This is a genomic window from Deefgea salmonis (assembly GCF_020531905.1).
In the GTDB taxonomy this organism is placed as follows: Bacteria; Pseudomonadota; Gammaproteobacteria; order Burkholderiales; family Chitinibacteraceae; genus Deefgea; species Deefgea salmonis.
This window is the reverse complement of sequence record NZ_JAJAWG010000002.1, coordinates 230687-461372: the sequence shown is the minus strand read 5'-3', so window position 1 is coordinate 461372 and position 230686 is coordinate 230687. Positions and strand designations below refer to the sequence as shown.

General features: G+C 47.8%; 221 protein-coding genes, 6 tRNA genes, 1 other RNA gene, 2 pseudogenes and 1 riboswitch (2 of these 231 cut by a window edge). Of the genes and pseudogenes, 101 read left to right on the top strand and 129 right to left on the bottom strand.

Features of this window, described 5'->3' with window-relative positions; translation table 11 throughout:
- Nucleotides 1-1722: the 3' portion of a methyl-accepting chemotaxis protein gene (locus tag LG219_RS05900; protein WP_226763604.1), read on the top strand. 276 nt of this gene lie to the left of the window's left edge; only the last 1722 of its 1998 coding nucleotides appear in the window; its start codon lies beyond the left edge, outside the window; it ends in the stop codon at nucleotides 1720-1722.
- 46 nt (nucleotides 1723-1768) lie between these two features.
- On the opposite strand, the gene bioH is transcribed toward LG219_RS05900, so the two are convergent.
- From bioH to bioF, 3 genes are all read right to left on the bottom strand, one after another.
- A complete protein-coding gene (bioH, locus tag LG219_RS05895; RefSeq protein ID WP_226763603.1) occupies nucleotides 1769-2530 on the bottom strand; it encodes a pimeloyl-ACP methyl ester esterase BioH in 762 nt (253 codons plus the stop codon).
- Between the two features lie 316 nt (nucleotides 2531-2846).
- Nucleotides 2847-3707, bottom strand: a complete 861-nt coding sequence (locus LG219_RS05890; protein ID WP_226763602.1) for a Rossmann-like and DUF2520 domain-containing protein — start codon at nucleotides 3705-3707, stop codon at nucleotides 2847-2849.
- A gap of 24 nt (nucleotides 3708-3731) precedes the next feature.
- Nucleotides 3732-4952 (bottom strand): 8-amino-7-oxononanoate synthase, encoded by a 1221-nt coding sequence (gene bioF / locus LG219_RS05885; RefSeq protein ID WP_226763601.1) that lies wholly within the window; start codon nucleotides 4950-4952, stop codon nucleotides 3732-3734.
- A gap of 283 nt (nucleotides 4953-5235) precedes the next feature.
- Between bioF and LG219_RS05880 the strand changes: the two genes are divergently transcribed.
- The gene (locus LG219_RS05880) at nucleotides 5236-6510 is read left to right on the top strand and encodes a nitronate monooxygenase (protein WP_226763600.1); all 1275 of its coding nucleotides are present in this window, start codon (nucleotides 5236-5238) and stop codon (nucleotides 6508-6510) included.
- Between the two features lie 83 nt (nucleotides 6511-6593).
- Here LG219_RS05880 and dapA read toward each other — a convergent pair whose 3' ends face one another.
- Entirely contained in the window at nucleotides 6594-7457 is an 864-nt protein-coding gene (dapA, locus tag LG219_RS05875) for a 4-hydroxy-tetrahydrodipicolinate synthase (RefSeq protein ID WP_226763599.1), read from the bottom strand.
- 82 nt (nucleotides 7458-7539) lie between these two features.
- Nucleotides 7540-7754, bottom strand: a riboswitch (Lysine riboswitch).
- 96 nt (nucleotides 7755-7850) lie between these two features.
- On the opposite strand from dapA, the gene LG219_RS05870 reads away from it, so the two are divergent.
- A complete protein-coding gene (locus tag LG219_RS05870) occupies nucleotides 7851-8555 on the top strand; it encodes a type II secretion system F family protein (protein WP_226763598.1) in 705 nt (234 codons plus the stop codon).
- Between the two features lie 12 nt (nucleotides 8556-8567).
- A pseudogene (locus LG219_RS05865) lies at nucleotides 8568-8831 on the top strand (type II secretion system F family protein); the annotation flags it as partial.
- Between the two features lie 83 nt (nucleotides 8832-8914).
- Here LG219_RS05865 and LG219_RS05860 read toward each other — a convergent pair.
- Nucleotides 8915-9229: an AzlD domain-containing protein gene (locus tag LG219_RS05860; protein WP_226763596.1), complete on the bottom strand. Its 315-nt coding sequence runs from the start codon at nucleotides 9227-9229 to the stop codon at nucleotides 8915-8917.
- Nucleotides 9229-9954, bottom strand: a complete 726-nt coding sequence (locus LG219_RS05855) for an AzlC family ABC transporter permease (RefSeq protein WP_226763595.1) — start codon at nucleotides 9952-9954, stop codon at nucleotides 9229-9231. Before LG219_RS05855 ends, LG219_RS05860 begins: the two co-directional genes overlap by 1 nt.
- 115 nt (nucleotides 9955-10069) lie before the next feature.
- Between LG219_RS05855 and LG219_RS05850 the strand changes: the two genes are divergently transcribed.
- From LG219_RS05850 to LG219_RS05835, 4 genes are read left to right on the top strand one after another with little or no spacing between them, the layout of a single operon-like run.
- Nucleotides 10070-10618, top strand: coding sequence for a chorismate--pyruvate lyase family protein (locus LG219_RS05850; RefSeq protein WP_226763594.1), 549 nt, complete (start codon nucleotides 10070-10072; stop codon nucleotides 10616-10618).
- On the top strand, nucleotides 10618-11502 hold the full coding sequence (ubiA, locus tag LG219_RS05845) for a 4-hydroxybenzoate octaprenyltransferase (protein ID WP_226763593.1): 885 nt from the start codon (nucleotides 10618-10620) through the stop codon (nucleotides 11500-11502). The genes LG219_RS05850 and ubiA overlap by 1 nt, the downstream gene beginning before the upstream one ends.
- Complete coding sequence (locus LG219_RS05840; protein ID WP_226763592.1) at nucleotides 11499-12326, top strand: hypothetical protein; 828 nt, start codon at nucleotides 11499-11501, stop codon at nucleotides 12324-12326. The genes ubiA and LG219_RS05840 overlap by 4 nt, the downstream gene beginning before the upstream one ends.
- Nucleotides 12281-12973 (top strand): glutathione S-transferase N-terminal domain-containing protein, encoded by a 693-nt coding sequence (locus LG219_RS05835; protein ID WP_226763591.1) that lies wholly within the window; start codon nucleotides 12281-12283, stop codon nucleotides 12971-12973. The genes LG219_RS05840 and LG219_RS05835 overlap by 46 nt, the downstream gene beginning before the upstream one ends.
- Before the next feature lie 144 nt (nucleotides 12974-13117).
- Here LG219_RS05835 and LG219_RS05830 read toward each other — a convergent pair whose 3' ends face one another.
- Entirely contained in the window at nucleotides 13118-14653 is a 1536-nt protein-coding gene (locus LG219_RS05830; protein ID WP_226763590.1) for a S41 family peptidase, read from the bottom strand.
- Between the two features lie 160 nt (nucleotides 14654-14813).
- Nucleotides 14814-16355, bottom strand: a complete 1542-nt coding sequence (locus LG219_RS05825) for a S41 family peptidase (RefSeq protein ID WP_226763589.1) — start codon at nucleotides 16353-16355, stop codon at nucleotides 14814-14816.
- A gap of 364 nt (nucleotides 16356-16719) precedes the next feature.
- Here LG219_RS05825 and LG219_RS05820 point away from each other — a divergent pair, with 364 nt between their 5' ends.
- Entirely contained in the window at nucleotides 16720-17448 is a 729-nt protein-coding gene (locus tag LG219_RS05820) for a YebC/PmpR family DNA-binding transcriptional regulator (RefSeq protein ID WP_226763588.1), read from the top strand.
- Nucleotides 17449-17763: 315 nt separating this feature from the next.
- Here LG219_RS05820 and LG219_RS05815 read toward each other — a convergent pair whose 3' ends face one another.
- Nucleotides 17764-17907: a hypothetical protein gene (locus tag LG219_RS05815; RefSeq protein WP_173533534.1), complete on the bottom strand. Its 144-nt coding sequence runs from the start codon at nucleotides 17905-17907 to the stop codon at nucleotides 17764-17766.
- 147 nt (nucleotides 17908-18054) lie between these two features.
- On the opposite strand from LG219_RS05815, the gene rph reads away from it, so the two are divergent.
- Together rph and LG219_RS05805 are read left to right on the top strand one after the other, a co-directional pair.
- The gene (gene rph / locus LG219_RS05810) at nucleotides 18055-18771 is read left to right on the top strand and encodes a ribonuclease PH (RefSeq protein ID WP_226763587.1); all 717 of its coding nucleotides are present in this window, start codon (nucleotides 18055-18057) and stop codon (nucleotides 18769-18771) included.
- Nucleotides 18772-18954: 183 nt separating this feature from the next.
- Nucleotides 18955-19410, top strand: a complete 456-nt coding sequence (locus LG219_RS05805; RefSeq protein ID WP_226763586.1) for a YkgJ family cysteine cluster protein — start codon at nucleotides 18955-18957, stop codon at nucleotides 19408-19410.
- A gap of 34 nt (nucleotides 19411-19444) precedes the next feature.
- Here LG219_RS05805 and LG219_RS05800 read toward each other — a convergent pair whose 3' ends face one another.
- The 5 genes from LG219_RS05800 to cyaY form a co-directional block, all read right to left on the bottom strand.
- The gene (locus LG219_RS05800; protein ID WP_226763585.1) at nucleotides 19445-20047 is read right to left on the bottom strand and encodes a hypothetical protein; all 603 of its coding nucleotides are present in this window, start codon (nucleotides 20045-20047) and stop codon (nucleotides 19445-19447) included.
- 45 nt (nucleotides 20048-20092) lie between these two features.
- Complete coding sequence (locus LG219_RS05795) at nucleotides 20093-20500, bottom strand: FKBP-type peptidyl-prolyl cis-trans isomerase (RefSeq protein ID WP_226763584.1); 408 nt, start codon at nucleotides 20498-20500, stop codon at nucleotides 20093-20095.
- 186 nt (nucleotides 20501-20686) lie between these two features.
- Complete coding sequence (locus tag LG219_RS05790; RefSeq protein WP_226763583.1) at nucleotides 20687-22129, bottom strand: M48 family metalloprotease; 1443 nt, start codon at nucleotides 22127-22129, stop codon at nucleotides 20687-20689.
- Between the two features lie 37 nt (nucleotides 22130-22166).
- Nucleotides 22167-22580 (bottom strand): YqaA family protein, encoded by a 414-nt coding sequence (locus LG219_RS05785; RefSeq protein WP_226763582.1) that lies wholly within the window; start codon nucleotides 22578-22580, stop codon nucleotides 22167-22169.
- Nucleotides 22573-22887 (bottom strand): iron donor protein CyaY, encoded by a 315-nt coding sequence (gene cyaY / locus LG219_RS05780; protein WP_226763581.1) that lies wholly within the window; start codon nucleotides 22885-22887, stop codon nucleotides 22573-22575. The genes LG219_RS05785 and cyaY overlap by 8 nt, the downstream gene beginning before the upstream one ends.
- Nucleotides 22888-22980: 93 nt before the next feature.
- On the opposite strand from cyaY, the gene lptM reads away from it, so the two are divergent.
- Nucleotides 22981-23142 carry an LPS translocon maturation chaperone LptM gene (lptM, locus tag LG219_RS15565; RefSeq protein WP_226763580.1) on the top strand — a complete coding sequence of 54 codons (162 nt, stop codon included), beginning with the start codon at nucleotides 22981-22983 and terminating at the stop codon, nucleotides 23140-23142.
- 123 nt (nucleotides 23143-23265) lie between these two features.
- Here the strand turns inward: lptM and LG219_RS05770 are convergent, their stop codons facing one another.
- From LG219_RS05770 to LG219_RS05750, 5 genes are all read right to left on the bottom strand, one after another.
- Nucleotides 23266-23919 carry a Crp/Fnr family transcriptional regulator gene (locus tag LG219_RS05770; protein ID WP_226763579.1) on the bottom strand — a complete coding sequence of 218 codons (654 nt, stop codon included), beginning with the start codon at nucleotides 23917-23919 and terminating at the stop codon, nucleotides 23266-23268.
- A 153-nt stretch (nucleotides 23920-24072) separates the two neighbouring features.
- Complete coding sequence (locus LG219_RS05765; RefSeq protein WP_226763578.1) at nucleotides 24073-24726, bottom strand: Crp/Fnr family transcriptional regulator; 654 nt, start codon at nucleotides 24724-24726, stop codon at nucleotides 24073-24075.
- Between the two features lie 10 nt (nucleotides 24727-24736).
- Complete coding sequence (locus tag LG219_RS05760; RefSeq protein ID WP_226763577.1) at nucleotides 24737-25099, bottom strand: hypothetical protein; 363 nt, start codon at nucleotides 25097-25099, stop codon at nucleotides 24737-24739.
- 115 nt (nucleotides 25100-25214) lie between these two features.
- Nucleotides 25215-26144, bottom strand: coding sequence for a Tim44 domain-containing protein (locus tag LG219_RS05755; protein ID WP_226763576.1), 930 nt, complete (start codon nucleotides 26142-26144; stop codon nucleotides 25215-25217).
- 153 nt (nucleotides 26145-26297) lie between these two features.
- Nucleotides 26298-26654 (bottom strand): dihydroneopterin aldolase, encoded by a 357-nt coding sequence (locus tag LG219_RS05750; protein WP_182076633.1) that lies wholly within the window; start codon nucleotides 26652-26654, stop codon nucleotides 26298-26300.
- A gap of 92 nt (nucleotides 26655-26746) precedes the next feature.
- On the opposite strand from LG219_RS05750, the gene plsY reads away from it, so the two are divergent.
- The gene (gene plsY / locus LG219_RS05745; RefSeq protein WP_226763575.1) at nucleotides 26747-27385 is read left to right on the top strand and encodes a glycerol-3-phosphate 1-O-acyltransferase PlsY; all 639 of its coding nucleotides are present in this window, start codon (nucleotides 26747-26749) and stop codon (nucleotides 27383-27385) included.
- A 57-nt stretch (nucleotides 27386-27442) separates the two neighbouring features.
- On the opposite strand, the gene smpB is transcribed toward plsY, so the two are convergent.
- Nucleotides 27443-27898, bottom strand: a complete 456-nt coding sequence (smpB, locus tag LG219_RS05740) for an SsrA-binding protein SmpB (RefSeq protein ID WP_226763574.1) — start codon at nucleotides 27896-27898, stop codon at nucleotides 27443-27445.
- A gap of 38 nt (nucleotides 27899-27936) precedes the next feature.
- On the opposite strand from smpB, the gene LG219_RS05735 reads away from it, so the two are divergent.
- The 6 genes from LG219_RS05735 (at nucleotide 27937) to LG219_RS05710 (ending at nucleotide 31251) form a co-directional block, all read left to right on the top strand.
- Nucleotides 27937-28914 (top strand): asparaginase, encoded by a 978-nt coding sequence (locus LG219_RS05735; protein ID WP_226763573.1) that lies wholly within the window; start codon nucleotides 27937-27939, stop codon nucleotides 28912-28914.
- A 39-nt stretch (nucleotides 28915-28953) separates the two neighbouring features.
- Nucleotides 28954-29051, top strand: an RNA gene (gene ffs, locus LG219_RS05730) — signal recognition particle sRNA small type.
- 228 nt (nucleotides 29052-29279) lie between these two features.
- Nucleotides 29280-29822, top strand: a complete 543-nt coding sequence (locus LG219_RS05725; protein WP_226763572.1) for a septation protein A — start codon at nucleotides 29280-29282, stop codon at nucleotides 29820-29822.
- 25 nt (nucleotides 29823-29847) lie between these two features.
- Nucleotides 29848-30150 carry a YciI family protein gene (locus LG219_RS05720; RefSeq protein WP_226763571.1) on the top strand — a complete coding sequence of 101 codons (303 nt, stop codon included), beginning with the start codon at nucleotides 29848-29850 and terminating at the stop codon, nucleotides 30148-30150.
- 9 nt (nucleotides 30151-30159) lie between these two features.
- Complete coding sequence (locus LG219_RS05715; protein WP_226763570.1) at nucleotides 30160-30426, top strand: BolA family protein; 267 nt, start codon at nucleotides 30160-30162, stop codon at nucleotides 30424-30426.
- Between the two features lie 36 nt (nucleotides 30427-30462).
- Nucleotides 30463-31251, top strand: a complete 789-nt coding sequence (locus tag LG219_RS05710) for a peptidylprolyl isomerase (protein ID WP_226763569.1) — start codon at nucleotides 30463-30465, stop codon at nucleotides 31249-31251.
- Between the two features lie 59 nt (nucleotides 31252-31310).
- On the opposite strand, the gene LG219_RS05705 is transcribed toward LG219_RS05710, so the two are convergent.
- On the bottom strand, nucleotides 31311-31652 hold the full coding sequence (locus LG219_RS05705; protein ID WP_226763568.1) for a ComEA family DNA-binding protein: 342 nt from the start codon (nucleotides 31650-31652) through the stop codon (nucleotides 31311-31313).
- Nucleotides 31653-31771: 119 nt separating this feature from the next.
- Between LG219_RS05705 and hpnC the strand changes: the two genes are divergently transcribed.
- From hpnC to LG219_RS05685, 4 genes are all read left to right on the top strand, one after another.
- Nucleotides 31772-32626, top strand: a complete 855-nt coding sequence (hpnC, locus tag LG219_RS05700) for a squalene synthase HpnC (protein WP_226763567.1) — start codon at nucleotides 31772-31774, stop codon at nucleotides 32624-32626.
- Nucleotides 32623-33207 (top strand): thermonuclease family protein, encoded by a 585-nt coding sequence (locus LG219_RS05695; protein WP_226763566.1) that lies wholly within the window; start codon nucleotides 32623-32625, stop codon nucleotides 33205-33207. The genes hpnC and LG219_RS05695 overlap by 4 nt, the downstream gene beginning before the upstream one ends.
- Before the next feature lie 355 nt (nucleotides 33208-33562).
- Nucleotides 33563-34720 (top strand): tetratricopeptide repeat protein, encoded by a 1158-nt coding sequence (locus LG219_RS05690; RefSeq protein ID WP_226763565.1) that lies wholly within the window; start codon nucleotides 33563-33565, stop codon nucleotides 34718-34720.
- 8 nt (nucleotides 34721-34728) lie between these two features.
- Nucleotides 34729-36003 carry a L,D-transpeptidase family protein gene (locus tag LG219_RS05685; RefSeq protein WP_226763564.1) on the top strand — a complete coding sequence of 425 codons (1275 nt, stop codon included), beginning with the start codon at nucleotides 34729-34731 and terminating at the stop codon, nucleotides 36001-36003.
- Between the two features lie 116 nt (nucleotides 36004-36119).
- Here the strand turns inward: LG219_RS05685 and fabG are convergent, their stop codons facing one another.
- Nucleotides 36120-36860, bottom strand: a complete 741-nt coding sequence (gene fabG, locus LG219_RS05680; protein ID WP_226763563.1) for a 3-oxoacyl-ACP reductase FabG — start codon at nucleotides 36858-36860, stop codon at nucleotides 36120-36122.
- Between the two features lie 109 nt (nucleotides 36861-36969).
- Nucleotides 36970-37263 (bottom strand): annotated as a pseudogene (locus tag LG219_RS05675) (DUF3579 domain-containing protein); the annotation flags it as partial.
- Between the two features lie 210 nt (nucleotides 37264-37473).
- On the opposite strand from LG219_RS05675, the gene argF reads away from it, so the two are divergent.
- The 7 genes from argF to LG219_RS05640 all read left to right on the top strand — a co-directional run bounded on the left by argF (nucleotide 37474) and on the right by LG219_RS05640 (nucleotide 41854).
- Nucleotides 37474-38388: an ornithine carbamoyltransferase gene (gene argF, locus LG219_RS05670; RefSeq protein WP_226763562.1), complete on the top strand. Its 915-nt coding sequence runs from the start codon at nucleotides 37474-37476 to the stop codon at nucleotides 38386-38388.
- Complete coding sequence (gene leuE / locus LG219_RS05665) at nucleotides 38389-39012, top strand: leucine efflux protein LeuE (protein ID WP_226763561.1); 624 nt, start codon at nucleotides 38389-38391, stop codon at nucleotides 39010-39012.
- 43 nt (nucleotides 39013-39055) lie between these two features.
- Nucleotides 39056-40279 (top strand): argininosuccinate synthase, encoded by a 1224-nt coding sequence (locus tag LG219_RS05660; protein ID WP_226763560.1) that lies wholly within the window; start codon nucleotides 39056-39058, stop codon nucleotides 40277-40279.
- Nucleotides 40280-40442: 163 nt separating this feature from the next.
- On the top strand, nucleotides 40443-40643 hold the full coding sequence (locus LG219_RS05655) for a DUF2788 domain-containing protein (protein ID WP_173534676.1): 201 nt from the start codon (nucleotides 40443-40445) through the stop codon (nucleotides 40641-40643).
- Nucleotides 40644-40665: 22 nt separating this feature from the next.
- Nucleotides 40666-40977, top strand: coding sequence for a pyrimidine/purine nucleoside phosphorylase (gene ppnP, locus LG219_RS05650; protein ID WP_226763559.1), 312 nt, complete (start codon nucleotides 40666-40668; stop codon nucleotides 40975-40977).
- A gap of 86 nt (nucleotides 40978-41063) precedes the next feature.
- The gene (locus tag LG219_RS05645) at nucleotides 41064-41558 is read left to right on the top strand and encodes a YajQ family cyclic di-GMP-binding protein (RefSeq protein ID WP_226763558.1); all 495 of its coding nucleotides are present in this window, start codon (nucleotides 41064-41066) and stop codon (nucleotides 41556-41558) included.
- 131 nt (nucleotides 41559-41689) lie between these two features.
- Nucleotides 41690-41854: a DUF3149 domain-containing protein gene (locus tag LG219_RS05640; RefSeq protein ID WP_226763557.1), complete on the top strand. Its 165-nt coding sequence runs from the start codon at nucleotides 41690-41692 to the stop codon at nucleotides 41852-41854.
- 84 nt (nucleotides 41855-41938) lie between these two features.
- Here LG219_RS05640 and LG219_RS05635 read toward each other — a convergent pair whose 3' ends face one another.
- The 18 genes from LG219_RS05635 to LG219_RS05550 form a co-directional block, all read right to left on the bottom strand.
- On the bottom strand, nucleotides 41939-43564 hold the full coding sequence (locus LG219_RS05635) for an ArnT family glycosyltransferase (protein ID WP_226763556.1): 1626 nt from the start codon (nucleotides 43562-43564) through the stop codon (nucleotides 41939-41941).
- Between the two features lie 92 nt (nucleotides 43565-43656).
- On the bottom strand, nucleotides 43657-43866 hold the full coding sequence (rpmE, locus tag LG219_RS05630) for a 50S ribosomal protein L31 (protein WP_173533498.1): 210 nt from the start codon (nucleotides 43864-43866) through the stop codon (nucleotides 43657-43659).
- 88 nt (nucleotides 43867-43954) lie between these two features.
- Nucleotides 43955-45211, bottom strand: a complete 1257-nt coding sequence (rho, locus tag LG219_RS05625; RefSeq protein WP_173533497.1) for a transcription termination factor Rho — start codon at nucleotides 45209-45211, stop codon at nucleotides 43955-43957.
- Nucleotides 45212-45341: 130 nt separating this feature from the next.
- On the bottom strand, nucleotides 45342-45668 hold the full coding sequence (gene trxA, locus LG219_RS05620; protein ID WP_226763555.1) for a thioredoxin TrxA: 327 nt from the start codon (nucleotides 45666-45668) through the stop codon (nucleotides 45342-45344).
- A 112-nt stretch (nucleotides 45669-45780) separates the two neighbouring features.
- A complete protein-coding gene (gene radA, locus LG219_RS05615; RefSeq protein ID WP_226763554.1) occupies nucleotides 45781-47136 on the bottom strand; it encodes a DNA repair protein RadA in 1356 nt (451 codons plus the stop codon).
- A 61-nt stretch (nucleotides 47137-47197) separates the two neighbouring features.
- Entirely contained in the window at nucleotides 47198-48541 is a 1344-nt protein-coding gene (flgL, locus tag LG219_RS05610) for a flagellar hook-associated protein FlgL (protein WP_226763553.1), read from the bottom strand.
- Between the two features lie 24 nt (nucleotides 48542-48565).
- Nucleotides 48566-50590 (bottom strand): flagellar hook-associated protein FlgK, encoded by a 2025-nt coding sequence (flgK, locus tag LG219_RS05605; RefSeq protein WP_226763552.1) that lies wholly within the window; start codon nucleotides 50588-50590, stop codon nucleotides 48566-48568.
- Nucleotides 50591-50620: 30 nt separating this feature from the next.
- Nucleotides 50621-51562 carry a flagellar assembly peptidoglycan hydrolase FlgJ gene (gene flgJ / locus LG219_RS05600; protein ID WP_226763551.1) on the bottom strand — a complete coding sequence of 314 codons (942 nt, stop codon included), beginning with the start codon at nucleotides 51560-51562 and terminating at the stop codon, nucleotides 50621-50623.
- A 256-nt stretch (nucleotides 51563-51818) separates the two neighbouring features.
- Nucleotides 51819-52907 (bottom strand): flagellar basal body P-ring protein FlgI, encoded by a 1089-nt coding sequence (locus LG219_RS05595; protein ID WP_226763550.1) that lies wholly within the window; start codon nucleotides 52905-52907, stop codon nucleotides 51819-51821.
- A gap of 18 nt (nucleotides 52908-52925) precedes the next feature.
- Nucleotides 52926-53609, bottom strand: coding sequence for a flagellar basal body L-ring protein FlgH (locus LG219_RS05590; RefSeq protein WP_226763549.1), 684 nt, complete (start codon nucleotides 53607-53609; stop codon nucleotides 52926-52928).
- A gap of 10 nt (nucleotides 53610-53619) precedes the next feature.
- Nucleotides 53620-54405: a flagellar basal-body rod protein FlgG gene (gene flgG / locus LG219_RS05585; protein WP_226763548.1), complete on the bottom strand. Its 786-nt coding sequence runs from the start codon at nucleotides 54403-54405 to the stop codon at nucleotides 53620-53622.
- A gap of 24 nt (nucleotides 54406-54429) precedes the next feature.
- Nucleotides 54430-55170, bottom strand: coding sequence for a flagellar basal-body rod protein FlgF (gene flgF / locus LG219_RS05580; RefSeq protein ID WP_226763547.1), 741 nt, complete (start codon nucleotides 55168-55170; stop codon nucleotides 54430-54432).
- Nucleotides 55171-55179: 9 nt separating this feature from the next.
- Complete coding sequence (gene flgE, locus LG219_RS05575) at nucleotides 55180-56499, bottom strand: flagellar hook protein FlgE (protein WP_226763546.1); 1320 nt, start codon at nucleotides 56497-56499, stop codon at nucleotides 55180-55182.
- A gap of 15 nt (nucleotides 56500-56514) precedes the next feature.
- A complete protein-coding gene (locus LG219_RS05570) occupies nucleotides 56515-57207 on the bottom strand; it encodes a flagellar hook assembly protein FlgD (protein ID WP_226763545.1) in 693 nt (230 codons plus the stop codon).
- An 11-nt stretch (nucleotides 57208-57218) separates the two neighbouring features.
- Nucleotides 57219-57632 (bottom strand): flagellar basal body rod protein FlgC, encoded by a 414-nt coding sequence (gene flgC / locus LG219_RS05565; RefSeq protein WP_226763544.1) that lies wholly within the window; start codon nucleotides 57630-57632, stop codon nucleotides 57219-57221.
- An 11-nt stretch (nucleotides 57633-57643) separates the two neighbouring features.
- Entirely contained in the window at nucleotides 57644-58084 is a 441-nt protein-coding gene (gene flgB / locus LG219_RS05560) for a flagellar basal body rod protein FlgB (protein ID WP_226763543.1), read from the bottom strand.
- Between the two features lie 175 nt (nucleotides 58085-58259).
- Nucleotides 58260-58478, bottom strand: coding sequence for a hypothetical protein (locus LG219_RS05555; RefSeq protein WP_173533484.1), 219 nt, complete (start codon nucleotides 58476-58478; stop codon nucleotides 58260-58262).
- Nucleotides 58479-58814: 336 nt separating this feature from the next.
- Nucleotides 58815-61505, bottom strand: a complete 2691-nt coding sequence (locus LG219_RS05550; protein ID WP_226763542.1) for a bifunctional acetate--CoA ligase family protein/GNAT family N-acetyltransferase — start codon at nucleotides 61503-61505, stop codon at nucleotides 58815-58817.
- 260 nt (nucleotides 61506-61765) lie between these two features.
- Here LG219_RS05550 and ppa point away from each other — a divergent pair, with 260 nt between their 5' ends.
- Nucleotides 61766-62296, top strand: coding sequence for an inorganic diphosphatase (ppa, locus tag LG219_RS05545; protein WP_226763541.1), 531 nt, complete (start codon nucleotides 61766-61768; stop codon nucleotides 62294-62296).
- Nucleotides 62297-62469: 173 nt separating this feature from the next.
- Here the strand turns inward: ppa and LG219_RS05540 are convergent, their stop codons facing one another.
- The 5 genes from LG219_RS05540 to LG219_RS05520 form a co-directional block, all read right to left on the bottom strand.
- Nucleotides 62470-62958, bottom strand: a complete 489-nt coding sequence (locus tag LG219_RS05540) for a dihydrofolate reductase (RefSeq protein WP_226763540.1) — start codon at nucleotides 62956-62958, stop codon at nucleotides 62470-62472.
- A gap of 94 nt (nucleotides 62959-63052) precedes the next feature.
- Entirely contained in the window at nucleotides 63053-63730 is a 678-nt protein-coding gene (locus tag LG219_RS05535) for a peptidoglycan DD-metalloendopeptidase family protein (protein WP_226763539.1), read from the bottom strand.
- Nucleotides 63730-64281: a DUF1415 domain-containing protein gene (locus tag LG219_RS05530; RefSeq protein WP_226763538.1), complete on the bottom strand. Its 552-nt coding sequence runs from the start codon at nucleotides 64279-64281 to the stop codon at nucleotides 63730-63732. Before LG219_RS05530 ends, LG219_RS05535 begins: the two co-directional genes overlap by 1 nt.
- Nucleotides 64282-64532: 251 nt before the next feature.
- On the bottom strand, nucleotides 64533-65348 hold the full coding sequence (locus tag LG219_RS05525) for a flagellin N-terminal helical domain-containing protein (protein ID WP_226763537.1): 816 nt from the start codon (nucleotides 65346-65348) through the stop codon (nucleotides 64533-64535).
- A gap of 111 nt (nucleotides 65349-65459) precedes the next feature.
- Nucleotides 65460-66158 (bottom strand): YbhB/YbcL family Raf kinase inhibitor-like protein, encoded by a 699-nt coding sequence (locus tag LG219_RS05520; RefSeq protein ID WP_226763536.1) that lies wholly within the window; start codon nucleotides 66156-66158, stop codon nucleotides 65460-65462.
- A gap of 227 nt (nucleotides 66159-66385) precedes the next feature.
- Here LG219_RS05520 and LG219_RS05515 point away from each other — a divergent pair, with 227 nt between their 5' ends.
- Nucleotides 66386-66991 (top strand): YitT family protein, encoded by a 606-nt coding sequence (locus LG219_RS05515; RefSeq protein WP_226763535.1) that lies wholly within the window; start codon nucleotides 66386-66388, stop codon nucleotides 66989-66991.
- Between the two features lie 67 nt (nucleotides 66992-67058).
- On the opposite strand, the gene panC is transcribed toward LG219_RS05515, so the two are convergent.
- The 4 genes from panC to pcnB form a co-directional block, all read right to left on the bottom strand.
- A complete protein-coding gene (gene panC, locus LG219_RS05510) occupies nucleotides 67059-67901 on the bottom strand; it encodes a pantoate--beta-alanine ligase (RefSeq protein ID WP_226763534.1) in 843 nt (280 codons plus the stop codon).
- Nucleotides 67902-68065: 164 nt separating this feature from the next.
- The gene (gene panB / locus LG219_RS05505) at nucleotides 68066-68857 is read right to left on the bottom strand and encodes a 3-methyl-2-oxobutanoate hydroxymethyltransferase (RefSeq protein ID WP_226763533.1); all 792 of its coding nucleotides are present in this window, start codon (nucleotides 68855-68857) and stop codon (nucleotides 68066-68068) included.
- Nucleotides 68858-68986: 129 nt separating this feature from the next.
- Nucleotides 68987-69484, bottom strand: coding sequence for a 2-amino-4-hydroxy-6-hydroxymethyldihydropteridine diphosphokinase (gene folK, locus LG219_RS05500; protein ID WP_226763532.1), 498 nt, complete (start codon nucleotides 69482-69484; stop codon nucleotides 68987-68989).
- A 4-nt stretch (nucleotides 69485-69488) separates the two neighbouring features.
- On the bottom strand, nucleotides 69489-70832 hold the full coding sequence (gene pcnB, locus LG219_RS05495; RefSeq protein ID WP_226763531.1) for a polynucleotide adenylyltransferase PcnB: 1344 nt from the start codon (nucleotides 70830-70832) through the stop codon (nucleotides 69489-69491).
- Nucleotides 70833-71044: 212 nt separating this feature from the next.
- On the opposite strand from pcnB, the gene LG219_RS05490 reads away from it, so the two are divergent.
- From LG219_RS05490 to LG219_RS05455, 8 genes are all read left to right on the top strand, one after another.
- Nucleotides 71045-71869: a PhzF family phenazine biosynthesis protein gene (locus tag LG219_RS05490; RefSeq protein ID WP_226763530.1), complete on the top strand. Its 825-nt coding sequence runs from the start codon at nucleotides 71045-71047 to the stop codon at nucleotides 71867-71869.
- A 644-nt stretch (nucleotides 71870-72513) separates the two neighbouring features.
- The gene (gene gad / locus LG219_RS05485; protein WP_226763529.1) at nucleotides 72514-73908 is read left to right on the top strand and encodes a glutamate decarboxylase; all 1395 of its coding nucleotides are present in this window, start codon (nucleotides 72514-72516) and stop codon (nucleotides 73906-73908) included.
- Between the two features lie 129 nt (nucleotides 73909-74037).
- The gene (locus LG219_RS05480; protein WP_226763528.1) at nucleotides 74038-75309 is read left to right on the top strand and encodes a carbohydrate porin; all 1272 of its coding nucleotides are present in this window, start codon (nucleotides 74038-74040) and stop codon (nucleotides 75307-75309) included.
- A 70-nt stretch (nucleotides 75310-75379) separates the two neighbouring features.
- The gene (gene gadC / locus LG219_RS05475) at nucleotides 75380-76924 is read left to right on the top strand and encodes a glutamine/gamma-aminobutyrate antiporter GadC (protein WP_226763527.1); all 1545 of its coding nucleotides are present in this window, start codon (nucleotides 75380-75382) and stop codon (nucleotides 76922-76924) included.
- The gene (gene glsA, locus LG219_RS05470; protein WP_226763526.1) at nucleotides 76921-77859 is read left to right on the top strand and encodes a glutaminase A; all 939 of its coding nucleotides are present in this window, start codon (nucleotides 76921-76923) and stop codon (nucleotides 77857-77859) included. Before gadC ends, glsA begins: the two co-directional genes overlap by 4 nt.
- 150 nt (nucleotides 77860-78009) lie before the next feature.
- The gene (locus LG219_RS05465) at nucleotides 78010-79215 is read left to right on the top strand and encodes an efflux RND transporter periplasmic adaptor subunit (RefSeq protein ID WP_226763525.1); all 1206 of its coding nucleotides are present in this window, start codon (nucleotides 78010-78012) and stop codon (nucleotides 79213-79215) included.
- 12 nt (nucleotides 79216-79227) lie between these two features.
- Nucleotides 79228-82401, top strand: coding sequence for an efflux RND transporter permease subunit (locus tag LG219_RS05460; protein ID WP_226763524.1), 3174 nt, complete (start codon nucleotides 79228-79230; stop codon nucleotides 82399-82401).
- Nucleotides 82398-83813, top strand: a complete 1416-nt coding sequence (locus tag LG219_RS05455) for an efflux transporter outer membrane subunit (RefSeq protein WP_226763523.1) — start codon at nucleotides 82398-82400, stop codon at nucleotides 83811-83813. Before LG219_RS05460 ends, LG219_RS05455 begins: the two co-directional genes overlap by 4 nt.
- Here the strand turns inward: LG219_RS05455 and LG219_RS05450 are convergent.
- Nucleotides 83810-83971 carry a hypothetical protein gene (locus tag LG219_RS05450; protein ID WP_226763522.1) on the bottom strand — a complete coding sequence of 54 codons (162 nt, stop codon included), beginning with the start codon at nucleotides 83969-83971 and terminating at the stop codon, nucleotides 83810-83812. The two genes, LG219_RS05455 and LG219_RS05450, sit on opposite strands and share 4 nt — an antisense overlap.
- On the bottom strand, nucleotides 83968-85722 hold the full coding sequence (locus LG219_RS05445) for a helix-turn-helix domain-containing protein (RefSeq protein WP_226763521.1): 1755 nt from the start codon (nucleotides 85720-85722) through the stop codon (nucleotides 83968-83970). The genes LG219_RS05450 and LG219_RS05445 overlap by 4 nt, the downstream gene beginning before the upstream one ends.
- A gap of 156 nt (nucleotides 85723-85878) precedes the next feature.
- On the opposite strand from LG219_RS05445, the gene LG219_RS05440 reads away from it, so the two are divergent.
- Nucleotides 85879-88689 (top strand): ImpA family metalloprotease, encoded by a 2811-nt coding sequence (locus LG219_RS05440; RefSeq protein ID WP_226763520.1) that lies wholly within the window; start codon nucleotides 85879-85881, stop codon nucleotides 88687-88689.
- A gap of 69 nt (nucleotides 88690-88758) precedes the next feature.
- Here the strand turns inward: LG219_RS05440 and LG219_RS05435 are convergent, their stop codons facing one another.
- On the bottom strand, nucleotides 88759-89064 hold the full coding sequence (locus LG219_RS05435; RefSeq protein WP_226763519.1) for a hypothetical protein: 306 nt from the start codon (nucleotides 89062-89064) through the stop codon (nucleotides 88759-88761).
- Between the two features lie 212 nt (nucleotides 89065-89276).
- Between LG219_RS05435 and LG219_RS05430 the strand changes: the two genes are divergently transcribed.
- The 3 genes from LG219_RS05430 to LG219_RS05420 all read left to right on the top strand — a co-directional run bounded on the left by LG219_RS05430 (nucleotide 89277) and on the right by LG219_RS05420 (nucleotide 92191).
- Complete coding sequence (locus tag LG219_RS05430) at nucleotides 89277-90419, top strand: D-alanyl-D-alanine carboxypeptidase family protein (protein WP_373314824.1); 1143 nt, start codon at nucleotides 89277-89279, stop codon at nucleotides 90417-90419.
- A 404-nt stretch (nucleotides 90420-90823) separates the two neighbouring features.
- Nucleotides 90824-91033 (top strand): VF530 family protein, encoded by a 210-nt coding sequence (locus LG219_RS05425; RefSeq protein WP_226763518.1) that lies wholly within the window; start codon nucleotides 90824-90826, stop codon nucleotides 91031-91033.
- 96 nt (nucleotides 91034-91129) lie between these two features.
- Nucleotides 91130-92191 carry a M29 family metallopeptidase gene (locus LG219_RS05420; RefSeq protein WP_226763517.1) on the top strand — a complete coding sequence of 354 codons (1062 nt, stop codon included), beginning with the start codon at nucleotides 91130-91132 and terminating at the stop codon, nucleotides 92189-92191.
- Between the two features lie 74 nt (nucleotides 92192-92265).
- Here LG219_RS05420 and LG219_RS05415 read toward each other — a convergent pair whose 3' ends face one another.
- Nucleotides 92266-92955, bottom strand: coding sequence for a DUF502 domain-containing protein (locus LG219_RS05415; protein WP_226763516.1), 690 nt, complete (start codon nucleotides 92953-92955; stop codon nucleotides 92266-92268).
- Between the two features lie 442 nt (nucleotides 92956-93397).
- On the opposite strand from LG219_RS05415, the gene LG219_RS05410 reads away from it, so the two are divergent.
- Complete coding sequence (locus LG219_RS05410) at nucleotides 93398-94102, top strand: oligogalacturonate-specific porin KdgM family protein (RefSeq protein ID WP_226763515.1); 705 nt, start codon at nucleotides 93398-93400, stop codon at nucleotides 94100-94102.
- 240 nt (nucleotides 94103-94342) lie between these two features.
- On the opposite strand, the gene LG219_RS05405 is transcribed toward LG219_RS05410, so the two are convergent.
- From LG219_RS05405 to LG219_RS05400, 3 genes are all read right to left on the bottom strand, one after another.
- Nucleotides 94343-95662, bottom strand: coding sequence for a sodium-dependent transporter (locus tag LG219_RS05405; protein WP_226763514.1), 1320 nt, complete (start codon nucleotides 95660-95662; stop codon nucleotides 94343-94345).
- A gap of 225 nt (nucleotides 95663-95887) precedes the next feature.
- Nucleotides 95888-96013, bottom strand: a complete 126-nt coding sequence (locus tag LG219_RS15390; RefSeq protein WP_284691526.1) for a hypothetical protein — start codon at nucleotides 96011-96013, stop codon at nucleotides 95888-95890.
- A gap of 103 nt (nucleotides 96014-96116) precedes the next feature.
- Nucleotides 96117-96695: a copper-binding protein gene (locus tag LG219_RS05400; RefSeq protein WP_226763513.1), complete on the bottom strand. Its 579-nt coding sequence runs from the start codon at nucleotides 96693-96695 to the stop codon at nucleotides 96117-96119.
- A 658-nt stretch (nucleotides 96696-97353) separates the two neighbouring features.
- On the opposite strand from LG219_RS05400, the gene LG219_RS05395 reads away from it, so the two are divergent.
- Both LG219_RS05395 and LG219_RS05390 read left to right on the top strand, forming a co-directional pair.
- A complete protein-coding gene (locus LG219_RS05395) occupies nucleotides 97354-97653 on the top strand; it encodes a hypothetical protein (RefSeq protein ID WP_226763512.1) in 300 nt (99 codons plus the stop codon).
- Nucleotides 97654-98120: 467 nt separating this feature from the next.
- On the top strand, nucleotides 98121-98414 hold the full coding sequence (locus LG219_RS05390; RefSeq protein ID WP_226763511.1) for a hypothetical protein: 294 nt from the start codon (nucleotides 98121-98123) through the stop codon (nucleotides 98412-98414).
- 161 nt (nucleotides 98415-98575) lie between these two features.
- On the opposite strand, the gene LG219_RS05385 is transcribed toward LG219_RS05390, so the two are convergent.
- Nucleotides 98576-99274, bottom strand: coding sequence for a hypothetical protein (locus tag LG219_RS05385; protein ID WP_226763510.1), 699 nt, complete (start codon nucleotides 99272-99274; stop codon nucleotides 98576-98578).
- Between the two features lie 66 nt (nucleotides 99275-99340).
- Complete coding sequence (locus LG219_RS05380; RefSeq protein WP_226763509.1) at nucleotides 99341-99877, bottom strand: gamma carbonic anhydrase family protein; 537 nt, start codon at nucleotides 99875-99877, stop codon at nucleotides 99341-99343.
- A 254-nt stretch (nucleotides 99878-100131) separates the two neighbouring features.
- Between LG219_RS05380 and LG219_RS05375 the strand changes: the two genes are divergently transcribed.
- The gene (locus LG219_RS05375) at nucleotides 100132-102177 is read left to right on the top strand and encodes a M3 family metallopeptidase (RefSeq protein ID WP_226763508.1); all 2046 of its coding nucleotides are present in this window, start codon (nucleotides 100132-100134) and stop codon (nucleotides 102175-102177) included.
- Between the two features lie 432 nt (nucleotides 102178-102609).
- Here the strand turns inward: LG219_RS05375 and LG219_RS05370 are convergent, their stop codons facing one another.
- The 3 genes from LG219_RS05370 to chrA all read right to left on the bottom strand — a co-directional run bounded on the left by LG219_RS05370 (nucleotide 102610) and on the right by chrA (nucleotide 106613).
- Entirely contained in the window at nucleotides 102610-103374 is a 765-nt protein-coding gene (locus LG219_RS05370; protein WP_226763507.1) for a hypothetical protein, read from the bottom strand.
- A gap of 196 nt (nucleotides 103375-103570) precedes the next feature.
- Complete coding sequence (locus LG219_RS05365) at nucleotides 103571-104944, bottom strand: amidohydrolase (RefSeq protein ID WP_226763506.1); 1374 nt, start codon at nucleotides 104942-104944, stop codon at nucleotides 103571-103573.
- Nucleotides 104945-105236: 292 nt separating this feature from the next.
- Nucleotides 105237-106613: a chromate efflux transporter gene (gene chrA, locus LG219_RS05360; RefSeq protein WP_226763505.1), complete on the bottom strand. Its 1377-nt coding sequence runs from the start codon at nucleotides 106611-106613 to the stop codon at nucleotides 105237-105239.
- On the opposite strand from chrA, the gene LG219_RS05355 reads away from it, so the two are divergent.
- On the top strand, nucleotides 106579-106956 hold the full coding sequence (locus LG219_RS05355; RefSeq protein ID WP_226763504.1) for a hypothetical protein: 378 nt from the start codon (nucleotides 106579-106581) through the stop codon (nucleotides 106954-106956). The genes chrA and LG219_RS05355 overlap by 35 nt on opposite strands.
- A gap of 202 nt (nucleotides 106957-107158) precedes the next feature.
- Here the strand turns inward: LG219_RS05355 and LG219_RS05350 are convergent, their stop codons facing one another.
- The 19 genes from LG219_RS05350 to LG219_RS05260 all read right to left on the bottom strand — a co-directional run bounded on the left by LG219_RS05350 (nucleotide 107159) and on the right by LG219_RS05260 (nucleotide 125423).
- The gene (locus LG219_RS05350; RefSeq protein WP_226763503.1) at nucleotides 107159-108367 is read right to left on the bottom strand and encodes an NnrS family protein; all 1209 of its coding nucleotides are present in this window, start codon (nucleotides 108365-108367) and stop codon (nucleotides 107159-107161) included.
- Between the two features lie 66 nt (nucleotides 108368-108433).
- Nucleotides 108434-108718 (bottom strand): DUF2249 domain-containing protein, encoded by a 285-nt coding sequence (locus tag LG219_RS05345; RefSeq protein WP_226763502.1) that lies wholly within the window; start codon nucleotides 108716-108718, stop codon nucleotides 108434-108436.
- Between the two features lie 357 nt (nucleotides 108719-109075).
- Nucleotides 109076-109411: a DUF5710 domain-containing protein gene (locus LG219_RS05340; RefSeq protein ID WP_226763501.1), complete on the bottom strand. Its 336-nt coding sequence runs from the start codon at nucleotides 109409-109411 to the stop codon at nucleotides 109076-109078.
- Between the two features lie 1274 nt (nucleotides 109412-110685).
- On the bottom strand, nucleotides 110686-111018 hold the full coding sequence (locus LG219_RS05335) for a hypothetical protein (RefSeq protein WP_226763500.1): 333 nt from the start codon (nucleotides 111016-111018) through the stop codon (nucleotides 110686-110688).
- 102 nt (nucleotides 111019-111120) lie between these two features.
- Complete coding sequence (locus tag LG219_RS05330) at nucleotides 111121-111819, bottom strand: hypothetical protein (RefSeq protein WP_226763499.1); 699 nt, start codon at nucleotides 111817-111819, stop codon at nucleotides 111121-111123.
- A complete protein-coding gene (locus LG219_RS05325) occupies nucleotides 111816-112856 on the bottom strand; it encodes an AAA family ATPase (protein WP_226763498.1) in 1041 nt (346 codons plus the stop codon). Before LG219_RS05325 ends, LG219_RS05330 begins: the two co-directional genes overlap by 4 nt.
- Nucleotides 112849-113949: a DUF262 domain-containing protein gene (locus tag LG219_RS05320; protein ID WP_226763497.1), complete on the bottom strand. Its 1101-nt coding sequence runs from the start codon at nucleotides 113947-113949 to the stop codon at nucleotides 112849-112851. Before LG219_RS05320 ends, LG219_RS05325 begins: the two co-directional genes overlap by 8 nt.
- 18 nt (nucleotides 113950-113967) lie before the next feature.
- The gene (locus LG219_RS05315) at nucleotides 113968-116991 is read right to left on the bottom strand and encodes a type I restriction endonuclease subunit R (RefSeq protein WP_226763496.1); all 3024 of its coding nucleotides are present in this window, start codon (nucleotides 116989-116991) and stop codon (nucleotides 113968-113970) included.
- 179 nt (nucleotides 116992-117170) lie between these two features.
- Nucleotides 117171-117713 carry a hypothetical protein gene (locus tag LG219_RS05310; protein ID WP_226763495.1) on the bottom strand — a complete coding sequence of 181 codons (543 nt, stop codon included), beginning with the start codon at nucleotides 117711-117713 and terminating at the stop codon, nucleotides 117171-117173.
- On the bottom strand, nucleotides 117707-118447 hold the full coding sequence (locus LG219_RS05305; protein WP_226763494.1) for a DUF3800 domain-containing protein: 741 nt from the start codon (nucleotides 118445-118447) through the stop codon (nucleotides 117707-117709). The genes LG219_RS05310 and LG219_RS05305 overlap by 7 nt, the downstream gene beginning before the upstream one ends.
- Nucleotides 118434-118862, bottom strand: a complete 429-nt coding sequence (gene hepT / locus LG219_RS05300; protein WP_226763493.1) for a type VII toxin-antitoxin system HepT family RNase toxin — start codon at nucleotides 118860-118862, stop codon at nucleotides 118434-118436. The genes LG219_RS05305 and hepT overlap by 14 nt, the downstream gene beginning before the upstream one ends.
- Nucleotides 118852-119292: a type VII toxin-antitoxin system MntA family adenylyltransferase antitoxin gene (mntA, locus tag LG219_RS05295; RefSeq protein ID WP_226763492.1), complete on the bottom strand. Its 441-nt coding sequence runs from the start codon at nucleotides 119290-119292 to the stop codon at nucleotides 118852-118854. The genes hepT and mntA overlap by 11 nt, the downstream gene beginning before the upstream one ends.
- A gap of 3 nt (nucleotides 119293-119295) precedes the next feature.
- The gene (locus tag LG219_RS05290; protein ID WP_226763491.1) at nucleotides 119296-120600 is read right to left on the bottom strand and encodes a restriction endonuclease subunit S; all 1305 of its coding nucleotides are present in this window, start codon (nucleotides 120598-120600) and stop codon (nucleotides 119296-119298) included.
- On the bottom strand, nucleotides 120600-120857 hold the full coding sequence (locus LG219_RS05285) for a hypothetical protein (RefSeq protein ID WP_226763490.1): 258 nt from the start codon (nucleotides 120855-120857) through the stop codon (nucleotides 120600-120602). Before LG219_RS05285 ends, LG219_RS05290 begins: the two co-directional genes overlap by 1 nt.
- Nucleotides 120854-121948, bottom strand: coding sequence for a PDDEXK nuclease domain-containing protein (locus LG219_RS05280; protein ID WP_226763489.1), 1095 nt, complete (start codon nucleotides 121946-121948; stop codon nucleotides 120854-120856). Before LG219_RS05280 ends, LG219_RS05285 begins: the two co-directional genes overlap by 4 nt.
- On the bottom strand, nucleotides 121948-124302 hold the full coding sequence (locus LG219_RS05275) for a type I restriction-modification system subunit M (RefSeq protein ID WP_226763488.1): 2355 nt from the start codon (nucleotides 124300-124302) through the stop codon (nucleotides 121948-121950). The genes LG219_RS05280 and LG219_RS05275 overlap by 1 nt, the downstream gene beginning before the upstream one ends.
- Before the next feature lie 15 nt (nucleotides 124303-124317).
- Entirely contained in the window at nucleotides 124318-124689 is a 372-nt protein-coding gene (locus LG219_RS05270; RefSeq protein WP_226763487.1) for a hypothetical protein, read from the bottom strand.
- Entirely contained in the window at nucleotides 124682-124972 is a 291-nt protein-coding gene (locus LG219_RS05265; RefSeq protein ID WP_226763486.1) for a type II toxin-antitoxin system Phd/YefM family antitoxin, read from the bottom strand. The genes LG219_RS05270 and LG219_RS05265 overlap by 8 nt, the downstream gene beginning before the upstream one ends.
- A gap of 214 nt (nucleotides 124973-125186) precedes the next feature.
- Complete coding sequence (locus LG219_RS05260; RefSeq protein ID WP_226763485.1) at nucleotides 125187-125423, bottom strand: helix-turn-helix domain-containing protein; 237 nt, start codon at nucleotides 125421-125423, stop codon at nucleotides 125187-125189.
- A gap of 125 nt (nucleotides 125424-125548) precedes the next feature.
- Between LG219_RS05260 and LG219_RS05255 the strand changes: the two genes are divergently transcribed.
- The 9 genes from LG219_RS05255 (at nucleotide 125549) to LG219_RS05215 (ending at nucleotide 132333) form a co-directional block, all read left to right on the top strand.
- The gene (locus LG219_RS05255) at nucleotides 125549-126412 is read left to right on the top strand and encodes a hypothetical protein (RefSeq protein ID WP_226763484.1); all 864 of its coding nucleotides are present in this window, start codon (nucleotides 125549-125551) and stop codon (nucleotides 126410-126412) included.
- 37 nt (nucleotides 126413-126449) lie between these two features.
- Nucleotides 126450-127265: a PDDEXK-like family protein gene (locus tag LG219_RS05250; RefSeq protein ID WP_226763483.1), complete on the top strand. Its 816-nt coding sequence runs from the start codon at nucleotides 126450-126452 to the stop codon at nucleotides 127263-127265.
- Between the two features lie 12 nt (nucleotides 127266-127277).
- A complete protein-coding gene (locus LG219_RS05245; RefSeq protein ID WP_226763482.1) occupies nucleotides 127278-127904 on the top strand; it encodes a hypothetical protein in 627 nt (208 codons plus the stop codon).
- A 63-nt stretch (nucleotides 127905-127967) separates the two neighbouring features.
- Nucleotides 127968-128555, top strand: coding sequence for an RNA-binding protein (locus LG219_RS05240; protein ID WP_226763481.1), 588 nt, complete (start codon nucleotides 127968-127970; stop codon nucleotides 128553-128555).
- 197 nt (nucleotides 128556-128752) lie between these two features.
- Nucleotides 128753-129493 carry an SIR2 family NAD-dependent protein deacylase gene (locus LG219_RS05235; protein WP_226763480.1) on the top strand — a complete coding sequence of 247 codons (741 nt, stop codon included), beginning with the start codon at nucleotides 128753-128755 and terminating at the stop codon, nucleotides 129491-129493.
- Between the two features lie 159 nt (nucleotides 129494-129652).
- Nucleotides 129653-129940 carry a hypothetical protein gene (locus tag LG219_RS05230; protein ID WP_226763479.1) on the top strand — a complete coding sequence of 96 codons (288 nt, stop codon included), beginning with the start codon at nucleotides 129653-129655 and terminating at the stop codon, nucleotides 129938-129940.
- A 2-nt stretch (nucleotides 129941-129942) separates the two neighbouring features.
- Entirely contained in the window at nucleotides 129943-130599 is a 657-nt protein-coding gene (locus LG219_RS05225; RefSeq protein WP_226763478.1) for a hypothetical protein, read from the top strand.
- Between the two features lie 412 nt (nucleotides 130600-131011).
- Nucleotides 131012-131284 (top strand): hypothetical protein, encoded by a 273-nt coding sequence (locus LG219_RS05220; RefSeq protein ID WP_226763477.1) that lies wholly within the window; start codon nucleotides 131012-131014, stop codon nucleotides 131282-131284.
- 14 nt (nucleotides 131285-131298) lie between these two features.
- Entirely contained in the window at nucleotides 131299-132333 is a 1035-nt protein-coding gene (locus LG219_RS05215) for a phage/plasmid replication protein, II/X family (protein ID WP_226763476.1), read from the top strand.
- On the opposite strand, the gene LG219_RS05210 is transcribed toward LG219_RS05215, so the two are convergent.
- The 4 genes from LG219_RS05210 to LG219_RS05195 form a co-directional block, all read right to left on the bottom strand.
- Nucleotides 132328-133347, bottom strand: coding sequence for a hypothetical protein (locus LG219_RS05210; protein ID WP_226763475.1), 1020 nt, complete (start codon nucleotides 133345-133347; stop codon nucleotides 132328-132330). The genes LG219_RS05215 and LG219_RS05210 overlap by 6 nt on opposite strands.
- Before the next feature lie 82 nt (nucleotides 133348-133429).
- Nucleotides 133430-134512 carry a tyrosine-type recombinase/integrase gene (locus LG219_RS05205; RefSeq protein WP_226763474.1) on the bottom strand — a complete coding sequence of 361 codons (1083 nt, stop codon included), beginning with the start codon at nucleotides 134510-134512 and terminating at the stop codon, nucleotides 133430-133432.
- Between the two features lie 284 nt (nucleotides 134513-134796).
- Nucleotides 134797-134872: transfer RNA gene (locus tag LG219_RS05200), tRNA-Thr, on the bottom strand.
- Nucleotides 134873-134958: 86 nt separating this feature from the next.
- On the bottom strand, nucleotides 134959-135981 hold the full coding sequence (locus LG219_RS05195) for a CDP-6-deoxy-delta-3,4-glucoseen reductase (protein WP_226763473.1): 1023 nt from the start codon (nucleotides 135979-135981) through the stop codon (nucleotides 134959-134961).
- 81 nt (nucleotides 135982-136062) lie between these two features.
- Here LG219_RS05195 and LG219_RS05190 point away from each other — a divergent pair, with 81 nt between their 5' ends.
- Together LG219_RS05190 and LG219_RS05185 are read left to right on the top strand one after the other, a co-directional pair.
- Nucleotides 136063-136956: an NAD-dependent epimerase/dehydratase family protein gene (locus LG219_RS05190; RefSeq protein ID WP_226763472.1), complete on the top strand. Its 894-nt coding sequence runs from the start codon at nucleotides 136063-136065 to the stop codon at nucleotides 136954-136956.
- Nucleotides 136957-137181: 225 nt separating this feature from the next.
- On the top strand, nucleotides 137182-137400 hold the full coding sequence (locus LG219_RS05185) for a hypothetical protein (RefSeq protein WP_226763471.1): 219 nt from the start codon (nucleotides 137182-137184) through the stop codon (nucleotides 137398-137400).
- A 92-nt stretch (nucleotides 137401-137492) separates the two neighbouring features.
- Here LG219_RS05185 and LG219_RS05180 read toward each other — a convergent pair whose 3' ends face one another.
- The 4 genes from LG219_RS05180 to queA form a co-directional block, all read right to left on the bottom strand.
- On the bottom strand, nucleotides 137493-137942 hold the full coding sequence (locus LG219_RS05180) for a bacteriohemerythrin (RefSeq protein WP_226763470.1): 450 nt from the start codon (nucleotides 137940-137942) through the stop codon (nucleotides 137493-137495).
- A gap of 323 nt (nucleotides 137943-138265) precedes the next feature.
- Complete coding sequence (locus LG219_RS05175) at nucleotides 138266-139615, bottom strand: HD-GYP domain-containing protein (RefSeq protein ID WP_226763469.1); 1350 nt, start codon at nucleotides 139613-139615, stop codon at nucleotides 138266-138268.
- Nucleotides 139616-140021: 406 nt separating this feature from the next.
- Nucleotides 140022-141134 (bottom strand): tRNA guanosine(34) transglycosylase Tgt, encoded by a 1113-nt coding sequence (gene tgt / locus LG219_RS05170; RefSeq protein ID WP_226763468.1) that lies wholly within the window; start codon nucleotides 141132-141134, stop codon nucleotides 140022-140024.
- A gap of 145 nt (nucleotides 141135-141279) precedes the next feature.
- Nucleotides 141280-142302, bottom strand: a complete 1023-nt coding sequence (gene queA / locus LG219_RS05165; protein WP_226763467.1) for a tRNA preQ1(34) S-adenosylmethionine ribosyltransferase-isomerase QueA — start codon at nucleotides 142300-142302, stop codon at nucleotides 141280-141282.
- A 207-nt stretch (nucleotides 142303-142509) separates the two neighbouring features.
- Here queA and aroQ point away from each other — a divergent pair, with 207 nt between their 5' ends.
- From aroQ to LG219_RS05115, 10 genes are all read left to right on the top strand, one after another.
- Nucleotides 142510-142965, top strand: coding sequence for a type II 3-dehydroquinate dehydratase (aroQ, locus tag LG219_RS05160; RefSeq protein WP_226763466.1), 456 nt, complete (start codon nucleotides 142510-142512; stop codon nucleotides 142963-142965).
- A gap of 146 nt (nucleotides 142966-143111) precedes the next feature.
- On the top strand, nucleotides 143112-143570 hold the full coding sequence (accB, locus tag LG219_RS05155) for an acetyl-CoA carboxylase biotin carboxyl carrier protein (protein WP_226763465.1): 459 nt from the start codon (nucleotides 143112-143114) through the stop codon (nucleotides 143568-143570).
- Between the two features lie 162 nt (nucleotides 143571-143732).
- Nucleotides 143733-145112 carry an acetyl-CoA carboxylase biotin carboxylase subunit gene (gene accC / locus LG219_RS05150; protein WP_226763464.1) on the top strand — a complete coding sequence of 460 codons (1380 nt, stop codon included), beginning with the start codon at nucleotides 143733-143735 and terminating at the stop codon, nucleotides 145110-145112.
- A 583-nt stretch (nucleotides 145113-145695) separates the two neighbouring features.
- Nucleotides 145696-146301: a LysE family translocator gene (locus LG219_RS05145; RefSeq protein WP_226763463.1), complete on the top strand. Its 606-nt coding sequence runs from the start codon at nucleotides 145696-145698 to the stop codon at nucleotides 146299-146301.
- 137 nt (nucleotides 146302-146438) lie between these two features.
- Nucleotides 146439-147335, top strand: a complete 897-nt coding sequence (gene prmA / locus LG219_RS05140; RefSeq protein ID WP_226763462.1) for a 50S ribosomal protein L11 methyltransferase — start codon at nucleotides 146439-146441, stop codon at nucleotides 147333-147335.
- A gap of 13 nt (nucleotides 147336-147348) precedes the next feature.
- A complete protein-coding gene (locus LG219_RS05135; protein WP_226763461.1) occupies nucleotides 147349-148557 on the top strand; it encodes a DUF3426 domain-containing protein in 1209 nt (402 codons plus the stop codon).
- A 59-nt stretch (nucleotides 148558-148616) separates the two neighbouring features.
- Entirely contained in the window at nucleotides 148617-149162 is a 546-nt protein-coding gene (tpx, locus tag LG219_RS05130; RefSeq protein ID WP_226763460.1) for a thiol peroxidase, read from the top strand.
- Between the two features lie 191 nt (nucleotides 149163-149353).
- On the top strand, nucleotides 149354-149854 hold the full coding sequence (tpx, locus tag LG219_RS05125; RefSeq protein ID WP_226763459.1) for a thiol peroxidase: 501 nt from the start codon (nucleotides 149354-149356) through the stop codon (nucleotides 149852-149854).
- Between the two features lie 56 nt (nucleotides 149855-149910).
- Nucleotides 149911-150696 (top strand): DUF3025 domain-containing protein, encoded by a 786-nt coding sequence (locus tag LG219_RS05120; RefSeq protein WP_226763458.1) that lies wholly within the window; start codon nucleotides 149911-149913, stop codon nucleotides 150694-150696.
- 171 nt (nucleotides 150697-150867) lie between these two features.
- Entirely contained in the window at nucleotides 150868-152064 is a 1197-nt protein-coding gene (locus LG219_RS05115; RefSeq protein WP_226763457.1) for an ammonium transporter, read from the top strand.
- A gap of 303 nt (nucleotides 152065-152367) precedes the next feature.
- Here LG219_RS05115 and LG219_RS05110 read toward each other — a convergent pair whose 3' ends face one another.
- The 6 genes from LG219_RS05110 to LG219_RS05085 form a co-directional block, all read right to left on the bottom strand.
- The gene (locus LG219_RS05110) at nucleotides 152368-153102 is read right to left on the bottom strand and encodes a tetratricopeptide repeat protein (protein ID WP_226763456.1); all 735 of its coding nucleotides are present in this window, start codon (nucleotides 153100-153102) and stop codon (nucleotides 152368-152370) included.
- 365 nt (nucleotides 153103-153467) lie between these two features.
- On the bottom strand, nucleotides 153468-154508 hold the full coding sequence (locus LG219_RS05105) for a sulfate/molybdate ABC transporter ATP-binding protein (protein WP_226763455.1): 1041 nt from the start codon (nucleotides 154506-154508) through the stop codon (nucleotides 153468-153470).
- Nucleotides 154509-154659: 151 nt separating this feature from the next.
- The gene (gene cysW, locus LG219_RS05100) at nucleotides 154660-155529 is read right to left on the bottom strand and encodes a sulfate ABC transporter permease subunit CysW (RefSeq protein ID WP_226763454.1); all 870 of its coding nucleotides are present in this window, start codon (nucleotides 155527-155529) and stop codon (nucleotides 154660-154662) included.
- Nucleotides 155530-155543: 14 nt separating this feature from the next.
- Nucleotides 155544-156368, bottom strand: a complete 825-nt coding sequence (gene cysT, locus LG219_RS05095; protein ID WP_226763453.1) for a sulfate ABC transporter permease subunit CysT — start codon at nucleotides 156366-156368, stop codon at nucleotides 155544-155546.
- A 296-nt stretch (nucleotides 156369-156664) separates the two neighbouring features.
- Complete coding sequence (locus LG219_RS05090) at nucleotides 156665-157675, bottom strand: sulfate ABC transporter substrate-binding protein (protein WP_226763452.1); 1011 nt, start codon at nucleotides 157673-157675, stop codon at nucleotides 156665-156667.
- 209 nt (nucleotides 157676-157884) lie between these two features.
- On the bottom strand, nucleotides 157885-158880 hold the full coding sequence (locus LG219_RS05085; protein ID WP_226763451.1) for a sulfate ABC transporter substrate-binding protein: 996 nt from the start codon (nucleotides 158878-158880) through the stop codon (nucleotides 157885-157887).
- A 320-nt stretch (nucleotides 158881-159200) separates the two neighbouring features.
- Here LG219_RS05085 and LG219_RS05080 point away from each other — a divergent pair, with 320 nt between their 5' ends.
- From LG219_RS05080 to LG219_RS05070, 3 genes are read left to right on the top strand one after another with little or no spacing between them, the layout of a single operon-like run.
- Nucleotides 159201-159737 carry a hypothetical protein gene (locus tag LG219_RS05080; protein WP_226763450.1) on the top strand — a complete coding sequence of 179 codons (537 nt, stop codon included), beginning with the start codon at nucleotides 159201-159203 and terminating at the stop codon, nucleotides 159735-159737.
- 59 nt (nucleotides 159738-159796) lie between these two features.
- Nucleotides 159797-160699 (top strand): TraB/GumN family protein, encoded by a 903-nt coding sequence (locus LG219_RS05075; RefSeq protein ID WP_226763449.1) that lies wholly within the window; start codon nucleotides 159797-159799, stop codon nucleotides 160697-160699.
- A gap of 5 nt (nucleotides 160700-160704) precedes the next feature.
- Complete coding sequence (locus tag LG219_RS05070; RefSeq protein WP_226763448.1) at nucleotides 160705-161742, top strand: aldo/keto reductase; 1038 nt, start codon at nucleotides 160705-160707, stop codon at nucleotides 161740-161742.
- Nucleotides 161743-161841: 99 nt separating this feature from the next.
- Here LG219_RS05070 and LG219_RS05065 read toward each other — a convergent pair whose 3' ends face one another.
- From LG219_RS05065 to LG219_RS05030, 8 genes are all read right to left on the bottom strand, one after another.
- Nucleotides 161842-162945 carry an ABC transporter ATP-binding protein gene (locus tag LG219_RS05065; RefSeq protein ID WP_226763447.1) on the bottom strand — a complete coding sequence of 368 codons (1104 nt, stop codon included), beginning with the start codon at nucleotides 162943-162945 and terminating at the stop codon, nucleotides 161842-161844.
- A gap of 58 nt (nucleotides 162946-163003) precedes the next feature.
- Complete coding sequence (locus tag LG219_RS05060; RefSeq protein ID WP_226763446.1) at nucleotides 163004-163936, bottom strand: carbohydrate ABC transporter permease; 933 nt, start codon at nucleotides 163934-163936, stop codon at nucleotides 163004-163006.
- A gap of 20 nt (nucleotides 163937-163956) precedes the next feature.
- Entirely contained in the window at nucleotides 163957-164835 is an 879-nt protein-coding gene (locus LG219_RS05055; protein WP_226763445.1) for a carbohydrate ABC transporter permease, read from the bottom strand.
- Between the two features lie 363 nt (nucleotides 164836-165198).
- A complete protein-coding gene (locus LG219_RS05050) occupies nucleotides 165199-166449 on the bottom strand; it encodes an ABC transporter substrate-binding protein (protein WP_226763444.1) in 1251 nt (416 codons plus the stop codon).
- A 700-nt stretch (nucleotides 166450-167149) separates the two neighbouring features.
- Nucleotides 167150-167890, bottom strand: a complete 741-nt coding sequence (locus LG219_RS05045) for a GntR family transcriptional regulator (protein WP_226763443.1) — start codon at nucleotides 167888-167890, stop codon at nucleotides 167150-167152.
- A 14-nt stretch (nucleotides 167891-167904) separates the two neighbouring features.
- Nucleotides 167905-168783, bottom strand: a complete 879-nt coding sequence (locus tag LG219_RS05040) for a glucosamine kinase nucleotide-binding domain-containing protein (protein ID WP_226763442.1) — start codon at nucleotides 168781-168783, stop codon at nucleotides 167905-167907.
- A 303-nt stretch (nucleotides 168784-169086) separates the two neighbouring features.
- Nucleotides 169087-169791 (bottom strand): phosphoadenylyl-sulfate reductase, encoded by a 705-nt coding sequence (locus tag LG219_RS05035; protein WP_226763441.1) that lies wholly within the window; start codon nucleotides 169789-169791, stop codon nucleotides 169087-169089.
- A gap of 14 nt (nucleotides 169792-169805) precedes the next feature.
- Nucleotides 169806-170591: a sulfite exporter TauE/SafE family protein gene (locus LG219_RS05030; protein WP_226763440.1), complete on the bottom strand. Its 786-nt coding sequence runs from the start codon at nucleotides 170589-170591 to the stop codon at nucleotides 169806-169808.
- Nucleotides 170592-170728: 137 nt separating this feature from the next.
- On the opposite strand from LG219_RS05030, the gene cysB reads away from it, so the two are divergent.
- Nucleotides 170729-171667, top strand: coding sequence for an HTH-type transcriptional regulator CysB (gene cysB / locus LG219_RS05025; protein ID WP_226763439.1), 939 nt, complete (start codon nucleotides 170729-170731; stop codon nucleotides 171665-171667).
- Between the two features lie 52 nt (nucleotides 171668-171719).
- On the opposite strand, the gene LG219_RS05020 is transcribed toward cysB, so the two are convergent.
- Nucleotides 171720-174302 carry a hybrid sensor histidine kinase/response regulator gene (locus tag LG219_RS05020; RefSeq protein ID WP_226763438.1) on the bottom strand — a complete coding sequence of 861 codons (2583 nt, stop codon included), beginning with the start codon at nucleotides 174300-174302 and terminating at the stop codon, nucleotides 171720-171722.
- A gap of 105 nt (nucleotides 174303-174407) precedes the next feature.
- Between LG219_RS05020 and rlmD the strand changes: the two genes are divergently transcribed.
- On the top strand, nucleotides 174408-175733 hold the full coding sequence (rlmD, locus tag LG219_RS05015) for a 23S rRNA (uracil(1939)-C(5))-methyltransferase RlmD (RefSeq protein ID WP_226763437.1): 1326 nt from the start codon (nucleotides 174408-174410) through the stop codon (nucleotides 175731-175733).
- A 297-nt stretch (nucleotides 175734-176030) separates the two neighbouring features.
- Here the strand turns inward: rlmD and LG219_RS05010 are convergent, their stop codons facing one another.
- Nucleotides 176031-176954 carry an Asd/ArgC dimerization domain-containing protein gene (locus tag LG219_RS05010; RefSeq protein WP_226763436.1) on the bottom strand — a complete coding sequence of 308 codons (924 nt, stop codon included), beginning with the start codon at nucleotides 176952-176954 and terminating at the stop codon, nucleotides 176031-176033.
- Between the two features lie 452 nt (nucleotides 176955-177406).
- Here LG219_RS05010 and LG219_RS05005 point away from each other — a divergent pair, with 452 nt between their 5' ends.
- From LG219_RS05005 to aroA, 6 genes are all read left to right on the top strand, one after another.
- The gene (locus LG219_RS05005; RefSeq protein ID WP_226763435.1) at nucleotides 177407-177655 is read left to right on the top strand and encodes a hypothetical protein; all 249 of its coding nucleotides are present in this window, start codon (nucleotides 177407-177409) and stop codon (nucleotides 177653-177655) included.
- Nucleotides 177656-177723: 68 nt separating this feature from the next.
- On the top strand, nucleotides 177724-178101 hold the full coding sequence (locus LG219_RS05000; protein WP_226763434.1) for a hypothetical protein: 378 nt from the start codon (nucleotides 177724-177726) through the stop codon (nucleotides 178099-178101).
- A 299-nt stretch (nucleotides 178102-178400) separates the two neighbouring features.
- Entirely contained in the window at nucleotides 178401-179321 is a 921-nt protein-coding gene (locus tag LG219_RS04995; protein ID WP_226763433.1) for a branched-chain amino acid transaminase, read from the top strand.
- Nucleotides 179322-179406: 85 nt separating this feature from the next.
- Nucleotides 179407-179604, top strand: a complete 198-nt coding sequence (locus tag LG219_RS04990) for a zinc-finger domain-containing protein (protein WP_226763432.1) — start codon at nucleotides 179407-179409, stop codon at nucleotides 179602-179604.
- A 235-nt stretch (nucleotides 179605-179839) separates the two neighbouring features.
- Nucleotides 179840-180847 carry a lipopolysaccharide heptosyltransferase II gene (waaF, locus tag LG219_RS04985; RefSeq protein WP_250647185.1) on the top strand — a complete coding sequence of 336 codons (1008 nt, stop codon included), beginning with the start codon at nucleotides 179840-179842 and terminating at the stop codon, nucleotides 180845-180847.
- A 145-nt stretch (nucleotides 180848-180992) separates the two neighbouring features.
- Entirely contained in the window at nucleotides 180993-182282 is a 1290-nt protein-coding gene (aroA, locus tag LG219_RS04980) for a 3-phosphoshikimate 1-carboxyvinyltransferase (RefSeq protein ID WP_226763675.1), read from the top strand.
- Between the two features lie 115 nt (nucleotides 182283-182397).
- Here the strand turns inward: aroA and msrB are convergent, their stop codons facing one another.
- Nucleotides 182398-182790 carry a peptide-methionine (R)-S-oxide reductase MsrB gene (gene msrB / locus LG219_RS04975; protein WP_226763431.1) on the bottom strand — a complete coding sequence of 131 codons (393 nt, stop codon included), beginning with the start codon at nucleotides 182788-182790 and terminating at the stop codon, nucleotides 182398-182400.
- A gap of 79 nt (nucleotides 182791-182869) precedes the next feature.
- On the opposite strand from msrB, the gene LG219_RS04970 reads away from it, so the two are divergent.
- Entirely contained in the window at nucleotides 182870-183193 is a 324-nt protein-coding gene (locus LG219_RS04970; RefSeq protein ID WP_226763430.1) for a hypothetical protein, read from the top strand.
- A gap of 79 nt (nucleotides 183194-183272) precedes the next feature.
- Here the strand turns inward: LG219_RS04970 and LG219_RS04965 are convergent, their stop codons facing one another.
- Nucleotides 183273-184061 carry a ChaN family lipoprotein gene (locus tag LG219_RS04965; RefSeq protein WP_226763429.1) on the bottom strand — a complete coding sequence of 263 codons (789 nt, stop codon included), beginning with the start codon at nucleotides 184059-184061 and terminating at the stop codon, nucleotides 183273-183275.
- Between the two features lie 180 nt (nucleotides 184062-184241).
- Between LG219_RS04965 and LG219_RS04960 the strand changes: the two genes are divergently transcribed.
- The 8 genes from LG219_RS04960 to LG219_RS04930 all read left to right on the top strand — a co-directional run bounded on the left by LG219_RS04960 (nucleotide 184242) and on the right by LG219_RS04930 (nucleotide 192971).
- Complete coding sequence (locus LG219_RS04960) at nucleotides 184242-186392, top strand: TonB-dependent hemoglobin/transferrin/lactoferrin family receptor (protein WP_226763428.1); 2151 nt, start codon at nucleotides 184242-184244, stop codon at nucleotides 186390-186392.
- Nucleotides 186393-186505: 113 nt separating this feature from the next.
- Complete coding sequence (locus LG219_RS04955; protein WP_226763427.1) at nucleotides 186506-187552, top strand: hemin-degrading factor; 1047 nt, start codon at nucleotides 186506-186508, stop codon at nucleotides 187550-187552.
- Nucleotides 187553-187645: 93 nt separating this feature from the next.
- Nucleotides 187646-188491, top strand: a complete 846-nt coding sequence (locus LG219_RS04950; RefSeq protein WP_226763426.1) for a heme/hemin ABC transporter substrate-binding protein — start codon at nucleotides 187646-187648, stop codon at nucleotides 188489-188491.
- Complete coding sequence (locus LG219_RS04945; protein ID WP_226763425.1) at nucleotides 188491-189498, top strand: FecCD family ABC transporter permease; 1008 nt, start codon at nucleotides 188491-188493, stop codon at nucleotides 189496-189498. The genes LG219_RS04950 and LG219_RS04945 overlap by 1 nt, the downstream gene beginning before the upstream one ends.
- A gap of 8 nt (nucleotides 189499-189506) precedes the next feature.
- Nucleotides 189507-190295: a heme ABC transporter ATP-binding protein gene (locus LG219_RS04940; RefSeq protein WP_226763424.1), complete on the top strand. Its 789-nt coding sequence runs from the start codon at nucleotides 189507-189509 to the stop codon at nucleotides 190293-190295.
- Nucleotides 190296-190522: 227 nt separating this feature from the next.
- Complete coding sequence (gene hutW / locus LG219_RS04935; RefSeq protein ID WP_308444071.1) at nucleotides 190523-191788, top strand: heme anaerobic degradation radical SAM methyltransferase ChuW/HutW; 1266 nt, start codon at nucleotides 190523-190525, stop codon at nucleotides 191786-191788.
- A 17-nt stretch (nucleotides 191789-191805) separates the two neighbouring features.
- Nucleotides 191806-192330, top strand: coding sequence for a heme utilization cystosolic carrier protein HutX (gene hutX, locus LG219_RS15510; protein ID WP_308444069.1), 525 nt, complete (start codon nucleotides 191806-191808; stop codon nucleotides 192328-192330).
- Nucleotides 192327-192971 carry an NAD(P)H-binding protein gene (locus LG219_RS04930; protein ID WP_226763423.1) on the top strand — a complete coding sequence of 215 codons (645 nt, stop codon included), beginning with the start codon at nucleotides 192327-192329 and terminating at the stop codon, nucleotides 192969-192971. Before hutX ends, LG219_RS04930 begins: the two co-directional genes overlap by 4 nt.
- Before the next feature lie 91 nt (nucleotides 192972-193062).
- Here the strand turns inward: LG219_RS04930 and LG219_RS04925 are convergent, their stop codons facing one another.
- The 9 genes from LG219_RS04925 to LG219_RS04885 all read right to left on the bottom strand — a co-directional run bounded on the left by LG219_RS04925 (nucleotide 193063) and on the right by LG219_RS04885 (nucleotide 197787).
- On the bottom strand, nucleotides 193063-193386 hold the full coding sequence (locus LG219_RS04925) for a hypothetical protein (RefSeq protein WP_226763422.1): 324 nt from the start codon (nucleotides 193384-193386) through the stop codon (nucleotides 193063-193065).
- A gap of 298 nt (nucleotides 193387-193684) precedes the next feature.
- Nucleotides 193685-193759: transfer RNA gene (locus LG219_RS04920), tRNA-Glu, on the bottom strand.
- Between the two features lie 26 nt (nucleotides 193760-193785).
- Nucleotides 193786-193862: transfer RNA gene (locus LG219_RS04915), tRNA-Arg, on the bottom strand.
- A gap of 39 nt (nucleotides 193863-193901) precedes the next feature.
- Nucleotides 193902-193977, bottom strand: a tRNA-Glu gene (locus LG219_RS04910).
- A 21-nt stretch (nucleotides 193978-193998) separates the two neighbouring features.
- Nucleotides 193999-194075 (bottom strand) — tRNA-Arg (locus tag LG219_RS04905).
- A gap of 20 nt (nucleotides 194076-194095) precedes the next feature.
- Nucleotides 194096-194187, bottom strand: a tRNA-Ser gene (locus LG219_RS04900).
- A gap of 179 nt (nucleotides 194188-194366) precedes the next feature.
- Complete coding sequence (locus tag LG219_RS04895; RefSeq protein ID WP_226763421.1) at nucleotides 194367-195593, bottom strand: aspartate kinase; 1227 nt, start codon at nucleotides 195591-195593, stop codon at nucleotides 194367-194369.
- Between the two features lie 330 nt (nucleotides 195594-195923).
- On the bottom strand, nucleotides 195924-196994 hold the full coding sequence (gene alr / locus LG219_RS04890) for an alanine racemase (RefSeq protein WP_226763420.1): 1071 nt from the start codon (nucleotides 196992-196994) through the stop codon (nucleotides 195924-195926).
- A gap of 184 nt (nucleotides 196995-197178) precedes the next feature.
- Nucleotides 197179-197787 carry a DedA family protein gene (locus LG219_RS04885; RefSeq protein WP_226763419.1) on the bottom strand — a complete coding sequence of 203 codons (609 nt, stop codon included), beginning with the start codon at nucleotides 197785-197787 and terminating at the stop codon, nucleotides 197179-197181.
- Nucleotides 197788-197937: 150 nt separating this feature from the next.
- Here LG219_RS04885 and lplT point away from each other — a divergent pair, with 150 nt between their 5' ends.
- From lplT to LG219_RS04870, 3 genes are all read left to right on the top strand, one after another.
- A complete protein-coding gene (gene lplT / locus LG219_RS04880; RefSeq protein ID WP_226763418.1) occupies nucleotides 197938-199227 on the top strand; it encodes a lysophospholipid transporter LplT in 1290 nt (429 codons plus the stop codon).
- Nucleotides 199228-199318: 91 nt separating this feature from the next.
- A complete protein-coding gene (locus LG219_RS04875; protein ID WP_226763417.1) occupies nucleotides 199319-200452 on the top strand; it encodes an efflux RND transporter periplasmic adaptor subunit in 1134 nt (377 codons plus the stop codon).
- Nucleotides 200452-203511, top strand: a complete 3060-nt coding sequence (locus tag LG219_RS04870; RefSeq protein ID WP_226763416.1) for an efflux RND transporter permease subunit — start codon at nucleotides 200452-200454, stop codon at nucleotides 203509-203511. Before LG219_RS04875 ends, LG219_RS04870 begins: the two co-directional genes overlap by 1 nt.
- A gap of 133 nt (nucleotides 203512-203644) precedes the next feature.
- Here the strand turns inward: LG219_RS04870 and LG219_RS04865 are convergent, their stop codons facing one another.
- From LG219_RS04865 to LG219_RS04825, 9 genes are all read right to left on the bottom strand, one after another.
- Nucleotides 203645-204550 carry a diguanylate cyclase gene (locus tag LG219_RS04865; protein WP_226763415.1) on the bottom strand — a complete coding sequence of 302 codons (906 nt, stop codon included), beginning with the start codon at nucleotides 204548-204550 and terminating at the stop codon, nucleotides 203645-203647.
- Nucleotides 204543-207509: a tetratricopeptide repeat-containing hybrid sensor histidine kinase/response regulator gene (locus LG219_RS04860; RefSeq protein WP_226763414.1), complete on the bottom strand. Its 2967-nt coding sequence runs from the start codon at nucleotides 207507-207509 to the stop codon at nucleotides 204543-204545. Before LG219_RS04860 ends, LG219_RS04865 begins: the two co-directional genes overlap by 8 nt.
- Nucleotides 207510-207625: 116 nt before the next feature.
- Entirely contained in the window at nucleotides 207626-208990 is a 1365-nt protein-coding gene (locus LG219_RS04855; RefSeq protein WP_226763413.1) for a tetratricopeptide repeat protein, read from the bottom strand.
- On the bottom strand, nucleotides 208974-210464 hold the full coding sequence (locus tag LG219_RS04850; protein WP_226763412.1) for a hypothetical protein: 1491 nt from the start codon (nucleotides 210462-210464) through the stop codon (nucleotides 208974-208976). Before LG219_RS04850 ends, LG219_RS04855 begins: the two co-directional genes overlap by 17 nt.
- A 543-nt stretch (nucleotides 210465-211007) precedes the next feature.
- Nucleotides 211008-211778, bottom strand: a complete 771-nt coding sequence (gene motD, locus LG219_RS04845; RefSeq protein ID WP_226763411.1) for a flagellar motor protein MotD — start codon at nucleotides 211776-211778, stop codon at nucleotides 211008-211010.
- A 9-nt stretch (nucleotides 211779-211787) separates the two neighbouring features.
- Entirely contained in the window at nucleotides 211788-212720 is a 933-nt protein-coding gene (locus LG219_RS04840) for a S49 family peptidase (protein WP_226763410.1), read from the bottom strand.
- Nucleotides 212713-213069, bottom strand: a complete 357-nt coding sequence (locus LG219_RS04835) for a Rieske (2Fe-2S) protein (RefSeq protein WP_226763409.1) — start codon at nucleotides 213067-213069, stop codon at nucleotides 212713-212715. Before LG219_RS04835 ends, LG219_RS04840 begins: the two co-directional genes overlap by 8 nt.
- The gene (locus LG219_RS04830; protein ID WP_226763408.1) at nucleotides 213062-213718 is read right to left on the bottom strand and encodes an HAD-IA family hydrolase; all 657 of its coding nucleotides are present in this window, start codon (nucleotides 213716-213718) and stop codon (nucleotides 213062-213064) included. The genes LG219_RS04835 and LG219_RS04830 overlap by 8 nt, the downstream gene beginning before the upstream one ends.
- A complete protein-coding gene (locus LG219_RS04825) occupies nucleotides 213718-214680 on the bottom strand; it encodes an RluA family pseudouridine synthase (RefSeq protein WP_226763407.1) in 963 nt (320 codons plus the stop codon). The genes LG219_RS04830 and LG219_RS04825 overlap by 1 nt, the downstream gene beginning before the upstream one ends.
- 628 nt (nucleotides 214681-215308) lie before the next feature.
- Here LG219_RS04825 and LG219_RS04820 point away from each other — a divergent pair.
- From LG219_RS04820 to LG219_RS04805, 4 genes are all read left to right on the top strand, one after another.
- On the top strand, nucleotides 215309-218233 hold the full coding sequence (locus LG219_RS04820; RefSeq protein ID WP_226763406.1) for an Rne/Rng family ribonuclease: 2925 nt from the start codon (nucleotides 215309-215311) through the stop codon (nucleotides 218231-218233).
- Between the two features lie 140 nt (nucleotides 218234-218373).
- Nucleotides 218374-219198 carry an HDOD domain-containing protein gene (locus LG219_RS04815; protein ID WP_226763405.1) on the top strand — a complete coding sequence of 275 codons (825 nt, stop codon included), beginning with the start codon at nucleotides 218374-218376 and terminating at the stop codon, nucleotides 219196-219198.
- A gap of 230 nt (nucleotides 219199-219428) precedes the next feature.
- The gene (locus LG219_RS04810; RefSeq protein ID WP_226763674.1) at nucleotides 219429-220130 is read left to right on the top strand and encodes a basic amino acid ABC transporter substrate-binding protein; all 702 of its coding nucleotides are present in this window, start codon (nucleotides 219429-219431) and stop codon (nucleotides 220128-220130) included.
- A 128-nt stretch (nucleotides 220131-220258) separates the two neighbouring features.
- Complete coding sequence (locus tag LG219_RS04805) at nucleotides 220259-221056, top strand: amino acid ABC transporter permease (protein WP_226763404.1); 798 nt, start codon at nucleotides 220259-220261, stop codon at nucleotides 221054-221056.
- A 66-nt stretch (nucleotides 221057-221122) separates the two neighbouring features.
- Here LG219_RS04805 and LG219_RS04800 read toward each other — a convergent pair whose 3' ends face one another.
- Nucleotides 221123-222508: a UDP-glucose dehydrogenase family protein gene (locus tag LG219_RS04800; RefSeq protein WP_226763403.1), complete on the bottom strand. Its 1386-nt coding sequence runs from the start codon at nucleotides 222506-222508 to the stop codon at nucleotides 221123-221125.
- Between the two features lie 193 nt (nucleotides 222509-222701).
- A complete protein-coding gene (locus LG219_RS04795; protein ID WP_226763402.1) occupies nucleotides 222702-223070 on the bottom strand; it encodes an Mth938-like domain-containing protein in 369 nt (122 codons plus the stop codon).
- A 167-nt stretch (nucleotides 223071-223237) separates the two neighbouring features.
- Between LG219_RS04795 and LG219_RS04790 the strand changes: the two genes are divergently transcribed.
- The 3 genes from LG219_RS04790 (at nucleotide 223238) to thrC (ending at nucleotide 227529) form a co-directional block, all read left to right on the top strand.
- A complete protein-coding gene (locus tag LG219_RS04790; protein ID WP_226763401.1) occupies nucleotides 223238-224482 on the top strand; it encodes a pyridoxal phosphate-dependent aminotransferase in 1245 nt (414 codons plus the stop codon).
- Between the two features lie 70 nt (nucleotides 224483-224552).
- Nucleotides 224553-225866, top strand: coding sequence for a homoserine dehydrogenase (locus LG219_RS04785; RefSeq protein WP_226763400.1), 1314 nt, complete (start codon nucleotides 224553-224555; stop codon nucleotides 225864-225866).
- A 220-nt stretch (nucleotides 225867-226086) separates the two neighbouring features.
- Nucleotides 226087-227529 carry a threonine synthase gene (gene thrC / locus LG219_RS04780; protein ID WP_226763399.1) on the top strand — a complete coding sequence of 481 codons (1443 nt, stop codon included), beginning with the start codon at nucleotides 226087-226089 and terminating at the stop codon, nucleotides 227527-227529.
- A gap of 83 nt (nucleotides 227530-227612) precedes the next feature.
- Here the strand turns inward: thrC and LG219_RS04775 are convergent, their stop codons facing one another.
- A complete protein-coding gene (locus LG219_RS04775; protein WP_226763398.1) occupies nucleotides 227613-228518 on the bottom strand; it encodes an ATP-binding response regulator in 906 nt (301 codons plus the stop codon).
- 15 nt (nucleotides 228519-228533) lie between these two features.
- Nucleotides 228534-229322 (bottom strand): ParA family protein, encoded by a 789-nt coding sequence (locus LG219_RS04770; protein WP_226763397.1) that lies wholly within the window; start codon nucleotides 229320-229322, stop codon nucleotides 228534-228536.
- 253 nt (nucleotides 229323-229575) lie between these two features.
- Here LG219_RS04770 and htpG point away from each other — a divergent pair, with 253 nt between their 5' ends.
- Nucleotides 229576-230686, top strand: partial view of a molecular chaperone HtpG gene (gene htpG, locus LG219_RS04765; protein WP_226763396.1) — the 5' portion only. It continues 791 nt past the right edge of the window; only the first 1111 of its 1902 coding nucleotides appear in the window; it begins with the start codon at nucleotides 229576-229578; the stop codon falls past the right edge of the window.

The window sequence follows — 230686 nt, the reverse complement described above, 5'->3', positions numbered from 1 at the left end:
ACCGAGTCAGAACAAAAACTCAAAACAGCCATCGATCAAGTCAAAAAACAGCTTGCCACCACACCGCTGACGCCAATCCCCGAAAAATGGCAAAAGCTTGAAACCGAAATCACGCCGTTGCTCACACAGTGGCAGCAATCGAGCGATAATTTCCAGCAACACAGTCGTGTAATTGCACACAGCATCGCCCTATTGGGTGATATCGCACATTATTCTGGCCTGTCTTTAGACCCAGAAAGCGACAGTTACTATCTGCAGGATATCTATTTTGCTAACTTAATGCCTGCAACCGAAACCTTAGCCAAAGCACGCGGTATCGGCACTCGGCTGGCTACCGAAAAAACCGCTACGCCAGAAGACGCCATTCAAATGAGTACGCTGGCAGTTTTAACGCAACAGACTGCCGAGCAGATCAATAAAAAACTGAGTCGCACCTCGGTTGAAAAGCTCAAAGCAGCAGGAAAAACATCCGGAGAGCAACTCAATCAAACTGCTCAATATCTACAAACCGGCTTTGCTAACACCGAGATTAAGGTCGATCCTGCCGCCCATTTTGCATTGCTTACTCGCAATATTGACGCGCTCAATCAATTTTCTGTTCAGGTGATTGCCGAAATAGAAACGGCCTTAACGGCCAGAGAAAATCGAATTATGGCTCAGCGCAATTTTGTGCTGAGCCTAGCGCTCATCATGTTGGCTTTAGGCGCCTATTTATTGACTGGGGCGTATTTATCCATTCATGGTTCGGTCAATCAATTGCGCTTAGAAACTGAATTGCTAGCCAGTGGCGATTTAAGCCGAACGATTCATCTGAATATCAAAGATGAACTCGCCGATGTCGGCGAAAGCTTTAATATCATGGCCATCAGCTTACGACATTTAATCGGCCAGATTCGCCAAAATGCCAATGCCGTTTCCAACTCAGCGGATCGACTCAATCAAAACTCAGATCAAGTGGTGCAAGCCTCGCACCATCAAGCCAATGCCTCCAGTGAAATGGCGGCGGCCATGGAGCAAATGAGCGTGAGTATTGCTACGGTTTCTGAGCACGCCGCCTCATCAGAACTGCAAGCGCAAGCCGCGCAAAATGACGTACAACAAGGCCAAACACTGATGCAATCGGTGCTGCATGAAATCACCGACCTCTCTGAAAATCTGCAAGACTTGGGCGGGAAAGTCGACAATATGCAAGTGCATTCGACTGAAATTGGCAGCATCGTGCAAGTCATTAAAGAAATCGCCGATCAAACCAATTTATTGGCACTCAATGCCGCCATAGAAGCCGCTCGTGCGGGCGAGCAAGGCCGAGGGTTTGCCGTGGTGGCCGATGAAGTGCGTAAATTAGCCGAGCGCACTAGCGCATCGACCACCGAAATCACCAAGCTCGTTTCCACCATTCGTAAAGACACTGACGAAGCGGTCAAAGGCATGGTGATCGCTCGCGAAGAAATGGCACGCGGTAGCGAACGGGTGGGCGATGCCAGCAAGGCGCTCAGTAATATCAATAGCAGTAGCCGCGAAGAGCTCAACGCCATTGCTGAAATCAATTCGGCCATGGCCGAACAAAAACTCGCCAGCCACGCCATTGCACAAAGTGTCGAACGGATTGCTCGGCTGGCCGAGGACAATAGTCTGAGTGCTGATGCCAATGCCGGTTTATCGCTCGAGCTCAAACGCAGTGCCACTCAATTAGATCAGCTCGTTACCCAGTTCAAGCTCTAAACCGCCCGCTCGCGCGATTGGCCGCGTCGTTGCTCGAGCACCAGCATTAGTTTTTGGCCAGAAACGCCAACTGCGTCGCCAAAAACGCATCGCGATGCGACAAAAACGGCGCATGTGCTGCACCTTGATGAATTTTCAACGTCACATCACTCAATTGACTGGCCAACCAATGCGCCACCGCCACTGGCGTTAAGGTATCTCGATCACCGTATTGCAGCAGCACTGGGCAATCAATTTGGCTAATTTGCGCACGTAAATCGGTATCGCGCAAAATCGCCAAACCCTCACTCAACGCAGTTAAACTGGGCTCACCGTGCTTGAATAAATCGGCGAGTAATTCCTTAGTCACTGCGCGCGCGCTGGCGTCCCCCATTGCTTGCAAACTGATAAAGCGTTTGAGTGTACCTTGCCAATCTTGCTGCAATTGCTCAGCAAATTGCGCCAATACCGTAGCTGGCATCGCGCTGGCCCAATCGGCTTGCTGCATAAAGCACGGACTAGATGCAATAAGGCTCAAGGACTTTACTTTTTGCGGCTGACTGATCGCCCACTGCGCTGCCACCGCGCCGCCCAAAGACCAGCCGATCACTTGCACCGGCCAAGGAAACGCCGCATCCACTGCCGCCACCATCGCTGGCAGACTTAACGCCCCATTCGCTGGCGACGCCCCATGGCCGGGCAAGTCGACTAAATGCACGCAATAATCTTGCGCCAGCGCATCGGCAATCGAATTCCATACCGTGCTATTCATCGCCCAACCATGCAACAACACCACATCAGGCCCTTGGCCCCGCGTTTCAATCCACATTCATTTATTCCCAGTCAATCGATTTAGGGCTGACATATCGCCCACCATACCAAGGCGATGTTCAGATTACGCGTTGATCGTAGCTTCGCGCATTCCCTCTCCCTTGATGGGAGAGGGTGAGGGTGAGACGCCGGCGTACAGCTCAACACCCCCATCCCAACCTTCCCCCATCAAGGGGGAAGGAGTTGAAGTCGATCAGCTCAAGCACTGGTGATATAAGCGATCAACATCAAGTTCGAACAAAGCTCATGCCAAATGGGTATCCATATACAGCGCTTTAATTTTATAGCCTGCAATCATATACCCACCCAACACCTCATTGCTCATGTAAATATTGCGCCAACGCTTGCCGCTGCTGCGGGTTTAAACGCTCACCGGCGAGGCATAGCGTATGTTGCCCCAAAACTTGATACAAGGATCGATACTGGCGCGGTAAAACCGCCAAGTGCTGGGCGACGGTGGCACTATCGCCGCGCACAATCGGCCCCGTCAATGCCGCAGCAGGCCCAATGGCGACGATGTTATTTAAGGTTTGCTGCATCAGCCCCAACACCAAGCGCTGCGCCATCTCGGGCGCGATACCTGCTTGATTGGCGGTTTGCAGCGACACCTCAGCCAAAGTCACCAGATAATTGGCAGCCATAGTGAGTGCGGCGTGATACGCCGTTTTACCGCCAGCTTGCAGTGCAAATGGCACCCCGCCCAAATCACTGACCCACGCTTGCAAGCGCCCACACGCCACCGCGTCGCCTTCAATCGCGCACAGCGTGCCAGCAAACGTCGCTACTGCGCGCGCCGGATCGGCAAAAGAAAACGCTGGATGCACGCTGGCCAGCGCCGCGCCTTGCGCACGGAGTGACGCCAACTGCTGCGCATCTAATGCGCCGCTGGCATGAAACACCACATTGCCCGCAGCAATCACGCCAGCCTGAGCCAGCTCGCTCGCCACCGCAGCAATCGCTGAATCGGGCACCGCAAGCAACCATAAATCGGCGGCGGGCAACGCCGATAGCGTCTTGACTACTTGCCCGGCGCCGATAAAATCCAGCGCCTTTTGCGCCGCTGGCGTTCGCGCCAACACGCCAGCAATCTGATATTGACCCGACAATTGCGCCAAGCGGGCCATAGATTGCCCCAAGCGGCCAGGGCCGATGAGATTGAGTTTGAGTTTGAGCATAAAAACGCCTTAATCCCTTAATCCTTAATCTATTTCGCTTAAATCGATGCCATCGGAATCGGTCGTAGGCGTTGAATCGACCGCAGGCAATGCCGCTAAAATGCGCAGCAACTGCTCACATAAGGCTGCGACTTCTTCGTGCGTATGCGCGGCACTGAGCACCACCCGCAAACGCGGCGTGATCACCGTGGGTGGGCGAATCGCCGCCACCCAAAATCCAGCAGCAAATAAAGCGGCAGAAACTTGCACGGCGATTTCGCTACTGGGCAAAATAATCGGCTGAATCGCCGTTTTCGACGGCAATAAAGTGCAAGCGCCTGCCAAACGCTGGCGGAAATACGCAATATGCTGCTGCAAGCGCACACGCCGCGCCACATCCTGCGCAATTAAATCCAAACTGGCATGCATCGCCGCAGCAATCAATGGCGGCGCAGCCGTGGTATAGATATACGGCTTAGCGGTATTGATCAGATAATCAATCACCACCTGCTCTGCAGCAATATACGCCCCGGCAACGCCAGCCGCCTTACCCAAAGTCGCCATATAAATAATCCGTGGCGACGACAAACCCAGCTCGGCCAAAGTGCCACGGCCATTGCCTAATACCCCAAAGCCATGCGCGTCATCGACATACAGTAGCGCGTCGTACTGCTCGGCCAATTTAAGCATTTCGGCCAGCGGCGCAATATCGCCATCCATGCTAAAGACGGCGTCGACCACAATCATTTTGCGCGCAGCTTTCGATGCGGCCAATTGCCGCGCCAAGGCTGGCAGATCGCCATGCGCGAAACGTTTTACGTCGGCGCGCGACAACACCATCGCATCATTGAGCGAAGCATGATTGAGCTTATCAGCAAAAATCGCATCGCCACGCGACATCAAACCGGTAATCACCGCCAAATTGGCCATATAACCGGTCGACAAAGTGATCGCCGCCGGTTTATTGGCCCACGCCGCCAAGCGTTCTTCCAGCTGCTGCTCAACGGCAAAATGCCCAGCGACCAAATGCGAAGCGCCGCTACCCACGCCCCAACGCGCCGCGCCCGCTTGCGCGGCAGCGATCAATTGTGGGTGATTGGCCAAGCCTAAGTAATCATTACTGCAAAAATTACACAGCTTTTGCCCTGCTAACTCAACTTGTGGCCCTTGCGCTGAAGTTAACACCCGCCGAAAGCGATACAAATGCGCCGCCTGACGCTCAGCCAGCGACTCAGCAAGCTGCGAAAACCAGAGTATCTGCGCCATTGCGGCTCCTTTTAAATCGAAGTGGCTATTCTAAATGATTTAGATTTGAATTTGGCTTTACATCTTCCCTTGTCTTTTCCTGACCAACAAAGAAATAACCACGACAAAAACAACTTAAATTTGAAAGAAAAAAGAGTTACACAATGATGCCTTTGGCAAAATCTTGCGTATTGTCATCATTGACACAAGCCAAAAACCCCTTTTACACGTTATCATTCGCCATTGAAAAATTTTACTCATCATTGAGCTGGCCTTAAAACCAGCTTAAGAATGGAACGATCTAATGAAGCGTGTTGATGATTTTCGTCTGAAATTTGGTAAAGAAGAGTATGTGCCGATTATGATCGGTGGCATGGGTGTGGACATCTCCACGGCCGACTTAGCACTAGAAGCTTGCCGTCTTGGCGGCATCGGGCATATCTCCGACGCGATGATTAATACGGTCACCGATCGTCGCTACAACACAAAATACGTCAAAGACAAACTCAAGCAATACAAGTTCAACGTCGCCAACAGCGACAAAGCCGTGGTGCAATTCGATTTAGAACAACTGACCAACGCCACCCGTTTACACGTTGAAGCCACCATGGCGCGTAAGCAAGGCAATGGCATGATCTTCATCAACTGTATGGAAAAGTTGACGATGAACGGCCCCAAAGAAACCTTACGCGTGCGAATGAATGCCGCGCTCGACGCCGGCATCGACGGCATCACTTTGGCCGCCGGTTTGCATTTGGGCTCTTTTGCGCTGATTGAAAGCCACCCGCGTTTTCATACCGCCAAGCTCGGGATTATTGTGTCGTCGGTACGCGCCCTGCAATTGTTTATCAAAAAATCGGCCCGTACTGGCCGCCTACCGGATTTTGTCGTCGTTGAAGGCCCATTGGCTGGCGGCCATTTAGGCTTTGGTATGGATTGGGCTGAATTTAAGCTAGAAGACATCGTGGCCGAAGTGCTCGCATGGGTACAAAAAGAAGGCTACGAGAATATGCCGGTGATTCCAGCCGGTGGTATTTTCACCGGTTCTGATGCGGTTAAATTCTTAGAAATGGGCGCGGGCGGCGTACAAGTGGCCACTCGGTTTACCGTCACCAAAGAGTGCGGTTTGCCGGACAATGTCAAGCAAGAGTACTTTAAAGCCGATGAAGACCTGATCGAAGTGAATCAAATTTCACCCACAGGCTACCCAATGCGAATGTTGAAAAACACCCCCGCCATTGGTTCCGGTATTCGCCCCAATTGTGAAGCGTATGGTTATTTGCTCGATGCCAATGGCAGCTGCTCTTACATTCAGGCGTATAACAAAGTCATCGAAGAAAATCCAAACGCGAAAAAGATTTCTGAAATTCACGTTTACGAAAAAACCTGCTTGTGCACGCACATGCGTAATTTTGATTGTTGGACTTGCGGCCACTACACTTACCGCCTCAAAGACACCAGTAATCAATTGCCTGACGGCCGCTATCAATTGCTGACTGCCGAGCACGTGTTTAAAGACTACCAATTTAGCACCAACAACCAAGTGGCCTTGCCCGAATTGGATGAAGCTGCGGTCTAAGTTAATCTGCAGGTTCAAAAAAAACCGCCATCATGGCGGTTTTTTTTGTATCTATCTTTGTCTATCACGATGATGGTGAGCGTTTAAGCCGCTGCCCATTGCAAATCCGCCGCCAATAACGGTGCCAGCGAAGCTAAATCTTCGGCGCATAACGGCAAGCGTAATACATTACTGGCAATGCGCTGCTGATAATGCATTAACGCTTTAGTCGGAATCGGGCTTGGTGCGACAAATAAACTCTCCGCCGTCTCGCGCAATACCGCCCCAATAGCCTCACCCGCCAAACCTTTAGCCACGATATCGGCCACTTGCTGCGGCCAAACATTACTCGCCACCGAGACTAAACCGGCCGCGCCCAATAAGGCATGCTCGGCAAACCACACATCGTCGCCCGAGTACCACGCAATTTGTGGAAACGCCGATTTAAGCTCAGCAAACCGCAGTGGATTGCCGCCAGATTCTTTCACCGCCCAAAAATTTGGATGACCAATTAAAGCGGCAATCGCCGCTTCGGCCAAAGCCACGCCCGAGCGCGATGGAATGTTATACAACATGCACGGTTTGCTCACCGCATCGAGCAAGGCTTGAAACCAGCGCTGCTGACCTTGCGCGCCGGGCTTGGCATAAATCGGCGTCACCAATAAATACGCCGACACCGGCTGCGTTTCGCAAAAAGCCAACCAATCTAATTGGCTGGCCAAATCCAAACCACCCACGCCCACCATGAGCGGCACATTCAACTGCAAACGACAGGCATGCTCAATAATCGCTTGGCGCTCAGCCAAACTTAAATTCGCGCCTTCGCCGGTTGAACCGAGCAGCGTAATACCGTTGCCGGCTGCAGCTTGCTCGTGCAATAAACGCGTTAACGCCGCAAAATCCACGCCGCCATCGGCGTGCATCGGCGTAATCAGTGCGGTCCAAAGTGGGGTCTGAGTAACAGTCATGGTGATCTCCAATACAAGACGCTTGGAGAGAGGAAAAGTGCGGCAATGATGCGCCGGCAACACGCCAGCTGACAATGAAATCATCACCAAGAGCACTCCAGTAATCGATGATTACTGACAGTTCAGAGGATTCAGCCTCTGTAACCAGCAATCGGAGATTCAAGTCTCCAATCACTTCGGCCTTGCTCCCCCTAATACCACCGATGGTGCAGCTGCATCGCAAACCGCGATGCATAGCGCACACAGAGCTTGATCTCTGCGGTAGTACGACCTGGGCAAGGCGCCTCTCTTGTCGTTCAAGAGCGTCTATTGCAACTCAAGCCGCTCCGATTGTCAACAAGCTGACAGCCATCACAGTCGCATTTTTAAGCTCAATCAGCAATACTGCAGCCTATGAGCTCATTTTCGCCACTACCGCATGCAATTCGGGCTGATTTATTCAGCCAATTGGCCGTGCTCGAGCGCGCTGGCTTACCGACGGACCATGCTTTAGCCAGCCTCAATCTAGCGCCACGCTATCAGCCACAATTAGCCAGCATGCGTAAAGCCTTGGCGCGCGGCAAATCCATCGCCCAAGCAGGCGTGCAAGCCGGTTTATTTAATCCACTGGATGCGGCGTTGGTCGCGGCGGCTTGCCATGCCGGCAGCCCTGCCCTGCTCTATAACCGCCTAGCCGAGCAATCGGCGCTGATTGCCCGTTTAACCAAGCAAGTTCGCGCCAAATTAGCGATGCCCGCCCTCACCCTGTTGCTGGCGCTACTGATTAATCCACTACCCGCATTGATAATGGGATCGCTCAGTTTATCGAGCTATGCTCTGGGGATTATTACGCCGCTGCTCTTAATTTACTTGATGTATCGGCTTGGAAGATTGGTACTGCAATCGTTTGAGCGCAATACCTCAGCAACGCTGGTTAAGGCCTTGCTGCAAACGCCGCTATTGGGCGCTTGGTATTTACGCAGCAAGCAGCATGATTTTATCGCCAGTTTGGCGCTGCTGCTGCACGCAGGCGTATCGATGTTTGCCGCCATACCGATTGCACAATCGACGCTCAACTGCGCGTATTTACAACAACAAAGTCAGCCATTATTACGATAATTAAAGCGCGGCCAAACGCTCACCGCCGCGCTCAGCGCCGTGCCATGGTTGGCGGATCCACGTTTGGTCGCGATGGTAGAAACGGGCGAAGCCAGCGGCACATTGCCTGAAATGCTGCAACGCGTTGCCAATCAACAAAGCGCCGATCTAGCGCACAGCGCTACGCAATTGGCGGCATGGCTGCCGCGCCTCATTTATGTGCTGATCGCCGGCTGGATGGCGTGGGGTATTTTGACCAGCGGCGCAATGCTGCCGCAAGTACCAGCGGATTTATAAAAGCGATGACTGCAATTTTTTCGGTTGAGGGTTGATGACGCACGCATCGAGCTGCGACTTAACGCTATCGGCAAACGCCAACGCTAAAGTAAACGCAAGGCGTAATACACCGCCATCCCCAGCACAATCCCCAGCATGAGTTTTTTGCTGCGCCACACGATCAAACCGGTCGCAATACATCCGCCCAATTGTGGGCTCAATGCTTGCCAATGCCCTTGAGTCATAAAAATTTCTGGGGTAATAATCGCCGTTAATACCGCCACCGGCACATAGCTTGCCGCTTGGCGTAGCACCGGCGGAAAGCGCTCACCGACACCGGGTAGAAAAAAAGACACCCGCAAACCATAAGTCACCAAAGCCATGCCAAGCAGCAGACCGATTGTAGTGAGTATATCCATCAAGCCTTTTCCTTAAATCGCATTGCCGCCCATACCCCAAGCAATACTGCCAACAGTAAGCCTAATTTATACGGCAAACCATGCGCCAATAGCGCCGTCGTGCCAGCCACCACCGCGCACAGCACTTGTGCGCGCGACACCAGTAGCGGCACCACAATGCCGGTAAAGGTCGCTACCATCGCAAATTCCAGTCCCCAGTGTTGCAACTGCGGAATGTTATTGCCCAGCACAATGCCGATGCCAGTAAATACAATCCACGTGCTGAAATTAACTAAACCCGAGCCCAGCATCACCGAGTCAAGTGGCGTAATTTTGCGGCTGGCCGCGCTTTGCACCACGGCAAAAGTTTCGTCGGTTAAGAAAAAAGCCAAACACGCGCGCCGCCAAAATGGCAGATGGGCAAACGGCGGCTGCAAGGTGGCGCTATACAAGGCATGGCGCAAATTAATAATCAGCGTGGTAAAAATAATCACCGGCAGCGCCGCGCCGACGGCCAGTAAGCTCAGCGCCAAAAACTGGCTGGATCCGGCATAAACCAATACCGACATCGCCATGGTTGCCCATGGCGATAAACCCGCTGGCCCCGCCAAGGTGCCAAAAATGAGCGCAAACGGGGCCACGCCCATTTGCAAAGGCAGGGTATCGAGCATGCCGATTTTAAAAGCTGATTTTGAATTTTGCATCGCAACATCATAGGGTAACTCAATATTACTGACAATATTCATCAGCAAAAATCAAGCTAAAAAACAGCGCTTTAGCCGCAAACGCGACGCCGGAACGGCAAGCGCACTGGGCTTTTGTGGCATAATCGCAAAGATTCGATGAACAAACCCCAACCCTATGCCGCATACCGCTTTTTGGCACACGCCCTTGGCCTTAGCGCCGTGGTCGTTGCGACCTTGGTTGAGCGAACGTGGCTCATTAACTCAACGCTTAATCGCGCATTTTCCGCAATTAACCGTGCGCGTTTTACAACAAGGCTTTCGCCGCCCACACCCAGATGAAACGCAAATTTTGCAGCTGCCAAGCGCCAGCCACGTCGCGACACGCGAAGTTTTACTGTGCAGCCAAGGCCGCCCCTTGGTATTTGCCCATAGCATTACTTGTCGACAGCACTTACAAGCGGGCTTTCATTTGTTTGAACGCTCTGGCAGCCGCCCTTTAGGCGCGCTGCTGTTTGCCGACCCGTGTATTCGTCGCTCAGCACTGGCCTGGTGTAAGCTCAGCCCGCGTCATCCGCTATGGCAAAAAGCGCAAGCGGCCGTCGGCGGGCAAGCCGCAACTTTATGGGCGCGGCGTTCAGTGTTTTATTCTGGCGCGGCGCAGCTTTTGGTCACCGAAGTTTTTTTAAGTGATTTTCTTTTGCCTTCACCTTGCGAACCCATTTAATGCCAACGCCCTATTTCAAACCGCAGCGCTGGTCGGCGTATATTCGTTTAGCCCGTATGGACAAACCCATCGGCACTTTATTACTGCTCTGGCCCACGCTTTGGGGCTTATGGATTGCAGCTCAAGGTCGGCCCGATTGGTCGTTATTATTGATTTTTTGCCTTGGCACTTGGCTGATGCGCTCAAGTGGTTGCGTGATGAATGATTGGGCTGATCGCGATTTTGATGGCCATGTTGAGCGCACCCAAAATCGGCCTTTAGCCACTGGCGAAATCAAGCCCAAAGCCGCGCTGTATTTCGCCGCTGGCCTCGCGTTACTGGCTTTATTGGTGGCCTTGCCGCTCAATCATTTGGCCTTATTACTCACCATTCCTGCGCTATTTTTGGCCGGATCTTACCCCTTTACCAAGCGCTTTTTAGCCATCCCACAAGCGTATTTAGGCATTGCGTTTAGCTTTGGCATTCCAATGGCGTTTGCCGCCCAAACCGGCAGCGTGCCCTTGATTGCTTGGGCGCTGGTCGCCGCCAATCTACTCTGGACTGTGGCTTACGATACCGAATACGCCATGGTCGATAAGCCCGACGATCTTAAAATCGGCATCAAAACCTCAGCCATTACCTTTGGCCGCTTTGACGTGGCCGCGGTGATGTTGTGCTTTGGCGCATTTGTGCTGTGCATGCTGGGCATTGGTTATGCCACTGGCCGTGGGGTGATTTACTTTGCTGGTTTAGCCGTGGTGATGCTGGCGATTATTGATCAGTATCGGCGGATTCGTGGTCGGCAGCGCGACGCCTGCTTTGCGGCTTTTTTGGCCAATAATCGCATCGGTGCGCTGATTTTTGCCGCCTTAGTACTCGATTACGCTTGGCCGATTGCACTATGAAAATCACCCCGCTCACCACAGTAGAGCAAGGCGGCTTAATGCGGCGGATTTCAGATTTAGAATCGGGTTCGGCGCGGCAATGGTATTGGCTAGAAATCGCGCAAAATTACCCGCACGGTGCGGCAAGTAAAAAAGAAAAAATCCTTGGTATTGCCCTGCAGATATTTGGTATTAACGCCTGCCAAGCGATACTGCAAAGATTAGGTCTAACCGGCTTGGCGCTCTATCAAATCGCGAGCGATACTTTTTTGCGCTTGCTACAACACAAAACCAATGACGCAATTTTAATCATCGGCGGGGTATTGGCGCTGTTAATCGGCTTTAATCGCCTGCCAGCCAGCCAACAATTGGCCGCATGGTGTTTGGCCATCGGCGGCGCATTTTGGCAAATTGCGCGTATTTTTCGCACCCCAGCAGCAGCGCCAAGCAGCGAAGCAGTCGGCGCTGAGGATAGCCTAGGTTTACAAGGCCTACTGATCACAGCGGGCGTTTCACCGGCGGTGTCGAGCGCCTTGATCAAAGGGCTGATTCAAGCGCCACAACAATTTTTAGCGCCGTTACTCGTCAACCTGCCCGATCTCGCTCCTGCAAGCCAACCCAGCCGCGCGCAACAATACGCTTGCGGTGCCTTACCGTGGCTGATCATTGGCACCACCAGCAGCGCCATCATTGGCGCATTGCCGCCGGTGTGGGGCGGCCTCAGTGTGTTAGTACTGCTGCTACTGTTGGCTTACGGCATGCACCGCAGCGCCAAACCATTGGCGTTGTTGGCAATCAGTTGGCTCACTTGTGGGCTATTGGCGCAACTGACGCACTGGATTTAATGATGGCAACACCGATTTTGTATTCATTTCGCCGCTGCCCCTACGCAATGCGCGCCCGTTGGGCAATTTGGCATACGCAACTTCGCGTTGAAATCCGTGAAGTGGTGTTACGCGATAAACCGACTGAGCTATGGGCGGTGTCGCCCAAAGGCACGGTGCCGGTGTTATGTCTACCCGATGGCCAAGTGATCACCGAGAGCTTAGAGATTATGCTGTGGGCGCTGGGTCAAAATAGTGCGTGGCATCCCAATGCTTTGGGCGCACAGCAAATGGCGTTGATTTTGCAACACGACACCGAATTTAAGCCCTTGCTCGACGCCTATAAATACCCCGAGCGACATCTGGCACTCAGCCCGCAGCAACATCAAGATAATGCGACGTATTGGCTTGAAACCAACATCTGCAATAGGCTAGCAGCACATACCTATTTGATCGACACCGAATTTCGCCTGAGCGATGCCGCCATTGCGCCGTTTATTCGGCAATTTTCAGCAGTTGCGCCAGATTGGTTTTTACAGCATGCCAATCCACTGCTACAGCAATGGCTCGCGCGTGTCTTGCAAGATGATTTTTTTGCCGCTGGCATGCAAAAATACCCCCGCTGGCAAGCAGGCGACAGCCCAAGCTATTTTCCTGCGAAGCAATAGACGCGGTGATGTTTGTTTGGCCGATTGCGTTGATGCGGATTTTGGCCAAAAGCAATGTAAGAAACGCGCCGCAGCGTCATGCTACGCACAACTTCGTACCGCAGTGTCGCATCCAAAGTCGCTCCAGCGGGCTAAGCGCCGCGCCTATTTTGGCCATCCCAAGTATTGATTTTTATGCATTTCGGGTTTGGCAATATACGCCGTTGGGTCGATATGGCGAGTTGCATCAGTGGTATCAAGTCCTGCCCTCGAAGCCAAAGAGCGATTGAGCGCAATCGGCGGCTGACATGAATTGGGGTTGCTGCGCCGAAATAAAGCCGCCGCCAGCATGCCTTCGTTGATATCACCCAAAGGGCGGCTAAAGTCATCATTCGCGGTGCATTGCGGTGTAAAGCCCTCGCTAAAATCACTAAACCCTTTGGCATTGCTGCCAATAAATTCAATCGGAAAATAAGAAATCCCGCAATTGGATTGGCCAATAAAACCATACGGTTTACCACAGGTGGTTTTACCAATGATTTGCACATCAACGTCAATTCCGCGCAAACCATTAATAATCGCCTCACTGGCTGAACAGGTGTTTTCTGTAGTTAAAATAAATACCTGCTTTAAATTTAAACTGGGCAATAACTGCCCCGCCATACCCGATTGCGTTGATTGCGCCGTGGCATAAAAAGGCATGACATTTAACGCCGTTTGCGCTGGCCGTTGATCACTAAATTGCAAACGATCAAACACCCGATTTTGAATTTGATTCGGCCCCGCAATCATATACGCCAACTCACTGGCAAGATATAAATAACCGCCGCTGTTATAGCGTAAATCTAAAATTAACGATTGAATATTATTTCTTTTAAATAAATTAATCGCCTCAATTAATGGTTTTTCCGCGCCACTAATATGCGAATTAAACACCAAATAACCCACTGGGCCATTAGCAACATTTAAAATTTGTGCCGGCAATACCGGCATGGTTTTGGTGCTATCGGCCACAACATTAAAGCTCAATACACTCGCGCCACGCCGAAATACCATCGTGTGTGCACTCGCCGCTTTGGGGTACAGCGCGGCATTCACCGCCGCTTGATTACTGGCCGTACCATCAGCCGGTAGACCATCGATAGTGATTAATTGATCTCCCCGCAACACCCCGACTAAAGCCGCTTGTGAGCCGGGTGACACATACGCCACCGTCATTTGCCATGGCACGCTGGTGCGACTGTAATGCCATTCAATGCCGTAATTTAACACTGCGCCGCTGTCTAAAAATCCCTGCCAATCACGCGTTAACGCCGTAAAACTAAATTGATCTTTTTTTACCCCAGCAGCAGTGAAATAAGGCGATTTTAATGCCTCAAAATAAGCATCAATTGATAAATACGAATTAGATGCTTGATTAAACTGCGCCAAAGCCGGATTGACACTGGGGATTTCCGAATACCATAAATATTTCTCCTGCATATTGGCTTTCACCCATGCCTTTTCGTCATTCAAAGTACCGCTGGTACTGAAAGCGGTATCGTCAAAGCGATAGGGATTATTGGGAGCACATTTTTGGGCAATAGCCGAAACCGAATTTGGCGTTGGGCTCGGTGTTGCCGATGTTGAACCACCACCGCCACCACACGCTGCGAGCAAAAGAAGCAGCCCACAAGATACAAAACCAATTTTAAATTTCATTTAGCTTTCACCGATGGAAATATACATTCCATGCTAGTGGGCAAGTGGCAAAACACAAGCGGCGTCAGCGCTTAAATCCCCTAAAACCCAATCCACAACCGCAAAACCAGCATAAAAAAAACGCCAAGATCATCTTGGCGTTTTTTTAACGTTAACGGGCTTAACGAACAGTCCAATATTTATTGTTTTGCATTTCTGGTTTTACCACCAGCCCCTGCGAAGCGCCCTGCCCGATTCGGGCCGTACCCGAATAAGCCATGGCTGCGGCGGGTTTACATAAATTCGGATTGGCTTGACGATACATCGCCGCAGCAAGCAAGCCTTCGCTGCTATCACCCAGCGCCTTACTAAAATCATCATTGGCGCTGCATTGTGGGGCAAAACCATCGGCAAAATCGCCCATGCCTTTCTGATTTACTCCTTTAAATTCCATTGGGAAATAAGAAATACCGCAATTAGATTTACCAATAAAGCCATACGGTTTACCGCAGGTGGTGTTACCAATGATTTGTACATCAATATCAATACCGCGCAAGCTATTGATAATTGATTCACTCGCCGAGCAAGTATTACCTGATGCCAAGATATAAACCCGTTTTAGGTTTAAAGTCGGTAAAAATTGATTTTTATCCGTGGCATTAAAAAACGGCATTACGCCATTGGCGGTGTCGACAGGACGTTTGTCATTGTATTGCAAACGCTCAAACACTTTGTTTTGCGTGGCAGTAGGCCCTGCAATCATATACGCCAACTCACTGGCAATATATAAATAACCGCCGCCGTTATAGCGTAAATCCAAAATCAACTCGCTGACATTGTTGTCTTTAAATCTCTGCACCGCATTAATTAAAGGCTGTTCAGCGGTTGAAATATGCGAATTAAATAATAAATACCCGGTTTTCTTACCCGCAACATCAAATATTTTAATTTGATCGCTCGGTACCGGTGAAATCGTGATGTCCGCTGCGGCCATGCTAACGGGTTGCACGCTGCCTGCCCGATCAAAAATAAACTGGTGCGTCGCGCTATTGCGTGGATAGAGTAAAGCCGATAAACCGCTAACGGTCGCATCACCGACCACGCCATCGACCGATTTCAATACATCACCACGCACAATACCAGCCAGTGCAGCCGGCGATTTCGGTTCAACATAAGCCACCCGTATAGCCAGCGGCGGCGCATCGCCGGTGTAGTGCCACTGAATACCGTAGTCCAGTACCTTGCCAGAGTCGAATAAACCATTCCACTCACGGGTGATTTGCATAAAACTAAATTTATCGGTCTTAGCCCCCGAAGCAGTCAGCGTCGGCGTTTTTAGCGCTTGGAAATATGCGGATAAAGAGCCAAATACTTGGGATTCATTACTAAATGCCGGCGTAGCAGCATTCACCGTTGGCATGTCTTTATACCAAAGGTAATTTTTATTCATATTGTCTTTGAGCCACGCTTTTTCATCATTCAAAGTGCCGCTGGTACTGAAAGGCGTATCGTCAAAACGATAGGGATTATTCACTGAACATTTTTGCGCCACTACCGCCGTGCTTGGCGCAGGCGTGGCGGCTGGCTTATTACCTAAATCGGTTTGTGGACCATCAAAAATCCCAGCGCCATCACCCCCACCACCGCAAGCACTCAATAGCGCCGTCAAACCCATTGCCGAACAACGCAATGCCCATTTTTGCCCCTGACTAACTCGCATCATATTCTCTTTTTAATGTAATTTTGAAAGATGCTAGTTTCATATTCATAAAACATCAAGCTGACTAACCAAGAAATAAACAAATCATTAATTGCTGATAAGTAAATTAAAACCCGAGTGCGGTGATTCCAAGACAATCACGTGCTTTATGCCGCTAAATACCGATAACGCCTTGCAATAAGCAATACCGCCGCGCAAGAATCAGCGTCGCATAAAGACGACAACCTCGATTCAATCAGCACAATACCGCGCCACAAACACTGCGCCGCATCAAATGGCAGGCAATGACCCGCTGCGGATATTTTTTGCCATCGACGACCGTGCTAGAATATCGCCCTATCGACTCAATGAAAAATACAGGTGCAGCATGGCAGGTCATAGCAAGTGGGCAAATATTCAACACCGCAAGGGCCGTCAAGACGCCAAGCGCGGCCAAGTTTTCACCAAATTGATCAAAGAAATCACCGTTGCCGCCAAAATGGGCGGCGGCGATGTGCTGATGAATCCACGTTTGCGTTTGGCCATTGATAAAGCCAAAGCGCAATCAATGCCAAAAGACAATATCGAAAACGCGGTTAAACGCGGCTCGGGTGCGCTCGACGGTGTCGATTATTTAGAAACCCGCTACGAAGGCTATGGTCTGAATGGCGCGGCGGTGATGGTCGATTGCCTGACGGACAATAAAGTACGCACCGTTGCTGACGTGCGCCACGCTTTTGCCAAATACGGCGGCAATATGGGTTCGGACGGCTGCGTGTCATTCCAGTTTAAGCATTGCGGCTATTTGATTTTCGCGCCGGGTACCGATGAAGACGCGTTAATGGAAGCGGCACTTGAAGCTGGTGCTGACGACGTCGCCACCAATGACGACGGCTCAATCGAAGTGATCACCCCACCTTACGATTTTGTCACCATCAAAGAAACCCTCGAAGCCGCCGGTTTTAAAGCCGAAATGGGCGAATCAACGATGAAACCGCAAGGCGAGACTGAGCTTGAAGGCGACGATGCGATCAAAATGCAAAAACTGATCGACGCGCTGGAAAGCTTGGACGACGTGCAAGAGGTGTATACCACGGCGGTGTTTGACGAAGAATAATTCCAGTTCTGAATTCAAACCTGACTTTGTCGGCATCACCTTGCCGTGCTACAGCACTGTCTACGGCTCACCTTCGTGTCAGCTTTGATTCAACTGGAATAGGCTGCGTTAAAGCGTCGTGAAATTGCAGCATATAAAAAACCACCAAATATTTGGTGGTTTTTTTACATCGCGCCATAAATATAGGATGGTTAGAGGGCTCCCAAAGCTGCCCTACAATTTTTCCTGCTTGATCTGGGTGTAATAAGCGCATTACACCGAGACTCTGCCCGAAGGTGCTGCTAACACTGATTGGCCCCTACAAATCCAGCTTACTTAACGAAACAAGAAATAATAAATCACATAAAACCAGCTCAAAAAGCCGTGAATAATCGCCCATAAAATGGAGTGATTAGCGCTCCATGACAGCGCGACGGCGATGAGGGTGCCCAGACTGAATCCACCGATGACGTTTTTCATTTTGGCTTACTCCATTGATTGATCGTAAGCCATGATAGCTCAATCCAGTTGGCTGTCATACTGCGCCAAAATGCCAGCGATGCGTCTGCGCCGAGGCAACGCGCTGCGGTATACTTCGCGCATTCAATTTGTCTTTAAGGAAATCCCATGCGCCCTTCTCAACGCCAGCCGAACGAGCTACGCACCGTCACTTTAACCCGCAACTACACTTGCCACGCTGAAGGCAGTGTGTTGATTGAGTTTGGCAATACCAAAGTGCTGTGTACGGCCAGCGTCGAAGAAAAAGTACCGCCGTTTTTAAAAGGCAAAGGCGAGGGCTGGGTGACGGCCGAATACGGCATGTTGCCGCGTTCCACCGGTAGCCGCATGCGCCGTGAAGCCGCGAGTGGTAAGCAAAGCGGTCGCACCCAAGAAATCCAGCGCCTGATCGGTCGCTCATTGCGCGCGGTGGTGGATTTAAAAGCCTTGGGCGAGCGCCAAATTACGATTGATTGCGATGTGATTCAAGCCGATGGCGGCACGCGCACGGCGAGTATTACCGGTGCTTTTGTCGCGTTGACTGATGCCATTAACGGCTTAATTGCCGAGGGTAAATTAGCGTCCAGCCCGATTCGTGAATCGGTTGCGGCGATTTCAGTGGGGATTGTTGGCACAACGCCAGTGCTGGATTTGGATTACATCGAAGATTCGGGTTGTGAGACCGATATGAATGTGGTGATGACGGCTGCAGGTCAGTTTATTGAAATCCAAGGCACTGCCGAAGGTGAGGCGTTTAGCCGCGCAGAAATGAATGCTTTACTGGATTTGGCCGAACTGGGCATCCAGCAATTGATCGAAAAACAAAACGCGGCACTCGCCGCTTAATTGTTTGCTTTGTTGCCCGCGCGTTCACGCTGCGCGGGCAACTGCTAGCGCTAGCATATTGCGGTGATCTCGCTGCTGTGCAATTGGTAACTTATCCAACACCGCCAAATAATCATGACGACAGTATAATCAGCAACACCACAGCCATTGCGCGCTGGATGGTTATACCCTGATAAAGCTGCCATGAAGATCCAAGATCAACAAATCAAAATACTGCAAGAAGATGGCCGAGTTTTTGTCGATATGCCCGATGGCGATGGCCATGTTTGCGCCAGTTGTGGCGCATGTTGCAATCATTTTCGGGTGTCGTTTTATGCCGGAGAAGTCGCAGGTAGTTTTACCGATCATGCGCTGGCTGTTCCCAGCGATAAAATCATTATGATCACGCCGGTGTATGCCGCAATGAAAGGCACCAATCAGCAAGAGGTACGCTGTATTAGCTTTAAAGGGGCGGTGGGGCAAAGCAGTCACTGCAGTATTTACAGCCAACGCTCCAGCACTTGCCGCGAATTTTATGTGTATGACGAAGCCGGTCAGCCCAATCCGGCCTGCCAAACCGCCAGAGCTGCGCATCAATTAAAACCATTAATGCCGCTAGCCACTTTGTCTGTGGCACAAAAACAAACTGCCGAGGCTTAGCTCGGCAGTTTGTTTGGCTGTTATGGATTGCTGTTTATTTCAGCAATTTACTCTGCAAAGCCGTAATTTCACTTGGCAATTGGATTGCTTCGCCTGCAGAAGGCAGGTTTTTCAATTGACCATTCACAATTTGCCCAGCCGCTAATTTGCGATTCGCAGTGTCAATGACTAACCACATGGCTTGATCTTTATTGTCGCTGAGTAAATACAGCACTTGGTCTTGCTTGAGTACGGTGCCAGCCAACGTCGCTTTAAATGCTTTGGCTTGCTCACCGAGCAAAGTGTTGAGCTGAGCATCGATCGGGCTAACGGCAGTAAATAAACCGATGTCATTCGGTGTTTTGCCCGCCAATGCAGTTAAACCGCTCCAATTCACATTCGATGGCATGGCTTGGCTAATTAAACTACCGGCTTTATCTTTAATCGCGCCACTCACTTGACTGGCATTGATGCCAAATGGCGCTAAAGCGTCACTGGCTTCACCCACGGTTTGGTCAATCACGGCGTTGGCTTGATTTTTAATTTCTTGCCCAACGATGGCGCCCACCGATGAGGCGGCTTGCTGCGCCAATTGCGCGCCTTGATCACAAGCAGCTAAACCTAAAACCAAAGCGACGGGAAGAACAAATTTGAACATCATCAACTCCAATTATTTCAAATGTCGACACGTCGCCGACACTGATTATTTAATTTCTAATACTTCAACTTCAAAAATCAATGTGGCATTGGCTGGTATCACGCCAGCAATACCACGGCTACCGTAGGCCAATTGCGGTGGGCAAACTAATTTTGCTTTGCCACCCACTTTGATTTTTTGTACGCCCTCTGTCCAGCAAGGAACGACACCACTCAAAGGAAATGTTGCTGGTTTGCCGCGTTTATATGAGCTATCAAATTCTGTGCCATTTTCTAGCGTGCCACGATAATGCACACTCACGGTATCGCTGGCTTTGGGCGCTGGGCCAGTACCGGCTTTTAGGGTGGTGATTTGAATGCCACTTGGTGTGGTTTCAACGTTAGCAGCGGGTGTTGCCGCCTGCGCACCGAGGGCACTGGCAAGTAAGACTGTCGCAGCGAGAAAATGTTTCATACTAAATCCTTTTTATTTAAATTGAGCGCATCGAGCCAAACTCGATGGCGCATCATAGCAGTTGCGTGCCTTGGCGCTGTTTTTTAGGCATTAAAATCGATTCACTTGGCATATCAAAACCAACACATCGCATTGCAAGTTTGACGAGAATGACTTAAAAAACCAGGCCATGACGACGAGTATCGATTATTTTTTCTTGCGAGCATCTTGCTGCTCTTGGCGCAATTGATTGAGCCTGGCTTCGATGGCTGAGAGCAAATAAAAATCATTGCCGGGCTGCTTGAGCGCCAATTCAAACTGCTCAAATGCAGCGGTATATTCTTGTAGGCGAACGTAGTATTCGCCTTGCGACTGATACTGCCGCATAAGATCACCTTGCTTGGCATACATCTTCGCCCGTCTTTGATATAGCCACGCATCCGAAGGATAAAACTCCAAAGCGTCATTCAGGCTGAGTCTAGCCTCTGCAAATTGACCGCTGGCGATATAGGCATCAATCAAGCCATAGAGTAAGGCACGATTACCCGGAAAAGCTTGCGCGGCATCGCTCATGGTTTGCACTGCTTGAGCGTTTTTGCCTTGGCCTAATTGAATATTGCCAGCCAAAAAGGCCAGCATGGGATGATTTTTGGTTTTAGATAAACTGGTTTTTGCCACTTGCAGTGACTGCCATGCCTGATCGTACTGTTGTAATAGATAATACGAATACGCCAAGCCATAGTGCTGCGCGGATTCATTGGCGTAGCGTTTTTCTTGGATGATGCCTTGATAATAAGGCACCCCGTCACGCCCGCCCATTTGCATCGCCCGAGATTTTTCGCGAATAAATAAAAATTCAAGGCTATCGGGAACCGCTTTAAATTTGATTTCACCCAAGCGCGCTTGGGCGTCAGAAATACGCTTGAATGTCACAGGGTGCGTGCGTAAAAAATCAGGGGCGTTGTTTTCATACAATCGATTATGTTTTTGCAAGCGCTCAAAAAACACCACCATCGCGCTAGGATCGTAACCTGATTTTTTTAAGGTTTGCATGCCGATGCGATCGGCTTCTTGTTCAAACGAATAGGTAAAATCAAGCTGCCTTTGCACTGCAACCCCCGTGCCCGCAGCAATCGCAGCCACCGCGGCATCCCCTCGCCCCGCTTGCGACGCCAATAAAGCCACTGCAATCGATGCCAATGAAATCCACGGACTCGATTTGGTGCCATCAATTAAACGGGCAATATGCCGTTGGCTGACGTGGGCAATTTCATGCGCCAACACGCTGGCGACTTCGGACTCATGCTGCGCCTGCACCAATAAACCGGTATGTACGCCAACAAAGCCACCGGGCATGGCAAACGCATTCACGCTCGCATCCAGTAAAGGGAAAAAAGTAAATTGCGGTTGGCTGATTTCAGCGGCATCAGTCAGGCGATAGCCGACTTGATTCAGATAGGCGACGATTTCAGGGTCTTCGATCATTGCGCCGCTGCGGCGAATTTGCCGCATGGCATTTTCACCGATTTCACGCTCTTGCTGCGTGCTCAAGCCTTGTTGCGAAATATCGCCAAAATCTGGCATTTCGCCAGCATGAAGTGGTGTTATGCCGCAAGCGGCGATCAACAAAGCAATTATTTTTTGTTTCACTACGCCCTACTTCTTAATGACTGCCAGAGCCAACGATTTAAACTGAAAACCACTGCAGCATCAATGCATAAATGACTAAATAGCGCAGTACTTTACCCAGCGCCAAGTACAGCAATACCGGACGCCAAGGCCAACGTAGCCATCCGGCAACACCACACAAAGCATCGCCCATCAAAGGCACCCACGACAGCAATAAACTAGCGGGCCCTAATCGTTGTAAGCGCGGCAACCATTTGGCCTCTGGCGCCTTGGGCAAGCGCCGGCCTAAATACACTGTCAGCAGACCACCTAAAATATTGCCCAAAGAAGCCATTGCCACTGCCAGCCAGCCTAAATCTGGCTTGAAATGTAAAGCGGCCACTAACGCCGCTTCTGAATTGCCCGGTAAGATGGTGGCCGATAAAAAAGCCGTCATAAATAAACCGGCCAACCAGACAGACAACTCAATCAAAAACGAATGCCTCACCGGCATGCGCACTAATTGCCGCTGCAACGTCATTGAATAACTCGCCTTCACCTCGTGTATTGCGCCATTGCCCATCGACTAAGCGATAGTGATAGCCACCAGAACGCGCTGCCAGCCAGATTTCTTGATTGGCGGCATGTCGATTCACAATCACTTTGCTCGCGTCTTCAAATTCAATTTCCAAAACATTGCCGGTGCATAGCGTATCAACATCAAAATCGACCTCATCGAGTGCGATTTCAATTTGACGAAAAATGGCATCACTCACCGTTAAAAATTCTGATTCAGTCATTACTTACTCCTTCCACCATTCACGTTGCAGACAACCCTTGATGAAGGTTGAGCGTGCTAAAATAAGCATTCTACCACCTACAGCCAAGCTACTATGCGCGCCCTCATTGCCTTTTTACTGTCTGCTTTTTTTCTAACTGCCTGTGGGTTTAAAGGCCCCTTGTATTTACCAAAACCAAGCAATGCATCGACCAGTAGCAACAACATTTTGATGGCTAGCAGCGCCGCATCGTCAGCCAGCGCAGTGAATCCGTAGCAATAGCGCCAAAATTTAAACTCGCATTCAATTATTTTAAAATGAATGCAGTTGCAATTTTACGGTGTATTTTCAGGCATAAAAAAAGCGATCCGAAGATCGCTTTTTTGTCGCGCTATCAAATCAAAAACGCTCAGGCAGTTTTTGAATAATGATGATTTTTTTGTTTTCTAAGCGGATATAGCCGCCAAAAACCAATTCTTTTAAAATCCGCGCAATCATTTCACGTGATGAGCCAACACGGTCGGCAATCGCTTGCTGGGTTAATGGCTGAGAAATCATTTCCTGCCCATCGACCGTTTCTAGCATGGATTCAAATAACGCCCGCACTCGACCATACACATCAAGCAATGCTAAGTTTTTCATCGTGGTCGATAACGTTCGCACCATACGCGCTAAGTTCAGAATCACCACATCTTTCACTTGCGGCTCACGATTGAGTGCTTCGCGAAACTCTTGCTTAGAAAACATCAAAAACGTGCAGTTCTCTTCGCATTGCACCGACCAACCACGTGGTTCATCGTCAAGCAAAGAAATTTCACCCATCGCATCACCCGGTTCTGCGATCAAAAAGACAAATTCCTTGCCTTGATTGTCACTACTAAAATAACGAGTTTGCCCTTCAAGCAAGACATACATGCCTTCTGCAGGATCACCTTCGCGAAAAACAAAAGCCCCTTTGGGCATGCTACGTTTCACGCCAACTTGAACCATATATTCAAGTTGTTCCTCAGAAAAACCTTGTAACAACGGTACATTTTGTAGAATAGATAGCATAAAAGCCTTGTAAATGACGCGTATCGCGCCTTATCAAATCAGCATCAGTGTAAAAGAATTTCAGCCAGTTACTTTTTTTACTCAATGGCAAAAAACAATACAGTTAAAACGGGTTAAATCTGTTTAACTACAAATACTTAAATTATTTATAAATTAAAATTGCTCGGGCAATTTTTTTAAAATCATCAATCGCTTACGGCCAGTCTCTACATAGCCACCCGCCACCAATTCACGCATAATTTTGGCAATCATCTCGCGCGAAGCGCCGACACGATCAGCAATATCTTGCTGGCTCATTTGTTCATCAATCAATAAACCTTCGTCTGTCGGTTGGGCCAAACGCTCGAACAAAACTCGAATTCGCCCATAAACATCTTTCAAAGCAAAATCTCGGACCATATTAGTTAAAGAAAAAATAATTTTCATCGCACTATTAAGCATTTGATCTTTCAATTCTGGCGTGGTCAGCAATAAACTCATAAAGTCTGTTTTATGAATACTCATTACCACGCAATCGGTTTCTGCTTCAGCACAAATCGATCGGCGCTCATCGCAAAATAAAGCCAGTTCACCAAAAGAAATACCGGGCTCTGCAACGTGATAAACAAATTCACGACCACTATCATTACTGGAGTAAAGCTTTAAACGCCCCTCTAGCAAGACATACATGCATTCAACCACATCATTTTCATAAAATAAGATAGAACCTTTCGCAATATTACGCAAAATACCTAAGGATTCAACCCGTGCGAGTTCTTCATCTGTTAACGAACAAAATAATTGTGTTTGTGCCAATATTGAACGCATTCATCATCCATTAATGTTTTGCAGCTTTTTCAGTTGCTGATGCTTCAGCGGCTTGTGACGCCGTTGTTGATGAATCAAGGTCGGCGATGGGCGACAATGAACCTGTTTTTACATCCGGTGGTGGTGCAACTTCATTAATTTTTTTTGCCTGCATATATTCATTCATTTCTTTCCAGCCAGCAAAAATATCCGCCTTAGCCACTTTGCTATTACGTCGAAAACAATCTTCTAAAGAACGACCACTATGCCGACATGATGCACCAATGGCTTTACCATTGGCTTTTTGTTTATTGAGCATTTCTAGCATTTGATCACAGCCACTGAGCATCAATATCATCGGCAAGATCAATACTAGGGTTTTTACTGACTTCATAAGCAAGGACCTGTAATTTTCAGTCAAGCCAAATTGTATGTGAAAAAGCCCATCACGTCGCAAAGACATAACGGGCTGGCCTACTTAATTGAGCATTTTACGATAAATAGGATACTTAGGCTTGCTGAATCCCAGCTAATAACCAGCGTGGATCACCATCGATCGGGCGAACAAAGTGCCAGATTTCACGGAATGCCACAGGTGCGGCGTGCAAACTTTCACTCACAGTACCAGAGAACTCAACGCTGGCGACCATACGGCCTCCTTCATTGACCGCTTCAAGCACCTGCAAATTCAATTCAGGGAATTCAGCGACATCTGAATTGCTGCCGATTTCATTTTTTAAATCAGCAAATAGTTCAGGCGTCATATAGCGGCGCATTTCTTCTGCTTGCGACGGAGAGTTCAGCGATTGCATATGCATAAAGCTTGCACGCGCTTGGCGTAAAAATGCCGCCACTTCAGTGCCATCGGGCAAGCGTGTGATTGGTGCGGTATTTAATGGTGCTGCGCCCCCCCATGCTGCTGTGGGTGCTGCTGCACCTTCACCAATACGGAACATACGATCTTGCTCAACAGGTGCAGTAGGTGCCGCTGGCATTGGAGACATGCCGGCATAATTCATCGCATTCGGTTGCACCGCTTGCGCTTGCGCTTGTTGACGACGACGCATCCACATCACACCACCGGCAGTTAATGCACCGAGCAGCAACAATGTGCCCCACGGAATACCGCCATCACCTTGGGCAGAACCCGAAGCGTTGCCGCTATTGCCAAACATATAACCCAATAATGAGCCCGCAGCCAAACCACCTAATACGCCACCCATCATGCCCATGCCGCCTGATTTTTGCTGGGCGGGTGCGGCCTGCTGCTGTCTTGGCGCTTGTTGCTGCTGCATATTATTGCGCTGTGGCGCTGGCGCGGCTTGACGCTGCATACCACCAGAGCGGCCACCGCCAACACGCTTTGCTTCTGCCATATTGGCAGTGAACAAAGCAGTACTCATCATGACGACCATTAAAGTGTTCGCAAAACGCGCCATTTTAAATTCCTTGGTTAATTAGTTAACTTTGCTCAGTTAGTACGGGAAAAATACAAAAAGTTCAATCGCATTGGAAATGATCACTAAAAAACATCGCATGCGCCCTAAAAAGCGAACCTTTACGAGTAATCCATGCACATGCTTGCGCTGCCTTTATGCGCGCTGCCCACGTTCAATCGTGACGCCAACTCGAGCGACTTCTTGCAAAATACCTAATTTGGTGACCGAAACTTTAATCCAAGGAGCGCCAAAATCATTCAGTACAATATTGGCAATATGCTCGGCTAAAGCTTCGAGTAAAAGAAAGTGTTTTTCTGTTAAATCTTGCCGAATCTGCGTGACCACTTTATCGTAATCAATCGTGTCATTTAAATGATCAGAAACACATGCTCGGGCTGAAGGTAGGCCGATTTCTAAGTCGAGTTCGACCACTTGTGACTGTGTGCGCTCCCAGTCGTACCAACCCAATACGGTGCTGGCACGCACTTGCTGCAAATAAATAATATCCATGTAATCTGTTTACCGTCGGTGTACGTAACCGGTTTGAGGATGAAGCCGGTTTAGCTTAGAATCAAAACCCCCCAATTGTAGTGGAAATTTAGATGTCGCTGCCAATGTCATTGCTGATTATCGCCGCCTATTTACTCGGATCGCTGTCTTTTGCCGTGATAGTTTCCAAAACCATGGGCTTGGCGGATCCACGCACCTATGGTTCCAACAACCCAGGAGCAACCAATGTTTTACGTTCCGGCAATAAAAAAGCGGCGGCACTCACCTTACTCGGTGATGCATTAAAAGGTTGGGTCGCTGTTTTTGCCGCGCAATCAATTGCGCCGCTCATCGGACTTGGAGAGGCTGGCTCACCCAGCTACACCTTGGCGATTGCCGCAGTGATGATTGCGGTGACAATCGGTCATATGTGGCCGATTTTCTTTAAATTTAAAGGCGGTAAAGGCGTTGCCACTGCGGCGGGTATTTTATTGGCACTCAACCTCTGGCTCGGGTTGGCCACACTCGCAATTTGGGTCTTTGTGGCCAAAGTCTTGAAAATCTCATCGTTATCAGCATTGATTGCAGCGGCTGCAACACCTTTACTCACGGCTTTACTCTTACCCAATCAATCTATTTATCTCGGTGCCGTCACGGTGATTGCTGTTTTATTAATCCAGCGACACAAACAAAACATCATTGGCTTAATGAAGGGAAAAGAAAGCAAAATCGGCGACAAGCGCCAACCTTAAATCACACCTTAAATAAAAAAGCCGAACTTCAAATTCGGCTTTTTTATTTTTTACACCTTAACCTTGCTTGGTGGCATCGCGCACAATTCGCGCCTTTTCACGAACCCACTCACGGTCTTTTTCAGACTGGCGTTTATCGTGCTGCTTCTTGCCTTTTGCAAGACCGATCTCCACTTTGATAAAGCCATTTTTAAGATGCATATTGATCGGCACCACGGTATAACCGGAGCGATCGACCTTCATCGCCAACTTATCAATTTCACGTTGTTTGAGTAATAATTTGCGCGTACGGACCACATCAGGAACAACGTGCGATGACGCATTGAGCAGCGGTGAAATATGGCAACCAAATAAATAAAAATCGCCATTTTTATGGATCACATAAGCTTCTTTGATTTGCACGCGGCCAGCTCGGATGGATTTCACTTCCCACCCTTCGAGCATAATGCCCGCTTCTAGCTTTTCTTCAATAAAGAAGTCGTGAAACGCCTTACGATTATCGACGATAACCATGATGCGTCTCCTGTACGGAAAAAAGAAAGGATTCTAGCATGCCAGCGCAACACAAAGCACCTCAACGCATTCTTTGCCTGTATACCGGCGGCACCATAGGCTGCGCGCCGACGCCATTAGGTTTAGCACCTAAAGCAGGTATTTTACGCCCAGTGATTACCGACTTACTTACTCAAGAGAACAACCTAGGTATTACGCTGACTTTACGCGAATACGCTGAGGTGCTCGACTCATCGAGTATGCAACCGGCAGATTGGCTAAGAATCGCCCAAGATATTGACGCGGCTTACCATCAATTTGATGGATTTATTATTTTGCATGGCACGGATACTTTAGCCTGGACCGCTGCAGCATTACACTGGCAACTGAGTCAAATCGACAAACCCGTGGTCATCACTGGTTCGCAACGCCCGTGGCTTGAAATGGGGAGCGATGCACCGGCGAATTTTCAACGGGCTCTTGATGCCGTACAAAGTCAACGCCACGCGGTGATGGTGGCATTTGACGACCTCTTACTTCCAGCCTACGCCGTAAAAAAAATCGATGCCGACGCCGACGCTGCATTTGCCGCACCGAATTGGCAAGGGGAGTGGCCAAGAATTAAGCCCGGGGAATATCAGTTTTGCCCACTCGATCCAAACTTAAACATTCTCAGTATTAAACTTTACCCAGGCTGTGAGACTTGGTTAGCATCCAGCATAAATACGCAGGTATTTGCTGCTATCGCTATAGAAACCTATGGTAGTGGCAATATACCCGACCATTTTTTATTAAAAAGCGCCCTAAAAAATGCAGTTCAAGCAAACAGCCTAATTATAAATTGCAGCCAGTGCATTCGAGGTGAAGTGCGGCAAGGTCATTACGCCGCAGGTAGTTTCTTACAAGAAATCAATGCATTAGCTGCAGGTCGTTTAACCATAGAGGCCGCTACAACTTGGCTGTACACAGCACTAGCCAAAAAAACAGACCATGATTCATTGCGTCAGGCATGGCAAACTGCAGCACATATGGTATAGTTGCGCCCTATCGTTATTTTGCATGCCAAAATACGCGACGGCGGGCCTCCCCGCATAGCTAGAAGGTGAACTTGGTCAGGTCCGGAAGGAAGCAGCCACAGCTTTTGATGCTAGTGCCGGGGGTTGGGCTCGCCACCTCACCCCAAAAATTTGAATACCGTAACTAAAAGCTGCTCAGACTTTGATCAGCATCAACGCAGACCAACACTCAAAAAAGCATAATGAGTTTCGCAAGCTGATGCTTCGTGTATCTCCAGTGGTATTTTTAGCGCCATTCACCAAAACGGTTGAATGGCGTTTTTTTTCACCTTGAATCCCTGCTCACTCCCCTGCATAATCGCGCAAATCCATTTTTGGCGCACAGCATGAAATTTCTTTTTGATCTATTTCCTATCCTGTTGTTTTTCGGCGCTTATAGCTACACCAACGATATTTTCCTCGCTACGGGTGTCACCATTGCCGCCACTTTTGCGCAAGTGGCCTACAGCTGGATTCGCCATCGTCATGTCGACAAAATGCTTTGGATTAGCTTAGTCCTGATCACCGTCATGGGCGGGCTCACCATTGTCTTTCACAACAAACAATTTATTATGTGGAAGCCAACTGTTTTATATTGGCTATTTACCCTGGTTCTCGTTGGTGCTTGGCATCTGAAGCAAAATAATTTAATCGAAAAACTTATGGGCGCGCAAATGAATTTACCGCGCCCGATTTGGACGCGATTAATGTACGCTTGGGCCTTGTTTTTTCTCGCGATGGGCGCACTTAATATTTTCGTATTTCATAGCTTTGATGAAGCCATTTGGGTCAAATTTAAAGTGTTTGGCACCTTGGTACTCACGCTGATTTTTGTCGTGGCACAAAGTGTTTATTTGTCCAAACATATTCAGCCCGAAGAAAAAGATTAATTAAACCATCGCAAGGATTGTTTAAATGCCTTTATACGCCATCATCGGTACCGACAAAGCAGATTCACTCGCCGATCGACTTGCTGTTCGACCAGCACATTTAGCACGAATGGAACTACTTAAAGCGGAAGGACGCTTAGTCCTGGCCGGTCCATTCCCCGCCATTGACAGTGTGGACCCAGGTCCCGCTGGTTTTAGTGGCAGCTTAATTGTTGCTGAGTTTGAGTGCCTGACAGATGCCAAAACATGGGCGTCAGCTGATCCATATGTAACAAATGGAATTTTTACCGACGTGTCAGTGAAACCCTTCCGACATGTACTACCCTAAGAGTCTGGTATGATAAGCATTACCGAAGAAATCCGCCTGCGTTTAGCTGTGCTAGAGCCCGAAAACCTTGATATTTTCGACGATAGTTCAGCGCATGCAGGACATGCCGGAGCCGCCAATGGCGGCGGTCATTTTGACGTGACCATCGTTTCACCTGTATTTGCGGGTAAGAAATCGCTACAGAGACACCGTATGGTGTACCAGTATTTAGCTGACTTAATTCCAACACAAATACATGCACTCAGTATTCGAGCGTTAACGCCGGATGAATTTTAAAATAGAATTAGCCGATTCATAGAGGAAACACTGCACATGTTTAAAGCAAACCGTTTGGTTTTGGCAATTGCCGCAGCCACTCTAACCACTAGCGTTTTCGCCGCGCCTGCCGGCACTTTAGCCACAGTGAATGGCGTTGCCATTCCAAGTAGCAAAGCGGACCTATTCATCAAAGAATTAACCGCGCGTGGCCAAAAAGATACGCCTGAATTGCGTGCTCAAGTGAAAGATGAACTCATTAAAAATGAAGTGATCTATCAAAATGCATTGAAAAAAGATCTGGCAAAAAACCCAGAAGTTCAAACGCAAATGGATATGATGAAACAGCGAATTTTGATCGGCGCTGATATTAATGCATTCGTGAAAGCCAACCCAATCACAGACTCTGAATTACGCAAAGAATACGACAAAATTAAAGTCAATTTTGCTAGCAAAGAATTCAAAGCGCGCCATATCTTGGTACCCACTGAAGCCGAAGCCAATGCCATTGTTGCTGACTTGAAAAAAGGCAAAAAATTCGATGAATTGGCTAAAGCCAAATCAATCGACAAAGGCAGCGCAACCAATGGCGGCGATTTAGGCTGGGCTAACCCAAATAATTTCGTTAAAGAATTTGGCACGGCATTAGCCGCTTTGCCAAAAGGCAAGATGACTGACAAGCCAGTTAAAACCCAATTTGGTTATCACATCATCAAGCTAGATGATGTCCGTGAAGCCAAAGGCCCAAGCTTTGAAGAAGCCAAAGGCGAATTAATGCAGCAAATGCAAGCACAGCAAGTGCAAAACTATGTCAACGAATTGGTTAAAAAAGCCAAAGTTGACTAAGCATTGAAAGCCAATAAAAAAACCGGATCAATGATCCGGTTTTTTTATTCATCGTGAATTTATTTTTTAACTGGCGCACTGGCTTTCATTGGCATACTGGCTTTCATGGTTTTATCCATTTTAGCAGCAGCAGGCGCCGCCATTTTGCCACCAACTGAAATCTCACCTTTGATTTTAGTATAAGTGCCTTCTTTAATACCCGGCACTTTCATTACGTCTTCTGCTGCTTTAAAAGGACCATTTTTAGTACGGAAATCAATAATGTCTTTGGCTTTACTCGGGCCAATTCCTGTTAATGCCTCCAATTGCGCTTGGTTTGCCGTATTTAAGTCAACCGCAGCCAAAGCCATACTCATCAAGGCAAAACTGGCTAATACCGCAAGAAAAAGTTTTTTCAGCATAATCTAATCCCAATCAAGTTTGAAAAATACCAACATTGCGTATCATTGGATACGTGTGGCCACTATAGCAGGCCATCTCAACAATTCCACAATTTGTCAGCTAGCAACAAGGAAACCGTATGAAGGGCATCACATCGCAACACACTGTTGAGCATTATGAAAATTTCCCTGTGGGTTCTTTTTTACTGCCAAAGCAATATCGCCCAGCGGTTGCAGTGGTTTATCATGTTGCCCGTTATGCAGATGATCTCGCCGATGAAGGGCACGCGAGTGCCAGCGAGCGCCTCGCTGCGCTTGATGAATGCAGCGCAGAACTACAGCGAATTGAACGCGGCGAGATGGCGCTCACGGCGCGATTTCAAGCGCTCGCCCCAGTCGCACAGCGCTACCAAATTCCATTACAACTATTTGAAGATTTGTTTTGTGCTTTTCGCCAAGATGTGGTTAAAAATCGCTACCAAAACTTTGGTGAAGTCATCGATTACTGCCGCCGCTCTGCCAATCCAGTTGGGCGTATCTTGCTGCATATTTTTGATCAAACTGACTCACGCCAATTGGCATTGTCCGATGGCATTTGCTCGGCACTGCAATTGGTCAATTTTTGGCAGGATGTGGCCATTGACTGGCAAAAAGATCGCGTTTATTTGCCACAAGACGACTTACTTCGCTTTGCCGTGACAGAGCAAGATTTAGCCAATGGCATTGCCACACCGGCATTCAAACAATTAATGCACTTTCAATGTGACCGGACTCGACGCATGCTGCGCGCCGGCTCTCCGCTGGGCGTACAATTGCCGGGTCGAGTCGGCTTAGAAATTCGCACCATCGTCCTTGCCGCAGATCGCGTTTTAAGTAAAATACACGCCGCACAATACGATGTATTTCATGCCAGACCGACCTTAAGCCGAGGCGATTGGCCGGCTATTTTATGGCAAGCGCTCAAGACTGGAATTACCAAAAAAACCGCAAAATGAAACAAAAAAATCAACGCGCCATAATCCATTTATTGACGGCTCGCTCATGGCCCGCACGCATTTCAGCCATCGTTATTCTGAGTATTGCTGCTGTCACTTGGTGGCATGAACGTGCGGTTTCACCTGGCCAGCTCGCCAAAGGCAGCAACATCGAAGGCCAAGTGGTGGCCGTTGCCGATGGTGACACCATCACGTTATTGGATGCCAATCAGCAGCAATACAAACTGCGTTTGGCCTATATCGATGCGCCCGAAAAGGCGATGCCTTTTGGCCAAGCGGCCAAAACGCATTTGTCTGACTTAGTATTCAAACAAAATGTCAGCGCCAAAATTGATGATGTTGATCGCTATGGGCGTGGCGTCGCCAGAATTAGTAAAAATCAACAAGATATTAATTTGGCACAAGTAAATGCAGGTTTTGCTTGGCACTACACGACCTACGCCAAAAAAGCTCAACCGCCAGCCGAGTTTGCGGACTACGCCAACGCCCAGCACGCAGCAAAATCGGCACGACTCGGTTTATGGCAAGATCGACAAGCAATGCCGCCATGGGATTGGCGTAAAGCCAAACGTAGTGAATAAGGTATTACGATCTAGCCCTTATTTATCAATAATCAGGTGGCAATACCCCTCAATATAAAAATACTTTCTACCGCCCAATTTGACCAAAACACAGCTCAAACAATCGCCACTAAAAGCATAAAGCATGCTGCAATATCAGCGCATTGCCAGCGCTAAAATATGAAAAAAACCACTCATTCGAGCCGCAGCCCACATTTTTTAACCCCCAAGAACCAAGCCAAATACCGATCTAATTTTGCGCCGATACGAAATAAAACCCACAACGGCGCAACAGATCAGTTCATCAAGGTCAAACCACTCATTATTTGGTAGAATTGCGCCAATTTATCGTTGCCCCTCACCGCATGGAATCAAAATGCCTGTAGCTCGTATCACTTTCGCCGCTGTTTTTTCTGTTATGACTTGCATGGCCTACGCCGGTGAAGCAGAAGATCTGCAGCAACTCTTACGTGCACGACAATTTGGGCAAGCGGTAGAACGTGCGGATAAATTTCTCGCCAAAACCCCAAAAGACGCGCAAGTTCGATTTTTACGCGCCATTGCGTTAACCGAAATGGGCCGTAACGAAGACGCCATTAAAGCGTTTAATAAACTCTCCGAAGACTATCCGCACCTGCCTGAGCCCTACAATAATCTCGCCGTGCTATACGCCAATACCAAGCAGTTTGATAAAGCCCGTACCGCATTGCAAATGGCGATTCAAACCAATCCAAGCTATGCCATTGCCCATGAAAACATGGGGGATTTATATGCTCGTCTGGCTTCGCAAGCGTATGACAAGGCATTGCAAATCGAGAACAGCAATCCACAACTACAAACCAAGCTCAAATTAGTTGGCACCCTATTTAATCCCAATCAAGCCCCGCCCACGCGAATAGCCGCAGCACAAACTTCAGCACTACCACAAACTTCAGCAATACCATTAGCAGCAAAAGTACTGCCTGCGGCCAACAAGCCTCAAGTGAGCGCCGCGACCAACATTGGCATTATTACGCCACAACCAACGCTACCGGCCATTGTGCCGACTAAAACCGCTACGCCAAAAGCCACAGCCACAGCCACTGCACTGGCCAGCATCAGCCCAACAGTAGCGCCCAAGACGACCCCAACTGCAACCCCCAAGAGCACACCAACGACGACCCCTAAGGCAACAAGTACGCCTAACGCAGAGAAAGACCAGCAACAACAAGTCATTGCCAGCGTAGAAGACTGGGCCAATGCGTGGAGCAAACAAAACGTTGGCGCTTACGTCAATAGCTACGCCAAAGCATTCAAAGCCCCAGGCGGACGTGCGGCGTGGGAAAAAGATCGTCAAAGCAAAATTGCCGGTCCCAAATCGATTAATGTCAAAGTCAGTCGCGTCAAAGTCAGTATGCTGGACGAAAACAACGCCAAAGTTACACTGCGTCAATCGTATCAATCAGATCGCTTATCCAGCAACACCACCAAAACACTCCTCATGCAAAAAAATGGCAATCGCTGGTTGATTCTTGAAGAACGGATTGGCGGCTAAAAAACAGTATGTTACGTTTATCTCCTTGGACCAAGCGTCTACTGTGCTTGGCTGCATTACTTTGCTTAGCGCCCGCAGCTACACCGCGCTTTTTTGAATCTAGCAATACGCCGTTCGAGCTAAGCAGCGAAGCGAAAGGCGTGGCACACACCGGTAGTCATGAAGAACGCATCTTAGCTGCGCTCGATGCCATACGTAGTGGCAATATGGCCGATGCCCGTGCGACGGTCGACGCGCTGATTGCTGAGCAACCCAATTATCGTCTGGCCCAATTATTACGTGCCGACCTTTACGCCATGCGCGTGATGCCGCTATCGACCATCGGCGGTGGGGTCGCCAGCGCACCGAGCAATGTGCTGGATGATTTACGCAAAGAAGCCTTGGTGCGAATCGCCCATCGCAACGACAAAATGAACGCCGATCGCTTACCGGGCAATATTGTCGCCTTTGCGCCGCAGCAAAAATTTGCCATTCTGATCGATGCCGCCACCTCTCGACTGTATGTCTTTGCCAATGACAATGGACGCCCCAAACGCATCAAAGATCATTACGTGACCGTGGGCTTATTGGGCGTTGATAAAAAAGTAGAAGGCGACCAACGCTCGCCACTTGGCGTTTACTTCGTCACCAACCACCTGCCTCGCGAACAACTGGATAAAACCTATGGTGCACTGGCGGACTTATATGGCGTTGGCGCTTGGCCGATTTCCTACCCGAATGAACTCGATCGCAGTCAAAGCCGCACCGGACACGGCATCTGGCTGCATGGCAGCCCAGCAGCCACCTATGCTCGAGCGCCACAAGCCTCCAATGGTTGCGTCGTGCTGACTAACGAAGAAATGCTCGATGTCGCCCAATATTTGCAACCGGGCAATACGCCGGTGATCTCAGTGCCGGCCATCCAATGGGTGAGTGCGACGCAATGGCAGCAACAGCACACGGCAGCGCTGACCCTGCTCGAGCAATGGAAAAACAGCTGGCAAGCACTCGATACCCCACAATATTTGAACTTCTATTCCACCGATTTTCGCAGTGGCGAAGGACAAAATCTCGCCATGTGGCGCGAACAAAAAACCGCGGTCAATGGCGGAAAAACCTGGAGTAAAGTTCAGTTAGATGATCTATCCATTTTTGCCGCAGGCCCTCAAGCCAGCCAAATGGTGGCAACCTTTAATCAAAACTACCGCAGTAACAATTTGAATAATCAAATGAAAAAGCGCGTGTATTGGCAACAAGATGCCGCAGGCTGGAAAATCGTTTGGGAAGGTAATGCACTCAATTAATATTGAAAGCGCATAAGGGTATTTGCTTAAAGCGCATATTAGTCATGACCTGCAGACATATACCCAATAAAAAACCCGCAATACATCGCGGGTTTTTTATTGAGTTACATAAAGACTTACAAGGTCAAGCCACCAGTCACTTCAATCACTGCGCCATTGATATAACTGGCCTCATCAGACGCTAAAAATGCGTAGACGTTAGCAATTTCAGCAGGCTGCGCCAAACGGCGCATAGGGACTTTTTCTTCCATCGCTTGAATGACTTTTTCTGGCATCGCATTCAAAATCGGCGTTGCCACAAAACCAGGGCAAATGGCATTGGCACGAATGCCTTTTTTGCCGAGCTCTTTCGCCCATGTTTTTACAAAACCAATAACGCCAAACTTGGTTGCCGCATAATTGGTTTGGCCAAAGTTGCCATAAATCCCAACCACTGACGATGCGTTGAGAATCACGCCAGAGTTTTGCTCAATCATGGTATCAACGACTGCTTTCGTGCAGTTGTAAACACCCTTTAAATTAATATCAATCACCCGATCAAACTGATCTTCAGTCATCTTAAATAACTGTGCATCCATGACGATGCCCGCATTATTCACCAAGACGTCAATCCGCTGATATTTGTCCTTCACGGCGGCCACCATCGCAGCAATCGTATCGGTTTTGGTGACATCGACCACAAAACCAATCGCATCAGCGCCGTTCGCAGTTAATGCGGCAACCACTGCAGCAACGCCAGCTTGATTGACATCACACACGACCACTTTTGCACCTTCAGCGGCAAATTTAATCGCTGTGGCTTCGCCGATACCGCTCGCAGAGCCCGTGATGATCGCCACTTTATCTTTCAATCTCATAACATACTCCTACACGGTGTCAGATACCCATACGGGCTAGATTTGCAGCATAGAACAAATGCTGCATCGCAACAACCGGTTTACGTAGATTGAATGTATTGCGTCAGAGATCGCTCTCTTGAATCAGGGAGCGGCAATCGACCACCCGTAAATCATTGTCGCGGGCAAAAGTCATAATAAATTCAAAGACCCGTGGATCAATTTTTTCTAACTGCTTGTCAACCGCCACACAGCGCACATTGTTATGCACCATAGGCCGAACAAACGGTGCGTAAGACAGTTTTTGATCAACACCAAAAGTGGAGAGGATGCCTGAGAGACGCTCAGCCCAATCGCTGGGGCGAAATTCACGCCCGTTGCTGGTAATGCCTTGAATAATGATTTCGTAGGGATTGCAGATCATGGGGCGGGTGCTTTATTTAATTCGAGAACTGACATCAGTATAACACTCCACTTAGAGTCCAGCGCATGAAAATGTAGCCGCCTTCTGAATAAGTACAGCGCCAACAGATCCAGCAAATAACTTGCCTTTATGGGGTAAAACATTGAATAATGTTCGTTTTTTCAGCCATTTGGTCACCCGCTTTAAGCGAATCGACCAGGACAAAATCTGATGCGCCACTACCTTAAGTTTAGCGATTTTACTTTAGAAGAATATCAATACTTATTTGAACGCACGGCCAAATTAAAAGCCCGTCTCAAATCAGGCGCACTCTACCAACCCTTACCAGGTAAGGTATTGGGAATGATTTTCGAAAAATCATCCACTCGTACCCGAGTCTCTTTTGAAGCCGGCATGTATCAGCTGGGCGGTCATGCGATGTTTTTGCAATCCAAAGACACGCAACTCGGGCGCGGAGAACCCATCGAAGATGTCGCCAAAGTCATGAGCCGAATGGTGGATATCGTCATGGTCAGAACATTCGAGCAAAGCATTATTGATCGCTTTGCCGAAAACTCATTGGTGCCCGTCATCAACGGCTTAACCAATGAATATCATCCTTGCCAAATCATGGCCGATATCTTCACTTATATCGAACATCACGGCTCGATTGAAGGCAAAACGGTTTGTTGGATTGGTGACAGTAATAATATCAGCCGCACTTGGCTACAAGCGGCAAAAATCTTTAACTTCAAGCTCAATTTAGCCTGCCCACGCGGCTATGAAATGACGGTACTTGACGGTGAAAGCTATAGCACGGCCAACTTCGAAACCTTTAATGATCCTTATTTAGCCGCCATTGGTGCTGATATTGTCACCACCGACGTGTGCACGTCGATGGGCTATGAGCGCGAAACCCTGCAGCGTAAAAAAGATTTTATTAATTACAAAGTTTCAGAAAACTTAATGCAGCAAGCCAAACCCAATGCGCTGTTTATGCACTGCTTACCAGCGCATCGCGGCGAGGAAGTCGATCCAGAAGTCATTGATGGACCGCAATCGGTAGTTTGGCAAGAAGCAGAAAATCGGATGCACACTCAAAAAGCGGTGATTGAATTCTTGCTACTGGGCCGTGTGGACGACTAAATGCTAGGCATCACTGATCTTTGGGCGTATGTATTGGGGACGGTACTGATTATTTTAGTGCCCGGCCCCAATTCACTGTTTGCACTCACCATGGCCAGCACCCGTGGTCGTAAGGCGGGCTTTGCGGCTGCAGCTGGGATTGTGGTGGGTGATTTAATTTTAATGCTGGCGGCCAGTTTAGGGGTTGCCTCTTTAATGAAGGCTAACCCGATTGCCTTTGATATCGTGCGTTATTTAGGCGCAGCCTACCTGACGTATATTGGCGTACGTGCTTTACTGGCTAAATCGCAGAGCAATACCCCCGAAGTGGCGACAACGCCACATTCAGCCAAAAAAGCATTTCGCTCAGCGCTCGGTATTTCATTAGTGAATGTCAAAGCGATTTTATTTTTTATGGCGTTTTTTCCGCAGTTTGTGAATCCCAATTACCCACACGTTTGGCATACTTTTGCCGCACTCGGGTTCATCGTGCAATTGGTCAGCATCAGCTATTTAACCACTTTAATCTTGGTCGGCAGCAGCTTAGCGCGCCAACTTTCGGCTAAAATCTGGCTAAAAACTGTTTTGAATAAATTAGTAGGCACTTTGTTTGTCAGCTTTGGGCTGCGCTTGGCACTGAACTGATTGAGCAATTATCTTTCTTGAACTAAAGACTAAGGCAATATGTATGTCCGATATTAATAAAGTAGTTCTCGCTTATTCCGGCGGCCTTGATACTTCTGTGATTTTGAAATGGCTGCAAGACACTTATCAATGTGAAGTCGTCACCTTTACTGCCGATCTTGGCCAAGGTGAAGAGCTAGAACCTGCCCGCCAAAAAGCGCTGCAATTTGGGATTAAGCCAGAAAATATTTTTATCGACGACTTACGCGAAGAATTCGTTCGTGACTTTGTTTTCCCGATGTTCCGTGCCAACACCGTCTACGAAGGCGAATACCTACTCGGCACTTCAATTGCTCGTCCATTGATTGCCAAACGCCAAATTGAAATCGCCAATCAAACCAATGCCGACGCGGTATCGCATGGCGCAACCGGCAAAGGCAATGATCAAGTTCGTTTCGAATTAGGTTATTACGGCCTGAAACCCGACGTTAAAGTGATTGCACCTTGGCGTGAATGGGATTTGTTGTCACGTGAGAAACTGCTGGCCTACGCAGAGAAAAACAATATCCCAGTGGATATGAAACACAAGAACGGCGGCGCCCCCTACTCGATGGACGCCAACTTACTGCACATCAGTTTTGAAGGCCGCCACCTCGAAAATCCATCGGCGGAAGCCGAAGAAACCATGTGGCGCTGGAGTGTTAGCCCAGAAGCTGCCCCAGATACAGCTGAATACCTCGATGTAGAGTTTGAAAAAGGCGATATCGTGGCGCTCAATGGCGTGCGCATGTCGCCAGCAACGGTGCTAACCAAACTCAATGAACTCGGCGGCAAGCATGGCATTGGTCGTTTGGACTTGGTTGAAAACCGCTACGTTGGCATGAAATCACGTGGCTGCTACGAAACACCCGGTGGCACCATCATCCTGAAAGCACATCGCGCGATTGAATCGATCACGCTCGACCGCGAAGTGGCACACTTGAAAGACGATCTCATGCCGCGTTATGCCAGCATGATTTACAACGGTTTCTGGTGGGCGCCAGAGCGTAAAGTATTGCAAACACTGATCGATGCAACACAAGAAACCGTCAATGGCTGGGTTCGCATTAAGCTCTACAAAGGCAATGTCATTGTGGTGAGTCGCGACTCAAAAACCAATTCGCTATTTGATATGAATATCGCGACTTTTGATGATGATGGCGGTGCCTATAATCAAGTGGATGCTGGTGGCTTTATTAAACTGAATGCCTTACGGATGCGAATTGCCGGCCGCTTAAATCAAAAATAATGGTCGTCGACTACGCCGAGCTTTCTTCAAACGGAGCAAGGCGTAGATGCAATAAGTAGCACAACAAGGCAACAAAATTACTTATCGACTTAACGGCTCGGAATATTCTGAGCCGTTTGTATTCCTTTAATCGAGATCACAAATGCTAGATGCCTTATTAGCAATGGATGAAGAACAATTCACCACGCTGTCGGTGACCATTTTATGCAGTGCTTTAATCATCTATATGGGTTTTATCATTTACAATCTGGCCAAAGAATCAAAAGCCGGTAAATACGGCACCATTGTATTGTTCTTTGTGCTTGGTTTTGGCATGCTCGGTTTTATTGCTAAAGAAATTCTCTCTAAAGTATTACTCAAATAAATTTTCCACTTAGGAAGTCACTATGAGCCAATTTGATCAAGTTTCTGTTTTAAAGCAAGGCAATGTCTATTTTGATGGCAAATGCGTTAGTCATACTGTTTTGTTTGCCGATGGCAGCAAAAAAACCATCGGTGTTATTCAGCCCTCTGCCCTTACTTTTAATACCGGCGCGGCTGAAATCATGGAAGTTGTCGCTGGGGTATGTGCAGTAAAGCAAGCCAACGAAAGCACTGCAACAACATACTCTGCCGGTCAATCATTTAGCGTTCCCGCCAATTCAAGTTTTGATATCGAAACCATCGAAACTTTGCATTACGTTTGTCATTTCGCCTAATTCATTGCATGCTTCAAGTGAGTCAATACTTGATTCACTTGAGCTTCAAACCTATTTTATTTATTCATCATCCTGCGAGCCTCATTATGCCTTCTTTCGACATTACCTCTGCCACCGATATGGTCGCGCTAAAAAATGCGATTGACGTGGCGGCAAAGACCATTATTAATCGTTACGACTTTAAAGGCACCAGTGCCAAAGTTGAACTGAACGAGAAAGATAAATTGATCACTTTACACGGTGACTCTGATTTTCAACTCGATCAAATTAAAGATATTGTTTTCCCTGCCCTAGAAAAAAAAGAACCCGATAGCAGTAAACGCCTAGAACAAGGCGATGTGCAAAAAGTATCTGGCAATAAAGTCAAACAAACACTCACCATTAAAGATGGTATCGATCAAGAGTTAGCCAAAAAGATTATTCGCATTATTAAGGATTCAAAACTGAAAGTGCAAGCGGCAATTCAAGGTGATGAAGTCCGCATTACCGGCAAAGATCGCGATGTACTGCAAAGCGTGATTGCTTTAATGCGCCAATCGATCAGTGACTTTCCTTTGCAATATCAAAATTTCCGCGACTAAAACGTCAGTATCGGTGTGGCATAAATCGTGGCTTGTCGTGAAAATCATATCAAAACAAGCTACGTTTGACCCTGATCAACATCAATGACATAACAATACGTTTAGATGGTGTTCATCACGTGGAGAACACTATGGACAACACACCGATTGCCAATATTCTAACCTCGACCATTGGCCTACTGAGCTTATTTACGATTGGCTTTATTATTGCAATGGCCATATATCTTTATATTTATGTGCAACGCCACATTAATACTGAAATTGCTGAGCAAAATGCCAAACGAGATAAAGTCTAAATTGCTCTATTTTTGTCAAACTCATAAATAATGCCGAGTTCTATTTAACTCGGCATTATTTATTCTGCAGCCCCCAAAGACAAATCAGCGCGAGTAAAGCGAAAACACTTCTCGATGCTCACCCAAACGATGCCCTGTCCAAATGAAACGCCCTGCCGTCGGCTTGGTCCCATTTTGCTGCAAAGTCAACTCGCAACGATTATCCGCTCTCGCATCAAATCGAAGATCTGTAAAATAAACCAACGCCGCAGTCGGATCTTTAGCTAATTGTGAAACATCAATGCAAGCTTGCGAATAAGGCTTCATAGCCTTTACCAAACCATCCGCAACTGGGCGATACGACTTACCAGCATCAATCCAAGTCTGAAACAACCCCACCATCAAACCAATCACTAACGTTAAACCACAAGTCCAACTCACTAAGGCCCGACGACCAATCGGTCGTTTACGAAATAACATTCGGCCCCACAGCAAAGTCACCACAATCGCAAACAGCAAACCCAATCCCATCGCAGATATTGGCGCCGAACTGTATTTTTGTAAATACGCCCCCACTCCTGCAGGAAATCCAGTAACCAATGCCACCCATGCTATCCACACCAACAACGCTGCAAGCCCCAGCGTCAGCGAGCTGAACCAATTTAAAGCAGCAGCAGCACCTCGCCTTAACTCATCAACCCCGGCACTTGCAATCAATGCCAGCGTGACCAATAACGGCAAAATTAATGGCTCGCTCGCCTTTCCCGACAAGACAATAAATCCAATTTGAGCAATCAACATCGTCAAAAGCAATTGCCAGCGCGGCTGCAGCAGCTCATGTCGAAACAAATAAATAGACCAAGCAGCAAGTGGCAACGCCGGCCAAGCAAACCACACTAAAACGGCAGGCAAAAAGCCAAACTCATGCCCGATGGCAAAAGAACGAGCACCACCAAACACGCCCCACGCATAGAAACGCCACCATGTCTGAAACAACTCGCCCGAGAGATTTTGTAGCGAATAGCCCCACAAAGCCGCAAAAGGCAGCGCAATAATCAAGGCTGTAATAAGTGTCACGACGTAACTTATTTTACGCCATTGCTTAAAGAGCAAGAGCAGCGATGAAATCAACACCGCCAATAAGGCATCGGCCCAACTAGCACCGGTCAACAAAACTAAAAACACCAGCGCCAAGATCACGCCGGCACGCAAAGGGCGCTTCATCGCTAAGGTCAAGGCATAAGCCAGCCATGCAAATGCAGCCAATACCACAACCGCAGGTGACACATGATGCCCCCACAACGGCAAACCTAAACAACCTAGCAAAATAATGACGGCCATACGTCCAAAACGTCGACCAAATAAGTCACGAGCGGCTAAGCCCGTTCCCCACATGCCCAACCCCATCCATAAGCCAGTGCTCAATCGAGCCGCATCGTGAGCGGCAACGCCAAACCAAGACAAAGCATTGGCCAATAAAGTGGCAACCCAGTAATAAAGTGGCGCCTGACCAAATTGCGGCACTTCGGCAATCGACGCAATCGTCCAATTGGCATTGCGCATAAAATAGGCAACAATCGCCATACTGGTATTTTCATCCGGCTTCCATGGATCATGCCCAACCAGACCAGGAATAAGCCAAAACAGGCAAAGCAACAACAAAAGCCAAGGCTTGTCTTGGTTTTGTGCCGCAACAGAGGGAGATTTTAGGTTCGCTTGATAGGTCAGCATGTCATATTCAATCAATTTTTCGAAATAATTTTGGCATATACCAATAAAAAAAGGCAGCTAAAAAGCTGCCTTTTTTTATTTCTAAATCTAAATTAGCGTGTAAAACGAGCAAATTTAGAATTGAATTTCTCAATACGGCCAGCCGTATCAACGATTTTTTGCTTGCCAGTGTAGAATGGATGGCATTCAGCGCAAACCTCAACGTGCAAGTCTTTGCATAAAGTAGACTCAGTCTTAAATGCATTGCCGCAAGAGCAAGTCACGTTGATTTCTTCGTAATTAGGGTGGATACCAGCTTTCATGATTTTTTCCTTAGGTTATCGGGCGCCGGGGTTTTGCCGACGCTGCAAAGCATGGGATTATCGCAAAACAATCCCAAATCTGCAAGAATTAACGACGCATCGAGTCAAAAAAATCTAAATTCGTTTTTGTTGACTTGAGTTTATCCATCAAAAATTCCATCGCTTCCAAATCATCCATAGGATAGAGTAATTTACGTAACACCCAAATACGCTGCAGTTGCTCAGGCTTAATCAGTAGCTCTTCACGGCGGGTGCTTGATTTATTAATATTAATCGACGGGAAAATTCGCTTCTCTGCCATTCGGCGATCAAGTTGAATTTCGTTATTGCCCGTACCTTTAAACTCTTCGTAAATCACGTCGTCCATACGACTACCAGTATCAACCAAGGCTGTCGCGATAATGGTTAAACTGCCACCTTCTTCAATATTTCGAGCGGCACCAAAGAATCGTTTTGGTCGCTGCAATGCATTGGCATCAACCCCGCCAGTCAACACCTTGCCCGACGACGGAACGACGGTATTATAAGCACGCGCTAATCGTGTAATTGAATCGAGCAAAATAACCACGTCTTTTTTGTGCTCTACCAAACGCTTCGCTTTTTCAATCACCATCTCAGCGACTTGCACATGGCGTGTAGCTGGCTCATCAAACGTCGACGAAACCACTTCGCCTTTCACTGATCGCAACATCTCAGTGACTTCTTCAGGACGCTCGTCGATCAGTAGTACAATCATCACCACTTCAGGGTGATTTGCGGTAATTGCGTGTGCAATATGTTGCAGCATGACCGTTTTACCGGTTTTAGGCGGGGCCACCAATAAAGCGCGCTGCCCTTTACCAATCGGCGCCATCAAATCAATCACTCGACCGGTGATGTTTTCTTCCGCTTTAATATCACGCTCTAACTTCAAACGTTCAGTCGGAAATAAAGGCGTCAGATTTTCAAACAGAATTTTGTGCTTAGAAGCTTCTGGCGCATCGCTATTAACACGATCAACCTTAACCAAAGCAAAGTAACGTTCGCCGTCTTTAGGAATTCGAATTTCGCCCTCAATCGAATCACCCGTATGTAGATTAAAGCGACGAATTTGGCTTGGGCTGACATAAATATCATCCGGCCCCGCCAAGTAAGATGTATCTGGGCTACGCAAGAAGCCAAATCCATCCGGCAGCACCTCGAGCGTACCTTCGCCGAAGATACTCTCCCCTTTTTTTGCACGATTTTTAAGTAAAGCAAAAATTAAATCTTGCTTACGCATGCGGTTGGCACCGTCAATTTCAAAACTAATCGCCATTTCGACTAATTCAGTGACGTGCAGATGTTTTAGGTCAGACAAATGCATAAATAATTACGCTTAAAATAATATAAAAGGGGAGGTATTACGGAAGTTCTAGAAGGGGTAAACAGTGATGTGATCAGATTTAACACATCACTGCTACTTTTTTGAAGCGTATATGTATTTAGCTGCAGTGTCAAATATTACTATCAATAAATGCAGTCAACTGCGATTTAGACAACGCGCCAACCTTGGTGGCTTTAACTTCTCCGCCAACAAACAGCATCAACGTTGGAATACCGCGAATACCAAATTTAGGCGGCGTCGCTTGATTTTCATCGATATTTAATTTAGCCACTTTCAACTTCCCCGCATATTCAAGCGCAATATCATCCAAAATTGGCGCAATCATTTTGCAAGGGCCACACCATTCAGCCCAGTAATCAACCAGCACCGGCTCTTGCGCTTGCAGTACTTCAACATCAAAATTTGCATCGGTAACGTGTAGGATATGTTCACTCATTAGGATTCTCCAATCTCATATAAAGCATTTAAGCTAAGTAAAATAGTAACAAACAACCACATTAGATGCTTTATCTAATGCGGCCAAATTTAATAATTTCAAGTATTTTTTATTAAAAAGCAGCAGCAACCGCTTCATCTAAGCGCTCAACACAAATCACCGTCATCCCATCGATAGGCTGCCGAGGTCGATTAGCTTTTGGCACAATCGCATGCGTAAATCCCAATTTAGCCGCCTCTTTCAGCCGCTCTTGACCACGCTGTACCGGACGCACTTCACCGGCTAAACCCACTTCACCGAAAACGACCATTTTTGCAGGCAAAGGCCGATTTTTCAATGAAGAGACAATGGCGAGCAACATCGCTAAATCGGCTGCGGGCTCAGAAATCCGTACTCCGCCCACCGCATTAATAAATACATCTTGATCAAAGGCGACAATGCCTGCGTGACGATGCAATACCGCCAGCAATAAAGCCAATCGATTCTGCTCAACACCAACTGCCAAGCGCTTTACCTGTGGCGAATGCGCATCATCCACCAAAGCCTGCACCTCCACCAACATCGGCCGTGTGCCTTCTTGCGTCACCATGACACACGATCCAGCCACGGGCTCCGTGTGCTGACTTAAAAACATTGCCGATGGATTGGAAACTTCACGCAAACCTTTATCGGTCATGGCAAAAACGCCCAATTCATTGACTGCGCCAAATCGATTTTTAATCGCCCGAATCAAACGAAAGCTCGAATGCGTATCGCCTTCAAAATACAGAACAGCATCGACAATATGCTCAAGCACGCGTGGGCCAGCAATCGCACCATCTTTGGTCACATGCCCAACCAAAAGCACTGACGTGCCATGTCGCTTGGCAAAGCGCGTCAACTGCGATGAACATTCTCTAACTTGTGCCACGCTACCCGGGGCACTGGTTAAGGCTTCAGTAAACATGGTTTGAATCGAATCAATCACTACGACTTTAGGTACTTCGGCAGTCAGTGCCAATAAAATCTTTTCTAAGCTAATTTCAGGATAAAGCCGCACCTTGGCCGTTGGCACCCCCAAACGACGCGCCCTTAATGCAATTTGCTGGGCCGATTCTTCACCACTCACGTACAAAACCGCCTGAGTTTCAGAAAGCTTGGCTAAAGCTTGCAATAACAGCGTTGACTTACCAATCCCTGGATCACCACCAATCAACACCACGCCACCGGGCACCAAACCGCCGCCCAAAACCCGATCAAGCTCTTCCATTTGTGTTGGAATGCGCGGCACCTCTTCGGCATTCACTTCCGATAGGTTTTTAATCGCGCCATCGGCAGCTAATGATTGAAAACGCCCTGTTGCCGCTTTGTTTTCAACCACACTTTCTTCTAGCGTGTTCCAGTCGCCACATTGCGGGCACTGCCCTTGCCATTTGGGGGACGTACCGCCACAAACTCGGCATACAAAGGTTGTTTTTACTTTACTCATAAGATCCAAACTAAAACGGCCCGCACTGCGAGCCGTTCAACAATTCACAAAAAAGAAACCATTAAATATATTTGAACAAACTTAAGTCTTGCACCTGAGCAAAACTTTTACGCGTGGCATCAAGCACCATTTGATTTTCGGCAAAATCACTAATGGCCGCAGCATAATCAAGCCCTTCGAGCGCGGTCAGCGTCGTAGTGTATTGCAATTTCATATCTTCAGTGGTGTCTTTTACCGAATCAGTTTCATTCATTCTTGCGCCAAGATAGGCTTGACGGGTGACCACACTACCTAATGAATTAGATAAATCAGAGAGCGCGGTATTGAGTTGGTTTTGAAATACTGCAGCGCCGGTTGAGCCTGATTGATAGGTATTTAATGCACTCGACAACGCACCTAAAGTAGAAAACAAATCCACATTGGTACTGGTTTTGACACTAAAGCGATCATTACTGGTCGCGCTCGCGGCTGGAGCCCCTTTAACATGGGTCTTAATGCCATAGTCCCAAGCCGGCACGACAGGGATGGCAACGGGGTCCGTCGCTAATTGTTTGAATTCAATATCGGCCCCTTCTGCATACGTTCGCGGAAAGGCCGTACCCGCAGCGCGCGGTACAGTAGCGCCATCAATCAAAGAAACACCGGTGGTGGTATTCACCAAATCATACGTGGTTATATTTTTTGTTATATTGGCAGGGTCTGGTAAGACTTGAAACTGAATACTAAAATCACGCGGCGCGGGGGCCAACGCCCATTTATTTGGGTCAGTCACTTCCCCTGGGCCCACAATCCCCGAGCCCGTATTGGCCGCGTTATACGCGGTGACAAAGGTGCCATTACCATTTTTAATTTTTTGGAAAATATCACTACCAGCCTCAGAAATCGGCAATTGTCGACCATCCGAAATTTGCACCAAGCGCCTGCCATCGTCCCCTTGGTAAGTGACTTGACCAAAAGCAGCTTCAGTGAAGGGTTTAATGTCGCCCTTAAATCCCGAAAAAAGATAATTTCCCTGACCATCCGTCGTATTGGCCAAGCCCAATAATTCTTGATATCGACCTTGCAATTCGGCATCCAGCATTTTCTTTTCGCTGGCCGCTAATGCCGGATTGCCGGCACGCACCGCAAGCTCTTGGACATTTTGTATTGTTGAAGTCACTTGCTGCAAAGTCGACTCACTCAAGCGCATAAATGAATCCGCGGTCGCGCTATTGGTCGCGTATTGGCCATTAATTGACTGCGCTTGCGCCAAATCCAAAATACGTGCTGAAGCAATTGGATCATCCGCAGGCGTTAAAACGCGTCGATTGGCGGACAATTGCGCTTGTAATTTAGCCTGAGTATTTTGGTGCATTTGCAATGCATTACTGCCAAGGCTAAATATAGTCGTCGTTGCGATGCGCATAGTATGAACCCCTCTGAAGCGATCTTATCGGCCTAAATTAACGATTTCATCAAAGGCTTTTTGGGCGATTTGAATGACTTTACTTGAGGCCTGATAAGCCTGCTGATAGCGTAATAAATTAGCTGCCTCTTCATCTAAATTCACCGCAGAAACTGAATTGCGATTGTTTTCAGCGCTAATCAATAACTTACTTTGTGCTTTACCCATAATCGTGGCCTCACTGGTTTGCGTCCCCACCGTTGCCACCATGCGGCCATAAGACTCTTGGTACGTCGCGGTACTGCCATCCAACACACGCGTCGTTTGCAATTTACCCAAAGCCAAAACATTGCGATTGTCCGAGCTGGCGGTGACCGCATTTTTTTGCACCGTAACACTATCACCACTGGCCGGCTTGCCATCGAGTTTCATCGTCCAACCGTTATAGCTAATCTCTGCGCCCGCTTGATACGGAAGATTGCCCGTTACGGCAGGCACCGCCCCCGTCACTGAATAAGCCATCCCCGATGGCACCACCGACGGATCAGATACAAATGTCAACGTCACAGGGGTAAATAAATTAGGATCTATCGAGGTATCAGTCGTCACGGCAGTCTGGGGTTTCACGTCAGGCTGATACACCTTTAAAGTTCCGGTATTCACTACTGCCGGCGCTTTAGGTTCAACGGCTGCCACCGGCCCTGCTGCGGCAATTTCACGCGGATCGCTCACATTAACCTTCATTTGGTCAATAAAGCCTTTCAAAGGCATGATGGTAAAGCGATCCCCTGCTGCTGGCGCTGTAGTCAGCGACAAAGACAAACCTGCAGAGCTGGTAAATCCCGCTGGCGGGGTTGTTAAGGCGGTGGCTTCGGCGGCATTTAAAGTGTATTTCGTACCATCACTTAAATTACCCAAAGCGTAATTCGTACCGTCAAAACTGAGCTCATAATTGCTGGTTGTGACCTTAGAGATATCTTGAATATACCCAGACAATACCGCAGTCGCAGGGACGGTGTTATTGGTGTTGGGTCGAATCAAACCCAACTGCGGCACATCAATGCCAGGCCCTAAATTGGTCGTTGGAAAAGACCAAAATGCTTTGCCCATATTGCCATTTAAATCCTGCCCAGCCTGATGCTGCTGATTAAACGTACTTAACAAACCCAAGGCGGTACGCTCTAGGCTATTTTGTGCTAAATCCAGCGATTGATTGCGATAATCCAATAAAGCGCCCAGCTGGCCGCCTGTCACTAAGCTATCGGGCAATAAGATTGAATTGCCATTTTGTTCATAACTAATCGAAAGACTTTCTGGATTAGCAGGATTGGGAACCGCGCCCAAAGTATAGGTTTGTGAACCCACCACCAAGCCTTGGCCATTACCCACAAATAAATTAATCGAACCATCGCTTAATGGCAATGACGTGGTTTTAATCATGGTATTTAAATCTTTCACCAACAAATCACGCTGATCGAGTAAATCATTGGGCGGCTGGCCACTACTTTGCGCGACGACGATCTTGCCATTTAGATCGGCCACTTGCGCTGCGTAGGCATTAATGGTTCCAACGGTATTGGTAATCTCACCATTTAACGCAGCACGCTGCTCATTTAAGCGCTGAGAAAAAACCTGAAAGCGATTCATTAACGTTTGTGCGCTCGACAGCATCGCTTGGCGCGACGGCGGATTACTCGGATTGGTCGCCACATTTTGTACTGAGGCAAAAAACTCTTGTAATGCCGGCGACACCCCCGCAGTGGGATCGGCAACAATATTATTAATTTCAGCCAAATGCGCTAAGCGGGTTTGCTGATAGCTCGATTGGGTTTGCGCAATATCGACCGCACGCGTCAAAAACTGATCGTACACGCGCTTAATGGAATCAACCTGCACCCCCAAGCCATTAAAACCATTACCGGTTAGCAAAGGATAAGGCGCACTTTGCTTTATCGTTTGCCGAGAATAGCCATCGGTGTTGACGTTGGCAATATTATGCCCAGTGGTGGTTAACCCTAAATTAGCGGCATTTAAGCCCGAGACGCCAATACCAAATACCGATGAGGCCATGATGAAACTCCTATACTGATGCTATCGGCGTTAAGCGCCCAATCTTGAATTTTGAGCACCTAAGCGCGCCACCACGCTATCGGCCACGCGCGCGAATTTTTGTGCATATTGCGGATCAGTGGCATAGCCCTCTTTGGCCAAAGCTTTACCAAAGCCCAGCGCATCGCTACCTTGCTCTAAAGCATCGCCAAAGCGCCGCTTCATCACACCGGCATAGTCAGCAAATGCCTCTTGATATGAATCGTAAGCTCGAAATTTTTCAACTCGTTTTTGTGCCGCGCCATCGACAAACTCTGTCGTCAAGACATCAACAGTTTTTCCTTTCCAGCTGCTTCCCGCTTTAATACCAAATAAATTAAACGAATCATGTCCGGCGGCGTCGTTCAGTGTTTTTTTTCCCCAGCCGGTTTCTAGCGCAGCATGCGCCAGCAATAAATGCGGCGCCACGCCCAATGCGCTGGCGGTACTTTGCGCCGCAGCGCTGATTTTATTGATAAAGTCAGCAGCGCTAGACCTTGCGCCATCGGCAAGATCAGTCGGCATAGCGGCAGTTTTTGCCGTGAGCGCCGCCAGCGGAACGGTTTTAACGTTCCGGTAATCCAAGCCCTGATCTATCAATGGGTTCACACCACGATGCAGTGGTTGCTGCAATAAAGCGGGATTTTGCTGCACTTGAATCTGCCGCATAATCACATCGGCCAAACCCACCCCACCCTGATTGGCCCACATTTGCGTGAGCTGTTGATCGTGCATGCCACGAAACATCTCAACGCTACTGCTGTCATTCATGCTGTCGGTTGGCGCAGCCGAACGCATCGATGACAGCATTTGCTGCATCAAAAGCGCCTCAAATTGCTGTGCCACCGCTTTTGCGCCCGCCGCCGAGTCGGCCCGATTGGCCACGCGCAACTGATTCACCGCTTTAGGATCAATGGCAAGGGTGTTTTGAATGGCATTACTGGCTGAGTTCACAGTCGGCTCCGAGTACATCAATGGCTTAAGTAATGATTCCTAAGCAAAGAGCATGCCGAGATGTGTTAAGTACTGTTTGGGCTAGAAAAAAGACACTCAGCGATAAGCATCACTTGATCATATTGCCTTTATTTTTCGTCATGTATTCGGGACTAAAACAATGCCGTAGCCAATTAAATACATGGGGTATATGCATGAAGCTCTTTATTTGCATAATCCAGATACATATACCCATCAAAACTTATCATGCATTCGACTAAATCACTTCAATCACCGCATTTAATGCACCGGCCGCTTTCATTGCCTGCAAAATGGCCAATAAATCTTGCGGCGTTGCGCCGACGGCATTCAACGCCCGAACCACTTGATTCAGCGAAGTGGCCTTCGGTACTCGCACGATGGGCCCCTTACCAGTTTCAATTTGAATTTCGGCGTTTTCTATCCGCTTGGTCGCGCCACCGGCCAGTGCATTGGGCTGCGCCACGGTATTTTCTGCCAAAATCGTGACCGTTAAATTACCATGCGCAATCGCACACGCCTCAACCGTGACCGCTTGATTCATGACAATCGACCCCGTTCGTGCATTAATAATCACTTTGGGGTTACTTTTGGCTGGCGTCACATCGATGGCTTCTAAACGCGCCAAAAAAGCCACGCGTTGATTGGGATCTTGCGGTGCGCGCACCTGAATCACACGGCCATCGAGCGCAGTGGCCACCGCGCCAATTTGGCCATTAATCGCATTCACCACGCGACTTGCGGTCGAAAAATCAGTTTGCAACAACTCAAGCTGAACAAACTCGCCATTACCCAAAGAAGTCGGCACGGCACGCTCAACCGTCGCGCCGGCAGGCACCAAGCCGGTTGCCAGTTGATTGATTTGCACGCTGGTCCCCGCCGCTGCAGCACCAGCGCCTGCGACAATTAAATTGCCTTGCGCCATGGCATAAATTTGCCCGTCCGCGCCTTTCAGCGGCGCCATCAATAAAGTACCGCCACGCAAACTTTTGGCATTACCAATCGACGAAACCACCACATCCAAAGGCTGGCCCGGCCGCGCAAACGCTGGCAATGTTGCGGTCACCATCACGGTGGCGACGTTTTTAAGTTGTAAATTACCGCCGGTAGGCACTTGCACGCCAAGATTGGTGAGCATATTGAGGATCGATTGCACTGTAAACGGCGTTTGGGTCGTTTGATCGCCGGTGCCATCCAAGCCGACCACTAAGCCATATCCCACCAATTGATTATTTCGCACCCCAGCAAAGCTGGCGAGCTGCTTTAACGGCTCAGCCATACTCAGCATTGAGCTGCAGCACAGTAACACCAGCAATAAATGGCGCATATTTTCCTTTAAACCTACTTAGAATGGCCAAATCGTCATAAAAGCACGCTGCATCCACCCCATGGTGTTGGCGTCAGCAATCGCACCTTGGCCGACTTGTTCAATGCGCGCATCAGCCACCCGAGTCGATGAAATCGTATTACCCGCCCGAATATCGTTTGGATTAACGATACCCGAAAAACGAATCAGGCTGGTTTGTCCATTCACGGCGATCTGCTTTTCACCGCCCAAGACTAAATTGCCATTGGCCAATACATCCACCACCGTCACTGCAATCGTGCCTTTAAACGTATTACTACTATTGGTTTGGCCTTTGCCTGCAAAGGTATTTGCCGACGTCACATCTGCTTGGCCTGATAGTAATTTTTCAATCACACCCGGCATATAGGGCAAACTCGTCGTGCCACCCAATGACAAAGTCCCTGAGCGATTGGCACCACTATTGGCGGAATTGACTGCGGATAGGTTTTCTTCAATGGCAATAATTAAGATATCACCAATGCGACGCGCCACCGGTTCTTCAAACAGCAATTTGGCCGTGCCCGATTGAAAAATCGCACCATTATTGGCTTGCGTGAGTACATTTTGCTGCGGGCGAGCACTGACTGGCTGCGTCACAATCGACTGCGGTGCCACACACGCCGCTAAATGCAATAACAACCACCCAGCCAGTAGGCTGCGCAGCGGAATCAACCTAAACAATGCCGACACCTTACAAAGTACCTAATTTTTGCAGCATTTCGTCCGATGTTCGCACAGAGCGAGAATTCATTTCATACGCCCGCTGCGCTTGAATCATATTAATTAACTCTTCAGTCACATTCACATTCGATGCCTCAACATAACCTTGATTGAGCGCGCCAAGACTATTGGTGCCGGGCGTACCCACTGTTGGCGCACCACTGGCTGCCGTTTCTAGATATAAATTACCGCCAACCGCCTGCAAACCCGGTGGGTTAATGAAGGTAGCCAATTGAATATTGCCCAATTGAGCTGGCGCGGCGGCATCATTATTAATGATTGCCGTCACAGTACCATCTTTGGCGATCGTCACCTTGGTCGTGCCTAAGGGGACTTGCAGCGCAGGCTCTAAAGGATAACCATTCGAAGTCACCACCGTGCCTTGACTATCGACTTGAAAACTACCATCTCGGGTATACGCCGTTTTACCATCTGGCATCGCAATTTGAAAAAAACCAGCGCCATTAATCGCCATATCCAATGGCCCATCGGTCAACTGCATATTCCCCTGCATAAAAATACGCGCAGTGGCCACCGGGCTGACCCCAGTGCCCACATCCAAACCCGTTGGCAATTGAGTGGATTGACTAGTGGCAGCCCCAGGCTGACGTAAATTTTGGTAGAGCAAGTCTTGAAAAACCGGACGTTCTCGCTTAAAGCCCGTGGTACTGACATTGGCTAAGTTATTCGAGATCACATCCACATTAAACTGCATGGCATCCATGCCGGTTTTTGCGGTTAACAATGAGCGAAACATCAGGCTTTATTCCTTATCGAACACTTAACCGTTCAACGATAAAATCGAAGCGGCAGAACGTGAGTTCTGCTCGGCGGTTTGTAATAATTTAATTTGCATATCGTAATGGCGCTGCGTGGCAATCATCGTCACCAATTGATCGACCGCATTGACATTGCTGCCCTCAATACCGCCCACGGACAAGCGCACGTTAGGATCGGGCTGTCCAGCTTCACCATTGCGGCGACGAAATAAACCATCCAGGCCTTTTTCCATTTCTGCCGCTGCGGGATTGACCAACTTTAAGCGGCCAATTTCCACCGCTTGCGCCGGATTGGCCAAGTCAATCGCCGACACCGTTCCATCGGCTGCAATCGATGCTTGGGTGTTTTCTGGAATAGTTAACGGGCCACTCTCCCCTTCAACGATCAAACCGGTGTAGGTTTTGAGCATCCCGCTGGCATCAACCACAAAATTGCCATTACGGGTATACGCCTCACCGGATGCGCTTTGCACTGCAAACCAACCGTCGCCGCTAATGGCCGCATCCAGCTCACGGCCGGTTTGCTGAAAAGAACCTTGGCTTAAATCAGAACCCGTACTTTGCTCAACCGCAAATGCACGCGTTGGCAAACCTGGACCGCCAATCACCGGAATCGCGCGAAACGCCGCTAAATCCGCCCGAAAACCGGTGGTATTGGCATTGGCCAAATTATTTGCCACGGTCGATTGCCGATTTTCGGTTTGCTTGGCGCCGGTCATGGCGACGTAAATTAAACGATCCATATTTCTTTATTAACGCAAGTTAACGATGGTTTGCAAAATGGTATCTTGCGCCTTAATCGTTTGTGAGTTGGCTTGATAATTGCGTTGGGCGGTAATTAGATTCACCAATTCACTGGTTAAATCCACATTCGAATCCTCAACGGATGCCGATTGCAACAAACCGGTACTGCCTGAACCCGGCGCATTGGTCAGTGGTTGACCTGACGCCGACGACTCTGCCCAACGATTATCACCCAAAGGCTGCATACCCTGCACATTGGTAAACGAAGACAAAACAACTTGCGCCACATTACGCGTTTGACCATTGGAATAGCGGCCTTGCACCATCCCGTCTTTATTAACTGAAATCCCAGTCAAAATCCCATCGGTATAGCCATCTTGCGTCAGTGTACTCACCGAATACGGGCTACCAAACTGAGTGGATTTATCAAAATACATTTGAAAATTCAAGCCGTTTGATCCGTTATTGAGCCCCGCCGCGCTCACTTTAAAATTTGTGCCCGCAACTGGCATGCCAACAGGGCGACCATTGGCATCAAAAGTAATCGTCGTTGGTGTCAACGTTGGCACTGCTGGCACTTGTGGTCCCAACGTGCCATCGGCATTTACGTCTTTTCCATCCAAGGCGTAATGCACCGACCAAGTGCTCGTTGGTGGCGCGGTCGGAACAGCTGGCGGCACATCTTTACGGAAATAAAACGTTTGCGTGTGCGTGCCGCCTAAAGAGTCGTACACCGTGGCTGACGTTGAATAATTGTAAGTAGTTGGATCGGTCGATGAAAACACCGTGGTAGCTGGTTTTACTTTATCGTTGGCGTTGAGGTTTAAGCCTAAGTTCAAACCGGCACCCGTCACACCAGAGCCGCCCGTTTGGCGCGCACCGATATTCGAAAACTGCAACTGAATCGGTTGCGGGGTCGAGCCTGCCAATACTTGCCCCGTTCCGCCATCCACCGGCCAACCGGTTAATAACTGCGCGTTATTGACGATAAAGCCATTTTTATCCAATTGAAACTGACCATTGCGTGCATAGCTAATCGTACCGGTTGGGTCTTGCATCCGGAAAAAACCATTACCGGTGATGGCAATATCCAGTGGATTATTGGTCGACGTGGTATTGCCTTGGCCAAATTGCTGCGCAATCGTTTGGTTCTTCGCACCGATACCGGCAATATTGGACGACGAGCCAAAGGTACTGGCATAAATATCGGAAAACTCAGCGCGTGCGCCTTTAAAACCCACCGTATTGGCATTGGCCACGTTATTGCCGATCACATCCAAGCTTTTTGCCGATGCGCCCAAGCCACTTAAACCTTGTTGAAAACCCATGATATTCCCCTACTTTTATGCGTTAGTGCTGCTGCCAGCGGCGCGAATTTGAATCACATCACCAAAACCCGTTTTATTGCCGTTGGCCAAGTACACCCCAACGCCAGCACTACCGAATTCAACTGATTTAGCGACTTGCCAAGTTACCGTATCTAAAGCAATTTCCTTGCCATCTTTTTGTCCCTTGGCTGCAACCGTGTAATCACCGGCAGGCAATAGCGTGCCGTCAGCTTTCTTGCCATCCCACTCCACCTGAGCTAGGCCCGGCGTGGTGCTGCTGGAAGGGATTTTGGCCACTTCAACGCCATCTTTATTAAATACACTCAGTACTGCACCACTCGCGCCATCCGGGATATTCATTCGCAAATCCACCTTGCCCGCGCCATCAAAATGGAAACCTTTGCCGGGGGTAAGGACTTCTTTGCCGATCAGATTTGCCGCTTGCATCACTTGCGTTCCGGCATACAGCGATTGCATTTGCATCATCGTTTCATTGAGTTTACCAATCCCGGTTACGGTATTGATCTGCGCCATTTGACTGGTGGTTTGCGCGTTATCCATTGGGTTCATCGGGTCTTGCGTCTGCAGCTGCTTCACTAGTAATTTCATAAAGCTATCTTGCTGCTCTTCAGCCGCGGTTTTAACCTTGTTATTTTTGGTATTTAAAGAGGTGTAATCAAAATTATTATTAACGGGTGCCGTAGCCATGATGATTCTCCTTAAGCTTGACCGATCGACAAGGTGCGCATCAGCAAAGTTTTTGCCGTATTCATTACATCGACATTGGTTTGGTACGAACGTGACGCTGAAATCATATTGGTCATTTCTTCGATCACACTCACGTTGGGCATGGCGATATAGCCATTGGCATCGGCAAAAGGGCTCTTCGGATCGTAAACCAAACGCGGTGGTGATTGATCTTCGATCACCCCAGCAACTTTTACGCCAACGGATGCTGCATTGTGGGTATTGCTCTGCGCAGCTTGAAATACAACCTGTTTAGCCCGATACGGTTGCCCATCAGAGCTAGTGACTGAATTGGCGTTAGCCAAATTGCTCGCCACCACATTCAAGCGCGCCGACTGCGCATTCATGGCCGATGACGCAACGTCAAAAACACGAAACAGAGACATTCATGTATTCCTTATTGGCCCGTTAACGCGGTTTTCATCGACTCAATCCGGCGCGTCAGAAACGTCACCGCAGCCTGATAGCGAATCGCGTTATCGGTAAATTCTTTCATTTCAGTATTCATATCAACGGTATTGCCATCAATCGACGGTTGCTGCTCATTGCGATACAGCCGCTCTGGCGCAAATAAATCCACGGTTTGACTCGGCTGCAAATGGCGTGAATTACTGGTTTGCAACGGCGTCGGCGCAGACGGCGCACGCGCGGCGTCAAAAGCGGCTTTAAAGTTAATATCCCGCGCTTTGTAATTGGGCGTATCGGCATTGGCGATATTGGAGCCCAAAATTTCTTGGCGGTAACTGCGCAATTTCAATGCGGTTTCTTGACTGCGAAAATAATCGTCCAGACGGCCTAACATATCCACACTCCATGATGTTCGAATAATCATAAGCATGAAACGTGCCAACAAAAAAAGCCAAGCAAATGCTTGGCTTTAAGAGGTGATTTGCGTCTTGATGAGCGCAGCAACTCAGTGGCAACAGCGGGAAAATCCAACGCTGGACTGCCCATCTAAGAATGCTGGGTACGGCAAATAAATCATGATATTGGCCACGATGGCCGAACGAGAATTAATGAAACTGCGATTGAATTTGCTGACGCGCAACCGCTGCGGCACCTTGTAACACCGAATGCACAGTAGCACGTTGGGCTAACGGCGCAGGCTGCCAATCGGTCACGGGTTTACGCGCATTGCCGTGGCAAATTACAATTTGAAACCAACCTTCCATCTCAGCAGAACGAGTGGATGGGCGAGCTTCTACATCAAAATCAAACATACGATTAGTCATTTATGGAATCCAAACTATGGGGCTCGGCTAACCTTGTTGACGGTTGCTAAGCCAATTTCCGCCCAAAAGCCGGACGGTAAAGCACCAATAGAAGAGCACCACGTTTCGAGGAAACTTTGCAGATAAGCTGAGGAGGCTTGCTGGGGAGGAACTACTAAACACTTGGCGATCATCACGTCGAGGTGAAGTCGCATTCAATGTGCTCAATCAAATTAGTGCCGCAAATATACGACAACTAAAATCAAAAGTCAACGCATTTGTCAAGATAATGGCTAAAAAAAGTAACAAGCTTTTAAATTTGCAAGTTATTTCAACAAAAAACCAGCCCAAAGGCAGTTAAACTGGATCTTGCAAACGCTTCACCACCCACTTCAAGCTATCGTCCTCCGCATGCCGCGCAATACTAAAACCCAGGTGTTTCATAAAGGTGAGCATGGTTTTATTGCTACTTAACACCTCGCCTTCAATCACCGACAAGCCCATATCGCGCGCAGCGATAAACAAGGCATTCATCAAGCGTCCGCCCAAACCCATTCCTTGCCACTGATCACTGATCACCACCGCAAACTCGCAACTATCTCGATCCGGATTGGCATTAAAACGGGCAACGCCAATGATTTCAGTCCCAATCCCCGTTTCAACCGTCGCCACAATCGCCATTTCTCGGGTGTAATCGAGCTGGGTAAAACGCGCCAGCATCGCTTGGGGCAATGATTTTAACGTGCTCATAAAGCGGTTATAGCGACTCTCTTCAGACAATTTACTCACAAATAAGGCAATCAAATCAGCATCTTCAGGACGAATTGGCCGCAAAACCAGCGGTAAGCCATTTTTTAATTGCGTAATCTGCGCCAGATGCGCTGGATAAGGGTGAATCGCCATATGACTATAGCGACGCGCATGCTCGGCCAATGGTGCCAGCACAATCCGCGCATCGACGGCAATCACACCATTTTCGTCGGCAATCAGCGGATTAATATCCAGTTGTTGAATTTGCGGAAACTCGCAGACCATCTCCGAAACCCGCAGCAAAACCGCCTTCACCGCTGCCATATCCACGCCGGGCAAATTGCGAAATGGCGCCAGCATTTTTTTGACTCGGGTGCGACTAATTAGATTTTCAGCGAGGTATTCATTGAGCGGCGGCAAAGACACTGCGATGTCGTTAAATACCTCAACAGTGACCCCACCATAACCAAAAGTAATCACCGGACCAAAGGCGCGATCACGGCCAACGCCGACCATTAATTCGCGGCCAGATTTTTTGCCATGCATCGGTTGAATCACTAAGCCACGCACATTGTCTGCGCCCAATCGTTCTTGCGCGCGCGACAGCATTTTGCTGGCCTCAGTGGCCACCTGTACCAAACTATTGAGATTAAGTACCACGCCATCGATATCGGTTTTATGCAAGATGCCTTTGGCGTCGATCTTCATCGCCACGGGTAAACCCAAACCCATTGCGGCCGACACGGCCTCGTCAACCGATTGCGCCCGAATGGTGAGCGTAACGGGAATATGAAACGCGCGTAAAATCGCTTTTGACTCCACTTCATCGAGCACTTCACGGCCACTGGCCAAGACCGTGCTAATAATCATTTGTGCCGTTTCAAGATCTGGCGCTTCCATTTCGCCCAATGGACTTGGCGTTTGCAGCAGCAATTGCTGATTGTATTGCCATGCGGCCAGCGAATAAAACACCTCGACGGCACTTTCTGGCGCGTTAAAAAACGCCATTTGCGACTTGGCTAATAATTTTCGGCTGGCATCGATTTTTTTGCCGCCCACCCACGCCAATAGTAAAGGCTTATCGGTGGTCTTTTTCAGCGCAATCATCGCCTCGGCCGTCGCCATATCGTCCGTACCGACTTGCGGGGTAAACACCACCAACACACCATCGATATTTGGGTCTTTAATCACCAGCTCAGTAGCGAGTTTAAAGCGCTCGGCGCTGGCATCGCCCAACACATCCACCGGATTGTGAGCACTGCTTTGCAGCGGCAATAGCTCCCGCAACTGGGCAATGGTGGCCTCTGCCAATTGCGGCAATGCAATATGTAAATCATTAGCGCGATCGACCGCCATTAAACCGGCACCAATCCCGTTGGTAATAATCGCCAGACGCCGGCCTTTGGTACGATAAGAGCCATCCATCACTCGAATCGCAGTGAACAATTGATTAATCGAGCGTAAACGCAACACCCCCGCGCGTTTCAGCGCCACATCAAACACATCATTGTGATTAATTAAGCGTTCGGAATGCGTGCGGCCAACTTTAATTTCTTGCTCATAACGCCCGACTTTTAACGCCAAAACCGCTTTGGATCTGGACGCTGCGCGTAGCGCCGACATAAACAAGCGCGCGTCTTTTAACTCTTCGATATACAGCAAAATGGATTTGGTTTTGGGGTCGGCAACCAAATAGTCGAGCACATCGCCCACATCGATATCGGACGCAATACCTAAAGAAACCACCGAAGAAAAACCAACGTCGTGTAATTCAGCCCAATCTAAAATCGCCGTGGTCACCGAAGACGATTGCGAGACCACCGCCAAGCTGCCACTTTTAATTTTGCCTTTAAAATTGGCCGCCAATAATTTACTCGATACGCGGCAATAGCCAAATACCGATGGCCCTAAAATGCGGATATTGAGCGATTTGGCCAGCTGTAAAATTTTATTCAGTAGCTTTTGGCTGGCTTTATCTTGGCCAACAAAATCGCACGACATAATCATCACATGGCGAATATTTTGCTGAGCGCACGCTTCGATTAACTTCAGTAATGTACGACTTGGCGTCGTCAGAATGGCCAAGTCCACTGGATTAGTAATCTTACTGAGTGTTTTTACTGCCGGTAAACCCTGCACCGTTTTATGCTTTAAATTCACCGCATACAGTGCGCCAGCATAACCCCCATCCAAGATGTTTCTCGTCACCGAATACCCAACAGAGCCAACCGCATCCGATGCACCCACCACCGCAATTGAGCTGGGATCAAACAAAGGGGCAAGATAGTGGGGTTTCATCGCGAGCAACCTCAAGGAGTAATGATCAATTGTATACTGCGCAACAGTATGCCACGCCCTTATTGCAGTGCAATATTTGTACTTTCCCTACATTTTCCGTTCAGCAAACTATCAAGAGCTTCAAGGGAAAGATATAATCTAGCGTTTATATCAATCCAAATTTGAAAACTAATCGTCAACTCATTGCATTGCCTAGCAAGAACAATGATGACAGCATGCAGTTGGTTTTCTTTCGCTTCATCTACTCAGGATAATCCATCATGGACATCAGCAAGATCCCTGCCGGCAAAAATCTGCCAGAAGACTTTAACGTCATCATCGAAATTCCTGCCAATGCACCGCCAGTGAAATACGAATTTGACAAAGAATCAGGCGCGATTATCGTTGACCGTTTCGTTGGCACCTCAATGTCTTATCCAATGAACTATGGCTTTGTGCCGCACACTTTATCGCTCGATGGCGATCCTGTTGATGTTTTGGTGCACACGCCATTTCCACTCGCGCCTGGCATGGTCATCAAATGCCGTGCCATCGGTGTTTTGGGCATGGAAGATGAATCTGGCTACGACGCTAAAATCATTGCTTTGCCTGTTGAAAAAGTATGCGCCATGTACGCTCATATCAAAACCTTGGCTGACTTGCCTGAATTATTGCTGGCGCAAGTGAAGCATTATTTCGAAAACTACAAAGCGCTCGAAAAAGGCAAATGGGTTAAAGTGCAAGACTGGGGCGACAAAGCCGCCGCTGAAGCTGAGATCATGACCAGTTATGAACGCGCGCAACAAAAATAAGCACGTTCAATCAAGCAAAAAGCCGATCATTGATCGGCTTTTTTTATATCAACAACGGCAATGATTTGACTTAGTCTGAAATAGTATCTCGAACCAATATATGGGTATATAGATCCAAGCTTTGAATATAAAGGCCTATCAATATATACCCCAACAAATAAACACGGTCTGAATTATTTTAGCTTTTTATAACACACAAAAGCATATTCAATCCCGTTGCTCGCCAGAGCCGGTTCGCGACTTTGTTCTTGCCACTCTTGCAAAGAAAACTCAGGAAAAAATGCGTCTCCTGCGGGGCTTAATGCCACTTCGGTCAAATACAAAGTATCGGCCAGCGCCAAGCTTTGCTGATAAATCTCACCGCCACCAATGACAAACACCCGTTCATGCCCCGCTGCTTTTGCCGCATCAATTGCCTCATGAAGCCCAGCAAATACCGTTGCGCCTTCAGCAGACCATTGCGAGTTACGACTAATGACCCAATGCGCTCGGCCTGGTAATAAGCCGGGCAAAGACTCAAATGTTTTACGCCCCATGAGCATCACGCTCCCCATGGTCAACGCTTTAAAATGCTTTAAGTCTTCTGGCAAGCGCCAAGGTAATTGATTATTGATGCCAATTACGCGGTTTAGGCCCACCGCCGAAATCACTGCTACTTGCATTTCGTACCCCACTCAGAAACACTCCGCCTTAAATTGCCGAGCGAACTTTAGTCTAAATAAAATTGCTACTGATTATGCCACCCCAAGCCGTGTATTAACGACTCGGCAGCGCACTCACCGGGTTGATGGTTTTACCTTGATAACGCACTTCAAAATGCAGTTTCACCCGATCGGTGCCGGTTTTACCCATCGTCGCAATCGCCTGACCTTGCTTCACTTGTGCGCCTTCTTTCACCAAGAGCTTTTCATTGTGCGCATAAGCAGTTAAATAGCCTTTCGCATGCTGAATAATCAGCAACAAGCCATAACCACGAATCCCATCGCCGGAATACAACACCTTGCCATCGGCAACGGCAACAATCGGCGCCCCTAAAGCGCCCCCGATCCCGATGCCTTTCACGCGAGGCGGGGCATAAGCATACAATAACGGTCCTTGGTTAGGCCAAACCATTTCGATGCCCACACTACTCGGTGGTTTTACGACGGGCAACCGAGGTCGAGCCTGAGTCGGTCTAGGCTTACTCGGCGTACTTACACTGCCCGCAGGCGACGTCAAGCGCAAGAGTTGCCCTGCAAAAATATCATCGTTTTTGGATAGGCGATTCCAGCGCTGCAACTCAGCGACACTTTGATCGTTATTTTTTGCAATTCGATATAAAGTATCGCCCGATTTAACCCGATAAAATCCGGCTGGCGTGGGACCCGAAACCGAAGCTGGATTACTGCCACAAGCGACTAAGAACAGACTAAAAATAACCAGCCAAATGCGCATTATTGACCGCTGGCTTTTAGGCCCAAAGCCAACCAACCGGCGAGGCCAATTTTTTCCAAGGTGGCGATATTGCGCTCAAAAATCACATCCGGATTTGGAAACGCCGCCACCGCTTTCGCAATACTGTCTTCACGAATCAAATGCAAGATGGGGTACGGTGCGCGATTGGTGTAGTTACTGATGTCATTGGCCTCGGTGTCGGCAAACTGAAAATCAGGGTGAAAACTCGCCACCTGCAAGATCCCATCGAGTTCATGCTCGAGCACGATGTCTTCGGCCAGTGCTTGCACGTCATTAAAAATCTCAAAATCCGGAAATAAACTCGGATGAATCAATAACGTGGTATCCACCTCATCGGCCGGTGTTTGTTGCAAAAAATCCAACTCACGATCCAAATCATCCAAAAAGCCATCTAAATGCTTCGCATCACTCACCACATAGCGAATTTGATTTTTGACATAGACGGATTTAGCAAAGGGGCACAAATTCAAACCAATGACGGCTTGCTCGAGCCAATGCTGTGTCGTTTGAATAATTTCGGCGTGGGACATGATGTTTCCTCAAATGAAGCGGCAATTTTACCTGCCTGCGCCCATTTTGGCTCGTTACAAACACCATTGATAATTTAAGCCATTAAAAAGGGCCGATTCAGATCGGCCCTTTTTGTCGTCAGCTACAGCTAGCTTGTCATCGATGAGTACCATCAATATCGCATGAACAATACTCGATACTTAAAGTCCAATATAAAAATTGAGGTATAGGCTCAAATCGATTAATACATACAGGCTAGGGATCGATACCCCTAGCGTAACAAACTCAAAACTTGCCCCGCACTCGCCCGCGCCTGAACTTGCATCGCCAAATTAGCGTTATTGCGCAACTTATCTTGCGTCCATTGCGATGTTGTTGCTGCGTAATCGGTATCGGCAACCCGACTCTTGGCGGCAGATAAATTTAAAGCACTCGTTTGCAAATTTTGCACACCGCTATCAATTCGATTTTGAAAAGCACCCAGTTGCCCACGCTGCCCAGCAATCAACTCAATATCACGATCGACCAAAGCAAGACTGTTATTGGCCGCACTGGCGCTCGATAAATCGAGCAATCCTGCTGCACTGGCCAAACCATTTGCACCATTTAAAGACGGATTATTCAGGCTGAGTAAATCATTGGCATTGGGCCCGGCTTGAAAATTAAATGCGCCACCTTGTAGCAGGGCCTGACCATTAAATTGCGCGTTTTTAACCACATCCGCGTTGCTTTGTGACAAAGCATCGGCCTCAGCTTGCATCGCTTGTCGGTCACTCACCGACAAAGTGCCATTGCCCGCTGCCACCGTTAACTCCCGCAAACGATCGCTATTCTCCGAAATCGAACTCAAAGCGCCTTCGGCGGTTTGCGCCAAAGAAACCGCATCATTCAGATTTCTCACCGCCTGATTACTCCCAGCGATTTGCGCGGCAAACTGCTCAATTAAAGCACTGCCTGCCGCATCGTCTTTGGCACTATTGATGCGAGTGCCACTGGACAAACTTTGCATGGCCTTGGAAGGTGCCGATTGAGATACCGCATCTCGACTTTGCATCCCTAAAGCCATTACATTCGAATTGATCATCATGATCATCTCCCGCCATTCAAGCTGAATACTTTAAGACTATGCTCATTATCAATATAGGAAAACTCTAATATGACTGGCGGCATGCCGCCAGCGTAAATCGTCATTCAAAGACTATTCATGCGCCTTGATATAGCTCTCTGACTGATCTGCTTTCGGTGGATGCACAATATAAGCATCGTAAACGCCGTACAACGTCCCCTCACCAATCACTTTCCCCTCCATTGCCGTGAGTAATTCATTATAAAAATACCCCGGTTTTAAATTCAAAGGACGATTTAAAGCAAATACTTTGATGGTGTATTTGTGCGCAAAGCCCACTGGCACCATCCCACCATACGCCGCAGCTTGTGCAGCAGGCACATCAAAGCCTTTCATTGACGGCATATTGAGCATTACGCCGTCAGAATAACTATTCACACCTTGCACCATATTATTTGCATGCGAACGACTGGCATTGGCTGGCAACGAGGTCGTGGAGGCTGGAACAACCGTCAACCAATGTATCCACGGAAAACCAATAATCGGTGACGTGTCATAATCAACAATCGTGATCGCATAGGCTGCAGTTGATTTTGGGCCTTTAGACCATTGCAACGGAATCGACTCTAAAGGCATTGCACCCAGCTTATCTTTTGATGCAGCACCATATTTCGCATCAATAATGCCATTTTGAATGCCTGAGGAAGAAAGCTTGAGCTGAACCACGGGAGAATACTGTAGTTTTTTATCGACTTTATCAGTACTGGCCATCGCAGGTACAAATAAAGAAAGTTGTAAAGCAATAATCGAAATACCTTGAGCGACTTTCATAAATCAACATTCCTTATTTCAATAAAAAATTTTCGTTTGAAAGCGCAAAGAATGCAAACTTTCAACTCAAAATCTTAGTTCACGCCTATTTGCAATTCAATTGAATTACCTAAAATGAAATGATGAAAGTAGTACATTACTGTTTATCACCGCATGATGTGATTTCATTACAGCCAATCACATAAAAAGCCGCTATGCTGCAAGCCACTTTAATTTTTTGACTTGCCATGCCACAAAAACACCTATCACACACCTTAATTGACGACTTACAAGGCATGCTCACCGGCGTGATTTTTGTCGCACTCGCCATCCAATTGTTTAAGCATGCAGGACTCATTACAGGGGGTACCACTGGGCTTGCCTTTATTCTGTTTTACTTGGGCGATATACCCTACGGTTTAATCTTATTTGTCTTGAATGTGCCTTTTTACCTATTTGCTTACAAAGTGCTTGGCAAGGAGTTCACGCTCAAAACGTTTGCCTGTGTCGCCAGCTTGGCACTCATCACCGAGTGGATGCCACATTGGATTAGCTTTGGCAAACTCAACCCTATTTTTGCTGGTTTAATGGGCGGGTTAATGGCGGGAGTGGGGATATTAATGCTGATTCGACATAAAGCCAGCTTAGCCGGCGTAACCGTATTGGCTTTATATTTACAAAAGACCAAAGGCTGGCGGGCTGGGCACGTTCAATTGGTCGTCGATTTAGTCATTTTGGCGATTGGTGCCGCAATTGTCAGTTGGCAACAATTGATTATTTCAATCATTGGCGCTTTTGCACTTAATTTAGTCATTGCAACGAACCATAAAACTGGGCGCTATATGGGAATGTAAATCATAAAAAAATAAAAAAGTCATCGATATATCAAATATCGATGACTAAAAAAATACGCTTCAAGATTTAATCCAGATTGACTTCAATATTATCGATCAATCGAGTATTGCCAAGCCGAGCTGCAATTAAGATCACTAATTTGTGATCGGTACTTGATGCAGGTTTTAAGGTTTCGGCATTGCGGGTATCGACATAATCAATATCATGCCAGCCACGAACGCGTAAATCGGTGACAGTTTGCACCGCCAATTTGGAATAGTCTTTTTCGCCCGCCTCAATCGCGGTTTTCATTCGGCTCAAATGATAGTATAAACGCGGCGCTTCAGCGCGCTGATCGGCATTTAAGAACGCATTGCGTGACGATAGCGCCAAACCATCCTCAGCACGCCCTGTATTGACCGGTAGAATTTGAATATCCATATTCAAATCTTTAACCATGCTTTGAATTACAAATAATTGCTGATAATCTTTTTTACCAAAACAAGCCATGTCGGCCTGAACAATATTAAATAATTTCGTGACCACGGTGGCAACACCACGGAAATGCCCAGGACGAAATGCGCCACACAATTCGTCGGCAATCGCCGGTGGCGTAACCTGATATTGCTGAATTACATTGGGATACAGTTCATGCTCATCAGGGGCAAAAATAACATCAACGCCGCCCTGCTCTGCAATCAAAGCCGCGTCGTTTTCTAAGGTCCGCGGATAACGGTCAAAGTCCTCGCCTTGACCAAACTGCAAGCGATTGACAAAGATACTCACGACGGTATGTTCCGCTGCAGCTTTTGCAGCATGGATGAGCGACATATGCCCCGCGTGCAAGCTACCCATTGTCGGCACAAAAGCCACCGTGCCAACGGTTTTGCGCCAAGCGCGAAGTTCTGCAATGGTATGGATGATTTTCATGGTGTGTGAGGGCTAAGATTTGGGGGGTAGATAACAATGACGAGAACACCAAAGTAAGGAAAACCCGAGTGCAATCCGAAAACTACGGGTAAGACGCAGCAATTGGCCGATTAAAACGCTAGATTATGTTTTATTTCGGCCTGTTCATCGTGTTCAATATTTAATTAAAACGAATGCTCTTCAGCTGGGAAAGTTAAACCCTTCACCGCTTTCACATACGCTTCAACCGCGCCTTGAATACTATGGCTGCCACTCATAAAGTTTTTGACAAAGCGCGCTTTCTTACCAGGATACACGCCGAGCATGTCGTACAGCACCAGCACTTGGCCGTCGACATCAACACCAGCACCAATGCCAATGGTGGGTACCGACAGCGATTCAGTAATGGCTTTCGCCACGGATGCAGGCACCATTTCCATTAGCACCATGCTGGCGCCGGCATTTTGTAATGCCAATGCGTCGCGCTTGAGGACTTCGGCTTCTGATTCAGTTTTGCCTTGGACCTTATATCCGCCATACACATGCACCGATTGCGGCTGCAGACCAATATGCGCGCAAACAGGAATACCACGCTGCACCAAGAATGCCACGGTATCGACCATGACCGCACCGCCTTCAATTTTGACCATTTCAGCGCCAGCGGCCATCAACAGTGCGGCGTTTTCATACGCCTGAGCGTGTGACACCTGATAACTACCAAACGGCAAATCGGCCAAGACCAGCCCTTGCTGCGTGCCTCGCGCAACGATACTCGTGTGATACAGCATATCGTCCATTGTGACCGGTAAGGTCGAGCGCTGCCCTTGAATCACATTGCCCAGCGAATCGCCCACCAAGAAAATATCCACCCCAGCGGCATCCAATAGCGTCGCAAAGCTGGCGTCGTAGCAAGTCAACATGGCGATTTTTTGGCCATCTTGTTTCATTTTTTGTAATGTAGTCAGAGTCGTCTTCATGGTTCGGTATCCATGCAGTTAAAAGATCAGCACTTTTGGTGCTGCTGTTGGCGCTGCGATAACGGCAAATTGGGCCGTCCCCGCAAAGTGCACCAATCCTAATGGAGATAGATCAGAAAATCGATACATTTAAGCCGCAAGCGTGGCTTTCTGAGGAATGCGCGTCAACACTTGCTCGGCCACGGCCGCCAAATAGTGCTGAGCGGGACCAAGGTGTGGTAACTCAATATCAGGTGCGATTTCAAGCAAGGGTTGCAAAACGAAAGCCCGCTGCTGCATCCGTGGATGTGGCACTTGTAAGTTGGCTAAGTCGTATTGCTCTTGGCCATACAAAATCAAATCCAAATCCAAGGTGCGCGGTGAATTTTTAAATTCACGGGCACGGCCGTTTTGGGTCTCAATCGCAAGCAACGCAGCCAAAACCTCAAGCGCAGTGAGCTCGGTATCGATTTCGCACACCGCATTCACAAAATCAGGTTGCTGGGTATAGCCCACTGCAGCGCTGCGATAAAAAGAAGAACTGCGCACCAATGTCATTTTTGGCCAAGCGGCTAAGCTGGCCAATGCCGTATTGAGCTGGGCGATTGGATCACCCAAATTAGCGCCTAAAGCGACAAATATTTTCATTGCTTTAGTTTCCAGACTGCTTGGCTGCGGCAGGTTTACGCGGACGACTACGTTTGCGGCGCTTGGCGGGGGCATCACCCGATTGGCCATTTTTGCCCGCCAAGTCAATCATTGCCGTCCGTTCTGTTTCGTCACTCACCTGAAATTGCGTCCACCAATCGGCTAATGATTTTTCCACTAAGCCGCAGTCGGCACGCAATAACAAAAAGTCATACGCCGCTCGAAACCGTGCTTGCTCTAATAATCGGAATGGGCGCAGGCCAACGCGTTGCTCAAATCGCGGCTGCAATAACCAAATTTCTTTCATTGCTGCACTGTAGCGATTAGGCACTGCCAAACGTTTGCTGACTTTACTTTCAACATCATTCATCGCGTCAATCAAGGCGGTGATTTTGGTTTCACCGGCGGCAAGACGCTTTTGCCACAGCGCTTCAACTTCATGCCACAGTAAAGCCGCAAACAAAAAACCCGCCGAAACCGGCTTGTCATCGGCTAAACGCTGATCGGTGTTTTCAAGTGCTTTTTGTAAAAACTTGGCGGTTTCTGGTTGAGAAAGCAGCTTGTCCAATAATGGAAACAACGGCTGATGTAAACCATGCGCGCGCAACGCTTGCATACAATCCCAAGCTTTGCCCGACAGCAATAACTTCATCATTTCATCAAACAATCGCGCTGACGGGATATTTTCCAGTAAAGCGGCATGTTCACGAATTGGCTTGCGGGTATCTGGCGCAATCGCTAAACCCAACTTGGCAGATAGCCGTGCGGCGCGCAGCATCCGGACTGGGTCTTCGTGATAGCGTTTAACCGGATCACCAATCATCACTAGCTGCTGCTTTTCTAAATCTTCGATGCCATGGTGAAAATCGATGATTTCTTCGGTATTCGGGTCGTAATACAAGGCGTTGACGGTAAAGTCACGGCGATCAGCATCTTCAGCAATCGTGCCATAGACATTGTCACGGATAATTCGCCCGCTGGCATCGGTGGGCGACTCGGCACTACCACGGAAGGTGGTAACTTCAATGATTTCCTCTCCGCCGCGCTCATAAAATGGCACGTGCACAATCCGAAAGCGCCGACCAATAATGCGCGAACGATTAAAAATGTGCCGAACTTGCTCTGGTGTCGCGCTGGTTGCAACGTCAAAATCTTTGGGTGACTTGCCGAGTAATAAATCACGAACAGCCCCCCCCACAATATAAGCCTCGAAACCTGCCGCTTGCAGGCGATCACAGACTTTCAACGCACCTGAGTGCAGTTGATCACGGCGAATACCATAATGCTTGGCGTGCACAACACGCCGTCCTGGGCGCCGTAGCACCTTGCCGATAAATTTACGAATCATGGAGTAATTTTGAAGCTGCACAGAGGCGAAACGCAATATTATACAAGCGGAGTGCTGCATTCAGTGGATGATTTATGGGCTACGTGATGATTACAGAACAAAAGTGGACTAATCACACCGATGAATCAATCTAAAAAAATATTAAATTTGCTAGGTATAGCCGCCTAAGCTATGAATTTAATAACTTACATTCATATACCCAAGAGAAAATAATGAGAAAAATACAATATCAACTCGTCAATGTTTTTACGACCGAACACTTGTTTTCGGGCAACCCACTGGCGATTTTTCCTGATGCTAGCGATATAAGTGCGGCAGAAATGGCCGCATTAGGCCAGCAGATGAACCTGTCTGAAATCACTTTTGTCACGCCGAGTGATCAAGCAGATGCCGCTGTGCGTATTTTTACCCCTAGTTATGAAATGCCATTTGCGGGCCACCCCACACTGGGCACTGCCTTTGTTCTTGCTCAAGGTCGCTCACATCTAACACTACAAATGAAAGCCGGATTAATCCCTGTGCAAGTGAGTGGTCATCACGTCACGCTCACCGCCAATCCACCCAGCTACCGCGCCGGCCCCGAATCAAATGCACTCGCCAGCGCGCTGGGTATCGACAGCCGTCATATTGTTGAGCAATCACTATTTGTAAATTGCGGCACAGAGCAATTGATTGTCCAATTAGATTGCGCTGACAGCATCGCGGCTTGCCAACCGAATTCAGAGCGGTTCATGCACGTGGCGATCAATTTAGAAGGACGTGCGGGCGCCTTGGTCTGGGCTTACGATGAAGAAAAAGTCATCGCGCGTTATTTCTGGAGTCAAAATGGCGTATCTGCTGAAGATTTTGGCACGGGCTCAGCCTGCGCCAACTTAGGTGGTTATTTAATCGCAATGCAAAAACCCACGCCTTTTAGCCTCATCATGGAACAAGGCCACCGCATTGATCGCATCGCTCGTTTACAACTTGATGTAGATACAAGCATCAAGGTCAGTGGACAAGTTCATCAAATTGGCCAAGGTGAATTTTGGATTTAACTGCACTTCGTTTCGCATTGAAAATGCGCTCAGCAACCCTAGCTGAGCGCAAACTTTAGTTTTGTACTCGTATCCGCAGCACTTACCCCACCTCATCGTGCCTGACAAAAACAAAAAACCATACAAAAATCCAACAGCAGCTTACAAAAAATAACTTACAAAAAACAGCCGGCGTAAAAAATACCACTCCAAATTTTCATGTAAGCCCCAACCAGTCAGATTAAAAATTAAGCTGTTGTTTCTTATAGAAAAAGTAGTTTCACGCTCAAAATCCTCACCCAAAGCACATCGTGCTTCTTACTATATTCAGGCTATTTTCCATAAAAAAACACAAAATTTTTTTACCCTATTTTATGTAGGTATATCTCTAAAACTCTTATAAATAGGGGCTTGCAGAGTGATACCACCATAAAAAACACTAACACCCACTAACTATGCGATAAATAAATAGCTAATATCACTTACATATAAAAATAAAATAATTATATAAAATGAAAGCATTAAAAATAATTGCGTAAGAATTAAATTCCACACGCTAGAATGGAATACAGACTTGAATTTCTGATCTATAAATAAGCGTTAAATCCATTTTAACTGGCGGTTACTTAGCCATAAGCTATGAATCATCACCTAGAGGATAAAAAATGCTACATGAAAAAAACTCAGTACGAGGCGATTTACTGGATGAGGTTTTTGCCTCTAATGATCTATCAATCGCTTTACCCAAATACAAAATCCCCGATCAAGAGCACGAAGCTCACCATGTACTGCAAGTGGTTACCGATGAGCTCATGCTCGATGGCAATTCAAGACAAAATTTAGCCACATTCTGCCAAACATGGGCGGAGCCTGAAGTTCATCAAATCATGGATATGACGATCGATAAGAATATGATCGATAAAGATGAATATCCACAAACGGCAGAAATAGAAGCTCGCTGCGTTCATATGCTAGCGGATCTATGGAACTCCCCTGATGCCAGCAACACACTAGGCACCTCAACAACAGGCTCCAGCGAAGCTGCGATGCTGGGCGGACTCGCCCTGTTATGGCAATGGCGGGCGAGACAAAAAGCCGCCGGCAAGCCTTATGACAAACCCAATTTAGTTACTGGCCCAGTACAAATTTGTTGGCATAAATTTGTACGATACTGGGACATTGAAATTCGTGAAATCCCGATGGATAACGGCCGTATTGTGATGAACTCGGCAGAAGTGCTGCAGCGTTGTGATGAAAATACCATCGGCGTGGTACCCACACTGGGCATTACCTTTACTGGGCAATATGAGCCAGTGAAAGAAATCAGCGATGCTTTAGATCAGCTGCAAAAAGACACTGGACTTAACATCCCAATGCACGTTGACGGCGCAAGTGGTGGTTTTCTTGCCCCATTTACCTATCCAGAGCTTGTTTGGGACTTCCGCTTGCCCCGCGTGAAATCAATTAATGCTTCTGGCCATAAATTTGGCTTAGCGCCACTCGGTGTAGGTTGGGTGATTTGGCGTGACAAAGCAGATTTACCTCAGGATTTGATTTTCAATGTGAATTACCTTGGCGGACAAATGCCAACATTCGCTTTGAATTTCTCTCGCCCAGGCGGACAAATTATTGCCCAATACTATACGTTATTGCGTCTTGGCAAAGAAGGCTATCGCAAGATTCATCAAGCCTGCTACGACACCGCAATGTATTTGTCAGATGAAATTAGCAAAATGGGTCAATTTGAAATCATTTATAACGGCGATCCTAAGCAAGGTATTCCAGCGCTGACTTGGAAACTTAAAGACGGTGTTGATCATGGTTTCAGTTTATTTGATCTCGCCGATCGCCTGCGTATGCGTGGTTGGCAAGTGCCAGCCTATACCCTACCAGCTCATCTAGACAATCTCCCTGTGCAGCGCATTTTAGTGCGTCACGGATTTAGCCGTGATCTCGCGAGCTTATTACTTAAAGACTATAAGGAAGCGGTCGCCCATCTAGGCAAACATCCTGTTAGCGTGCCGTTATCAGAACAAGAAGCAAGTGGTTTTAAACATTAAACTGAATATGATGATTTAGAGAACCATCAGCAGTCGCCAAGCATAAATTTATTCACCTTGGCACTGCTGATAATTACTTTGAAATCTAGCCGATTGATTTCGTAGCATCCTTATTATTAGGGGAAGATTATGCGAAAACGTAGTAATCATTTCGTGATTAAAATTGCCAGTGGAATTGCTTTAATGAGTGCCGCTCAAATTGCATCAGCTCAAAGCGATACATCAAGCACTGAGCCTTTAGATATCAGTAGCGTCAGTAAAATCAGTCGAATCCAAGACAATATTGATCGCGCCACAGCAAGGCATTCTTTATACAGCGATGCAAGTGATTTCTATGGCGAATATTCAACATTTAAAACCAAAACGGCAAAAGAAAACGGTATCTCATGGTCAATGGATTTGAGTTACTTACAACAATGGGGACGCTCAAATGGGGGTAGCCCAGCGGGACAATGGTTAGCAACACCATCGCTAGATTGGAATTTATTTCAAAACGACAGCATTGGTACAGGCTCACTGCAATTTGCCTACACTTGGGTTCGTTACGGTACCAATCAAAATGGTGCAGACATCCAAAACAACCTAGGGTTGCTGACACCCAATAACGACTTTGGTACCCGACAAAATACCTTTGCCCAATTGACTTACACCCAAGCACTACCAGGCAATCAAGTCTTGATCTCTGTAGGGCAATATCCTTTTTATAATTTTGATGGCAATCAGTATTTAAGTAGCCAACAACAAAATTTTAATAATGATATTTTAAGTCAAAATGGTACATCCACTTATGCCACTGCTGGTTTAGGTTCTTATATACAAATCAACCCAAGTAGCACCCTGCAATTTGCAACTGGTTTTCAAAGTGCCGACAACATCAGCGGGTCAACATTATCAACCAAGCATTTTGGTGATGGTGGCTATTCATGGTTTGCCTATGCGCAATGGACACCGAAATTTGAAGGCCTTGGGAGCGCTCAATACTCGATGACTTACTACCAAGTGCCTAGTGTTCGATTGCAATCGCCCAAGAGCCATGGCTGGTCATTTAATGCCGTTCAAAATTTAAATGATTCATGGGCCGTATTTGGTAGAGCGAACCAAGCCTCTGGCTATACCACAGCCATCAAAAGCTCTTACGCATTAGGTGCCGCACTCAATAATCCTCTTCAACGTAGTCCTACCGATCAGATTGGTTTGGCTTTGGGTTATAGCGATGTAGCAAAATCTTCATTAAATTCAAATAATTTGCGTAACGAGCAATTAATAGAATTGTACTGGAACTGGACCATTGCCAAAGGGTTGCTGATTACACCTGATGTGCAATATGTACGTAATCCTGGTGCAAATCCTAGTAGAGATAATGCTTGGACACTTTCATTGCGTTCAACATTAATGTTTTAAGTAATAAATGTAATTTCAATAAATTTTTTGACTTCTAAATTTTATTAGAAAAAAATAATTGGAGAAACCTATGACTACCGCAGCTCCTGCTAAAAGTGGCACATTACGCAAAGCTACGCTTGGTGTAATGACACTAGCAATTATGAACATCACGGCGGTTGTGAGCCTTCGCGGACTTCCAGCTGAAGCAGAATATGGATTGACCTCTGTTTTTTACTATATCTTTGCCGCTATTTTCTTTTTAATTCCGGTTTCAATTGTTGCTGCTGAATTGGCAACTGCATGGCCACAAAAAGGTGGGGTTTTCCGCTGGGTAGGCGAAGCGTTTGGCCCGCGCTGGGGATTTGTCGCCATATTTTTACTATGGGTTGAATCAACAATCTGGTTTCCAACCGTCTTAACATTTGCCTGGGTCTCACTCGCTTTTGTTGGGCCGAATCAGAAATGGGATGTGGCCCTATCTGCTAATATGGTTTACACCATCATTGCCGTTTTGGTTGTTTATTGGGGCGCAACATTAGTCACGTTACGTGGCATAAAATCATCCTCAGCTATTAGTAAATGGGGGGGGCTGATCGGTACCATCATTCCCGCTGGCATTTTGATTTTACTCGGTGCAATTTATTTAATTGAAGGCCGGCCAGTTCATATTGATTTAGGCTGGGATAAACTCATTCCTGATTTCTCTAAATTTGATAACTTGGTTTTAGCTGCTGGTATTTTCCTTTTCTACGCGGGTATGGAAATGAATGCCATTCACGTTAAAGAAATTGATAACCCAAGTCGAAATTACCCATTAGCAATTTTAATTTCATCATTAGCGACTGTGGCTATTTTTGTGCTCGGGACACTTGCCATTGGCCTTGTCGTACCACAGAGTGAAATCAATTTAACGCAAAGTCTGCTAGTTGCTTACAACGACTTTTTCCACTTTTATGGCATCCCATGGGCTGGTTCTATTGTTGCGTTGGCACTATTTGCCGGTGTTATCGGCGGCGTAACTGTTTGGGTTTCAGGCCCATCTGCCGCCATTGCGGTTGTTGGCCGAGCTGGTTATTTACCGCCGTTCTTCCAAAAACTGAATAAAAACGGTGTTGCGTCAAATCTTTTGATTTGCCAAGGCTTAATCGTTACTTTCTTAGCCATCATGTTTGTCGTTTTGCCATCGGTACAAGCGGCCTATCAAATATTAAGCCAATTAACCGTTACCCTTTACCTCATTATGTATTTCTTAATGTTCGCTGCCGCAATCCATCTGCGCCACACCGAACCAATCACCAAACGTCCTTATGTGGTGCCATTTGGCAGTGCTGGGATGTGGATTTTTGCCGGAGCAGGCTTAGTTGGTGCAATGATCGCATTTATCTTGTCATTCGTACCTCCATCACAAATTTCGGTCGGTAGCCCAAGTACCTATATTGGTATTCTCATCGCAGGCAATGTCATTTTTGTCGCAATTCCACTGTTAATTTACGCCAACCGTAAACCACACTGGAAAACAACCGAAGGCGCCAGTGATTTTGAAGCATTTGGTTGGGAATTAGAAGGCCGTAATCCAAGCGAAGTTCAAACCAAAGTTGTGGTCGTAGACGAAAATAAAGGGGTGGCACAATGAGCTTGGATCACGCAAAAATAGCCGCAGTAGTCAAAGAAGCTTACGATAAATTTTCACAAGCAGCGGGAGGTGAAAATGCAAGCTACATTCCTTATCTCGCATCAGTACCGTCTTCACTTGTAGGTGTCACTGTTGTGACCAAAGATGGTACGGTTTTTGAATGCGGCGATTCAAATTATGAATTTGCTTTAGAGTCTATCTCCAAAGTATTTTCATTAGCACTCGCACTTGAAGACGTTGGCGCTGAGGAAGTACATAACAAAATTGGGGCGGATCCAACGGGTCTACCGTTTAACTCCGTAATGGCGCTTGAGTTACATGGTGGAAAACCACTCTCACCACTCGTGAATGCGGGTGCGATGGCAACCGTGAGTTTGATCAAAGCAAGTAACCCCGAAGATCGTTGGTCACGTATTTTAGGCATGCAAAGTCAACTTGCAGGACGACAGATTGCACTTAGCGAAGAAATTAATCGCTCAGAACAAACGACCAATTTCCATAACCGCGCGATTGCTTGGCTGCTTTATTCTGCGGGTACTATGTATTCAGATCCAATGGCAGCCTGCGATGTCTACACTCGACAATGCTCGACGTTAATTTCAAGTAAAGATTTGGCCGTGATGGGCGCAACACTAGCGGCTGGCGGTATCAACCCTTTAAATAAACAAAGGATATTAAAAGCTGAAAATGTACCCCATATTTTAGCCGCAATGACAATGGAAGGCCTTTATGATAGTTCTGGAGATTGGGCCTATACAGTGGGATTGCCTGGAAAAAGTGGCGTAGGTGGTGGCATTTTAGCCGTTGCGCCTGGGCAATTAGCCATTGCCGGGTTCTCCCCTCCCCTTGATCCGATTGGCAATAGTGTTCGAGGTCAGTTAATGGTTGCTTTCATTGCAAAAGAATTAGGTTTAAACCTATACGCCGTCAATTAAATTAACGCAATAAAAAGGCATGACCTATTTTAAAAATAGGTCATGCCTAATAATTATTAATACCATGTAAATTAAAAATTTTAAAATGAGTGCAATAAACAGTCTAATTAAAATTAAAGCTGCTTCACTCAATATATATCGGAGAGAAATATGAACTGCATGACTCAGCGTAATATTCATGCAAGATGGTATAGCAGCCTCTTTATTGCAACCCTCATTACTTTGTCTGGCTGTAAAAAAACAGAAGATTCGCCCCCTCCAGCAACTGCAGTTACAGCAATGACCATTGCAGCACAAGATATACCGGTTGATTTTCCTTTTGTGGCACGTGTCGAAAGCTCGCAAAATGTCGACATCCATGCTCGAGTCTCTGGTTACCTTGATAGTAAGAGTTATACCGAAGGTGGCAAAGTCAGCAAAAATCAAGTTTTATTTAAACTTGATCAACGACCATTTCAAGCGGCCTTAGACGCTGCACGTGCTCAACTAGCCAGTAATCAAGCTGCCTTAAATACAGCACAACTCACTTTAAACCGATACAACGAATTAACACCACGCGGCGCAGCCTCCCAAGCGGATCTAGATAATGCTATAGGCACCCACCAACAAGCCAAAGCCAGTGTGAGTCAAGCAAAAGCCAATGTAACTCAAGCCGAATTAAATTTAAGCTACACCGTGATTACTTCGCCAGTGGATGGCATCAGCGGGATGGCTATTCCCTCGGTTGGCACTTATATCGACGCTAGCAATAGCAAAATGACCACTGTCGCGACATTGTCACCAATGTGGATCAATTTTAGCGTTTCTGAGAATCAGCGCCAAAGCCAAACAGAAGCAACAAAAAAAGGGTTGCTACGCGCCCCCGCAAACGGCATATATGAAGCAGAAATTTTACTTGGAAATAATCAAATTTATGCACAAAGGGGCAAGCTCACTTTTGCCTCGCCTTTTTATAATAGTAATACCGGTACTTTCATGGTCAGGGCCTCAGTAGACAACCCCAATGGGGCCTTACTACCCAATCAGTATGTCAATGTAGTACTAAAAGGTGCTGTTCGTCCAAACGCCATTTTGTTACCGCAACGAGCAGTACAGCAAGGAGCAGGAACAAATTATGTTTGGGTTGTCGGTAAAAATTCACAAGCCGAATATCGCCCAGTGACGACCGGGCCGTGGCGAGGTTTGGGCTGGTTTGTCAATAGTGGTTTAAATGCGGGTGAACAAGTCATCGTTGATGGCGTGACTACCTTGCGCCCAGAAGCACCACTCAAAGTGACTCCGTTAAGTGCTGCAGAAATGAATAAATCCCTTGGTTTAACTCCGGCTAACGAAGCCCCTTCTGCAGCAAAAAAATAAACGAGGCCAACTATGTTTTCTCGATTTTTTATTGAACGGCCAATTTTTGCCGCAGTAATTTCCATTGTCATTTCAATTGTGGGTGCGTTGGCGCTCTATAGCCTGCCAGTCGAACAATATCCGGTGATTGCACCGGTGCAAATCCAAGTTACCGCAAATTACCCAGGCGCAGATGCACAAACAGTCGCACAAACCGTCGCAGCGCCCATTGAGCAGCAAATTATTGGCGTTGATAATTTACTTTATATGAAGTCAAGCAGCTCATCGAGCGGCACCATTACCATTACGGCTTACTTCAATCTAGAAACCGATCCGGATATTGCTCAAGTTCAAGTACAAAATCGAGTAGATCGCGCATTACCGCAATTACCAGCAATTGTTGCGCAAAATGGGGTCTCTGTAGAAAAACAATCATCGAGTATTTTGATGGTGATTGCTGTCTACGATAAATCGGGAAAAATGTCCTCCGCACAGCTCGATAACTACACCAATATTAATATCATGGATGCGATCAAACGCGTTCCCGGCGCTGGGCAGGCTACCTTATTTGGTTCACCAAACCAAGCGATGCGAATTTGGTTAAATCCTCGCAATATGGCCTCTTTAGGCGTGACCACTAGCGATATTAAATCAGCGATCTCCAGCCAAAATGCGCTGGTTGGTGCTGGACAAATTGGGCAAGCGCCTAACGAAGGCACCGTCGAAATGACGTTTCCTGTCGTGACTGACGGTGCGTTTTCAGACCCAACCATTTACGAAAATATGATTATTAAAGCGTCGCAAAATGGCAATGCAATTGTCCATCTGAAAGACGTCGCAAAAATAGAGTTTGGTCGGCAATATTATTCGGGTGAAAATGTATTTAATAACCGACCTACATCAGCAATTGGTGTTTATCTTCAAGCAGGGGCAAATAGTATTGATGTTTCAAATGCAATACGAGCAACGCTGAGTAATGCAAAAACAGACTTCCCTAGTGGCTTAGATTATACCATCGCCTTAGATACCACTGATTTTGTTCGAGATTCAATTAAAGAAGTTGTTATTACATTGTTCGAAGCATTGTTACTTGTTATTTGTGTAATGTATTTATTTTTACAAAATCTCCGCGCCACAGTCATTGCCACAGTCGCGATTATTGTCTCTTTATTAGGTGCGTTTATTGGCTTAGCTGCCATGGGATTTTCGGTTAATTTATTAACTTTATTTGGCTTAGTACTTGCTATTGGTTTAGTCGTTGACGATGCAATCGTGGTTATCGAACACGTAGAACATACAATGCACGAAAACCCAGAAATGTCAGTAAAAGACGCCGCGATTCTTGCGATGGATGAAGTCTCTGGCGCAGTTTTAAGCATGACACTCGTTCTTTCTGCTGTTTTCATTCCCGCTTTGTTTGTTTCAGGTACAACAGGGCAACTCTATAAACAATTTGCAACCACGATTGCAAGTGGTGTTTTGATATCAGGTGTAACTGCGCTTACGCTCACGCCAACACTGTGTGCCATCTTACTCAAACGAACTTCGCCGCCAACCAAAGGTTTTTTTGCTTGGTTTAACAATTGGTTTGCTCAACTAACGAAATCATATGGGGTTATTTCACATACGATTATTCGTCGCTCAGCGCTTTCTGTTTTGCTATTGGCGGTTATGGTCGTTGGTTTGTGGCAGTTGTTCAGAATAGTGCCAACAAGCTTTGTGCCACAAGAAGATCAAGGCTATATGCTTGCAGCTTTAATGATGCCCGAAGCAGCAAGCCTACAAAGAACCATTAGTGCTGGCGAACAGCTCAATAAGGTCATTCGCGACAATCCATCAGTTAACTACAACACCATGATTAATGGTTTTAGTATGCTCGATGGGCAAGTTAAAACAAATGCAGCAACTGCATTTATTGGTTTAAAACCATTCGATGAAAGAAAATCGGCATCAGAATCCGTTTTTGCCGTTACCCAACAAATTGCCAAAGAAACTAGGGGTATGACCAGTGGAGCGGTTATTCCATTAGTACCTCCTCCCATACCTGGCATTGGTACTTCTGGTGGCTTTGAAATTTGGCTACAAAACAAAGGTACTGATACTCCAGAACAAATGCAGCAAGTACTACAAAAATTTGTTGCTGCAGCCAGTAAACGGCCAGAATTAGGCGGTCTAACCAGTACTTTCAATGCCAATAGCCAGCAATTAAAAGTAACGATTAATCGCGAACAAAGCAATCTCATTGGCGTGCCCATTGCTGATGTTTTATCTGCTCTACAAGCCCAATTTGGCTCTTTAAGGGTGAGCCAATTTAATCAATACAGTCGAGTTTGGGATGTCACCATGCAAGCTGAAGCACGCTATCGGCAAAAGCCTGAAGACATTGACCAAATTTATACTCGCTCACAAAATGGTGACATGGTGCCTTTGTCTGCGGTTGTGAATATGAGCTTTGTCAATGGCCCAACGATTATGTCGCACTTTAATGGGTTTCCGGCGGTCAACATTATTGGTTCACCCAACCCAGGTTACAGCTCAGGTCAAGCAATCACCGCCCTCAAAGAGGTTGCTGCGGCAACATTGCCAAGTAGCTACAGCTATGCGTGGGCAGGCTTATCTTATTCAGAAACGACCTCGGGTAATGATTCGATTTATATTTTCTTGCTTGGCATCTTAATGGTCTTTCTGATTCTGGCCGCTCTATTTGAATCATGGTCACTCCCCGCAGCCGTCATCTGTGCCGTGCCTTTTGGCTTGCTAGGCGCCTTAATTTTCACTTGGTTACGTGGGCTAGATAACGATGTCTATATGCAGATTGGCTTATTGGTTTTAGTGGGTTTGGCTGCGAAAAATGCGATTTTGATCGTAGAGTTTGCCATCAAGCAGCATCAAGCAGGCCATAGCTTGCTCGAATCAGCGGTTGAAGCCGGTGAGTTACGTTTACGCGCCATTATTATGACTTCACTCGCATTTATGTTAGGTACATTACCTTTGGCACTCGCATCAGGCAGTGGCGCTAATGCGCGCCACTCTATTGGTACTGGCATTATTGGTGGGATGGTTTTACTTTCCTCACTGGCTTTAATTTATGTGCCGTTGTTTTATTATCACTTTGAAAGTTGGCGCGAAAAAAACAAAACCAAATCAGCTCCCGAAGTAGCTGAGCCAAAGTCTGACGCAAGCCCAACAGAGGAGCAGCCACAATGAAATACCTAACTCCTTTAGTGAGCATCACTTTACTTTCTGCCTGCGCTGTTGGACCTGATTATCAACGCCCTGCAGTCGACATACCCGCAAGCTTTCAATTTGCATCCAATAACGCAAAGCAAGACACACTAGATACTGAGTGGTGGCGACAATTTAATGACCCCGTACTTGACCAGTATGTGCAAGAAGCAGTGCAACGCAATCGTAATCTTGCCATTGCCCTTGCCAATATCAACGCAGCAGCAGGACAACTCACTGTTGCTCGCTCAGCACTTTACCCCTCGATTGGCTATCAAGCGGGCGCTGCCCGTGGACTCTCTAGCAGCGAGCGTTTAGCTGGTGGTCAACGCGTCAGCAATAGCTATCAAGTTGCCGGTAATGTGAACTGGGAAATCGACTTATGGGGTGGATTGCGCCGTCAAAGTGAATCGGCTAACGCGCAATTAGAAGCCAGCAAACAAGCGCGTCGTGGTGTATTGCTGAGCGTGGCTGGCGCAACAGTGCAAACGTATTTGCAATTACGCGGCCTAGATCAACAGCTTCGCATCGCCAAAGATACGGTCAATAGCTATCAACGCAGCGTGGAATTATTTGAATTGCAATTCAAATACGGCGTTATTGCTCGAATAACGCTTGAGCAAGTCCGAAGCCAATATCAAGAAGCACAATCGAATGTTCCACCAATAGAAAAAGCCATTGTCAGCACCGAAAATGCACTCTCCATTTTAATGGGCCGTAATCCAGGGCCAATCACCCGAGGTAAAGCACTGGATGCCTTAACAGCACCGGTTATTCCTAGCGCTTTACCTTCTAGCTTATTAAGCAATCGACCTGATATTTTAGAAGCAGAAAGACAACTTGAAGCAGCTAATGCACAAATTGGCGTTGCTCGTGCACAATACTTCCCACAAATCTCGCTCACTAGTTTGGCTGGCGGTGTTAGCGAACAACTACATAATTTACTCAAAGCAGGTAGCTCGATTTGGAATCTAGCCGCACAAGCCAGTGGCAGCGTATTTTCAGGCGGCTCAACGCAAGGGCAGGTAAAAACGGCAGAAGCACAAACCCAAGCCGCAGAGCAACGTTATTTACAAACGATACAACAGTCTTTTGCTGATGTAGAAAATGCTTTATCAAGCTATCAAGCCGATGGCAAAGCCCTAAATTCACTGACACAACTGGTCAATACCAATGTGGAATATTCGACACTCGCATCACTGCAATACAATGGCGGTTTGGCACCCTACTTAACCGTTCTCGATGCACAACGTCAAGCCTATTCTGCCCAACAATCGGCCACATCCGCACGAGTAGCATATCTAAGTAGTGCTGCGAATTTATATCTCAGTCTAGGGGGCGATTGGATTAATCAGTTAGAGCAACAATCAAGTATCAAACCAACTCAAAACTAAACCTGAGCTGCTGTGCTTTTATCCAAGTAATACAGCAAACTGCTTACACGGTAAGCCTCCAGCAGCTCATTTTTAAGTCGAATTTTTTCACTCATTTTGAGTGCTTTTTGCATAAAAAGTTCAAACAACACCCCACGGAAAACAATAGCAAAAATCATTCAATACAACTTGGATTTGGATTTGGATTTGGACTTTGATCCCGAGCTTGAATTCGCTTTAAAATCAAATCCCATTGAGAATAAACCTTGTCCTGCGACCCAAACTCAGCACGCCAATCCTCATCAATCAGAGTTCGCCGATCTAATCGAGCAGATAAATAATCTAAAGCGTGTTCCAAATAATCAGAAATAAGCGTTGCATTATTTGACCAGCGCAATAAATAGACCAGCACATCGGCATTTATCCCCCACAAAATCAGTAATAAAGCACTACGCCGACAATGCTCGGCGAACGGTAAATCCTCCAGCGGCGTTGCTAGGCGATGAAAAAAAGCCGCCCAAACCATCAATCCATGCTCAGCATCCAAAGCGGCGAACGCGCAATCTTCAAGCACTGCCCGTGAAAAATTGGCCGCCCACATCGCACGCCGATACTGCTCTTGGTATAAAGAAGGTGGCACGCCCCGCGAAGAGCACAACAGATTTCGGTAGGTATAGGACTCTAAGCTATATTCAAACTTGGCAAACGCATGCATACCCTGATTAAAATCAATCTCTAGCAGATTGAGTTCAACCAATAGTAAAGCGGTATGTTTTGGATTATCTAGCCAATAAGGCGCCAACTTCGACCATACAACTCGCTCTTGATCCAAAGCCTCGTCCAATCGCTCAGAGTGACATTCAGCGAAAGACCAAACCTCAGCAACATGCCATTTTGTATTTTGTCGACGTGGAAAAGATTGATTCAATTCACGACGAAATTGACTCGGAGACCATGCAAACCACAGACCAAAAGCACGCTCAAAAGTACTTCTTTCGGCAAATCCCAATAGATGAGCAAGATCATCAAGTCGGATTTTGGGATCCAGCAAAGCATGAATCGCCCGACTACGCTTCATTTGCACACTAATTTGCCGAAAGCTCGTTCCCTCTAAACTCAGTTGGCGGCGAAATGAAGCGCTACTTAAACCCAATGCATGGGCAGTATTGGCTAAATCAGCCCAAGCCAACTGCTGCCCTCGCGCTAAATGCTGCCACGTACGCCACAGCAAAGTGTGCTGAGCCTGAAAATGCTGCAATCGTTGATTGAACAAACTTTGCAAAGTCAGATGCAAACTGGCACTAAATCCGGGTAATTTGGTTTTTAAATAATGATTAGGCCAGACCACACTAAAGTCGCTGGCTTGATAACACACCGGCGCTGCACACAATGCATCGAGCTCTGTCGAGTCCGTTTTAGCCGTCATCACACGCACCGACAGCGGGCGTACATCGCCACCTACAATACAACTCACCCCGCGAATGAGCCAAACAACAATGGCCTCATAACGCAATAAGCACCCTAAACGCTCAGTCTGGGGCTGCGGTGACAATTGTATTTGCCATTGCTCGGCCTCTGTGATGACTCGAATTTCCCCATCCGAAAACAACATCGGTGCAAAACGCAGGAGTTCCGCTATCGCCGTTTCTAAGACATTGGCACTGCGTAAGTAATACAGAAAGCCATCACCAGCAGCCAAATCAAGCTGACTGGCAACCCAACTCATGGCATGTGGATCACCGATCGCGTGTAAATACTCATTCAATTGCAAAGCCGATTCAGCGGCGATTTCCGACAAACTATCTACCGCAACTTGGCGCAAACCAAACAAACATTCAAGCTCAGTCAGTAAAGCTGGACGATCACGATAGCGTATATACAAGCCTTGTAAATAACGCAGCTGCACCGTTTGTTGTTGGCGTGCTGGCAAACTGCCTCCAATGTAATGAGCATAAATGCCGTAAAAAAAATATAAAATAGCATATCAGAATATGCTTACATTCAATATGCTGAAAAGAAAACTAAGGCAAATGCCCAACAACAGCAGTATTTGCTCTTATTTCATATCAATACCTAAAGCGCGATCATGAAAACTAAACACTTCGGCAGCCTTCTCCTCTTATTGATCTTAACCGCCTGTGGTGGTGGTGGCGGTGACAACGGCAAGCCCCCTTTCGGCGGCGGCAGTGGAACAGGAATCGGGCCAAGCACAGCGCCTGGCGTCACCCCAACGCCACAGCCAAGCGCAGCAGCAACGCCTGCCCCGACAATTGAACCGATCCCCGACCCAATCGAAGTCGCGCTTAAAACCGCAAGCGTTCAAGGCTTGAGTAGCAGTGATAAAGCCACCTTGCTGCGGTTATCGCAGCAAACAGCAGGTCAATATCAACAGCAGCAAAACACGGCGCTAGCCGATATTTATGCTGATAACACATTAAATTTAACGCTCAATCACACCACCAATAGCATTGAAATCAATCGCTCAATCTCCACCATGGCTTCACCATTGATTGTCGCTGACGACGGCAGTGGCATGGCCGCCATCTCGCAATACGGCAAAGGGCGTGGCCTGGCTTATGGCGTAGATATGCTCAAATGGATGGCCGATAAATCCAAAGAAACCCAGCACTTGCCACTGTTTACCCGCGCATTCAATTGGGTTGTGACCGGCAAAGCCGCAGGTCCACTGCCTGACACGCTTAGATTTGCCACTGCGGGCTATGACGCGTCAACAGTGAGCAAATTCATCACTTTATTGGGTAAAAAACCCGAAACCATTAGCTGTGATTTAACGCTCAGCAACAATACCTGCTGGCAAAATGCGGATGTTTTGGTATTTGGTGCCGGTGTTAGAGATGATGCCAACTTAACTCAGCTGGTACGCCAATACCAAGCCAGCGGCAAAGCCATTATCTATATGCACCCTAATTGGATTGACTCTGGCGGTGGTCGCAAAGTGGCCAAAGCGATGGGGATGGACCTCGGTGGCTATCCTGGCAATTACTTTGCCGGCGCGGCCGGTGTATCAGTGAACAGCAACCGCACCATCGCTGACGCATTGCAGCGCGGCGATCAAATGGGCGCCTTAGCCAAAGCACTCGAACAAATGGGCACGGACAATCTCAGCATTGACTTAGCGGCAGATACTCGCGCAACCTCCGCCATCAGCCAAATTCACAATGAAATAGCCACATTACAAAGTAGTGGCATCGATCTATTTGCTGAAGCGCCAACCGATTTGCATCGTTTACTCATTCTTTGGGCCGATCTTTATCGTCCAACCATTCAATACGGCAAAATCAATCGCACCACCAATCCCGGTGAGTTTTTACGCACTTTTGCCTCAGATTCTTGGCTCGCTTACAACCGCAGCTACACCACTTTTGCCAGCGCTGGCCAAGGTGACTTTATGCCGGTTGCCGCGCAAAGCATTCCAGTAAGCCAAAACGATGAACTGATCGACGTCACCATTGCGCAAACCGGCGGCACGACCGCCATTGGCCGTGCCAGCATCCCAGGCAAACCCGTCTGGATCGAAATTGTCGACAACGGCAGCGCCAATCTCAGCATTCAAACCAACCACGTGCGTGCCTATGGCAACCCACTCACCGACAACGTGGCCGAAGGCTATAAACGCCCGCGTCGTCCGCAATCGTTCGCCATGCCACTCAATACCAGCAAAGCCACGGTGTTTGTTTCGCCCTTTGGTGGTCCGCTCTATCTCAACTACGGCAACGCAGTGGCAGGACAGACGGTCACACTAAAAATTCGCGGCACAGCCAAATATGCGCATTTTGACTTTACCAAGCCGCAAAGCGATGCTGAAATTGACGAGGCCGTTGCCGCGCTCAAACGCAAAGACTTTGGCTGGCAAACGGCGAAATTTGTCGGCGGTGAAATCCAACAAACCATTTATTACGCCAATCAAGCGATGGGCAATATCGACCCTAAGGTCTATATCTTGGATCAAATCAAAGGCAGCTTATTCGATAGCAATCACATCGCCAATGGCTATAGCAATATGCCAATGAGCAGCAAAGTATCAGAGTTGTGCACTCAATTTGGCTGGCAATGCAGTGATGCGCAATATCATCGCGCACCAGGTGTGCAGCACTTTGTTGGCTGGATTGCACAATGTGGATTTCTTTGCTCGGGCAATCCATCCGATGGCTTTGCCGGTATCAGTGGCACCGGCTGGGGACACGCGCATGAGCTCGGTCACAACACGGTGCAGCGCGTGATGAGTATTGATTTTAATGGCCAAGGTTGTGTCGTTGAATGCAATAACAACATCCTCGCCAGCGCGCAGATGATGCGGCAATTTAAAACGCTCGGCGTGGATACGGGGCACACCACCAACCACCCATTACTGTATCAATACATCACGGCCAATCGAGCAACCGGCTTAAGTGGCGACGCCAAAATCCTCGATATGCAAAAACGACTCTGGACCATGGCAGCTCAAGACCCAATGCGCGCCGTACACTTTCAATTGGCGTTTTTATTTAGCAAATATCGCGCCAACGAAGCCAAACCCAGCATGGAAGCCAGTCTGGATTATTTCACGCTACTGACCAAGGGCGATCGCTTGGTGAGCCGCGCGTGGGATGCCAATAATAAAGGCAAATACGCAATGGGCAGCTATGCCGACAACAAGACCATTAACAACCCTGATTTACTCTATGTTTTAAGCTCAAAAATCATCGGCAAAGACTTAAAAAACATTTTCGCGATGTATGGCATCACACTCACCCCAACCGCAATCAGTTCAGTCGCGGCCTTAGGACTTGATGTCTTACCGGAAACTTTTTACGCACTCGCAACCACTAAATATAACCAAGTCAGTACTGGTGTTTGGCTCGATCTCTCAGCTCAAGCACCTACTTATCCGTTTTAAATCGCAATCACCGCGCACAGCGACCTTGATCCAAGGTGGCCGTGCGCGGTTTTTTATTCTGATGTGAAATTAACTCGCAGCACCCGGACCACTCACCCATTTGGGACAAGACTCCACTTCACCTTTACGATTCACAATCACCGTATTGGGGCCAATCTTGCACCAGCGAAAGCTGCCAAAATCAAAAATATGATCAATATCCGCTTGCTTGCCGCTAAAGGTACCGGCCGCTAACGTATAGATACCATGCTCACCGTCCCAAACAGCAACGGGCAAAATACTATAATTGATCACCTTGCCATTCATCGGCCAAGGCCAAATCATCGCCATCGCGGGCTGCAGTACAAAAAAAGACAACACAAAAAAATAGCGCATCGGCAACTCCCTAGGTAGGAAGTGCATTTTCGCAAAGCCAAACGTAATCCCCCGTGACCTAATGCCCAAGAATTTAGGTATTTTGTCTCAATGCATTCAAGCTTATTGTGAATGTAAATTTTCAACGCAGCAAAAGACATTCAATCCCCGTTTTCGCGGCACTAAACGCCGTATAATCTGTCCTTTGTGCTCCGACCCACTTTTAAATAGCCATGAATTCGATGAAAACCAGCCTGATTGCCGCCTTAATCGCTCTACCTAGCCTTGCCCACGCATTTGTGCCGCCGGTTCCCGAAATCGCGGCCAAGTCGTACTACCTTTACGACAAGCAAAGCGGCCAAGTTCTGGCTGCGCGTGATCCGGACATGAAAATCGAGCCCGCATCGCTCACTAAAATGATGACCGCCTACATCACCTTTAAAATGGTGAAAGAAGGCAAACTCAAACTTGACCAAACCTTGCTGGTTTCGGATAAAGGCTGGCGCACCGAAGGCTCGCGGATGTATCTGGACCCTAAAGTGCCAGCCACCGTGGATGATCTGATCAAAGGCATGATTGTGCAAAGCGGTAACGACGCTTGCGTCACCTTGGCCGAAGCCATTGCCGGTAGCGAAGAAGTGTTTGCGCAATTGATGAACAAAGAAGCCAAACGCCTTGGTCTACACAACTCATTTTTTACCAATAGCACCGGCTTACCTGACCCGGCTTTATTGGTCACCACCAGTGATTTAGGCCGTTTAGCCACCGCCATCATCAAAGACTTCCCTGAGTTCTACCCGATTTATGGCATTAAAGAATTCAAGTACAACAATATCAGCCAGCCCAATCGCAATTTATTGCTCTACCGCGACCCCTTTGTTGACGGCATGAAAACCGGCCACACGGCTTCTGCTGGCTACAATCTAGTCGCCTCAAGTAAACGCGATGGTCGTCGCTTGATTTCAGTGGTTGTCGGTACCACCAGCCCAGAAGTGCGCGCCACCGAGTCGTCAAAATTACTCAACTGGGGCGCACAATTTTTTGAAACGCCACGCCTGTACACCGCCAAACAAGCCGTACAGCAAGTGCCGGTATGGAAAGGCAAAGCCGACACCGTTGGCGTTGGCTTTATGCAAGACCAATACATCACCGTTCCCAAAGGTGATGCCGCAAAGCTTAAAATTGACCTAGTCAGCCAGCAACCTTTAATGGCACCGATCAAAGAAGGCCAAGTGGTTGGCATGATGAAAATCAGCCTCGACGGCAAGGTCCTTTCTGAGCGCCAAGTGGTAGCGATTACTTCAGTTGAAGAAGCCAATATTTTTGGCCGGGCATGGGATACGATTCGTTTGTGGTGGAAAGGTTTATTTAATTAAACTGCCCACCTTAGCGACAATCAGCCCAACGCGCAGTTGGGCTTTTTTATTGATTCAGCATTAACAATGGGTATATGCCGCTAGCAGTCATACCATAAGTCATAGCGAAAGATACCTATTAATTACGAGTGAAGCTCAGATTATGTGTTAATGGTTTTAAGTGCCTGCGGCACGGCTGTTTACAGTCGCAGTCAGTGGCGGCCCCTCTTTCTTTGACTCGCCAAAGAAAACGAAGTTTCTGCGTAGCTAAAACGGGGAAAAGAAAGGCGATGTTGATCTCGGTGCGCTTGAACGGGTGATTAAGCCCCAGACCAACGAGCGCGGCACAGCATCAACCCCCAATCTGAACAACGCTCAATAATGATCTAAATGGGTTAAAAATAATCCCAATCGAGGACCGCAGTATGTACAACCAAGACCCGCAGCACGGCATTACACTAGAAAAAATGCTCACCGACTTAGTCGATCATTTTGGCTGGAAAGAGCTCGCCCGGCGCATTCCGATCAAGTGTTTTTCCAATGAGCCGTCGATCAAATCCAGCCTCACTTTTTTGCGCCGTACGCCATGGGCGCGCGCACAAGTTGAGCAGCTCGACGCACGCATGCGGCGCTAAGCGCAGCGGCCCGCAGAAAATCAGAATCATACGTCCTAACAGACTGCGGCCAATCCGCCCGATTTTTGCCATTTAATTTGATAAGCCAAGCCAACGATGAACGACTCAAGCAGCAATCCTGAAAGCCCGATTTTTACCGCGTCCAGCGCGCTGGTGGCGCTTGCCCAGCAGCATTTAAGCGATGTACTGCGCATTGCCTTTGAACACAGCGCGGCAGAAAAAGCGGTGGTGGTGTTTGATAGCCGCAGCGAATTGGCCGTCACCCTCACCGCCGCTTACCGCCATTGCCTGCCGCACGCCCATTTTATTGATTTTGACCACAGCACGCCCGAGCAAGTGCTGGCCGAATTTGCCGATCTTGCCGCCAAAGACTTAGTCGTATTGGTGCAATCGACGCACTTTCGCCTTGAAGCCTTTCGGATTCGGGTTGAGCTGTTTAAGCGCGGCCTCAAAGTGATTGAGCATCCTCACTTAGGCCGAATGCCCGGCGCAGAAGTCGCCTACTACATCGACTCATTGGCTTACGATCCAAGCTATTACCGCGACGTAGGCCATGCGCTCAAAGCCAAAATCGATGCCGCACCGCACGGCATGATCGATAGCGGCGCCGGCAATCAACTGATTTTTGCGACGCCATTTGAATCGGCCAAACTCAATATTGGCGACTACCGCCAGATGAATAATACCGGCGGGCAATTTCCATTGGGTGAAGTGTTTACCGAAGCGGCGGATTTAGATTTGGTGCATGGTCGAGTGCGGATCTTTATTTTTGGCGACACCCGCTTTCGCGTGAACCGCCCCGCTACGCCCATCACCTTGGTGATTGCAAAAAGCCAAGTGATTGAGGTGATTGACTCCACGCCTGAATTTGACGCTATGCTGGCGATGATTCGCGCCGATGAAGGCGGCGTGGTCTGGGTTCGAGAACTGGGTCTGGGCATGAACCGCGCCTTTAGTTTTGCGCGTACCGTCAGCGATATTGGCAGCTATGAACGAATGTGTGGCATTCATTTATCACTGGGCATGAAGCACGGTATTTACGCCAAGCCGCACATCAAGCGTGGTGAAGGCAAATATCATATCGACGTATTTGCCATTACCGATTCAGTCCAATTTGGCGATGACGTCGTCTACCGTGATGGTCAGTGGGTGGTCTAAACGCTCAAAACAAAACGCCCGATGTGATTCGGGCGTTTTTTTACTGCGGCGCAATCGCTGCATCAGCATCAAGCCTATAAAGCCCGTGAGTCGGGATAAATCACCGGCGTCATTTGGCTGGCTTTTTTCAGTGACGGCGGCGGTGTAATCCCCATTGACACATAAATACTGGTCAGTTTATCCACGCCAATATTCGCAGGCCGTATCCATTCCTTGGGGATATACAACAAACCACCACCAATCGGCACTGGCGCGGTCGGCACTAAAATCGCCTGATACTCGCGACCATCAATCTCAATCGGCACGGGATTGGGCATCAAGGCCAAGACCGCCACGCCATCCCCGCCAAACAAACACCACACCGGACTCATCGCGCCAATATCAGCGTCTTGCTTTTGATCGAGCAAGCTCACAAAGCGATCGGCCATATTATAAAAACTGCCAATCACCGGAATCCGTCGCACCGTGCTATCGACCAGTGCCGCCAATGGTTTTTTTAATCGCGAGCGCACCAAAATACCCAAGGGATAAATCGACCCAAGTAGCATCACCCAGCCAATCAAATAACCAAAGATAGGATGATCCACCACCGGCTGGCCAATAATCGAAAATAAGCGCCCGACCAAACTATTGGGGCCTAAATAATCATTGAGTAAATTCACCACCCACGCCAACAGCGAAATAGTGAGCAAAAAAGGCAACAAAGCCAATAGACCCGACAACCAAGTGGTCAACACGCTTTTTAAACCACGCTGTAACAACATCACAACTCCATTGACGACGACAATCTCAATCTCAGATAAGTCTGCATTCTACAGCGGCCAAGCGCTTGCGCGTCATTGATCCATTAAAATTAAATCTACACAATGCGCTTTTTATTAATCACCAATTTCGACTTAAATAATTAAATGTCATATTTAATTATTTAAGTTCATATATTAAATATAGCGCTCGTGGCAATAAAATTTAATTTAATGAATCAATTTTACAACAATCGATTTTATACGCCGTCATTCCGCCAAACAGCTGAATGACCTCAAGTTACTTTTTTATTTCCAATTTCTGACAACCACAGAAACATTAAACAAAATCGCAAAAGCCAAGATAAATTGTAATAAATACCATTTACCTGCCAAATATAAGCGAATTATGATCAACGTAATGGCACGGCCATTTTACTTTCCATTTTATTCGAGAATTTAAATCATGAAGATTAAATACCTGATCGCTCTGACTTGCAGCGCCATTGCCATTCAAGCACACGCAACAAGCATCGATTTCCGTGGCGGCTACAAAACGGGCAGCGAAAAATACGAATCTCGCTTTTTACTAAGCCACGAAATGGCCAATGGTTTTGGTGGTGGTGTTGAGTACACGATGAGCAATACCAGCCGTTCGGGCGAAGGGATTGATCAAATGAACTGGATCGATACCGAGTTTGAACTGTATTACAAACACAAACTCAATGCGGCGGTGACTTTGCAGCCCGGTTTCTTGGTGCAAACCGTTAAAAACAAAGGCGAAGCTTACAAAGCCTACGTGCGTGCCAACTGGGAATTTGCCCCAACTTGGCGCTTTGACAGCCGTTTGCGTTACGACTTTAAAGGCTGGTCAGAAAAAGACTTAAACGGCAAGTTTGAACACGACGAAGTGCTGCGTGCTGACTTCTGGTTGCACAAAACATTGGACGAAAAAACCAGCACTTATTACAACTTCCGTTGGGATCACAAACTCAATGACTTTGAATACGTGAACAACAGCAGCAACTACTACGAACACAACGTGGGCTTGGGATACAAACTAACGCCTGCAGTTCGCGTTTACACCGAAGTCGGTTACTTAGGCGAAACCGCCAACAAACAACACGATGCTGAATGGCGCATTCGTTTTGGTAGCACTTACAGCTTCTAATCGATTTTCCTGTTGATCCGATTGGCAGTAAACCCAGCCTCGGCTGTAATGCCGCTCACTTAAGCCAAGTGAGCGGCATTTTTTTCCCCTCGATTTCATGTCTGCTATCGCTTTTGACGCAGAGAAAATCAATCGAAAAACCCCTTAATTTCCTCTGCGCCTCTGCACCTCTGCACCTCTGCACCTCTGCGTCAGATTTTCAAGGTTTTGCGTTAAGTGAACTGTGTTTAGATCGCTGCTTTATAAATTCTTGAGTAATAACACGCCAATCGACACCGGCGCGAGCACGCGGCAACTCCACTTTAAGCCCCATAATGCCCCGCCTGCTAAACCACAATGCTGCGCCACATGCGGCCAAACTCGCCAGCCAGCAAACAGCGCCACGGCAATCCCACCAATCGGCATCATGACATTGGCCACGCTGTAATCCATCAGTTCAAAAATATTTTTGCCCCACGCAGTCACATCAGCCCATGGGCCAAACGACAAAGAGGCTGGAATACCACACAAAAATACCACCAGCGACAACAGCAAAATCACTGGCCGACGCGGTAATTTAAATTCATCCAAAAACAGCGTTGCGATCAATTCGAGCATCGAAACCGATGACGTCAGTGCCGCCAGCGTCAATAAAGCAAAAAAAGCAATCGCCCACAACTGGCCCAAGGGCAAGCTGGCAAACACCACCGGCATGGTCATAAAGGTTAAACCCGGCCCCGCCGCCGGATCGAGCCCAAATACATGCAGCGCCGGAAAAATCATCAAACCGGCCAAAATCGCCACCGCGCACGATAAACCCACCACCCACATCGCCGAATGCAACACCGGCGTTTGCTGCTTAAGGTAAGAGCCATACGCGATCATGCCGCCCGTACCCAAAGACAAAGAGAAAAACGCCAAACCCAAAGCATCCATCGCCATCGTCGGCGTGAGCTTAGAAAAATCCGGCGTAAAAAACAGCTTCACCCCATCCCACGCCCCGGGCAAGGTTAACACCCGAGCAATTAAGATCAACATCAGCAGCAACAGCGCCGGCATCAATAACTTACTGGCGCGCTCAATGCCTTTTTCTACCCCGCCAATCACAATACCCAGCGTGGCTAAAACAAAAGCGGCGTGCGCCAAAATCGGCCAATAGCTGTGCGCTACAAAGCCAGTAAAGATAGACTTTAATACTTGGGTATTACCGGTAACAACACTGCCATCAAGCGCTAGTACCAGATACCCAATAGTCCAGCCGCCAATCACACTGTAAAAACTATATAAAACAAAGCCGGCAAAAATCCCCATCAAGCCAATCAGCGGCCAAGCTTTACCCGCCAATTGGCCAAACATGCCCACCGGCCCGGTTTGCGCGCTGCGGCCCAGCGTGAACTCGACGACCATCTGCGCCAAGCCGAGGGTAAAACTAAACAACAGGAATAATAAAATAAACACGCCACCGCCATTCATCGCGGTGACATAGGGGAATTTCCAAATCGCGCCCAAGCCAATGGCCGAGCCAGCGGCCGCCAAAATAAAACCCAGCTTAGAGCCCCAAGTCGAACGAGTTGTCATCATGATCCTTTGTCGTAAACCAACAATCCAGATCCAGACAAACGTTTTGGGGCGGCACCAATGCAACAAGGCCGCCCATTACGGCGGCCTTGGATCATTCATTTGGTGTAATTTAAATGAACGCGACCCATCGGGCTGCCGGTTGGCGAGCCAGATAATAATAAGAAAAATATGTAGGGGTCGAATTCAGTAACATGGCGACATCATCCAGTCTAGCGATCATTGCTGTCAAGCCAGCGCAACGTCGGCAACACCGCGATGCCAAGCTGATTGGTAATAAAAACACTGAATTTGCACGAAAAAACCACAACTCAAGCCCAACTCACTCGCACCTAAAATGGTAATAAAACCCATTTATCCCCAGAAAACCCAGCCAAAACCCAAGTCGCGCCCAAGAAAAAGCCTCGCCAACGCGAGGCTTTTGTAAGCCAATGAGGCTCACTGCGCTGATTTAGGCTTATTTAGCCGCAGAAACTAGCATCGCCAAAGCTTGCGTGTAAGTGCCTTTGATTTGATCGCCTTTTTTGATCATTTTAAACTGCGCTGGATCACGCACTTTTAAAGTCACGGTGCGATTCACGCCTTGCACACGAATGGTGTGTTTTTTGGCATCCACACCAATTACATTACCCACCACAGTGAGCTGCTCGCCAACAAAACCACCGGCCTTGGCCGCAGGTGCTGAAGCGCTGCTGGTTTCAGTAATCCGCTCACGTACATTCGAGCCAGAACCTAGCAATTCCAAAGTCAGCACTTGCAAGTATTCGGCATTTACTTTGTCGCCTACTTTGAGCTTGTCAAAGTTTTTAACATTTTCCCCCGCCATCACGCTCATGGTTTGGCCCGCAGCGTTTTTCAACGTGACTTTACGCGTTGCGGTATCAATCGCAGCAATCGTGCCATTGGCCTTCACTGCTTCGAGCAAAGTCACCGCACCCGGTGCCGACGATGCCACCAACTCTTCAGCGCTCGACGCTAAAGCCGGTAAAGACAACGCAAGCAACAAAGCACCCGTGCAAATTAAACCTTTTTTCATTCGTCTTACTCCAAAAAGTGAACAATCAAATCCAACCGCACCATCATAGGCCAGTCACGCCACAAAGCCAACACCGCAAGTAAGATCAAAGTCAAATAAGTGTTGGGTTAGGGATTGGGGATTGGGGATTGGGGATTGGGGATTGGGGATTGGGGATTGGGGATTGGCAATAGCGTAACGCTCAACCACAACTTGCCAGCATACTGCTATCGCGACGTAGGGCGTTGCACCGCATCAGCCGCAAATAACCATCGCCACGGTGCGATTCGCCGAAGACCTAACCCGCCAATCCCTTACCAACAACACACCATACCCATCGCGGTATTGCCATAAAGGCATTACAAATCAAGTGCTACAGAGCAATACCATCATATATTCGGCACGAAGCGGCAATTCGCCAATAATGCGATTAGCATTGGATATCATGCTTTCGACGATGAGGCGCTACCCGCTTTGGCGATGAACAGCCAATCTCGCACGAATCAATACCGATTGCTTTAGCACACGGCATCGGCGTCATTGAATGCCGCAGCGCAACAAATTAAATCTTACTAGCGTTTTACAGATAAAATAAACCACCTACATTTTTTATCCCCCCCGTATGACTGCAAAGACTTTCTTTTTTTCGCTCATCGCCTTGAGCCTCCTCGGTGTGGCAATGGCTTTTTTTATCCTCAAAGAAAAAGAGCACGATGGTCATTGGCCATGGCCGCTCAATGGTCGAGTGATCAATCACAGCCAAAAACCAGTCAAAGTGTGGGATGACAATAGCGCATTCTACTTCGTTGCCGCCGGAGAAAGCAGCAGCAACAGCCTAGACATCGACCATGCACAAGAGCCCAGCAGCCAACGCTGGTGCAAAATCGACGCCCATCGTTTAGTCGTCAATCCCAACGGCACATTCGACAACTGCCCCTGCTACGCCCTCGCCGCTGGCCGCCCGTGCATTAAGTTTTAAACCCACAACGCAGCACATAAAAAAACCGCCAGAATGATCTGACGGTTTTAAATTTCACCGCCAATTGCGCCGTATGCGGTGCAAATAACCATTGCAACGGTGCGTTCGCGTCGCTTTCAGCACCCTATGCTATTGCGCCGTTCGCGGTACAAGACCGTGTTCTTTCGCAGGAAGTCGCGCTCATGCCGCGCGGCACCTACCTTTCTTTGCTTCGCCAAAGCAAGGTAGGCGAAAGAAAGGCGACCCGAGCGCGCATCGGTCCCCGATGCCCTCGATTGTCGCAAGCCAAACGATAAAACTGTTCGTCTCGCTTCGCACTCGGTGCGCTTGGACGGGATCTCAAGCCCCAGACCCACGATCAAGATCATATTTAGATGTATTGCCAGCAACGCTTTGTAATTCAAGGTCTACAAGAAAATACCATCACAGACCCGAACCCGAACCCGAACCCGAACCCGAACCCAGCCATGCTGACCCAGCACCAGCACGAAACCAAGCACGCCAATGGTGGAATTATGGTTTTCTATCCCCTGTATCAAGCCGAGCGAGGAACAAGCGGGGCGGGGTTTTTGCGCTCATTGTTTGAGGCCGCAGGCCGAGTTTTGAGCGCAACCGCCTCGATTGTCCGCAGCGAGGGCACCGACGAAGTCGGCGCAGATACCGGGGGCTGCTTTGGGGTGAAGGGGGCTTTGCAGAAGCAAAGGCCCCTTCCCGCCCGCGCGGCGGAACGCGCACCAAAACCACGCGGCGCAGCCGCATAAACAACAAAACCGCTGGAATAATCCAGCGGTTTTGTTTGCATCAATACTCGCGGTAAACGTTGGACTTTATCAGTTCCGTAGCCCCGATAGAGCAAAGCGAAATCGGGGGAATGGACACATGCGTACGATTACGCTTCGCTAATCGTACCTACAGTGCTTATTTAATAAATGGCATCAACATCACAAGACTTTCCATTTTTAAAAAATAATTTCGACAAGTTTTTAACGTAAGTAACATCTTCGTAATACACATACTCAAAGCAAAATTTTGTTTTAATTGTGTTGCTTGTATTGGTAACTTCATAAAAATTATCATCTTTTCTTGATATGTTTAGCTTCCCAGTACTTAATTCAGGGTTAAATGCACCTGAAGATGAATCATAAGAATTGGTGTTTGCATTGGCATACCCTTGCGCCAGCCCTCCTGCAACTTGAAGTAACAATGTTATAACGTCATTGCTAACCTGTGAGTCTTGGCTATTTTCTTTATAATTAGCGAGATCTGGCTCTGGTATTTTTTCACCGGCTCCTTCTAAATTTTGAATTGCCATTTTGTTACCATAACGAGCTGCAAGCGCATACCATTTTATCCCTTCCCATTTTAATTTGTATTGCTCAGAGCTTCTTCTTTTTTCTAGCTTCATTTTTGATATATAAACTGCTCCAATATTATTAGCAGCCATTCCTTTAACTTCTGCAGTTTTAGCCTCTTCAAAAGCCTTGGTGTAAAACTGCAGCTTCTCATCGGGGTCTGTTACCGCATTCCCAGCATTGAATGAATTAATACCAAAGCGGCCACTATTACTAGCACAGCCAGTTAAAGTAAGGGCAATAACTGCAAATAAAAAAACAAATCTCATAACCTTTGTCCTTAAATATCGTTGATGCACATGTATAACCCCAAATACTAAAAATCAAATCCGAATCTATAAAAAATTCCCCACATACTTCCCCATCAACCGCACATAATGCGCTGCCGAATAAGCAAAATGCTTAATTTCATCAGCGCTTAATTCCCGCACTTCTTTCACCGGTCGGCCCATATACAAATAGCCCGAGCGTAATACTTTATTTGGTGGCACTAAGGATCCGGCGCCGATCATCACGTGGTCTTCGATGATGGCGCGATCGAGCACGATGGTGCCCATGCCGATGAGGCATTCATTACCGATGGTGCAGCCGTGCAGCATCACGCCGTGGCCGATGGTGACACGCTCGCCGATCATCAGTGGTGCGCCAAGTGGATCATCAGGGCGTTTGTGGGTGGTGTGTAGCACGCTGTTGTCTTGCACATTGCTGTCTTTGCCAACGTGGATATGATTCACATCGCCACGCAGCACAGCGCCCGGCCAAATTGAGACGTTGTCACCGAGTTTGACTTCACCAATCACACTCGCTTGCGCGTGTACCCAAGCTCCGGCGCCGATTTCTGGGTGGATACCGTCAAATTGTTCAATCGACATTGTTGCTCCTTGAATTAAGGCGACTCACGCCCATTTAATAATGATCAAAACTTGCGATCTGCAAGCACATTAAAAACCCACCACAGAGGCACAAAGACACAGAGGAAAAACGTAAGATGCAGGTTCAGGTGTCTGGGGAATGATTTTTAACCAAACACCTCACCCTTAAATTGGTTTTCTCTGTGCCTCTGTGCCTCTGTGGTAAAAAGCTTTTTACAAACTTTCAATTAAAGCCATTCTACCCGAGACCAACCATGACCCAAGCCAATCCCCTACTCGATTTTGCCGATTTACCGCGCTACAGCGAAGTCAAACCTGAACACGTGAATCCGGCGCTGGATATTTTGTTAGCCACTGCGGCGGCGGCAATTGCCCAAGCTGAGCAAATTAGCGATGCGTCTTGGGATAGTTTGAGTGTGCTCGAAGCCCCGCTCGAAAACCTTGGCCGCGCTTGGGGGGTGGTGGCGCATTTGGAATCGGTGGTCAATTCACCCGAATTGCGCGAAGTGTATAACGCCAATATTCCACGGATTTCAAACTTTTTTACTGAAATCGGCCAAAACGAAAAGCTATTCGCACTATACAAAGCGGTGAAAGAGCGCGAATACGCCAGCTTAAATCCAACCCGCAAAACGGTGATTGATGATGCGATTCGCGGCTTTGTCTTGTCGGGCGCGGAATTACCAACTGAGCAAAAAGATCGCTTTAAAGATATCGAAGAAAAACTATCTGAGCTCACGACTAAATTCTCGCAAAACGTACTCGATGCCACTGATGATTTTGCGCTGTATGTCACTGCGGCAGAATTGACTGGCTTGCCAGCCGATAACCTTTCGGCTGCGGCAGCGGCGGCAAAAGCCGACGAAAAAGACGGCTACAAAATCACGCTAAAAATGCCGTCGTATATGCCGGTAATGCAATACGTGCAAAATCGCGCTTTGCGCGAGCAACTGTATAAAGCGTATTCCACCCGCGCTTCGGAATTTGGCAAGGCTGAATGGGATAACGGTAAATTGATCCCAGAAATCTTGGCGCTACGCCAAGAAGCGGCGACTTTATTGGGCTTTAAGAATTTTGGCGAAGAATCACTGGTCACTAAAATGGCCGATAGCCCACAGCAAGTCATAGCCTTTTTAAGCGATTTGGCCCAACGCGCCAAGCCGTTTATGCTGGCCGATCGTGCCGAGCTTGAAAGCTTTGCTAAGGCTGAATTTGGCATTGAAAAGCTGCAAGCTTGGGATGTGGCCTTGGTGTCTGAGCGCCTGCGCGAGCAAAAATACTCGTTTAGCGAGCAAGAAGTAAAACAATACTTCACCGAGCCAACAGTGCTGACTGGCTTATTTAAATTGATTTCTGAGCTGTATGGCCTGCAGTTCGTTGCGAGCCAAGCCCCAGTGTGGCATACCGATGTACGCTACTTTGATCTCAAGAACAATGACGGCAGTTTGGTCGGTGGCCTGTATATGGATTTGCATGCCCGCGAAGGCAAGCAAGGCGGCGCGTGGATGAATGATGTGCGCGGCCGTAAATTGCGCGCGGATGGCACCGTGCAAACGCCAGTGGCGCTGATTGTGTGTAATTTCGCCAGCGGCGTGGACGGCAAAGATGCGATGTTGCCACACGACGATGTGATTACGCTGTTCCACGAAATGGGCCATGCGCTGCATCATTTGCTGACTGAAGTCGATGAATTGGAAGTTTCAGGCATTAGCGGCGTGGAATGGGATGCAGTGGAATTGCCAAGCCAGTTTATGGAGAACTTCTGCTGGGAATGGCAGGTATTGCCTGCGCTGACGCATCACACCGATACCGGCGAAGCAATACCCCGCCCATTGTTCGATAAAATGTTGGCGGCAAAAAACTTCCATAGCGGCTCTGGCTTGCAACGCCAATTGTATTTCTCGATTTTTGATATGGCTTTGCATCAAAAATCCGAAGCGGTTTCTGCCGGAGATTTAAGCGCCTTTGCCCAAGCGGTGCAGCAAGAATTGGCGCTGCCATTGCCACCGGAATACAACCGCTTCCCGCAATCGTTTAGCCATATTTTTGCTGGCGGTTATGCCGCAGGGTATTACAGCTATAAATGGGCCGAAGTACTCAGCGCCGATGCCTACGCAGCATTTGAAGAAGCTGCGGATCAAACCAGCAGCAGCGTAGTGAATGCCGAAGTCGGCGCACGTTTCCGTAAAGAAATTTTAGCCGTCGGTGGCTCACGCCCTGCAGCCGAGTCGTTCGCCGCCTTCCGTGGCCGCGCACCAGCGATTGATGCGCTGCTACGCCACAATGGTTTGACCGAATAAGTCGATCACGCTGCCCAGCGCTGCTTGCTGCAAAGCGCGCGAAGATCAATGTGAAACGGTAATAAAAAAGCGAAACTTCGGTTTCGCTTTTTTTTAGGCAATGTTCAGATTTGGTGTGGATGCTGTGCCGCGCTCGTTGAGCTGGGGCTTAAAATCCCGTTTAAGCGCACCGAGTGAGGAGAGAGACAAACGGTTTTATCGTTTGGCTCACGACAATCGAGGGCACAGCGGAGCTGGGCGCGCTCGGGTCGCCTTTCTTTTCCCCTATTTTCTTTGGCGAGTCAAAGAAAATAGGGTCCCCGTCGCGGACTGCGACTGTAAAACAATGTGCCGCAGGCACTTAAAACCATCAACACGTAATCTGAACATCCCCCTTTTTTATTGGGTATATGCCTGCAGGATTTATATTTAAAAGCCTTTAAAGCAATACCCTTATTTGGCTGGGCGGCCGGTTTTGATTTTTTCTAGCTGCTGCAGCATTTGATGCAGCTCTTGATCGGCTAAGGCGGTTAAGGCATTTAAGCCAGCACGAATCAATTCGCTTTTTTTCACTTCAAGTCCGGCACCAATCACCCGCTGCTTTAAGGCGGCAATCAAGGCGTAGTCGGCTTCGGGGAAGGTAAAACTATCGCGAATCAATTTGGCTTTTTTAGCTGCTTTTTTTGCGGGCAACTGGCTGGCTTTATCGAGTTTTTTACCCATTTTAACTTGCGGCGCGGCGCTCGATTGCTCACTGAGTAAATGCGTGGCCAATGCTTCCATATCATCGACTGAGGCGGTGGCTTTGCGTTTACTGCTGACTTTGGCCATGGGCACTTCGGCGACCGAACTGGCTTGGGTGATATCGGCTTTGCTGGTATCGGCTTTGGCTGCGGCGGGTCTTGCTGCGGTGGTTTTAGTTGTGGCGGTTTTAGTTACGACGGGCTTGCGCGCAGCGGTTTTGCTCGCAGCAGCGGGGCTGGCCTTGGCCACGCTTGGCGCTGACGGCTCAACCACAACGGCGCTCGCTTGCGCGGTGCTAGTAGTCGGTGTTGCTGGCGTAGTTCGAGCGCGGCGCGTGGTCGGTTTACGCGCAGTGCTGGCGCTGGTTTTTGGCGCGGTCGTTGGCGCTGCGGCAGGCGCTGGTGTTGCTGGGATTTCTACGGCCTTTTTTGGGTCTTGCTCGCTCGCCAACGCTGGATTTGTAGATTTAGTCATCAAAAGCTCCATCAATAAAAAGATATAAACCGTATAAACACTTTACCTTGCTATTTTGCATGGTTTTAGCTGAAACATACATGTCTATTTGATGACGAAGACTTTGAAATTCATTGGCATCAAGCAATCGGCGATGTCGCCTCGCTCTGCGCGGCCTGATTGAGCCGCGCGAGACGAAGCCATCCAGCGGTCGTGCTTATTGCGGTGTTTTTTTCAATACGCTCAAAGCGGCAACGGCATTGGCTTTTACCCCAATTGGAATCGCCGCTAAATCGACAAAAAAGTTAGGATTGTGATTTGAGTAAGGAAAAGGCTGTCCCTTCGCACGCGCAGCGGTAAATTGCGCTAGCGGTGCCACCCCCACCAAGATAAACACATATGGGGTTTGGTGTAAGTTAAAGACTTCTTGAAAGTCCTCCGAGCCCATCACCGCCGGAAACTGATCGATCACTTGATCGGCGCCCAATAACTGCACCAGCGCAGGATTAATCGTTTCGACCAATTCACGCTGATTAATCAACGGGCCAGAGTGCCCTTTCATCGTCCGCACCGGCATTTTATCGGCGGGTACGCCGGCAGCCACGGCGATGCCTTGATTAATTTCATCAATTCGGCGCAATATTTGCGCCCTCACTTCGGGGGTAAACCAACGCAAATTGAGCTTAAGCAGCGCCGTTTCAGGGATCACATTATTGTCGCGCCCAGCTTCAATCGCGCCAACAGACAGCACCGCCGCAGCTTGCGGGTCAAGATTGCGGCTAATAATCGTTTGATACGCCAAGACCGCCTGAGCCGACATGACAATCGGATCAATCGTCATTTGCGGCGTTGAGCCATGCCCACCAATCCCTTTAAAGGTAATGTCGAGCTGATCGACCCCGGCCATTCGAACTCCCGCCGAGCTGGATACATAGCCCACAGGCCCCGGCGCAGTGTGCGCGCCAAATGCATAATCGGGCTTAGCAAACCCCCGCTCCCACAGCTGATCATCGACCATGGCTTGCGCGCCCAAACCGACTTCTTCTGCGGGCTGGGCATACACCACCAAGGTGCCCGACCAGTCTTTACGTAGCGCCACCATCGCCTTGGCCATGCCCAGCAACCACGTAATATGCGCGTCATGCCCGCAAGCATGCATCACATCGACTTCACTGCCATCGGCCAGCTTTTGTTTTTGCTTGGGCGAATACGCGAGTCCAGTGGCTTCTTTAACCGAAATCGCATCCATGTCGGCACGAAACCACACCGTCGGGCCCGGGCCATTTTTTAATACCCCCACCACCCCAGTTTTGGCGATGCCTTCGGTGACGCTAAAACCCAACTGTTTGAGTTCTTTGGCCACAATTGCAGCGGTGCGCACCTCGGTAAAAGCCAACTCTGGATGCTGATGTAAATCTTTAAATATCGCCAGCAACCGTGGATTATCCTGATCAACCACCGCATTCAATTGCGCCAGCACCGCAGGCGCTAATGGTAGATCGGCGCTGTGCGCCAAAGTTGGCCAAGCGAGTAAAAAAGCGGTCAGCGCCGCCGAAAAAGGCTTGGTAAGAGAGGATCGAATAACGTGCATGGCTGACTCCTGATTAATCAACGCATTAAAAATACTGACTCGAAGATGACTATAACACCATGAACTAGCCAACACAGAAAACACGCTTCAAACAACGCGCAAGCAACATGCTACTACTGCTACTGCTACGGCGTTAAATCCATCGAGAACCGATTGATGTTTGGTTTGTCGCCACGCGGGGGCGATTTTCGCGGCGAATCACGATCTCATCCGCCGTCATTTATGCGCTTGCCACAACGCCGCTGGCCGCGACAAGCACCCTGTATCGATTCCGGCCGCGGCCAGCCGTGCCTTACTGCAAACCCGTTTTCAGCAATAAACCCAACACCGCACTGGCGGCAATCACATGAATGACATTGCGTTGGTATTTAAATAAAGCGATGGCCGCGGCGCTGGAGATCGATACGGCGATCCAATCGACTGAGCTGACCATGCCGCCAGCAAAGCCGGTTGGCCACCATACGTGGTAGCCAAAAAACAGCGCCAGATTCACAATCACCCCGACCACTGCCGCCGTAATCGCCGTTAAAGGCGCGGTAAATTTCAAATCATTGTGGGTGGTTTCAATCAACGGGCCGCCAGCAAAAATAAACAAAAATGACGGCAAAAAAGTAAACCATGTCACCAAACAAGCGGCGAGCGCCCCGGCTAAAAATACCGATTCAGGCCCAAACAGCGCTTGGGTATAGCCGCCGATAAAAGCAACAAACGCCACCACCATAATCAACGGCCCGGGCGTGGTTTCACCCAGCGCCAAACCATCGATCATTTGCGTGGGCGTCAGCCATTGGAAATCCATCACCGCGCCTTGATACACATACGGCAGCACCGCATACGCCCCGCCAAACGTCAGCAGCGCGGCTTTGGTAAAGAACCACGCCATTTGCGTGAAGGTGTGTTGCCAGCCGAAATACGCCATCAGTACCGCCATCGGCACCAGCCACAGCAGCGCACCGATAACGATGATTTTAACTAAGCGTGACCAGCTAAACATCGCGTGTGCAGGCGTTGGGGTATGGTCGTCAATCAGCGCCGCGCCGTAAGATGCCCCCGTTTTGCCATGCCCACCGCCGGTTTTAAATTTGTCGGGCGCGAATTTGCCGCCCAAATAACCCAGCACCGCAGCGGCGGCAACAATCAATGGAAACGGCACATTTAACGCAAAAATCGCCACAAACGACGCGCCGGCAATGCCCCACAACAGATTGTTTTTCAGTGCGCGCGAGCCAATGCGATGCGCCGCTTGCAGCACAATCGCTGTCACCGCCGGCTTAATCCCGTAGAACAAGCCCGCCACTAGCGGCACATCGCCAAACGCAATATACAGCCACGACAATACAATTAGTATTACCAGCGAAGGCAATACAAATAACACTCCTGCGGCAATACCCCCTCGCGTTGTGTGCAGCAACCAGCCGATATACGTCGCCAATTGCTGCGCCTCGGGGCCGGGCAACACCATGCAATAATTCAGCGCGTGCAAAAAACGTTTTTCTGAAATCCAGCGCCGACGCTCAACCAGCTCTTGGTGCATGATGGCGATTTGCCCAGCAGGCCCGCCAAAACTAATCAAACCGAGTTTTAACCAAAACCAAAATGCCTGCCAAAAACTCACCGGCGCTGGCGGCAGTTCAGTGGATACGGCGGTGGGGGTTTTATCTGGATTCATTGAATTTCCGAGCATCAAGCGCAGCCACACGCCATCAATGACGGCACGGGCGGCGGGAAAAATAGATTGGACGATCGATCCGTTGCCTTACGATCCGCAGCCTGAAATAGAACGTAGGCCCAAGACAAAGCCGCGTGACACCGCAGATTTGCATTTTCACGCCCCAGTGAACACCCATAGCAATGTCAATAGCGCAGTGACTCAAGCATTCAAACTGACATTCGGTGTATTAGAACTAGCGACAAAAGAAGCTCTGCCCTTATTTCAGCGGCAGAGATTACAACATTTTTGTAAGCCGAAAAATGATTTTATCGGTACGATCAAGCCGCAGAAACAAAAATAAAGGGTATTGCCATCCAGCCTATGATTTACATGGCATAGATAACAATACCCTAAATAATAACTTCAAAAGCACGCGTCATTGCACTGTGGTTTTATTGGGCAACACGGCTGCGTATTGAGATGGCGAGTCGCCGCAGTTCAAAAACCAATATGTAAACCGAGCTGCCGCAGCGTCGCCACGACTTGGCCCTTGCAATGCCAGCTTAACCCGCGCCGCCATCCACCCGCGCCTGCCAATACATCGGCAAATACACCCGACTCCAACTCAATATCGCAACCATCGCCAAACTGGCCGCCACCGCATACGCCAACGCTTGAATAGATGGCATTAACTCGCCCACGACGCGCGCCAGCGCCACGCCTTGCATCAACCAATAACACGTCCAAGCCAAACCGCCAGCCAGTAAAGGCCGACCGGAATGCCCCAAAGTCACTCGCGTAACAAACGCCAACAACATGCAACAGAAAAACCCCAAAGTCAGCGCATGCAACGGCGCAAAACCCAAACCCAAATGCCCGTATAGCTGCAATACATCACTGATCACCGACAGCAGCATCGCCACCCCCGCCCACGCAAAAGCCGCGTGCAGCATCGCCAGTAATTTAACCTGAAACGATTTTTTTAAATCCCAGCGCCAAGTGGTATACAACAAAATACTCGCCATCACCGCGTCAACAACAAGCGTATTAATAGCAAAACCAATCAAAACAAGGCGTAGCAACGAACACCCTACCAGGGTATATAGCCACCATTTTGGTCGCCATGGGGTATAAATAGGCAAAGCACTCGCCGAAAAAAACGGAATCATTCGGTGACTCACCGCCAAAAATACCGGCAATAGCAAGCCCCAAATGCCGATTTGCACTGCAGCAAACCACGCCGAATATTCGCCACTGAGCGCCCAATACAGCGCCAAGCTTAAACCCACAGCGCCCAAAGCAAACCCCAGCGCGACCATGCGCGCATGCAATTGATCTTGCACGCTACTGGCGAAAATGGCCCGAAGCCACAAAGCCAATCCTGCTAACCACGCCGTTAATTGCAAAACGATGCCCCAGCTAAGCAAAGTGGTATTAGTCGCTGAAGCAAGCACTAAAAGGCCCCCGAGCAAATACCCCAGCATAATCGGCGCATAAACTGCCCGACTCGGGCTCGCAACCCCTAGCCAGCGTGGCCCAGCGGTATAGATAAAACCGAGCATAAACAGCGGAAAAAAACTATACGTCATGCTATAGCCGTGCAAAAACATCGGCACAACGGCACTCGGTAAAGCCAGCCCTTGCCAGCGGCCCAGCATCTGCGCCGCCCACCAAGCAAAACTTAAAACCAGCAACACGCCACCCGCCAAAAATCCCAAGCGATGTGGCGCCAGCTGTGTTTGTTGATAACGAGACAGCAGCACCTTAAACATCAGCAACCCCCTATTCGCTTCACCGTTTGCTTCACCGTTTGCTTCACCGTTTGCTTAACCATTCGCTTAACCATTGCAATGCCCACAACACGGCGCGCCAAGACTCGCATCGCTGATTTTGGCAATCGTCGCTTGCCAAAGCGCAGGTCCCGCTTGCACATACGTCCATTGAAATAAGCCCGCAAATCGCTCGGCAAACTGCGCCTCTAAAGGACTTGGCCGATGATCACTGGTCAACGCCAACGCCTCGCCCACTTTAAGTGCAGTAAAGGTATTAAAAATCAAAGCATGACGCTCGGCTGGTGCAATTTGGCGCACATCAATGTGACTGACAATTTGAGCTGGATGCATACTGAAAATCCTCGTGGCAATTAAACATATAAATAATATACACATTAAAGTACCACGCCGGACCCTCGATAATCAATCGATAAAATACACATTATCAGCAAGGCTGAGTCAGATCAAAACCGCACTGGATCAAGCCAACCGAAGCACAGCGGCAATCGCAAGCGATCGATCGACAACGACAATCCATGCCAGCGCCCCATCGCGCAACAACATCAATCGAGCAGGCAAAGCGCAGCGCGCCACAAGCGATTAGCCGCTGGTGCCGCCGATTGGGCCAAAATCCGCGCAAACGCGGCTGGCAAACCAAACGTCAACCGACCCTAGAAACCGGAATTAAAAACCCAGCGGCACATCGATCTAAACATCCCACGGTGGATTATTCAGATCTGAACTGGCGGGCAATAAGGGACGCAATGCTGCGAGGGGCGTGGTCAACACGGCGGGTGACTTTGCAACTGAGGATTTTGCGGCTGGCGGCTTGGCTTTTTTGGCTGGGGCGACACTAAATTCTGGCGCCGCAAACTGAGCGAGCGACTCGGGCAACCAGCGGACAAAACGGCCCACATCCACGCCATGCGGCACATACCACGCCTTGGCATCAGGATCAAACCTTGCCCCTAAAGCCTTAGCTTGGTCTTTTTCTTTAAACGGCACTTTGAGATAAACCTGCGCCTGACTATGACCCGCTACCATCGCCAAAACCCCATAACTTGTCGAAACCACACCATAATAAAGGCGCTTGGCAAGCAAAGGCAGCTTATTTTTAATGCCGCAGCGTAGTCAAACTCATCAGCGCGCTTGAAGCGATGGCGCTATTTGATGCTCGACAGCATTCAAAATCAGCCCCGCTACAGCAATACCAGCCAACTGTCGCTAGATAGTCCAAACACACAGCCCAGCCAAACTAATCAAGTAATTGGGTGGTATATCGCTGCAGGTATTTTTGAATCAGGGCTACATGCACATACCAACGATATTTAGAACTGACGAACACCGCAGCTCGCCCAACAAATTAAGCACATACCCCCAGCGCAGTGATGAAGGGGCAAATCGAACCATAAAATATTTTTTGAGCGCCAACGAAAAAGGGTTCCAGCTAAAAAGCTGGAACCCTGTGTTCTTTGGTGCCGACGGCAGGAATCGAACTCGCGACCCCCTGATTACAAGTTAGCTGCTTTAGCTGCCTCACAATCAACTTCAAGTATTTGAATTACTTGAACATTTAACCATCACCACCACAAAAAACAAATATCTTAGCGCAATCAACACGTTACAGCATAAACAACTCGCTACAACAACACACCGCAATCCACGATCAAGCTCAACGATTCAAGCGATTGTTGCCAGTTATTGCCGTTTTTTGTACGGCAGTGCGTTGTAAGTGCGTTATGTCATTATAGCGGAAAGCGAGTGTTCGTGCGGCTTGGCGACTATTTCAACTGCCGCTAGTGAAATCGTTTATGGTACGGTTGAGTCCGTGGATGTATTAACATCGCCTTCACACTCAGGTACGATCATTACAAAAACACGTGGGTTCCGCTTAGTACGCACCACCACCGTACCTTTACTTGCCTGACATTCCGCAGCTTGCACATGAGGCGTACATACTACCAATGCAGAATTCATAGTAAATGCACATATATCGCGTGAGCCAGCTGGTAAGCGTTCAAAGACCTCCTCTAGCGCCTCGTTACTGGTATCAGGATAAATATATTTGTCTAATTCAAGCGCGATGGCAGTAGGCGCAATACATCCCAAAGCGAGGATTAACAGCAATCGGTGCATAAACAAGCCTCTCACCATCTGTTGCACAAATTATAAGTATGGTTCAGAAGCAACGCTGTTATTTTTTGAGCTATAACTGTTAACTTCGTACATACAAGCGTACAACCTACTCAACGTCTTGGCACGCTTTGACTCTAAAAAATCTTCCTCAACACACCATAACGGCAAAAACCAATGCAATTTTAAATCATTCCAAGGCGAGCAAGGCGTGAAGAAATTGCACCTTTACTACGTCCTACTTTCGCCGCAATTTCTTTAATAGAAACACCCGATTCATAGTCAGAAATAATTGTTTCCTCCTCTTCTTCCGACCAAGAAGAGCCAGCATTTTCAGGAAGTGAATTTTCGCGTTCAACACGTTTTACTGCTTTTTCAAGCGACTCAATAGCAACAGAGAACGCCTTCTTTACTAATCGACGGTTGATGATGCTTTGCTTAGTTAGAATCTCTCCAGTGTCTGGATCGATACCATTGGCGAGAGATTCTATAATTTCTTTTGCTTCTAGTGGTGACATAAAAGAGAACTCCCCTAAAATATTTTTCCAGCCTGCCAATCAGTGAATATTAAAGCTACATACCTACATTTAGCTATTGCTAAGTATTTGCTCTAAAGTAGCTCAATTCAGCACTTTAACAATGCAACTCAACTCTTTATTCTTATCAAATAAATACTCAAACCCACTACTAAATACAACCTCGACAGAATCATCAATTCTCAAGTACCTATCATGTAAGCCATCATAAGTCTTTTTTGTATCGGACTTAATAGTCCAACTATTACATAATGCCTTTACCTTCCCAGTAATACCATTCATTTGGCTAGAGCAATTGATAATAGACATCTTTCTATTTGGAAAAAGATTAAATAGCTGCTTCCATAAACGTTCATTTTTAGACTGAAAAAAATAGATGTCATACGCAACAATCGTGTTAGCAGACATGCAGAGTTCTTTTATATATCGTATCAAATTAGCACGATCTTCCCCGACCCCATAATTAAAACAAAATTCTCTACGAAATATTTTATTATTAACATTAAAGTTGGGATAGGTATCATCGTTAGTTGAAAGAACCATTCTATACTTTGTTGTTTCGGCCAACTCAGTTAAAGTCTGATTAGTATAACCAGCTTGAGCAAGCTGCGCATGTAATGCTGCATCCTCTTTCCCTATACGACGAAGCTGACTAACATTGGTTAAATGCGATCCAGAATAATAGCACAGCAACGCTTTTGCTTTTTCAGGGTCGCATTTGCAATTTAAAAAATCATAATAAACTTCTAGCAGTTCATCTGACAATACTAGTGATCTACTCACAAAGGCAGCTCCATCAGGTTTTCCAGCGTGGAATCAAAAAAACCAGTCGGAAAGCTAACTTTCAAGCCTTTTTCGTCAACAAAAGATCCAGCTTTATTAATAGCAATTTTCTCAAATAATTGCCCACTATCCTTCTTGTAAAATATTCCAACTAAATCGTCATACGCATCATCTTTATATGCCTCATACCTAACTTTATTTATGAGATGTTCACAATGCGTTTCTAAAATGACTTGGACTTCATTTTTTGCTAGATAATAAAAAAACTCACCTAATTTTGCCTGTGCCTTTGGGTGCAAATGAATCTCAGGATTTTCAATAATAATTGAATCACCCTTGTTGCAAGACAAGCACAGAATTAGAATCTTCGCCACATAACTATTTCCTGCACCAACATTAAATGGATTTAACTCAGACAAAGTGCCACTTGAAAATGACACTTTAACCTTTGAGCTTGTTATCTTTTGCGACTGCAACGTTATATCAATATCAAGAATATACTGCAACCACCAATTCAACTGACTTTTCAACGTTAAGGAGTCTTTAGATTTAAAATCCCCAATATCGTAGATATCATCTTTGTGTTGATCAAAAAAACCAAACAAATACTCACCATTCAATCCACACTTCACTTTTCCATTGTAAATAGCCAACTCTTCAGGCCCTGTTCGGTGAGCGGACAAATAATATATTTCTTTTTCAAAGTCTAGCTCAGCTCCACCATCAATACATTCCACGTTTGATTCACTTTCAGACCAGTTTATTTTAGTCACTCCTGATGGACTAGATACACCGATCTCAATTAATCTTGAGTTAGCAATCTTATTTCTTGAAAAAGAAAAGTCAGAGAAATTATCAACATAATCACTCAAAGAACCATTTTTAATATTCTCAGAAAAAATACCAGCTAAAAGCAAACTTTGGAGAACGGTGGACTTACCTGAGGAATTCACCCCAGTAAATACAACCAGTTTTTTAAAGTCAAAAACCTCGCTGGAAATACTTTTATATCCAGCCACGCTCAAAGCATTAATCATAAAACTCGCTCCTAATTGCATCAGCTTTATCAAACCTAAATTTGATACCATTAGTTGTATCAATTCTACCGCCAAACATATTTGACTTGTCCATTTCCACCTTAACGGATTCTATGCGATTTTTTAGACTAGATAAATCTGTACCATCAGGAATTTCATTGCTTAGCATATAGCTAATGCATTCAAATAAACCCATACTCACAGGGCGTCTATTTCCATACGCATTAAAAAACCTAAATGCATCATCACCAAGAACATCGATACAGTTCCTCATCGCAACCCTAAATGAGTCCTTTAATCCTTGTATCTCATTTTCACTAAACCCATTAATCGCCTTCATTACATCAGCTAAAAACTCATCCACATCGCTCTTATATTCGATACCACTTAATCTATTTGTTCTCAATAAAAAGAAACCCAAAAACCGTAATATTATATATCGATCCTTCATTCTCTTTGATGAAACGCTATTGCCTGTTGCTTCTAAAAACAAAGGATCGACAGCTAACTCTCTGAGCAGCAAAGTTGAAGCGCCAGAATATAGAGCATTTCTCATTTCTTGGTTGTTTAGCCGAGTCCCACCTCTATTTACTCGATCAAAAATATCAAATTTAACTCTCTCTGGGGTCGGTGGTAATATTGTATACGCCTGAATTTGATAATCTTCAATTTTTGACTGATATTTTGGGCTAAGCCCATTAAAATATGACTCATTCTCAGATTTCAACATTTTCAAATCACTTAACAAAAAAGAACCATTCATATATTCAAAAATGGTTGTCAATCTTTGCCTACCGTCAACCACTTGTTTTGTACCAGAATTGTCTTCAAACAAATAAATTATTGGCAATGGTATGCCCATCAAAATTGATTCAATCAACTCTGACTTTTGTTTTTTATCCCAAACCCCACCACGCTGAAAATCTGGGTCAATTTGAATTTTATTTGACACTTCTTTACGGCGCTTCAACTCAAAAAGACTAAACTGCTCCTTTATTAAGTTAATAACAATATCTGGATACTCTGAGCTTTTATCATCAAGGGTACTCTCACCCTCTAATTCTTCATTTTCAATATCAGCCATATTTGACATTTAAGACCTCTTTAAATTTTAAGCGAGTGTTATTAATTGTTTTTCTTGAGAAACCAACCGCGCAATGCTCGCATCAAACGCCATCTTAAAATCAGCATCGGACGAATAACGTTTGTACAAATCTAGCTCGCGTCGGCGTTCCATGCTGATGGCGTGCTGGATGAGTTTTTCTAAGGCTAGCTGTCGATTTTGTGCATCGGGATTGTCTTCGACCTGTGCTTTGTAGTCGGCATGAGCGACAACGTGCTTGGCGATGTTGATGAATTTCACGCGCTGTTCTTCTGGCGTAGCTTCCCAGCCTGCAAAATGGCGCTCGTTGAATGCTTGAATAATTGCGTCGAGCGGGTCTTTTTCACCTTCGCCCATGTGAGCGCCACGCAAGTTTGGATTTTGCGGCTCAAGATCGGACTCAGCGTCATCCAAACTAATCTTCGTATCCAGCCGTGAGCGCTCCAAGCCGTAAGAACTCAAATCAATGCTATTGAGCAGTTCATCCAGCGCATCTTGGTCAGGGTCTTTGACTTTGAGTTTCGGGATTAAAAATTTTAGGAACCAGTGCAGCATTTCCCACGGCACATTATTAAACGGAATAATTGCGGCGACTTGGGCGTAAATTTTGACGAACTGCTTAGCTTTGATTTTGAAGTCGATTCGTTCTTCATCGTCCAGCTCATCATCAAAGCGCTCCACGACGGTATCAATAATCGGATGCAGCTCTTCAGCTTCGGCACTATTAAAAAACTTCTCGTTAAACAGTGCGACTTCGCTCCAGTCGTAAATCCCTACGTCGTCGAGCGCGTCCTTAATGTCATGCAACACATTTACATCTGTCGCTTCCGACAGCGTTGTGGCGGTATAGAACGGATCAAATGCGGCTTTGATGTCTTCGATTGAATTATAAAAATCGAGGACAAAGGTATCGGTTTTACCCAGTTTCCAATTACAGCGATTTAAACGGGAAATGGCTTGTACGGCCAGAACGCCTTGCAGCTTCTTATCGATGTACATCGTGTGCAGCATTGGCTCATCAAAGCCTGTGAGGTACTTATTGGCAACGACTAAAATCTTGAATTCGTCTTTTTCAAACTCTTCAGGCAAATCACGTGCAGCGATACCATTCAAGGTATCTTCAGTGTATTTGATGCCATCAATCATTTTCTCGCCAGAGAACGCTACCAGCGCTTTGAATGGCCCATTAGCCGCTTGTAACTCGGCACGAATGGCAAAGAAGTAGCGAATCGCGCACTCGATATTGCGCGTCACGACCATTGCTTTGGCTTTGCCTTTCAGCTTTTTCGCCTGCCAAACCTTAGTCATAAAATGATCGACCATAATCTTGGCTTTCACCGCAATGGTATCGGGGCTGGCCTCAACAAAGGCTTTGAGCTTCTTCTGCGCTTTGGCAGTGTCAAACAATGGGTTGTCTTGCACCGACTTTTGCAGCTCGTAGTAACTGTTATAAGTGGTATATTTTTCCAGTACATCGAGGATAAATTTTTCCTCAATAGCCTGCTTCATTGAATACAGATGAAATGGGTAAAATTTTCCATCAACACCTTGCCGTCCAAATTTTTCCAATGTGGCTGGTTTAGGCGTCGCAGTGAAGGCAAAGTAACTCGCGTTGCGACTCATCTTGCGGCCTTTCATTGCCGCTAAAATTTTATCCTGCGTGTCCTCTGGTACATCTTCATCGTCACTACCCAAAGTCATATTGAGCTTGTCGGATGCGCTCCCTGATTGCGATGAATGCGCCTCGTCGATAATCACGCCAAAGCTGCGATCCGTCAGGTCATCAATACCATCCACAATGAATGGAAATTTTTGTACAGTGGTAATGATGATTTTTTTACCCAGCTCCAAATGCGCTTTGAGTTCAGCGGCACTTTCACAATGAGCGACGATGTTTTTAGTTTCAGAGAACAGCCTGAGATTGTCTTTCAACTGAGAATCAAGAATACGGCGGTCTGTCACCACCACCACCGAATCAAACACATTTTTGATGCCGTTAATGTCGTAGAGTTCGACTAATTGATAAGCCAGCCATGTGAGCGAATTGGATTTTCCCGAGCCTGCCGAATGCTGAATCAAATAGCTTTGACCAACACCTTTAGCTTTGCTGTCATTCAATATCTGGCGCACGACATCGAGCTGGTGATAGCGCGGGAAAAATAAGGTTTTGCGCTCTTTATTGGTTTTCTTGTCTTTCTCAACTGTGAACCTGGCAAACTGTTCAATGATGTTGGTCAGCGATTTGCGCTGCAATATATCTTGCCAAACATAGGCCGTTTTATAGCCACCCAGCGTACCCGCCACAGCTTGATAAACCGCGCTAGCCTCAGCGACAACACCCGCAGGTAGCACCGCAGCCTTGTTTGGTGGATTGCCTTTACCAAAGTTATGGCCTTTGTTGAATGGCAAAAAATTGCTGTCGTTGCCAGCCAAATGGGCGCACATATACGCCTCATCGGGATCCAGCGCGAAATGCACTAAGCAACGGCCAAACTCGAATAGCGGCTCTTTCGGGTCACGATCAGTACGATATTGTTTAATCGCATGATGAACGTTTTGCCCTGTCCACGGATTTTTTAGCTCTAAAGTCGTAATCGCCAAGCCATTGATAAACAGCACCATATCAACCGATTTGAACGTATCGGTCGCGCTGTAATGGACTTGCCGCGTAACACTAAAGCGATTCGCTGCATAATTAGCGATGACGTCTGGATTCAGGTCGTTATAGGGTAAGCGGTACAGCAAGTCGAAATGGGCGTCATCAATATCCAGCCCTTTTTTCAGCACGGCCAACACGCTATCTTTGCGAATTTTCTTATTCAGGCGCTCTAACACCAAGCGCTGCCAGTTTGGTCGATCTTTTAGCTTGGCTAGCTCTTGCGGTTGAGTTGCTTCAAGGAACGGCCAAAACACAGCGCCATCAATGGCAAACTCCCGATTGAAATCAGCGGGATTGCCAATGCACCAGCCGTCTTTTGCTAATGCGTTTTCAAGGTGGTTTTCTAATGCTGCTTCGTTGGTTTGGCTGACCATAGTGTGTGCTAAACCTGCTATCGATAGTTATAATTAATTTGTCGTGGTACGCAATGCGTACTATAGTCACGTCGCTCACCTACCACTGTGTAGAAAGAGGTGGCCGTATCGCCCGGCCTATAATAGGCGACCACTATTCCAGTAAACGCCACCTTCGGGTGGCGTTTGCATTTCAATTGTCAAAACCATTCACATCCATGTAACTCTTGCGCTGTACCTGCTTGGTAGCGTGCAAAACGTTGCTCATAGTCTGCCCGTTTCGAATGGTGGTCAACGTAGAAACTCGTTACCAGAAACGAACTACTCCTACCAAGCTTCTGCAAAATCACCACAAAATCATTCTCGTAAGCCCATAAATACAAACGAATATTACGTTTTTGATTAGTTTCTTGGTGATAAAAAATTCGTACTGCTGGATCGGTGTGATTAGCAATAATTTGCTTGACCCATTCAATTCGCTCTGCTCGTCGATAGTCAGTTAAGCGTTCTTTAACCGTCTGATAACGGCCATCCACACGAACTTGCCGCTCGTGATCCCGCGTAATTAAATGCCAAAATGTATTTTCTTTACCTTCATCCTGCCGCTGGCTTTGCGGATCAATATAAATTGTTCTGTTCAACATTGTTCTACAAGCAACAAAATCTCGATGGAACAATTGGTACAAAAATTCACAAATTTGCGTTGCTTCGACTTGACCAAGATTGAGTGGTGCACTCAGCATGCATTGCTCCTTGGACTAAACATGAAAATGTTAAATTTCTCTTCCCAAGGAGGGGTTCCCACATTCAATTTTCGACAAATTTGCTGCTGCAAATAATCTACGATTGCAACTTTGACCGTTCCCGTCCGCTCCAAATCGTCTCGATTGGAATAGGCTACAGCGCCAATCAACAAATCACAAAGTTGAATCAATTGGGATTCATGCGAGCGAATGATTTGCACATCAACATGTACAGCACCGCGCATTTGATTGTGAAGCACGTTTGATAATTCGCGCGCTTTGGTCGCGCCCAAGGTATCCATATAATCAAGATAGATTCGATACGAATTACTAGGAATCAGAAAATCACGCAAGGAATAGTACGCCATTTTGTAATAAAACGTACCATGCGAACCAGAATTATATTGATCGTGATTAAGTAGGTTTTTATTAAGGACAACCGTCGCCTTGAAATTGAGGGCGGGTTCAGTGAGCAACAAATCCAGCAAAGCCTTATAAAACGGCCATTGCTTGGCCAGCAACTTCGTCCATTTCAACTCAGTTTGATAGCCATGAGCGATGCGCAGCGCTTTGATTTCGCGAACAATTCGCTCAACCTGCGACGCATCACAACGCAATGCCCCCAAGACCATGACATTGCTACCATCGTGCTGTAAGTGGCAACTTTCATCGCAGTAGATTTTATAATCAACAGCACCTTTAATTTTGCCGTGAATCAGTTCAGGACTCTGCATTGATATTTCCATCACGTTTCAAGATTGCGGTGCTGTATTGCAAAAATTCATCCAAATGCTCGGTGATCACGCTCACGGTGATGGGCAGGAGCAAGCTTTGATAGTCATGCACGGCGATGTTGCGAAAGCCGACCATATGCTTCAGCGCATCGGCCAATGGCTTGGCAATCCAATCGGCTTGCGCCAGCAGCGCAAACACATCGCGGGCGCTTTGCGGTACGCCGAGGCGTTCGCGGCGAATCAGATGTTGCCCCATATCCAGCGCGGCTTCGCAGGCGCGTTGAATATTCAAAATTGCGGCATCTTGGCGGCTAAAGTCGGTCGCAAAATCACTGGCTGCGGCGTACTCTTCACGCGCTCTTGCCACGCAACGCTCAATCGTTGCCGCCTTATTAATCAGCACATCATCGGCCATACACGCTCCCTTGTTGACTAATATCGGCCAGCAAACCGCTGCGTGCGGTATCTAGCGCGGTTTTTTCGCTCAGTACATAACACTCAAACAAACCCGCCGCTGGTTCAACGCCCCACAAGCGCCGCCCTGTGGTGAGCACTTGATATTGCATCACCGTGCTCGCAGCACGTAAATCGAGCAAATCCACCGCACAGCCAACCAGTTCGGCCAATTCCCCCGCCAAGCGCCATAGCAGCAATGGGTCAACGTAACCCGCAACCAGCACCGCCAAGTCCAAATCACTGTGTGCGTTCGCTGTGCCTTGAACGCGGCTGCCAAAGGCGTAAATGCCGATGACTTCAGTAGATAAGTTGGCTCGCAGATGAGCAACAACTGACTCAGCATTAAAACCATCCAAGGGCGAAGCCTGATTATTAGTTTCGGAAAACATTGGTCATGAAATCCTTAATTTCCCAGTAACTGACTCTGCAATCAGAGTGCTTTTCATCTCTTTCAATACAGCGATTTCCTTTGCCACACCACCAAGCAAAACATCAAATTGAGCACGAAGATTTTCACAATGACTCAGAATGTTTTTTTGTTCATCAATCGGAGGAACAAGCAAAGGTAGGTTTCCCAATTTTGTTTTATTGGTCGATGCTAAATTCGTAGTCTTATTTGCAGTGGTTGTGAAATATTGCCTTGCATAGGCAACACCAGTAATCAGACTAACAAACTCGGGTAATACAGTTCGAATAATTCGGATTGCAAAAACGTGATTTTGATGCAAACACTCCTCGATTTCACCATACCAGCAAGCGCCTCTGCCAAGTTTGTCGATGTCGCCCCCCTCAGTAACAAGAATATCCTCTGCTTTTAGAAAGTAATTTTTTGCGTGTCTGACTGGCAAGTTAATTTCAGCAATATCTGACAAATCTAAAAACCCATTCTGAACATTTGCAACGCGCAAATAAGGATAAGATTTAATACCATTCAATTGAGAATAACTCTTCCCCAAAGTCACACCACTTTGAACCGATGAAACATATTTAAGCGGAATTGTTTGCCAATTTGCAGGAATCTGCCCGATCCACTCGACACCACTATCGCGCATAGTTACGTCAGGATTGAGGCCACGGGTGACTGCTTGATTGATGAGGATGCTTTTTTGCTCTTGCAACAGTTCAATCAAACGTTGCTTCATGGCAATCGCCGTGTCGATTTCAGCGGTTTTTTTGTCGAGAAAACTAACGATTCGAGTCTGCTCTACGCGAGGAGGTAACGGAATAGGGATTTGCTTAAAATCTTCATAATGCATATCCCATTGACCAACCCGCACACCATAAGACAATGCGTTATACACACCAATCAATGGTGATGATCTCAGTAGATAGTGAAGATAAGTTGGCTGGACACGATCAGCATCTGTTGAACAAGTGATGTACGCAGGGCTGACAATTCCTCGATGAGGGCTTACCCCCATCGAACCCTGCCAAGCTTTCATCTTATTAACGACCAAATCACCTTCATTTACCACTTTGTAATTGCTGGTATCTAACGATGTCGCATTATGGTTGTCGTCGCGAGAGTCTTTGAGAATAACGCCGTATTCTCGGTAGACCGATAAAACAGGTAAGTCTGGCCGATTACGATCAGACTTTAGAGTAGTTACTGCACGCAAGGGCAACACCTCCCAATGCGATGGCACGCTCCCCATCCATTCAACGCCACTCGGCTTATAAAGTTCATAGTGCAACATTAAGCCACCTCACGGGTATAGGATTGTAGCCATTTATTAGCAATGGCTAGATGGAAATACCCATAAGAATCAATCATCACTCTTCCAGCTTGAAATACCCTACTGCGGCGCTCTACGCCAACCGTTGCAAAATCTGCAACGGTTGCAGCAAGGCGAATGATACGAGACTGATGATTGCTAAAGACGGCAGTTATTGCAAAATTTGCAACAACTGCATTGAAAGGCAGGCTCTGCCCAAATGCGGCGCGGTTCATCATGCCTCTTCCTCATTCGTCAACGTGCCCCATTGATTGAGGCGCTGTTGCAATTCTTCTTTGCTCGGCAAGTACAGCTGATATTCAGAGGCGTGAATATTGGCATCTTTGGGCAGGGTGATTTCAACCAAAGCGTCATTTTTCTGTTTGCACAAAATAATGCCGATGGTGGCGTTTTCATCGTCGCGCTTCACAAAGCGGTCAAAGTAATTCACATACATTTGCATCTGCCCCAAATCCTGATGGGTCAGCTTGTCCCGTTTCAGATCAATCAATACATAGCAGCGCAGCAGGCGGTTATAGAACACCAGATCGACGTAAAAATGATCGTCTTCGAAAGTGAAACGCTTTTGCCGTGCTTCGAATAAAAAACCTTTGCCCAATTCCAGCAGGAAAAGTTGCAATTGGTCGATGATGGCCGTTTCCAACTCATGCTCTGAGTAGGCATGGTGCTCGGGTAGATTGAGAAACTCCAGCACATAGGGGTTTTTGAGTACATCAGCCGCCTTGGTGATGACATGGCCTTCTTGTGCCAGTGCTTTCACTTCGGTGGGATTGCGGCTTAAGGCCAAACGCTCGTACAGTAATGAAGCCATTTGACGCTGTAGTTCACGCACGCCCCAACTGTTATTGATGGCTTCGATTTCGTAAAATCGGCGTTCATCCGCATTTTTGAGCGTGAGCAGTGCGACATAGTGCGACCAGCCAAGGCGAAACCGCCCGAGCAGCGTGGCGATTGCGACCGTATCGGCTGGCGATGCTGGCAAAGATTGCGCAGACAGTGTCTGCGCAATGTCGCGGTAATTCAGATAAAAACGACGGCATTGTTCCAGCGTGCGTTTGGAGAAACCCGCACCCAGCTTTTCGGTTAGTTTTTGGGCTAAATCATCCAGCAGGCGTTTGCCATACATTTCAACGCGACCCGCTGCACCGTGCTCAAACTCCACAATGTGCCAACCAAAAATCCAGTTTCGCGCCACCAAGGCAAGGTCAACGGAACGGGCGGCCTGCTGTTGCAATTGGGTATGTGATTCACTGAGCGCCAGCAGCAAATCGTCCAGTGAGCCAGAAGCTTGGGGATGCTGGTCTTTCATTATTGCGCCACTCCCACAAAACTCACCAAAGCTTTGAGCAAGCCATCAGTTTCTTTTTCTAAGTCGAGAATTTCTTGCGTGACATCGGCAAGACTGCGGAGCGGTTTGTGCTGGTAGAAGTATTTATTAAAACTAATCTCGTAGCCAATCACGGTCTTATCAATCGCCAACCATGCCTCATCCACATGCGGACGCACTTCTTGAATAAAGTAAGCATGAATTACGTCATGGGCATGGCGCGTTTTATCGCGATCCAGCGGTATGTTTTCGGTGTCGCGTAGCTCGCTGTCGGTTTCGTATTCAATATATTCGCCAGATTTCTTTGTCGGCCAGTAACCGTAATCGACCAACTTATCGGCAGTGGTTGCCAGCTCAGTAAGCAGCTCTTTCTGCTTGGCGGCATTGAGCTTGTGAACTTTCTTGATCACCTTGGCGGCACGTTCATCACGCCAGCTCATCGCGTTCAAGATTTGTTTACGCTCATTGTTTGCCAACTTCAAACCTAAGCCCTTGGCGACTTGATCGAAGATTTGCTCAAATACATTGAAATCGAGGTGTTCGGCATTGCCAATTGATTCTGCTAATTGCTGGGCGCGTTGCATGATTTCGCGTTGCACCAACCAAGTATTTTCGCTCAAGAGTTCTTTACGATTTTTAGGCGACAAGGCTAGCTCTTCGCGCTCGATATGGTCTTCGATGGCTTCGGTGTGTGATTTCAGATCGTGATAGACCTCATCACCATACTTGGTATACACCCATTCCATCATGTCTTGCATCCCCGCCGTATAGCGCAAAGTGGCAATACGTTCAGGGGTAAATTGCGCAGCTAAGCGCAACGGGTGCTCAACCGTGACTTTGTAATAGCCAAAATCTCGGTTATTAAACACCTTAGAAATACCGTCATTGGGCATATCAAGATAAAGCTGCGTGATTTGCTTTAAGTGCTCTTCAGAAAATTCACAGTTCTTTTCACCCAAATTTTTACGCAATTTCTGGTACAGATTTGACGCATCAATCAGCTGCACTTTACCTACGCGATTAGCGGCCTTGCTGTTAGAGAGCAACCAAACGTAAGTGGTAATGCCCGTGTTGTAGAACAAATTATTCGGCAATTGAATGATGGCTTCGAGCAAATCGTTTTCTAAAATATGCCGACGAATATTGCTTTCACCGCTACCCGCATCGCCAGTGAACAAAGCAGAGCCATTGTGTACCGATGCAATGCGCGAGCCGTTCGGTGAATCGCTCAAGCGTTTCATCTTGCCAACCATCTCCATCATGAACAGCAGTTGGCCGTCTGATGAGCGCGGTATCGCAGGATAAAAGTCATTTACCTCATCGGTGTAATTGCTCAAATTCACTTGAAAACGGGGATCAAGTACGTCTTTACCATCAACAATCCCTTTCTGATCGCCTTTCCAGCTTTTGCCGTACGGTGGATTGGTCAGCATGAAGTCAAAGCGCTTGCCTGCAAAATCATCCGTTGCCAGCGTTGAGCCGAACAGAATGTTCTCAGGGTCATTACCCTTAATCATCATGTCGGATTTGCAAATGGCATACGTTTCAGGATTGACCTCTTTGCCATACAAAAAGACGCCAACCTTGGCTTTAATCTCGCCCTCGGTATCAGTGATGAAATCTTGCGATTCAGTCAACATGCCGCCACTACCGCATGCAGGGTCGTAAATCGTTAACGGATTGGGCAGTTGATCCTTTACAGGGATAAACACCAAATTAGTCATCAGCTTGATTACTTCACGCGGCGTGAAATGCTCACCTGCCTCTTCGTTATTTTCTTCATTAAATTTACGAATCAGCTCTTCAAACACATAACCCATACCTAGATTGGATAAACCAACTTGCGTGCGGCCATCCATGCCTTTGCGGTCATCAGGGCTGAGATTGATTTCATCTGATACAAATTTTTCGATCACATCATGCAGCACATCGGATTGCGCCATTTTGCGAATCTGATTACGCAAATCGAATTTCTCGATGATTTCCTTCACGTTATCGGAAAACCCATCAAGGTAATATTTCAAGTTGGCTTCAAGTTGCGAGTGATTGCCAAGCAGGGTTTTAAGCGTAAACGGCGAGACGTTGTAGAACACATAGCCAGAAGCGTCTTGCAAACCATGTGGGTCTAGCTCGATCAAATTGGCCTCTTCACGCTGAAAGTGGACTTCTTTAAGCACGACAGCTTTGCTTGGCTCTAGCAAACAATCCAAACGACGCAAAACAAACATCGGCAAGATCACATCACGGTATTTACCACGCACAAATACATCACGCAGACAGTCGTCGGCAATCGACCAAATAAAAGAAACAATTTTGTTGTGTGCGGAATGATCCATCAAATTTAATCTCAGTTAGGCGAGTTGCGGCAACGGTTGCCACAACGCCAAAAAATCTTTAGAAAGTTGCGCGTACGGTTGAATGCTCAGAAGAATGATTTCTTCCGCATTGACCAGATACAGCAGAATATGGTTTTGCATACGGTATTCATGCAACGTGGCATCAGGATATGCAGCTAGAGACTGTTTAAGTGTACTTGTGACATTTTTTACCTCAATTGAACCAATACTTCGAAGTAAAAAATTCCCACCTAAATACGGATGTGATTGCAAGTTAGGGATGACTAGATTGCATAGTTCGTCGCTCACCGTCGAGCTAGCTTGTAATACCACTACTTCGTACAAAGTTTTCAAGAAGTATGTTGATGCGCGTACAGGCTTAAGCACGTGATTGATCCTGCATCGCTTGCAATATATCCGCAGAATTAACGAGCTTGGCATCATGAATTGAAGATAAACCTGCTACCGCTTCATTGATGAGTAGCAAGTGAATACGCTCACGCTCAAGTTGGTGGTAGTAATCAAGACGGCGAGCATCAATCAAAGCCACATAACTCTCGCCATTTTTAGTAATGATTTTTTCAGAGCCAGCCTTTACTGATTCGCACAGCTCAGAAAGATTGGCGCGTGCTTGTGAAAATGGCACGACATCACTTGCAGAAATTGACATTGCTCGGCTCAGTGGTTGCACAGAATTTTGTACATGGTACTACCAGCCCACGACTCACACAAGGAAGGAACAGTAACGCTGGACTGGTGTGTAGCCAGTCTAGCTGTCTGGTTAAAATGCTACAAATGGGAGTAACAGTCTCATTTTATAAGCTAGGCAAGCAAACCTGCGTTAAAATTGAATTGATTCTTACTAGTATCGCAGGGTGGGCTGCTTACTCAGTTGCGCTCTCTGGCTCAGATAATAAATCGGTGACTGACACGAGGAGTGCTTCGGCAATTTTGCAGAGCACATGCAGGGATGGGTTGCTAATGCCGCGTTCAATCTGCGACACGTAGGTACGGTCGATTTCTGCTTGAAAGGCGAGCGTTTCCTGAGATAAACGCTGTTGGCGACGTCGCGCCTTCACTCGTTTACCTAGCTGCTGCCGTAGATGATCGTACTCGTTCATATAGGGGCAAATCGTCGCCCCGAACGAGACTACAGGTCTACGGAATATAATCTACAAATTCATATCTTTTACAATCCTACCGACTAACAACAGGCTCGAATTTAAGAACTTTCGTGGAGAAGCAATTGAAACAATCATCGTTCTATATCAAAAATAATATTTGCCTCAAACAGGGACTTGCTAGCGCGTTAATAGGGGCTTTATTAACGACAGGTTGTGGTGGGGGCGGATCATCTCCCACGGCTGTTGCTATACCAACCGCCACTCCTATTCAAACACCAACACCAACGGCGACCGCATGGCCAACCACAAATCCAGTGCCAGCCTCTGTTGGAGTAGATAAATCGTATTACACGAAATATCTCGACGCAGGTGGCATTGCTATCGTTGCAAATGGAAGCGTGTCTGACGAAGCACTATGGCGGATGCAAGCAATAGTGTTAAAGATGACGGCAAAGCGTCCAGATATACGAAAAGTATTAGCGGAAAAAATTCACGTATCAATTATTCCAAAAAACGCTGAATTAACCTCAATTCCTGAATACATCAATCTATCAGCAAATAATCCAGGAGTTGATTGGAATGCACGCGCACGCGGGTTAGGTCCAAACAATATCTTACCCCTGATGAGTTGCGGAGAAGAAAACATAATCAGATCAATTGAGAATCGCTACCCAAATGAGGATATTTGCGTACATGAATTTGCTCACGCAATCATGTACCCAGCGATGAATACGGTCATTCCAAACAGTGAGCAAATAATTGTTGATCTATGGAACAAAGCAGTAGCAACAGGTGCATTTGCTAACACCTATGCAATCACGAACCAAAATGAATATTTCGCTACCGCTGTTCAAGATTGGTACAACGTGAACGAATGCAAAAAAGTACCTGACGGAAATCATGGTCCTGTATGTACAAATGAAACATTAAAAATTGCGGATCCTTCAATGTACGATTTCCTTTCCAGTCTATTTAACAACCCTTGAAAAATATTAATCTGAAAAAATAGCATGGAAATAAAATATGCAAACACACGCCTTGCACGTGACTCAGTTGACGGGATTCTTTGACGGATTAAATCGGCTCAAAGCTCAGCCCAAAGGGGCTGTGGCGCTAACAACTAAATTGCAGAGTTTTTTTACACAAATCACTCCATTACTGAGAAATTTACGACCCACAAAGTTAACGCCAGAAATTAACGTTGATCAATTGCATCTTTGGTTTAACGCATTGAAAGCGCCAATTGATCGAGCAAAGCAAGGAGCCTTTAGCTTTAACCCTTGGATTACCGCAAACGTAAAGCGCGATGAAGTGAGGAACTCTGCAATTTTAGCGTGGCTACTCAATCCCAAAGGTAATCACGGCTTAGGAAAATTGGCGCTAAAGGTACTGACTGGTGGCGTTTCAAATAGCGATTTAACTTTAAACATCGCGGACTCACGCTATTGCACAGTTCGCACAGAGAGCAATCCAGACGGCAGTCGAACAAATCGCGTAGATATTGAAATTGATGCCGAGCTTTTTTACTTACTGATTGAAGTCAAGATTGATGCGCCAGAAGGAGTTGACCAACTAAGCCGTTATGGTGCGCTTTGCGAGAAACGAGCGCATGGCCGCCCATGGGCAATCATTTTCCTAACGCCCAATAAATCCCCCCCAAAAACCGCAGGTGCTCACGAAAACAAAATCACCACGATTTCTTGGGCACAGCTTTCACATTGGATTTCTAAAGAATTGCGGCAGCACATCTCGGCGCAGCAAGGCGAGTCGGTTGAACGGCAAGAAATTCTTGCACAAGAGTGTGTGAAGCACTTTCTTTCCTATATTCGTAATTTTTAAAAAGGCAATACCATGAGTGAAACACGTGAAGCAGGTGCATTAATCTTATCTCAGCTAGAGATGTTCAACGAAACGGTCAAGCTGTATGAAGCAGTGATTCAGCCAGAAGTTTTTGAGTCCATGGAAAAACTCGTGATTGAGGCTACTGAAGGGCAAGGCTGGATTGGTGGCTACTATGAAAGCAATTCTGAAATATGGCTAGCACCCGAAATCTGGAATGCAGCAGAGTCTAGCGAAGACCCTGCGCTGCGAGCAGGTTTTACTTTAGTCAACTTCAATGAAGAGGACGATAGCTATTTAATTGCTGCGCTGTGTGGCTACGCCAGCGCATCAGCAGGGTTTAAATTTTTTATTGATACTAAAGCTTTCGGTGGCAAACCAGTTTGGAATAAAAACTTTCAAGCTTGGGCAGAGAAATCGCCCAAAAGCATACAAAATATTCAAGCACTAGGTTTCCGAGACCTAGGCAAAGGCGAGTTTTTCTTGCCAGTTCAACTTGATGCAGAAGAGCTGTCAAACGCATACCGAACCAATGATTTCGAGGTTGCACTAGAGCCGCTACAAAACGCATTAGAAATCATTAAGCACTCGCAAAAACTGTTTGATCAAATTCTTAATGATGCGCCATCCAATGGCTAATTTTTACTTGTTCAGCCATCTTGATAGATAAATGCCGATAACATAACGACTTAGGAACGAAGCATGTTTAACAGCAAAATACTGGTTACCCTGCAAGCCGCAATATTTATTACCTTTGCGGGACTTGCTCATTCAGCGCAGTTTGAATCGGTTCTGGATTCAATCAGCATTAAGAAGTCTCAGACCTACAACATCAATTCATGGGATTCAGCCAACAACATCAAAGGCGTCAAGTGGAAGTGGCCTTCAAATGAGTCAGGGGCGCATGACGCTACGATGGTAGGAAAGGCAAAGTTTGGTAAAAACAAAAATAAGAACATCGGCGCAACGAGCGTCGCGCTGGCAGGGTCAAGGGCAGGCATCAGCACTGCCAGAGTATCAATTGAAAACGATCCAGAACTATCAAATGACGATAGCTCAATCAAGCAGCTGTTTGGCGATGGTAATGTCAAAAGCCTCAAAACGAGCTGCGATGATGACGGCGCATCCAATTCCACGCTTTATTACAAATTTGAACGAGTTGCGTACAAACCCGTGTACATCAATATCAATCGCAGCTTTGGCGCTAGTGGCGATTCAGGATCGATAGATTTTCTTATCGGAAACGCTATTGATGATGTGCTAGAGCAAAATTGCGTCGTAACAAAATAAAGAATACAGCAAGCGAATTGAGTGCAAGAGTTATGCCATATCAGTTAAGCATAACGCTTGTGCCAACTAAAAAAGTTAGCCGCAATTCACAAAAGCCAATCGCAACAACAAAACAAGCAAACTTGACAAAACATTATATCTTTTTATATAATATATAAAATAGCGGCTCAATTTTATTGAACGCCAAGGAATTAAAATTGAAATCAATCCCTGCTTCAATAAGTAATCACTTGCTAAAAGCCGAGCACTGGTTGTTTTTAACTGGCGCAGGCATCTCAGCTGAATCAGGCATTCCAACTTATCGGGATAGCAGCACAGCACTCTATGGCACAGCCAGCCTCAAAAATTTAGCAACGCCTGACGCATTCCGAAAAAACAAGCAAAACGTATGGGATTGGTATGAAGAACGACGTCAAAATATGCGTCACTGCCAGCCGAATGCCGCACATTACGCAATAGCTCAGTTACAGCAGCAAGTAGCCACTGTGAGCGTTGTAACTCAGAACGTTGATGGTTTGCATCAATTGGCAGGTAGTACGAACGTACATGAACTGCATGGCAATATCTTCCGTAATCGTTGCTTTAGCTGCAATCGACCCGTCCCAGAAAGCATTGCACCACAGGTAACGATTCCACGATGCACGCATTGCGGTGGCTACGCACGACCAGACGTTGTTTGGTTTAAAGAACGCATTTCTAGCCATACATGGAAAAAAGTAAAAAAAGACATCGATCAGTGCGATGTATTGATTGTTGTCGGCACATCCGGTGAGGTTCAACCCGCAGCAACAATCCCGACTCTGGCGCACGGCAAACTCATCATTGTCATTAATCCCCAACCAACCGCACACGACGAATTAGCCAGCTGGGTAATTCGCAGTACAGCGGGAGACGCCTTACCAGAATTATTAGCTATCGCGCTCAATCGTCATTCATGATGAATTGACCACATAAACGCAACCCATTTTTAAAGCATCCAAGCGCCTTCAAGGCGCTTTTTTCATGTCCGTTATTTACGCGCTGCTGATGTCAGTAGCACACACCAATGAGCACCGATCAGTCTTGCTGATCGGCGCTCATTTCATTTGGAGAAGAGCATGACCGCACTCAACAAAGCTAAATTTTCACTCGGGCAAACCGTTGCCACCCCCAGTGCACTAACGGCATTAGATCAAGCTGCTGTGAACGCACTCACGTTGTTACTTCGTCACCAAACTGGCGACTGGGGCAACTTGCCAGCGGAGGATTGGCAATCTAATGAAGATGCCGTTAAACATGGCTGGCGAATTTTATCAAACTACCCACTCACCACTGGCGAACGCATTTGGATCATCACTGAGGCAGACCGCAGCTCGACCACTTTGTTACTCCCAGAAGAGTATTGAGCATGACGAACAACTTGGTTATTCATAGCAATCTCACATTAGGGCCGAAAGGCCCGAGTGTCAGCACAACCCCAAATGGCAAAAAACGGCCTGTTTACCTTCAGCAAAGTATTCTTGATAAAGCGTGCGGACCGCATTGCGTTTATATGGCTTTATTGATTTTCAAGCTACTCAGCCGAACCCAGCTCATGACAATGGCAGAGGGTGATGATGAAACGCACATTATGTTTGATTCATGGCTGATGGCGCAGGACTACTGGCTTCACTGCACCCCATTACGGGGATTAGTACGAATATTTGCCCCGTTCAAGGATCAACTCAAATTCAGCTCAATTCAAGGTAGCAACAAGGATTCGATTCGCTTTCTCCTTGACCAACACACACCAGAAACACTATTCATTGCAAATATTGTGAACTGGCGAGCTCACCTTGATCACTGGGTGCTGATTATTGGCGTTGAAACATCAGAATGCGGCGAAATGAACAAGCTATACGTACTCGACCCACTCATTCCACCCGAACACGGCAATTTGCATTCATCTATCGTGCACAGAAAAAGCGTGAGTTCAAACCGATATGAGTTTCAAGATAAGTCGTGGACGATCACTATCAACGAGGTACTGGCGATACATAAAAAGCAAATCGCCTTGCCAATATGAACACATCAGACAGCCGTATCAGAGCCGCGACGGCGAAGGCAAATCAACAATGCCACCACTGTAATACCACTACTTATAGCAATATTTAGTCATGTAAAGAACAAAAATAGCTATTTATGAAAAATTATTGCCTCGCTATTCATGGTCAAAACACACATTTGAGCAAATTTAGCCTTTAAGAAGTCCTCTTAATATACTGAGCAGCCAAAAAATAAACCTAATAAAATCAAACGCATACAACAAGAAATCAAGTTTTAACTCAACTGTCAATGATGTTTAAGCCATAAACGCTATTTTTCATAAGCATTTGACCCCAAAAAAGAAGCATTAGAGTCCTTCTTCTGCTGGAATCTTTTTCTTTCAGAAAGCCGCACACTGCATTTTTTTAATACAGCTCACAAGGAGCAACAGAATGCAACAATCAAACACACCGAACACACCGAACACAAATCAATATGTACGCCCAGCACATATTCCACCACACATTCAACTAGTTCATTGGCCAAAATACTTTGACTGGCCTTCTGTAGCGGCACTACGTGATCTTGTTTTTCATGCACAAAGACGCAATTTTGAGCATGTAATCTCTAGACCGATGGGGCGTATTCTTATCGACGTTGAGCAATTTTTTGAATGGCAGAAAAATAACCAATACCAACGTCGCTCACGGGTAACTAGCAAATGATTGATTACATTTCCATGACTGTAGAAGTTGAAAACTCTCAAAGTTCATTTGATATTTTATATATAGAAAAAAGCACAGGAGAAAAGTTCACAGTTAGTAAAAGCAACCGAAAAAAGATAATTAACCCAGAAATAGATAATCATATTTCCGTACGCTCAAAATCTGGAACTCATTTAATGATCGAGGGAAATCCTGCAAAATTCTTGCAAGGCCACAACATTTTTGGAAGTAACAATTTATCAGCAATAATTAACGAAGTACTAAGAATAGTGTTTTCACAACTAAATATAACACCAACAGAAGATGAATACCAAAAAATAGAAGATGGTGAAATTAAAATTTCAAGAGTTGATATTGCCGGATCCTTCTTAGCCAACAACGAAATTCATAAGCTTGAGTTACTTAATGCATTAAAACATATTCTAGTTGATACGGAAAATTTCTTCACCTCAGACGGAGGAGGAGAAACATTATACATCGGTAAAAGCTCGAAATATTCCACAATAAAAATATACAATAAAAGTAAAGAAATAAAAGATAAGAGAACTTACCAAGCCGCACTTAATTACTTAACCGAAATTGAAGCAGAACGACTAATAGTTGAGGTCAGCAAGCAAATTAGGATTGAGGCAACCCTAAGAACTAAACCACTAGAACATAAGAATTTAGATCTACTAAAAAATTGGACATTGAAAACACCAAGATTCATTATGAATGAAGTAATAAATGAGCACCTTTCAAATCTAAACGTTGAAGCAAGAACACATTTCGGATCGATAATTGATTCAATAAAAGGAGCGTCCCTGCGTCTGTCTTATGACGCATGGGAGCGTGGATCAAACTTGAAACATATATTACCCAAGAGGACCTATGCAAATCATCGAAAAAAATTATTAGAATATGAAATAAATATAAGCATACCAGCAAGCACACAAAGCACAACGTCATTAAAAGAAATATTTAACCCAAGCAATTTTAATATATGGACAACAAAAGAGATATTAAAATTTAATCTACCAAGGTTTAAATTCATAATCAGAAAATCATGACTTTGTAGCACTCTTGGTAGGTGGCGCCACCTTTAGAGGGACAAACTTCAGTTCATTGAATTTTCCAGTACTAGTTACATCCATATACTCCAGTGTAATTTTATAAATATTTTTGATATCGGGTAACTCTTCAGGCTCCCCAAGTGCTAAATGCAACGCACTATTGCCCGTATGTTGTTCTAAAAATTTGGCTACAGCCTCAACTGGACGGCTATGATCTCTAAAAATAGAAACCAAATCATAATAACGTAACATCAGATCAAAATCATACATCCTATTATTTCTATACCTCTGCCTTGAAAGATAAGAAATTCTCTTGGCACTTTCATCTTGAGAATTTAATTTATCCAATAGTTTCCTTTCAAAATATTTGAAATAATTTTCAGCAGAAGCTAATTGTTGATTAATTGGAACCTTGACATCAAATACAAAACAAAACTCTGAGGAAGACATGTGAATATGCTCTTTTGAAATAAATTCAAACCCACGATCTTCATCCAACCCCCCGCCTAAACGCTCTCCAAAAATTCTATTACTATTCTCAATAGCATCTCTCTCAACTTTACCCATATTACTTTTTAATTTTCTGTAAAATGGCTGTCTAACGAGGCTAAGAGTTGGGTCAATCATAAATAGTAGGCCATACTTCTTTAAGATAACATGCCCAAAATAACGAGAAACTAAATCTGTTTCTCTCTCTACCTGCTGAACAGTTCCATCAAGAACCTCGACTTTATTCCATTCAGTAACAGGCTTGCGAATATCATGTTCATAAAATTCAGCATATTTCGCGTCTAATTCTCCATGTGGCGATACGTTTTCTACGCAAGGAGTTCCGTAATTAAAACCTCTCGCCGCATCCGGTAATAATTGATAAGATGCATAGGCAGATATATAGTCACTACTACGCCGAACAAACTCAAAGATTAACTGATTTCGGTCGTTAAAATCAATGCATTCATATTTATTCTCCTTAAGGTATTTAATAACATTAGCAACTGAGATGGTATTCATAAAAACCTTTTAAATAGTTAATTTAATTTTGCTAGATTAGCTTAAACAAATTTTTAAATACATGCATCCAAAATTTTTATTTTCAAACGACTAAAAATGTATTCGCCATGCGCTCAACCACGCTCTGCTTATGATCTTGGCTAAAGTGTGCGTAGCGTTTCACCATTTGCATCGTTTTATGGCCAAGAATTTCAGCAAGCTCGGGCAATGTCGCGCCACTCATTGCTAAATAGCTCGCTGCGGTATGCCGTAGGTCGTGATAGCGAAAGTTGTGTAGGCCAGCAGCTTCAACGCAATGCTCCCACTGTTTCCTGAAATCAAACGATTTACCCACAACATTACCTTGGAATAAAAAGTCGTTTGGCCGAGGTACTTGAGCATGTTTTACCTTCAGCAATTCAAGCGCTTCGCCAACTAAGGACAATGAGCGGATATCTTTGTTTTTTGTGAGATAGAGGGTGATGCTTCGACGATTCAAATCGATCTGGTGCCATTGCAGCGACCAAATTTCGTTCTTACGCGCGGCAGTCGTTAACGCCAGCACTACCGCCAAATACAAGTCAGGAAACTTCCTACACTCAAGTAGTAGCCGAGTCTTTTCGGTCTCATCTAAAAATCGAGTTCGAGCGTTATTGATTTTCGGCTTCTTCACGGCCTCAACAGGATTGTTTCTGATCCACTCCCACTCACCAGCAGCCGTATTGCATAGATGCGAAAACACGCGCAAATATGCATTGATAGTGCTTGCGCTGCGATAGCTTGGTGCGGCTTTGCTTTTGGGTCCTCGCGCTTGCATGGGTGTGTTAGCTAGCTTTGTTTTGCAGTCCGCAATCTGTGCGGGAGCGAGTTCAGACAAGATGACCAAACCAATCTCTTTTTGCCACCATGCCAACTGCTGTGTTTGATCGCGAATAGTGGATTCGCTTTTGTGGGGCATAACCTCGCGTAGATAGCGCTCAATTGCGTCTTTGACCGTATGCTTGTGCTGTGCCTTCGTTTTAAAAAAGCGCCCCTCTCGCAATTCCGATTCTATTTTTGCTGCCCAGCGCTTCGCATCAGTTAAACGATCAAAAGTGGCGGACTGCGGGGGGAGACCTTTGAGTCGAATGGAAACTTGGTAACGAATAACACCTGCTGCTGTAGTGCGTTTTTGAATACTTGCCATGATGTACAACCTCCTGATTGACGCATTAAATCAATGAACTAGAGGCACTTACAAGCAAGAAAAACTGACCTATTGCCGACAATAATCGACCATAATTGACAACAAAATGGCCTGTCGCGTTGATGCAACAATGCTGCGCCACGCCATAAAAATGATGGTGGCGACACGAAATGTTTTGATGTGAGTGTTGGGGTGTATTGCAGGGAGTTGTATGGCAGTGTGTTGGGAGTGCGTTGGACAAAATAAAACGACCTAGCGCTTTCGCGCTAAGTCGTTGAATTTGTTGGTGCCGACGGCAGGAATCGAACTCGCGACCCCCTGATTACAAGTCAGGTGCTCTACCAACTGAGCTACATCGGCAACAGGACTGCATCATATAGAATGACTTGTTTGATGGCAAGCACTACTTACAAAAGAATCGATAAACGTATGGTTTTACAACGTTTTTATTTTAAATCCTTGCTGGTAAAAAAGGCATCAGAGAAAAACGCATCGCTCGGTAGTTGGTGTGAAAGGCAGCCGGTATAGGCCGCTTCGACCATCATAGGGGACCCGCAAGCGTAAACTTGGTAGTGAGCAAGGCTGGCAAAGTCGGCCAAAACGACTTCGTGCAAGAATCCGGTACGGCCCTGCCATTGATCTTCGGGCTTGGGGTTAGATAAAACCGGGATAAAGGTAAAGTTCGGATAGAGCTGCTGCCACTGTGATGGCAATTCGGGCATATAGAGATCGGCCAAGGTGCGGCAGCCCCAATAGAGCACCATTTCACGCTGGGTGTGATTAGCCAGCGCATGCTCGATCATGCCTTTGATCGGGGCAAAACCGGTGCCAGTGGCCAGGAACAAGATCGGCTTATCGCTGTCTTCACGCAAAAAAAAGCTACCGAGCGGGCCGGTAAAGCGAAAAATCTCGCGCTCTTTCATGGTGTTCCACACGTAATCAGAAAACTCGCCGCCGTCGATATGGCGAATATGCAGTTGCAAAAAGCCTTCTTGATGCGGTGGATTGGCAATGGAGAAGCTGCGCTTTTTGCCGGTTTTGGTGTGGATATCAATATACTGCCCAGCCAGATAGGTCAGCTTTTCGGTTGATGGCAGTTTTAACGTCAAAATCGCGACGTCAGGCGATACTTTTTCGATGCGCTCGATGCGCGTTGGCAAGGTTTTAATTTGGATATCTTTAGTGGCGCTGACTTCGCGGCATTCGATGCTCACTTGCTCACTGACCGGTGTAGCGCAACAAAATAGCGCATAGCCTTGCGCTTGCTCAGCAAGGCTGAGTGCGGTTTCAGAATGCTGGGCATGGACGACTTCGCCGCTGAGCACCTTGCCTTTGCAGGCGCCGCACGATCCGTTTTTACAACCATACGGCATGTTAAAACCTTCTCGCATGGCGGCGTCGAGCAAGGTCTCTCCTTCAAAGACGGAGAGTTGCTGGCCCGAAGGTTCGATGGTAAGTTGTTGACTCATATTCATTCCATACTGTGTTAATGCGTGTCGAGCATTGACCAATGCCTGCCCTTAACTACGCCACGCTGTGAGCTAAAAACTATGAAAAAACCACGCTTACTCATTATTGGTTGTGGCGATGTTGTTCGCCGCGCCCTGCCTTGGCTTAAGCAGCACTTTACGGTGTATGCAACTGCACGCTCTAAAGAATCTGCATTGCAGCTCAATACCCTTGGTATACGCCCTATTCTTGCCGATTTAGATCGGCCAAAATCTTTAGCCCGCTTAAGTGGCATTGCTGAGTATTTGATTCACAGCGCACCACCCGGTGACGGCGTGGGCGATCAACGAACGCGAGCCTTAATTGCCGCTCTAAGCCACGCCAACATCAAGCAAAATAAAATTTTACCACAGCGCTTACGCCGAGCTGTTTACATCAGCACCAGCGGTGTTTATGGCGATTATGCTGGGCAATGGATTAATGAAAGCAGTCCGCTTAAAACGCAATCGCTGCGCGCATTGCGCCGAGTCGATGCCGAAAAACAATTGCGCGATTGGGCTGGACGGCACGGTGTTCGGCTAAGCATTTTACGCTCGCCCGGCATTTATGCTGCCAATCGTTTACCGCTGGAGCGCATTGCGCGGGGTGAACCGGTGCTACACCGCGAAGAAGACAGTTATAGCAATCATATTCATGCTGATGATTTAGCGCATGCGCTATGTTTGGCGCTGTTTCGTGGTTTGCCGCTACGCACTTACAATATCGTGGATGATGAGCCGCATAAAATGGGCGATTATTTTGACCAAGTCGCCGATGCGATGCAACTGGCTCGTCCGCCACGCATTAGCCGAGTTGCGGCGCAAACGCGGCTGTCGCCCGCCCTATTGTCTTATTTGAATGAATCGCGGCGCATTGGCAATGCCCGCGCCAAAAATGAGCTCAAACTGCAATTGCGCTACCCCAATACCGCTGCCGGTTTAGCCAGCCAGCAATAAGTGCGTCGATATGGCCTGCACAGCAGGCTTAGTCTGATTGAAGTCGTTCAGCAAACGTCGGCGTTGTTGTGCTCGTTGACGTACTGAATGTACTGGCTATGACTTTATCGCCGAGCACCACACCGATGCGAGGACTCCGTCGTCAATCAGAGCCGCCTAACAAAGCATTTGCTTTCGTCGTATCTTTTACTAAGCTGACTGATTGTTGACTGCGGAGTATAGATCATGATCGGCATCTGGATCACTTGGGCGTTAATCTTGGCGGGCGCAGTGTATTTAATCTATTGCTGGTGGGCTTTTCATCATCGCGCCGATGCACCCCGCGTTGATTATCGCGATGATCAAGCGCATTTTAATTTACAGCTATACACCCATGCCGAGTATTTTTCGCCAGCCAAAACCGCAAAACACACCGTGAATGGCCGCAACGATCAACCCACGTGATGTGATAAATGCAGCCCACAGCTAGCAATAAAAAACGCACAGCCCGCTGTGCGTTTTTTTGTTTGGCATCAGCACCGATACACGATTCGTGATCAAGACCAAAAACGCTCTAACCAACCTTTCTTTTGCCACGTTTTTTGCACGCCGCGCGATAAGAAATGCGCTACATAGCGCTGATCGGCTTCCATAATGTGCCGCGTTAGCCAATTGCGTAAAAAGTGCAGCAACTCAAAAGACACCGCATCACCTTGATTGAGCCTGGCCTGCAAATCCACCATTTGCCCAATCAATTCTTCGTGGTGCATTTTATGTGTTTCATAATCGGGATAACCCAAAATCCGCATCAAGCTTTCTTCAACCGTGAAGTGGATTCGGGTGTAGTCGGCCAAACGCTGCAAAATCGCCACCGAGGCCTCACGGCCATGATGCTGCCGAATCGCATCATGTAATTCGTTTAATAGATTCACCAGCACTTTATGCTGCTCATCAATCTCTTGAATCCCGACCGATAACGTATCATTCCATTCAATCAATAAACTCATCGCTGACTCCCTCAGAAGCCGCCATACTGCCGAGCAGCGCACCGCCCCTGTTTGATCTACATCAAAAAATGGGCCAAGCCCGAGCCAGCTTCCCCTATCTACAACACTTGGTACAGGGTTTAAATTGATTCACGGCAAACCGCTACAGACTTACCCTTAGCAATCAACGCCCGTGCCAAGCGCTTAAAACCGAATCGTAAAAGAAATGGGTATATCACTGTAATATCTATAAAACATGACCCACACGGCAATACCCCATAGAGATCGGCTTTGTTCAGATTTGATGTTGATAGGCTATATCACAAGTGCTTGAGCAAACCCCACTAAGCAGGCGATAGCAGGCTTTCGCGCATCACTACGCTTTGCAAGGCGGCAAAGCAATCGGCATCAATGGCTGATCCCAGCATGCCGCGCATGATCTCAATGGTTTTTTCGGGCGAATTGGCGGCGTGATACGGGCGCTCGGCGCTGATGGCGTCAAAAATATCGGCCACGGTGATAATGCGCGTTTCCATACAAATCGCTGCGCCACTGATTTTGCGTGGATAGCCTTGCCCGTCGAGGCGCTCGTGATGCGCTGCGGCCACCACGGCTAATTCGGCAAAGGGGGCAATTTTTTCTAATATCGTTTCGGTTAGGCTGGCGTGCTGTTGCACCGCACGAAATTCTTCATCGGTTAAACGCCCGGGTTTTTCCAAAATACGGCTACTTACCCCGAGTTTGCCGACGTCGTGTAATAAGGCGGCGCGGGTAATCCATTGGCAACGCTCGGCCGAAAAGCCCATTTCTTGCGCGATTAAATTGGCATAAAAGCCCACCCGCTCACTATGCCCAGCGGTGAACGGGCTTTTGGCATCGACCACTTGACCAAATGCCGAGGCGATATCATCCATATAGGCCTCATCCAAGGGCCGCGTCCATTGCGCTGGCTCGAGCGACTGCACGATTTGATCAATCTTGGGGTCGTTCAATACCTGCCAAAATGCCGCATCTTGGCCGACCACCTTAAACGCCGCCACCAATTCAGGGTCAAACCACACGCCGGCACGCTGCTGAATTTCTAGACGGGCGGCTTCCATGCCGTGCGAGAAATGAAACACATCAATCACTTGCGCTAACAAGGCAATCCGCGCGTGGATTGGAATCGCGCTGCCACGCAAACCTTCTGGTCGGCCACTGCCATCCCAATGCTCATCTAAAGAATGTATCCCTTGGGCCACGGATTCAGGAAACCGCAGCTGCCGGGCAATGCGCGCGCCACGATCACAGCGGGTTTGAATTAACTCTTGGGCAATTTGTTCGCCATTACGCAAAATATTTAAAATCGCCGTTAAGCGCTGGGTCCAGTTTTCGTTTTTGCCGGTGTGCTCAAACACAAAGCCTAAAACTTGCGATAAATTATTACCGACCAATTTGAAGTCATGCTTAAAGTGCTGATCGTCGACCAAATACAGCTCGCAAATGCGCGCCGCATTGCTACTGCAGCCCAAATCTTTGAGTAATAAGGTGTAATACAAAGCCCAAATCTCGGCCTCTGCCATGCCAATTTGCCGGCCAATATGCACACCAATCCAGCAACAACGCACACAATGCCCTGCGGGCTGTCCTTCAGTCAGATCCAAGGCGTAGCTGAGCGAACCCAATAACTCAGCGAGTTTTAAATTTGCAGCCATTTTTCGTCTCACTTGGCAAAACAATCAAGATCTTTAAAGGTGATTGACCCACTTGCAATCAGACGCGCCACCTCTAAAGCCAAGCGCGCGAACGCAAACGATCCGCAACGGGGAATACTGAGTAGCACAAGATCAAACCCAGCATAGCTTAATTTAAGCTGACTTCATCCATACGAAAAAAGCCACTTTGCGGTAAATACAGCTCACTTAACGACAAACCCTGAAAACCTGACGCAGAGGCGCAGAGGCGCGGAGGACATTCAGGGTTTTGCAATTGATTTTCTCTATACCTTTGCGTCAAAAGCGACACCAGCAATGAAATCGAGAAAAAAATGCCGCTCACTTGGCTTAAGTGAACGGCATTACACCTTGCGGTGGCTTTAGCAATGCTGCAGTAATGAATGGTTTACTCCACGCCGCGAGCTCGCTCGGCGTGGAATTTGGCGACAAATTGCGGGAATTGGTCGACTTCAATCGCCGCGCGCATTTCCGCCATCAGCACTTGGTAGTAGTGCAAATTGTGGATGGTATTGAGTTGCGAGCTCAAGATTTCTTGGCAACGGAACAAATGATGCAGGTAGGCGCGGCTAAAATTGCGGCAAGTGTAGCAATCACAACTCTCATCGAGCGGGCGCAGGTCTTTTTTGTAATGGGCGTTTTTGATCTTCACGTTGCCATAACGCGTAAACATCATGCCGTTACGGGCATTCCTTGTTGGCATCACGCAGTCAAACATATCAATGCCTTGCGATACGCCATACACCAAATCTTCAGGCGTACCGACACCCATTAGGTAACGTGGCTTATTCACTGGTAATTGCGGCGCGGTGTGCGCCAAAATGCGCTCCATTTCTTCTTTGGGCTCACCGACTGACAAGCCACCAATCGCCATGCCGTGGAAATCCAACTCATCCAGACCGGCGAGCGATTCATTACGCAAGTCTTCATGCATCCCGCCTTGCACAATACCGAACAGTGCATTGGGATTTTCTTGGCGGTTAAATTCATCTTTCGAGCGCTTAGCCCAACGCAGCGACATCCGCATTGAATCGGCGGCGGTTTTATGGTCGGCAGGATACGGCGTGCATTCGTCAAAAATCATCACCACATCCGAATTGAGCACCTTTTGGATGCGCATTGATTCTTCGGGCGTGAGGAATAATTTGTCGCCGTTGATTGGGTTTTGGAATTTCACGCCCTCTTCGGTGATTTTGCGCATCGCGCCCAAGCTAAACACTTGGAATCCACCCGAATCGGTCAACATCGGCTTATCCCAGCCCATAAATTGATGCAAACCGCCAAATTCTTGAATCACTTCCAAACCTGGGCGCAGCCACAGATGGAAGGTGTTGCCGAGAATAATCTGCGCCTTGATGTCGTTCAAATCGCGCGGCGTCATCGCTTTCACGGTGCCGTAAGTGCCCACTGGCATAAATACCGGCGTTTCAACCACGCCGTGATTCAAAGTCAAAGTACCGCGACGGGCCCCTGATGAGGTGGTTTTTAATTCAAATTTCATGTGTTTCCTCGCAAGCCGGAAAACAGTCCGGCGCTCATTTTAAAGCACTCAAAAGATCCAACGCAGAGACGCAGAGACACAGAGAAACCCAGTTTGTTTTTTCTCTGCGCCTCTGCGCCTCTGCGTTAAAATTTCATCGTTATGACTAGAGCGACTTCTCCAACAACATCGCATCGCCATAACTAAAGAAGCGATATTCATTACTCACGGCATGTTCATACGCTGCGCGCATGGTATCAAATCCAATAAAGGCTGCCACAAGCATTAATAACGTTGATTTGGGTAAATGAAAGTTAGTGATCAAGCGATCCACCACTTTAAATTCAAAACCTGGCGTAATAAAAATATCCGTGTCGCCCACCGGCTCAGCCAACAAGCCTTGCTGCGACGAGGCTTCCAGCGCGCGCAAACTGGTGGTGCCCACTGCAATCACCCGACCACCGCGCGCCTTGGCCGCCAAAATCAGCGCAATCGTCGCTGGCGGAATAAAGTAGCGCTCGTGATGCATGGTGTGCTCGCTAATCTCATCAACGCGCACTGGCATAAACGTGCCGGCGCCGACATGCAAGGTCAAAAACGCCGTATCCACGCCCATGGCACGAATTTGCGCCAGCAACTCATCGGTAAAGTGTAATCCCGCCGTTGGCGCTGCCACTGCACCGGGGTCACGTGCGTAAACGGTTTGATAACGCTTAGCGTCTTCATCGTCGGGCACATGCGTGATATACGGTGGCAATGGCAATAAGCCCGATTGCTCCAAAATCTCAAACACGCTCACATCGCCAGCAAAGCGCAACTTAAATAAATCGCCTTGGCGCTCAACCATTTCGGCGGTGAAACCGCCTTGAAAATGCAAAATCGTCCCCGCTTTGGGCGCTTTAGAGGCTTTGACGTGCGCCAAAGCGGTATGTTCATCTAAAACCCGCTCAACCAGTGCTTCAATTTTGCCGCCACTGGCTTTTTCACCGAATAAACGCGCTTTAATCACCTTGGTGTCGTTAAACACCAAAAGGTCACCAGCGCGCAAAAAACTCGGTAAAGCGGTAAACAGCGTATCTTGTCGCGTTTGACCGTCAATATGCAGTAAACGACTCGCGCCACGCACCTCAGGAGGGAACTGCGCGATCAATTGATCGGGCAAATGGTAATCAAAATCGGCAATCTGCATTAAAAAAACGCCTTCGTCGCATATGTAGCAAAACTACAAGATTGTATCAGCAAACATCGATATAAGCCGCGCCAACATTGACGTAGGCACGTTTTAAAACGATCGTTTACACCTTCAGTAAAAAAGAAAAAGCACGCTTTTTCTGGACAAGTTCGCAGAACTTGCGGCAAACTCCGTCGATTACATTGCGTTACAAGGAGTTCGCGAATGGCCGACATTGGTAAAATTCTGGTTTTGCATGGCCCCAACCTTAATTTACTCGGACTACGTGAACCCCAACATTACGGTAGCAATACACTGGCCAGCATCAATCAACAGCTGATTGACTTGGGTGCTAGCCATAAAGTTTCAGTCGAAACTTTTCAATCCAATCGCGAATACGAAATCATCGAGCGCATCCATGCCGCATTACAAGACGGCACGGATTATATCGTGATCAACCCCGCTGCGTTCACCCATACCAGTGTGGCGATTCGTGATGCTTTGGCAGGGGTCAAAGTCCCCTTCATTGAAGTGCATTTATCGAATGTACATGCACGGGAGACCTTCCGTCATCACTCCTATTTTTCTGATCTTGCCATTGGCGTGATCTGCGGCCTTGGGGCTAAAGGCTATGCCTACGCACTCGAGTTTGTCATCGACCGCTTAAAATCGGCCAAATAACAGGCCGAAACAACCGTTTTCTGATCAACAGCCACGCAAATAGAGTACGCGAGACAACACTCAATTTTACTGACGCACATTTGTTTAAACCATAAGGTGGCCTGCACGACAGGACACCCATTTGACCTTTCAGAGGGGATTGCAACATGGATCTACGTAAACTTAAAAAATTGATCGACTTAGTTGAAGAATCTGGCATTGCCGAACTAGAAGTCACTGAAGGCGAAGAAAAAGTCCGCATCACCCGCACCGTGGCTAATGCGCAATACATGCAGCCGATGCAATACCATGTTCCAGCGCAGCAACAAGCAGCCGCCCCAGCCCCTGCAGTGAGCGTTGAAACCAGCGAAGCGGCAGCCCCTGTGGTGGCCGGCAATACTCAAAAATCACCGATGGTTGGCTCGTTTTATCGCTCATCAAGCCCAGATGCCAAACCGTTTGTTGAAGTCGGCCAAAGCGTAACTGCCGGCCAAACGATCTGCATCATCGAAGCGATGAAACTATTAAATGAAATCGAAGCAGAACACAGCGGCGTGATTAAAGCTATCTTGGTCGAAAACGGCCAGCCCGTTGAATATGGCGAACCCATGTTTATTATTGGCTAATTCTGTGAGATGCCGGGTTAGGGATTAGGGAAGTAAGAAGCTGGGGATAAGACGAGTAGAGAATAGGGAGTGGTGAGTAAAACCCACTCACCACTCACCACTCACCACTCCCCACTCACCACTCCCCCCCAATCGGCAGCACTCACTGATCGCGGAGTTCCTATGTTTAAAAAAATCCTCATTGCCAATCGCGGCGAGATTGCACTGCGTATCTTGCGTGCCTGCCGTGAAATGGGCATCAAAACCGTCGTGGTGCATTCAGAAATTGATCGTGAAGCCAAATACGTCAAGCTGGCAGATGAATCAGTCTGCATCGGCCCCAATCCTTCGGCGCAAAGCTACCTGAATATGGCGGCGTTGATTTCGGCGGCCGAAGTCACCGAAGCCGAAGCGATCCACCCAGGTTATGGCTTTTTGTCAGAAAACGCTGATTTTGCCCAAAGAGTCGAAGAATCGGGCTTTGTGTTTATCGGTCCACGTCCAGAAACCATTCGTTTAATGGGCGACAAAGTGTCGGCCAAAGATGCAATGAAAGCCGCTGGCGTACCTTGCGTACCGGGCTCGGACGGCGCATTGCCAGATGATGACGCTGAAATGATTAAGATTGGCCGTAAAGTCGGCTATCCAGTCATCATTAAGGCCGCTGGTGGTGGTGGTGGTCGCGGTATGCGCGTGGTTGAGCGCGAAGAAGACTTACTTGCTGCCGTAGCGATGACACAAGCGGAAGCCGGCGCAGCCTTTGGCAATCCGGTGGTGTATATGGAACGCTATTTGCAAAATCCACGCCATATCGAAATCCAAATTTTGGCTGACCAGCACGGCAATGCGATTTATTTGGGCGAGCGCGATTGCTCAATGCAACGTCGCCACCAAAAAGTACTCGAAGAAGCGCCAGCACCGGGCATTACCGAAGAGCAGCGCGAGCGCATTGGCGAGTCTTGCGCCGAAGCGTGCCGCCGCATGGGCTACCGTGGCGCGGGTACGTTTGAATTCTTGTATGAAAATGGTGAGTTCTTCTTTATCGAGATGAATACCCGCGTACAAGTTGAGCATCCAGTGACTGAGCTGATTACCGGCATCGACATTGTGCAAGAGCAAATTCGGGTCGCAGCCAACTTGCCACTGCGCTACACCCAAGCAGACGTTAAACTCCACGGTCATGCGATTGAATGCCGGATCAATGCCGAAGATCCACTTAATTTCTTCCCAAGTCCGGGCCGGATCACCACGTATCACACCCCAGGTGGCCCGGGCGTTCGGGTGGATTCGCACGTGTATCAAGGCTATTTTGTGCCGCCGAACTATGACAGCATGATTGGCAAAATCATTACTTACGGCGATACCCGTGAGCAAGCGATTGCGAAGATGCGCATCGCATTGTCCGAAATGGTGGTGCAAGGGATTTCAACCAATATCCCACTGCATCAGCAGCTCTTGGTGGATGCCGAATTTGTCAAAGGTGAAACCAGCATTCATTACCTTGAGCATCAAATGCCGGAAATTCGCAAATTGATTGCAGCAAAAACGGCCGCATCGCAGTAAATCTCGCAGTAACCCGAGAAAACGGAGCCCAAGGGCTCCGTTTTTTATTTTGCTCTTGGCAAACCAACGGTGCTGTTCAGATTACGTGTTGCTGGTTTTAAGTGCCTGCGGCACATTGTTTTACAGTCGCAGTCCGCGACGGGGACCCCATTTTCTTTGATTCGCCAAAGAAAATGGGGGAAAAGAAAGGCGACCCGAGCGCGCCCAGCTCCGCTGTGCCCTCGATTGTCGTGAGCCAAACGATAAACCCGTTTGTCTCTCTCCTCACTCGGTGCGCTTAGACGGGATTTTAAGCCCCAGCTCGACGAGCGCGGCACAGCATCAACACCAAATCTGAACACCGTATTGGGCCCTAGCCCGCCATCGATATCGGCGGCGGATGAATACCTCATAAAAAACGCGGACATTCAAATTGAGCATCGCGGCTATCCCACCCTCATCGACTTGGGCCTGAAAAACCAGTCCAGTGCATCTGTACCTCACGATCAATCAAACTGTAACCCTCAATTCGTCCCGGCAATGCCTCTGTCATGCCACTGAAATCCCCCCTACTATCAAGGCTCATTTTTTTGCCGAGGTGCTTGTGCTGAATATTGCATTACTAACTTATGTCGCCATTATGTCGGTCACGCCGGGACCGAATAATTTAATGCTCGCCGCTTCAGGTGGCAATTTTGGTTTTCGCCGCACCCTACCGCATCTGCTGGGAATTAGTATTGGCCATGCGGTGCAGGTGTTTTTAGTCGGCATGTTTTTGGCGTGGATAATGGCGGTACTCAGTAGCGTTCGGCCGATTTTGGGCGTCATCGGTTGCGCTTACTTGCTGTGGTTGTCAATGCAGATTTGGCGTGCCGCCTCACCCGAAGGCCAACAAGTTGCGCGGCCGATGTCGTTTTTGGCGGCGGCGGCGTTTCAGTGGATCAATCCCAAAGCGTGGGTGATGGTCCTCAATACGGTGATTTTGTTTTTGCCGCACGGGCCAGCAAATCTGGGCGCGGTACTCAGTTTGGCGCTGATTTGCGCGCTGATTAATTTGCCGTGTATTGCCGTATGGGCGTGGTTGGGTGATGCATTACGCCACCATTTGCTGGTGCCAAAAAACCTCAAACTATTTAACGGCATCATGGCTTCGTTGCTGGCGCTAACGGCATGCTATTTGCTGTATGGCGAGTTGATCGTATTGGCTTAAGCGTGGACTTTGACTGCGATTTTGTAGCCCATCCTCAACTTCGTTGCGATGCCAAGTAAACAAGCACAACAAGCTTTTTCGTCGAGCGGGTGCGGTTCGTGGCAAAATACGTCCCTACCGAACTTAGGAACCGCATCATGGCATGGCAAGAACTCCGCCTAACAACCGATTCTGCACAAGCAGAAGGCTATTCGGACACCTTATTTGATTTGGGCGCGCTTTCCGTGTCGATTGAAGACGCAGCAGCGGGCACCGACGCTGAAAAACCGATTTTTGGCGAACCGGGTGAACCGGTCGATCAACTGTGGGAAACCAGCATTGTAGTGGCGCTGTTTGACGTTGACATGGATGTTGCCACCATTGTTGAGCATGCAGCGCAAGTCCTGCAGCTGCCTGCGCCGCATTTTGAAATTGTCGACGTCGCCGATCAAGATTGGGTGCGCTTAACCCAATCGCAATTTGATCCGATTCCAATTTCACCGCGTCTGTGGATTACCCCAACATGGCACGAATGCCCAGATCCCACTGCAGTGAGCATCCAGCTTGACCCGGGCTTAGCCTTTGGTACCGGCAGCCACCCAACGACTCGCCTGTGTTTGCAGTGGCTAGACGCCAACCTCGTTGGTGGTGAAAACGTGCTTGATTACGGCTGTGGCAGCGGGATTTTAGCGATTTCAGCGCTCAAACTTGGCGCGGGTGACACCGATGGCGTCGATATCGATGCCCAAGCGATGACCGCCAGCCGGCAAAATGCCGAACAAAACAACGTGGTGGCGCAGTTTTATTTGCCTGATGCCGCACCGAGCAAAACCTATGACGTGGTCGTGGCCAATATTCTGACCAATCCGCTCAAAGCATTAGCGCCATTACTGGCCAGCCGTTGCCGTAGCGGTGGCAAAATTGTGCTATCGGGCATTTTGGCCGAACAAGCGCATGAAATTATCGCCATTTACAGCCAATGGTTTGATTTTGCGCCCGCTGCCGAGCACGAAGGTTGGGTTTGCCTCTCCGGTACTCACCAATCTGCTGAATGAGTAAATTTCGCGCATGAACCAAATCACCTGCTGCCCCAATTGCAGCACCGCTTTTCGGGTAACAGATCAGCAGCTCGCAGCGCACCAAGGTAAGGTGCGCTGTGGCCGCTGTGCGTTTGTGTTTCATGCCCCTGATTTTATGCAAGCGCCCATTGCTGACAATGGGCCAAACTCGTCTGACGACGCCATTACCGATGAAATCAATGCCAGTGAAATCATCGCCAGCGAGGCCGTTACCAGCGAGACCGTTACCAGCGAGCCAGTTAGCAGCGCACTATCCGCGCCAGCATTTCCAGCTGAGCCCGAAGATCCACTCCGCCATGACACCATCGCAACTGTATTTGAGCCCAGCGACACACTCACTAATCATCAGGGTATTGAGCCACAGCCTTTAATCAACAAAGACGACAGCAATATACCCGATGATATTGCCCAAGAAATCGATTTACTCCAATTTGAAGTGCTCGCTCGCAACACTCGCCGCAGTGACGAGCCCGCACTCGAGAAAGACCGCGTAGCGCCAAGCCACGTAGAAACACCCATTGCGCCAAGCGCAGCACAAGACCCGACACTGGCAATGGAAATTGAACTGGCTTTGGCCGCTGTAGCGCAGACAGAAGAGATCCGTCCGCCGCTAAGCAGCGCACCAAAGCCAAGCCAAGTTGAAATCGACAATCAAGCTGAACAAGCTGAATATCAGCCGATTCTCAGCGATGACGATTTATTTATCCCCAACAAAAAAACCGCGCAACACACCGGATGGTGGGCGCTAGCTAGCTTCTTGGCATTGATGATTTTGGTGTTGCAATTGCTGTATCAATTCCGGCTGGAGCTCAGCCAAGATTTTCCTATTTTACGCCCCAAATATTTGGCCCTGTGCGCCAAGCTCGATTGCACTATGCCGCTGCCACAAAAAGCGCAATTACTGCGCTCGGAATATTCAGAGCTCAGCTTCATCCCCAATAATCCGCGCTTAATTCAGCTCAATGCCACCTTACGGAATCTTGCGCCTTTTGCTCAAGCCTTGCCCAAGCTAGAGCTCACACTGACCGATGACAATGAACGCGTTATCGTGCGCAAAGTGTTCACCGCCAAGCAGTATTTAGTGCAAAACGAGCGTCAGCAAGACCGTATCGAAGCCAACGAAGAAATCCCTGCATTCTTACAGCTTGATTTAGGCGAGTTACATTCCACCGGCTATTCTCTGTTCTGGTTTTATTAAGATTGCTTGTTTTTATGACAATCAAAGTCATACTGACAAATTAATTCCGGAGATCATCCATGTCGACCGTTATGCTCAATAGCACCCCAGTCAGTATTGGTGGTCGGTTTCCCCGCGCTGGTGAAACCGCACATAGCTTTATGCTGGTCGACATTCAATTACTCGATGTGCCACTATCCAAATTTTGGGGGCAAAGAAAACTCATCGCCGTGGTGCCCAGCTTAGATGCGGCGATTGGCTTAACCATTGCTAGAAAACTCGAAACCATTGGGTATCTGCTGAAAAACACCGTCATCATGACGGTATCGGTCGATACCCCCTATGCACTATCACGCATTATGGATAGCGAAGGCTTTCGTAAAATCCAGCTGATGTCGACCCTACGCGGGCGTGATTTTCATAAAGACTACGGCGTGATGATTACCGATATTCCACTATCGGGCCTGATGACCACCGCCTTATTTGCGCTGGATGTCGACGACACCATTTTGTATTCCGAGCTGGTGAGTGATCTCAATGCCGAGCCCAACTATCAATCGGCACTGGATTTACTCGATCCACCAGCGATCGTCGTCACCGAAATAGAAGTCCTGAGCGTCGAATAAAATCAGCAATACACCGCCAAGATTGGGTCTTGATCCATCTTGGCGTTTTTGCGTCGGCAAAGTATGCCCGACTTACCCCGCAACTTTCATCCAAAGAAAATAAGATTAAATCAGCGCTGCGGTGCTTTTTTTTTACTTAAACAGCCCCACTTACTTTCATGCAGCATTCATATAAAACTAAGGAGCATTACATGGCATCAGTGACTCTTGGTGGCAATCCAGTCACCCTCAACGGTACTTTCCCTACCGTTGGCAGCATCGCACCGGCATTTAGCTTGGTGGCTAAAGATCTTTCTGACGTGAGCTTGGCCAGTCTGGCCGGCAAACGTAAAGTTTTGAATATTTTCCCTAGCGTTGACACCCCAACTTGCGCGATGTCAGTGCGTCATTTCAACGAGTCGGCCGCCAAACTCGAAAACACCGTGGTATTGTGCATTTCTGCTGATTTGCCATTCGCGCAAAGCCGCTTTTGCGGTGCCGAAGGCATTGAAAATGTAGTGAATTTATCCACCATGCGCGGCCGTGAGTTTTTGGCCAATTACGGCGTTGACATCACCAGCGCACCACTGGCTGGCGTTGCTGCACGTGCGGTGATTGTGTTGGATGGCAATGATCAAGTGCTGCATGCTGAACTCGTTGCCGACATTAAAGACGAGCCTAACTATGAAGCAGCATTGAAAGTTTTAGCTTAAGCGCCCGATCAGGGTTAAACTTCGCACTGTTTAACCCTGCTTGATTTTTGAATTTTATGACCTCTTGGCCCCTTGATTTTTTCTCGACCACCCCTGCTTTTGCACCGGTTTTACCCTATCTACAACGCTTTTCCCAAGCCCCATTGCACGCCGATTGGCTAACGGTCAGCGAGCCGATCCAAACTCACGGTGGCGCACGTATTCAGTTTGTTGATCCCGATAGCATCACCGAATATTACGAGCTTGAAATCTACCAAAAAGGCCGTGTCGCGACGCGCTTAAACTGGCATGACACGTTTAACGCCACCATTTGGCAAGCCTATCCCAAAAGCAAAGTGGCACTCAATGCGCTGCACTTTAAAGCGATGCAAGCCGATCCCGATAGCAAAATCCGTGGGCCAGTACGCGATGCCGCCACCTTATTTGATGAATGCGGCCTAATTTTGCCGTATAGCCGCCCGGCGCTGCTTGAGCTGATGGTCGCGCATCAATGGCAGACCTTATTTGTTGACGAAGCCAAAGCATGGGGCCAAGAAATCAGCGCCTTTGTTTTTGGCCACGCTACGCTAGAGAACCTATTACAACCATTTATTGGCCTAACCGGTAAATGCTGGCCGATTCAAGTCGATACAGATTTTTTTGCGCTTGATTTAATCGCGCAGCGCCAAGAACTCGATCGCCGAATTGCCGAACAAATCGAGCAACACGCGCTACAAACCCCGCGCCAATTGCCGCCACTGCCTTATTTGGGCATCCCGCAATGGTGGCCCGAGCAAGACGCCGACTTTTATGCCAACACCCGCTATTTTCGCCATGCACGGCAAAAAAGCGCACCAAAATAAACTCGAACGCACCATTGCGGCACGCCGCTGGCACCAGCAGTGCCAGTAATCGAGCACCAATCTGCCGCACCCAATGCCATAAACCTATTAAATCAATCACTTGATGGCAATGGCATAATGCTTGCTTTTAGTGCCGATCCGTTTTCAAGCTGATCACTAAGGGAGCAAGCAATGAGTGCGAGTAGTGTCGACGTTTTATTTATTTTATTAGGCGCCATTATGATTTTGGCGATGCATGCCGGCTTTGCTTTTTTGGAATTAGGTACGGTACGCAAAAAAAATCAGGTCAATGCCTTAGTTAAAATTTTGACCGACTTTGCCGTATCCGCCATCGCTTATTTTTTTATTGGCTACGGCATCGCCTACGGCGTGCATTTTTTTGGCCCCGCCAGCGACATGCTGCAAAACCATGGTTTTGAGCTGGTTCGATTTTTCTTTTTACTCACTTTTGCTGCCGCCATTCCGGCCATTGTTTCTGGCGGCATTGCCGAGCGCGCCAAGTTTCATCCACAATCGGCAGCGACTTTTTTACTGGTCGGCTTTATCTATCCCTTTTTTGAAGGCATGGTGTGGAATAATAATTTCGGCATGCAAGATGTGTTTAAAGCTTGGTTTGGCGCGCCCTTTCATGACTTTGCCGGCTCGGTGGTGGTGCATGCCGTCGGCGGTTGGATTGGCCTTGCCGCCGTGCTGCATCTGGGCGCGCGCCGTGGTCGTTACAGCAAAGAAGGCCGTATCGCCGCGCATCCACCATCAAGCATCCCATTTTTAGCCTTAGGCGCTTGGATTTTGATCGTCGGCTGGTTTGGCTTTAACGTGATGAGCGCGCAAAAAATCGAAGGCATTTCCGGCCTAGTGGCCATGAACTCACTCATGGCGATGGTCGGCGGCACCTTAGTCGCCACCGTGGTCGGCAAAAACGATCCGGGCTTTATTCATAACGGCCCACTCGCCGGCTTAGTCGCAGTGTGTGCCGGCTCCGACATCATGCATCCCTTAGGCGCGCTGGTTGTTGGCGGCATTGCCGGCGGACTGTTTGTTTGGCTATTTACCCTGACGCAAAACCGCTGGAAAATCGACGACGTACTTGGCGTCTGGCCACTGCATGGTATTTGCGGTGCATGGGGGGGTATTGCTGCAGGAATTTTTGGTAGCACCTACTTGGGCGGTATAGGTGGGGTAAGTATCCTAGCGCAATTGGTCGGCACCCTACTCGGCGTGGTAATTGCTTTTGCTGGTGGCTATCTGGTGTATGGCGTATTGAAAAAAACCGTCGGCATTCGTCTGACTGACGAAGAAGAATTTAACGGCGCCGACTTAAGCATCCACCAAACCTCAACCAGCCCCGAGCGCGAGACCAATTGGTAAGCTTTAACTCAGTAAAAAACCAGATCCGGCCTCTTTCATGCAGAAAACGAGTTGTTTGCTTAGGCATGAAATCGGCACGGAGCAAATGCTGCACCGCCAAAGTCACCGCTTAAATGGTTTGGTGGGTGGCAGATGTCCGCCGAGTTAAATCTGCCGTAGGGCGACAATGAGCGCAGCGAATTGCGCCGCATTAGCCGTAAATAAACATCGCAACGGCGCGATTCGCTACGCTCATCAGCACCCTACAGTATTGCGACGTACGTGGTGAAAGCAAATCAATCGACTCTGACCCCTTTGATTTTATTAACATTTCCCATTTAAAGATGGGGAGTCTAGTATAATTACCGCATCGTCTAAACTTAAATTTCGGCTAATAAGCCTTGTAAGGCACTGCCCTAGCTTCTTCTCCTCAACTGTTAATATATCTTCAAGCTTACTAACAAAAGATGGATCAAAAGTAGTGCCATTAGCTAAGCCATAAGCAATTATTAAGTTTTTCTCAACGCCAGAACCATTTGCATACATTGTAGCCAATAAAAAACGCCCCCTTAAATCCCCACTACCTATAGACTTTGCATACCAATTAGCCGCCGTAATATCGTCTTTTGCTCCAGCCTCTCCATTCTGATACATAAAGCCACTCATTATTTGAGCTTCTGCATGGCCTTGGTTTCCTGCCATTTGAAACCAAGTAATCGCATTATCTTTATTTTGTGGAATATCCCTACCAATATATTCCTTCTGGCCTATTTTAAACTGAGCTTCAGCTAAACCTTGCTGAGCAGCGGCAAGGAACCAAACAGCAGCAACAGTGCCATTTCCACGCGAATTCTCATATAAGCCTAACTCATACTGAGCATTCATATTTCCATTGTTAGCTTTTTTCGTCACAACCTGCATCCGTTTATTTTCTTTTAATAGTTCTTCCTTTGTTGGCTTTATGTTTTTTATTATTTCGGCAAAATCAATACCTTCGGCTCCGGCTTGATTAAAAACAACAGTGATAGAAAAAAATAAAATACATAACTTATTAAGCATAAAAAATCCAAAATAAAAGTGACGAATAAAAACAAAAACTAATTACTTTTAATATCTACAGCACGTAGGTTGGGCTAAATGAAATGCAGCCCAACGTTTACCGCGATTGTTGGGCTTCGCAAGCTCAGCACCAAGCTACAAACACTTTCTTTTCTGGGCCGACAATGGTCGCTGATAGCCAGTTTAACTTGCCCACCAAAATCACACGACTTAGCTGTATGTATCGTTGCATTAACCATCGTTTGTCGTAATGAGCGGCCAAAAAATAGAAGTCATTGCCTAATGACAATGACTTCGTTAATGGCAAGGGTGTAGGTTCATCGCTCACCCAATATCCACCTTGATATTGGGCTGAGCTAAACGCATTAAACTGCGGTGCTGATTTTGACTTCGCGTGGTACGAGGTAAACGGTTTCGGCGACTTGCCACGCGCCTTCGAGTTGTCGCTCGCGGGTGAGTTCAACTTCAACTACTTCATGATCTGCCACTTCAACTTCAAGCCTCACCGTCGCGCCCAATAAACGAATATGGGTGATGGTGCCTTCAATCGCATGCAGGCTGGCAATACGGCTCAAATCAATTTCGTGCGGGCGCACATACACGGTAGCGTGCTCGCCTGGCTCGGCGGCAAATTGAGCGCTGCCCACCTTGGCCCAGCCTTCGTGTACCCGAGAATGAAATAAATTCACATCGCCCAAAAATTGATACACAAACGGGCTGGCTGGCGTGTCGTAAACTTGGCTTGGCGTACCAATTTGCTCAATTTGGCCTTGATTCATCACCACCACGCGATCGGCGACTTCTAGTGCTTCTTCTTGATCGTGGGTCACAAATACCGAGGTGACATTGATTTCATCGTGTAGGCGGCGCAACCAACGGCGTAACTCTTTACGTACCTTGGTGTCGAGCGCGCCAAATGGCTCATCGAGCAGCAAGACTTTAGGTTCAACCGCCAAAGCCCGCGCTAATGCAATGCGCTGTCTTTGCCCGCCAGACAGTTGCGCAGGATAACGATCGGCCAACCAATCGAGTTGCACCAGATTGAGTAATTCATGCACTTTGCGTTTGATTTCCGCATCGCTCGGCCGAGTGGATTTCGGGCGCACGCGTAGGCCAAACGCCACGTTCTCAAATACTGTCATATGGCGAAACAGGGCATAGTGCTGAAAGACAAAGCCCACTTGGCGTTCACGCACATGCCTATCGGTGGTATCTTCGCCGTGAAATAAAATCTGCCCAGAGTCTGGCGTTTCTAGCCCAGCAATCACCCGCAGCAAAGACGTTTTGCCGCAACCGGATGGGCCAAGCAATGCAATTAATTCTCCAGATGCAACATTCAAGCTCAAGTCATTGAGCGCTTTAAAGTCGCCAAATGTTTTAACGATATTGCGAATTTCGATGCTCATGGTTTATTCCTCGTGCCACCGTATCAGGGCGATATGCTAAGACCACCAATACGGTGACTGATCTATTCGGTTTTTGATCGATTTTTGCTTTGCCGTGCCGCGACTTTCAATTGGGTTCAATTGAGCTCAATTGGGCGACACGGTGCTTGATTTAGGCTTGCGTTGCCGAACGACGATCGGCGATTGCTTGCTGCTCGGTACGCCACTCGATATAGCTTTTGATTGCCAAAGTCAGTAGCGCCAATAAAGCCAAAATCGACGCGCAGGCAAAAGCACCGACAAAATTGTATTCGTTGTACAAAATCTCAACGTGCAACGGCACCGTATTGGTCATGCCGCGAATATGCCCCGACACCACCGACACCGCACCAAACTCCCCCATCGCCCGGGCATTGGCCAAAATCACGCCATAGAGCAAGCCCCATTTAATATTGGGTAAGGTGACATACCAAAACGTTTGCCAACCGCTTGCACCGAGCACCAGCGCCGCTTGTTCTTCATCAGAGCCTTGCGCCTGCATCAATGGAATCAACTCACGCGCCACAAACGGAAACGTCACAAAAATCGTTGCCAAGACAATGCCGGGAACGGCAAAAATGACCTTAATATTGTGTTCGGCCAGCCACTCGCCCCACCAGCCCTGCGCGCCAAATAGCAGCACATAAATCAAACCCGCCACCACCGGCGACACGGCAAACGGCAAGTCAATTAAGGTAATCAACAGGCTTTTGCCTTTAAATTCAAACTTGGCAATCGCCCATGCGGCAGCCACACCAAAGGTTAAATTTAACGGCAGCGCAATCGCCGCCACCATCAGCGTGAGTTGAATCGCCGCCAGCGCATCGCTTTCAACCAAGGCCGCTTGATACAAGCCCCAGCCTTGATGCAAAGCTTCAAAAAACACCGAAAACAACGGGATAATCAGCATGAAGCCGATCAATAACAAAGCCAAGCCGGTCAGCGTATAGCGCACCCACGGCGCTTCAGTCGTAACTACTCTTTTTGCAATCTGTGTTGCCATTTTATTCCCCTAAACTAGCGACGATGCCGTGTCATCCACCACTGCAAACCATTAATCAGTAGTAATAATGCAAATGAAACCACCAGCATCACCACCGCAATTGCTGTAGCGCCCAAATAATCGTATTGCTCCAATTTGGAGATAATCATCAAAGGCGTGATTTCGGATTTAAACGGCATATTGCCCGCAATAAAAATCACCGAACCAAACTCACCAATCGCCCGAGCAAAGGCCAGCGTGAATCCGGTCAATAGCGCCGGAAAAATCGTCGGTAAAATCACTTTGCAAAAAATCTGCCAGCGGGTCGCCCCCAAGCTAGATGCCGCTTCTTCAAGCTCTTTTTCCATGTCCTCGAGCACTGGCTGCACCGTGCGCACCACAAACGGCAAGGTGATAAAGGTCAGCGCCAACACAATGCCGGCCGGGGTAAACGCAATCTTGATGCCGAGCCGATCTAACGGCGCACCCAAAAAACCATTGGGCGCATACAGCGTAGCCAAAGCAATCCCTGCCACCGCCGTAGGCAATGCAAATGGCAAATCCACCAAGGCGTCGATAAAGCGTTTGCCGGGAAAGGCATAGCGCACCAACACCCAAGCAATCAGCAAACCGACAAATAGATTAATCAGCGCCGCGATCAATGAAGCGCCAAAAGTGACTTTATAACTGGCCACCACCCGCGGCTCGGTGACAATGGCCCAAAACGACGCCCAATCCAAACCCATCGATTTACTAATCAAAGCGGCCAATGGCAGCAAGACAATCAACGATAAATACAGCACGCTATAGCCGAGCGATAAATTAAACCCGGGTAAAACGCTGCTTTGCTTCCATTTCATACTGATTCCTTATGGCAATGTTCAGATTGCGTGCTGATGGTCAGCGTCGCGGCATTCCCTCTCCCTTGATGGGAGAGGGTTAGGGTGAGGGTGATCCGCCGGCGTGTTTTGTCAGCTCAACACCCCCATCCCAACCTTCCCCCATCGAGGGGGAAGGAGCTGCAGTCGATCGGCTCAAGCGCTTGTGATGTAAGCATCAACACCAAATCTGAACATCACCTTCTTATGGGTATATCTATCAAATCTATGATTAGCAAAGGCTAGACGGATATACCCAAGTTTCCCATCGACCTGCATCAACGATTTTTAGCGATTTCTGCCGAGATTTGGTCGTAAATTGCGCCGTCGTCAAAGAACTTTTTCTGCGCCGCTTTCATGCCACCAAACTCAGCCACACCAAATAATTTAATCGGTGGAAACTGCTTGGCATATTTGGCGCTCACTGCGGCATTGCGTGGGCGTAGATAGTTTTGTGCGGCGACTTCTTGTCCTTCTGGGCTCCAGAGGTAGCGTAAATATTCATCCGCCACTTTGCGCGTACCGCGTTTATCAACCACTTTATCCACCACCGCCACCGGCAAATCCGCGTCAATCGACACCGATGGATAAATCACTTCAAAATTACCCCGGCCAAACTCACGCGCAATCATTTCGGCTTCGTTTTCAAACGTCACCAATACATCGCCCATTTGCCGCTGCATAAAGGTCGTCGTTGCTGCGCGACCACCGGCATCAAGCAACGGCACATTGGCAAAGACCGCACGAGTAAATTCACGCGCTTTGGCTTCATTGCCGCCATTTTGCTTGAGCGCTGCGCCCCATGCGGCCAAAAAGGTATAGCGGCCATTGCCACTGGTTTTCGGATTTGGCACCACCACTTGCACATTCGGTTTAATCAAGTCCGCCCAATCTTTAATACCCTTCGGATTGCCTTTACGCACAATTAAAACTTGCAGACTCGAAAAAGGCGCCGCTTCATCAGCGTATTTCTTTTCCCAGCCCGGATTAATTTGTCGGCCTTTTTCCACAATGGCATCAATATCGGTACTTTGATTCATCGTGACCACATCCGCTTCTAGCCCATCAATCACCGAGCGCGCTTGTTTACTTGAACCACCATGCGATTGCTGAATGGTTAATTTATCTTTGTATTTCGCTTCGTAATATTTTTGAAAAACCGGGTTATAGTCTTTATAAAAATCACGCATCACGTCATACGACACATTCAATACCGTGGTATCAGCCCAACTGAATGCAGTTAAACCACTGAGCGAAATCGCCAATACGATTTGTTTAAATTTGGACATGATGCGCTTCCTTTATTTGAATACGAGCGACTGTAACAACTTGGTAGTAGCGCGACAAAGAATATAAATCTATTTCTATATTCTTTTTGTTTGAATTTAATTTTAATTTGAATAAAAACAAAGACTTGCTCAACATCGAACGCGACAATCCGCCGCAATGGTTTGGCTTATTGCACGGCCAAAACACTGCGGCTCAAATAGCGATGTGTTTATTGGTTGGCATTAGTGATTTGATCAAAGATACCGCCATCGGCAAAATGCAACTTTTGCGCTTTGCGCCAACCACCAAAAACATCATCAATATCAAAACGTTGAATCACCGGAAATTGCTTGGCATATTTAGCGGCAATCTCTTTATCAATCGGTCGATAATAATTTTGCGCGGCGATTTCTTGGCCTGCTTTGGAATACAAATAATTGAGGTATTCAGTCGCGACTTTACGGCTACCTTTTCGATCTACATTTTTATCAACAATCGCCACCGGTGGTTCCGCTTTAATCGACAATGACGGCGCAATTATTTCAAATTGATCGCGGCCTAATTCACGAAATACCAATTCAGCCTCGTTTTCCCACGTCACCAAAACATCGCCAATACCACGCTGCGTAAAGGTCACGGTTGAGCCCCGTGCGCCAGTATCTAAAACCGGTACATTCTTATATAGTTTTTGCACAAATTCGCGGGCTTTTTCATCCGAGCCATAATTCTTTTTGGCCCAACCCCACGCTGCCAAATAATTCCAGCGCGCCCCGCCCGAAGTTTTTGGATTTGGGGTAATCACTTTCACATCGGCACGAATTAAATCATTCCAATCTTTAATCCCTTTGGGATTGCCCTTTTTGACTAAAAATAAAATCGTCGATGTATAGGGCGAAGCGTTGTCAGGAAACTGCTTTTGCCAATCGGGTTTGAGCAATTTGCCATGCTCGGCCAAGACATCAATGTCAGAAGCTAAAGCCAAGGTCACAATATCGGCATCCAAACCATCGAGCACTGAACGCGCCTGTTTACCCGAGCCACCGTGCGATTGTTTAATTGTTACGTCGTCGCCGGTTTTCTTTTTGTAGTAAGCCGAAAAAGCTTTGTTGTAATCTTGATAAAGCTCTCGGGTTGGATCATAAGACACATTCAGCAACTCGATATTGGCAGCGTAACTGGGCGCTGTAATGGCTAAAGCAAGGAGCAGCACGGTTGTTTTATGCATGATAATTCACCAAAAAGTAAAAGATGAAAATGATCATGTCATGCTTTACATATAATCATTAATATTTTTTAATTAAATTAATATACTAAAAAAGAATATACAATTCGTCTTAGTGTCAGCATTGAAATCATCCTGAAATGATCCGTCTCGCGATTTTTACCAAAAGCTCAGCTTAAGTCTCGCTGCTGATCGGCCAAGATCCGAGCGATCAAATCGCCATGACCCGCCAAAAACTGACAACAAACAAAAGCAATTCGTCTTACTCGTGAAACACATTGTCATTATTCTGCTGGTTTTCACGTCAAACGAGCCGATGAATCATGCTATCCACCGCGAATCAACTCAGTATCATCTACTGCAAAACGGCGGCGGGTGAACATGAAATTGCAACGCGCCAACACGGATTATTGAGCAAACAAAGACAGGCCTTGATTCTCATCGATGGCAAAAAGAGCCATGCGCAACTCAGTCAATTACTCGCAACCATTGAACTGGATCGATTAATTGACGAATTGCTTAAATTAGGTTTAATTGGCCAAGCCAGCGCCACCCCTTTATTGATTCAGCCAATACCCGTGCCTAATGATGTCATTAGCATTGACACCAATCGCCCTCAACTTGCAGTAATGCCTTTAGATATCGAGCGCTTAAATGCGATTAAGCAATTGATGATTGATAGCTCAAAAATATTATTGGGTATTTTCGCCAATACTTTGATCGAAAAAATTAATGCGATTGAAGATGCAGGGCAACTGAGTCCGGCGATTGCGCAGTGGAATTTAAGCCTGCGTGAATCAAAAAATGGCCAAATGCAAGCTGAACAATACTTAAAAGCCATTAAAACACTGATGAAATAGCCTAATGAGCAGCACGGCGATATACTAAGAATCTATCTATTTTTACTAGGTTCGCTCTAATGCTTGCTCGATTTAGCTCATCATTATTTGCCGCAATGACCGCACTTAGTTTTACTGTGGTGCCACCGGCATTGGCCGATCAAGGCGATCAATCCGCCATTTTATGGAAAGTTGAAAAAGCCAATACACCACCGTCATGGATATTAGCCACCATTCAAACCACCGATGGCCAAGCCGCTGAATTTACGCCCTCAACCATGGCGGCACTCGGTGGTGCTAAATATATTGGCACTGAATTTCATAATGATATTAATTCAGTGGTGGATATGGCGCACGCCATGCTCGATGAAAAACCCAGCTTAGCGCAAACTTTAGGCGCGGCCGATTATGCTAAATTATTACCTTTAATTGAAAGCCGTGGCTATCCTGCATCGGTGACGGCCAAATTAAAGCCGTGGGCAGCGATTATGATGTTACTGTCGCCGCGCCCGGCTAAAGATTTAATTCCAATGGATGATCGTTTACTCAAATATTCAATGGAAAATGGCCGTAAATATTTTGGCATTGAAAGTGTTGAGCAGCAATTAGCGCCCTACCAAGCCATTCCAACGGCAAAACAAATTCCATTACTCAAAACGCTGATTAAAAATGAAGCCAAGCTGGAGCAAAATTACAAACTAATTGTTGCGGCTTATTTAAAGCAAGATTTAAATCAAATCCAAAAATTATTGCAAATCGAAGCATTGGCGCTACCCGAAGCAGATCGTGCTTGGTATCGCCAGTGGCGCACCGATACCTTCAATCAACGTAATACAGTCATCGTCCAGCGCCTTCAAATTCCATTTGAAAAAGGCGATTCTTTCGTTGGCATTAGCGCGGCCCAATTACCCGGCAAAGAGGGTTTACTAGCAAAACTACGTGCTGCGGGCTATCGCCTGAGCGCCTTTACTTCAGCGAAATAAATCATATGCAGATGAAAACCTTACCCGGCACGGATTTAACCGTGTCCAGCCTATGCTTAGGCACGATGACTTATGGCGAGCAAAATACCGAAAATCAGGCGCATGCCCAGCTGGATTTTGCGCGCTCGCACGGGATTAACTTTATTGATACCGCCGAAATGTATCCGGTGCCAGCCAATGGAAAAACCCAAGGCTTAACCGAATCCTATGTCGGCAGCTGGCTTAAACAGCAGCCTCGCGATCAGTTGATTGTTGCCACCAAAGTAGCTGGCCCCAATCGCGGCATGGAATGGATTCGCGGTGGCCCGCAACTCACCAGGGGGCATATCCTTGCAGCCTGTGATGCCAGCCTGCTGCGGCTCAATACCGACTATATCGACCTGTATCAATTGCACTGGCCAGCACGGCATGTACCGATGTTTGGGCAAACTTATTACGAGCCGAGCCAAGAATATCCCGATGCACCTGAGTTACACGCGCAATTAGCGGCGCTCAAAGAATTGGTCGATCAGGGAAAGGTCCGTTATGTCGGCGTTTCCAATGAAACGCCATGGGGCGTGATGGCCATGACGCGGCTAGCCGAGCAATATCAATTGCCACGGATTGCGACGATTCAGAATGTTTACAATCTGATCAACCGCACATATGACTATGGTTTGGCTGAGGTTTGCCATCGTGAGCAAGTGAGTTTGTTGGCGTATAGCCCACTGGCTTTTGGTTTACTCAGTGGCAAGTATTTACACGACGCCAAGGCGGATGGCCGCATGACGCGCTTTGCCAATTTTGGTCAGCGCTATTTAAAACCACAAGTGCCCGCCGCAATTGCCGCCTTTACTGCTTTGGCCGAGCGTCACCAAATCAATCCCGCCCAGATGGCTTTGGCTTGGCTGCAAAGCCGTTGGTATGTGGCCAGTACCATTATTGGTGCCACCACGATGGCGCAGCTCGCTGAAAATATCGCCAGCAGTCAACTCACATTAAGTGACAGCTTGCTGGCCGAAATTGAAGCGATTCATCGTTTGTCACCGAGCCCTGCTCAGTAGTTATTTTCATATCGAGTATCAATGTAATGGCATTACCCAAAACATTGGGCATAAAAAAAACCCGCAATACGCATTGCGGGTTTTTTTATGCTGCTGCGTTTAACGATTGCGTTTAAATGCCAAACCTTCAGCATCAAACAGCATGCTGTGTTTCTCTGGGAACACGATGCGAACCATATCGCCAAACTTCAGGCCGGTCATATGTGCTGGCAATTTCATGCAAATGATTTCATTTACGCCAGGGATTTCAACATAAGCCAAAACGGTGTCGCCCAAATGTTCAACCAAATCCACTTTAGCTGGGATTGAACCGGCAACGCTTTCGTCGGCCAATTCAATGTGCTCTGGACGAATCCCCAAAGTCACTTTATCGCCCACTTTGGCGCTACCTGGGTGTACCGCTGCGCGCGCTGTAATGCCTTTTGGCAAGCGAACTACGGCAGCATCTTGCTCAACGCCAACCAATTGCGCTTCAAATAAGTTCATTTTTGGTGAACCCAAGAAACTAGCAACGAATAAGTTCGATGGGTTTTCATACATTTCAAGCGGGCTACCCACTTGCTGAATGATACCGGCATTAAACACCACAATACGATCCGCCAACGTCATCGCTTCCACTTGATCATGCGTCACATACAGCATGGTGGTTTTGAGTTCTTGGTGCAGTTTTGACAATTCAACCCGCATGTTCAAACGCAGTGAAGCATCTAAATTCGACAATGGCTCATCCAATAAGAACACTTTTGGATTACGCACAATCGCCCGACCAATCGCCACCCGTTGACGCTGACCACCGGACAACGCTTTTGGTTTACGTTCTAGCAAATGCGTCATTTGCAAAATGTCAGCGGCTTTTTTAACCCGTTGATCGATTTCTGGTTTTGGTGTGCCAGCTAGCTTCAAGGCAAAAGCCATATTGTCATACACGCTCATGTGCGGATACAAAGCGTAAGACTGGAACACCATCGCGATACCGCGTTTTGAGGCGTGCAAGTCATTGGACAAGGTGTCGCCAATGTAAAGCTCACCGGCGGTGATGTCTTCCAAACCAGCAATCATGCGCATCAAGGTCGATTTACCGCAGCCTGATGGACCTACAAATACGACGAACTCGCCGTCTTTAATCTCTAAATCAACACCTTTGATCACACAAACGTCTTTGGTGTAGTTCTTTTTAATATTTTTAAGGGTAATGCTAGCCATTTTTAATATTCCTTAATTCTGAATTGGGTATTTTGTAAAGCGCCAATACAAGAGCATCTTATTTAACCGCGCCATCCATACCAGAGATAAAGTAGCGCTGAGTAAAGGAGAAGAAAATCAATACTGGAATAACAGTCAATACAATGGCCGCCATCAGTGTGTTTTGTGAGCCTGACAATGGGCCGGTCAAATCGTTAAAGACCCCGACCGCCAAAGGCTGCATTTCTTTCGAGCGCATGATAATCGATGGCCACAAGAAGTCATTCCACGCATTCACCAAAGTAAAGATACTCAAAGCCGCAATTGAAGGCGTTGTCACTGGCAACATGATGCGCCATAAGATTTGCATTTCAGTCGCGCCATCAACACGGGCGGCGTCGATCAAATCTTGTGGCACCGCTTCAAACGCTTGCTTCATCAAGAAAATACCAAAAGCGCCGGCCAAACCAGGGGCAATCGCCGCAAAGTAGCTGTTAATGCCGACAAAACGACGCCAAGTTTCGGCATCACTACCGAGCATGGCTTGCAATGAATTGGCCCAACGACCCAAAGTCGTCACCGTGATGTAGTTCGGCACCAAGCTCGCTTCTGATGGCAACATCATCGTCGCAATAATGGCGATAAAGATGAAATTACGCCCAAAGAACCTCATTCGCGACAATGGATATGCAGCTAAGACCGAAATCAGCACCGTTCCCAATACCGACGCCGTCGACATAATCATCGAGTTTTTGAAGTAGGTAGAGAATGGAATCTCAACAAAAACCCGTTCAAACCAGCTAAGTGTCACGCCGAGATTGTAATTACCTTCCGCATCAGCAATGTGCGGAATAAAGCCTTGCGGGAACAAATAGGCCGTTGAACCATCGGTCGACAAACCAAACGACAAAGCCCAAAGCAGCGGAAACGTCGTAAACAAGGCAAATAAAATCAAGCTTGCATACTGACTGCCCATGACCAGAGCACGAGTCAGTGTTTTACTCTTAAACATAACAATTCTCCTCGATATTCTTATTGTTTTTCGCCAAAGAAGCGAAATTGAGCCATGGCCAGAAGCATACAAAAGAATGTCACGACTAGACCCGCTGCAGCGGAAACACCGAAGTTATATTGTTTAAACGCTTGATCGTAAACATAAAAGAGCGCGGTATAGGTATCGGCTTTACCACCGGTTAACACCACCACTTCTTGGAACACTTTTAATGCGCCAATCGTTGACAGCATGGTACACAGCAAAATCGTTGGCTTAACCATCGGTACGGTGATTTTCCAGAAACGATCCCAAACGGTTGCACCATCCAAAATCGCCGCTTCTTCTACTTCAGCCGGGATTGCTTGCAGGCCTGCGAGGTAGAGCACCATGTAATAGCCAATCCCTTTCCAGAAGGTAAAGACCATAATTGAATACATGGCATATTTTGGATCGCCAAGCCAATCGATTTCTACCATTTTGGTTTCTGGCATTAAATGCAAGAAATGACCCACGCTAGAAAGAATGGCATTCAGCATACCGGTGTAATTAAATACAAATGACCACACCACACCGGCAATGGAAATTGCAGTAATTACAGGAATGTAGTAAACCGCACGAAAGAAAGTCATGCCGACTAATTTATTATTGACTAGCTTAGCAATCAATAAAGATGCCAATTGAATTACTGGCACAACAATCAAAAATAATAATGAATTTTTAACTGCGGAATGAAATAGTGGTTCTTCCCAAATATATTTAAAATTCTCAAAGTTATTCCACTCTGTTGCACCACCTGCAATTTCGTAGGTATGAAAAGCCAAATAGGTGTTAAAACCCACCGGCCAAAAAACAAAAACACCCATAAAGATCAAGGCAGGTGCCAAGAAGAAATAGGCTAACAAATTGGAGTTTTTCACGTTTCGACTCTTCAGTGCGTTACAGACAAGATAGATAATAACTCAATCCACACATTTTGTGACTTGATATTAACCAAACCCATGTGACATTCAGAACAGAGATTATAACTTAAGCAATACAAATTTTGCACATTTGCATTGTGTTTTTTAAACAAGTCAATTGTAACTAAAAAATCTATAGTACAAACCACAAAAAATAAGCATCACAACAAGCGCTGCTATTTTTGATAATTGCGCAACATTTTGGTGCGCGTTTATTTACTTCATTAGTAAAGACTAATTAAGTACTGCAATTTCATTTTTGCAGCGCACAAAAAAGCGGTAATGCATAACGCATTACCGCTTTTTTTAATTAACTAAATATTATTTAGCGAATTGAACGTTCCAAGCAGCAACAGCTTCATCCAAAGCTTGCTTAACTGGGATACGACCTTGGATCGCAGCATCGATCTTGTCGTTCATTACTTTACCCAAAGCAGCTTCATCAGCACCCGCTGGCAAATCTTTCAACATGAAGTGGCGAGTTTTGCTAATGACAGAACCACCCATTTTGAAGGCTTTTTTACCTGGATCTTTGTCATCGTTCATTGCAACGTCTTTAGCTACGATTGCATTGGCGTTTTTAGTCGATGCAAAAGTGTAAGACGCTTTAGAGAACATCGCTTGTGCTTCTTCGCCAGTGATGAACTGAGCTACTTTAGCGACAGAAGCCAAGTCTTTTTGACCTTTTGGCACAACGTACATCGTAGTCCAGCCGCCGAATGCGAACTTGCCATTGTCACCCAATGGGAAAGTCGTTACATCCGCTGCAGCGTAGGCTGCTGGGTTGGCATCTTTAATTTTCTTAACTGCATGGCCGCCTTCAGCGAACATGGCGAAGCTACCGTTAGCAAAGCCAGCGATTTGCTTGTCAAAGTCAAGGTTCACATCTTTAACGATGGTGCCTTCTTTGTATGCATCAGCAAATTTTTGAACTAAAGCTACGTGTTTTGGGCTGTTAAATACGGCTTTGCCACCTGAAACGATAGGCAAACCTTCAAACATGAACCAGCCTTGGAAACCGTCTTGAAGCTTAGAAGCCCAGCCTGGTTTGCCAGTTTTTGCTTTGATTTGTTTCGATGCGTTAAATACATCATCCAAAGTTTTGAATTCTGGTTTCACGCCAGCTTTAGCCAACATGTCTTTGTTGTAAACCATAACGGCAGTAACTTGGTACGATGGGAAGCCGTAGATTTGACCGTCAACCGTGGCATTAGCCAAAGCTGCATCAGTGTATTGACCTTTGAATGGCGCAATGATTTTAGTTACTGGCGTCAATAGCTTAGGCGCCATTTCGTTCATCCAGTCAGTCGGAACCAATGCCAATCCTGGAACATTACCTTCAGCAACAGCAGCAACGATTGCTGGCTTCATTGCGCCCCAACCAAGGTCTTTCCAAGTTAAGTCGATTTCTTTTTGTGAACTGTTGAATTTAGCCACAAGTTCTTTGTGGTATGCATCGTAAGTTGGAGCCAAAGAGTGAGACCAGAACTCAACTTTAGTCGCAGCTTGAGCTGATACAACAGAAGCCGCAAACAGGGCAGCACCAACAAGAACGGAACGTTTAAAGTTCATAACAACTCCTAACATTTAACATTGAATACGAGCAACACAAGGTCGCAGGAAAAAGGCGCAAATCAACAACAACGTAAACCAGAACAAATTTCAGAGTAACCCCACGTCAAGCCGCACTGATGATTTTCTTTTCACAGATTGCAATCTTCTGAATGCGATCCATACTTTTAATTTCATCAAACCGCCTTGATCACTCGGCGGCTAGCGTTTTTTTCGTAAGCCACTGGGTTCACACTACGGAATCTAGATTACCGTAATTCACCAGATGAGTGAACATTGTCACTAAGGGCACGCTTGCGCTTGCGCTGGCGCGGCCATCAGAGCTCGCTCTGCCAGCCCAATATCCGAGATCAACTCAATAAGAAAAATCTGTAGGCAAAAGCCCTAATGCTTTTTTAAAACTACATTTAGCCTATTTGCGTTTTAAGAAAAAGCACTACAAAACAAGGAAATATCGCGTAAGCAAAGTCTAAAAATGTAGGAAATCCCTTATGTTTTTGGCATTTTTATACAAAAAAATACATTCTTACTGACAAATCAATCGCGAAATTAGTAAACACTGTTCAAGTTTTGTGCAAAAATCACACTGTATGTGTAAAGTTACCAATGTATTTTTTTGTATCTTCCTTGCAACACCCTGCAATAAAAATGGCGTATCGGCCTTCGCCGTACGCCATTAAAAAACCGGAGTAGCCGATCTTTAGCGATATAACTCCACCACAAAATCGTAATAATCGCTACGAAACCACGAATGCGTGAGTTCTATCGCCGTGCCATCTTCTAAATAACCAACTCGCGTGAGATGTAACATCGCCGTGCCGGTGGGTACGCCGGTAAGTTGTGCCATTTCTTCTGAAGCATTAACTGCGCCAATGTTTTGAATCGCCCGTACCACAGTCAAATTGGCGTCTCGCATGTATTCATATAAAGACTCGCCGATTTTTTCTGGTTCAGGCACGTAGTGATAGGGCAAAGCGGTGAATTCCACCGCCATCACCACGTCATTGGCAAAACGTAAGCGCTCTAAGTGCACTACACGACTATTGGGCGTGAGATTCAGGCGCAACAACTCTTCTGATCCAGCCAAGGCCAATTCACGCTTTAGCCATTTGGAAGATGGGCGAAAGCCGCGCTGCTTAAGCATTTCAGATAAATTAGTCAGCCGAGTGAGTGGCTGCTCTAACTTTGGCGTGATATAGGTGCCAGAACCTTGGCGACGAATAATCAAGCCTTGCTCAAGTAATAAATCAAGTGCTTTACGGGCCGTGACGCGTGAAATGCCGAGCACATCGCAAAAGGTGCGCTCTGAAGGCAGGGGATCATCCGCTTTCCAAAATCCAGCATGAATGGCGGCAGCAAGCTTATGCCCAAACTGCAAATACAATGGTGTTGCACTGTCACTATCGGGCTTGAGCACCAAAAGCTTGTTTTGATTTTGCATCCCCTACTCCTGAATTACTTAAATTCACGCGTAATTAAGATTAAAGCACCGGCACATGAATCTTTTTGCGCGCGCGTCGTACTCGCCAAAAAGTCACTTGGCATATATGGACGCAATGCCTCGGACAAACCCCCGCCACAAATCGCAATCGGTAAATCAGCTGCGCTGGCACGTAAAGCGCTGGCGATATTTTCAATTTCGCGGCCGGCATCCAATACAAATGCTTTGGCAAATTCATCGGTATCGGCAAACTCCAGCACGATTGGCGACAAAGACGCGCATTCGCTTTGCTTCATTGTGCCCATCCAGGCGAATACTTGTTCACGGGTATCACCCGTAATCGACAACAGTTTTTGGCCAAATGCCGTCATTGGGCGACGACCATCCATTAAGCGTTGCACATGGTTAATGGCTTTTAAACCCAAATAAGCGCCAGAGCCTTCGTCTGAAGTTGGAAAACCCCAACCGCCAACCTCTAAGCGCGTACCATCGCTAAGCCACGCCTCACCAATCGAGCCGGTTCCAATCGCAATAATGCCGCCATGCTGGCCATTGTGTGCGCCCAATAATGTGGAATAGCCATCAGTTTCAATCACCACTTTGGCAAAACCCGGGTTTTGACTGGCAAACGCATCGGCCCAGGCCTTAACTGTAACGCCAGACAAACCAAAACCAACCGCACACTGCGCAAAGTCTGGCTCATTCACACCAATAGCTTTAAAGCCTTCTACAATCGCCTGTGTAATATTGTGCCAAGCTTTTTCTATGCCCTGTCCTAGTGCAGAAGGGCCCGCTTGAGCGCGCACTTTTTCCACACCATCCAAACCTGCGATACAAATTCGTGTTCCGGTACCACCGCCATCCACGCCGATTAAGTATTGAATAGAGCTCATTTTTTTTATCCTATATGCGTTGAGAAGCCGCCCTCCCCAAAAGAGCGAATTAGCTTAGAACTTGCAGACCACTTGATATTATTTTCAATTAAACGCGTTCAGCACATCAATTAAATTGCGCTTTTAAGATTACATTTAATTTACAGTGCGCCGAAATAAGCATACCAATTTAGTGAGACCTGCCTAACTTGTCAATTACACCAGACAAGAAAAACGCCCGATCACTCGGGCGTTTGTTTGCAAACATAATCAGCTGACCGATAAAAGTTTAAAGCCGACTGCAATCGATTGATCTAAAACCCGTTATTTAAGTAGACTCACCGCGCTGTCTTTCACGTGCAAACCGCATTCTTTATTTTCTGGATTTTCCCACCACCAGCGACCGGCACGAATATCCTCACCCATTGCAATCGGTCGGGTACAGGGTGCGCAACCAATTGAAGGCACGTGCTGATCGTGTAGCGCGTTATAAGGGATTTGATTGTCGCGAATAAAAGCCCAGACTTCTTTTTCAGTCCATTCGAGCAAAGGATTAAATTTTTCTAAGCCATTACCGGCATCAAATTCTTGCGACGCTAAATCGGTGCGCGTTGGCGATTGCTCACGGCGTAAACCGGTAATCCAGGCTTTTTTGCCTTGCAAAGCGCGTTGTAAAGGCTCAATTTTACGAATATGGCAGCAGGACTTTCTCAGTTCAACCGAGTTATAAAATGCATTGATGCCATTGCTATTGACATACTGCTCAACCGCCGCCGTTTGTGGGAAATACACCGTAATGGGGTGCGATGGATATTGCTCGGCTACTTTTTGCATCAAGGTATAGGTTTCGCTGGGTAAACGGCCAGTATCGAGACTAAATATACTCACGGCGACATTTTGCTTAGCTAATAAATGCGTAATCACCATATCTTCAGCGCCAAAAGAATTAGCGAATGTAGCTGGACTATATTGCGCTGCAATCCGTTCTAATAAAGCGATGGTCTGCGCTAATTTTTGCGAAAAATCCATAATAAACCCCAAAATTAAAATATCAGTTTGTAGCCAATGAATACCAGCATGGTAGCCAAGCAAGGCCGCAACACACGATCAGAAATCACGCCCGATAAATGACTGCCAAAATAAATACCCGGCAAAGAGCCCATTAATAAATACGCCAATAAACTCCAATCCATATTGCCCATGCTGGCATGCCCTAAACCAGCCACTAAAGTCAGCGGTACCGCATGCGCGATTTCGGTGCCGACTAAGCGTTTGGTGGTCATCAAGGGATACAGTAAAAATAGCGCCACCGTACCTAATGCACCAGCGCCAATCGACGTTAACGTCACAATCGCCCCGAGTACAACGCCGGTGAGTACCGTCAATGCATTTAAACGCCTGCCGCTCATTTTAAAGCGATCACCCGCATGCTGGCTCGCCAACGCGATGATTTGCTGCTTAAACACAATCGCCACTGCGGTAAACAATAAGGCCACGCCCAAACCATGCTTAATCACAGCATTTAAGGTTTTGGTATCGGTATGCAGATAGTGCAGCACCAGCAAAGTCAAAGCCGCCGCTGGCACGCTGCCTAAAGATAAATAGCCGGTAATCGACCAATCAATATTGTTATTTTTTTGATGCACATACACACCACCGGCCTTGGTAATGGATGCATAGAGTAAGTCGGTGCCGACTGCGGCGGCAGGCGGAATCCCAAACCAGAGCAAGATCGGCGTCATTAATGAGCCTCCGCCAACGCCAGTCATGCCCACAATAAAACCGACGACTAAGCCTGCAATGACAAAGCCTAAAATTCCAACGTCCATCTTACATCCTCAGGCCTACTGGCTTTGCTGTTTTAGTCAGCCTTGCATCATAGCAATTATACTTATAACACCTTAGACAAATATGTTAGGATTTTAGAACTAAAAATTCTCAGTCAATTCTTTCACGAGTCCACGATATGAAATTACAACAACTCCGTTATTTGGTCGAAGTCGCAAAGCAAGGGCTCAATGTTTCAGAAGCGGCGGAAAAACTGCATACCTCGCAACCGGGGATTTCCAAGCAAATCCGTTTACTGGAAGACGAGCTTGGCGTGCAGATTTTTATTCGCAACGGCAAACGCGTGGTCGATATCACCGCACCGGGGCGTGAAATTTTACGGATTGCTGAGCGTATTTTGATGCAATCGCGCAATCTAAAGCGCATTGGCGAAGAATTTGTGAACGTTGAAGGTGGCAGCTTAATTATTGCCACCACGCACACCCAAGCGCGTTATGCGCTGCCCAAGACCATTCAAGCCTTTATGCAGCGTTACCCCAAAGTACGCCTCTCGATCAAGCAAGGTAATCCAACCCAAATTTCAGAAATGGTGGTCGATGGCACTGCCGATATCGCGATTGCCACCGAAGGCATCGATCATTACCCAGAGCTGGCCACGCTCGATTGTTATTCGTGGAATCGGATTGTGGTCGTACCCAATGGCCATCCTTTAGCGACACTGCAACGGCTGATCACGCTGGAGGATATCGCCACGTGGCCTTTAATCACGTATGACTTTGCTTTTGCTGGACGCTCAAAAATTAACCGCGCTTTTGAGCTAAAACATCTCAACCCCAATATTGTGCTGACCGCGATTGATTCGGATGTGATTAAAACTTATGTTGGACTCGGTTTGGGGATCGGTATTTTGGCCAGCATGGCGTATGAGCCCGAGCGCGATACTCAGCTTACATCGATCGATGTGAGCCATTTATTTGAGCCCTCCACCACGCACATTGGCGTGCGCAAAGACGCTTATTTACGCGGTTATGGCTACGATTTCATCGAGCTGTTTGCCCCACACTTAAACCGCAACGTGGTGCAAGCGGCATTGCTGTGTGAAGCCCAAGAGAATTAAACGACGCCGCTCACCGCGTGGATGGCAATCCACGCGCCATTTTGCCAACGCCTCACTCCGATGCGGGCAAATATTGCGCCACGATCTGCTGCAATTTAACTAAGTTCAGCGGCTTGGCTAAAAAGCCGTCCATGCCAGCCGCCAAACATTCGTTTTCGCTATGCTCAAACGCATTGGCAGTAAGGGCGATAATCGGCAAGGCGCGAGTATGCGCTTGGCTGCGTAAAATCCGCGTTGCTGCCAAGCCGTCCATTTCGGGCATTTGCCAATCCATTAGCACCAAATCAAAGATTTCGGCATCGGCGGCCAGCAGTGCTTCGCGGCCATTTTCTGCCACCACTACCTGACAGCCCAATTTGCTCAAAAAAGCCTGCACCACGCGCTGATTAATTTTATTGTCTTCTGCGACTAATATTTTACCAATGTATTGCACTGTAGACTTTCTATTTACTGGTCTAGCAGCAGATACCTCTACACAATTTAATAACTCAGCCACTGTTCGCAATACCGTATGCTCGGCCAACGCCACTTTGCACAAAAAAGCCTGCTGCGGCTGTAGCGGCACATCGGGCATTTGCCAGCCCAGTAATAAACTTGGCAATTGAGGCCACAGCTGCAGCAGTTGCGCCTCTTCAATCATCAATAAATCAACGCAATTGATCGACGCTGGCGGCGTCGTCAGTAATCGAACACCTACCCGCGCCAAACACGGCAAGACCGTGCGCGCAATGCCGTCGGCTTTGCCCAACCACAGCACGGTTTTGCCTTGCAAATGATAATCGGCAAACTCACGCGGTTGCGCCAAATGCTGCTGTGGCAAGCTGACGATAAATTCAGAGCCCTGCCCCAACACCGAGCGCAGCTGAATATCGCCATCCATCAACGCCAGCAACGATTTAGAAATCGCCAATCCCAAACCTGTGCCGCTAAAGCGCCGCGTTGAGCCCGATTCGGCTTGGTAAAAACGCTGAAATAATTGATTGGCACTGGCGATATCGATGCCAATGCCGCTGTCTTGCACTGCGATGCAAATCTGTTGTTGATCGCAATACGCCGCAATGCGCACAAAACCATGCTCGGTGAATTTAATCGCATTGGAGATTAAATTAATCAACACCTGCTTTAAACGCAAAGCATCACCAAAATACCAAGCGGGCAGCTGCGGATCGATATCGAGCAGCACATCGAGTCGCGCTTCAACCGCGCGCGACGCTAACACGGCTGCGGCGTCTTCGATCACTTGCGCCAATTCAAACGGCGCTTTAATCAGCTCAAGTTTACCGGCTTCAATTTTAGAAAAATCGAGTAAATCATTGACCAACAACACCAATGAATCACCGGATTTATGCACATTGGCGACGTATTCAGCCTGCTCGGCGTTGAGCGCGGTATTACCCAGTAATTGCACAAAACCCAAAATACCATTGAGCGGCGTGCGAATTTCATGGCTCATCGTCGCCAAAAAATTCGACTTCGCCCGATTGGCCGCTTCAGCCGCATCGCGCGCCACGGCCAAAGAATCACTTTGCAATAACAACCGTTCATTGGCTTGGCGTAATTGTTCTTGTACTTGTTTGGCCCGAATCAATTGCGACACAATCGCCGCAAACAGCTTCATCACTTCGCGCTGGTACGGCATCAAGCTGCGGCGATGCAAAAAATTATCCGCCGCCATCCAACCCAATAAAGTGTTGTCGGCATACAGCGCCACTAAAGAATTCCAGCCACGGCCAACGACGACTTTATTGTAATAAATCGCCGCGTCTTCTTTGACCATCACTTCGCCCGGCTGCGCTAAAGCATCATGAAAAATTTGATGCTGCGGCGTTGGGCTGCGATACCACGCTTCATTACACAACTCACCATTGTTATCGGTGCCATAGGTGCCGCACATTTCATCGGTTTGCAAATCAGCCGTAAATAAAGCGGCGCGATCAATGCCTAAATCACCAATCGCCGCCGCAACCACGTTGCGATACAAATCATCTAAAGAGGGCGTTTGAGTGAGGCGCAGCGTCACTTGATGTAATTTTTGTAATAACTCACGATACTCTTCAGCGCGTTGCAAGCTTTGCTGCAGGCGGCGCGTCATTTCATCGCGCTCTAAATTGTGTCCATACAATAAAGCCGCCACCCGCTCTTGCAGCATTTCGGCCAAAGCCTCGCATTCAATGCGAAATGCCGCGGTATCTAAATACGCTTGTAAGCGCACCACATCGCTTAACTCAACGTAAAGCAAAGCCTGCAATCCTTGGCTCGCCAGCAACGGTAAAATCAAGCGCGATAAAGCAATCGGCGCGTCATCGGGCACATCCCAGATTTCTTGCATTTGATAGCTAACCGGCCGAATCGACACCGCCGGTTCGCGCATTTGCCAAGTCAGCTCATCGACTGGCACGCCAAAAAATCCGGTTGCTTGTTGTGGCTCGGCAAACGCCAAAGGCCGCTGGCCGATGACGGCCTCAGCATAAATCGCCACGTTGGTGAACGACTCATTGGGCAAAATCAAATACACCCTTTTGGCCGTAAATGAATCTCGCACAGCGCCCACCAACGTGGCGGCAAACTGATCCCAGCTATCGGCTTCTAATAGTGCACGTAAATTAAGTAGCGATTCGAGTTGCATCAATTGCATTGCCAACCTTGATTTTGAGCAAAAATCACGCTGAGTATGACTCAGCACCAAGCGCAGCATCGACTGCGTTATACTGTAGGGCTATCTATTAGAAGTTAGTTTGTCATGAATCCATCTGCACCCCAAACCCACCCCATTGCCACGGTTGAATCGTTAGACCATGAAGGCCATGGCGTCGCACGCTATCAAGGCAAAACCATTTTTATTGACGGTGGTTTACCTTTTGAAACGATTTCATTTCTGAGTTATCGCAAAAAACCCAGCTTTGAAAACGCCCATGCGGTGACTATTCATAATGACAGCTTTATGCGCGTCAAGCCCAAATGCCCACACTTTGGCGTTTGCGGTGGGTGTTCGATGCAACACATGGAATTTGGCGCACAAGTGGCCAGTAAACAACGCATTCTGGAAGACAATCTGCGGCGCATTGGCAAGGTTCGCGCCGAAACCATGCTGCCCGCCATTTATGGCCAAGCCTGGGCTTATCGCTCGCGCGGTCGACTCTCAGCGCGCTATGTCGCCAAAAAAGAACAAGTCTTGGTTGGCTTTCACGAGCGCCGCTCTGGCTTTATCGCCGATATGAGCGAGTGCCATGTGTTACCCCAATCCATGTCGGATCAACTATTGCCGCTGCGTGAATTAATCAGCGCGCTATCGATTGCCCACGACATGCCGCAAATCGAGCTGGCCGTCGGCGAGAATGTCACCGTCCTCGTGTTTCGCATCATGACGGAGATTAACGACGCGGATTTGGCCTTATTCAAAGCCTATGCCGATCGCTGGCAAGTGCAAATCTGGCTGCAACCGCAAGGCCCCGATTCGGCCTACCCGCTCTACCCGCTCGATGCGCCCGCACTGACCTATTCGCTGCCTGAATTTGGCATCGAAATGCCATTCAAACCGACTGAATTTACCCAAGTCAATTATGAAATCAATCGCGTGATGGTGGCGCGCGCGATGAATTTACTCGATCCGCAACCGGGTGAAATCATTGCCGATATGTTCTGTGGTTTGGGCAATTTCACGCTACCGATTGCGCGCAGCGGTGCCAAAGTGTTGGGTATGGAAGGCAGTAAGCAATTGGTCGAGCGTGCGCTTGAAGGCGCGATCCACAATCAACTCGATCACCTCACTAGCTATGAAATCGCCAACTTATTTGAAATGACCGAAAAGTGGCTCGATCAACTCGGTCGTTTTGACAAAATGCTGATCGATCCACCACGCGATGGCGCGATGGCTTTGTGCCAATCGATCAGTGTTGAGCACGGCCCAAAACGCATTGTTTATGTCTCATGCAGCCCGGCAACGCTGGCACGCGACGCCGATATTTTGGTCAACACCAAAGGCTACACACTCAAAAGCTGCGGCGTGATTAATATGTTCCCCCATACGGCGCATGTGGAAAGCATTGCTTGGTTTGAAAAAGCATAAGCCCAGCCGCAAGCCCAAATACAGTTCACTTAACGACAAACCCTGAAAACCTGACGCAGAGGCGCAGAGGCGCGGAGGAAAATCAGGGTTTTTCGATTGATTTTCTCTGTACCTTTGCGTCAAAAGCGACAACTGCAATGAAATCGAGGAAAAAAATGCCGCTCACTTGGCCTAAGTGAACGGCATTAAGCCGCAAGCCCAATATTTAAGCCATAAAAAATGCCGTTCAATCGCAAGATGAACGGCATTTTTTCGGCGCTGAGCCACTATTTATTCATGTCGACCAACACAACAGCCTTACAGCAAAGCCAATAGCAACACTGCAGCGCGCGCTGGCAAGCGGGCATTATCGGCCACCAACCACATTTGTACTGAACGACCATCAGCCGCCACTTGCAATTGATTGAGCCACACTTTATCGCCACCTATCGCGTCTTGCGGCGTCGCAATCCCGGCGGCGCCATCGGCTTTCAGATAATACAGCGCTGGCGACGCTTGGATTGCCGCCTCGATTTGCTCGAGCGTCACCTCATCGTGCATCAACACATTCAAACTCACCGCGTGGCCAAAAAACACCGGTACACGGCTCACCGTAATGCAATTGAGCGGCGTACCCACGGCCGTCAACTCTGCGGCGATGCGCAGCTCTTCGCCGCAATCGGCGGTCGGCAATAAATTAAACGCCAAACGTTTAGGATAACCGGCGAGCTCAACTTCTTGCTGCGCAAACAATTGCCGCGTTTGCATCGACAATGCTTCAATCGCCGCTTGGCCATCTTCGGACACCGACAACATCGCCGTTGCGCCAGCAAAATCAATCGCCCCCAACGCATGCAATGCCGCCAATGGCGCAGAAATCATCGACGTCAATACATGCGGTAAACCCACGATTTGGCCGCGTTGCGGCTTACCGGATTGACTGCCCGTGGCCCCGGTTAAATCAATCACCGCAGCACCGGCATCGCACGCTGCTTGAGCGTAACGTTTGGCCAATTCCGGCGCGCCAACAAACACCACTGCGTCGGCTTTTTTCCAGTCAAAACTGGCAACGTCAATCATCGGCAGGCTTTGATGACGCAACTCAACCGAGACAGCTTCTTCGTCATCCGACAAAGGATACAGTGCGGTCAAAGCCAATGGCATTTCACCCAATACATCTAAAAATGCTTGAGATGCAGGGGTATCAGCCCCAACAAGAGCAACTGCAATAGCTTCAGACATAGACCCACTCCAAGTATCAAAAAAACAACCGCCACATATCAATCAGAGTATGGGCGGTGAAGGCCGCATTTTACTCGGTCTGGCCCGATAAAACGAGTAAAGATCACCGAGGGTCGGTTGACGTTTGGTTTTCCGCTGCTGCTTACGCGATTTTCGCGGCGAATCAAGGCGTAGTCAGCGCCACATTGTCATTCTAAGCCAGCTTGCGGCAACGTACGATGTGCCGCAAAAAGTGCGAAGCGCTGTCAAAAATTTTGCCGCTGGCTTGGCTTATTCGCTAAGCTCTTACCCGTATTGACCTAGCCCAAGCTGGCAATCGCTGACAAAATAAGCTAAACCCAAAAGGTAATTCAGCACCGAAAACTAGCCAGCACCAGCAATACGCAAGTCAAGCCTTCCAATTAGGTATCTAGCTCTAAACACCACAAATAAACGCATAGCGAGGTATACCCATGAAATTTTCTACTAAAAAATACGGACTCCTCGGTTTGGGATTCCTGCTTGTTGCCGGTTTGGCCAGCGCCAGCGCGACAACCGAGCCCACCCAACTGGCCAAAGACCATCATGGCTGCGTGGGTGAAGAAGGCTATTCGTGGTGCGTAAAACAACAACAATGCGTTCGCCCCAGCAAAGTGCTCATCGACAATGACCTCGAACTCACGGCAGAAAACTTCCATAGTTTTTGCGAAAACAATCGCTAAACTTCACCGCAATCGGCATGCGTATGCAACGCATGCCTTTTTTTCGCCGCCAATAAGAATCCCACACCATGCCTAAACCACTGCTGATCGTCCTGCTGTTAGCTTGCGCCCCTCTTTACGCACACAGCGATACCCCACTGCAAGCCGAACACGGCGGCACGGTCAAAGAATCTGCTGCTGGCCATCAACTGGAACTCAGTTACCGCCCGGATACGCTCACCTTGTATCTCAAAGATCACGACGGCCGCCCGCTTAAAACCAGTGGTGCCAACGCGGAAGTGATTTTGCAAACCAAGCAACAACAACGCCGCGTGACACTCACCCCCAGCGGCAGTAATCAACTCAGTAGCCAAGGCGACTTTGCCGCGCTATCGGGCAGCGTGGCGATTATTCAATACACCCTCGCCGGGCAAAAATTAGAACAAGCGCGGCTAACGCTACAATAAACCCGAATCCAGCGTAGTGCTTGCCGACCGTGGCCCGACCGTGGCCCCCCGCGCGGCAAGCACTTTGGCCGATGCGCCGATATAGTTTGGATTTTCCTGCCGCCCCAAACCTTGCGGCCGCCACGGTATGAATTCAAATCGGGCCTGTTGCCAGCGCCAAAAATCGGGGTTTAAATCCTAAATCTTACGCAGGCCCCAGCAGCGTGTAACTCTGTGTACGGCGCTACGCAGAATCCCCTATTTTTCAGTTACAATCACCGTCTTTATTAGAAACCCAGAACTTAGGCAGGAGAGCATCGATGTCAATGGCAGATCGCGACGGCGTTATTTGGTATGACGGCAAAATGGTACCTTGGCGCGAAGCCACGACCCATGTGCTGACCCACACTTTGCATTACGGCATGGGCGTTTTTGAAGGCGTTCGCGCTTACGAAACCAGTACCGGCCCTGCGATCTTCCGCCTGCAAGATCACACCAATCGCCTATTTAATTCGGCCAAAATTCTGAATATGACTTTGCCGTTCACCCGCGAAGAAATTAACGCCGCGCACATCGCGGTAATTAAAGAAAACGGTTTAAAATCAGGCTATATGCGCCCAATGGCGTTTTACGGTTCAGAAAAACTCGGCATCGCGCCACCGAAAAAAGACGTGCACATCATCGTTGCCGCTTGGCCTTGGGGTGCGTATTTGGGTGAAGAAGGTTTGGCCAAAGGCATTCGCGTAAAAACCTCGAGCTTTTCGCGCCACCACGTCAACGTCACGATGTGCAAAGCCAAAGCCAACGGCAATTATATGAATTCGATCATGGCGCACGATGAAGCTGCGGCCGATGGTTACGACGAAGCGCTACTACTGGACGTGGATGGTTTTGTCGCTGAAGGCTCGGGCGAAAATATTTTCGTCGTTCGCAATGGCAAGCTGTACACGCCTGACTTGACCTCGTGCTTGGACGGGATTACCCGCAATACGATTTTCCAAATCGCCTCTGAGATGGGCGTCCAAGTGATCGAAAAACGCATCACCCGCGATGAAGTGTATATCTGTGACGAAGCGTTCTTTACCGGCACCGCCGCCGAAGTCACGCCGATTCGCGAGCTCGACAACCGCACAATCGGTTGCGGTAGCCGTGGCCCGATGACGACTGAAATCCAAAAGCGGTATTTTGATATCGTTCAAGGCCGTGACAGCCATCATGCAGATTGGCTCACTGCCTGCTAATGCACGTCGGGTGAGTCCAAGGCGTAACTCGACGGTCGTGGTTACGCTGCGCGACACCTAACAACAACATCATTCGGAGTACCCCATGAGCGTTAAAGAATCGCAAACAGACATCGAAGTATTGGCCAAAGACTTGCCACTGCATTGCCCAATGCCAGACATGAGCAGCTGGAATTCGCATCCTCGGGTGTTTCTTGATGTCAGCAAAACCGGTGCCGCCCAATGCCCATACTGTGGCACGACGTATCGCCTTAAAGCTGGCGAAATCATTAAGGGTCATTGATATACCCGCCTGTTTGGCGAAACTCACGGTAGCAGAACAGGCCACAGGCAGCGCTAAAGTGAACTCTCAATACGCGCTTCACGCCGCCTGCTAACGCCCAATACAGTCGCTCGCCAATAGCATTGTCATCCAGCGGCGTCATGCGCCGCTTTTGTCGTTGATCCGGCGTAAAATAGGGCTTTGCCACGCGGTGACGACCCGCGTTAACACCGCGCAGTCATTAGGAAATTTAATTTTGAAACGAATTCTCATCGTCGCTCCCGCTTGGGTGGGCGATGCCATTATGGCGCAACCCCTGTATGCCCGAATCAAAGCGCGCCACCCTGATGCGCTAATCGACGTGCTCGCGCCCGCATGGACGCGACCGCTGCATGCGCGGATGGCCGAAATTAACGATTTGATCGACGCGCCATTTACCCACGGCGAACTCAAATTGCGTGAACGCTGGGCGCTAGCCCGGCAAATCAAAGCGCGTGGCTACCAGCAAGTGATTGTGCTGCCGAACTCACTCAAGTCGGCCTTAGTGCCGTTTTTGGCTGGCATCCCTCAGCGCACCGGTTGGTTGGGTGAAATGCGCTATGGCTTACTCAATGATGCGCGCGAGCTAGACCCGATTTTGCTGCCGCAAATGGCGCAGCGCTTTTACGCTCTGGGTGCCGATGCCGGCGTGCCGCTCACTGAAGCCATGCCGTTTCCGGTGCTCACCATCAACACCGATGCGCGCGATGCCACGGTACGTAAACTCGGTTTAAGTCTGGACACGCCGATCGTGGCGATATGCCCCGGCGCAGAATACGGCCCGGCCAAACGCTGGCCTGCCATCCACGCCGCAGCATTGGCCAATCGATTGATCGCCGAAGGCCAGCAAGTTTGGCTATTGGGGTCGAATAAAGACCAAGAAATTTGCAGCGAAATTCGCCAGCTCGCGCCGCAAGTGCTCGATTTAGCCGGCAAAACCAGTCTGGCCGAAGCGATTGATTTAATGTCGCTCGCCAGTAGTGTGGTGTGTAATGACTCGGGTTTAATGCATGTGGCCGCGGCATTACAGCGCCCTTTAGTGGCCGTGTTTGGTTCGAGCTCACCGAGTTTTACCCCGCCGCTGGCGATTAAAGCCAAGATTGTGACTCTTGATTTAGAATGCAGCCCCTGCTTTGCCCGCGTTTGCCCGCTGGGGCATATGAACTGCCTCAATCAACTGGACGCTGATCTGGTGTATACCGCACTCAATAAATTGACCGCATAGTTTGCACCACCGCTTGCCAACGCCGCGATGGATACCAGCTGCGTTGGCAAGCCAATCAGCATCGATCATTCATTTGCAATCACTGCTCAGCTTTGCATCGATCGCAGCGCTGCCCACACACCGTGTTACTTTTTAGGAAACCATGATGGAATTTCTGGATCTTGCCCCGATTGCGGGCGTGAATGGCAGCGTTGCCCTGCCCGGCTCAAAAAGCATTTCAAATCGTACCTTATTACTGGCGGCATTGTGCCAAGGCAGCACCCGTGTTTTGGGTTTACTCGCTTCGGACGACACCGAACGCATGCTCGAAGCCCTTACGGCGCTTGGCATCCAGATCGAGCAAATCGGCAACAGCCGTGATTTTATCGTCCATGGCTGTGGCGGTGAATTCCCGGTTAAACAAGCCGATTTATTCCTTGGTAACGCGGGCACGGCGTTTCGCCCATTGACTGCGGCGCTGGCCTTTGCGGGCGGCGATTACCGTCTTTCTGGCGTGCCACGCATGCACGAGCGCCCGATTGGTGACTTGGTAACCGGCTTACAGCAAGCGGGCTGCAATATCGAATATTTGGGCAACGAAGGCTTCCCGCCACTACAAATTCGCCCGGGCAGCATCACTAGCAACCGCATTGCCGTGAAGGGTAATGTCTCCAGCCAGTTTCTGACTGGGCTGTTGATGGCGATACCCCTCACCCAACGCGATATGACGATTGATGTGATCGGTGAATTGATCTCTAAACCCTATATCGAAATCACACTGAATTTAATGGCCAAATTTGGCCTAAAAGTCGAGCGTAAAAGCTGGAACGAATTTTTCATCCCCGGCGGCCAAAGTTACACCAGCCCCGGCGAAATCCACGTTGAAGGCGACGCATCCAGCGCGTCTTACTTCCTCGCAGCCGGTGCCATCGGTGGCGGCGTGGTGCGCGTGGAAGGCGTGGGTTCAACCAGCATTCAAGGCGATAAACGTTTTGCCGATACCTTGGCAGAAATGGGCGCTGTGATTACTTGGGGCCCCAATTGGATTGAAGCGGCACCACCAGCGAGCGGCCAGCTCACCGCAATTGACGTTGATCTCAACCACATCCCTGACGCGGCGATGACCATTGCCATTGCCGCGCTCTACGCCAAAGGCACCACCACCATCCGCAACATCGAAAGCTGGCGCGTGAAAGAAACCGACCGCCTTTCGGCCATGGCGACTGAGCTGCGTAAAGTCGGTGCCACCGTGGTTGAAGGCCAAGATTGGATCTCGGTAACGCCACCTGAAGCGCTCACCGCCAACGCCGAAATCGACACCTACGACGATCACCGCATGGCGATGTGCTTCTCACTGGTGGCGATCAAAGGCGTACCGGTCCGCATTAACGACCCCAAATGCACCGCCAAAACCTTCCCAACGTATTTTGAAGAATTGGCACGGATTTCGGATTAAACACCCAAATTCGAAATGCAAAAGCCGCACTATGAGTGCGGCTTTTTTGATGGCTACATTGATGTATTGCCATCTAGACTATGAATTTAAAGGGCCACAATCAAATACATACCCTCTATTTGGCCTCAAAATCCAGCGCTACTGAATTAATACAATAGCGCTCGCCACTAGGTGCTGGGCCGTCGGGGAAGACGTGGCCTAAGTGCGCGTCGCATTGTGTGCAGCGCACTTCAATCCGCTCCATGCCGTGGCTGCGATCGACAATGCGTGTGACGCCGGATTCGTCGGCCGCCAACGAGAAACTCGGCCAGCCGCAGCCAGCGTCAAATTGATCGGCAGCATCAAACAACAGCGCACCACAGCAGATGCAGTGATATTGCCCTGCGGCACGGTTTTTTTCGTATTGGCCGCTAAATGGGCGCTCGGTGCCGCTTTGCCGCGTGACGTAATACGCTGCAGGGCTGAGCTGAGCCTGCCACTGCTCATCGGTTTTGCTGACTTTTTCCATTCAAACCTCCTTAGATCATCTACAGCCTACGGTGAAAATGCTAACATCAAACTTAAATGTTTCTTATGAGCCTACCATTATGTTTTATGCCCGTCGAAATGCCCAAGGTGAAATCATCACTCTTTCAGTCGAAGCATCAGCAGAAAACCAAGAAAAGCTCGAGAGCAATCACCCTGATGTGGTCAATTTTTTGGTTAAATCGGATGAAATATTTTATTCGCTCGACACCGATTTAATTCGCGTGATCGAAGATTTGGTCGATGTGTTGATTGATAAAAATGTACTGCGACTGACCGATTTACCGCTACCAGCACAAACCAAATTACTCTCGCGTAAAAAAGTGCGGAACACCTTAAAAAATTCACTGAATATTTTAGTCGACAACGACGATGGCTTAATCTAAACCGCGCACCTGCAACGCCGAGGCGCTAGGCAAAAAAAAGGACGCGAACCGGTCGCGCCCTGAGTAAAAAAAACCGTATTTACGACGGTTTTAATTGCAATGTCGCGCAAGGATCTGGGCGCGGGGTTGCAGCAATGATGTGGACTTCATCAAAATCATGGTCTTGTTCTGACTCAACAAATCCCACCGAATACGCTTGCGGCAACCATTGGCCTACGCCAATATCACGGCGGGTATGTCCGTTACCGGCAATCAGCACAACGCCTTGCGACAGATACGGTGTCATCACTTGCGCCATTAAACGATCTCTAGCGATTTGTGCGCGCGCCATGGGTTCTTCCATCGCCAGCGGTAATTTTCCACAATGTCCTGCTTGCACCGCTTGGCGCTGTCCAGCTAAAACGGCAGGCGCAATATCCGCGTTTAAATCCATTCCCGCCAAACTAACTAAACTCGCTTGCGGATTTTTCATCAAGATCGCTGCGTCTTGGCGCGATAAATTCGCCGCCAGCAAGGGCAAATCATATTGCAAAGCCAGCTGAATTACCGGCCGATATAAAGGCCAATCCCAGCGCGTGCCACCGGCTTTTTTAATTAGAAAATCGACGTCTTTGGGGCGCTTGGCGCGCGCTTGATCCATGTCGGCTTGCCGCTCAACGTCAAATTGCTCCATCGCAATCGCCGGTCGCCAGCCGGCTTTTATTTGGGCTTTTAACCATGCATAGCGTTGTTGATGGCCCAGCGCATTGTCGTGGACTTCACCCAATAAAACCACGGGGTGCTTAGGCGGCGCTGCTGGGGTCAAAGTGGCGGGCGACTGACAGGCTGCCAGTAAGCTAAGTAATAACAGTGGATAGATTCGTTTCATTCGCAGATTGTGGCCATGGGAGGGGGACGTCAATTTTAGTGGCAAACAATATAACTTGCAAATGAGAATTAATATCATTACCATGTGCGGCACGTTATTGATAACGATTCCTATTCATATTTAAATCGGCCCTGTTACTGACTTGCTTTTGCACTGCAAGTGGCCGCTGAAGGACAAAAAATGAAAGCCACGGTTTTGACTTTGACGCTACTTTCTGCCGCGATGCAACACGCGTTTGCCGCAGCAGAGCCGGTATTTCCGGCGCTTGATCCAATCGTGGTGATTGGCACCCGTACCGAAAAAGAGCTCAGCGCGTTGCCACCATCGATCACGACGACGAGCAGAGCGGTGCTCGATGACGAGATGATTGACGATTTTCGTGATTTTTCGCGCGCCGAACCGGGCGTGAATATTCGGCAAAATGGCCGTTATGGTTTGTCCAGCGTCAGTATCCGCGGCTTAGACAGTAACCGCGTCTTGATGATGGTCGATGGCATTCGCCTACCGGATGCCTTCTCTTTTGGCTCTTACCTTAATAGTGGCCGCGACCAAGTCGATTTTTCGCAACTTTCGGCAATTGAAGTTTTACGTGGCCCAGCGTCAACGTTGTATGGCTCCGATGCCTTAGGCGGCGTGGTCGGGATGCGCACCACCAATCCTGCCGATTTATTACAAGGCCGAGGCGATGTCGCCGGCCAAGTAAAAGCCGATTACGCCAGCGCCGACCAAAGCTACGGCGCGCAAGCGGCGGTGGCGTTTGCCATGGGTGAAAATACTTTAGGTTTAGTGCAAGTGGCGGGTCGCCGTGGCCATGAATTGGCCACCATGGGTACGGTCGATACGCAAAAATATGGCCGCACCACCGCCAATCCACAAGATACCGAACAACGCAGCGCCTTAGTCAAATTGCAGCATTATCTCGATGGCGGCCACAAGCTGGGCTTGACCGCCGAGATGAATCAAAAAAGCGTCGACACCACGATGTATACCGATATTGGCGCGCCGATGATGAGCTCGGTGAAATCGAGCCGTGCCGAGGACGAACAAACGCGCCGCCGCATTTCACTGGATTATCAATACACCGCGCCCGATCAAAATGGCTGGATCGATGGCGCGCAAGCGATGGTTTATCGCCAAGATATGGCCACCACGCAAAAATCATTCCAAGTTCGCCAACAAGGCAAAGTGCTCACGCCCAACTGGAGCCGCACTTCAACGTATGACCAAGACACCGTCGGCATCAATGGTCTGGTTGAAAAGAAAATCGCCGGTGCCATCGCCCAGCATTGGACGCTGGGCGCGGAATGGTTCCAAAGCGATTTAACTGAATTACGCGACGGCACGCCAAGCTCGAGCACGCTCAATGTGCGCGATGTCCCCAAAACCAAAACCACGCAATGGGGTATTTACGCGCAAAACGAGCTGAGCTTTGCTGGCGGCCAATTCACCCTCACGCCGGGTTTACGTTTTGATCATTACCAACTCAAGCCCGACGTTGATACGCAATTTAGTTCTGGCGGCGGGCAAGCGGTGGCGCTGACTGATTCGGCGCTGTCCCCCAAGCTAGCCGCCGCGTGGCAAGTCAATGACATGAGCACTTTATTTGCCCAATACAGCGCGGGTTTTCGTGCGCCCAATGCGATGGAATTAAACGGCAGCTATATCTCACCAATGGGCTACGCCGCCATTGCCAATCCGAACCTCAAACCTGAAACCAGTCACGGCATTGAGCTGGGCGGCCGCTTTGGCAATTCAGCACTCGGCGGCAGCATCGCCGCGTTTAATAATCAGTACGACAACTTTATTGAGCAAGTCAGCGTCACTTGCCCGGGCAATGCCTTGTGCGTGCCAGGTACCAACACCACCTACCAAAACCAAAACATCAGCCAAGCGCGGATTTATGGTGCTGAAGTCAGAATGAACTGGCAAATCGGCCAAGGTTGGCATACATGGGCTAACGCCGCTTGGGCGGTCGGCTTAAATCAAACCAATGATAGACCGCTCGGCAGTGTCGCCCCGCTTAAAGCCGTTACTGGCTTGGGCTACCAACACGCGCAATGGGGCGGGCAAATCTTATTCACCGCAGTAAAAGGCCAAGACAAAGTCGCCGGCGAAGCCGATTTTAAAGCGCCCGGCTATGGCTTGGTCGATTTAATCGCATGGTGGACGCCGCGCAAAGATCTCAAAATCACCGGCGGCGTCTTCAACTTAGGTGATCGCAAATATTGGATTGATAGCGATGTGCGTAGCCTAGCGAGCTCAAGCGCCAATATGGATCGGCTCACTCAACCCGGTCGCAATCTGCGCCTGAGCGTCGATTGGAAATTCTAAACCACAACAATCAATGGCTCGGTCGCTCAAAAGCCACCGAGCGCCAAGGCGACGCGGCAAGCTTACCGCCCTGCCCTCGCCATTTCACCGTAGCAAAACCACAAGGACACCCCATGAACGCGATGACTTATTCCGAACGCGCCGCCACATTGCAAACCGCCGATCAAGCTTTACGCCAAACCGAACCCAAACTGCGTATCCGTGATCGGGCGCTACGCCTGCAAGTGAGTGAAGCTGAGCTGGTGGCCGCCGAATGCGGCGTAAAGGCCACCCCACTCAAAGGCACAGCCCAAGCCATTTTCCGCGACTTAGCCCCTTTGGGCGAAGTGATGGTATTGAGCCGTAATGAATGGTGCGTGCACGAGCGTCATGGCGAATACGAACAAATCGAAGCCGAAAAAGCCATCGGCATGGTGCTGGGCGCGGATTTAGATTTACGGATGTTTTTTAATGCTTGGCAAAGCCATTTTGCGGTGCAAGAAGGCGAGCGCCTCAGCCTGCAATTTTTTGATGGCGCCGGGGTTGCCGTGCATAAAATCTTTATGACCGCCAACAGCAATATCGCAGCTTACCAAGCTTTGGTCGCAAAATTCACCGATGCAGCACCAGCTTGGCCCGAGATCGCCGCCTACCCTATCGACGCGATGCCGCGTGATGCCGCCGATCCAGCGGCGCTGCGTGCCGCATGGTTGGCATTGACCGACACGCATGGATTTTTTCCGATGCTACGCAAAAACCAAGTCAGCCGTTTAGGTGCTTTACGTGCAGCGGGTGCTGATTTAGCCCAAGCGGTAGCGATTGATGCCGTTGAAACCATGCTGCAACAAGCGGCCGATTCAGAGTTGGCGATTATGTGTTTTGTTGGCAATCGCGGCATGGTGCAGATTCACTCTGGCCCAGTCAAAAAACTGCTGCGCACCGGCCCTTGGTTCAATATTTTGGATGAGAAATTTAATCTACACCTCAATACCACCGCCATTGCTTCGTGCTGGATCGTCAATAAACCCACCGTCGATGGTTGGGTTACTTCGCTTGAGGTGTATAGCGAAAGCGAAGAATTAATCGTGCAGTTCTTTGGTGTGCGAAAACCGGGCGTGCCGGAGCTGGCGGCTTGGCGCACCTTGCTAGAAAACTTATGCCACACGCCTTTGGCGCAATAAATTGCTGTACTGAACTTGGGTTTGAGCTGCCACGTTATGGCAAGCCAAACCCAGCGAGCTTGAGTCCATAACTCGTTTACTGCTGGATATATCATGCGTATTTATTATTCTTTGACCTCCCTTTTGCTGCTCTTTTTTATTGCTAGTTTCAGCGCACTTGCTCTAGCTAAACCACCCCGCGTGGTGAGTTTAGGTGGCCCGCTGACTGAAATTATTTACGCACTGAACGCCGAGCAGCATCTGGTCGCCGTCGATCAATCCAGTGTGTATCCAGCAGCAGCCAATCAACTACCGAAAGTTGGCTATTACCGGCAGTTTTCGCTTGAAGGCGTATTGGCCAGCAAGGCCGATATCGTGTTGGCGACCGATCAAGCCGGTCCACCACAAGCCTTAGCCCAGCTACGCAAGATGGGCATCAAAGTGATTATTTTGCCCGGCCAAGCCAATCTTTCAGCATTATCGCAACGCATTCGCGGGGTCGCTGCGGCGCTTAATCTACCGCAACAAGGCGAGCAATTGGCCAATAAAATCAGCCAAGAAGTCAAAGCATTGCAGCCTACTACCAGCACAATCACCAGTACCAGCAGCGCGTTAATGCTGATGAGTCGCAGTGGCGAGCCAGAAGGCGCCGGTAAAAACACCAGCGCCGACGCGATGATGCAATTGGCCGGTTTACACAATGTGCTAGCGCAGCAACAAGGCTATAAGCCATTGTCACGCGAAGGCATGGCGGCGCTGCGCCCCGACGTGATTATCACCACCACCAGCACTTTAAGCAGCATGGGTGGGATGGCCGGTTTATTGGCGCGCCCCGGCTTGGCGCAATCGCCTGCGGCCAAAAATAAACGCGTGATTGTGATGGATGATTTATTACTGCTTGGCTTTGGCCCGCGCCTGCCAGAAGCGTTACGTCAACTCATTAACGCGGCGAAATATTAATGTGCTGTCGACTTCAGTTTGCCCATTCAATTAACTGGCTGTTGGGCGTCGGCGTATTGCTCGCCCTGCTCATCTTTACCGCTAGCCACGGTACGGTGCAAATTCCCCTCAATGCCATCCCGAGTTTGTTGTTCAGCACGGCGCAAAAATTGAACGATGAGCAGCAGTTTTGGCGCGATGTTTTGCTCGAAATCCGTTTGCCACGCGTGCTGTTTGCCGCTTTAGCCGGCGGCGTTTTGGCGCTCGCGGGGGCGACAATGCAAGCGCTGTTTCGCAATCCATTGGCTGAACCGGGACTAATAGGTATATCGTCCGGCGCTTCTCTGGGTGCGGTCTGTGCGATTGTACTGGGGGGGGGTAGTTTTGCGATTTTAGCGCCTGCGGCTTTTCTAGGCAGTATTTTAGCCACCGCTTTGGCGTATCACCTTGGTCGGCGTTACGCCGGCATGGCCGGTTTATTACTCGCGGGTATTGCGATTAACGCCATTTGTGGCAGCTTGATGGGGCTATTTACTTATCTGGCCGACGACAATCAATTGCGTAGCCTGACTTTTTGGAATATGGGCAGTTTAGCGGGTGCCAGCTGGCAACGATTGGCGATGCTTGCGCCCTTTTTATTGCTAATTTCAATCTGGATTATGCGCTATTGGCGCGCCATGAATGCGCTACTGCTCGGTGAGCGCGAAGCCTTGCATTTGGGTTTTGCGATTAAAGGCTTACGCCGCAAATTGATTGTGTTAGTGGCGCTATTAATTGGCCCTTTAGTCGCCGCCACCGGTGGCATTGGTTTTGTCGGTTTAGTGGTGCCGCATTGCGCGCGCATGCTGTTGGGTGCCGATCATCGGCGCTTATTACCGGCTTCATTTTTACTCGGTGCCATCGCTTTAGTGCTCGCCGACTATATCGCCCGCATCGCCGTGGCACCGGCCGAGCTCCCCATTGGCGTCGTCACTAGCTTGATTGGCGGGCCGTTTTTTCTTTGGCTATTACTTAGCCGCAAGTCTTAAGCTGATTTATGTTAACTCTCGATCAAGTTTCTTTTGCACGCTGCCATCGGCCGATTTTAAATCAGGTGTCACTGGCAATTCCTGCCGGCGAATTCACCGCGATTCTGGGCGCCAATGGCGCAGGCAAATCCACACTGCTGTCCTTACTTTCAGGCGAGCTGACGCCCCAGCACGGCCATGTGCGCTGGGCCGGGCAAGATGTCCGTGAGTTCGACAGCCAGCAATTGGCGCGCGTTCGTGCCGTTTTGCCACAAAATCCTGGGCTGGGGTTTAATTTATCGGTCGATGAAGTGATTGCCATGGGCGCGTATCCGTTTGCCGAATTGTCGCCCAGTGCGGTGGCCGAGGTGGCGCATGCGGCGCAGCAATGGGCTGATGTTAGCCACCTCACTGGGCGGCGCTACCCAACTTTATCCGGTGGCGAGCAGCAGCGCGTGCAATTTGCCCGCATCTTGGTGCAAGCCTTGGCAGCGCAACAAGTGGGGGAATATCGCTGTGTATTGCTGGACGAGCCAACGTCGAGTTTAGATCCATTGCATCAACATGGCCTCTTGGCTGCGGCGCAAAAACTCACCCGTGAGGCCGGTATTGCCGTGGTTGCGGTATTACATGATGTGAATTTGGCCGCACGCTACTGTAGCCGTATTGCCATGCTGGCCAAGGGCGACATTATTGCCAGCGGTATACCCCAAGATGTTTTAACCCCTGAACATTTACAGCAAACGTATCAACTCGCCGCCACCGTGATCGCCCATCCGCAAGACCCACAGCGGCCTTTGGTGTTATTTGACGGTTAAGCTAACCTATCGCCACCCCACTAAGGACGGCGTGACGCCTCGTTGAGGCGGAACATCCTGCGCGTTGGATCGCCAAACCCAGCGTAATAAACAAGTAGCGCCAGACCACAATCACACCCCAGTTGATCGCCATTGTTCAGCCTCGATCGGATTTGAATTGATTTAAATCAAAAAATTTAACCCAATTCAAATGATAATGAATATCATTAATATTTAAACCCTAGACCATGAAGCCATTCACCTGCAACAACGATGTATTACCCGACGCTTTTACAGAGCGCAAAGCACTGATGCCGATGTGGGGCGCCAATCCGATTCCTGCTGAGCAATGGCCGCAGATGCAAGCCACGCTAACGCAAGCGGCCATTAGCGACGGCGCTTTGGCTTATTTTCATATCCCATTTTGTGCCAATCATTGTGTGTTCTGCGGTTTTTATCGCAATGCATGGCAAGAAAAACACGGCACGCCCTATGTCGATCGCTTGATTGCCGAGCTCGCTCAAGACGCCAGCACTCGCCCTACTGGCGGCAGTATTCAAGCGCTGTATTTTGGCGGCGGCACGCCAACGGCACTCTCTGCCAACGATTTAACGCGACTATTGAGCGCCGCTCGCCAGTATTTGCCACTGACCGATGATTGCGAAATCACCATCGAAGGGCGGATTTCGCATTTTGATCGCGACAAAGTCGACGCTTGCCTCGCGGCGGGCGCCAATCGGATCTCGATTGGCGTGCAAAGTTTTGATAGCCAACTGCGCCGCCGTTTAGGCCGCCACCATAGCGGTGAAGCGGCTGCCGATTATTTGCGCGCTTTATGCCAAGACTGTGATGCCGTGATTGTGGCCGATTTAATGCTTGGCCTACCGGGCCAAGATGATGAGAAATGGACGCACGATTTGGATGTGGCATTGTCATTAGGGCTTTCAGGACTGGATATTTATGCGTTTAATGCTTTTCCGTCTTTGCCGATCAATCGCATGATAGCAAAAGGCGCGCTCAAGCCTTTGCCTGATTTGGCCACACAAGCGCGTCAATACGCCTACGCCGTGCATAAAATGCAAGCGGCTGGTTGGGTGCAAGTGAGTAATAGTCATTTTGCCAATCCGCAAAAAAACGAGCGCAACCGCTACAACAGCGCGATTAAAACCGGTCACGACTGCCTCGCCTTTGGCTCGGGCGCGGGTGGCTGCCACTCGGGTTTGAGCTATCAAGTGCAGGGCGAATTAACTGCCTATTTGGCCAGCACCAGCAAACCTTTGAGCTATATCGCCGGCGTGAGCGATAAAAAACGCATTTTCGGCCAGATTCAGGGCGAACTTGATCGTGGCGTGTTGTCACTCGAACGACTCGCCGCCTACCCCGCTGCACTAGAAAAAATCAATGAATGGCAAGTCGCAGGCTTACTCAATATCGATGGTCAACACGCCGCACTGAGTATTGCTGGCCGATTCTGGTCACCAACACTCACCCGCGAACTTGCTGTATTACTTTAATGCTGTCTGGAGCCACCATGAACCCCACTTTAAATGCCGAACAAATCACCGCCCTACAAAGCCGCCTGGCTAAAAACCCAGGGATTGTTTTAGAGCAATTGGCCGATAGCCTCGCGTGCCCGCTACAAACCGTGATCGAATGCCTGCCTAACACCCTGTGGCAAAAAATGGCTGGCAGCCAGTTTGTCCCGCTATTGGACATGATGCATGCTTGGCAAAGCAGCGTGACGGTGATCAGTAATAGCAATGATGCGATTTTAGAATTTACCGGCCCACTCCCCTACGGCGAAGTCAGTCACGGTTTTTATAACTGGAAAAACAGCATCGGTTTACACGGCCATTTACGCTTTAGCCAATGCAGCGCCATCTATTGGATTGAGCGGCCATTTATGAATAAGCCAACCGCTTGCCTTATTTTTTGCAATTTAAATGGCGACCCAATGTTTAAAATCTTTGTTGGTCGTAATGAAGCTGGTGAGTTGCGCCAAGATCAACTCGATGCATTACGCCAATTTGCCGCGCAATATTGTAAATTAGCATGAAACAACACGATCTATTAATTTTGGGTGGCGCGGCCAATACTGGCTGGCATTTAGTGCAACACGCCCGCCGCCAAGGCTTGCGCGTTGCCTGCATGGTGCGCGCTGGTCGCGATACCCAAGCACTGGCTGCTGCCGGCGTGACCATTTTGCACGGCGATGCGTTTAATTTGAATGACTGCCAAAATGCCATTGCAGCGGCGGCGGCGCCTTTATTAATTAGTCTACTTGGCGGCAAGAATGCTGAAGGCCGCCGTGTTGACGAGATTGGCAATATCAATGCCATTCATGCCGCGCAGCAAGCCAGTCATGCATGTCGATTTGTGTTGCTGACGTCTTTGGGCTGCGATGAACAATGGTCACGTTTATCACCAGCAGCGCAAGCAGCATTGGGCGAAGCGCTGCAAGCGAAAACCCGCGCCGAACAGCATTTACGTCGCAGCCAGCTAGATTGGCTGATTGTTCGTCCCGGCGGGCTCACGCATCAAGCAGCCACTGGCCACTATGTGATTGAGGACGAAACAACAGCAGCGCCAGATAGCTGCGATTATTTGCCACGCGCCGACGCGGCGCTGGCATTACTACAACTTGCCTTGTGCTCAGACAACAGCCGGAAAACCATTACTGTGTTAGGAAAAAAATAAACCTAAACGCCAGACGATAAAAAAGGGTGCAGTTCAATCTGCACCCTTTTTTATTCTCCGTTTGAACGCGCTAAATCCGCGATGATGCAACTTACTGCGCGCGCGTGCTGTATTGATAACGGTCATGCACCAAAGGTTCATTTAAATGCGTATCGGTGAGCATAATGCCTTGCTTCGCCGCTCTGGCCTTCACGTCGTTGCGACAGGTCTCATCAATCGGGGCTGAAGCGGCGTAGAGCACTTTGCCACATTCACCGAGCACCGCACTAAATTGGGCGGGATCGATATTCAGTAATGGATTTTGATACTTGGAATCAACTGAATTGGCGTCAAGCTGCGTCGCAGCAGGCTTTTCACCACACGCCATCAAACTCAAACACAGCAAACTTGCCAGCACTAGATTATTTTTTTTCACTGTCTCATCCTTATTCTTGATTTAATCCTAGCCTAATGTACCTGATTTAAACCCAGCTGACAGCGTAGCGAGACTGAATTGGTGGCTAGCGTCGTAAAAAATCGTCACACAGTAAGGTCTGCTTTGCATGCCAATGGCTTTCATGGCTTAAATTGATTCTGACTGGATTGATTTCATTGGCAAAGCGGGGAAAACACGGTGATGACCGGTGCTGGATGACGAAATTCACTGCGCGGCTAAAGTGACAGGCAATAAAAAACGACTTAGCTTGCGCTTAAGTCGTTATTCATTCGAATTTTGGCGTTCCCACGGGGAATCGAACCCCGGCCGCCGCCGTGAAAGGGCAGTGTTCTAACCGCTAAACTATGGGAACTCTGTAGATCTAATGCAGTAAGAAATTGGTGCGCCCGGAGCGATTCGAACGCCCGACCCTCTGGTTCGTAGCCAGATACTCTATCCAACTGAGCTACGGGCGCACTGTATTTCAAACTTTTAAAACTCACCAACTCGACAGTTGGCGTCTCCACGGGGATTCGAACCCCGGTCGCCGCCGTGAAAGGGCAGTGTCCTAGGCCTCTAGACGATGGAGACTTTGTAAAACGCTTTAAGTGTTGGTGCGCCCGGAGCGATTCGAACGCCCGACCCTCTGGTTCGTAGCCAGATACTCTATCCAACTGAGCTACGGGCGCACTGTACAACTTAAAGATCCTGGCGGAGACGGAGGGATTCGAACCCTCGATACAGGTTACCCCGTATGTCGCCTTAGCAGGGCGGTGATTTCAGCCACTCATCCACATCTCCGTTCAGGGAGACCGAATAATATACACACTATCGGCCTCCGTCAACACTTCTAATTGAATATTTCTGATGAAATGTCGATTAACTACGTAAGCTACTGATTTTACAACAAGTGTATTTTTTAGCCTGAAACGACATTTTTAAATGGCGCAGCCAAAAGCAACACTTCAATCAGGCTTAAATTACAGCGTACGGTCTAAACCAAACGCTTTATGCAATACACGAACGGCCAATTCCAAGTATTTCTCGTCTAAAACGACAGAAATTTTGATTTCAGACGTCGAAATCATTTGAATATTGATGCCTTCTTCCGCCAAAGTGCGGAACATCGTTGACGCAACGCCAACGTGCGAGCGCATGCCTACGCCAACAATCGAGACTTTACAAATTTTGTCGTCACCCGAAACCGATTGACCGCCAATATGGCTTTGCACGCCTTCCAGAACCTTAATCGTGCGCGCGAGCTCACCTTTAGGCACCGTGAACGAGAAATCGGTGGTGCCGTCTTGACCAACATTTTGGATAATCATGTCGACATCAATATTGGCATCAGCCACTGGGCCTAAAATTTGGTAAGCGATACCGGGCTTATCAGGAACACCAATAACGTTGACACGGGCTTCGTCGCGATTAAAAGCGATGCCGGAGATGACTGGTTTTTCCACGGTAGAGTCTTCCTCGAAGGTAATCAGCGTGCCCTCGCCTTCTTCTTGGAAGGAAGACAACACGCGCAATTTCACATTATATTTACCAGCAAATTCAACAGAGCGAATTTGCAATACTTTTGAACCCAAGCTGGCCATTTCCAGCATTTCTTCAAAAGTAATCGTTGTTAGCTTTTTGGCCTCTGGCACCACGCGTGGGTCGGTAGTGTAAACCCCATCCACGTCAGTATAGATTTGGCACTCATCGGCTTTTAATGCTGCCGCTAAAGCCACACCGGTGGTGTCTGAGCCACCACGACCCAACGTCGTGATGTTGCCATCAGGATCAACACCTTGAAAGCCAGCAACCACGACCACTTTACCGGCACTTAAATCCGCACGCATATTGGCATCATCAATATGCTGAATACGTGCTTTGGTGTGCGCGCTATCGGTCAAGATTTTCACTTGAGCGCCAGTGTATGAAATCGCATCGATGCCGATGTCTTTCAAAGCCATAACCAGCAAGCCAATGGTGACCTGCTCACCGGTCGAGACGATGACGTCAAGCTCACGCGGATCAGGATTGACTTGCATTTCTTTAGCGAGGCCAATCAAACGATTGGTTTCACCAGACATGGCAGACAGCACGACAACAATATCGTGACCTTGTGCTTTATGTTTGGCGACGCGGCGAGCCACATTTTTAATTCGGTCGGTCGTACCCACCGATGTGCCACCGTATTTCTGGACGATCAATGCCATGATTCAACCTGCAGGGCGGGATTAAAAGAAACAGACTAATTGTAAAGGAAGCCCCCCCGCTTGGGGAGTGGCAATTGAATTGATTTATGAAGAATTTATTTAGACTGAGAATCAACAGCACGAATAAAACAAAAAAAATGATTTAATTACAACACTGCTGATAAAAATAATGCAAAAAAATTAAACACTCGATAGCCGCAATTTTCTATAGCACTTTTAGGCCTGAGCTAATGCATTTAATTGTTTATGCCATCATTGATCGTTCGATATAAAAACGCCCCGGCTTAAGGCGAGTAAAACGCGAACGCCAAATAAGATATCGGCCCGCTTTTATAATGTATAAACAGGAACTCGCGCAGCGATCGCGCACATTAACTCATAACTTAAAGTCCCGGCAGCACAGGCCACCTCATCAATCGGCAAATGCTCACCCCACAGCTCAACCGGACTACCGACATCGAGTTCGGTCCATGGCGTTAAATCAATGCACAGCATATCCATCGACACACGTCCCAATAGACGCGTTGTGTGTCCGGCGACCCACACTGGCGTCCCTGTCGGCGCATGCCGTGGGTAACCATCGGCATAACCACACGCCACAATCCCAATTTTCATCGGCACAGGCGCAATAAAGGTCGCACCATAACCGACCGACTCGCCTGCGGCGACATTTTGCGTGGCAATCACTTCCGAGCACAGCGACATCACCGTTTGTAAACCTAAGCTCGCCGCCGTTTGATCGCTAAACGGCGATGCGCCATACAGCGCCAGACCCGGCCGCACCCACGTGCCATGCGTTTGCGGATACGCAAATATCGCCGCTGAATTGGCCGATGAGGTTGGCAATGCTAACGATTGTGTCGCAGCAATAAAGCGCTGCCACTGGGCATCAATGCCTTTGCTTGGCTCATCAGCGCACGCAAAGTGCGTCATTACCGTCACGCTGGCGACATTTTGGCAACGCGCCAAACGTTCCGCCCAAGCTAGCGCCGATTCGGCTGGAAAACCCAAGCGATTCATGCCGGTATTGAGCTTGAGAAAAACCGCTATCGGCCGACTTAATTGGGCTTGCTCTAACCATTCAATATGCACCGGTAAATGCAGCGCAATGGCTAAATCAAATTCGGCACACGCCGTTAATTCAGCGGCACTAAACACCCCTTCCAACAGCAAAATAGGTTGCTGAACACCGAGACGGCGTAATTCAATCGCCGCGTTGATTTCTAAAATAGCAAAGCCATCAGCATCCGGTAATGCCGCCACCACCCGTTCAACGCCATGCCCGTAGGCATTGGCTTTAATCACCGCAAAAACGCGCGCCGTCGGCGCGCTTTGCTGAATCATTTGATAATTGTGTGCTAAGGCCAGTGAATTAAAGCGAGCTTGGATCGGGCGAGACATATTGGCTTCAATATAGAAATTCAGAAATAACAGAAATAACTACACGTACAAACGTGTTATGGCAAAGCGTCTCAGCGGCAGACCGTACATTGAATACGACAAGGCGCGGTCACGCGGCAGACCGTACATTGAATACGACAAGGCGCGGTCACGCGGCAAAAGACTTCTGCTCCACCACTGAGCATTACTTCGGTTTACGACAATGACGGAAATACCATACCGCGACAATCACCGCGACCAGCGCGACTAACACCATAATCGCCGACTGGCCTCGACCTAGCCATTTAATTAACCATTCATGATTGGACGCACCGTAATACCCCAAGTACACCCAGATCGGAACACTAATCAGCGCGGCTAAACCATCGAGCAGTAAAAAGCGGAAATAAGAAATACGTCCCGACATCCCCGCAGTCAGGTAAATCGGCGTACGTAATCCAGGCAAAAAGCGCGCCACAAACAAGACGCGATTGCCATAGCGCTCAAATTTATCTTGTACCGCAGCATATCGCTCGGGAGTCATCATGCGCGCAAAGTAGCGGTGTTGTAATAAGCGCGCGCCAAAATAACGGCCGGCTAAAAACATACAACTATCACCAATCAATACGCCCAGCATGCCCACAGCAAACATGGTGTGCACATGGGCATAACCCAGCCCCGAAATCACGCCGCCGGCGACCAAAGACACGTCTTCTGGAATGGGTACGCCAAAACCACAGATTAATAACACCGTAAATACAGCCAGATAGCCGTAATCGGTAAAAATCGTAACTAAAAACTGCAGGATATCCATTGCAGCGTCCAAGCTTTTCAATTGTGACGCCTGCGATCATACCACGCAAAACAGCGGACTTTAATCTTACGCCACCGTCAGAGGCGGTAGTTTTGTCATATTTTGTTGATATAAATTCACAATCATCCATCAGCACAGTGCAAGGTTTAAATGATGCAAGCCGGATTTTATAAAATCTTAGCCGCACAGTTTTTCTCCGCCTTGGCCGATAACGCGCTGTTTTTTGCCGCTTTGGCCTTACTCAAATCACAACAAGCCCCTGAATGGCACCTCTCGATGTTGCTGTGGGGTTTTACGGTTTCTTATGTACTCATTGCGCCTTATGCCGGCGCGCTGGCCGACGCCAGACCCAAAAATCAAGTGATGATGATTTGCAATGGCATCAAATTATTCGCTTGCCTACTGATGGGCTTGGGCGCGTCTCCTTTATGGGCTTATGCCTTGGTCGGTTTGGGTGCGGCGGCCTACTCGCCCGCTAAATACGGCTTAATCACCGAAAGCCTAGCGCCAGCGCAATTGGTTGCCGCCAATGGCTGGCTAGAAAGCTCAACCGTATTTGCCATTATTCTTGGTACTTTGCTTGGTGGGTATTTATCTGGATCGTTTGTTAGCCAATGGCTAGCGGGTAATACCCTTGGTCACTACCTCAACGGCATCGAATTTTCTATTCTCATCATCAGCCTGCTCTACAGCATTGCCGCAGCAATTAATGCCGCGATTGCCCGCCCTACTACCGCCCTCAAGCCACTCTACCTTAGCCCTCGTTATCAGATCGCCGTCTTTTACGACTGCCTCTGGCGGCTATGGCGTGATCCGCAAGGACAAGTATCAATGGCTATTACCACTTTATTTTGGGGTGCGGGCGCCACCATGCGCTTGGTGGTGCTCAATTGGGCGCTGTTATGGCTGGCCATTGATTTAGAATCTGCCACTCGCTTAATTGCCGTCGTTGCGGTGGGTATTGCCATTGGCGCCTTATTGGCTGGGCGATACGTGTCATTACCCCATGCTTTTCGCGTCATGCCTGCCGGCCTATTGATGGGGGTATTACTTATTTTTATGTTGTGGGTCAACCAAATTGCTGTCGCTGCGTTATTGCTGCTGCTGATTGGGATTTTATCGGGGTTTTTTGTTGTGCCATTAAATGCGGTTTTGCAACACCGTGGCCAGCAGCTGATGGGAGCTGGACATTCGATTGCAGTGCAAAACTTCAATGAAAATTTGGGCATTTTAATCATGGTCGGTCTGCACGCTTTAATGATTAAATACCTCAGCCTGCCACTGGCACCGAACAGTAGCGCGCTACTGCAAGTACAATACGCCACGCATGGCGTGCCCCCGATGCAAATGATACTAATTAGCTTTGGCCTACTGGTCATCATCACGATGAGCGCGATTATGGTGCATCACCATCGACAAGTATTGACCCATCGTCGTTAGAGTCTGTTAACGTTTGGCTCCCACAGCGGGACGCCAAACAGCAACAGTCCCGCACAAACGGCGCTTTAAACCATTGAATTGAGCGAATTAAATGAATAGATTCAGCCTCGCAGTACTCAGTTGCTGTTGTGTTTTAGGATTAAGTGCCTGCGGGAAAGCGCCGGAAACCAAAAATAATACCAAGCGTCCAGTGGTGGTGGTGAGCACGCAAGTCAAGCACGGCACCTTGCCGCATCACATTAGCGCCGTTGGCCACGCCGAAGCGGTACAAACGGTTGAAGTGCGCCCGCAAGTGAATGCACAAATTGCGCAAATTCATTTTAAAGAAGGCGACATCGTCAAAGCCGGGCAATTGCTGTTTACGCTCGATTCACGCGGCGTGCAAAGCCAAGTGGGCCGCAGCAAAGCCCTCACCGAAAAAAGCAAAGCCGAGTTTGCCGAGGCTGAACGTAATTTAAAACGTACAGAAGAACTCGCTCAAGCTGGATTTTTATCACCATCGGCAGTCGATACCGCACGCGCTAAAATGGGCAGTTTACAAGCCCAAGTGGCAGCAGCCCAAGCTGATGAGCGCGCCAATGCCGTGGATTTGTCCTACACCCAAATTCATGCGCCAATCACCGGCCGAACTGGCGCAATAGCTTTAAAACAAGGCAGCTTAGCGCAATCGAACGCCACCCAAGCCTTGGTGACGATCTCACAAACTGACCCGATTCAAATCAGCTTTAATATCAATCAAAGCGACTTACCGGCCCTACTTGCGGCGCAAAGCCAAGGCAAAGTTCCGGTGCAAACACAATTACCGAACGGCCAAACTCGCCTTGGCGAATTGGTGTTTCTAGATAATACCGTCGATAAAGCCAGCGGCACCTTATTGGCCAAAGCGCAATTTGCCAACGCCGATTTACAATTGTGGCCAGGACTCAGCAGCACCGTCACGATCGAATTGGCCGAACAAAAAGGTTTAGTTGTGCCGATTCAAGCGATTCAAACCGGCCCTGAGCAGCGCTTTGTGTATGTCATCGACCAAAACAAACAAGCGCAGGTCAAGCCGATTCAAGTCATTCGTAATGTTGGTAATCAAGCGCTGATTGAAGGCATTGCCGCCGAAACCAAAATCATCAAAGAAGGCGGCCAAAATGTGCGCCCTGGCGCTCAAGTGATTGAAGCGAGTCGTCCGTCCGTGGCCGCGAGCAACACCGCCTCTGTGCAAGGGTCAAAATAATGAGTCACGGAATTTCTTGGTGGGCGATTCATCGCCCAGTGGCCACGCTGTTGCTGTGGATTGCCGTGATGGTCGCCGGCACGATTGCTTGGTTTCATTTACCGATTGCCGCACTGCCGACTTACGATACGCCAACAATTAGCGTATCGGCCAGCTTAACCGGCGCCTCACCCGAAACCATGGCCAATGCGGTGGCAACGCCGCTCGAAAAGCAATTTTCAACCATCCCGGGCTTGGCGACGATGACATCGACCAGCAAGCTGGGCAGCACCAATATCACCTTGGAATTTGCCCCCTCGCGGGACATTGAATCAGCCGCGGTCGACGTACAAGCCGCGCTGTACCGCGCCAATCGCAGCTTGCCGAGCGATATGAAAAGCCCGCCCAGCTATCGCAAAGTCAATCCATCGGATGCGCCGATTTTGATGCTAAGTATTAACTCGCCTTCGCTATCGCTGGCGCAACTGAATGATTACTCAGACAACCTGATTGGCCCGGCTTTATCCACCATTGATGGCGTGGCTCAAGTGACCATTTACGGGCAAAAACGCTTTGCGGTGCGCGTAGCGGTCGATCCGGATTTATTGGCTGCGCGCGATTTATCTTTGCCTGAATTAGCCAGCGCGCTCAAAACAGCCAATGCCAACTCACCCGTCGGCCAGCTTGAGGGCGAGCGCCAAACCTTAATGCTCGAAGCCAATGCCCAGCTCAAAAATGCCGCTGAATTTAGCCGACTCGTTATCGCCACCAAAAATGGTTTACCGATTCGACTCTCGGATGTAGCAACGGTGGAAGACAGCGTTGAAAACATCAAATCAGGTAGCTGGATTGACGGTCAGCGCTCGATTATTCTGGCTATTTTGCGCCAGCCCGGCGCCAATACCGTCGCCACTGTAGATGCCATTAACGCCATGTTGCCGCGACTGACGTCGCAAATGCCCGCCTCAGTTGAAGTTAAAAAACTCAATGACCGTTCAACCTCGATCCGTGAATCGATTCATGACGTGAGTTTGACCTTGCTACTCACCATGGGCTTGGTGGTGTTGTCGGTATTGCTGTTTTTACGCCGCGCCGCCGCCACGTTAATTCCATCGGTATCGCTCCCGATCTCAATGCTGGCAACGTTTGCGTTGATGTACTGGCTGGGGTATAGCCTAGATAATATTTCATTAATGGGCCTAACCGTGGCGCTGGGCTTGGTGGTCGACGATGCGATTGTGGTACTGGAAAACATCGTTCGCCATATCGAAGAAGGCATGGCGCCATTGGAAGCCGCTATCACCGGCGCAGGAGAAGTCGGCTTTACCGTGGTCTCGATTTCGATTTCGCTGATTGCAGTGTTTATTCCGATCTTTTTTATGCCCGGCACCATCGGCCTGTTATTTCACGAATTTGCCGTCGTCGTGTCTTTAGCTGTATTGGTTTCAATGGCGGTGTCGCTCACCTTAATTCCACTGTTTGCCGCGCGCTTTTTAAAATCGCACGACGAAGAAAAAATCGAGCCGGCGTGGAGTCGCTATTTTGAAGCCGGTTTTAATCGCTTACTGGCCGCGTATCAGCGCAGTTTAGCCGTCGCTTTACGCCATCAACGTTGGATGCTGTTACTCACCTTTGCCACTTTTGCCGCCACCGCCGCGCTATACATCCAAGCGCCAAAAGGCTTTTTCCCACAAGAAGACATCGGCCAAGTGCAAGCAAGCATGGATGCGTCGCCGGATATCAGCTATCCAGCGCTGTTGGTATTACAGCAAAAAGCAGCACAAGCTTTACTCGACAATCCCAATGTCGCCACCGTCGCCTCGAGCCTAGGCAGCAGCGGCAGCGGTGGGCGTTTCTTTATCACGCTCAAACCGCGCCAAGATCGTCAAAACATGGCGAAAACGCTCGATAGCTTACGCAAATCAACGGGTAAAATTGCCGGCATTAGTATGTTTTATCGCCCGACCCAAAATTTGCAGATTGGTGGGCGTAGCGGCAAAAGTAGCTATCAATATACTTTGCAAGCCGTGAGTTCTGATCAGCTGGAATCATGGACCGATCGGCTTAAAAACACGCTGGCCGCCAACCCGACATTCCGCGACGTGACCTCTGATTCGGAACAAAAAACGCTGCAAGCCAAAATCAATATCAATCGTGATCGCGCCAGCGAATTAGGCATTGATATGCAAAGCTTACGCGACACACTGTATGGCGCGTATGGCGAGCGCGAAGTAGCAACCATTTATGCGCCGCAAGACAGCTACTCAGTGCTGATGCAACTAAAAGACAGCGCACGCCAAGATGAAAACGCACTTAATTTACTTAAAGTGCGTAGCAAGTCGGGGGCCTTAGTGCCTTTAAGTAGCTTTGCTACCATCGAAAGAACCGCCGTTACCACGGCAATCAATCACCAAGGCCAGCTACCGGCGATTACGATCTCATTTAACTTAGCCGAAGGTGCGTCGCTGTCGGATGCTGCACGCGAAATTAAAGCCAGCGAAAGCCAAATCGGCCTGCCCGGTTCGATCTTTGGCGCATTTGCTGGGGATGCCGCACTGTATCAACAAACGCAATCGAGCCAGCTCTGGCTGATTTTGATCGCCGTTGCCGTCATTTATGTGGTGCTGGGGGTGTTATACGAAAGCTGGATTCACCCGATTACCATTTTGGCGGGTATTCCATCGGCAGCCATTGGCGCGCTACTCGCGCTGCAAATCACTGGGCTAGAGCTGACTTTTATTGCGATGATTGGGATTTTGCTGTTGGTCGGGATTGTCAAAAAGAACGCCATTATGATGATCGACTTTGCGCTTGAAGCGCAGCGCAAAAACGCGCTACGCCCCATTGATGCCATTACTGAGGCCAGCGCCAAACGCTTTCGGCCGATTATGATGACCACCCTCGCGGCACTAATGGGCGCATTGCCTCTGGCACTGGGTTTGGGCGCAGGCGCTGAACTACGTCAACCATTGGGGGTGAGTATTGTCGGCGGACTGATTTTCTCGCAATTGATCACGCTCTACATCACCCCTGTTTTATATCTCACCTTAGAAAAGATTGGCAAATCACGGGGTATATAGCAGCAGCGAATATAAAATAGACTATAGGTGGCAATACCCATGCCACCTATAGTTTAACGCTGCACAATAAAAGACCTATAGCGAGAATAGCCATCTCCCGCGAACAGGCATTCATGCCATTTGCTGGTTAGCTTTACAAGCAATGGAAATGACGAACTTGATTACGGCCCAAATCTTTGGCCGCATATAAGGCTTTATCAGCATTCATCAATAATTGAGCATGTTGAATGCGACAGCTTGGCGTTGAAGTGGCCACGCCAATACTCACCGTCACGCAACGGGTCACCGCACTATTTAAATGTGGAATTTGCAAAGCCTCAATACTGCTACGAATTCGCTCGGCAATTTGTAGCGCCAACTCCTGATCTGAGTTTTCAAGCACACAACAAAACTCTTCTCCACCATATCGCGCCGCCACATCCGTCACTGAGCGTAATGAAGATTGAATCACCCCAGCCACGCGCTGCAAGCAAACATCGCCCGCAATATGGCCATATAAATCGTTATATTGTTTAAACGAATCCACATCAATTAACAAAATCGACAAAGGCTGAGCAAGCCGCAATGATCGATCTTGTACTTGATCAAGTAATTCAAATAATCGCCGGCGATTGGCCATTCCGGTTAATACATCGGTTTGCGATAACACCCGCAATAAATCTTTAGTCCGTTTTAATTCCAAATGATTGTGCACTCGAGCACGAACAATTGAGGCATTAAATGGCTTAATAATATAATCAACAGCCCCCGCCTCTAAACCCCGAGTTTCTTGCTCAGGGGATGATAAAGAGCTAATAAAAATTATTGGAATATCCCTAGTTTCTAACTTAGACTTTAGAATCTCACAAAATTTAAACCCATCAATTTCTGGCATCATAATATCAAGCAAAATCAGTTCAGGTAATTGCCGCTCAATATGACTTAATGCCTGCTCAGCACTCAAAGCAAAATGCACATCTAGCTCATCACCCAGCACTTCACCCAATGTTTCTATCGTATTCATTTGGTCATCAACCACCAAAATAAAAGCCTCATCCATTAATAATCACCTCTTCCATTGCCATAGGGATTCGTTGATTCAATGCGGCTAGTGCAGCAGGATAGTCCAATTTTTCTAAGGCACCCGTCACGTCGACTAGCAAATTAAATTTAGACTCTGGTAATTCTTTCTGCAAAGCGACGAGTAATTTTCTAGCGCGTAAACTATTATTTTTCAAGGCCGCTTGCAACCCTAAAGCAGTGGCTAAACTACTGATCGGCAAAATACCATCAGCTTGAATCAAAGCACTCGGCATCGATTCAATTTCAATTAACGGCAGTATTTTATTTTTCGCTCGCAACCATGCTTGTTCCAATTCATAAAAATCAGGTAGATTTTTGATCGTTTCCTTTTGCTGCTGAAATAAGGCATGCTCTAATTCACTCGCTGTTCGATAAAAATCCATCAAGCCTAATGTCCCTGACACACCACGCATTGCATGAATTTTTTCAATATAATCATCCAAATGATCGATATCTTTAAGCTGATTAATGGCAGTAAAAAAATCTTGATTTTCGGTAAAAAAATGCAATAGCCAGCGTTGATAACGAGATAAATTACCATTCAATCGATCTAATGCCTCATCAACAGCAACACCTAAATCAGTTAATTGATCTATCCATTGTAGAGCTGACGCTGATAGTGATTTTTTTAAACTTGTCATATCTTGATCAGCAGTTTTTTTCATCAGTGGTAATACAATACCGCGCTGCAATTGATAATGAATCGCTTGATTTAATGCTTGATGCAAACCACGAGAAGAAACCGGCTTGGTTAAATAATCATTCATACCAATCGCCATACCCTCACTTTGCTCTTTGGCAGTGGCATTAGCGGTTAAAGCGACAATATAAACATCAGGATCTTTAATACGATATTGTAAATTACCCCCCTCACGAATCAAACGTGTCGCCGTCATACCATCCATAATTGGCATTCGCCAATCCATCAAAACGACATCAAAATTCATTTCAGACAAAGCCCGTAATGCTTCCTCACCATTGTCCACGACACTCAACGAAAGATTCATTTCTTCAAGTAATGCACGCACAATCAATTGGTTAGTTTCAACATCCTCGGCATATAAGACTTTTATTTTATAATTTAACGACTGCAATGGGCATTCATATTTTGATAGCTCAATAGGAACGTCTGCGATAGGCAATGGCACTTCAACTCTAAAATGACTACCTTCATTTGGTGCACTGGTTACTCCCAAAGAGCCATCCATTAAATCAATTAAGCCACGACAAATTGACAAACCTAAGCCAGTACCCCCATATTTACGCGTTGTTGAAGTATCCGCCTGTTCAAATTTTTGAAATAAACGACCAATCGTTACTTCATCCATACCAATACCGGTATCACTAATCAAGATCTTAACTTGCTCATGATCACGATAAGCGGTGATTGTGACTGACCCTTGCTCGGTAAATTTAATTGAATTACCAATTAAATTAAATAATATCTGCCGTATTCGAGTTGGATCGCCCAAACAACCTGCAGGACTAAATCGAGCAATATTTAATATAAATGTGATGCCTTTTTCCTCTGCGCGTGCAGTAAAAAAATCGACCACTTGGTGTAATAATTTGATCAAATCAAACGGAATAGATTCAATCGATAGTTTGCCAGATTCAATCTTTGATGCATCCAGAATATCATTAATTATTTCCAATAATAACTCTGCATTTTCTAAGCCCATTCGAACTTGAGTACGCGTCGCTGGTCGCAATTCTTTTTGCCCGCCCGCCAAGCGTAGCATGCCAATGACACCCGACAACGGAGTTCGAATCTCATGACTAATTAATGCTAGGAAATCACTTTTCGCCTGATTAATCGCAATTAATGTGTTTTTCTCAGCAAGGTGCTCTGCTTGTTGTCGAATACTTTCATTTAAAATATTTTGTTTTTGCTGCTCTGATTTTAATAATTTCAATCGCATTTCCATGCGCGAGATCTTGCGCATCGTGCTACTTTCTATTTGGGTAAAAGTTCGCTCTTTAGCTAATTTAATCGCCAATTCAGTATGGCGCTCATACAAAGTGAGCGCCAATTCAAACTGGCCCATATGCTCATAGACTGCAGACTGAATGCGACTCGCTTTCATTTCTTGATGCTGTGAACCGCCTTGATAGGCGGCATCAAGTGCATGTTGCGATTCAACCAAAGCTACCTGCATATCGCCTTGCAATAAGGCAACCTCAGCAATCCCGAGCTGCCCCATTACCGTAGACCATGCATAATGGTGGCGTTGTGACAAAGTAATCGTTTGTAAAAAGCACTGTCTTGCTTCGTTGTATCGCCCCAAACCCAGCTGCGAAAAACCAGAATGCATAATCGCTTCACTCATCATCGCGGCATCATTCGTTTGCGAGTAAAGTGCACGACAAGATGCCAAATGCTGCAATGCTAATTCATGCTGTGCTAATCGCTGATAATCATGCCCTAGCCATAAATGCAACATCATTAGTAATTGGTCATCATTTAATTCTTGAACATAATCATAAGCAATTTTATGATGCCGTAATGATTCTTCAGCCATATCAAAATACAGATATACACCACCAATACCAACATATGCTTTGATGTAATGCACAATAGAATGCTGATCAAGCGCTAACTCAAGACACTGCCCCCAAGTACTTAATGCCGTATTTAAATCACCTAAAATATAATAAACTTTACCTAAGCACTCATAAATATCTAACAATAATGCATCTAAATTCAATTTCACGGTAATTTTTAATGCCGACTCTAATGTCTGCCGAGCGGAAATATAATTTCCTGTTTTTTCAAATGCCTCGCCACGTAAAAACAACGCCTGAGCTAATATAGTTTCATTATCGACTTCTTCGGCTTTTTCGATCAACTGTGCTGACAGTAACAATGCCTGCTGAAAATTATGCCTTCTAAACTGTTTTTGCTGTAATAATAAATTGGCCAGTTGCTCAGACATACTCCAGCTCCTTTTTCAATAAAACATCAACCTGTCTAAGCATGGTCTCATTGGCAAGCTGTAGTTTAAATTTAACTTTTATTTTATCTTTTCCATATCGCTCCCATGGTAATGCTTCAATGGCAAAGGACAAAGGACAAAGACTGAGCAAAATCCATTAAAATGAAACTCGATTCTTTTGGATAGATAATATAACGATATGGTGGTACAAAGACCCATAAATCACTCAAAGCACAATAATCATTAAGTAATATCGAAATACGCTGTTCAATAACCGAGTCAATCAATAAATCAAATGTAAGTTCAATCACTCGATCACTAAAATCAGCGGACTCACATCGCAAACGAAACTGTCTTAAATGTTGCAATGAAACACCAGGAACAACCCAGCCAGCTAGTTTTTCAAATTTAATATGCGTTCTAATCAATAAACTACGCGCCTTATCCAAGCGATTTAAATTTAATCTAACTCCTTTCTCACCGATTTCATCCGTAATATGTCGAATGGTTTGCCGCTCATAAGCGCGTAATACACTTAAGGCTGCAGCATAATCACCATATTCACGGTACGCCTGATAAAGTAAATAATTCAATCTAGCATCTAAATCATTATGATTAATATCTTTTAATATTTTTTTCGCACTCAATAAAATAGGGAAAATATCACCCAGCTGATTATTGCCTTGCAAACCTTCGCCATAGTTAATAGCTGTAATACAATAACCCCACATCATTTTATAATGCTTGGCGATTGCCAAAGCAGCTTCATAGTAAAACACAGCCAATTCATTGTTAGCATTTTTCCAATATGAAATCGCATAACCATTACAAATTTGCACCAGCCATGTCATATCACCATGGGCCAATGCATAGGGTTCAATTCGAGTCAGTAAAGCCAAAGCGGCATCATACCGTTCCGATAGTAACAAACCCTCCATCAAAAATATGCCACTTTTAGCAATTAATTTATTACTATGAATTGATTCTGCCAATTTCAATCCATTACGCATTAAAATATCTGCGTTTTCATATTGACCTAAATGATAATACACCATTGAGGCATTTAAATATGCCTCAACACCATACTCTAATTGAGTTAATTCCAAAGCCAAATCAATTGTTTTAACCCAAGTCTCAATCGCCAATATGTATTTACTATTTCTCTCCAACGCAACCCCAAGCCACAACATGGTGAAAGGTAGGTGCTCGATATCTTTATTTTTTTCAACAGACTTATATCCTTTTTGTAGCCATGTTAATGCTTTAATATTTTCATCAAACGCCAATAAAATTCGTCCATAGAGTGCATAGGCATATCCCAGCCAAGGATGTGCTTCATACTTACAGCGCTGTAGCAAATCTACACACAAATTACGACTATCCGATCCGGCATCCCAATATGCTTTCTCTACGTCAAAAAATTGAGATTCAATGGTTTGAGTAAAGGCTAATTTGTTTTTTTCATTAAATAAGTAATTCAATTTTTTGGCCTCCCTCTTCCAAAGGTGAAAGCAATTCAATTGCGGACTGAATCGGAATTAATTGAATTTTGACTGCCGGCGGATTTAACCCATGCCAACGCCATGGAAAACCATCGATTATTTTTACTAGCTGACTCAACGCCATCGCGGAATTTACATAGGCTTGGTCCGGAATAATTAAGTAGGAAAAATTAGGTAATTTGGTCCATGTTGATTCAGCCAAGCAATACTCACGCAATAAGGCATTCATTTTCTGTAAATACAGTCCTGTAACATATAACAAGCCAAGTAGCTGAACATGAATTATTTCAATCGAGCAAGTCGCGCTCAAACACTTCAATTTAAATTGCTGGTAGCGAACCCTAGATTCTCCAGGGGAAATTAAATCCAGCATATGCTCAAAATTCTGCCTCGTTTTAATTATTTTTTTTCTAGATCGATCTAGTCTTGATAAATTTAATGCGCTTCCTTTTAAGTCATGGAGTAAATGATTATTTAATAATGATTCAGAAAATTGCTTATATTTTTTTATTTCACACAATGCAGACTTAAAATCACCAATGTGCTTATATGCATTCAATAGCAATTTAGCACTTTGCTGCCTTACATTGCCATAATCAAATTGATTAATCCCTTCAACTGCAATTTTTAAGCAAGCAATAGCTTCTTCAAATCGATTTTGATAAATTAAAAACTCACCATATTTCAACAATGTTAATGATTTTGCCCAAAGTGCATGATTAAAATTTGAAATGGCGAGCATGGATTCAAAATAAACCTCAGCCAATTCAGTTTCATTCATTCCGGCATACGCAGAAGCAATATTAACACCAGCCTCAACCACCCATGTCATATCGCCATATTGCAGAGCACTAGATTCTATTTGATTAAGAATATAAAGTGCACTGGCATGATCGCCTGACTCATTTAGATAGTTAGATAAAAAAATCCCACTTTTGGTAATTTGCTTGTGATCATTTAGTAAAACGGCTAAACGATACCCAATAATTAATATTTCTTTTGAAGCATCATATTGCTCTGCAAAATAATAAATCTGGCTAATATTCACATAAGACTCAATCGCAATACTAATCTGAGAATACTCTAATGCCAATTCTACGGCATAAGTAAAATCTTCCACGGCAATAACATGACGCTTCAAATTAAGATTACATTGCCCACGCCATAAATAAGCTTCAGCTTTTAATTCAAATAAAGAATGATTCTGAATTTTTTTTAGTATCTGTGTTATTGCATATAGAGCAGCATGATATTGCCCCTTGCCCCATAACATTTTGCTGTGAAGTAGCTGCATTTTAGTTAACTGAAGTGCCGATAGTTCCATTTGCTTACAGCGTGCTAATAAGGCGCAACTTGCCGCATAAGCTTGTTCAATATCGAATAAAAATAACTCCTCAAGCTGCTGAAAAAAAAATGGCAGCTGATCATTACTCGCCGATGAAAAATCCTGCAAAGCTCACCCCTTGGCACTCAGCCTACATCGATATGACTACAATCAGGTTAGTTGCTTAATTTTAAAATTGCGAGAATTGTCACAATTCAACGGATAAAATTAATTAAAAAAAAATACTGAAGAAAGTATTTACTTGATTTTCTATTTAACACCATGGTCGGCGCGTTTTTAAATCCACTAAACCACTTTGTTCAAGAATCAATCACTAAATTTAGTAGCACTGCATTAGGGTCTGTTGAGGTTTGTTTTCCGACTGGGTTTGTACGGCTTTTGGCCAGAGGCAAGATACGAGGTATCAGGCCCGAAGCCGCAAAATACTTGGGACTGGGCCTTATACCCGTTTTGGTAACTACAAATTGGAAGGCGGGGGAATAACTGAGAGATAGAACGTTTACGTGCGATGAAGATCGCTACAGCACGCAATACAATGGCGTAAATAACGATAGAACGAGCTAATAATCAACACATCTTGGCGATACTCAAATAAATCAGTGGGGAGATTACCGGGCTAACATACCGCTTTATCGAAAAATAATATTCAGGCTATGGATTGCTCGGCAAGATGGCAACTTCATCTTTGTTATCTGCCAAAATATTTAAGGTCACGCGGCGATTTTTAGCGCGTCCTTGCGCAGCATCGTTGGTATCCATGGGCCGAAACTCACCAAAACCAATTGCCGCCATTCGCTGCGGCGCAACGCCTGCCTGCTCAAATAGACGCACCACACTCGCCGCGCGAGCGGCTGAAAGCTCCCAATTACTTGGAAATTGCCCAGCTCGAATCGGTTGATTATCGGTATGACCCTCCACTTGTATAAGGTTGTCACTCCCTTTAACCAAGTCGGCAATGGTGCTTAAAGCGTCTTCTGAGCTGGCTTGTAGGTCTGCACGTCCAGTATCAAATAAAATTGAATCACTAATTTCGACAGCAATCCCACGTTTTGACTGTGTCACTTTCACCTTGCCCTGATCAATCAGACTGCCCAATGACTCGCGCAAGTCATTGGCCATACCTTTCATTTTTTGCGTTTGTTGCTCGAGTTTAGGGTTGTTTGGACTGGTTTGAGGCGCTAATTTAATTTGTGGTGGACTACCTTTGATTGCTTGGTTATCTAATTGCACGGCGGGCGGATTTTGCTGTGGCTTAAATGCATCGACTAATGAATTGGAGAGCACTTTGTACTTGCCCTCATTCACCGATGAAATCGCATACATCACCACAAAAAAAGCAAACAACAGCGTGATAAAGTCGGCATAAGAAACCAGCCATCTTTCATGATTTTCATGCTCTTCATGCCGTTGTTTGCGTGCCATAAAGCCTACTTATTTGATTTGTAAACCAAGATGAGTGCTTAAAGTGGTTGCCGCAGCAACCCCCAATTGACGTGCCAAGCGATCGGCATAAGTCGGTTGCGGCGTAAAATCAACGATGTTATCGACTTTGACAATATCACGCGCCACACTTTCAACCGAGCCTAAGCCATCGACTAAACCAAGTTTAACGCCTGTTTCACCTGACCAAACAAGACCCGAGAATAAATCAGGATTGTCAGCCAATTTTTTACCACGCCCCGCTTTAACTACGCCAATAAATTGCTGATGGATTTCATCGAGCATATCAATAGCGCGCTCTTTTTGTTCAGCGCTTTGTGGTGAAAATGGATCTAAAAAGCCTTTGTTGGCCCCTGCAGTGAGTAAACGACGCTCAATCCCGACTTTTTCCATGGCCCCCGTAAAACCAAAACCATCCATCAATACGCCGATCGACCCCACAATCGATGCCTTATCCGCATAAATTTGTTGACCGGTTACTGCGGCGTAATAACAACCCGAAGCGCAGATATCTTCAATCACCACATAAAAAGGGATTTGTGGATGCAGTTTTTTGAGCCGCTGAATTTCATCGTGCATCATGCCCGCTTGAACAGGGCTGCCACCTGGACTATTGGCACGCAAAATAACTGCTTTGGTATTTTTGTCCTCAAACGCAGCGCGCAAACCTTCGGTTATCAGCGCACTCGTCACCTCGCCACCAGCGGCAATTGTGCCTTGCAGATCCACGACCGCGGTATGCGCTTTCATGCTGGCTTTATCACCATCTTTGCCCAACCAGCCCATTAGCAAAGCCAAGATGAGAAATAAATAACTAAAGGTCAGTAACTTAAAGAAGATTCCCCACCGACGTGCGCGACGTTGTTCTTTAATCGAGGCGCCGAGCACCTCTTGCAAAACACTACGCTCTTGCGCTTCATTCATTCCTATTTCCTTCCTCAGTCAGCCAAATGGCCTCATCTTGTTCAAATACAGCAATCGATTGCAATCGTTTCCCCGCGCATGGGCCACCTAAACATAGACCATTGCGAGGATCGTAATAAGCACCGTGGGTAGAACAGACTAAATACTGTCGGCTCAAGTCAAATACATCGCCGAGATTGTAATCGAGTTCAATCGGAATATGCGCACATTCATTGAGGTAGCCATACACTACCCCCTGAAAACGAATCAAGATGGCTTGACGTTCTCGTCCTTGCTGTCTCAAACCAAAGCGAAACGCCAAGCCACACTCAACCACATCCGTCGACACGCAAATTTGGCGCTCAGCCATGCGCCAAAATCCAATCCGTCAATCGACTAAAATCATCAAAATGCGCCAAGGGCTGCAAAGACAACAACTCTTCTAACGAATGTGCACCATAGCTTAATGCCACACTCGCCGTTCCGGCATTGATTGCCAGCTGTAAATCATGCGTGGTATCGCCAATCATTAAAGCCCGATGTCCTTCGATATCGCATGCATCCAGAATGTATTCCAACATTGCAGGATGCGGCTTAGAAAAAGCTTCATCCGCAGTGCGGCTCACCTCAAAAAATGGCGACAATCCCGTCGCGGCTAACACACGATCCAAACCTGCGCGTGACTTTCCGGTGGCTACCGCCATGCGAAAACCTGCAGCTTGTAAACGTAACAAACCCGCTTCTACACCCGGATAAAGCTGTAACTCATGGTCTTGAGTTAAAAAATGACCACGGTAAGCATCAACAATACGCTGAATTTGCTCAGCATTTAATTGTGGCCCCAAATATTGCATCGCTTCATGTAGGCCGTAACCGATGACAAAGCGTGCATCCTTATCACTCGGTGCAACCAAACCGACATCGAGAAAAGCACGCTGAATCGAGCGTGCAATCATGCCGGTACTATCCATCAAGGTGCCGTCCCAATCGAACACCAATAAATCAAATTGTCGGCTCATTATTTTCCTTGAGAATTCAATATATCTAAATATGATTGCAACTCGACGGGCAAAGGCGCTTCAAGCACCATCCGCTCGCCCGTCAAAGGGTGATCCAAACTTAAGCGCCAAGCGTGTAAAAACATCCGCTTCAAACCACGCCTAGCTACGGTTTTATTCACGGAGAGATCGCCGTACTTATCGTCGCCTAAAATCGCATGACCACTGGCAGATAAATGCACCCGAATTTGATGCGTTCGACCGGTTTTAAGTTCACATTCAAGCAAACTGGCTTGATCTGCCCACACTTGCTTACGATTTACGGTGGTCTGAGACGTTAAGCCGTCGCTATGCACTTTGACTCGTCGCTCACCTTCTGGTGTTTCATACTTAAGCAGTTTAAATTTCACATGACTGCGTTCATTCGGCCAAACACCTTCAACCAAAGCCAGGTAACGCTTATCAATGCGGTGGTTTTCACGCAACACTTCGTGCATCTTAACTAAAGCACTGCGCTTTTTAGCCACCAGTAATAATCCAGAGGTATCGCGATCTAAGCGATGCACCAATTCTAAGAATTTGGCTTGTGGCCTTTGCGCCCGCAAAAGCTCAATCACCCCAAAGCTAATTCCGGATCCGCCATGCACGGCCATGCCAGACGGTTTATTTAATACAATCAAGGCATCGTCTTCAAAAACGACCGGAATTTGTACTGCCTGCGCAGCACCAGAAACGGTCGCCGGCACCGGCGCTTTCTCTGCCACACGCACTGGTGGAATGCGAATCACATCATTTGCAACAATGCGATAAGTCACATCGACGCGCCCCTTATTTACTCGAATCTCGCCAGCGCGAACAATGCGATAAACATGGCTTTTAGGCACCCCTTTCAACATTTTTAATAAAAAATTATCGAGCCGTTGACCGGCATCTTCTGCTTCGACCGTCACGAAAGTGACAGACGCTTTGCTAGTCTCGGACATATTGACATATACTCTGTGACGCGCTGCAATTTGCAGCAAGTTGTGGCCGCTTTAAGCTAAATACTTAAAGACTGGGGTGGCAACGCAATTTAGGTATTGATGAAAAAATACTGCTAAATTGCCCGTGGTGAGGCTTTACCAAAGCACACCACCGATCTAATTAAAAGTTCCGCTCTTTGACCGCAAACTCAGCGTTATCAGCTGACGAATTCTTTCCCGCCGTAGATAAAAATACTTTATCTGCCAACTCCAGATTTGGAGCTGATGCGCGGGGCTCGTCATGCCAGAGCGATGACGTCGGTTATCAGAGTCGGAGAACGGTTATAACGCTCACCGTAGCATCAAGCAGCGATGGTAATTGATTTATTACATTAGTGCACTGACCGGATTGATTCACACTAAGTTGTCTAAACCAAAGAAACTTAGGGTATAGCTAGACAGACCTCATAATGATTATTGTGGAGAACGATACCCAGTTCCTAAGCCACAACAACTAGCCATTGTGTTACCTCCCACAGATTTAATTTCAATCTGTGCCAGATAGCATGACTACTTATTGTGCCGAACTGCCGTCTTCATCACCCTGTTGATTTGCACTCAATCTGAGCAGTGTGCGCCGGAGTCCTACATGAAGCGCATGCTATTTAACGCAACACAAGCTGAAGAGCTACGTGTTGCGATTGTCGACGGTCAAAAACTGATCGATCTCGACATTGAAACCGTTGGCAAAGAACAACGTAAATCCAATATCTACAAAGGCGTCATCACTCGCATCGAGCCATCGCTTGAAGCGTGTTTTGTTGACTACGGTTGCGACCGTCATGGCTTTTTGCCGTTTAAAGAAATTGCTCGCTCTTATATGGGTGATGGCGAAGGTGGCCGTGGCCGCGTCGCTGGCAATCTTTCTGAAGGCCAAGAAGTCATCGTTCAAGTCGAAAAAGACGAACGCGGCAATAAAGGCGCAGCCCTCACTACCTACATCAGCTTGGCCGGTCGTTATTTAGTTTTAATGCCAAATAACCCACGTGGCGGCGGTGTTTCTCGCCGTATCGAAGGCGAAGAGCGCAATGAATTACGCGCCGCGATGGATCAGCTGGATACGCCAGTTGGCACCAGCCTGATTGCCCGCACTGCCGCCATTGGCCGCAACGCCGAAGAATTGCAGTGGGACTTGTCCTATTTGCTACAACTGTGGCGCGCCATCGAAGACGCAGCAACCAAACAAACTGGCGCATTCTTGATCTATCAAGAATCTAGCCTGGTGATTCGCGCCATCCGCGATTATTTCCAACCGGATATCGGTGAATTACTCATCGACAAACGTGACATCTACGAGCAAGCGCAGCAATTTATGGCGCACGTGATGCCGGGCAGCGCGCACAAAGTCAAATTCTATCAAGATGATGTGCCTCTGTTTTCACGCTTTCAAATCGAACATCAAATTGAAACCGCCTATTCACGCGAAGTGAGCTTGCCATCAGGCGGCGCCATCGTACTCGATCGCACCGAAGCCTTGTGGTCAATCGACGTCAACTCGGCCAAAGCCACGCGCGGTGGCGATATCGAAGAAACCGCAGTACGTACCAACCTTGAAGCGGCCGATGAAATTGCCCGTCAAATGCGTTTGCGTGACGTCGGTGGTTTGATCGTGATCGACTTTATCGACATGGAAAACCCGAAAAACCAACGCGAAGTAGAAAACCGCGTCCGTGAAGCATTACATCACGACCGTGCTCGCGTACAGACCGGCAAAATCAGCCGCTTCGGCCTGCTTGAATTATCACGCCAACGCTTGCAACCAAGCTTAGAAGAAACCAGCCACATGGCTTGCCCACGTTGCCACGGCACTGGTTTCATTCGCGGTATTGAATCATCGGCATTGCACATCTTGCGCATCATTCAAGAAGAAGCAATGAAAGAAAACACCGGTGCAATCCACGCACAAGTGCCTGTTGATGTAGCGACATTCTTACTCAACGAAAAACGCGCAGAATTGTTTGCAGTTGAAGATCGCCTCAAAGTCGGCGTGATTTTGATTCCAAACACACACTTAGAAACACCGAACTACAGCATCACGCGTTTACGTCATGATGATGTCAATCAACTTGAAGATATCCTGCCGTCTTATCGCATGGTTGAACAACCAACTGATGAAGGCTATCAGCCAGCTAAAGCCAAAGAAGAGCAAGCCAAGCGTCAAGAAGCAGCGGTAAAAGGCATTACGCCATCACAACCAGCGCCAGCAACATCCGAGCGTCCAACGCGTCAAGCAGCTCCCGAAGTTAAAGCATCGCTATGGCAAAAAATTGTTTCATGGTTTAGTGCGGCGCCAGAAGTGGCTAAAGCTGAAGAAGCGAAACCTGCACCGCGCCCACAACGTGGCCGCAATGAGCAACGTCGTCCGCGTAACGAGTCACGTCCAGAAGGTCAACGCAGTGAAACACGTGATGCGAGTCGAGATCGCACAGAGCGTAACGCACGCCCAAGCAACAAGCCACGCATTGAAGAAGACTTGCAAAAACGTGACGGCCAAAATCGACCTGAGAAAGCTGAACGACCTGAACGTGGCGAGCGGCCTGAGCGTCAACCACGTCCCGAGCGCCAACCGCGTGCGGAACGTGCGCCACGCAATGAGCAGCGCAGCGAAACCCTCAAAGCCGATTTAGCGGCAGTCACCACTGCACCGGAACACACAGCAACCTCGTCTGCCGATGGCAATGCCGAAACGCGTAGCCGCCGTCGTCGTGGCCGTCGTGATCGTCGTGACCGCATGGATGTCGAAACTACAGCAACTGAAAGTACTGCAATTGCTACTGAAGCGCCAGCAACAGAGGTCGAATTGATTAAGGCGACCGCAGAAGCACAAATCGCGACCGCACCAGTAGTGGCAGAGATTGTCGCGCCAGCGGTCGTTACAGTTGCACCTGTTGTTGCTCCTGCACCTGTTGTTGCTCCTGCTGCTCCTGTTGTTGCTCCTGTTGTTGCTCCTGCTGCTCCTGCTGCTCCTGCTGCTCCTGTTGTTGCTCCTGCTGCTCCTGTTGCTCCTGTTGCTCCTGTTGCTCCTGTTGCTACCGCTGCTCCGGCCACCATCGCTTCAACACCCCAAGCCGCTGAAGAACGGGTTGTTGCTGCACCCGCGATGCAACAAGCTGCTGCAACTGAATCAGTTGCTGCCACGCCAGCCATACACCAAGAAGTCGTAGCTAGTGTGGCGATAAGCAATGTGCAAGCTCCCGCTGTTGAAACCAAAGCAGCGCCTCTAGAAGCAAGTAACTTAACGCAAGTCGCAACACGTCAATCGACAGCCGATCAGCCCGAAGTCGTTAGCAATACGACAACGGCGCGTCGACGCAATGCCGCGACGAAACCTATCATCGTCAATGAATCCATTGAGCTAAAAATGGTAGAAACAACCGCAGCAGTTGTCATTGCAACGCCAGTTGATGCTCAGCCACCAAAAACCGTCCGCCGTCGCCGAGATATTGCAACAGAAACTCAAGCCAAAAGCACAGATGTAGATGGCTTATCTCAAATTGAGACCCATCACGACTAGTTCTTAACTCGGTCTCCATCGCCCAAAGCCGTACTCAATTCATGAGTACGGCTTTTTTACGTTTGGAAACTGGCATAGTGATTTTGGGTGTTCTAGTATGACTAGGCGCAACTGACAAAAATACACAGGGAGTAAGACCAATGAAATTAGAAGAAGTCTTTGAGCAAACTCATAAATTACCCACCATTCCTAAAGTCGTTCAGGAACTCATCGATAGCTTTAGCAACGATGACATCGACATTGACACGATTGCAAAAAAAATCGCGCAGGATCAGGTAATTACCGCCAAAGTACTCCGTCTTGCCAACTCCGCACACTTTGGTGCCAGCCGCCAAATTGGCTCAGTTCAAGAAGCCGTTGTCGTTTTAGGGTTTAATACGGTGCGTACACTGGTGGTGGCTTCTGGTATTACCGGTGCTTTTGTTGCAACGCCTGGCTTTGACCGTAAAGCATTTTGGAAAAACAGCCTGTCCGTGGCCACCATTTGCAAATGGCTTGCCAAGCAAGCCAAGATTAATGGCGAGGTCGCCTTTACCTGCGGCATGATTCACAATATTGGTGAAATGCTGATTCATATCATCGCACCGGAAATTGCGGTCAAAATTGATAAATTTGTTGAAAGTGGTGGTGATCGCGTTGCATTGGAGGCCAATAATATTGGTTTTGACTATGTGATGGTCGGCGAAGAGCTGGCTAGACGCTGGAATTTCCCAGTTGAGATCCAACTGGCAATTCGCGGTCAAAACGCACCACTAAGCCAAGACCCCATCAGTAAGCTCACTGCAGCTCTGTTTTTAGCCAAGCTCATTACCGTTTTGTCGGCAGAAAAAATAAGCATCGAAGAACTGGCCGAACAAATCCCTGACTCGATCTTAGTTGAGACCGGCATCAATAAAGACGAATTGTTCTTCAAACTTTCTGAATTGTCTGAGCTATCCAGCGGAATGGATGACATCATTGGCTAAGTGCTCGTGATCGCCATCAACCGAGGGTCTGTTGCCACACCAAACATCAACAGACCCTAGGGATAATCCTGATTATATTGAACTTTAAACCTTACTAGCATCTGGGCAGCGTGAGAATTTTGTGTATTTCATATACAATTCTCGTCCTGCCCTTTTTCTTGTTGTACCTGGAGATAATAATGAATACAAAAAAACTAGGTTTTCTTGCTAGCGTTCTGTTTGCCAGTCTGATGTTCAGTACACATGCCCATGCTGCAAAAGTGTATCAAGTTGCCACCGATGCCGCTTATGCACCTTTTGAATCACTCAACAGCAAAAAAGAAGTGGTGGGATTTAGCGTCGATATCCTCGAAGCGATTGCCCAAAAAACGGGGATGAAAATCAAATTTATCAATACACCATGGGAAGGGATTTTTGCCACCCTACCCAATGGCGATCGTGACATGGTTATTTCATCGGTCACCATTACCCCTGAACGTAAACAATCAATGGACTTCTCTGAGCCTTACTTTGAAGCTAAACAATTGATTGCAGTAAATAAAAAGAACAAAGTAAGTAAATTCACTGATTTAAAAACCATCAAAGTCGGTGTACAAACGGGCACGACTGGTGATGAAGTGATTCAAAAGTTACAAGGTAAAACCAGCCCTAACATTAAACGATTTGAATCAACCCCGCTGGCCATCAAAGAATTAGAAAATGGCGGTGTTGATGCCGTTGTTGCAGATAATGGTGTCGTAGTAAATTTTGTTTCAAACAACCCAAAATCGAATTTAAAAACCATCGATGATGCCACTTTTGCCAAAGAGTACTATGGTATCGCAGTGAAAAAAGGCAATAAAGCCTTGATCGAGCAACTTAATAAAGGCTTGGCCGCAATCAAAGCCGATGGCACTTACGAAAAAATCTACACCAAGTACTTTGGTAAATAAGCAAATGACGAGCAGTCACTGAGCAGTCATTTAAGTTTGATCCGTTCAATTTGCATTCAGCATCAACCTGAGAAGCGCACCGCTGAACGGTCGCGCTTCTTTTTCTTCTGTATCAAATAGGTATGACCATGGATTTCATTACGATTTGGCAACAAATCCAACAAACAGCACCACTTCTTGAAAACTTCCAACTACAAATTGTTTGGGAATATCGAGATCTATTTATTGACGGCGCCAAAATGACGCTCGGCATCACCTTAGTTGCGGTGACCGTTGGGACTTTAATTGGTCTGTTTGCCGGCATGGCTCGATTGGCAGAGGTCAAACACGGTGTCTGGAAATATCCAGTTAAACTACTACTACGCTGGCCAGCCACTGCTTATGTGACGTTTTTTCGTGGCACACCGCTGTTCGTACAAATTCTATTAACACATTTTGCCGTCATGCCGTTATTGGTCCATCCCGATACCGGCATTTTACTGAGTGGCGATATGGCGGCCACATTACGGCAAGAGTACGGCGCATTTTTATCCGGTCTGGTTGCGCTAACTTTAAATGCCGGTGCCTACATTACCGAAATTTTCCGCGCGGGGATTCAATCGATTGCCAAAGGGCAGTTTGAGGCATCACGCTCGCTCGGCATGTCTTACGGGCAAACCATGCGCTTTGTGATTATTCCGCAAGCATTCCGCCGCATGTTGCCGCCACTTGGCAATGAAGCCATTATGCTGGTTAAAGACAGCTCCTTGGTGTCGGCCATTGGCTTGGCTGAACTGGCCTACGCGGCACGTACCGTTGCTGGGGCCTATTCACGGTATTGGGAGCCGTATCTCACCATTTCATTTATTTACTTAATCATGACCTTGATACTGGCCGCAGGCGTGAGTCACTTAGAAAAACGCTACCAACAAAGCGGCGGCATGTAAGTACCACAAAGGTTGATCGTTGCCGCACGCGACGATCAACCCATTAAAGATCTATTTAATCCCGATTCAATACAGCGCTTCAGTAGATTGCTCGGCCAGCGATGTGCTACTCACGTTTGCCGGATAAATTTGCTTGCGGCCAATCGGATAATACTCAAAACCCTGCTTGGCCAAATACTGCGGTTCGTACAAATTTCGTCCATCAAAAATAATCGCCTGCGACAATAAGGCTTTTATTTCAGCAAAATCCGGACTGCGAAACACCTTCCACTCGGTCATGATCACCAAGGCATCCGCCTGCACCAACACCGCCTGAGGGCTTTCCCCATAGTGCAGCCCAGTGGCATTGGGCATGATCCGCCGCGCCTCCGTCATCGCCACCGGATCATACGCCGCAATCGTTGCGCCTTGCGCCAATAGATACTCAATTAATACGCGGCTAGGGGCATCGCGCATATCATCGGTATTGGGTTTGAATGCTAACCCCCACAATGCAAAATGCATGCCACTTAAATTACCGGCAAAACGCTGATTAATTTTATGAATAATGACTGATTTTTGCGCTAAATTGGCTTGCTCCACGGCCGAAAGCACCTGCAGCTGAATGCCATTTTCGTTCGCCGTGCGTTGCAATGCTTGTACGTCTTTCGGAAAGCACGAGCCGCCATAGCCCACACCTGGATATAAAAAATGGTAGCCAATGCGCGGATCGGCACCGATCCCTTTGCGCACCAGCTCAATATCAGCACCTAAAATTTCAGCTAAATTGGCCAATTCATTCATCAATGAAATACGCGTCGCCAACATGGCATTAGCCGCATATTTGGTCATTTCAGCCGAACGAAGATCCATCAATAAAATTCGATCATGATTACGCACGAACGGCGCGTATAAAGCATGCAATAAATCGCTCGCCGTTTCATCCTCACAGCCAATCACAATTCGATCTGGCCGCATAAAATCATCAATCGCCGCCCCTTCTTTTAAAAACTCCGGGTTGGCAACAACGGCAAAACTCGAGTTTAAACCGCGCTGCGCCAATTGATTGGCAATCACAGCGCGGACTTCATCCCCCGTGCCCACAGGTACCGTGGATTTATTCACAATCACTTTATAGGTATTCATGTGGCGGCCAATATGACTTGCCGCCGCCACAACATATTGCAAATCGGCCGAGCCATCTTCATTGGGTGGCGTGCCCACGGCAATAAATTGAATCGTGCCATGCGCCACCGATTCAGCAATATTGGTTGTAAAACGTAATCTTGCAGCAGCACGATTGCGCTTGATCATTTCTTCTAAGCCCGGCTCATAGATCGGTACGCCACCTTGATTGAGCAACTCAATTTTGCTCGCATCCACGTCCAAACACAGCACATCATTGCCGTACTCCGCCAAACACGTTGCCGTCACCAAGCCAACGTAGCCCGAGCCAATAACCGTCACTTTCATTTTATTTCCCCAATCAGGGTGAAAATCGGATGACTTACAAGAAATAAGCGATGGGTATAAACACCTAAGGCTTATCTGTATTTATCTACAAACAAATACCTAACAAAAATTAATAAGCAACCCGAAATAACATTCATTCATACGCAATGAAAATAACAGATTGATTTTACTAATTCATGACAAGAAAGTTGAATTAAGTATGTAAAACCAAGGCCAAAACACGGCGATTTTCTGCCGTGAGCACATTAAAAGTTCGGCACAAAGCACCGGTATCCATCACATCGACCCCAATTCTTTGACTCGATAGCGCCGCATACAGCTGTGGATGGGGAAACTGAATCTTGCTTCCCGTCCCCAACAGCACCAGTTCAGGCTCATACACCAACAAGTCAGCAAAGTCTTCTGCCGTTAAAGCGGCAAACGACGTTGGACGCCACGAATGGATTTCATTAGGCAACACCAAAACGCTGCCTTCAAAACGCTCATCGTTCACTTTGACGCCAGTGGCGTCATACGCCGTAAATTGATTCACATTTTTTACTCTGGATTGGTGCAGCTTCATCACAACAGACCTTATTTAAATGATTTTCAACGATTCTACCAAAGCCACCGTGTGCAAAATGCAAAAATACGTGCGAACTCAGGATTTAATACACGTAGATGACCATTTCCCTCATTCTTTCGTTAGAATACGGGGTTTCCCTGAAAAACCTTTGCGCAGGCCATACGATGGAAGCCATCCTCAAGTCCAACAAATTATTGAACATCTGTTACGAAATCCGTGGACCGATTCCAGAGCGAGCGCGGCAGATGGAAGAAGAAGGCCATCGCATTATCAAACTCAATATTGGCAACCTCGCCAACTTTGGTTTTGATGCGCCCGAAGAAGTCGTGCAAGATGTGATTCGCAATTTGGCCAATGCCGCCGGTTATGTGGATTCCAAAGGTTTATTTCAAGCGCGCAAAGCCATCATGCATTACACCCAACAAAAAAATATCGCCGACGTTACTGTTGACGATATTTATATTGGCAATGGCGCGTCTGAGCTCATCGTGATGAGTATGCAAGGCTTACTCAATACCGGTGATGAAGTCTTAGTACCGATGCCAGACTATCCGCTCTGGACCGCCGCAGTCAGCCTCGCAGGCGGTACGCCACGGCATTATCTCTGCGACGAAGCCGACGGTTGGCTGCCATCAATCAGCGATATGCGCGCCAAAATCACCCCCAAAACGCGGGCGATTGTCGTCATCAACCCCAATAATCCAACGGGTGCGCTGTATCCAGACTCGGTGCTGCTCGACATCATTGCGCTGGCGCGCGAGTTTGGCCTGATTATTTATGCCGATGAAATTTACGACAAAGTGCTTTACGACGGGGTTAGCCACACCTCAATCGCTTCGCTGGCCGATGATGTGCTCTTTGTCACGTTTAACGGGCTGTCGAAAAACTACCGCGCTTGCGGCTATCGCTCCGGTTGGATGATTGTTTCTGGTGAAAAACATTGCGCCAAAGACTATATCGAAGGCCTCAATATGCTGGCGACGATGCGCTTGTGCGCCAATGTGCCATCGCAATACGCCATCCAAACCGCGCTCGGCGGCTATCAAAGCATTGATGATTTAGTGTGCGAAGGCGGCCGTTTAGCCAAACAACGCGATTTGGCTTACAGCATGCTCAGCGCCATGCTCGGTGTTTCGGTCGTCAAGCCACAAGCCGCGCTGTATATGTTCCCCAAACTCGATCCAGAGATTTACCCGGTGAGCGACGATCAGCAATTGATGCTCGAATTGCTACAAGATGAAAAAGTGCTACTGGTTCAAGGCACCGGCTTTAACTGGCCACAGCACGATCACTTTCGCGTGGTTTTTCTGCCTAATTTGGACGACCTCACTGATGCACTCAATCGCGTTGCCCGCTTTTTGACGCAATGGCGTAAACGCCATGGCACCGGTGAGTTTGCTGCAAAATAACCGTAGGGTGGGTCTGCCACCCGCTATTAAACCGTCGGGTTTCGCTAACCCGAGCGACAAGGGAAGCAAAATGAAAGCAATCAACGTTGGCCTCTGCGGCGTAGGAACAGTCGGTGGCGGTACCGCCACCGTTTTAAAACGCAACGGTAATGAAATCGCCCGCCGCGCTGGCCGCCCTATCATCATTACCATGGCCGCCAATCGCGACTTAGATCGCGCACGTGAATTACTCGGTGACGATGTTCTGCTCACCGACAATGCGATGGATGTGGTGAACAATCCCGATATCGACATCATCGTTGAACTCATCGGCGGCACCACCGTTGCCAAAGACTTGGTTTTAGCCGCGATTGCCAACGGCAAGCATGTGGTGACGGCCAATAAAAAACTCATCGCCGAATACGGCAATGAAATTTTTGCCCTCGCCCAAGAAAAAGGCGTGATGGTGGCGTTTGAAGCCGCCGTTGCCGGCGGTATTCCAGTGATTAAAGCACTGCGCGAAGGTTTAACCGCCAACCAAATCGAATGGGTGGCCGGCATTATCAACGGCACATCGAACTTTATCCTAACGGAAATGCGCGATAAAGGCTCAGCCTTTGCCGATGTCTTGGCCGAAGCGCAGCGCCTCGGTTACGCCGAAGCCGATCCGACCTTCGACATCGAAGGCCACGACGCCGCGCACAAACTCACCATCATGAGCGCGATTGCTTTTGGTATCCCCGTTCAGTTCGACAAAGCGTATTTAGAAGGCATCAGCAAGCTTGACGCGGCCGATATTAAATACGCCGCCGAATTGGGCTATCGCATCAAATTACTTGGCATGACGCGCCGCCGCCCGAACGGCATTGAATTGCGCGTGTCGCCAACGTTAATTCCAGCGGGTCGCTTGATCGCCAATGTCGATGGCGTAATGAATGCGGTGCTGGTCAAAGGTGACGCCGTAGGCGCAACCATGTATTACGGCCCGGGCGCTGGCGCCGAACCAACCGCCTCATCGGTGATTGCCGATTTGGTCGACATCACTCGCCTGCACACGGCCGATCCAGAACATCGCGTACCGCATCTAGCGTTCCAACCGTCGCAAATCGCCAATTTGCCGATTTTGCCGATCGACGAAGTGGAAACTTGCTACTACCTGCGCTTAACCGCCAAAGATTTACCTGGCGTGTTGGCCGATGTCACCGGTATTTTGGCTGAAGGGCAAATTTCGGTCGATGCTATGCTGCAAAAACCTGCTGCGGCAGCCGGCGGCACGGCTGAGATCATCATCGTGACGCACATCGCGATCGAAAAAAACATCAACATCGCCATCGCCAAAATCGAAAACCTCGCCAGCACGCATGGCAAGGTAGTGAAATTGCGTTTGGAGCATTTGAACGGCTAAAACAGCGGCTACGAGGCGCGAATGCGGCTTCATCAGCGCCCCTCAAAATCCTCATGTACTCAATGTACATTCCGGTTTTTCGAAGCGCTGATGCATTGCCTTCACGCCTCTCGCTCGCTGTTGAATTCTGATTGCAGCCTCGTAGGGTGGGCTTCAGCCCACCAAAATTGAACGTATATTAACCCAAGCCTTAAGAATACTAACCTACAAGCAGATACCCATGAAATACATCTCGACTCGTGGCGGTATGAACGCCCAAGCATTCAGCGATATTCTTCTTGGTGGCCTCGCGCCCGATGGTGGCCTGTCGATTCCAGAGCAATATCCGCAACTGTCTCAAGCCGATTTAGAAAGCATGGCAACGCTCAATTACCGCGATTTAGCCTTCGCGGTGATTAGCCGTTTTGTCGACGATATTCCTAGCGACGATCTAAAAGCCTTGATCGACAAAACCTACACTGCCGAAGTGTATTGCAATGGTCGCTCAAAAAATCAAGCCGACCACATCACGCCGCTGATTAAGCTCGATGCTTCGCTCTATATCCAAGAACTCTCCAACGGCCCAACGCTGGCGTTCAAAGATATGGCGATGCAATTGCTCGGCAATCTGTTTGAATATGTGCTGGACAAAAAAGGCGAGCAAATCAATATTGTTGGCGCAACATCAGGCGACACCGGCTCTGCTGCCGAATACGCGATGCGCGGCAAACGCGGCGTGAATGTATTTATGCTGTCGCCATTTGGCAAAATGAGCCCGTTCCAACGCGCACAAATGTTCAGTCTACAAGACGAAAATATTTTCAATTTATCAGTGCATGGCTTTTTCGACGCTTGCCAAGACATCGTTAAAAACATCAATAAAGACGCTGAATTTAAAGCTCAATACAAAATTGGCGCTGTCAATTCAATCAACTGGGGCCGCATCGTGGCCCAAGTGGTGTATTACTTCAAAGGCTACTTTGCCACCATCTTAGCCACCGGCAAAAAAGTCGGCGATAAAGTCGACTACTGCGTGCCGTCGGGTAATTTTGGCAATATCTGCGCCGGCCATATTGCCCGCCAAATGGGCTTGCCGATTGGCCAATTGGTCGTCGCGACCAATGAAAACGACGTGCTGGACGAGTTCTTCAAAACCGGCGGCTACCATCCACGCGATGTAGCCAACACCTTTGAAACCACCAGCCCGTCGATGGACATTAGCAAAGCCTCTAATTTAGAGCGCTTTGTGTTTGATTTGATCGGCCGTGATAGCGCGCGTTTAGCGGCATTGTGGACCGAAGTTGAATCCGGAGGTGGCTTTGATCTATCCCCCGCTGAGCTAGCGCTGATGCAAGACAGCTATGGCTTTAAATCATCAGCCAGCAATCACAGCGATCGGATTGCCCATATTCGCGAAGTGTTTGAAAAATACGGAGTACAAATTGACCCGCATACGGCCGATGGCTTTAAAGCCGCCAAAGCCCATCGCAATCTTGCCGTACCGATGCTGATTATGGAAACTGCCTTGCCCGCCAAGTTTGAAGACACCATGCTAGAAGCCCTCAAACAAGCGCCGTTCCGCCCTAAAGGTTTGGCGGGCCTAGAAGCTTTGCCGCAGCGCTTTGATGCGATTGATGCCGATGCGAATTTAGTTAAACACTACATCGTGGAACACCTCGCTTAAATACCAAATACCAAACACCAAAACAAAAAGCCCGCTGCGAATGAAGCGGGCTTTTTTTATTTCCGAGGGTATATTCATACAGCTTAGGTTTTACGTAGCACTCGAACCAATACCTCATTACCTTTGCCTTGATATTCCAAACTATCAAACGACATCATTCTCGCCATTGAAATCCCACGGCCATGCGGATCAAACGCACGCTCAGGCGAAAACTCTAAAAAAGGCTGCCAATCAAAGCCCTGTCCTTCATCCGTAATGTAGATCTGAATTTCATCTTCATTCATGCTGTACTTTACGGCCACTTTTCTTGCGGCATATTCTGAGCTGGCTAGTCGTGACTCCACTTCATCTTGCCAACACCCCGCTTGCAGTAAGCGGGATTTATCGGCATAGCTAATCCCCAAATTACCATGCTCGATGGCATTCACCAGCAACTCAGACAAACCCATCGCCACCCGCTGAGGCTCTGGGCAAGCGCGTGACAGCATTAATGTCAGCTGCCTAGCCTCATCTAAAGTACGAAAATGAAATTCGCCATTCACCAATAAGCGATAAGACTCGGCATGCTCAGTAATTTGATCTTCAAGCTGCTTGCGCTCTTTATGAAAGCCGACTGCGGCCGCCACAATCGCCAATAACATTTCACGCTGAAATGGCTTAATCAAATAGTAATAAGCCCCAGCCGCAAGACCTTCTCGAACGTTTTCAGCCGCGCCAACCGCGGTTTGCATAATCACCGGAATATGCAAAAAATCAGGATGTTGCTTGAGCTTGGCCAAGACCTGCATGCCATCCATGCGCGGCCTCATTCGATCAAGCAAAATGGTCGAAAAACCTTGCTGATCGTGCTGCAAGATGTCCCAAGCCGCCTCGCCGTCTTCAGCGGTCACCGTTTCATAGCCGGCATCGGCCAAATGCTCAGAAAGAATTTCTAAATTAAACGGTTCATCATCAACAATCAGGATTCGATTGAGTGGTTTTGCTGCCATATTCACCTCAACTATTTAATGCTGACTGATCGCAACGGGCGATAACTCAGCATACAACTGGCAAAATTCTTGTGTCAGTTTATGTTTGGCATCCAAAGCAATCAAGGGCATCGCTTGATCATGCGACTCACGAATTTTGACTGAACTGGATAGTTTTGATTGCAAAACAGGTAAGCCTTGTTCGATCAGATCCTGCACCAAACGCTGCGGCAAGCTAGCACGTGGCTGATATTGGTTAACAATAATCCCTTCAACTCGCAACTCGCTATTATGGTCTTGCCGGATTTCTTCAACGCGGGCGATTAAACCCAATAAGGCATCGCGAGAGAATGTATCACAGTCAAACGGAATCAAGCAGCCAGAGGCGGCAATCAAGGCCGAAAGTGTGAAAAAGTTAAGTGCTGGCGGCGTATCAATATAAACCTCATCATATTGCCCGGCCAATTCAGCCAAAGTTTCACGTAATTTATATATTTTATAACGCGCTTCCAGCTTGGTTTGCTGCTCAGCAATGCACGGATGCGACGGCATAATGAATAGATTTTTAAACGGCGTCGGGTGAATAAATTGGGCGGAGCCCTTGGCATATAAAGAGAAATTCAGCACTTGATCAAAAAAATCACCCAGATGAGGTTCAATCTGATTCGCGGCAGATCCGAGTAAGTAATGACTACTATTGCCTTGCGGGTCTAAATCAATAATCAATACCCGACGACCTTGCGCGGCGGCCACCGCGGCCAGATTCACCGTAATCGTCGATTTGCCAACCCCACCTTTTTGATTAAAGACGACCCGTCGTATCATCGCAACACCCTCGCCAATTGATCTGATCACACTATAACACCGCACTTCATGTCAGCTTTAAAATGCCTTGCTGCACCGCACAAGCTGCGTCTTTTATGACAAAGGTGTATTTTGTTTCTCGTTTCAATTGTCATGCTTTCTGGTGGATTTCGTAAGCCACGGAGAATTAAGCGCCAAACTCACTTGAAGCAAGCTGCGATGCCCCCATTTGTAAAGCATTCATGTTGTTCAACCCACAGGAAGCAATAAGACTATGTCTAAAGAAACATTAGGCTTTCAAGCCGAAGTCAAACAACTCTTGCAACTGATGATTCATTCTTTGTATTCCAACAAAGAAATATTCTTACGCGAACTAGTGTCCAATGCCTCTGATGCATGCGACAAATTGCGTTTTGAAGCCATCAATAATGACAGCCTGTTTGGCAATGACCCCGAACTCAAAATTCACGTGAGCTTTGATGCCGATGCCAAAACCATCACCATCAGCGATAGCGGCATCGGGATGAGCCGCGATGAAGTGATCCAAAATATTGGCACGATCGCCCGCTCTGGCACCAAAGAATTCTTTAGCCAACTCTCTGGCGACGCACAAAAAGACGCGCATTTAATCGGTCAATTTGGCGTGGGTTTTTACTCGGCCTTTATCATTGCCGATAAAGTCACTCTCACCACCCGCCGCGCAGGCGAAGCAACTGCCACGCAATGGGAATCCAAAGGCGATGGCGAATTCACGCTAGAAACCGTTGAAAAAGCCAGTCGTGGCACGACCATCGTGCTGCACCTCAAAGAAGGCGAAGAAGAATTTCTCAACGATTGGCGTTTACGCAGCATCATCCGCAAATATTCAGACCACATCACTTTGCCGATCATGATGCCAGCGCAAGCAGGCTACAACGAAGACGGTTCAATTAAACCCGCCGAAGGCGAAGAAACCGTCAATCAAGCCAATGCTTTATGGACGCGCAGCAAATCTGACATCACGCCTGAGCAATACATCGAATTTTATAAACACGTTGCGCACGACTACGAAGAACCGCTCGCTTGGAGCCACGCCAAAGTCGAAGGCCGCCAAGAATACACCGAGCTGCTGTACGTGCCAAAACGTGCGCCATTTGATTTATACGACCGCGAACGTCGCCATGGGGTGAAGCTGTACGTACGCCGCGTATTCATCATGGAAGACAGTGAAAAATTGCTGCCGCAATACCTGCGCTTTATCCGCGGGGTGATTGATTCAGCCGATTTGCCGCTCAACGTGTCGCGTGAAATCTTGCAACACAGCAAAGACATCGAACAAATCAAATCCGGTTGCGTTAAAAAAGTGCTGGGTCTGTTAGAAAGCATGGCCAACGCTGACGATGGCG

Coding starts and splice junctions, on each gene's coding strand:
- LG219_RS05315 (WP_226763496.1), bottom strand. CDS start 116,991: ATGGTCAGCCAAACCAACGAAGCAGCATTAGAAAACCACCTTGAAAAC.
- LG219_RS05065 (WP_226763447.1), bottom strand. CDS start 162,945: ATGGCTAGCATTACCCTTAAAAATATTAAAAAGAACTACACCAAAGAC.
- LG219_RS05385 (WP_226763510.1), bottom strand. CDS start 99,274: ATGAGATTTGTTTTTTTATTTGCAGTTATTGCCCTTACTTTAACTGGC.
- LG219_RS05660 (WP_226763560.1), top strand. CDS start 39,056: ATGTCCGATATTAATAAAGTAGTTCTCGCTTATTCCGGCGGCCTTGAT.
- LG219_RS05405 (WP_226763514.1), bottom strand. CDS start 95,662: ATGATGACAACTCGTTCGACTTGGGGCTCTAAGCTGGGTTTTATTTTG.
- LG219_RS05375 (WP_226763508.1), top strand. CDS start 100,132: ATGACCCAAGCCAATCCCCTACTCGATTTTGCCGATTTACCGCGCTAC.
- LG219_RS05135 (WP_226763461.1), top strand. CDS start 147,349: ATGAACCAAATCACCTGCTGCCCCAATTGCAGCACCGCTTTTCGGGTA.
- LG219_RS05260 (WP_226763485.1), bottom strand. CDS start 125,423: ATGAACGAGTACGATCATCTACGGCAGCAGCTAGGTAAACGAGTGAAG.
- LG219_RS04865 (WP_226763415.1), bottom strand. CDS start 204,550: ATGGATGAGGCTTTTATTTTGGTGGTTGATGACCAAATGAATACGATA.
- LG219_RS04960 (WP_226763428.1), top strand. CDS start 184,242: ATGAAAGCCACGGTTTTGACTTTGACGCTACTTTCTGCCGCGATGCAA.
- LG219_RS05555 (WP_173533484.1), bottom strand. CDS start 58,478: ATGACTAATCGTATGTTTGATTTTGATGTAGAAGCTCGCCCATCCACT.
- LG219_RS05240 (WP_226763481.1), top strand. CDS start 127,968: ATGTTTAACAGCAAAATACTGGTTACCCTGCAAGCCGCAATATTTATT.
- LG219_RS04870 (WP_226763416.1), top strand. CDS start 200,452: ATGAGTCACGGAATTTCTTGGTGGGCGATTCATCGCCCAGTGGCCACG.
- rpmE (WP_173533498.1), bottom strand. CDS start 43,866: ATGAAAGCTGGTATCCACCCTAATTACGAAGAAATCAACGTGACTTGC.
- LG219_RS05030 (WP_226763440.1), bottom strand. CDS start 170,591: ATGGACGTTGGAATTTTAGGCTTTGTCATTGCAGGCTTAGTCGTCGGT.
- LG219_RS05570 (WP_226763545.1), bottom strand. CDS start 57,207: ATGGCTACGGCACCCGTTAATAATAATTTTGATTACACCTCTTTAAAT.
- LG219_RS05035 (WP_226763441.1), bottom strand. CDS start 169,791: ATGGATTTTTCGCAAAAATTAGCGCAGACCATCGCTTTATTAGAACGG.
- LG219_RS04830 (WP_226763408.1), bottom strand. CDS start 213,718: ATGAGCCGACAATTTGATTTATTGGTGTTCGATTGGGACGGCACCTTG.
- flgC (WP_226763544.1), bottom strand. CDS start 57,632: ATGTCTCTGTTTCGTGTTTTTGACGTTGCGTCATCGGCCATGAATGCG.
- LG219_RS05705 (WP_226763568.1), bottom strand. CDS start 31,652: ATGCTGAAAAAACTTTTTCTTGCGGTATTAGCCAGTTTTGCCTTGATG.
- LG219_RS05250 (WP_226763483.1), top strand. CDS start 126,450: ATGCAAACACACGCCTTGCACGTGACTCAGTTGACGGGATTCTTTGAC.
- LG219_RS05185 (WP_226763471.1), top strand. CDS start 137,182: ATGATCGGCATCTGGATCACTTGGGCGTTAATCTTGGCGGGCGCAGTG.
- LG219_RS04940 (WP_226763424.1), top strand. CDS start 189,507: ATGTTAACTCTCGATCAAGTTTCTTTTGCACGCTGCCATCGGCCGATT.
- dapA (WP_226763599.1), bottom strand. CDS start 7,457: ATGACTGTTACTCAGACCCCACTTTGGACCGCACTGATTACGCCGATG.
- gadC (WP_226763527.1), top strand. CDS start 75,380: ATGACTACCGCAGCTCCTGCTAAAAGTGGCACATTACGCAAAGCTACG.
- LG219_RS04965 (WP_226763429.1), bottom strand. CDS start 184,061: ATGAAACGAATCTATCCACTGTTATTACTTAGCTTACTGGCAGCCTGT.
- LG219_RS05380 (WP_226763509.1), bottom strand. CDS start 99,877: ATGTCGATTGAACAATTTGACGGTATCCACCCAGAAATCGGCGCCGGA.
- LG219_RS05890 (WP_226763602.1), bottom strand. CDS start 3,707: ATGCTCAAACTCAAACTCAATCTCATCGGCCCTGGCCGCTTGGGGCAA.
- aroA (WP_226763675.1), top strand. CDS start 180,993: ATGGAATTTCTGGATCTTGCCCCGATTGCGGGCGTGAATGGCAGCGTT.
- LG219_RS04815 (WP_226763405.1), top strand. CDS start 218,374: ATGAAATTAGAAGAAGTCTTTGAGCAAACTCATAAATTACCCACCATT.
- LG219_RS04895 (WP_226763421.1), bottom strand. CDS start 195,593: ATGGCATTGATCGTCCAGAAATACGGTGGCACATCGGTGGGTACGACC.
- LG219_RS05655 (WP_173534676.1), top strand. CDS start 40,443: ATGGATGAAGAACAATTCACCACGCTGTCGGTGACCATTTTATGCAGT.
- gad (WP_226763529.1), top strand. CDS start 72,514: ATGCTACATGAAAAAAACTCAGTACGAGGCGATTTACTGGATGAGGTT.
- LG219_RS05190 (WP_226763472.1), top strand. CDS start 136,063: ATGAAAAAACCACGCTTACTCATTATTGGTTGTGGCGATGTTGTTCGC.
- flgB (WP_226763543.1), bottom strand. CDS start 58,084: ATGCTTATGATTATTCGAACATCATGGAGTGTGGATATGTTAGGCCGT.
- accB (WP_226763465.1), top strand. CDS start 143,112: ATGGATCTACGTAAACTTAAAAAATTGATCGACTTAGTTGAAGAATCT.
- plsY (WP_226763575.1), top strand. CDS start 26,747: ATGTCGCTGCCAATGTCATTGCTGATTATCGCCGCCTATTTACTCGGA.
- LG219_RS05245 (WP_226763482.1), top strand. CDS start 127,278: ATGAGTGAAACACGTGAAGCAGGTGCATTAATCTTATCTCAGCTAGAG.
- panB (WP_226763533.1), bottom strand. CDS start 68,857: ATGAAGACGACTCTGACTACATTACAAAAAATGAAACAAGATGGCCAA.
- LG219_RS15390 (WP_284691526.1), bottom strand. CDS start 96,013: ATGGGTTTTATTACCATTTTAGGTGCGAGTGAGTTGGGCTTGAGTTGT.
- folK (WP_226763532.1), bottom strand. CDS start 69,484: ATGAAAATATTTGTCGCTTTAGGCGCTAATTTGGGTGATCCAATCGCC.
- LG219_RS05365 (WP_226763506.1), bottom strand. CDS start 104,944: ATGCACGTTATTCGATCCTCTCTTACCAAGCCTTTTTCGGCGGCGCTG.
- LG219_RS05090 (WP_226763452.1), bottom strand. CDS start 157,675: ATGTCCAAATTTAAACAAATCGTATTGGCGATTTCGCTCAGTGGTTTA.
- LG219_RS05720 (WP_226763571.1), top strand. CDS start 29,848: ATGCCTTTATACGCCATCATCGGTACCGACAAAGCAGATTCACTCGCC.
- chrA (WP_226763505.1), bottom strand. CDS start 106,613: ATGAATCCAGATAAAACCCCCACCGCCGTATCCACTGAACTGCCGCCA.
- LG219_RS04930 (WP_226763423.1), top strand. CDS start 192,327: ATGAAACAACACGATCTATTAATTTTGGGTGGCGCGGCCAATACTGGC.
- LG219_RS05115 (WP_226763457.1), top strand. CDS start 150,868: ATGAGTGCGAGTAGTGTCGACGTTTTATTTATTTTATTAGGCGCCATT.
- cysT (WP_226763453.1), bottom strand. CDS start 156,368: ATGAAATGGAAGCAAAGCAGCGTTTTACCCGGGTTTAATTTATCGCTC.
- LG219_RS05390 (WP_226763511.1), top strand. CDS start 98,121: ATGCTGACCCAGCACCAGCACGAAACCAAGCACGCCAATGGTGGAATT.
- LG219_RS04970 (WP_226763430.1), top strand. CDS start 182,870: ATGTTTTATGCCCGTCGAAATGCCCAAGGTGAAATCATCACTCTTTCA.
- LG219_RS05040 (WP_226763442.1), bottom strand. CDS start 168,783: ATGAGCTCTATTCAATACTTAATCGGCGTGGATGGCGGTGGTACCGGA.
- pcnB (WP_226763531.1), bottom strand. CDS start 70,832: ATGATTCGTAAATTTATCGGCAAGGTGCTACGGCGCCCAGGACGGCGT.
- rho (WP_173533497.1), bottom strand. CDS start 45,211: ATGCATTTGTCTGACCTAAAACATCTGCACGTCACTGAATTAGTCGAA.
- LG219_RS04825 (WP_226763407.1), bottom strand. CDS start 214,680: ATGTCCGAGACTAGCAAAGCGTCTGTCACTTTCGTGACGGTCGAAGCA.
- LG219_RS05725 (WP_226763572.1), top strand. CDS start 29,280: ATGAAATTTCTTTTTGATCTATTTCCTATCCTGTTGTTTTTCGGCGCT.
- LG219_RS05735 (WP_226763573.1), top strand. CDS start 27,937: ATGCCAGCGCAACACAAAGCACCTCAACGCATTCTTTGCCTGTATACC.
- LG219_RS05750 (WP_182076633.1), bottom strand. CDS start 26,654: ATGGATATTATTTATTTGCAGCAAGTGCGTGCCAGCACCGTATTGGGT.
- rph (WP_226763587.1), top strand. CDS start 18,055: ATGCGCCCTTCTCAACGCCAGCCGAACGAGCTACGCACCGTCACTTTA.
- LG219_RS05045 (WP_226763443.1), bottom strand. CDS start 167,890: ATGCAAAATCAAAACAAGCTTTTGGTGCTCAAGCCCGATAGTGACAGT.
- LG219_RS04990 (WP_226763432.1), top strand. CDS start 179,407: ATGAGCGTTAAAGAATCGCAAACAGACATCGAAGTATTGGCCAAAGAC.
- LG219_RS05540 (WP_226763540.1), bottom strand. CDS start 62,958: ATGCAAGTAGCAGTGATTTCGGCGGTGGGCCTAAACCGCGTAATTGGC.
- LG219_RS05120 (WP_226763458.1), top strand. CDS start 149,911: ATGACCTCTTGGCCCCTTGATTTTTTCTCGACCACCCCTGCTTTTGCA.
- LG219_RS04795 (WP_226763402.1), bottom strand. CDS start 223,070: ATGAAGCTGCACCAATCCAGAGTAAAAAATGTGAATCAATTTACGGCG.
- LG219_RS04800 (WP_226763403.1), bottom strand. CDS start 222,508: ATGAAAGTGACGGTTATTGGCTCGGGCTACGTTGGCTTGGTGACGGCA.
- flgF (WP_226763547.1), bottom strand. CDS start 55,170: ATGGATCGTTTAATTTACGTCGCCATGACCGGCGCCAAGCAAACCGAA.
- LG219_RS05320 (WP_226763497.1), bottom strand. CDS start 113,949: ATGTCAAATATGGCTGATATTGAAAATGAAGAATTAGAGGGTGAGAGT.
- thrC (WP_226763399.1), top strand. CDS start 226,087: ATGAAATACATCTCGACTCGTGGCGGTATGAACGCCCAAGCATTCAGC.
- LG219_RS04820 (WP_226763406.1), top strand. CDS start 215,309: ATGAAGCGCATGCTATTTAACGCAACACAAGCTGAAGAGCTACGTGTT.
- LG219_RS04785 (WP_226763400.1), top strand. CDS start 224,553: ATGAAAGCAATCAACGTTGGCCTCTGCGGCGTAGGAACAGTCGGTGGC.
- msrB (WP_226763431.1), bottom strand. CDS start 182,790: ATGGAAAAAGTCAGCAAAACCGATGAGCAGTGGCAGGCTCAGCTCAGC.
- rlmD (WP_226763437.1), top strand. CDS start 174,408: ATGAATCCATCTGCACCCCAAACCCACCCCATTGCCACGGTTGAATCG.
- cysW (WP_226763454.1), bottom strand. CDS start 155,529: ATGGCAACACAGATTGCAAAAAGAGTAGTTACGACTGAAGCGCCGTGG.
- LG219_RS04950 (WP_226763426.1), top strand. CDS start 187,646: ATGCGTATTTATTATTCTTTGACCTCCCTTTTGCTGCTCTTTTTTATT.
- LG219_RS05425 (WP_226763518.1), top strand. CDS start 90,824: ATGTACAACCAAGACCCGCAGCACGGCATTACACTAGAAAAAATGCTC.
- LG219_RS05370 (WP_226763507.1), bottom strand. CDS start 103,374: ATGACTAAATCTACAAATCCAGCGTTGGCGAGCGAGCAAGACCCAAAA.
- LG219_RS05710 (WP_226763569.1), top strand. CDS start 30,463: ATGTTTAAAGCAAACCGTTTGGTTTTGGCAATTGCCGCAGCCACTCTA.
- LG219_RS04775 (WP_226763398.1), bottom strand. CDS start 228,518: ATGGCAGCAAAACCACTCAATCGAATCCTGATTGTTGATGATGAACCG.
- LG219_RS05020 (WP_226763438.1), bottom strand. CDS start 174,302: ATGCAATTGATGCAACTCGAATCGCTACTTAATTTACGTGCACTATTA.
- LG219_RS05550 (WP_226763542.1), bottom strand. CDS start 61,505: ATGAAACCCCACTATCTTGCCCCTTTGTTTGATCCCAGCTCAATTGCG.
- LG219_RS05280 (WP_226763489.1), bottom strand. CDS start 121,948: ATGAAAGACCAGCATCCCCAAGCTTCTGGCTCACTGGACGATTTGCTG.
- LG219_RS05840 (WP_226763592.1), top strand. CDS start 11,499: ATGAAAATCACCCCGCTCACCACAGTAGAGCAAGGCGGCTTAATGCGG.
- ubiA (WP_226763593.1), top strand. CDS start 10,618: ATGCCAACGCCCTATTTCAAACCGCAGCGCTGGTCGGCGTATATTCGT.
- LG219_RS05310 (WP_226763495.1), bottom strand. CDS start 117,713: ATGCTGAGTGCACCACTCAATCTTGGTCAAGTCGAAGCAACGCAAATT.
- LG219_RS05440 (WP_226763520.1), top strand. CDS start 85,879: ATGAAAACTAAACACTTCGGCAGCCTTCTCCTCTTATTGATCTTAACC.
- LG219_RS04835 (WP_226763409.1), bottom strand. CDS start 213,069: ATGGCTGAGCGCCAAATTTGCGTGTCGACGGATGTGGTTGAGTGTGGC.
- LG219_RS05855 (WP_226763595.1), bottom strand. CDS start 9,954: ATGAATATTGTCAGTAATATTGAGTTACCCTATGATGTTGCGATGCAA.
- LG219_RS05430 (WP_373314824.1), top strand. CDS start 89,277: ATGAATTCGATGAAAACCAGCCTGATTGCCGCCTTAATCGCTCTACCT.
- LG219_RS05685 (WP_226763564.1), top strand. CDS start 34,729: ATGTTACGTTTATCTCCTTGGACCAAGCGTCTACTGTGCTTGGCTGCA.
- LG219_RS05325 (WP_226763498.1), bottom strand. CDS start 112,856: ATGATTAATGCTTTGAGCGTGGCTGGATATAAAAGTATTTCCAGCGAG.
- LG219_RS05180 (WP_226763470.1), bottom strand. CDS start 137,942: ATGAGTTTATTGATTGAATGGAATGATACGTTATCGGTCGGGATTCAA.
- bioH (WP_226763603.1), bottom strand. CDS start 2,530: ATGTGGATTGAAACGCGGGGCCAAGGGCCTGATGTGGTGTTGTTGCAT.
- cyaY (WP_226763581.1), bottom strand. CDS start 22,887: ATGACTGAATCAGAATTTTTAACGGTGAGTGATGCCATTTTTCGTCAA.
- LG219_RS05210 (WP_226763475.1), bottom strand. CDS start 133,347: ATGAATACCATCTCAGTTGCTAATGTTATTAAATACCTTAAGGAGAAT.
- LG219_RS05880 (WP_226763600.1), top strand. CDS start 5,236: ATGAAGCGTGTTGATGATTTTCGTCTGAAATTTGGTAAAGAAGAGTAT.
- LG219_RS05410 (WP_226763515.1), top strand. CDS start 93,398: ATGAAGATTAAATACCTGATCGCTCTGACTTGCAGCGCCATTGCCATT.
- LG219_RS05800 (WP_226763585.1), bottom strand. CDS start 20,047: ATGTTCAAATTTGTTCTTCCCGTCGCTTTGGTTTTAGGTTTAGCTGCT.
- hutW (WP_308444071.1), top strand. CDS start 190,523: ATGAAGCCATTCACCTGCAACAACGATGTATTACCCGACGCTTTTACA.
- flgK (WP_226763552.1), bottom strand. CDS start 50,590: ATGGCCTCATCGGTATTTGGTATTGGCGTCTCGGGCTTAAATGCCGCT.
- LG219_RS05265 (WP_226763486.1), bottom strand. CDS start 124,972: ATGTCAATTTCTGCAAGTGATGTCGTGCCATTTTCACAAGCACGCGCC.
- LG219_RS05460 (WP_226763524.1), top strand. CDS start 79,228: ATGTTTTCTCGATTTTTTATTGAACGGCCAATTTTTGCCGCAGTAATT.
- LG219_RS05195 (WP_226763473.1), bottom strand. CDS start 135,981: ATGAGTCAACAACTTACCATCGAACCTTCGGGCCAGCAACTCTCCGTC.
- LG219_RS04860 (WP_226763414.1), bottom strand. CDS start 207,509: ATGTCTGAGCAACTGGCCAATTTATTATTACAGCAAAAACAGTTTAGA.
- LG219_RS05450 (WP_226763522.1), bottom strand. CDS start 83,971: ATGATTTTTGCTATTGTTTTCCGTGGGGTGTTGTTTGAACTTTTTATG.
- leuE (WP_226763561.1), top strand. CDS start 38,389: ATGCTAGGCATCACTGATCTTTGGGCGTATGTATTGGGGACGGTACTG.
- tgt (WP_226763468.1), bottom strand. CDS start 141,134: ATGAAATTTGAATTAAAAACCACCTCATCAGGGGCCCGTCGCGGTACT.
- LG219_RS05435 (WP_226763519.1), bottom strand. CDS start 89,064: ATGCGCTATTTTTTTGTGTTGTCTTTTTTTGTACTGCAGCCCGCGATG.
- LG219_RS05005 (WP_226763435.1), top strand. CDS start 177,407: ATGAAATTTTCTACTAAAAAATACGGACTCCTCGGTTTGGGATTCCTG.
- LG219_RS04790 (WP_226763401.1), top strand. CDS start 223,238: ATGGAAGCCATCCTCAAGTCCAACAAATTATTGAACATCTGTTACGAA.
- trxA (WP_226763555.1), bottom strand. CDS start 45,668: ATGAGTGAACATATCCTACACGTTACCGATGCAAATTTTGATGTTGAA.
- LG219_RS05220 (WP_226763477.1), top strand. CDS start 131,012: ATGCAACAATCAAACACACCGAACACACCGAACACAAATCAATATGTA.
- argF (WP_226763562.1), top strand. CDS start 37,474: ATGCGCCACTACCTTAAGTTTAGCGATTTTACTTTAGAAGAATATCAA.
- cysB (WP_226763439.1), top strand. CDS start 170,729: ATGAAATTACAACAACTCCGTTATTTGGTCGAAGTCGCAAAGCAAGGG.
- flgL (WP_226763553.1), bottom strand. CDS start 48,541: ATGCGCATCGCAACGACGACTATATTTAGCCTTGGCAGTAATGCATTG.
- LG219_RS05290 (WP_226763491.1), bottom strand. CDS start 120,600: ATGTTGCACTATGAACTTTATAAGCCGAGTGGCGTTGAATGGATGGGG.
- LG219_RS05080 (WP_226763450.1), top strand. CDS start 159,201: ATGCTATCCACCGCGAATCAACTCAGTATCATCTACTGCAAAACGGCG.
- LG219_RS05455 (WP_226763523.1), top strand. CDS start 82,398: ATGAAATACCTAACTCCTTTAGTGAGCATCACTTTACTTTCTGCCTGC.
- LG219_RS05765 (WP_226763578.1), bottom strand. CDS start 24,726: ATGCGTTCAATATTGGCACAAACACAATTATTTTGTTCGTTAACAGAT.
- LG219_RS04840 (WP_226763410.1), bottom strand. CDS start 212,720: ATGAATGAAGCGCAAGAGCGTAGTGTTTTGCAAGAGGTGCTCGGCGCC.
- LG219_RS05225 (WP_226763478.1), top strand. CDS start 129,943: ATGACGAACAACTTGGTTATTCATAGCAATCTCACATTAGGGCCGAAA.
- prmA (WP_226763462.1), top strand. CDS start 146,439: ATGGCATGGCAAGAACTCCGCCTAACAACCGATTCTGCACAAGCAGAA.
- fabG (WP_226763563.1), bottom strand. CDS start 36,860: ATGAGATTGAAAGATAAAGTGGCGATCATCACGGGCTCTGCGAGCGGT.
- LG219_RS05420 (WP_226763517.1), top strand. CDS start 91,130: ATGAACGACTCAAGCAGCAATCCTGAAAGCCCGATTTTTACCGCGTCC.
- LG219_RS05530 (WP_226763538.1), bottom strand. CDS start 64,281: ATGTCCCACGCCGAAATTATTCAAACGACACAGCATTGGCTCGAGCAA.
- flgE (WP_226763546.1), bottom strand. CDS start 56,499: ATGGGTTTTCAACAAGGTTTAAGTGGCTTGGGCGCATCGGCAAAAAGC.
- LG219_RS05715 (WP_226763570.1), top strand. CDS start 30,160: ATGATAAGCATTACCGAAGAAATCCGCCTGCGTTTAGCTGTGCTAGAG.
- ppnP (WP_226763559.1), top strand. CDS start 40,666: ATGAGCCAATTTGATCAAGTTTCTGTTTTAAAGCAAGGCAATGTCTAT.
- flgG (WP_226763548.1), bottom strand. CDS start 54,405: ATGTTTCGCTCATTGTTAACCGCAAAAACCGGCATGGATGCCATGCAG.
- LG219_RS05695 (WP_226763566.1), top strand. CDS start 32,623: ATGAAACAAAAAAATCAACGCGCCATAATCCATTTATTGACGGCTCGC.
- LG219_RS05395 (WP_226763512.1), top strand. CDS start 97,354: ATGGCTTTTTTTATCCTCAAAGAAAAAGAGCACGATGGTCATTGGCCA.
- tpx (WP_226763459.1), top strand. CDS start 149,354: ATGGCATCAGTGACTCTTGGTGGCAATCCAGTCACCCTCAACGGTACT.
- LG219_RS05230 (WP_226763479.1), top strand. CDS start 129,653: ATGACCGCACTCAACAAAGCTAAATTTTCACTCGGGCAAACCGTTGCC.
- LG219_RS05340 (WP_226763501.1), bottom strand. CDS start 109,411: ATGGTAGCGGGTCATAGTCAGGCGCAGGTTTATCTCAAAGTGCCGTTT.
- LG219_RS05345 (WP_226763502.1), bottom strand. CDS start 108,718: ATGCATCCAGCTCAAATTGTCAGTCACATTGATGTGCGCCAAATTGCA.
- mntA (WP_226763492.1), bottom strand. CDS start 119,292: ATGTTTTCCGAAACTAATAATCAGGCTTCGCCCTTGGATGGTTTTAAT.
- LG219_RS05825 (WP_226763589.1), bottom strand. CDS start 16,355: ATGATGCGAGTTAGTCAGGGGCAAAAATGGGCATTGCGTTGTTCGGCA.
- LG219_RS05860 (WP_226763596.1), bottom strand. CDS start 9,229: ATGGATATACTCACTACAATCGGTCTGCTGCTTGGCATGGCTTTGGTG.
- LG219_RS05515 (WP_226763535.1), top strand. CDS start 66,386: ATGCCACAAAAACACCTATCACACACCTTAATTGACGACTTACAAGGC.
- LG219_RS05060 (WP_226763446.1), bottom strand. CDS start 163,936: ATGTTTAAGAGTAAAACACTGACTCGTGCTCTGGTCATGGGCAGTCAG.
- LG219_RS05215 (WP_226763476.1), top strand. CDS start 131,299: ATGACTGTAGAAGTTGAAAACTCTCAAAGTTCATTTGATATTTTATAT.
- LG219_RS05490 (WP_226763530.1), top strand. CDS start 71,045: ATGAGAAAAATACAATATCAACTCGTCAATGTTTTTACGACCGAACAC.
- LG219_RS05640 (WP_226763557.1), top strand. CDS start 41,690: ATGGACAACACACCGATTGCCAATATTCTAACCTCGACCATTGGCCTA.
- alr (WP_226763420.1), bottom strand. CDS start 196,994: ATGTCTCGCCCGATCCAAGCTCGCTTTAATTCACTGGCCTTAGCACAC.
- LG219_RS05305 (WP_226763494.1), bottom strand. CDS start 118,447: ATGCAGAGTCCTGAACTGATTCACGGCAAAATTAAAGGTGCTGTTGAT.
- LG219_RS05850 (WP_226763594.1), top strand. CDS start 10,070: ATGCCGCATACCGCTTTTTGGCACACGCCCTTGGCCTTAGCGCCGTGG.
- aroQ (WP_226763466.1), top strand. CDS start 142,510: ATGGCCGACATTGGTAAAATTCTGGTTTTGCATGGCCCCAACCTTAAT.
- LG219_RS05525 (WP_226763537.1), bottom strand. CDS start 65,348: ATGATGATCAATTCGAATGTAATGGCTTTAGGGATGCAAAGTCGAGAT.
- LG219_RS05275 (WP_226763488.1), bottom strand. CDS start 124,302: ATGGATCATTCCGCACACAACAAAATTGTTTCTTTTATTTGGTCGATT.
- LG219_RS05050 (WP_226763444.1), bottom strand. CDS start 166,449: ATGAACTTTAAACGTTCCGTTCTTGTTGGTGCTGCCCTGTTTGCGGCT.
- LG219_RS05870 (WP_226763598.1), top strand. CDS start 7,851: ATGAGCTCATTTTCGCCACTACCGCATGCAATTCGGGCTGATTTATTC.
- LG219_RS05010 (WP_226763436.1), bottom strand. CDS start 176,954: ATGTCTGAAGCTATTGCAGTTGCTCTTGTTGGGGCTGATACCCCTGCA.
- LG219_RS04885 (WP_226763419.1), bottom strand. CDS start 197,787: ATGGATATCCTGCAGTTTTTAGTTACGATTTTTACCGATTACGGCTAT.
- LG219_RS04810 (WP_226763674.1), top strand. CDS start 219,429: ATGTTCAGTACACATGCCCATGCTGCAAAAGTGTATCAAGTTGCCACC.
- LG219_RS04805 (WP_226763404.1), top strand. CDS start 220,259: ATGGATTTCATTACGATTTGGCAACAAATCCAACAAACAGCACCACTT.
- LG219_RS05110 (WP_226763456.1), bottom strand. CDS start 153,102: ATGCTTAATAAGTTATGTATTTTATTTTTTTCTATCACTGTTGTTTTT.
- hutX (WP_308444069.1), top strand. CDS start 191,806: ATGAACCCCACTTTAAATGCCGAACAAATCACCGCCCTACAAAGCCGC.
- tpx (WP_226763460.1), top strand. CDS start 148,617: ATGTCGACCGTTATGCTCAATAGCACCCCAGTCAGTATTGGTGGTCGG.
- LG219_RS05755 (WP_226763576.1), bottom strand. CDS start 26,144: ATGGCGCGTTTTGCGAACACTTTAATGGTCGTCATGATGAGTACTGCT.
- LG219_RS05645 (WP_226763558.1), top strand. CDS start 41,064: ATGCCTTCTTTCGACATTACCTCTGCCACCGATATGGTCGCGCTAAAA.
- lptM (WP_226763580.1), top strand. CDS start 22,981: ATGCGCGCCCTCATTGCCTTTTTACTGTCTGCTTTTTTTCTAACTGCC.
- LG219_RS05415 (WP_226763516.1), bottom strand. CDS start 92,955: ATGTTGTTACAGCGTGGTTTAAAAAGCGTGTTGACCACTTGGTTGTCG.
- panC (WP_226763534.1), bottom strand. CDS start 67,901: ATGAAAATCATCCATACCATTGCAGAACTTCGCGCTTGGCGCAAAACC.
- LG219_RS05830 (WP_226763590.1), bottom strand. CDS start 14,653: ATGAAATTTAAAATTGGTTTTGTATCTTGTGGGCTGCTTCTTTTGCTC.
- bioF (WP_226763601.1), bottom strand. CDS start 4,952: ATGGCGCAGATACTCTGGTTTTCGCAGCTTGCTGAGTCGCTGGCTGAG.
- lplT (WP_226763418.1), top strand. CDS start 197,938: ATGATGCAAGCCGGATTTTATAAAATCTTAGCCGCACAGTTTTTCTCC.
- accC (WP_226763464.1), top strand. CDS start 143,733: ATGTTTAAAAAAATCCTCATTGCCAATCGCGGCGAGATTGCACTGCGT.
- ppa (WP_226763541.1), top strand. CDS start 61,766: ATGGACATCAGCAAGATCCCTGCCGGCAAAAATCTGCCAGAAGACTTT.
- LG219_RS05760 (WP_226763577.1), bottom strand. CDS start 25,099: ATGAAGTCAGTAAAAACCCTAGTATTGATCTTGCCGATGATATTGATG.
- LG219_RS04875 (WP_226763417.1), top strand. CDS start 199,319: ATGAATAGATTCAGCCTCGCAGTACTCAGTTGCTGTTGTGTTTTAGGA.
- motD (WP_226763411.1), bottom strand. CDS start 211,778: ATGGCACGCAAACAACGGCATGAAGAGCATGAAAATCATGAAAGATGG.
- LG219_RS05070 (WP_226763448.1), top strand. CDS start 160,705: ATGCAGATGAAAACCTTACCCGGCACGGATTTAACCGTGTCCAGCCTA.
- LG219_RS05480 (WP_226763528.1), top strand. CDS start 74,038: ATGCGAAAACGTAGTAATCATTTCGTGATTAAAATTGCCAGTGGAATT.
- LG219_RS05000 (WP_226763434.1), top strand. CDS start 177,724: ATGCCTAAACCACTGCTGATCGTCCTGCTGTTAGCTTGCGCCCCTCTT.
- LG219_RS05635 (WP_226763556.1), bottom strand. CDS start 43,564: ATGCTGACCTATCAAGCGAACCTAAAATCTCCCTCTGTTGCGGCACAA.
- LG219_RS05335 (WP_226763500.1), bottom strand. CDS start 111,018: ATGTCACCACTAGAAGCAAAAGAAATTATAGAATCTCTCGCCAATGGT.
- LG219_RS05105 (WP_226763455.1), bottom strand. CDS start 154,508: ATGAGCATCGAAATTCGCAATATCGTTAAAACATTTGGCGACTTTAAA.
- smpB (WP_226763574.1), bottom strand. CDS start 27,898: ATGGTTATCGTCGATAATCGTAAGGCGTTTCACGACTTCTTTATTGAA.
- LG219_RS04945 (WP_226763425.1), top strand. CDS start 188,491: ATGTGCTGTCGACTTCAGTTTGCCCATTCAATTAACTGGCTGTTGGGC.
- LG219_RS05175 (WP_226763469.1), bottom strand. CDS start 139,615: ATGGCTGCAAATTTAAAACTCGCTGAGTTATTGGGTTCGCTCAGCTAC.
- LG219_RS05535 (WP_226763539.1), bottom strand. CDS start 63,730: ATGCGCATTTGGCTGGTTATTTTTAGTCTGTTCTTAGTCGCTTGTGGC.
- LG219_RS05815 (WP_173533534.1), bottom strand. CDS start 17,907: ATGAAAAACGTCATCGGTGGATTCAGTCTGGGCACCCTCATCGCCGTC.
- LG219_RS05690 (WP_226763565.1), top strand. CDS start 33,563: ATGCCTGTAGCTCGTATCACTTTCGCCGCTGTTTTTTCTGTTATGACT.
- LG219_RS05465 (WP_226763525.1), top strand. CDS start 78,010: ATGAACTGCATGACTCAGCGTAATATTCATGCAAGATGGTATAGCAGC.
- LG219_RS05350 (WP_226763503.1), bottom strand. CDS start 108,367: ATGTTTAAGGTGCTGCTGTCTCGTTATCAACAAACACAGCTGGCGCCA.
- LG219_RS05085 (WP_226763451.1), bottom strand. CDS start 158,880: ATGCATAAAACAACCGTGCTGCTCCTTGCTTTAGCCATTACAGCGCCC.
- LG219_RS05205 (WP_226763474.1), bottom strand. CDS start 134,512: ATGGCAAGTATTCAAAAACGCACTACAGCAGCAGGTGTTATTCGTTAC.
- LG219_RS04770 (WP_226763397.1), bottom strand. CDS start 229,322: ATGATACGACGGGTCGTCTTTAATCAAAAAGGTGGGGTTGGCAAATCG.
- hepT (WP_226763493.1), bottom strand. CDS start 118,862: ATGGCCGATGATGTGCTGATTAATAAGGCGGCAACGATTGAGCGTTGC.
- LG219_RS05520 (WP_226763536.1), bottom strand. CDS start 66,158: ATGAAAGTCGCTCAAGGTATTTCGATTATTGCTTTACAACTTTCTTTA.
- LG219_RS05770 (WP_226763579.1), bottom strand. CDS start 23,919: ATGCTATCTATTCTACAAAATGTACCGTTGTTACAAGGTTTTTCTGAG.
- LG219_RS05795 (WP_226763584.1), bottom strand. CDS start 20,500: ATGAAACATTTTCTCGCTGCGACAGTCTTACTTGCCAGTGCCCTCGGT.
- LG219_RS04955 (WP_226763427.1), top strand. CDS start 186,506: ATGAACGCGATGACTTATTCCGAACGCGCCGCCACATTGCAAACCGCC.
- queA (WP_226763467.1), bottom strand. CDS start 142,302: ATGCAGATTGCCGATTTTGATTACCATTTGCCCGATCAATTGATCGCG.
- hpnC (WP_226763567.1), top strand. CDS start 31,772: ATGAAGGGCATCACATCGCAACACACTGTTGAGCATTATGAAAATTTC.
- LG219_RS05400 (WP_226763513.1), bottom strand. CDS start 96,695: ATGAAAAAAGGTTTAATTTGCACGGGTGCTTTGTTGCTTGCGTTGTCT.
- LG219_RS05805 (WP_226763586.1), top strand. CDS start 18,955: ATGAAGATCCAAGATCAACAAATCAAAATACTGCAAGAAGATGGCCGA.
- LG219_RS04995 (WP_226763433.1), top strand. CDS start 178,401: ATGTCAATGGCAGATCGCGACGGCGTTATTTGGTATGACGGCAAAATG.
- radA (WP_226763554.1), bottom strand. CDS start 47,136: ATGAGTAAAGTAAAAACAACCTTTGTATGCCGAGTTTGTGGCGGTACG.
- LG219_RS05595 (WP_226763550.1), bottom strand. CDS start 52,907: ATGCGCCATTTATTGCTGGTGTTACTGTGCTGCAGCTCAATGCTGAGT.
- LG219_RS05285 (WP_226763490.1), bottom strand. CDS start 120,857: ATGATGAACCGCGCCGCATTTGGGCAGAGCCTGCCTTTCAATGCAGTT.
- glsA (WP_226763526.1), top strand. CDS start 76,921: ATGAGCTTGGATCACGCAAAAATAGCCGCAGTAGTCAAAGAAGCTTAC.
- LG219_RS05075 (WP_226763449.1), top strand. CDS start 159,797: ATGCTTGCTCGATTTAGCTCATCATTATTTGCCGCAATGACCGCACTT.
- LG219_RS05820 (WP_226763588.1), top strand. CDS start 16,720: ATGGCAGGTCATAGCAAGTGGGCAAATATTCAACACCGCAAGGGCCGT.